Consider the following 230,686-nt stretch of genomic DNA (forward strand, 5'->3'; position numbering starts at 1 on the left):
GTTTTTGGTGCAAGAAAATACAAAATTGATACAAAAGAAGCATTAGCAGATGAATTTACAAAACTCGACTTCATTGAAGCGACTTCTGACAATGATTTTAGTGAAATATTTTTTGTACTACTTTCTAGAATGAACACATTTGATGAATATATTTTTAATTATATACCTGATACTGAACTATCTGGTGAGGAAGAGGAGTCTAAAGTTCCGACTAAGTTTAAAAAAGGTAAGGATTTGTTCGGAAGCCAAACAGCAAGAGTCGGCTTTATGACTGCTTTTTCTATAGAGATTTTCGGACTGCCCGGAGATGAAAAAAGTATAGAGGAACAACATGAAAAATGTAATAAAGTATTAACGCAAATGGATCAATTCTTAGATAAAATTAAAGAATACAATAACGACCAACTTGGAGAATTTCTCGATTATTTGACCCTTAATGAAAAAATAACTAAGGTTGTTTCAAAGGTTGGAGATTATGAAAGGGAATTTTTTACTAATGCATTTAGAACATTGATTAAAGAGGAATTTAGATTCAGTAAGCTTTCTCCTTGTTGGAGGTCGTAATAAACATGCCTAATCGTTTTAGAAGAAGAGATGAAATGAACGATTTTATTTTTTCTCGGCTTTTGAATTTTGTTAGTGACATCGGAAGACAAATTCCTTCAGGGAAAAGATGGGTTTCTTTTTCAGAACAAGATAAGGATGATTGTAAAAATATTAATATAGAAGAAATTTTACCTATTTCTCCTGGAGTGATTTCTTCCTTTTTTAAGCTGAATGGAAAAAAGTATTTCATAATTACAGGATATGAAAATATTAATGTAAATTTTGATGAAGGCCTATTTCTTAATGAATATGAACTTTCTGCAGGGGTTTTTTTGAAATTAGTTTGTGAATTGGGAATTCCTATTAGAAGGCAAAGTTCTAAATCCGAAATTTATGATGAAATTTTATTTCAACATGAGGAACAGACATATACAGGACACGACTACAATGATTTAATCCTATACTTTCATAATATTCTTTTATTTGAAATTAATCCAAACAGTGCTTTTATTAATCATAGATTGGGAAATCTTGTTGGCTACATTCTTACTAATAATAAAAATCTACTGCCTTTAAATTTTTCTGAAGAGATTTTAATTCAGTACACTGATCTTTTTGTACAGAATTTCAAAACTATCAACTATAATCTGTTAACTAAAAGCTTGATTTCGGTTCAATGGAAAGATGTATTTATTGAAATTTATAGGTGTATTGAAGCCGTCTTTCACTCGTTCTCTTTTAATTCGCTTCATAGAAGTTTAATGAGTTCCCTTTCAATTGATGATTTTGCGCTTTTGTTGGAGCAGAAATTAAAAGTGAAACCTACAGAAGAAGAATCGTTAATCACAATTTTCGATGGAATTGGCAGTAATACAATTGATTTAATCAAGTCTGTAAAACCTCCTAGTTTTAAGGACGCTAAGGAAGCGACATGGTTTTATAAAATAAGAAATAATATAGTACATAGTCGACCAATAAACGAAGAGGTTAATTTTGAAGAAGAAGTTTGGTGGACTCTAATATTAGCTAGTCTTCAAGTAGTAGAGCAAAGCCATAAAGTCTGTGTATAAATTATTTACTATGCTAATAACATCTGATAACAGTCTTGGAGTTTGTAATTGTTATGGCAGTACTAAAGAAGCTGCAAGAGAAATGGTATTATATAAGTTCCGAAAACTTCAAGAGGAACAAACTGTTAATAAGTAGAGCCTTGGCACGTCACCAGGGCTTTTATATTTGAATTTCACTAACCTTCACATCGTTGTCATCGATATATTCCACAACTTTTAGCAAACGTTCGATAGCGTAATTCTTATCTGATAAATCGTCAGCAATCAACTCTCCAGCAATGTCGAGGAGCTGCGTTTTAATGCGAGAAATTGTTAATTTTGCCCCCACCAACTCGTTCATTTTGTTGCCTCCTTTAGAAAATCAACTTCTGGAAAATATTAAAAAATACTGTTTTATGGGCTATATAGCCATTATTCTCAAGTTTTCTTATTTTTTCTGCATATTATTAGTTTGACAAAATCATTGTTATTTGCCTTAACTACAATATATAGTGGTGTCGGAAATATTTTCGGTACTATATATTGATTTATGGTGTTTCTCTATGTTAACCTAGTGGATATTAAGACAACTAGATAAAGCATAACTTACTAGAATCTAATTCATGATAGAGATTTTAATCGAAGGAGTTGTAAGCTTGAATTTTAATGAAGTTCTAGTAGCGATTAGCATTGTTTTAGATGTTTTTTACAAGTTATTTATGATTTATAGCAATTATAAAAACAGGAAGAATAAGAAATCCCTAAAGAAAAAGCCCACAAATAAAATGGGGCTAAAGAATAGAAAGTAGACAATTCCCTTATGCTGCAAGAAATTAAACCGTTAAGCGACCCCCAGGCTTAGCGGTTTACTTATATGTACAGTTAGGGCTTAATTTATCTGATATCACTTTATCAATCCGCTATAGAACCTTTTCTAACTGTTGGTAAATCTGTCGTCCACTAAATCTCATCACTTTCCAGCCATTTTTCCGTAAATAAGCATCCTTCCGTTTGTCTCTCACATTAGCTACCGGTGATTAATTATACGCTTTACAAACGCATCCAATAGCTATACAAAATTCACCTAAAGCTAAATCAAAGAGATCAATAAGGAAAAAAAAGAAAATACAATGTACTTAAAATATTTAATCCACTCATGTTACAACAACATTTTCGATAAAGAGTCCCGATCAATCAACTTAACACCATTTACTTTTGCAAGTTTAACGGCTGATGGAGTAAAGTATTGATTCGTAACTACCATCGCTCCGTTTGCATCGTAATAATTCATCGCAGCAACAACTTGTTGAACTGCACTAACTCCGATATTGCTATTGTATCTTTTCGCTTGAACAACGTATTTCTTGCGACCTTTTCGCAAAATTAAATCCGCACCATAATCGCCAGATCCTTGCGTTACTCTCGTTAGATACCCTTGCCGCTCAAAAACGGGTTTTAAGAATTTCTCGAATTCAAAACCATCCATTTTATCTATATCCCTTATGTCAACGGGAAGTCCGCTCTTATATCTAATTGATTTTATTAATACAGAAAGCATTTCGAATACAAAACTTCGGAATGGTTTATACGTTAAAGCAACAAAAAAAGGCATCAATAGCATTATTAGACCCGTAGAAACATTGCTAGGATTTTCGTATATAAAATTAAAAGAAGATGAATACCAAAAAATAACGACATAACTAACGATCAATTTGGTCTTCCAATTCTTTTTGAGTCTCCGAACTAACTTATACATCTGTCCGCTCCTAAGTATGTTTTATTATATTTTGAACATATATTTTCCTGAATATACCAATGTCGAACACCCTAAATAATTTCTATTTTCCTTGAGATTTTGTTTTTTCGTACAATTATGTGGACATTGCGTAAACGTACTTTATTTTTGTAAGATGGAAAAAAACGGAGGGTGAATTAATGGCGTACTATATGGTTATGAAGGAAGAAAAATTGGTAGATAAACGTACTTCTGTAACCGCAAGATTAGTTTGGAAAAGTATAAGAAATAATTGTAATGCGAATGACTGGATTAATTCTAGCTTAATTATTGAGAATTTTAGAGATCACTTCAGTAGACAGCAAATCATTAAAGCATTAAATCAATTAGAAAAAAGAGGTCTAATAAGAAAAGAACAAAAGGGTGTAAGAGTTATTAATGAAAATTATCTTATCGATCTTATCAAACGAATCCCACAAAAGAATCACGTTCGATTAGCAAATATTATAGTAAATTATTTTATTGAAAGTCCTGCTTCAGATGATTCGTTCCCAAATGAATTAGCAACCGCATTTTTGATTGAAGAACAATTTAAAGGGTCAACACCAGGGGAGATTTTTGAACAACAATTAATGTTAATGATTGATAATTATAGAATGGAAACAAACCAGGGTAGAAATTTATAATAGTTAGCCATAACAAAGCAGATTGTTTTAGGCGTAGCCATATAGGTTACGTTTATTTTTTTTGATAAAAGTTTTCATTAAGCGTTACACAAAGCCGTTAGGGGTCGGACTACTAAGATGAGACAAGTTAAATACGCTTTACTCACTTGATTTATTGTTGATACGGACAAAGAAGAAAAAATCTTTTTTAATGCGATACTATTAGACATTTTGGTCGGATTATTAATATGTCAAAGAAATGAACTTGAAAGGAGGTGGATTGAATGGTCACATCAACAACGATAAAAGTCGTAAGAGCATATCTAGGCATTTCACAGGGAGAATTGGCAGAAAGGATGCATGTTAGTGTCAGTTTGGTATCGGCAGTCGAAAAAGAAACGAAGCGAATTACCCGGGAGTTTGCTAAAAGATTCAAACGAGCAGTAGGGATTAGCGATGCCATACTAATTGATATTCAATATGTGCAAAGTAAATTAGCAGAATAATAGAGGTCGCTTATATTTTTTGAACATTAAGTGTAAATAATTCACGGATTTATAGGAGGGAAATTATGTGGAGAAATTTGGAATTATTGAGAAACGTGTGGAATCGATAAAAGAGACTCTGAATATCGCAAAAATAGATGATGCTGAGATTGATAAGGCATTGGAAGAATGGGTTGAGAATAAATTACACAAAAAACTTCAGGAAAAAGGATGGCTAAAGAATGAATAACGATTTCAAACACAATGATGATGGTACTACAACGGTATATATTGAAAGTCTTGACCGAATTCTAGAGATGCATATCAACACAGAGGATTTTTACATGCTAAAAAGCCGAGGTTACAATATTTGCGTTAAGTGGGATTCAGAAAGCCGTACCTGGTATGCACGCAGTAAAGATAAACGTGTACATCGCCTAATAAAAGGGGAACCTGTGGGAATGCACGTCCATCATATAGAGGGTAACGGATTAAATAACACTCGAGAAAATCTAGAAGTGGTCACGCCCAGTGAACATGCACGTAAGAAACATCCTAAAGGACCGATTAAAGGAGACCCGAGTAAAGGTATTAAAGTCCATATTCTAACCAAGGCAGGTCGTAGTAGAAAAAAGCCATCAACACTTAATTGGTTCCGTTTGGAGGTAAATGGATTACATTATGGAACATTTGACAGTGAAACGAATATAAGTCTACACAACAAGGTTGCGGACATGGTAGTAAATGAAAATGCAACGAATGAACAGATTTATTCATGGGTACTACGTCTCGGACATGACAAAGAGCATGTTGCAGCTGTAATCAAGGATGTACGCAGATTTTTTTGTACACCTGATCCCTCTAAAAAAATGTTAATCAAAGTAGGAGATTAGGAGAATGAGCAAAAAAGTTAATATTATCGATAGCATGATGGGGACGGGTAAAACAAGCTACGCAATTCAACTAATGAGGGAAGCGGATATAAGCCAAAGGTTTATATTCGTTACACCGTACCTTGATGAGGTCCAAAGGATAAAGCAAGAAGTTACAAACAGGGATTTCAAAGAACCCGATTCTAAGCACGGATCCGGCACCAAGTTACAGTCGCTCAAACGTCTTATCGCCGATGGTGAAGACATTGCAACGACACACGCCCTGTTTGCAATGGCTGATGACGAATTGATTGAATTACTAAGCTGGTCAAATTATACATTGATAATGGATGAAGTAATGGAGGTTATATCACAGATACTGCTAAAAAAAGGGGATATTCAAATGATGTTAAAAGGAGGTGCAATCGAAATAAATGATGGCGGTAAAGTTACTTGGAAAGAACACCCGAAGTTTGACACAACGTTCAGCACCGTTCGTGATTTCGCTTTAGCCGGAAATTTGTATCTAGTAAACAACGTAGCATTCGTTTGGAATTTCCCGGCCAAAATTTTTAATCTGTTTGATATGGTTTATATACTGACCTATATGTTCGATGGGCAGTTACAAAAGTACTATTACGACTTACACAATGTTCAGTACGATTATTATTCAGTGGTAAAGTATGGTGATAGATACGAGCTGCAACAATTATCAGTTACTCAAGAAGATCGATCCAACTTTAAGAACCTCATTCACATTTATGAAGGGGAAATGAATGATATCGGTCAAAATAAATACGCTTTGTCCAAAAGTTGGTACGAAAATTCCCATAACAAAGAAAAAGTAAAATGCTTAAAAAACAATCTGTACAATTTTTTTAGAAATATCCATAAGGCTCCTGCTGGTAAGATATTGTGGACAACATTCAAGGATTGTAAGAAAAAAATTGAAGGTAACGGATTTAGAAAATCAGAGCCGGAAACCATCTCAAAAGTCGTCGTCGGACTAGCATGTTTTATTTCGTTCAATATGCGTGCCACCAATAAATATAAACATAAAGACATTTTAGCGTTTTGTTTAAACCGTTTCATTAATCCAATCGAAGAACACTTTTTTGAGCAGCGCAATGTTAAGGTTGATGAAGATTTACTTGCATTATCCGATTTACTCCAGTGGGTATTCCGCTCCGCAATCAGAGATGGTAAACCCGTACACATCTATATTCCAAGTCGAAGGATGCGTGATTTGCTGAAAAAATGGCTAAATAATGAAATTTAATGTTCCTTGACACAATCGCCTGGGCGTATGATGCGCTCGGGTGATTTTTGTTATATGCGAATTATCTCGAAATAGGTATAAATGAAATAACTTCATAGAAATTGCAGAAATAATAAATGGGAAAGCCTTGGAGGAAAATAAAATGATCTGCGATTTAACACACCACAAATGGCGTAAAAAACTGTTGGAATCACGTAAAAAAGGCGTAATCTATCGAATAAACAACAATAAGGAAGAAGATAAGTGTATCTTAATGATGTATGGTGATGGAATTTGGCAATTAGGCCTGGGCGATAGTTATAACGTAGAAGAATTTGTAAATGTCGATTCCGCAACTGAATACATTATCACAAAGGGGGTCGATGATTACGATATACACTTTGATATGATTCGGCTGTAACGGCTAGCGACAATTAACGAACTTGCATCTAGCACGTAGGCCGTGCTAAAAACGTTTTAAAACCCAGTCGTATCAAGGGTTCCAGGCTCTAAGTCTTAAGAGAAGGATATATAAATAGAACGTAATAACCTTCGCCTAACTGCTTGGTGATGTAACCAAAGCTTATCAGCTTTAGTCACATCTAAAAATATTTGGACGTTGTAAGTTTTGTGAAGACTGCCTAAGCAGGATTCAACTGAGCGTTAGCGAAGTTATTACGTTTATTCGGCAATACATAGTTGGACAAAGGTTAACCGACTAGTACGCACAAATCATTTGGTTAACCGGGTTAATTGTAGTTAACAATAAGTTACGGAAGCAAAATGCATTTTTGCGGATGAATGATCGGATTAGATCGTTGATGCCAAGGAACGTAGTCTAAGCCGGTGCCAGTATCTAGTATATATCCGGAAAGTTTACATCTATATATTGTGTGTCATTATAGGTAAGGTTTGAGTGGTTACTGAGCGTTAAAAACCGCATCACATAGCCTTCGGACTGTACAGGGGTGTTATGTGAACGTTTGGTAGTTTATAGCGGATGCGGTGACCAAACGGACGCTACAGACCTAAGGGTACGGTGAGACCTATGGGTACGAAATGTCCGAAGGGTTCCGGTAGAATAACGTTGTTTGGTGATTTGATCCGTGTAATTAATGATAAAATCGCCTGATTACGTGTCTGGAAATGTCATTTTTCGGAAAACTCCAGGGGGGTATTTAGGGTCCTTTAGTGCAGTAAAACGTAAGTTCGGGGGTTTTTGTTATACAATATTTGCTTTACTACACTAAAGAGTATGACATGGATAGAGATTTACCTAGGAAGATTTATTTAAATAACAAGACATCTATGGATCACACAAATCAAAGCTATTTATTTTACTATTATGTTAATACTCGGATGACTTTTTATTATTTTTAGAGCATCATGATAGGGTTCTGGTTCGATAATGTTAAAGTGAATGTTGCCTTTATTAAATTCCTCTATGTTTTTATATGAGGCAAGTAAAGGTATTTTTCCACCATTTTGTTTTATCATCGTATTTAGATATTCAATACCTTTTAATATTACAGGAGCAATATCATAGATGAAATCCTGGTAAAGATGTTTGATAAACATCATAGAGATTTCAATATGAGGTTCTAATGAAATTAACTCAGGCATTCTTTGGATATCTTCTGTAGCATGTTTCCAAGATTTAAACTGTAGTAGTGATTCTCTTGAAGCAAAAATACCTTTTGGTCCATTAACGCTTTGCTTAATTACTGATAATGGAAAGCCGTAATGTAGAGCAAAATTTCGCATTAATGCTATAAAACGATATGAAACATGGTTATCATAAAAGTCGTGTGTTGTTTCCTGGAATTCTTTCATTCTTGCTTTTCCAAAATGCTTTTTATTGTATCTTTCTCCATAATCTATGAACATTGATAGAGAGGATAGAAAATTAATTAGTAGACGATTAGCATCTAAATAAATTGATTCTTTATCTGTTGCTAATTTTTCACTTATTTTAGAGAAGTACTCTAACAATTCTTCTCCGTTTCTATATAGGAGATTGTAGACATTATCCATAGCATTTATCTTATTTACTTCCCCCAGCATAGTTGTATGATTATTGTATTCTTCTTTTGTTATATGTTTTTGTATAATAAAATTATGTCCTTGCTCTGCTGTAAAATCCCTATAACCAATTCCATAAATCATATTTTTTCTCTCCTTTACTCGGTTGTATGTAACTTCTTTTTAAACCGTATTAACGTACTCTTCGATATTTTAGTCATTTCTTCAACCTCTTTGTAAGAGTGCGTTTTTAACAGCTGTAGGGCATGACTAATTTGCTTTTTAGTGAATTTATTTGGTCGACCCTCTCGGAAATCTTCACGCTGCTTTGCAATCGCTTTGCCTTCCTGAGTCCGCTCCACTATCATATCACGTTCAAACTCCGCGAAACCGCTCATGATCGTTAAAATAAGTCTGCCTGTTGGCGTGTCTTCCACTAGGCCCATATTTAGAACATGTACTTTAACGCCCTTTTCGAATAACTCTTTTACTGTGTTGATTGCATCGATTGTAGAACGTGCAAAGCGGTCTAATTTCGTTACTACTAACGTATCTCCGTCTTTAAGCTTCGAAAGTACTTCTTTAAATTTTGGTCGGTCTGCCTTTGTTCCAGTGAACTTTTCCGAATAGATACATTCGCATCCTTCATTCTTTAGCGCTTGGAATTGGGCTTCTAAATCTTGTTGAACAGTACTCACTCTCGCATAGCCATATTTCATCGAATTTCCCTCCTGATTTATGAATCTAAGTTATGACACCACTTAATATCCTGATAATACTGCTTCCAGAAACTGGTGTCAATACTTAAAAGTTATGAATCCATTTTGAAATGAGGTAAAAGGAAACGATAAAAAATCTCATAAGAATTTAATTAATATATTCAACTATTATCTACTTAAATCTGATTACTTTCACTTTTCTATGTTGTATAATTTATGTAGATTTGGTAAAAGATGATGATTTTTGTTACTTGCTACTAAATTTTAAATAATGGGGGATCAAATGTGAGTAAAAATTCAACGCCTGAAAAAGTAGAGATAGTAAAAGTTGACCCAAATGATGTACAACTAGTTGAGAAAAATGAATCTAGTAACAACTCTTCTAGTGGCCTTAGAGCAGTTGGTAAGGAAATTGGAACTACAATCATAAAAGAATTCGCAAAGGCAGCAGTACCAGCCACAATTGAAATGGTAAAAGGAAAGATTGATGATGATCGTGAAGAAAAAAAGAAAATATTCGAAGATAGAAGAGCAATATTACAAAGGGACTTCAATGTCCTAATTCAAAATATTGAAAAAGAAGAAGCTAAAGAGAATTACAATCAAGAAAGAATAAATAATTGGTATGAACGAGTAGATAAGATAAAACAAGAACTCAGTGAAATGCAAGAAAAAACTGATGGTTTTGCCAAAGGGTTATTAAATTCTATCAAAGAATTTTTATCTAAATCGGGAAGAACGAAATAAGCTTAATTACAGTTTCAGAAGCCATGAGAACAGCTGATATTAAATGTACGACATTATACCATTATGAAATTCTACCAGTGAGCCAATCGATTGGTTCTCTTTTTTTTGTTTGCTTACGATGCCACCCCTTTGCAAGAGCGACCCCACCCTTGTAGAAGCACTACGCCTGGTGTAACGCACACATGGACGCCAAATGTCGAATCCCAACGAGTCGAACGCCCCCCTCCGTCTTTATAGGATTAGCGGGTTGAAATAGAAAAATTGGTTCTAATAAAATTTTTTAATTGGGGAATTTTGGGGATTTTTTAAGGGATTCATAATAGGGGTAAAGAGTATTTATGGCTTTTGAGGTTTTCTTTTGGGGAATTTGTGTTTTAAAGTTTTTTTTGAAGGACTATTATCTTGTCTACGTATCGGAAACTTGTGTTATCAGTACACATTGTGTGTACCTTCTTACAGAGAACGCTTTGTAAAGCGTCCTGGTGTCCTTGAGTGTATTTCGAATTTCGTAATAAAACCGCTTAATCTGGGTTGCTAATTTTCTCGTATTCCTCTTTATACATCCACTTATAACCGTATGCTGACACTTGTTTGCCTCTACACACCGCACTTATGTCTGAGCCTTTTTGCCTTCCATGAAACTGTGCTGCTTCCTTAGTCGAGTTGAATGATCTTATTATCTTTCCTGTGTCCTTATCCAACATTACAACGGCAGTATGTTTCCACTTTTGATTAGCCAATCGCCTAGCTTTAAGTTCTTCTTTCGATAACTCAGGTGGCTCATATTCTGGGTCATACCAAGTTTTATTTCGTATAATATACTTTACCCCTGATAAATGTATCATGGGGTACATTTTGTGAATTTCTCCAGCAGATTTATTCTTATACAAATCCCGTATGTTGTGTATATCATCCCACGTTAATTTGACTGTTGATGAGTTCTCGCCGGTGAATCTGCCTTTATTTGATTCAGATATTATCGCACGAACACGTTCATCATGTGTTTTTCCAAAGAAGTGATTATTCACCCCTCTAACGCCTAAAGACTGTTTTAACCGAGAACTCATCAATCTTTTACGACCTCTTAAAGCGCAATCGGCGTACTTGGAAACATTATAGCCAATATCTCTTTTCCAAGGTGTAAGCATATCAAGGTACGCTTGCTCTAATGGGACTAACTCCTCTTGTTCATCCGTTTCGTGAATAATTTCGAAATGAAATGCTTCCTCACCATACTTATTCCATGAATTTTGTAAGTACCTACTATGATGATTATTCCTATTATAGTCGTTAATGTGGTCTTTCCATCTGAGTAGTATATCCTTGCTTGAACCGATATAGAATTTCCTGTTTATTTTGTTCGTTATTTTGTACACACCCACAATGAATTTTTTGGACACTAAATAACACCTCCAAACTTAATTATACCCAATGCCCACTTTTTTTCGTAGAAGAACAAGCTAATGACTAGCATAAACAAGAAATTGCCGAGTATTTGGAGTACAAATACATTATTTTAGATTATAGGGAGGGTGATCCTGAAATAGCTTTAGTAAAGCTTTGTCGAATTTAATGAAACAGTTGTCCTTTTTTTCTTGTTATGTTATTGTAAGTGATTTACAATTAATATGGGCCTCGTTTTTGTTAAATTTAAAAACGCATGTTCTGTTTTTCTTTTGTTATTATATTAATTCTTTTGTAAAATAGTATATAAATATCATTAAACTTAGGTGAAGAATATGAAATTAAATTTTATTGATTTATTTGCTGGGGCGGGTGGCCTATCTGAAGGATTTATGAAACAAGGATTTAAGCCTCTTGCACATGTTGAAATGGATAAATATGCAGCACAAACCTTACTAACTAGGACTATTTACTGGGAATTACAGAAGTCCAATCAAGAAAGGGTATATTTGGATTTTTTAGAGGGTAAAAAGACTAGGGAGGAACTGTATTCATTTTTACCTCAAGAACTATCAAATGTAGTAATAAATCGGGAAATATCGGAACAGACAATCGATAATATTTTTGAAGTTATTGATAATAACATGAGACTTTTAAACGAAAAAAAAGTTGACATAATTATTGGTGGGCCACCCTGTCAAGCGTATTCACTTGTTGGGAGGGCTAGAGACCCTTTTGGTAAAGAAAATGACCCTCGTAATTATCTGTATAAACAATATATAAAATTTTTAGAAAGATATGAACCGGATTTATTTGTTTTTGAAAATGTCCCTGGAATAAAAAGTGCTGGGAATGGTGCTTTCTTTCAAGCTATGAAGGCTGATATGCGTAACTCGGGTTATACACTTGAAACAAAAGTAGTTGATGCTTCCATTCACGGAGTACTACAGCAGAGAAAACGAGTAATACTAATAGGTTGGAAAAAGGATTCCAATATGAGTTTTCCTGATATTGAAACAGTGGTTGGAAACTATCTTGTTTCCGATCTGCTAAATGACCTCCCAAAGGTCCAACCTGGTGAATCGTTAAATAGGTGTGAATATGTTGCTGAAGCTTCTGATTATTTAAAAGATACGGGGATTCGGAAGGGAAATTTTGTAACGCAGCACATAACTCGTCCTCATAATAGCCGAGATAGGGAAATTTATCGTTTAGTAATCGAAGCATGGGAAAAAGATGGTACACGATTAAAGTATACAGATATTCCCGAAAGTTTACGTACCCATAATAATCTTAAGTCATTTCTAGATCGGTTTAAGGTAGTTGGAGGGAACGTGCCATATTGTCATACTATGGTTGCACATATATCAAAAGATGGACATTATTATATTCATCCAGATAAAAAACAATTACGATCATTATCGGTGCGCGAGGCTGCACGAATTCAATCATTTCCGGATGATTTTTATTTTGAGGGACCACGGACTGCAATCTTTACTCAAATAGGAAATGCTGTCCCTCCATTACTTTCCGAAAAAATTGCTGCAGGTATAAAAGCTATGTTTCAATCAAAAATAGGTACGAGGTGACAAATATGGCAAAGCCAGTCTTATTATTGCCTTCGGCAAATAGAATGATAGGTTCTATGAGAGATATTGGATACGACTTATCTACTTCTATTGCTGATTTGGTCGATAACAGTATAGAAGCAGGTGCAACAGAAGTTTTTGTAAACCTCATTTATAAAGAGAATAAATCATGTATTAGGATACTTGATAATGGTATAGGTATGTCTACAGAACAAATCGATGAAGCACTTCGTTATGGAAGTAGACGCAATTATTCTAGCAATGATTTAGGAAAGTTTGGTTTAGGACTTAAGACTGCTTCATTAAGTCATTGTCGAAAGCTATCAGTTGCAAGCCGTCAAAAGGGTAGTAAAGAAATTTCAATATTAATGTGGGATATGGACCATATTGAAAAAGAAGATAGATGGGAGGCTTTAAGACCTGAATTACATGAAGCAACTCATGAGCTGTATGAAAAATTACAAGATATTACGGGTACTTCAATACTTTTGGAAAATCTTGATAGGGATTCTACAGGGAGTTCAGATAAAAAAAGCTTTATTGCAAGTTGTAGACATGTGGAGGAGCATCTTGGAATGGTATTTCACCGTTTCCTTAATCAAGAAGCTAAAAGAAAATTGCCTTTAACAATCTATATTAATGGAAACAAAATAAAAGCTTGGGACCCATTCGTTAGAAATGAACCTGACACAAGAATACTTCCATCTCAAGAATTTTTTTACGAACACCAAGAGAGAAAATTAAGTATTAATGTCCAACCTTATATCTTGCCTCCGGAACAACTTTTTAGTTCCAAATCCGCACATGTTGAAGCTGGAGGACCTAAAAAATGGAATAGACAACAAGGGTTCTATATATATCGAAATGATAGACTAATACAAAGTGGTGGTTGGAATCGGGTACGTGCGGCAGACGAACATACGAAGCTAGCACGTATCTCAATTGATTTTAATTCAAATGCTGATGAGTCTTTTAAAGTAAATATTGCAAAGATGACAGTACAATTACCAACAAAGGTAAGACCAGAATTAACTAAATTCGCTTCTCAAATAGCTTCTGCTGCTGATAAAATCTATCGAGAAAAGCCTAATAAGAAGCAAAATAGCATGTCAAGGACCGGAAATATTTTTAATGGACAAAATTCGGAACCAAATTCCCAAATTACGCAAAAAACAAGTTCAGCAACAAATCAAACTTCTCAGATTAACCCAACATCAAGAGTAGAAACAAATCAAACTTCTCAGAATAACCCAACATCAAGAGTAGAAACAAATCAAGCTTCACAAAATAATCCACCTTCTAGAGTAGAAACAAATTACTCCCCAACCCCTGATTTATATCAAGGCAAGGGGGCAATTACGGAAATAGGATCTGGTGCAAATTTGGTCGATACAGTAATAACAGTTCTAAAAAAAGAACTTTCTGATAAACCAGAAGTCCTGGGACGAATTTTATCTTCACTGGCAAAATTAAGACTAGAATTTAGAAATAGCTAGGTGGTGTAAAAGTGCAAAATATCGAGAATTTTTGTAGGATTGCAAGAACCTTGATGGATGCTTTGGGACTATCCATTGAAGAAGCAATATGTAACCCAGCTATTCCTCAGGAATATAGGGATATAGTTCTTGAAGCACTAGAAAGGGAGAAATTTATAATACGTGACCCTAGTTTAATAGAAGATGAGAATAGGGAACACGATATTTGGCTTCCCAATGTTGATCGTAATAATTGGTATTATTGGCCTAGACTAAGGAAGTACTTAATAGACCACAAAGGGTGGCCGATTGAAACTGTAAGGTCAATTGATGATGCTACAGATAGAATACTAGGAGCCATGGAAGATCCATCTAAATCTTCTTTTGATACTAGAGGATTGGTTGTTGGATATGTACAAAGTGGTAAAACAGCAAATTATACCGGTTTAATTGCGAAAGCAGCTGATACGGGATACAGATTAATTATAGTTTTAACAGGAATGCACAATACTTTAAGATATCAAACGCAAGTTCGTCTAGATAAGGAACTAGTTGGTAAACTAAATGGAGAATCGGTTGGTGTTGGGATACCTATATCCGAAAAAGAATGGTATACATTGACAAAAGCAGACCCTAAGCAAGGAGATTTTGAGCCGGGGAATACAGGAACTGCTGTCCTTAGTTATTCTAAACCGGTACTAATTGTTACCAAAAAAAATGGACCTGTATTAAGGAAACTCATTGATTGGTTGAGCCAAACACAAGAACATACTAGGAAAAATATACCTTGTTTAATTATTGATGATGAAGCGGATCAGGCATCGGTAAATACTGGAGGGAATAGGCCTCCAGAAGATGATTGGGATATTGTAGATGTGGATAATCAGGATCCACCCAGCACAATTAATGGTTTAATAAGGCAATTACGTGACTTATTCATTAAGAAAGCTTATGTGGCATATACAGCAACTCCCTTTGCAAATGTGCTAATTGATTATGAGGCGCGTGATGTTCAGGCCGGTGAAGATCTATATCCGAAATCATTTATTTTAGCATTACCTAGACCAAATGGATATTTTGGCGCAAGAGAAATTTTTGGGACAATTGATGAAGAATATTCGGGTATAGATGTAATTCGAAGAGTCCCAATCACTGATATACCATTTCTAGTTCCAGAGCGAAGGTCTGAAGTTGAGACTTTTGAACCACGAATTCCTGAAAGTTTAAAAAGGGCTTTAAAGGATTTTATCTTGGCTGGTGCTGCCAGATATGCAAGAGGACAAGACAATGAGCCGATGGCAATGCTGGTACATACAAGTTACAGAACACTCATACAAGTGAAGATGGCAAGATTGCTTAAAAATAATTTTGGATCACTCCGTGATGAATGGCGATATTTTAGGGATGATTTAAAAACAGATTTACAAAAAATCTGGGAGACAGAATTTAGACCTGTAACCCGATCTGTAAACGTTGAGTTCGACATGCCTTTTAATAAAATTGAGGACCACATTGGTACATTCTTGGAGCAGGTAACATTTAAAGAATTACATGGTGATTCAAGTGATGAAATTGACTATGAAAGAGATCCAAATCAAAAGATAATTGTCATTGGAGGAAATCGTCTTTCACGTGGATTAACACTTGAGGGGTTATTAGTTAGTTATTATGTTAGACCAACTCCGTATTATGATACCTTAATGCAAATGGGAAGATGGTTCGGCTACAGAAATGGTTACGCTGATGTTACACGTATATATACCACTAAAGTTCTTTCAGATTGGTTCAGGGATTTGGCTACAGTTGAAGAAGAACTCCATGGGGAAATTGCTAAATATGTTTATGAAGGAGTGACTCCAACAGAAGTGGGCGTACGTATTCGCCAACACCCTGCTATGTTAGTTACTAGTCCATTAAAGATGCAAAGGACACACATTGTTAACATTTCATTAGCTAACCAAACACTTCAATCAATTACCTTTCCGCTTAGTGATTACGATTGGTTGCGAAGAAATATTGAAGTAACGATAGGGTTTCTTTCTGTATTAGGACCACCAACTAAAACACATGGTGAAAGTAAGCCTATATGGTCAAATGTTGATTCAAAAGACATTTTAGAATACCTTTCAGAGTATAGAACCGACCCTGATGCAACCAAGGTAAGGGCAGACAAGCTAGTTGATTATATAACTAGACAAAATGAGAATGGTGAATTAACTAATTGGGTTGTAGCTGTGATTGGAAGAGGAAGGTTTGATGATGAATTAGGAAAACTAGATTTCGGAATATCTGGTTTTGGTGAAATTAATTTAATTAATCGTTCTAAGATAATAAATACCAATTCTTTAAAAGCAATTGCATCAGCTGATGACCAAAAATTAGGGTTGAATGAAGAACAAATCAGTTATGCAGAAGAGTTGAAGGAACAAGAAAATATGAAAATTGCTGAAGCTCTTCGTTATGCTAGGGACCCAAGACAGGGACTATTGTTAATATATCCAATTAGTAAATATTCTACAGTACGATCTGATGATGGGGATGATAGAGATCCAACAAGGGAACGATTGTTTAGTGATCCAGATTCGGCTGAACATGTAATAGGAATTGCAGTAGTTTTTCCTCACTCAGATAACGCTGCAACAGTTGAATATCGTTTATCGTACAGGTTTGACGGAGGAGAATAAATGACTAGAGAAATCACAGAAGATAGTTGGCGTGATTTAGAGGATTCACTCCCAGCTTATGGTTTATATAATGCTAAAAAATTAGAAGGTAGTGAAAAAATTTTCCTAGCCGTAAACCATAATGGTTTTCGAAATGTTTTATTACAAATAAATAGTATTGATTCAGCAATCTTTGATAACCATAGTCGGGGACTTATTGTACAAGGTAAAGACTTAGTTATTAAGAGAATTGAAAGTACTTTCATTGTAATTACATGTTCTGATAAAGAGGGACATAAAACGTTTAATCTAGTTGCTACCGATATTCTGAATAAAGTGATATCAGGTCTGAAACCAGCAGATGCCGTTACTCAAACACTTGAGAAGTGGAGAAAATTTTGGGGAAGTAGTTTTAGAAAAATATTAACCGAGGATCAGATAAAAGGGTTATTTGGCGAATTGTGGTTCCTTTTTGTTTGGCTATTACCTAAAAATCATAAGTTTGTTGAAAACTGGGTTGGTCCCTCTGGTAGCAGAAATGACTTCGAGTGGAAGAACCTTGCGACTGAAGTTAAGACTACTTCTTCAGTAAGAGGTCATATACACAGAATAAATGGGATAGAACAATTGGATCCTCCTCAAGATGGTAAACTTTATTGTTTTAGTCTCAGAGTAAGGAAGGAGAAAACCGCCCAAAACACACTTCCAGTCCTAATCAAAAGAATACAGAATTTATTAGCAAGCAATCAACATTTGCTTGATTTATTTGATGAGAAAATAGCTATTTCGGGTTATTCTCCCGCTCATGAGGATGAATATTCCGAATATCAATACAGGGTTATTGATGAAAGGCTCTATATAGTAGATGATGAATTTCCAAGGCTGTCTGTTTCATCATTTCAGGACGGTGTTCCATATGGTGTTGAACGCATAGATTATGATGTGAACTTAGAAGTATGTCGAGAATGCTTGATTGCAAGAAATCCATATGAGTTCAATAGTGTACTGGACATTACAAGTGGTCTCTCGTAAATTACCAAAACTCTGTTCATGCGAAGGAAACAGGTAAACGTATCTGAATGCTGTAAAGCACAAACCCTAGAAGGCATCGTCTTAAAACGTAAGAATTCTCGTATGAAGTCGGCGAACGTTCCCATTCGTGGCTGAAGTTGATTAACTATCAGTATTCAGATGCTTTTCTTGCCGGTTATCGTAAGTAGCCAAAGGACTTCGGATTGTTGTTAACATTCGAAAACGGACGTAATGCTGGAGTAATGGAACTGAGGGTTCTACCAGTAGATTGGAAGCGTATTTATAAGATTCCAGTAATTAGGGAAGAGAATAGTTTAGCATTTATTGAACCGTAAAGCTGGTGGAAAATATCGTAATTTAACGAAGGCGGGCGTATTATGTCTCCCTGGTTTAGTGGAGTGGGTTTGGAGCCTAGGAAGTAATACTTAAAAGAAGTTCCAAAACGATAATAATTTTAATGTTGACAATATCTGATTTCTTCAATATTATGTGAGTAACGTAAAGGTTCGTCTTTGGACTAAATAACACGCAGTGATAATGGTGGTAATCGCCATAAACATTGATATAACAACGATAACGCTTGAATGTACCAACGAGTGGTGCAACGGATAGCACGTAAGATTCCGGTTCTTAAAATGGGGGTTCGATTCCCTCCGAGCGCGTCATGAAGGCCTCCTGTTTTTTGCAAACAGGGGGTTTTTATTTTTTTTAAAAATAATCTTTTTCCACAAAATGTCTAATTAGCCAAAACCCCTTAAAAAGTAGCCAAAACTGGTCAAAAAATAGCCAAAACCCCTCGAAAAGCAGCCAAAACCCTTAAAAAAATAGCCAAAACCCTTAAACCGAACTCCTAAATCCATTCAATATTTATTTTCCATACCCGAAACCCCTTCTTTCATGTAAAATAGGAACATAAGGGGGGGAGTGGAATGAACTTAAAGGCAGGGTTATGGCAGCAGCAGACATTAAAATTAGCAATGACGCAGGAGTTATCGCAGGCAATTGCCTTATTGCAGTACTCGGCCCAAGAACTCGCTGATTTTTTAGAAAATAAAGCATTGGAAAATCCCCTTATGCAGATTGAAAATGGAAATGTTCAGCCGATGAATCCCCTAATGGACCGCAATCGCCGGAGGCATCAAAAGTCGGAAAAGGACTGGATTGAGCAGCTTGCTGATAAGCCATTTTCACTTGAAGATCATTTAATCTCGCAACTAAATCTAGCTAATTTATCTGCGGAGCAATTAAGAGTCATCCGCTATCTTATTCATAATCTTGATGAAAACGGTTACTTTTTGGGCGACCTTGGAGAAATTGCAGCAACTTTACGGGTATCTGATGAATTAGTTGAAGATGGTCTTGCTGTGATTCAAACGCTTGAACCAGCGGGAATCGGGGCAAGAGACCTTCAAGAGTGCCTGTTAATGCAAATCTATTATCAAAATCCAACAAACGAACTTGCGCAAACGATTATTTCAAATTATTTCGTTCCGTTTGCCGAAAAGAAATGGAAGCAAATTGCCAAGGAACTGAAGGTATCACTAAAAGAAATTCAAGATGTTTTTGATGAAGTCCAACTTCTTGACCCAAAGCCGGGTGCCATGTTACGGAAAGAAATCACGACATACATTATTCCTGATGCAATTGTGGAACAATCTACTGAAGGACTGACGGTACGAATGTTTGATGATGCCCTGCCAAGGATAAGTCTTAACGAGTCCTATTATAAAAAATTCAAGGACCAAGATCAGCAGGTCAGCCGTTTTATCCAGGATAATCTTCAGGATTATCAATGGATTGTCAAAAGTATTGAACAACGAAAAGAAACCCTTACAAGGGTGGTTGCCAAAATCGTCGAAAAACAGACGGCGTTTTTTCAAAAAGGCGCACGCTATTTAGTGCCGATGACGATGAAGGAAATCGCAGCCGAGCTTGATGTTCATGAATCAACTGTCAGCCGCGCAGTCCGGGAAAAATATGTGCAAACACCGACAGGGACCTTCACCTTAAAATCATTTTTCACGAGTACCATCCAAACAGTCGCGGCGGATGAAAATACCTCATCGACAGAGGTGAAGAATGCAATTAACCAATTTATAGACCAGGAGAATAAAGAAAAGCCGCTTTCCGATCAAGAGATTGTCGAACACTTGAAGGAGACAAACGGAATCGTGGTCTCAAGAAGGACCATCGCCAAGTACCGCGATCAGCTGGGAATCCCCTCCTCTTCAAAACGGAAAAGATTTAATTGAAAGGAATAGACACTAACGATGACACCAACTACCATCACTTTATATACCCGAAATCACTGCCCTTTATGCGATAAAGCAAAAGCCTCTCTCCTCGAGCTAAAAGAGAATTGGGAATTTATCCTCGAGGAAATCGATATTGAAACAAATGATGACTTAACCGAGCGCTACGGGCTGATGATTCCGGTGGTTCATATAGACGGGGAAGAAGTCGGATTTGGCTTTGTAGACCAATTTGACATTAGTAACCGTTTACAAGAAAAAAAGCTAATCAAATGAGTTGAAATAGGTTTTCACTCCTGTTAGAATAAAAATCATAGCAGGGGTGATTTTTTTTAGTGTAGGTGGGACACAATATGTCTATGCTGGACATTTTTCGACCAACTACATAGAATAAAGGAGCATGCTCTCATGCAATCATTTATCGATATCCAAAAAAGATTATTACCCGACCTACTTATCGTCCTGCAAAAAAGATATTCCATCCTCCGATACATAGGATTTATGCAGCCGGTAGGAAGAAGAAGTTTAGCGGTCAGCCTTGGGCTTACCGAAAGAATCCTTCGTGGTGAAGTAGACTTCCTGAAAGAGCAACAACTTATTTACACAAATAATGTGGGAATGAGTTTAACCGCTGAAGGGAGAAATTTACTTGAGGATTTAGAGGAGTTAATGCGTGAGTTAAAGGGTATAGATGTAATGGAGTTAGAATTAAAACACAAGCTTGGCATTAAAAAAGTCATCATTGTTCCTGGCGATAGCGACGAGTCACCATTGGTTAAAGGCGAGCTTGGCAAAGCAAGTGCCACCTGCATGAAAAAGCTTTTAACAGGGGAAAATATTATCGCTGTCACTGGCGGTTCAACGATGGCTGCTATCGCAGAAAGATTAACACCTGAGCTTTCTAAGAAGGAATTGTTATTTGTTCCGGCCCGGGGCGGAGTTGGTGAGGATGTCGCTAATCAAGCGAACACGATATGCTCGAATATGGCGAAAAACACCAATTCTAAACATCGTGTTTTCTATGTTCCCGATCAAGTAAGTTCAGAAATTTATCAATCACTCATTAAAGAACCTGAGATTCATGAGGTCTTAAAGCTAATCAAATCCGCAAGCATGGTCATCCATGGGATAGGGGATGCTATCACAATGGCTGAGCGGCGAAAAACAAACCCCGAGATTCAGCAAAAGCTTGAAAGCGGTAAGGCTGTCGGCGAAGCGTTTGGTTATTATTTTAACGAGAATGGCGAGATCGTTCATAAGGTATCAACAATTGGACTTCAGCGCGAAGACCTCGCGACGATCCCAAATGTCATTGCGGTGGCAGGAGGATCCTCGAAGGCAAAGGCAATCAAGGCATACTTAAAGCAAGCACCGGCAGCGACGATTTTAATTACCGATGAAGGTGCGGCAAAAAGGTTGTTAAAAGGGTAAAACCTTTTTAAAAATATATATTTCTACCCAATTATAAGGAGGAATTTTATCATGACAGTAAAAGTTGGTATTAACGGATTTGGACGTATTGGTCGTAACGTATTTCGTGCGGCTTTAAACAATAGCAATGTGGAAATCGTAGCGATTAACGACTTAACAGATGCAAACATGCTTGCCCACCTTTTAAAATATGATACCGTTCACGGAACGCTTGCAGAAGACGTAACCGTTGATGGTGAATACCTAGTAGTTGGCGGACACAAAGTGAAGGTTCTCGCTGAACGCGACCCTGCACAACTTGGCTGGGGTGATCTTGGCGTTGAAGTAGTGGTTGAATCAACTGGCCGTTTCACAAAACGTGAAGATGCTGCGAAACACCTTGAAGCAGGTGCGAAAAAGGTTATTATCTCTGCACCAGCAAACAACGAAGATATCACAATCGTTATGGGTGTTAACGAAGATAAATACGATGCAAACAACCACCATGTAATATCAAATGCTTCTTGTACAACAAACTGCTTAGCACCATTTGCAAAAGTATTAAATGATACATTCGGAATTAAACGCGGGATGATGACAACCATTCATTCTTATACAAATGACCAGCAAATCCTTGACTTACCGCACAAGGACTATCGTCGTGCTCGTGCTGCAGCTGAAAACATGATCCCAACTTCAACTGGTGCAGCAAAAGCAGTTGCTCTTGTATTACCTGAACTTAAAGGTAAATTAAATGGGATGGCAATGCGCGTTCCAACTCCAAACGTTTCAATCGTTGACTTAGTAGCTGAGCTTGAAAAGGATGTTACTGCTGAAGAAATTAATGCAGCATTGAAAGCAGCAGCTGAAGGTCCATTAAAAGGAATTTTAGCATACAGCGAACTTCCATTAGTTTCTAGCGACTACAATGGAAGCACTGTTTCTTCTACAATCGATGCATTATCAACAATGGTTCTTGAAGGCAACATGGTGAAAGTACTTTCTTGGTACGATAACGAAGTTGGTTACTCTAACCGCGTTGTTGACCTAGTTGATTACATCGCAGCAAAAGGACTATAAAAAGCTTAGGTTTTCCAAAGGGGAGCGGGGAGTTGATGCCCCCTTCCCTTTTTTACGTAAATAAATGCCACTACTTTAAGGAGGTCCTTTACATGAATAAGAAAACACTTAAAGATGTCGATGTGAAAGGGAAACGCGTATTTTGCCGGGTAGATTTCAACGTCCCAATGCAGGATGGAAAAATAACCGACGAAACGCGGATTCGCGCAGCGCTTCCAACGATTCAGTATTTAATGGAACAAGGTGCAAAGGTAATTCTCGCAAGCCATTTTGGCCGTCCAAAGGGAAAAGTAGTCGAAGAAATGCGCTTAACACCGGTTGGCGTAAGATTAGCTGAACTTCTCGGTAAAGATGTGAAAAAAGCAGATGAGGCATACGGTGATTCTGTGAAAGCATTGATTGAGACGATGCAAGAAGGCGAAGTGCTTCTATTAGAAAACGTCCGCTTCTATCCTGGTGAGGAAAAGAATGATCCTGAGTTAGCGAAGGCTTTTGCTGAACTTGCTGATGTATATGTGAACGACGCATTTGGCGCTGCCCACCGCGCCCATGCTTCAACAGAAGGAATTGCTCATAACCTGCCAGCAGTTTCCGGTTTCTTAATGGAAAAAGAACTGGATGTCCTTGGGAAAGCTCTTTCCAATCCGGAACGTCCGTTTACAGCGATTATCGGCGGTGCCAAGGTAAAGGACAAAATTGGTGTTATCGAAAATCTTTTAGAGCTAGTGGACAACTTAATTATTGGCGGCGGACTAGCTTATACATTCGTGAAAGCACAAGGACACGAAATCGGCAAATCCCTGCTTGAAGCAGACAAGATTGATTTAGCGAAATCCTTTATGGAAAAAGCAAAAGAGAAGGGCGTAAATTTATACATGCCGGTAGACGCGGTTGTTGCGGACGATTTCTCAGCTGACGCTAATACTAAAGTGGTTCGTATTGAAGAAATTCCGGCTGATTGGGAAGCACTCGATATCGGTCCAAAAACAGCCGAAATTTACCGCGATGTCATTCAAAAATCCAAATTGGTTATCTGGAATGGACCAATGGGTGTATTTGAAATTGACAAATTTGCCGGCGGTACAAAAGCCGTTGCCGAAGCGCTTGCTGGAGCAGAGGGTACATATTCAGTTATTGGCGGCGGTGACTCAGCAGCAGCGGTCGAAAAATTTGGCTTAGCAGAGAAAATGAGTCATATTTCCACAGGCGGCGGCGCTTCCCTAGAGTTTATGGAAGGCAAAGCATTGCCGGGTGTAGTCGCTTTGAACGATAAATAAGAAAAGCGCAAGCGCCCTGTTCAGCGGCGTATGGCCTGGAGCGCTCCAACTGAGATAAAGGAAACACGAAGAGCCGGAGGCGATTCGATGTTGACTTATCGTAGGGCGGAGAGCGAAGGACACTAGCCGCTAGGGCGCTGGAGCTAGACAATAAGGAATAGAAAGGATGTGCCACCATGCGTAAACCTATTATTGCAGGGAACTGGAAGATGAACAAAACACTTTCTGAAGCAAAAAGCTTTACGGAAGAAGTCAAAGGACTTGTCCCAGCCGAAGACAAAATCGAATCTGTGATTTGTGCCCCAGCCTTATTTTTACAAAGCCTTGTTGAAGCAGCGAAAGGGACAGACGTGAAAATTGGTGCGCAAACAATGCACTTTGAGGAAAACGGAGCGTTTACAGGCGAAATCAGTCCGAAAGCACTCGCTGACCTTGGCGTACAATATGTCATCATCGGTCACTCTGAGCGCAGGGAAATGTTCAATGAAACTGATGAATCAGTAAACAAAAAGACGCTTGCCGCGTTTAAATACAATTTAAGCCCTATCGTTTGCTGCGGCGAAACACTGGAACAGCGTGAAAATGGCGAAACGAATCAATTCGTCGGCGGACAAGTTGAAAAGGCGTTAACGGGATTAACCGATGAACAAGTAAAACAAACGGTGATTGCCTATGAACCAATCTGGGCGATTGGCACAGGAAAATCGTCAACATCTAAGGATGCGAATGATGTTTGTGCCCATATCCGCCAAGTAGTAGCGAAACAATTTTCTCAAGATGTTGCTGATGCCGTACGAATTCAGTACGGCGGCAGTGTGAAACCGGAAAATATTAAAGAATATATGGCTGAGTCCGATATTGATGGGGCATTAGTGGGCGGAGCAAGCCTTGAGCCGCAATCATTTTTACAACTACTGGGGGCAGGCAGCTATGAGTAAATCTCCAGTTGCGCTCATCATTCTTGACGGCTTCGGCTGCAGGGGCGAGACAAAAGGCAACGCGGTGGCGCAGTCGAAGAAACCAAACTTTGACCGTCTTTGGAACACCTTCCCACATTCCCATTTAACCGCTTCAGGTGAGGCAGTCGGCCTGCCGGAAGGTCAAATGGGTAACTCGGAGGTTGGGCACTTGAATATCGGGGCCGGCCGGATTGTCTACCAAAGCTTAACGCGCGTGAACATTGCCATTCGCGAAGGCGAATTTGAAAAAAATGAAACCTTCACCGGTGCAATGGAACATGTAAAGAAAAATGGCACGGCGCTTCATTTATTCGGACTGCTGTCAGACGGCGGCGTTCATAGTCATATTCAACATATGTTTGCTTTGTTAAAGCTTGCTAAAGAAGAAGGCGTGGAAAAGGTATACGTTCACGCATTCCTTGATGGACGTGATGTCGGTCCAAAAACAGCAGCTAAATATATTCAGCAAACACTGGATAAAATGAACGAGTACGGTATCGGCGAATTCGCCACCATCTCTGGCCGCTATTACTCGATGGACCGCGACAAGCGCTGGGAACGCGTCGAGAAATCATACCGTTCGATGGTTTACGGCGAAGGTCCAGCCTACAGCAATCCGTTAGAGGTTGTCGAAGACTCTTATTCACATGGAATCTTTGATGAATTCGTCATCCCATCTGTGATTACAAAAGAAGATGGCCAGCCGGTCGCAACGATCCAAGATAACGATGCTGTTATTTTCTACAATTTCCGTCCGGACCGGGCAATCCAGATTTCTAATACGTTCACAAACGAAGACTTCCGTGCCTTTGACCGTGGACCAAAGCATCCAAAGGATTTATTTTTCGTATGCTTAACCCACTTCAGTGAATCAGTAAACGGGTATGTTGCCTTTAAACCGTCTAATTTGGATAACACCTTAGGTGAAGTGCTGTCGCAAAATGGACTAAAGCAATTAAGAATCGCCGAAACAGAGAAATATCCGCATGTCACCTTCTTTATGAGCGGCGGCCGTGAGGAAAAATTCCCTGGCGAAGAGCGGATTTTAATCAACTCGCCAAAGGTAGCGACCTACGACCTGCAGCCTGAAATGAGCGCCTATGAAGTAACCGATGCTTTAATGAAGGAAATTCAAAATGATAAAGTTGACGCCATCATTTTAAATTTTGCCAACCCGGATATGGTCGGCCATTCAGGCATGCTTGAGCCAACAATCAAGGCGATCGAAACAGTTGACGAATGCCTAGGAAAAATTATTGATTTAATCCTTGAAAAAGGCGGATCAGCCATCATCACCGCCGATCACGGAAATGCCGACGAAGTGATAACATTAGAAGGCGAGCCAATGACCGCACACACGACGAACCCTGTACCAGTGATTGTCACGAAGCAAGGGATTGAATTGCGTGACGGCGGTATCCTTGGTGATTTAGCGCCAACAATGTTAGACTTATTAAAGCTGGATCAGCCGGCTGAAATGACCGGAAAATCATTGATAAAATAAAAGCTGAAAAATTATTGAAAAACTTAATTCTAAGGAGAGATTTACATGCCATTTATTGCAGATGTATATGCACGTGAAGTATTAGATTCCCGCGGTAACCCTACTGTTGAAGTTGAAGTTTTTACAGAATCAGGCGCTTTCGGCCGCGCATTAGTTCCAAGCGGTGCTTCAACTGGTGAGTATGAAGCAGTCGAACTTCGCGACGGTGACAAATCTCGTTACCTTGGCAAAGGTGTTCTTAAAGCAGTTGACAACGTAAACGATATTATCGCGCCACATCTTGTAGGCGAAGAATTCAGTGTCTTAGATCAAGTGGCGATCGATCACGCGTTAATCGAGCTTGATGGCACAGACAACAAAGGCAAATTAGGTGCCAACGCTATTCTTGGTGTCTCAATGGCCGTTGCACATGCAGCTGCAAACTACTTAGATATTCCGTTATACCAATACCTTGGCGGCTTCAATTCTAAGCAGCTTCCTGTACCAATGATGAACATTGTTAACGGCGGCGAGCATGCCGACAACAACGTCGACATTCAAGAATTCATGATCATGCCTGTCGGCGCACCAAGCTTTAAAGAAGCGCTTCGCATGGGTGCAGAAATTTTCCATACATTAAAAGCAGTTCTTAAAGGCAAAGGTCTTAACACAGCAGTTGGTGATGAAGGCGGCTTTGCGCCAAACTTAGGCTCAAACGAAGAAGCACTTCAAACAATCGTTGAAGCCATCGAAAAAGCCGGCTTTAAACCAGGTGAAGAAGTTATGCTTGCGATGGACGCTGCATCTTCTGAGTTCTACAACAAAGAAGACGGTAAATACCATCTTTCTGGCGAAGGTGTTGTAAAAACGTCTGCAGAAATGGTTGATTGGTACGAAGAATTAGCTAACAAATACCCTATCATTTCCATCGAAGACGGCTTAGACGAAAACGACTGGGAAGGCCACAAGCTATTAACTGAACGCCTTGGCAAAAAAGTTCAATTAGTGGGTGACGATTTATTTGTTACAAACACGAAGAAACTAGCTGAAGGTATCGAAAAAGGAATTGGCAACTCCATCCTTATTAAAGTAAACCAAATCGGTACTTTGACTGAAACGTTCGATGCAATTGAAATGGCAAAACGCGCTGGCTACACAGCCGTTATCTCTCACCGTTCCGGCGAAACAGAAGATAACACAATCGCTGACATCGCCGTTGCAACAAACGCTGGTCAAATCAAAACTGGTGCACCATCGCGTACCGACCGCGTAGCGAAATACAACCAATTGCTTCGCATTGAAGACAATTTAGGTGAAACATCACAATACAACGGTCTTAAATCTTTTTATAACTTAAGTAAATAACATTTTTTTCCAAAAAGGCACTCGCATATTGAGTGCCTTTTTTTGAATTATGTGGTACTTTTTGTATATAAAGAGGAGGCGGAAAATATGAAAAGGTTATTAGATTGTACTGCAGCTGATTTTGAAAAAATGAACGGCAGAGATTTGCGGCAATCGATTGTTGCATCAGAAGGAAGAACGATGGTCGCAGAGGTGATTGGTGCGGTAACACCTTATTATCCAGCAGTTACCAATGCTGAAATGGCTGCCGCATTTGGAGCTGATCTGATTTTACTAAACTTCTTCGATGTGTTTAATCCAAGTATGGAAGGTTTGGAAGTTGAGGTGCCTGACACCCTAGTAAGAACGTTAAAAAAACTTGTTGGGCGGCCAGTTGGGTTAAATTTAGAGCCGGTTGATTTGGATGCTGAGCGGGTAGAAGCATTAGTGGAACTCCCTGAAGGCCGTCTGGCAACGGAAAAATCACTGCAAAAAGCGAAGGAATTAGGCTTTGATTTTGTCTGCCTAACGGGAAATCCCAAAACGGGTGTTTCCAATGCGGAAATAACTAAGGCAATTGGAATGGCCCGTAAGATTTTTGGTCCGGAAGGCCTTATTATCGCAGGAAAAATGCACAGCGCCGGTGTCGCCGGTGAGGCAGGCGGCAGCCTGATGTCAACGGAGACGCTGCATTCATTTATCGAGGCAGGAGCCGATATTATCCTGATCCCATCACCGGGTACAGTACCGGGCTTCACGGTTGAAAAAACAGCAACATTAGTAGATGCTGTTCATGAAAAGGGCGCTCTAGCCATTCTGACAACAGGAACGAGCCAGGAAGGTGCTGATGAAGCAACGATTAAACAAATTGCTTTGAATAGTAAGATGGCCGGAGCCGATTTATTTCATATTGGCGATGCCGGAGCGGCCGGAATGGCGATTCCAGAGAACATTACCGCCTATTCCATTGTCGTAAGAGGCAAACGACATACATATGTGAGAATGGCTGCGTCGATTTTAAGATAAAAGATGAAGGCCACCTCCACCAATCTCAAATATCTCTATTGTTAAAAGTCAAATAATATGGTAAATTTAATTTACTGTGAAATGTACGTCTACAGGAGGTGGCCTTCATGCATACATTTGTTGTTATCTTATTAGTAATCGTAAGTATTGGACTTATTGGGGTTGTCTTACTTCAATCAGGTAAAAGCGCTGGATTATCCGGTGCCATTTCTGGTGGTGCTGAATCCCTATTCGGTAAGCAAAAAGCACGAGGAATTGACTTGATCCTGCATCGTATTACGATTGTATTATCAGTATTGTTCTTCCTTCTTGCCCTTGCCGTTACTTACTTCAAAATCTAATAATAGACAGTTAAAACCCGGCCAAAGCGCCGGGTTTTTTAGTTGTCTCAAACGGGAATAATACTTATTGGCGGAATACTGAGATAGGTTGGCGAGATTAATCTTCAAGTTGGCGAGATCTCAGTCGAAAATGGCGAGATTATACAAAGTTGGCGAGATCCAGATCCAGTTCGGCGAGATAAAACTAGAAGTTGGCGAAATTCTGGCCCAGTTTGGCGAGATAATTGCAAAGTTTGGCGAGATCTCAGTCGAAAATGGCGAGATTATACAAAGTTGGCGAGATCCAGGTTCAGTTTGGCGAGATAAAACTGGAAGTTGACAAAATTCTGGCCCAGTTTGGCGAAATAAATTCAAAATTTGGCGAGATTTCAGCCGAAAATGGCGAGATTAAACAAATTAGCCGGAATCCTAATTCAAATTGACGCTCACTGGCCAGCCTGCAAGCCTTTTTCCTAGCATGTTCATCGCTGCATTGCTTAAACTATAGTAAGCAATTATAAAAGGAGTTTTTTTAATGAAAGTTACCCTACCTAAGCCGTTTACCTTCAAAGGCGGAAAGAGAGCCATTCTCTTGCTTCACGGCTTCACCGGCAATTCTGCTGATGTCCGGATGCTCGGCCGCTTCCTTGAAAAAAAAGGCTACACCTGCCATGCGCCGCACTACAAGGGACATGGTGTACCACCTGAAGAACTTGTCCATACTGGACCTGAAGACTGGTGGCAGGATGTCATAAATGGCTATGAATTTTTAAAAAATAACGGCCATGAAGAAATTGCTGTTGCCGGGCTCTCTCTTGGCGGCGTATTTTCCTTGAAATTGGGTTACACTGTACCTATAAAAGCGATTGTACCAATGTGTGCGCCGATGCATATAAAAAGTGAAGAAGTGATGTATGAAGGAATTCTCGAATATGCCCGTGAATTTAAAAAGCGAGAAGGAAAAACAGACGAGCAAATCGAAATGGAAATGAATGAGTTTAAACAGACACCAATGAATACATTGAAAGCACTGCAGCAATTAATCGCCGATGTCCGCGAAAATGTCGAGATGATCTATGCGCCGACCTTCGTGGTTCAAGCCCGACACGACAAAATGATTAATATCGAAAGTGCCAATATTATTTACAACGAAATCGAGTCAGTCACAAAGGAAATCAAATGGTATGAAGAATCCGGCCACGTCATCACACTAGATAAGGAACGGGACCAGCTCCACGAGGATGTTTATACCTTTTTAGAAAAATTAGACTGGCACGAATAATAAAGCACCCAAAGGAGGGATTCGCTTGGAAGATAACATACAACAGCATATTGACAAGCTTTTGCAATATATGACGGACGAGGCCTATAAGCCATTAACCGTCCAAGAGCTGGAAGAGGCATTTGGCATTCAGGATTCTAGTGATTTTAAGGAGTTTGTTAAAGCGCTTGTCCAAATGGAAGAAAAGGGATTGGTCGTAAGAACTCGCAGTAACCGTTATGGCCTGCCGCAAAAAATGAATTTAATTAGAGGAAAGCTAATCGGTCATGCAAAAGGTTTCGCGTTTGTCGCGCCGGATGAACCGGGGATGGATGATATTTTTATTCCGCCAAATGAAACAAACACGGCGATGCATGGTGATATCGTGTTAGCCCGCGTTTCATCAGAAACCTCTGGTCAGCGCCGGGAAGGAAGCATTATCCGCATTATTGAACGAGGGGTTCAGCAGATCGTTGGAACCTATGTGGAAAGCAAAAGCTTTGGCTTTGTGATTCCCGATGATAAAAAATTCGCCAATGATATTTTTATTCCGAAAGCTGCTTCTAAAGGGGCTGTCGAAGGTCATAAAGTTGTCGTTAAGCTCATCACCTATCCAGAAGGGCGCAAAAGTGCCGAAGGTGAAGTGATCACCGTTCTTGGCCACAAAAACGACCCGGGCGTGGATATCCTCTCAGTCATACATAAGCACGGCTTACCAATGGCTTTTCCGGATGAAGTCCTCAAGCAGGCTAATGACACACCGGAAACAATTGACGAAAGCGAATTGGTTAATCGCCGTGATCTTCGGAATGAAACGATTGTTACGATTGACGGCGCGGACGCCAAGGATCTTGATGATGCAGTAACGGTTACAAAGCTTGAGAACGGCAACTTCAAGCTTGGCGTTCATATCGCCGATGTCAGCTATTATGTAAAAGAAGGTACGCCAATCGACCTTGAGGCAGAGGAACGGGCAACAAGTGTTTATTTAGTCGACCGAGTGATTCCGATGATTCCACACCGGCTGTCGAACGGGATATGTTCGCTTAATCCAAAGGTCGACCGGCTGACGCTGTCATGTAATATGGAAATCACATCGGAAGGCGCAGTTGTCTCCCATGAAATTTTTCAAAGTGTCATTAAAACAACAGAACGAATGACCTACAGTGATGTAAATAAAATTCTTGTCGATCAGGATGAGGAAACCCGGGCGCGATACGAACCGCTTGTGCCGATGTTTGAAATGATGGAAGAACTGGCAGCCATTCTCCGCCATAAACGGATGAAACGTGGAGCGATTGACTTCGATTTCAAGGAATCAAAAGTCCTTGTCGATGAGGATGGAAAGCCGACCGATGTTATCCTGCGTGAGCGTTCTGTTGCTGAGAAGCTAATCGAAGAATTTATGCTTGCAGCTAACGAAACAGTCGCTGAGCATTTCCACTGGATGGATGTTCCGTTTATTTACCGGATTCATGAGGATCCAAAAGAAGATAAGCTCCGCCGCTTTTTCGAGTTTATTACCAACTTTGGTTACATTGTCAAAGGCACCGCCAATGACGTGCATCCTCGGGCCCTTCAGGAGATCATTGAAGAGGTTCAAGGCAAGCCGGAAGAAATGGTTGTCTCTAAGGTCATGTTGCGATCGATGCAGCAGGCAAAATATGATCCGGAAAGCCTTGGCCATTTCGGGTTATCGACCGAGTTCTATACCCATTTTACCTCGCCGATACGCCGTTATCCCGATACGATTGTCCACCGGTTAATTCGGACCTATCTAATCGAAGGAAAGCTAGATGAAACGACAAGGGAAAAATGGAATGCCCGTCTGCCCGAAATTGCAGACCATTCTTCCAAAATGGAGCGTCGGTCCGTTGATGCGGAACGGGAAACAGATGATTTGAAGAAAGCGGAGTACATGGAGGACAAGGTTGGTGAGGAGTATGATGGGATTATCAGCTCAGTAACCAATTTTGGCATGTTTGTCGAGCTGCCAAATACAATTGAAGGCCTTGTTCATGTCAGTTATATGACCGATGATTACTATCGCTATGATGAGCGCCATCTCGCCATGATTGGCGAGCGGACCGGTAATGTGTTCCGAATTGGTGATGAAATTACGATTCGGGTCGTTAAAGTCAATAAAGAAGAGCGCGCGATTGATTTTGAAATTGTCGGTATGAAGGGAACCCCTCGCAGAGAACGTTCCGCAACGCCGAAGGTTTTCAAAACGGGCAGTGATACACACAAGCCTCGCCGCAATAAACAGGGAGATCGTAATCAAAACGGTAAACAAGGTAGAAATAAAGGCGGCAGCCAAAATGCAGAAAAAGAAGGCGGTCAAGGAAAAAAACCGAAGAAGAAACGCAAATTTTACGAAAATGTTCCTAAGTCAAAAAGTATAAAGCGGAAAAATAAATAATTATTAAGAGAGAGCCTTTTTTACGAGGCTCTCTTTCAATTGTAGTAGCTCATTTTTTTTGCTAAAATAAGCCTATAGATGAGGTGAAAAAAATGCCAAAAGGTGTAGGAAAAGTAGTTGCGCAAAACAAAAAAGCCTATCATGACTATTTTATCGAAGAAACGTACGAAGCAGGTATCGTTCTCCAGGGGACAGAAATTAAGTCCATTCGCTCCGGAAAAGTGAATCTCAAGGATGCCTATGCGCGGATTCAAAATGGCGAAGCGATTCTTTTCGGGATGCACGTCAGCCCATATGAGCAGGGAAACATTTTTAATCACGATCCATTGAGGACGCGGAAGCTTTTGCTCCATAAACGGGAGATCAATAAGCTGCTAGGGGAAACGAAAGAAGCGGGTTATGCGCTTGTGCCAGTAAAACTTTATTTAAAAAATGGTTTCTGTAAGGTTTTAGTTGGTCTCGCAAAGGGTAAGAAAAACTATGATAAGCGTGAAGCCTTAAAGCAAAAAGAAGCGAAGCGTGAAATCGAACGAGCCTTCCGCGACCGTCAGAAGATGTAACTTACAAAACCTTACAATTGATATTTGCTGTAAGTGTGTTATAATAAGTTTGTCGCTAAGATGAGCGACGGAAACTTTTGCTCACACAATTGTTGAGCTTCCTAACGTCTAGTTTCATTTTTATAATGGGGACGCTACGGATTCGACAGGGGTAGTTTGAGCTTAGGTTGCGAGTCGAGGGGATCGGCCTCGTTAAAACGTCAAAGCCATAACTGGCAAAACTAACAACAACCTCGCTTTCGCAGCTTAATACTGCATAGCGGTTCCTCCCTCCATTGCCCATGTGGTAGGGTAAGGGACTCACTCTAAGTGGGCTACGCCGGATTCCACCGCCTGAGGATGAAGGAAGAGAACAACCAGGCTAGCTGACCGGACGCCGGTCGATAGGCAGAAGGCTCAGTGAAACACCAATATATCGACTACACTCGTAGATGCTTAAGTGGCGATATCTTTGGACGCGGGTTCGATTAGTAATTAGTCGCCTTATGTGGTAACACATAAGTGAAAATTCGGCTTTATCGGTGAAACCTAAGTCACTTTAAAAAGTGATAAGGCAATGCCGAGCGGTATGTGGAGCAATCCAACAGCCGTGTATCGACTTATAGGCTGCCATATTGAAATGGTAGTACTAGGATGCGAAATCCTGCCTCAAAGGCAAATATACATTTCGCATAATACGCCGAGGGGCCTGTTAAATCAGGTCTAAGATATAGTCAGTGCCATGTCGAAAGCATGGAAACGCACGTCCCGCCGTCTCCACCAAATACATATTTGGTGGTTTTTTATTTGTTTTTTAATCCAAAAAAAGCTACCCTTTAATCAAATTAGGGTAGCTTTTTCATTAAAAAAGAATTGCAAATTAATGTGTCGTATTCATATTATTATTCGGTATCTGCGGCATCCCCTGTGCCGGTGCATAGGCATTAAGAAGCTGCTGCATATCCTGCTGGGCAAGCTGCGGCACCTGATAGTAATGGTGTTTATTTTGATAAATCGAGAGCTCGTAAGCCATCTCAATGCAATTTGGCACTGAATCGGCAAGCACGCGCCGTACTACCGGGTTGGTGACCTCACATGCTGCCATTGTTTTCATGGATGCTCCTGATTTGACAGAGCCAAGCATCATGCCGGAAACGCAAGCACATCGGTGAGTTCTGCTGGAGATTGCACCGGTTTTTTTGGCTGGGATGGTGTTAACCCATAGATAAAGTCATTCCCCTGGTTCATTTTATAGCTTTGTGTCGGTTTTGAAGGGTTCTGGCCCGACTTGAAACATTCCACTGTGATGTTGTATTCCTCTTGCATAAATTGATATTGGCGATCCAGAATATCCAGTAATTCTGGGTCTTTTACGTGCTGGCGAAGCAGCATGTACGAATCCATCGTGCCAATGGCTCCTGAAAGAACTTCATGGACATCAAATACTTCATGACCGCCGTGGTTCATTTGCGGCGGCACAGTCCCTGTATGCATATTTTGGTGCGTTTGTCCCTGTTGATTTTGCATCATCAATTATCTCCTCCTAACGGAATTGAACAACCATAGTTATTATGTTTCAGAAAACGGGAGTTATTCAACGACTTGCCTAATGATTTGTTTGTTTAAAATGTAATACCATGTCAATAATGACTAATTAGGGGGTCTCCGCATAAAAAAGGATTAAAACTTGATTTAATGCCCGGAATCATTTAGAATTAACCTTACAAAAAACGGAAGGGTGACCTTGGAACGATGATCTTATAATCCTATTTCTCATGAAAAAAATATAATCTTTTTTCTGGATAGGATTAGTCTGTACTTTTATACAAGTCGATAAGATCATAGTGTCCCCTCACGCCGGGATATTTTGCCGCTTTGAAATTGTATTGTGCCGCCTCCTGCCAGAAATTTACGTAGGAGGTTTTTATATGGAAAATAACATAACCCAACCCGCACCACCTGGTGGTTTATTTCGCAACAGAGTCTTTCTTGCGATTATTATGTCGGGATTGTTTTTACAGATAGGTATTTGGGTTCGGAACTTTGCCGTTCTCCTGTTTGTAATGGAACAGACCAAAGGCGATGCGTTTGCCGTCTCGATGATTTCAGTGGCTGAATTTGCGCCAATCTTTATATTTTCTTTTATCGGCGGGACCTTTGCTGACCGCTGGGCACCGAAAAAAACAATGGTCTGGTGTGATATTTTGAGTGCAGTATCCATTTTTGTCGTGCTCATCACACTCATTTTCGGAACGTGGAAAGTCGTGTTTTTCGCGACGTTAATCTCAGCGATTCTCTCACAATTCTCCCAGCCATCAGGGATGAAATTGTTTAAAATGCATTTGTCGGCAGACCAAGTGCAACAAGCGATGTCTGTCTATCAAACTGTCTTTGCTTTATTTATGGTACTTGGCCCGATTATTGGAACATTCATTTTTCAATCGTTTGGAATTGATATCTCAATTGCTGTTACCGGCACGGCTTTCTTGCTTTCAGCCGCCGCACTTGCTTTCCTGCCGAAGGACCGTCCATTAGAAGAAGTGGGTGAATCCACATTACTGCAGGAAATGAAAAGTGGAGTTAAATATGTTTTAGGGAAAAAAGAATTAAGTCTTTTAGGACTATGCTTTATGGCTGCCGGGCTCGGAATTGGCTTCATTAATCCGTTATCGATTTTCCTTGTCACTGAACAGTTAAACCTTCCAAAGGAAAACCTTCAGTGGCTGTTTATGGTTAATGGTGTCGGGATGATTATTGGCGGGGCCGCAGCGATGATTTTTGCGAAAAATGTCCCGCCGCAGCGTCTGCTTGTTTTTGGAATGCTCGTTAATGGCATCGGCATCGCTGTTATGGGCTGGTCGACAAACCTCTCGATAACACTGATTGCCGAGTTTTGTAACGGTCTAATGATGCCATGTATTCAAATTGGGATAAACACTCTGATTTTACAAAAAACAGAAGAGGCTTTTATCGGCCGTGTCAACGGTATCTTAAGCCCGCTTTTCGCCGGATCAATGGTCATAACAATGAGTGTCGCTGGTATTCTAAAGGAGCATTTTTCATTGGTAGCCACGTTTGAAACATCCGCCGTCTTGTTTCTCATCGGTTTGCTCTTCATTTTGCCAATTTATAATCAGAAACAGCAAGCTAAACCGGAAATCCTCGGTTCTAAATAATAAAGCAGAGAATCATACCTCTCTGCTTTTTCCTTTATTGAAGGACAATTGCTCCTGCTCCTCATCCGCCATTTTTCTTTTGGAAATACAACTAAGGGCTTAGTTTAAGAATTAGTCATCTAGTCCATTTTTTATTGAGCTCAAATCGAGTATAGTATTATTTTAAGAAAAAATTAAGAAATGGTTAAGGACTATTTAAAGCTAATTAAACGATAATAGTACAGTGCACCTAGGAAAAAGTAATGAATCAGGAGTGAAACATAAATATGTCTATTTCGCAATTAAATGTTGATGTCTTTCGAGCAATTAATGATATAGGGAAAGAACATGCCTCCCTAAATCCAATCGCCATTTTCATGGCCGATTACATGATCTTTGTTTTAGCATTAGGTATGCTAGTTTATTGGTTTACACAAACCAACAAAAATAGAATGATGGTAATCCAAGGTGGAGTTGCTTTTGTGCTCGCTGAAGTCCTGGGGAAAATTGCTGGAACCATGTATTACCATAACCAGCCATTTGCTGAGCTGCCACATGTAAACCAGCTTATTGCCCATGCGGTCGACAATGCGTTTCCGAGTGACCATTCGATTTTGTTTTTCTCTGTCTGTTTTTCGTTTTTTCTCGTTCGGAAAAAAGAAGGGTGGCTATGGCTTGTTTTCGCTTGCATCGTAGGGGTCTCCCGGATTTGGGTCGGCGTTCACTATCCTGGCGATGTGTTAACCGGCGCTCTTATTGGAATCGTTGCCGCACTAGTTGCTTATTGGATAGTTCCAAAGCTTGGGTTTGTGAAAACTGTCCTTACGAAATATGAAAAAGTAGAGCAATCGTTATTGCCGGTAAAAGCGAAGGCTGACGACAAATCGAAAAATTTCTAAAAAAGAAAAACCTCTTTGAACCTTGATTCAAAGAGGTTTTGTTGTTTTTCTCCAGAATGAAATGTAGTTAAGGACTGACCAAGTCATGTAACAAGGAAAGCATAGTAAGAAAGATTAACCCGCAAAAAATGGAAAAGGCCGACCGTAACCACGTCCTGTCTACCCAAGAAAACAGAAATGAAGCACACAAGCTAAACCAAACTATCACCGTCAAAATGATAAAACCATCTAAAAGATAATAAGGAAGCCATTTCCAATAAACAAGTCCTCCCAGACAACAACTTAGAAATAATGGTGCAAACACATCCCAGCCATGTTTGATCACCGGTTCACTTGAAGCTTCAAGCGATTTTGCCGTAAGCAGCGGATAAAGAAAATAGGGGAGCACAAAACCGAAACTGGTGCCTGACACCAATCTCCTTGCATTGTTACTTTCAAAAAGGTGTATATAGGAGCCAAGACCGTCAACCATTAACGGCGCCATTAATAATAGAAGAATGAAGCATATTTTTATCGAAGGAATCGTTATTATCGCTTTCCTTTTGAACAAATGCAAATAGGCAAGTGTTGAAAAAATACCTATATAAATGCCTGTATCACGTGCACAGACGGAAAGTGTTTCCCCCGATGCCTGGAGTGACCGGTCCTCAATTTGATGGCAGATTGCTCTTCCGAAGAAATGCAAAATATCGTGTAACAACTGAATCACTCCTATTAGAAAGAACCCAACGAATTGGGTTCTTTTCCGTGTTCATTGAACATTTAATAGCCACTCATAAACGCCGGCATGAGTGACAATGTGGAAGCGGCGAACCAACAGACACAGCTTAGAACAATGGAGACAATTCCAACAATTAAACAGGTTTTTCCAATTGCCTTCTTCTCAAGATCCTGATCATTCATCCAAATTATCCCTAAAATAAGGCCAACAACAGGAACGAAAAATGATAAAATGTAAAGCAGAGCTTTTTGCCCACCTGACACAAAACCACCTCCATAAAAAAATAAAACAAACCTGTTCGAAAAACCTTCTTCAATGATATTTATGCCGGTATTGTACCAAACTTGCCTATCTATTTTTTGTAAATTCTTAATAAAAACCCCCCATTATTCCCAAATTTCGGTTATTATGGTTATAAGAGATCTTTAGGAAAAACGTGTGAATAAAATGGACAGTTTAGGGAAAATAAGACAGTATCAGCTATATTTCTACTATTCTTACTATTTTTTTAATAATATTGTAATATTTTTAATAGATTAGTAACATTTTAGGCGGACTTTCGTCTATAATGAAGGAAGAAAATAAAACCATCAAAGAGGGATAGAACCATGGGGAAACTAAAGAGCGGTTGGACAAGAGGGACAGTCATTATCATTGTTGCGATTGGATTCTTGTTTGCAGGGATATTTGTGAGCAACTATTTTCAGGCAAAAGCTGCAAGCGGACCTAGTAATCACCAAAAAGATAACTCTATTAATCGGGCAATAGCAAAGGGTCCATCACCAGAAACAATCATAATGGATACAACGGACGCAATACTAGAAAAAGAACGGATTCAAACACTCCAAGAGCAAGCGAAAATATGGAGAAACAAGCAAGAACATGTGCCAGAAATTACTACTAACGATAATACAGCCGCACAGCCTTCCAATAACGAAAAAGAAACTCCACCAGCAAAGGAATCCGATGCAGCAGAGCAAGGCCAGAATAGAACGGAGCAGCAAGGGAACAATAAGACGGTTTATTTAACATTTGATGATGGTCCGGCGCCATTTTCCGGTGATATCATCGCGCTTCTAGAAAAATACCAATTTAAAGCAACCTTCTTTATGCTTGATGGGAATATTCGCAGTTATCCAGATGCAGTAAGATTGATGGTTTCAAAGGGAGAAACGGTCGGTCTTCACAGCGTAACACATGATGTGAGAAAGTTTTACGCTTCTGCCGATTCAGTTATCGCTGAATTAACGCAGAATCGCAACACATTGAAAGAAATATCCGGTATCGATTCGTATATCATGAGAACGCCATATGGCAGTGTTCCGAAAATGACGGCTGAATATCGAAAAGCGGTTAATGATAATGGATATATCATGTGGGATTGGAATATTGACAGCAGGGATTGGGATTATAAGGATTCACGGTATGTCAGCAGTGTAATTAACCAATTAACGAAAATGACCAACCACAATGAACCAATCGTGATTCTTTTACACGAAAGAAAAGAAACACTTGCCCATTTGCCGGCGCTTCTCGACTATTTAAGTAAAAATGGCTATGAAGGTAAAGCAATCGACAGCTCGATGGCGCCTTATCAATTTAAGGTAAGATAACCTTTTAAAAAGGACAAAATAACAACTGATTTGCTATAATAAAGATAGGTAACACTTGGTTCATAGTAAAAAAAATGGGGTTCGATAATTGCCTATGATAAATAAAATTTTGCAGAGCAGCGGTTTCAAAAGAATTTCAATTTTTGTTGTCATTGCAGTCATTATTTATGCGATGAGAAGCATGATTAATTTGATTTTGCTAACATTTATTTTTGCATTTTTAATGGATCGGCTCGTCCAATTCCTTGGAAGGAAAATTCCCCTAAACCGTAAGTTGATTGTTATCATTTCGTATGCCTGTATTGTTGGTTTGCTCTCCTATGGCTTGATTATGTATTTGCCAATGATTGCCGGTGAGATTACGGCATTAATCAAGCAGCTAACAGCCTTTTACACATCGAAGCATGATAACCTTGTTTTAAATTATATCGTGAAACGAATTGAAGAAGTCAAAATTTCCAGCTATTTAGAACAGGGTGTTACGTTCTTATTAAAGTATTTTACCGATATTAGTAAAATTACCTTACAAGTTCTCTTAGCACTTTTGTTAAGTTTATTCTTCTTACTGGAAAAGCCACGGTTAGTTGAATTTACAAAGAAATTTAGAACGAGCAAAATTGCCTCGATTTACGTTGAAGTTGAGTTTTTTGCCAGTAAATTCGTAAGAACGTTTGGAAAAGTAATTGAAGCGCAATTAATCATTGCTCTGGTAAACTGTATTCTAACAACCATTTCCTTATGGCTGCTTCATTTCCCGCAGCTGGGCGGCTTATCGATTATGGTTTTCCTGTTGGGGCTTATCCCTGTTGCCGGCGTGATTATATCGTTAATTCCGCTCGTTATTATTGCTTATAGTATCGGCGGCTTGATGAAGGTTCTATATGTAGGTATTGCGATTGCAATTATCCATGGAGTCGAGGCCTATATATTAAACCCAAATTTAATGAGTTCCAAGACAAATCTGCCTGTCTTCTATACGTTCATTGTGTTAATTTTCTCCGAGCATTTCTTTGGTGTCTGGGGACTGATTGTCGGGATTCCGGTATTCGTCTTCCTATTGGATGTCTTAGAAGTAACAGAAACTAAAGAAGTCTAACGAAAAGGTCCTCGATTATTCTTGGGCTTTTTTATTTTTGCTCATTTCTGTTATGCTAAAGTTATTACCTAGCCAGGAGGGATTAGCATGAGCGAATGCAAGCTGAATCATTCACTTGAAGATGTAATAAGTAAATACGAATCACAAGCGGCATTTTTACCGGAAGAAATGAAGCCATTATTTGCACAGTTTTTTGCAAAAGAACATACACAGGAAATCCTGAATGAAGTGTTCCATTTGTTGAAAAAATATGATTTGGCCACCGAGGATGAAAAAAGTGAACGAACAAACCGCTTAAACATGGTTCTGGAAAACTTATAGATAAAACCAGCGCTCCGCCCCTTTTCATTTAAAAACTGACCCCCACGATATTGGGGGTCTTCTAAATTTTCACAATTACATATCTTCTTTTTTAATGAAATATCGTTTTTTAGAAAATAGTAAGGGTAGGTCATTTTAGGAACAGAAAAGAGGATTCGATGGGAGAAATATTTCAGCTTTTAAAACGTGGCAATAAATCAGCGATGCTGGCAGCGATTATTAATACGGTCATTTCCATTATTAAAGGTACGGCTTATATGTTTACTGGCAATGTTGCGATGTTTGCGGAAACGATGCACAGCCTTGGTGATGCTGCCAACCAGTTTTTTGTGTTTGTTGGCTCAGCCTTAAGTAAAAAGGCGCCGACTGAAAAATTCCCTAATGGGTTTGGACGCTTAGTAAACCTCGTCCTTTTAGGTGCCGTGTTAATTGTCGGCATTATGGCGTTTGAAACGATTCGTGAAGGCTGGCATCATGTTATTCATCCAACGAAGTCAGACGGTTTTATCATCAATATTATTGTTTTAGGGGTTTCCACTCTCCTTGAAACCTTTGTTCTTTTTAAAGCAATGCGGGAAATCCTGCATGATCTTGAAATAGAAGCAAGTGGCACGGAAGTGTTTGTAAAAACATTTGCCAATTTAAGAAGAGCAAAACCAGCAACGAAGCTTGTGTTTATGGAAGACCTTGTTGCGACATTGGGTGGTCTGCTGGCAATAATTGCTGTGGTCCTATCTCATTTCACGAAATTCCATCAGCTGGAAGGAATCGCCTCGATGCTGATTGGGGCAATGATGTTTTTCGTCGTTGGCAAAGTCTTTTTAGATAATGCTGCCGGGGTTATTGGCCAGGCTGATGAAGAAATGGAAGACAAAATTGGAGCACTGGTCATGGCGGATCCTGATGTTTTGGATATCCAAGGGATTACCGTGATTAAAGAGGGCGAAGACCTTCACGTTGAATTGGAAATTGAGGTCGATCCGAAATTAACGGTGGCGGCAGCAGACGATATTAAGGACCGGTTAGAAGAAAAAATTATGGCCGAAAAAGGCGTTGTCGATGTAACGATTGAGTTTGATGAAGAAGATGGAGTGATGACCTGGCAGAATCGCAATGAACCAGATGCGAACTAACTATATCCGGTTTTGTGAATAAACCAGCTTGCCGCTTGGGAATCTATTCGTAAAGCACTTGTATAGGAGGAATCCAAAGTGGCTGAACACAGCATAAGATTATCTAGTTCAGAAATTGGCGGATTGTGGACTGTCTATCTTCAAGAGAATATGGCTGTATGTTTATTAACTTATTTCCTTCATCACAATCAAGATGAACAAATCAAGAAAATTTTGCAGCAAGCTCTTGAGATATCTGAGGAGCATGTTCAGCGAATCACGCGCATTTTTACTGATGAAGGTATCCCAGTCCCCGATGGATTTTCCGAAAAGGACGTTAATTTGTCAGCACCTCGATTATTTTATGATATGTATGGCTTGAGTTTTGTTTATTCAATGAACCGCCTGAGCATGATTAACATGAGTTTTATTACGGTGAATACAGCTCGGAAAGATGTAATGGAATTTTTTGTCTCAATGGTCCAGCAAACGTCGATGTTATATCAGCAAGCTACAACCTTAATGCTAGAAAAGGGAATCTATGATCGTCCGCCGATGATTCCATATCCGGACCAAGTGGAATATATTGAGAGTAAATCCTATGTGAACGGATTGGGGAAAAAAAGACCAGTCAATGCGGCAGAAATTACCGAACTTTTTTTTAATATAGAGCGAAATTATTTTTCTATTTTACTTTGTATGGGCTTGCTGCAAGTAGTCAAGGATAAAGAAATTCACAATTATATTAAAGAAGGTAAGGAAATTTCAGAAAAGCAAATTAAAACCTTTAATGACATTCTGATGAGGGAGGAATTATTAGGAAATATAAGCGTTAGCATGGAAGTAACTGATTCGACTGTTTCACCATTTTCAGACCGGCTTGTTGTAACGCTTTTCAACTCTTTGAATGCGATTGATGTCACGATGATTGGACATGCCTTGTCACTCTCCATGCGAACGGATCTAGCTGCTTATTATGAAAAGTACATTTTAGAAATTTTACTTTATTCCGCAAAGGGATTTAAGCTTATGGTTGATCGCGGCTGGATGCAAAAACCGCCCCATGCACCGGATCGAAGAAAACTGCAAAAAATTTAGGTTCGCGGACATTCGCGAACCTTTTGGCGCTTGCGCTTTTCTTATTCCCAAGGCTTAGCGGTTGTGAAATAACTCGCCAGCTCTCTGCTGCTTTTCCTGTGGAGTTTCCGTTTTTCGGCCCGTTCGTGTCCAGTTTCGTAAAGCTTTTTTTCTTCTTCTGTTTCAGGAATAATCTTCGGGACTGCTGTCGGTTTCCCGTTGTCATCAAGGGCAACAAAGGTCAAAAAGGCGGTAGCGGCAATTTTTCGATCACCAGTAATCAAGTTTTCAGCAATAATTTTCACAAAAACTTCAATAGATGAAGTGCCTGTCCAGGTAACGAATGATTCGAAACAAACAGAGTCCTGTGGTGTAATTGGGCTAAGAAAGTCAACTGAATCAGTCGAGGCGGTGACACACTCTCTTCGTGAATGCCTTGTTGCCGAAATCGAGGCAAGCATGTCGACATCACTCATCAGCTTCCCGCCAAACAGTGTATTATGGTTATTGACATCATTAGGGAAAATCCTGCTGCTTCTCACTACTCTTGATTCATTACATGTTTTAGCTTCCATCTATGTCCCTCCGGATTCTCTTTTTGAAAATAACTAAACAGTCACAGTGCATAATCTCCATTGTCTCTAACAACAATCCTATTTTTACCAAAAAGAGCTTTTGTAATCAAAAAATTTTCCATATTGCGATTAAAATGGAGTAGCCCACTGTTTCTTCATCCATAATAAACCCATGAATGAAGAAATGGAATAGAGGAAGATGTGATTAGACCGTGAAATGGAAAATGATTGTATGGTTTACCTCTCTTATTATTAGTACAGCAGGATGCCGAAATAATCCAATATTACTACCTCAGAATCATCAAGTTTCCGCACATTTCGAAACGAAACAGAATGAAACCAACTTGCAGCGAAAGATAAGAACCTATCTAATGGCAAACCACTTAAACGGGAGTGTCGCTATTGTAAAGGATCAGCAAATCATTTTCCATGAGGGGGCTGGGTTTGCAGATTTTCAGCAGCGACTCGCAAACCAGCCAGCGACGGCCCATCCGATTGCATCGATTACAAAGTTAATTGTTGCCGCTAGTATTATGCAGCTCGAGGATAAACAGAAATTATCGATTCAAGATGCGGTGGCAGCTTATATTCCTGACTTTCCAAATGGAAAGAAAATAAAAATCATTCATTTATTAAACCACACGTCCGGAATCGATACTCCTCGCTGGCAGCCTGGTAATCCGAAGCCGGAAGAAATAGTGAAGAAAATAGCTTCAAAACCGATTCGATTTCCAGCAGGGACCGAGTGGGATTACAATGATATCAATTATTTGGTCCTCGGGCTTATTGTCGAAAAAGTATCGGGGCTGCCGCTCCATGAATATATCCGAAAGAATATCTTTACCAAGGCTTCGATGCGCCATTCGGGTTTTATTACCGAAGAGCAAGCGGCTGCCCATTATTCAACTGGCTATCTTAAATTTGGGACTCATTTGATCCCGGACAAGCCCCTGAAGACCGATGTCCTTTTTGGCTGTGGAGATATTTATTCCACTGTTCTTGATATATGCCTTTTCGATCAGGCGTTAATGAATGGAAAGCTTGTTTCCAAACGCAGTTTGAAAAAAATGCTGACTCCGGGTACAAAATCAAAGTATGGTTTAGGCCTCTATGTTACAACTGACAAAGTGTATAGCCGCGGTGTCGTTGGCGGCTGGGAATCGCTGCATGTTTATTTTAAAAATAATACCGCGATGGCGATCTTACTGAATGTTCGTGACAAAGAGATTGATATCCATCAGGTATCAAATGATCTTTATAAAATGATAAGTGAGGCTCCCAGTAAATTTTAGTGAATGACCTGCGTTTATGTTACAGTACATATATCAATGAATTTAACTAGGGGGCTCAAGTAATGAGTTTGCAAGCACAGATTATGAAGGAGTTACATGTCAGCTCGAACATTAATCCGAACGAGGAAATCCGTAAACGGGTTGACTTTTTGAAACAATATTTGTTGAAAACGAAGGCTAACGGATATGTGTTAGGAATCAGCGGCGGTCAGGATTCCACACTTGCCGGACGGCTGGCGCAGCTTGCCGTCGAGGAGCTGCGGAGTGAAGGGACAGAAGCTGTATTTATTGCGGTCCGCCTTCCCTATGGTGTCCAGCAGGATGAGGAGGATGCCAAACGTGCATTGGCATTTATCCGGGCTGACCGTGATCTGATTTTTAATGTTAAGGCGGCTGTTGATGAAGTGCAAAAAGAATATGACACCGAGGCCGGCCACCTTAGCGATTATCAAAAAGGCAATGTTAAGGCAAGAATGAGAATGATTGCCCAATATGCCGTCGGCGGCATGGAAGGGCTCCTGGTCATCGGCACAGACCATGCGGCAGAAGCAATCAGCGGATTTTATACAAAGTATGGCGACGGCGGGGCGGATATCCTTCCATTAACAGGCCTGACCAAACGGCAAGGAAAAGCCTTGCTCATCGAGCTTGGCGCCGAGGAACGCCTCTATTTAAAGGTACCAACAGCAGACTTGCTCGATCAAAAACCCGGTCAGGCCGATGAAACCGAACTAGGCATCAGCTATGATGAACTGGACGATTACCTTGAAGGAAAGACGGTGTCACAAGCGGCTGCCGAGAAAATTGAAAAGCGCTATATTGTCACCGAACATAAACGTCGGCTTCCTGCGAGCATGTTTGATGACTGGTGGAAATAATCTTGAAACGAGAGATTGCCATACAAGGCAGTCTCTTTTTATGGTCATCCACCAGGAAATTATAGATTCATTTACATTGATAATTCAGTTCTCTAAAGGCGAACGAAAGTAAACCAAAACGAAATGCTATCAGCTTAACCTATCAGGATTTCCTGATAGGTTTTTATTTTTCCAATAGGGGTAAAATAATATTGAATCTTGAGGTTATTTTCTTTGACAGAAATTTAGGGATGTAATAAGATGATTAAATCCGAGAAAAACAATCAGAATTGAGGAGTTTGAAAAATGAAAAAATTATCCGTCCTTTTTGCACTATTATTAAGCTTTATGTTCATTTTGTCAGCATGTGGCACAAGCGGTAACAAATCCACTAACGATAACAAGAAAACAGGAACCAATCAGTCTGCAGATTTATTGGAAAAAGTAAAAGCAAATGGAAAGATCTTAATTGGAACAGAAGGTACATATGCTCCATTTACTTTCCATGATTCATCTGGAAAACTGACTGGCTTCGATGTCGAGGTTGCTGAGGAAGTGGCTAAGCGTTTAGGAGTGAAAGTTGATTTCAAGGAAACGCAATGGGATTCCTTATTTGCCGGCCTTGATGCGAAGCGATTCGATATGATTGCCAACCAGGTGGGAATTCGTCCAGACCGTCAAGAAAAATATGATTTCTCTGATCCCTATATCTCTTCAGCGGGTGTCCTTATCGCTCATAAGGATAATGATAAAGTGAAAGCATTTGAAGACATTAAAGGGTTAAAGGCAGCTCAATCACTAACTAGTAACTATGCAGATCTGGCAAAGAAATATGGCGCTACTCTTGTCGGTGTAGAAGGCTTTACCCAAGCTGTCGATTTAATCGCTTCGAAGCGTGTCGATGTACACATCAACGATAAGATTGCCTTTTTAGATTTTAAAAAGCAAAAGCCTGACGCACCGGTAAAAGTTGTTGCAACGGAAGCTGATGCTTCACACAGTGGCTTTATGTTTAGAAAAAATAATCAAACTCTTGTCGATGCAGTAAACAAAGCTTTAAAAGACATGATTGATGATGGCACTTATAAAAAAATCTCTGAGAAATGGTTTGGTGAAGATGTACTTAAATAGTATTTTTGCTGACCCGGAAAGAACAGCAAGATTAGTTGATATTGCCAAAACCTCCCTCCGGCCGCTGCTGGAGGGTGCTGTTATGAACACGATTCCCTTAACGATTATTTCATTTATTATTGGCTTGATTTTAGCTGTTCTAACAGCGCTCGCCCGGATTTCACATGTGAAGTTCTTTCAAATCATTGCGAGAATCTATGTTTCAGCTATCCGGGGAACGCCCTTATTGGTACAGTTATTTATCATTTTTTATGGTCTTCCGAATATCGGGGTAACCATCGATCCATTTATTTCGGCCGTCATCGGTTTTTCCTTAAGTGTAGGAGCTTACGCCTCGGAAATAATTAGGGCTGCAATTCTTTCAATCCCAAAAGGACAGTGGGAAGCGGGCTATTCGATTGGAATGTCATATACCCAGGCGTTAAAAAGAATCATCCTGCCGCAGGCAGCGCGAGTATCCCTGCCGCCATTATCAAATTCGTTTATTAGTCTTGTAAAAGATACTTCACTCGCGTCCGTAGTCCTTGTAACCGAGATGTTCCGCCGCGCCCAGGAAATTACGGCGGCAAACTATGAATTCTTATTAGTCTATTCCGAGGCCGCACTTATTTATTGGGTGATTTGCTTCTTCCTTTCGGTGCTGCAAGGGTTTATGGAAAGAAGATTGGATCGGTATGTGTGATTTGAAGGTAGAAGACAGGTGTTAGAGGTGGGACCAGAGGGACTCGGCGAATGGCTGATTTTTTCTGTTCCAGCCATTTTAACCTTTTACAGGGGAGTTTTACGATGATTTCAATTAAAGGTTTATATAAGCAGTTTGGTCAATTAGAGGTTTTGAAAGGAATTAACCTAGAGGTCAAAAAAGGCCAGGTCATTGTGGTGATTGGACCGTCCGGATCCGGGAAGACGACAATGCTGCGCTGTTTGAATGTGCTGGAAACGCCGACAAAAGGGGCGATTTCCATTGAAGGACAAAGCCTTGATTTTTCTAAGTCGGTTCCGAAGAAGTCTGTCGCGTCCTTTCGCCGTTTAACAGGAATGGTTTTTCAAAACTATAATCTTTTCCCTCATAAAACAGCCCTTGAGAATGTGATGGAGGGTCCTGTGATTGTGAAAGGTGAGGATAAAACGGCAGTAAGAAAAAAGGCACAGGCACTGCTTGAAAAAGTAGGTCTTGGCGACAAGATCGATTACTATCCTGCCCAGCTTTCAGGAGGTCAGCAGCAGCGTGTCGGCATTGCCCGCGCATTGGCTATGGAACCGGAGGTTATGTTGTTTGACGAGCCAACTTCCGCCCTCGACCCCGAGCTGGTAGGCGAAGTATTGAAAGTAATGAAAGATCTCGCCTTGGAAGGAATGACAATGATTGTCGTCACCCATGAAATGCGCTTTGCCCGCGAAGCAGCGGATGAAGTTATCTTCATGGACGGCGGTGTCGTCGTCGAACGAAACAAGCCTGAAGAGATCTTCACCAATCCAAAAGAGGAACGAACAAGGAAGTTTTTGAATATGATTCAGTAAGGTGTTATAGCCAGGTGCTATGGCACTTTTTTTTGACTTCGCCTTGCGCGAAATGTGTCGAAAGTTGTTAGGTTCTTTGGCTTGTAGAAAATGATAAAATATAGGTGAATAATGAAACTTTTTTCTTATTCATCCGTATTACCAAATATACATAACACAAAGGAAGGGGAAGAGGCTATATGCTTAATTTTTTCTGAAATCTTTCCTTTGGATGTATTATCCTAATCAAAAGAAGGAGTGATGTTGATGGAGCCTTTTAGCATTCCTTTAGAAACTATTTATTTGTATGGATTAATTATTTCAGGTATTTTAACGGTTTTATATGTTCTGTTTGCCGATGTGTTTCATTTTAATGGAACTGGGGACGGGGGGCTGCACATCCTTAATCCTGTGCTGATCTTTGCCTTCGTGACCATCCTGTCTGCAAGCGGCTACTTGTTTGAACGGCTATCATCACTACATTATTTACTCATTTTAGGAATCTCAGCAGTTGCCGCATTTATTGTGGTAACCTTATTAAATGTCTTTGTGCTTGTACCATTGTCTTCTGCGGAGGAATCGCTTGTCTATAAAGAATCGGACCTGCAAGGCCGAATCGGGACAGTCATTACCTCAATCCCAGCGGATGGCTACGGTGAAGTGATGATTGAGAGTACAAGTGGCAGAATTGCCAAACCAGCTGTAAGCTTTGATGGTGACCAAATTCCTAATGGAACAAACGTGCTTGTTGTCCAAGTGAAAGAAGGCGTGCTCCAGGTTACGGTCCACCATCAATTAGAAAGTTATATATAGATAAGGGGGAAGAGAAAAATGGATTTTAACATTATTTGGGTCATCGTCGGGATTGTCGTACTTATTTTCCTAGCTTTAATTGGTGTTTTTATCACGAAGTACAGAACAGCAGGACCGGATGAGGCATTGATTGTCACCGGTAGTTTTCTCGGAAACGGGAGTGTCCACGTGGACGAAGCCGGAAATAAAATCAAAATTATTCGCGGCGGCGGCAGCTTTATTTTACCAGTATTCCAACAAGCCAAACCGCTTAGCTTACTTTCAAGTAAGCTTGAAGTAACCACACCTGAAGTTTATACCGAACAAGGTGTACCGGTGATGGCCGATGGTGTCGCAATTATTAAAATCGGCGGTTCGATTAGCGAAATTGCCACAGCAGCTGAACAATTTCTCGGTAAGCCAAAGGAAGACCGTGAGAATGAAGCAAGAGAAGTCCTTGAGGGTCATTTACGGTCGATTCTTGGCTCCATGACAGTCGAAGAAATTTACAAAAATCGCGATAAATTTTCCCAAGAGGTCCAACGGGTTGCCTCGCAGGATCTTGCTAAAATGGGCTTAGTGATTGTATCATTTACGATAAAAGATGTCCGTGACAAAAATGGCTACCTTGATTCACTTGGTAAACCGCGGATTGCTCAAGTAAAACGAGATGCCGATATTGCGACCGCTGAGGCAGAAAAAGAAACACGGATTAAAAAAGCTGAAGCTTCTAAGGAAGCGAAACGTAATGAATTAGAACGGTCAACTGAAATCGCTGAAGCGGAGAAAGTGAATCAGTTGAAAGTCGCTGAATTCCGCCGTGAACAGGATATTGCTAAAGCGAAAGCTGACCAAGCCTATGATCTTGAAACTGCAAGATCAAAACAGGATGTCATGGAACAAGAAATGCAAATCAAGATTATCGAAAGACAAAAACAAATTGAGTTAGAAGAAAAAGAAATTCTTCGTCGTGAACGTCAATACGATTCTGAAGTGAAGAAAAAGGCCGATGCCGACCGTTACTCGGTTGAGCAATCTGCGGCAGCGAACAAGGCAAGGGAAATGGCAGAAGCGGAAGCCAATAAATACCGAATCGAAGCAATGGCCAAAGCGGAAGCCGAACGGATTCGCCTCGATGGCCTCGCAAAAGCAGAGGCACAAAAGGCACAGGGTTCAACAGAGGCCGAGATTATCCGCCTAAAAGGTTTGGCAGAAGCGGAAGCGAAAGAAAAGATCGCCGAAGCGTTCGAGCAATTCGGTCAAGCTGCGATTCTCGACATGGTCGTCAAAATGCTTCCTGAATATGCGAAGCAAGTGGCAGCTCCATTATCCAATATTGATAAAATCACTGTTGTCGATACTGGCGGCGGCTCGGGTGAAAATGGCGGCGCCAATAAAATCACCAGCTATGCAACCAATCTCATGGCAAGCCTCCAAGAGTCTTTAAAGGCATCAAGCGGTATTGATGTTAAAGAACTCATCGAGAATTACTCCGGAAAAGGCAATGTGAAACGGAGCATTGAGGAATTGACTGACGAGATTATGAAGAAAGACGAATAAGCACACAAAAAATCCTTATCGAGATTCGGTAAGGATTTTTTTGTTGTAAAAAAATAAGCGCCCCAACGATCGGGACGCCCTTACTATTTTAAAAAAAAGAGAGGTTAAATTTGGGATGAGTAAGATGGTCGAAAGCCATGTACTGCATCGATGAGCTGATAACCAAAAGCATGGGGGTCCTTACGTTATCGACTCTTTCCTAACTACAATGACATCATAGCGAGAAAGATTGAAGATGTTATGAAGAAGTTGTGGTGAATTTGTGAAGTTACAAACATCACAGACCCAAGGTGATATAGTAAAGATATGGGGAGTGATAATAATGAAAATATTATTAGTTGACGATGAACGTAGAATTATAGAAGTTCTCGAAGCTTACCTTGAAAGAGAAGGCTATGAAATTCATAGCGCTGATAATGGAATTGATGCCCTGAAAAAGGCGAAAACAATAAACCCAGACCTGATTATTTTAGACTTAATGCTGCCCGATATTTCCGGCGAAGAGGTTTGCAGGCTGGTGCGGAAAGAATCGGATGTTCCTATCCTGATGCTGACCGCTAAATCGGCCGAGGATGACCGCATCAACGGTATCGTCATGGGAGCCGACGACTATTTAACCAAACCATTCAGTCCAAGGGAAGTTGTCGTTCGCGTTCAAGCGATTTTAAGACGGGTGAAAAAGACGGAAAAGGTCGAACGGCTTGAATTTAACGGCAGGAAACTAGCAATTGATTTAATAAAAAAAGAAGTAACCATCCTTGGTGACTCCATTACCTTGACACCGATTGAATATAAACTGTTAACCAATATGGCGGTCAATCCCGGCCGCGTCTACAGCCGGATGGACTTGTTAGAAAAAATTCAGGATGAAGGTATGTATTATGAAGGCTACGAACGCAGTGTTGATACCCATATAAAAAACCTTCGGAAAAAAATTGAAACAGACTCAAGGCAGCCGAATTTTATCGTGACCGTTTTTGGAATGGGCTATAAATTTGGAGGGGTACTAGATGCTGCAAACGCTCCGGTCTAAAATCCTTTTTTATTTAGTGCTCATCTCGATGATCGGGATTTTGATTGTCAGCTTTTTTATCCAATATGGGTTTGAAGAAAGCTTTAATAGCTATTTAGACCGCAATCGGGAAAAAAAGATTGATAGAATTATTACGGAAATTGAGAAGGATTATCGAAAAAACGGCCATTTTACAAGTGACCCGGTGTTTGGGTTTCTCCATGAGCATGCGATGACCGATCAGCTCTATTTCCAATTGTATGATCGTTTCGGGCAAATCCAAATGGACTCCTCCAACATTCGCGGCATGTTAAATAGCCTCGGGTTAACAGAACCGGCACCGGTTGGGGAGGAGTGGCACTCCAAAACCTATACACTAAAAGTCGATAATGCGATAATCGGAAGGCTCGTCGCCATCTATCCGAAAGGCCTAATTGACGATGAATATACCTTTATTCAAACAATCCAACTATACATTTATGCAGCCGTTTGCTTGACGATTGTGCTCGCCATTATCTTTAGTATGCTTTTTTCAAAAAAATTAACTTCAGGTTTGAAAAAGCTATCATTTGCAGCGGGTGAGCTCCGGCAGCATAACCTTGATATTCGGATTCCATTGTCGGGATTACCAACAGAGGTAAAACAAATTGCTGTTTCTTTCAATAATCTTGCCGAGTCACTCGCAAAGGAAGAAATGCTCCGCAAGCAATTTACCGGCGACCTCGCCCATGAACTACGGACACCGCTGGCGACGTTAAGAAGTCAAATCGAAGCCTATCAGGACGGAATATGGGAGCCGACACCCATTCGTCTGCAGACAAGTCATGAAGAGCTGATGCGCTTAGTCAGGCTCGTTAATGAATTAGAAAAACTGCTTGCAGCAGAGAACCCGCAAATTCGACTCGAAAAAATAGAGTTGGAAGCAGGAAGTGTGCTGGCGGCATTATGGGAGATATTTATGCCGTTGTTTAAGGAGAAGGGCGTTGGACTTCAGATTGAAGAACCGCCACAGGAGGAAATGTTTGAGGCGGACAAAGACCGCTTAATGCAAATCCTCTCAAACATCTTAAATAATGCGCTGAAATATACACCGTCAGGAAAAAATGTCACGATCTCCGTGGTGACGGAAAAGGAAGGCTATGTCGGCTTCAAGATTCAAGATGAAGGATCGGGAATGAATGAGGACGACATCCCCCATATTTTCGAACGCTTCTACCGCGGCGACAAATCGCGCGACCGCAAAACAGGCGGCGTCGGCATCGGACTCTCCATCGTAAAAGCGTTGATGGATGCCCACAGAGGGGTCGTCAAGGTGAAAAGCAGATTGAATAAGGGGACTAGCATTACGTTGTGGTTTCCACAGGAGGACTAAAGCTTACCCTATGTTGAAAAAAGATATAACGGGGATTTTAAACTAAGGTCGCCAATTAATTGCTTGGCGACCATTTTGTTTATTAGATGAAAAGGGGGGCGTTGGGCATAAATTAACTTTTATGGTAAGCGGAGCGCTTTTTTTTCTTTTTTGTGACCGAGGAGCTGCTTTTTTTTCCTTTAACGATAACAAATAATTTTTTTTGTGACCGAGGAGCCGCTTTTGTTCCTTTAACGGTAACAAATAATTTTTTTTGTGATCGAGGAGCCGCTTTTTTAACCTTGAACGGTAACAAATAAATTTTTGAGTACCCGAAGCGTTTATCTCTGGTACTCTGCGTCCAACACAGTGCCCGCGCACCCTAATTCTTTCACGAAACGGGCACTCTGAGTGGTTCACAGTGCCCCCGCACCCTAATTTTTTCACGAAACGGGCACTCTGAGTGGTTCACAGTGCCCGTGCACCCTAATTCTTTCACGAAACGGGCACTCTGAGTGGTTCACAGTGCCCCCGCACCCTAAATTTTTCACGAAACGGGCACTCTGAGTGGTTCACAGTGCCCGCGCACCCTAAATTTTTCACGAAACGGGCACTCTGAGTGGTTCACAGTGCCCGCACACCCTAAATTTTTCACGAAACGGGCACTCTGAGTGGTTCACAGTGCCCACCCGCCACGATTTTTTCGCAGATTGGGGCACTCTGAGCTATTCAATGTGTCTGCGCGCCCTAATTTCCCCCAAAATCCTGGCGTTCAAACCTATTTTCTGGTAAATATTTACAGCATTATCTAAAAAGGAGCCCCTTTTTCTCACTCACTTAGTAAATCTTTAATATTGTACACTTTCCCATTTTCAATATTGCCGCTAAGAACCAAATCCACTAAAGCGTCAGCAACCACATCTGCAGCAAGCAGCATATTTTTTTCCTTATATTCGATAAATTTTTCTAAATCCCTAAAGGCTGTCTTGGAAGAGGATCTAATCGTTTCCTGCATATTCGTATCCATGATACCGGGACTGAAGGCGATTATCGTATTGTTGGTTTTCAATTCCACTTGCTCTAAGGCAGCCGTTTGAGTGAACATATTTATGCCTGCCTTTGAGCTGCAATACACACTCCAGCCTTCAATCGGGCGGACGGCTGCACCTGAGGTTACATTAATAACCTGAATCTTTGTATTCGTTGATTGTGCTTTATTAAAAAATAAATTGCTGATAAGAATTGGCGCTATTAAATTTACCTGGATGTTGCTAATTATTGGTGTTTGATCTAAATTTCCAACCGTTTCGATCGGCTCAACCACACCGGCATTATTAAATAAAAGAATTTCATGTGGTTCCTTTTGAAAAAGACTATGAGCAATTTCCATAAAAACTTCCTGTACTTCATTTTCTAACGAGAGGTTGCAGGAATAATGCTTATAATAAAGGTCCTTTTCTAAAGCCAGCTTTTTGATTTCTTTATTTTCAGTTCGGGATACAGATACAATTGCGATTTGTTCGTGGATAAGCCGTTGGGCAATCGCCTCACCTAACCCTTTAGATGCCCCGGTAATAACTGCATATTTCATTGAAAAATTCCCCCTTAGAACCTAGCTACATTTATTTTAAGCTTCAAGAAATTTTTAATCAAATAAAAAAGGGCAGCTCCCGAAGGAACTGCTTCAACGTGCAAGGGGATAGAATCTCTTCCACTCGTTTAGGAAGGAGGAAGTGGAAGAATTAGGATGTTCAAGGACCCGAGGGGTGGGTCCGGATTGCTTTACTTCTCCACTTACAATAATCGCCAGCCGGTTTGTGAGGTAATTAATCTCCATTAAATCATGGCTGACAAACACAGCCGTTGTTTGCGCTGTTTCGATAATGCCCTTGAAATCTTCCATTAACTTAATCTTCGTCGGAAAGTCTAAAGCTGAAAATGGTTCATCGAGAAAAAGAATTTCCGGCTCGACAATCATCGCCCGCGCTAAGTTAACCCGTTGTGCCTCGCCGCCGGATAAATAAAGGGCGTTTTTCTTCGCCAAATGACTGATGCCAAACAGCTCCAGCCAATGGGCCACTTTATCCTTAATGACTCCTTTGGGTAGTTTTCTTAAAGTCAACCCAATAGCGATATTATGAAAAACAGTTCCATCAAGAAGCAATGATTGCTGCAGGGCAATCGAGAACTTTCTTCTTAGCTCAAGCGGCACATTTCCCTTTGGGATACCCTTACCCCGGTAGAGGATTTCGCCACTCGATTGCTTCTCAAGAAAAGCTAACACCTTAAGCAGCGTGCTTTTTCCGGCACCATTAGGTCCCATAATCCCAAGAAATTCACCAGCACAAATCTGAAATTCAGGAATATCAAGAATCGTTTTATTCTGGGCTTTAAAGGTAATATTGTTCAGCTCAACCAACGGGTTCATGATATTCGCTTCCTTTGCTGTAAAAATGTTAACGCGGCCGTAATCAACAGGGCAACGGATAATAAAATAAACGACAGGGCTAAGGCAATATCAAAATTACCTTTGGAAACTTCCATCACAATCGTCGTCGTTAAGATTCTTGTATCACCACGAATATTCCCGCCGACCATCATCGCGGCACCAACCTCGGCGATGACGCGGCCAAAGCCGGCCATGATGGCCGCCAAAATCGCGATTTTCAGTTGCTTGATTAGGATGATTAATGTCTGCATTCTTGTTGCTCCAAGTGCTTTAATTTGCAGGAGCATCTTCTCGCTGATTTGCTGGAATGCCGTACATGTAAGGCTTGTAACAATCGGTAAACTCACTAAAATCTGCGCCATGACAATCGCTGTCGGTGAATAGAGGAGGGTTAGATCTCCTAATGGGCCGGAGCGCCATAACAGCATCGTAATCCACAACCCGGCAACAACAGGAGGCAGCCCCATCCCGATATTAATAAATAATAATAGAAACCTGCGGCCTTTGAATCTAGTTAAACCAAGGAAGATTCCAAACGGCAAACCAATGAGCGTACTAATCAGAATGGAAATAAGACAGACCTTTAGTGTCAGCCAGGTAATCGCAAAAACTTCCCTGTCCCCGGAAAGGATCATTTCTATCGCCTTTTTTATTCCATCTATTAGTAATTCCATAAACGTAATGCCTCCAGGATTTCCTTTAGAAGTAGGATAAGAAGGAGGTCCCTGGGGCCCCCCGTTCCGAGTTAAAAACTATTCAGTGTATTTAAAGAATAAAGATTGGCCGTATTCCTTCTTACCAAATTCTTCAATCACGTCTTGCGTTTTGCTGTCTATCATAAAGTTTACAAATTTTTCAGCGTCTTTACTATTCACTTTATCATGTTTTTCAGGATTTACTTGCATAACGTGATAGATATTCATTAAATCATTTCCGCCTTCAACCACAATCTTCAACGTATCCAAATTCTTTTCTTGTGCAAGCCATGTAGCGCGGTCTGTTAACACGTAACCTTTTTTCTCAGCAGCGACTTGTAATGTTTGACCCATGCCTTGTCCTGTTGATACATACCAATCACCAGCTGGTTTAATGTTTTCAGCCGTCCAGATTCCAAGTTCCTTTTTATGTGTACCGGAGTCATCGCCGCGGGAAACAAAGGTAGCTTTGCTATCTGCCAATTTTTTGAACGCTGCTTTAATATCATCACCGCTGACACCAGCAGGATTATCCTTCGGTCCAACCAATATGAAGTCGTTATACATAACACGCTTGTAGTTCATTGCATCACCTGCATCGACAACGGCCTTTTCAGCTGCTGGGGCATGAACAAGCAGGACATCTGCTTCACCCTTAGTCCCCATTTCTAACGCTTGCCCTGTTCCGACTGCAATCGTTTTAACTTTAACATTGTTATCTTTTTCAAACATTGGGACTAATACATCCAATAAACCGCTGTCCTGTGTACTTGTTGTCGTGGCGAGAATCATTTCCGTTGGTGCTGGTTTCGGTGTTGTTTTTTTCTCTTTTGCGGCTGTTGTATCTTTTGTGTCCGTGTTTCCGCAAGCAGATAAAACTAGAAGCATTAAAGCAAATAGGACGGCAAAATAGCGTTTTCTTAACATGTTGTTTCCTCCGTTTTACTAGTTTGATAAGTGATTTTTCCTAATTCTTGAATCGAATAGCCTTCTAAATCGGTTAAGCTATTTCTAAAGTTGTCCGACTGCAAGTAATCGATCAACTCGGTCAAGCATTGCTGGTTTTCAGCGGTAAAGCGGAATACAAGATCAAAATTTTCGATCGCCACTGGAATGAAATCAAGTCCTAAGTGGCTGGCGGCAGACTGAATTCCAAAGGTAACATCAGCCATGCCCCGGCTTATGTAGGATGCCGCAGACAAATGGTTCCATTCTTCGGTACCGTAGCCGTTAATTTGCCGAGGATCAATTCCATAGCTTGAAAGCTTGGAGTCTAGTAAAAACCTTGTCCCTGCCCCTTTTTGGCGGTTAATAAAATGAATATCTTTTCTAGTAAGGTCATGAAAGTCTTGAATCTTTTTCGGATTACCGTCCGCAACAATAAAGCCTTGTTCTCTTGCGGCCAATCTCAGCTTCAAAATTGATTCGTAAACAAACAGCTGATGGATAAAAGGCAGATTGTATTCCTGTGATGATGGATCTAGTAGATGAATGGCGGCAATATCGCACTGCCCTCGGTAAAGCATCATTAAACCTTCCAGACTGCCAATGTATGAAGGCTGAATCTGTATGTTTAGCGCGCTTGTGGCTTGTTTAGTGAAATGTTCGACAAGAAAATCATGGCTGCCGGAAAGTCGAATCAGTTGGCTTTTGAGAATTGGAGCGGGTTCAACCAACGTTTTCTTAACAGGTGCTTTTGCTTTTTCCTTATATCTTTCAAGTTCTGCATGCTCAATCCGCATTTTATTGCCTATTTTGAAGGCCTGCAGTTCACCTCTTTTTATCAGCTCATAAACCGTATGTTTTGAGATTTGAAAGATCTGGGCCACTTCATCGGGTGTATAAGCCTTTTCTTCCATATTAAAATGAACCTCCTTTTTTCCTAATTTTAAAAAAATCATATCATAACGGATGTGACTTTTGTTAAGTTTTGTTGTGTTTCGTTTAGTTTTGTTTAAGATTGTCATGAACTGTTCAAAATATCTTAAGAATGCAACCACAATAACGGGATATTTTTTTTCAAAAATTAAAGCCCAGAAAGCAAGAAATTCACAATTTCTTCATAAAATTCACGGATTGTTCAATGGTGAGCAAGTGAGTTTGTTGTAGTATAGTAATAGAAGAAAAAAATTTGTGGTAAAAGGGAAGGGATGTACATGTCAAAGCTTATTTATATTACGGCCAATCCAAAACCAGATAGTAAACTTTCAAAAGGAATGCAGATTGGTGAAGTATTTTTAGAAGAGTTCAAAAATGTCCAGCCCGATGTTGAAATTGAGCATATGCACTTATATGATATGGATATTCCGGAAATCGATATGGACCTATTATATGGGCGTGCGAAATTATCCTTTATGGGCTACACAAAAGAACAGCTTTCCGAAGCAGAGCGGACGAAGCTGGAAAAAATGCATGCGCTCGCTGATAGGTTTATTGCTGCGGATTATTATGTGTTTGTAACACCGATTTGGAATCTCGGTGCCCCGGCTATCTTAAAATCGTTTATGGATTGCTTATTTATTGCTGAAAAAACGTTTACGAACACTGCCGATGGCCCTAAAGGACTGCTAACCGGCAGGAAGGCGCTTCACATTCAAACGCGCGGCGGCATTTATTCCAGCGGCCCAATGGTTGAATTTGAAATGGGCGACCGCTATTTAATGAAAGCGTTGAAATTCCTTGGCTTCGACCTAATGGAAACGGTTGTTGCCGAGGGAATGGACCATTTTCCAAAAAAGGCACCAGAAATTATGGCCAAAGCAAAAGAACAAGCAGCAGAAGCCGCAAGAGTTATGGCAAAACAGACGGTTACACTATAAAAATGAGCGACTCGATGACTCGAGTCGCTTTTTAGTACCCAAATTGTTACTAACATTTCAATTACTCGCGAATTTAGCGGCGTTACTCGCGAATCCATTTTTCCCCCCGAATCTCTTCATGCTAGAATTTTCCGGTAAATTGGAAGACCAAGACGAGTAAACCTAACGCCCAAACATAGTACGCAAATGGCTTCAAAGAATGTTTTCTCAAATAGCCAATCATCCACTTAACCGCGATATACCCGAAGATGGCAGAAGAGACGATTCCAACGAGCAAGGCGGATAAAGAAATTTCTTCCCCAGCGCCGCCCAGTAAATCTTTCGTTTGCAAAACAATCGCCCCGGCAATTGCCGGTGTTGACAATAGGAAGGAAAAGTAGGCAGCCGTTTCACGGTCTAATTTACGCCAAAGTGCCGCAACAATCGTCATTCCGGAACGAGAAATGGCTGGCATAATTGCAACGGCCTGAAAGGTGCCGATGATAAACGCATCCTTGTAGCTGATATTGTCCATTTTTTTATGGCCGTTTTTCGCGGAATCAGCGAGCCACAAGAATAACCCAGTCAGCAAAAACTCCCAGCCAATCGTAGCCCCTGTCTTTGAAATTTCATCAATATAATCCTTAAAAGCGAGCCCGAAGATTACGGCGGGAATCGTCCCGACAACCAACAAAAACGTTAATTTACTAAACGGATTTTTGATCATTTTTATAAACTCAGCCTTATAAAAAACAAAGACAGCCAGTAATGTCCCAATATGCAGCATCGTATCGAGCAAAAGCCCCGCTTCCTGTAAACCAAATAAATTCCTGCCTAAATAAAGATGCCCCGTACTGCTAATCGGCAAAAATTCCGTTAACCCTTGGATAATTCCGAGAATAAGTGCTTCCAGTTTTGTTAACATAAAAAACCCCTCATTCTAAAATAATGATAAGCCTGTACATTTCATAGATATGCAAAAAGAATCGATTTAATGAGGCATAGATTTACCGATGAAATTAATAAAACAAAATTAGTGCAAATGAAACGCCTTCTCCCATAAAATAGAAATATAACCTGTCGAGAGGAGAAACGCATTTTGGCAAATTCTCATCTGCATTTTAATACGTCAATCGGTGTTAAAAAACCGGAAAATATTCGAAACAAGCAGCAGGCATGCCCTTTTTGCGCACGAGACCAGTTGACCGATCTCATCGCTGTCGATGGCCCGATTATTCTTTTGAAAAATAAATATCCTGTTTTGGAAAATGCTTTTCAAACCGTGTTAATTGAAACGGATGATTGCCATGCTGAATTATCGACCTACACAAAAGCGCATTTACATAGGTTGATCAAGTTCGGTATCAAGCATTGGCTGGAAATGGAGGAAACCGGCAGATATCGCTCGGTTATTTTTTTCAAAAATCATGGGCCATTGTCTGGAGGTACGCTTGCCCATCCACATATGCAGATTGTTGGCTTGCATGATATTGACTATAAAGAAAAGGTAACTCATGAAATGTTTGAAGGAATTGTGATTGCTGCAGTAGATGGGGGTCCCAGGTTTACGCTGTCGACAAAGCCGCGGGTTGGATTTTATGAGTTTAATATTGAGATGGAGGATTCCAGCTATCAGGAAAGCTTTTCGGAGTACTTGCAAATAGCTGTTCACTATATTTTGAATCATTTTCCATTCAAGGCAACGAGCTATAATGTCTTTTTCCATCATATTGATGATAAAATTTATGCGAAGGTTGTCTCCCGTTTTGTTACAACCCCGCTTTATATCGGATATGGAATTCCCCAAGTGCCAAATAATCTGGAGTGGATGGCTGAAGAGGTGAGGAGAATTTATTTTAATATGTAGGACATTGGTATGTAAATAAAACCATTCGCTGTTTAGAAGTTGTGATTTGCTGTTTTTAAAAATATAATGAAGGAATGTACAAGTTTTACTATCAAATTTATTTCCATGCATGGGATGGGAGTCGAAACTCATGCATGCTTTTAAGGTGGAGACTTAAAATTGACTTCAAATAAAAACACAACTTCTAAACTGGATTACAGTCTTGTTCTTATATTATTACTTTTGTTTTTGGCGAGCTGTGCCGCGATTTATAGTGCCCAATCAAGCGGGCAATACGATCGAAACTTTTTAATTTTTCAAATTGGCTGGTATGTTGTCGGTTGCATCATCATTGGGGTTGTAATGACCTTTGATTCTGACCAGCTGCGGAAGCTAACCTGGTATTTATATGGGTTTGGACTTTTGCTCCTTATTCTGTTAATCCTTGCACCGGAGTCGATTGCCCCAAGACTCAATGGCTCTAAAAACTGGTTTAAGCTTCCTGGAATTGGTACGATACAGCCCTCAGAGTTTGTCAAGGTATTCATCATCCTTGGCCTTGCATGGGTTATTGACAAGCATCATCTAAAAAACACGCTAAAGACGATTCAATCTGATTTATGGCTGTTAATCAAGATGGGTATCGTAACAATGGTACCGTTAGTGTTGATAATCAAGGAGGACTTGGGAACAGGGCTTGTCTTTCTGGCTATTTTAGTAGGGATGGTTTTTATCTCGGGAATCACCTGGAAGTTGCTGGTACCGATATTCTCAGTAGGTATTGTAGTTGTTGGAACGATTTTTTACTTTGTGTTATGGAATCCGGCTGTTCTAGAAAAATATCTTGGCGTGCAGGAATACCAATTTGGCCGGATTTATTCATGGCTTGATCCTTATAATTACCAAAGCTCGACAGGCTATCAGCTGACAAAATCGATGCTTGCAATCGGTTCAGGACAGACGAGCGGCAAAGGCCTAGGCAACCGTGAAGTCTATTTGCCAGAAAGCCAAACGGATTTTATTTTTAGTGTTGTGGGCGAGGAGTACGGCTTCATTGGAGCCAGTGTGTTAATCAGTTTGTTTTTCTTGCTGATTTACCATATTACCAAGGTCGGAATGGAAACAAAGAATAATTTCTACACCTATATATGTGTCGGAGTCATCAGCATGATAACCTTCCACGTTTTCCAAAATATCGGCATGACGATTGGCGTGCTGCCAATCACCGGTATTCCGCTTCCATTTATCAGTTACGGGGGGAGCGCGTTAATGGGGAATATGATGGGCCTAGGTTTGATCTTTTCAATCCGCTACCATTATAAAAAATACATGTTTTCGACAACAGCATAATTTCGAAGAAAGAGCGGCAGGGGTTCGCTCTTTTTTTGTGCCTTTGGAGAATATGTATGAGTTTGGCGGCGTTATCATCAAGTTTGGCGGAATCGCCGTAGGGCAGGATCCAGGCATGAAAAGAGTAGAGACTCCCGGCCGGGAATAAACAAAAAACAAGGACCGTCCAACGAGACGGTCCTCAACTTCAATCTTATTTTTTCAAAAAGATCTTTTCAATATCATCTAGCATTAAGTTGGCTGCCAGCACGCCTCCAGCTGTGTTCCAAATCGTATCGTTCACCTTGTGGACTTCACCTTTTTTCGCTACCTCAAGGTTCTTAAATAGAGGGTCGGCAATCCATTCCTTTTCCAATTTCGAGCCTTTGCCATCCCCCGTTTCGTAGGTAAAGTAGAAGAGGATATCTCCATCCATTGCCGGAATACGTTCTTTTGTGACATTTCTTTCGGCAAAATCGTCGACATTTTGACTTTCTGGGCGGGCGAAGCCAAGGTCATTTAGTATGACGCCTGAGAACGTATCTTTATGATAAATACGAACCTCTCCAGCCATGAAGCGGACCATTGAAACCTTCATGTTCTTTTTGTCGCCAAGCTTTTCTTTAATGTCCGCAATGCGGGAATCGTAATTTTGCAGGACTTCATTTCCTTTATCGATTTTATTTAATGCTTTAGCATACAATTTGAAGTTTTCCTTCCAGTCGCCGCGAAGCGTTTCCGCAAACACGGTCGGGGCAATCGCACTTAATTGCTCGTAAATTTTTTCCTGACGCATTTTATTGCCAATAATCAAGTCCGGCTTCAGTGCAGCGATTGCTTCCACATTTACTTCACTTTCAACGCCCACTACTTTTACGTCTTTCATTTTATCAGCAATATGGTCATACCATGGATCTCCGGTAAACGATTTAACGGCACCAACAGGGGTCACACCCAACGATAACAACGCTTCCGTTCCTTCGTTTGTTAAAATAACAACCCTTTTCGGTGTTCCTTTAATTGGAGTGGAGCCCATTGCATGGTCAACCGTGTATGTCTTATCTTCCGTTGACTTAGGTTCAGTGTTCTTTTCCGTTGTCTTCTCCTCAGCTCCGCCGCATGCAGCCAATAATAAAATCGCCATAACCGAGAAAAGGGATAGGATTGTTTTAATAGCCTTCATAAAAGTATGTATCCTCCTTATAGTTGTAAATGATAATCATTTTCAATAACACCCTTATCATAAAATGAAAGAAAGGAAGATGTCAACGGTTTAATTGAAAATGATTTTCATAGTCATTGACAATCATTATCAATTAGCGATAGACTAAACCTATTACAATAACTACAAACGAAGCTAGAAAGGTTTTAATATGATGCTGTTAAAAACTACGCAATTAAAATGGGCTGGACTCGTGACCGCCGTATTACTGATGCTTCTGTTAATGTGTGGCAGTGTCATTTATGGCTATACCGAAACAAGCTGGCGAACCGCAATCGATACTTTTACAAATTATAATGGTTCAAATGAACATATCATTATTAAAACCGTGAGACTTCCGCGTGCATTAATTGCTTCTGCTGTTGGGGCAAGCCTGGCAATTGCCGGTGCGCTCATGCAAACCTTAACAAAAAACCCGCTGGCATCGCCGGGGATTTTTGGAATTAATGCCGGAGCAGGTTTTGCCGTGGTTGTAGCAGTTACCTTATTTTCAGTGAATGATTTGCAAGCCTTCAATGGCCTGGCCTTCATCGGTGCAGCAGTTGCCGCAATCAGCGTTTATGCCATCGGCTCCTTTGGAAGAGAAGGGTTAACACCGATGAAACTGACATTAGCTGGTGCAGCGATTGCAGCAATGTTTTCTTCCTTTACACAGGGATTATTGGTTATAGATGAAGCGTCTCTGGAGCAGGTTTTGTTTTGGCTCGCCGGGTCTGTCCAGGGGCGAAAATTGGAGACACTGCAAAACGTTTTACCTTACATAGGTATAGGCTGGATCGGTGCCGTTCTTATCGCTGGAAAAATGAATATCCTGTCCATGGGGGAAGATGTCGCCAAAGGACTTGGTTTAAACACTGGTTTGCTAAAAATGACCGTCGGCGTACTTGTTATTCTATTGGCAGGCGGTGCTGTTGCAGTCGCTGGTCCGATTGGCTTTGTTGGCATCGTCGTTCCTCATATTACAAGAGCAATCATTGGGATTGACCATCGCTGGGTTATTCCGTTATCCGCTATTCTTGGGGCGATTCTACTGCTTGCAGCCGATATCGGTGCTAGATATATTTTGATGCCCTCCGAGGTACCGGTCGGGGTCATGACAGCGATCATTGGCACTCCATTCTTTATTTTCATTGCGAGAAGGGGGTTCAATGGCCGATGAATAACTATAAAAATTTCCGTCCTTTTAAGGGGAAAATCTCCTTTTTAATTGATCGAAAAGCTGCCTTTATCTTTACATTCCTTTTATTAATCACTTTTCTTGTTTTTGTCATTAGCACAGGTACAGGAGAGATGAAAATTAACCCGCTTACCGTGGTAAAAGTGTTGTTCGGGGGCGGTCCGGAAATGGAAGGACTGATCATCAAATCGTTCCGGCTGCCAAGAATTATTGTCGCGTTACTGGTTGGTATTTCATTAGCCGTTGCCGGCGGGATATTACAAGGGATGATTCGCAATCCGCTTGCCTCACCGGATGTCCTTGGGATTACAGGGGGAGCTGCAGTTGCAGTGGTCGCTTTTCTAGCTATCTTTAGCGATAAAAATAATGCCTTAACGATTAGTATCTCCTGGTTGCCGCTAGCCGCCTTTTTGGGCGCAGGGGTAGTGGCTTTCTTAGTTTACGTCCTTGCCTGGAAAAATGGTGTTTCCCCGATTCGACTCGTGTTAATCGGAATCGGTATATCAACTTTAATGCAGGCCTTAACGACGTTAATGATGATTATGGGGCCGATTTATCAGGCAAGTCAGGCGAATATTTGGATTACCGGGACGGTTTATGGTTCCAATTGGAAAAACGTCGTAACGCTCGTTCCATGGACCGTTATTTTTCTCATTATTGCCATGGTGGCAGCGAGGACAATTAATATTCAAGAGCTTGGCGATGAGATTGCCACCGGTTTAGGCGGCAAAGTGCAAAAACAACGATTTCTACTATTAATGATCAGCACCGCCTTGATTGGAAGCTCGGTCGCTTTTGCCGGGGGAATTGGTTTTGTCGGCTTAATGGCCCCGCATATGGCAAGAAGGTTAGTGGGCTCCTCGTTTGGTGCACTGCTGCCGACATCGGCCCTAATTGGCGGAATTCTTGTCATGATTGCGGATTTAATCGGCCGGACGCTGTTTTCACCATTAGAAGTACCTGCTGGAGTTTTTACGGCTGGAATTGGTGCGCCGTACTTTATTTACTTACTTTTTAAAACAAGAAACGCTTAAAAAGGAGCTGCTAAAAGATGATAAATGCGATTGAAACCAAAAAATTATCCCTTTCCTATGGAGAGACGCTCATAATAAATGAGTTGGATTTGATAATCCCTAAGGGTGAGATTACCGTTTTTATTGGCGGAAATGGCTGTGGAAAATCAACGCTTCTTCGTTCAATCGCCCGTCTTCTGAAGCCAAAGTCAGGGGGCGTGCTTCTTGAAGGGAAAGCAATCGCCAAGCTTTCGACAAAGGAAATTGCGAAAAAAATGGCAATTTTGCCCCAATCACCAACCGCGCCCGAAGGATTAACTGTCCTTCAGCTCGTCAAGCAAGGACGCTATCCGCATCAATCGTGGTTAAAGCAATGGTCTGAGGAAGATGAGAAAAAGGTCAATGATGCACTGAATGCCACCAGGCTGGAAGAGTTAAAGGATAGAACCGTTGATTCCCTTTCTGGCGGGCAAAGACAGCGTGCTTGGATTGCCATGACCCTGGCCCAGGATACGGATATAATCCTATTAGATGAACCAACAACTTACCTGGATATGACCCATCAAATCGAAATTCTTGACCTGCTGTTTGAATTAAATGAAATGAAAAAGCGGACAGTTGTCATGGTGCTCCACGATCTTAATCTTGCCTGCCGCTATGCCCATAATGTAGTGGCGATAAAGGACCAGCAAGTGTATACCCAAGGGCTGCCTGAGGAAGTCATCAATTGCAGTCTTGTCAAAAATGTGTTTGGCATGGACTGTGAGGTCACAATGGATCCATTATTTGGGACACCGCTATGCATTCCCTATGGAAAAGGAAGATGTATTTTAAACAAGGCGGTCGCGTCCAATGGCTGACATATTTCTTCAATTGAAAAAATACAGGTTTAATGAAAGCTTGGATCAGTCATTTAGTGCTGCGGATTTGCTGGAAGAGTCTTACCTTAAGGACTTTATGGAAAACTTGGCCAAGACAATCGGTGCTCCTTCGGAAAAAATAGCTGCATCCATTTTTATGAAAAGATATGCTTTTTTAGCGGTCATCTCCCTTTATGCGATGACTGTCTGGAATAAAAAAATGAATGTATCAGTAGATAATGTAAAAATGGAACCAGTCGAACCAGAAAAGGATTGGCTTCCTTCCATTTCACTAACGGATTTAACTCTTTTGGATTGGGATGGGAAGGATCGTTCTGACTGGCGGAAAAGTGTTATCAAGGCCCTTTTTGCCAACAATATTTATCCGATAATCACAATGCTGGAAAAAACAATCGGAATTTCAAGGCTGATTTTGTGGGAAAATATTGCTGTCTACTTATTCTGGCTATATGAAACCGAATTAAAAGATATCGAGAATGATAACGTTGCGAATGACTTCGATTATTTAATTTTTGAAGCAGAGGGACAATTATTTGGTCGATACAACGAGAATCCATTACAAAGATACTTTAGTGAAAAGACGTATATGGAGGAATGGAATCAGCAGATAAGAATAAGAAAAACTTGTTGCTTTACTTATCAGCTTCCAGCAGGCAAGCGCTGCAAAACCTGTCCATGTACCCATTTAGCCAAGGATGGAAGGTGCCAAGATGGAGAAAATGTTTGCGGATCAGTTCGAAGCTTTGCTTGAGAAATATAGTGAACTTTTGGTTGGGGAAGCTTCCGACGAGACGAATGAGAAGGTGAAGGCCTGGGCATTGTACTCTCACATCGCTAAGTCAATGCCGGCTTTAATTAACCATTGGAGTGCACTATACCCTGAAGCAAGGGAAGAAATGAAGCACATGATTCATGAAATTAAACAGCTGAATGAGCAGCATCGGAAATCAGCGCAGAAATAAAAAACCGGAGGATTCAAAATTCCCTCTGGTTTTTTTAAAAAGATAAAATGTATAAACATTTTGACTTTGAGAATTGTCCAGCGCAAGCGTCCCTAGCGGCTAATGTCCTTCGCTCTCCGCCCTACGATAAGTCAACATCGGGCAGCGAAGCTCACCGTGTTTCCTTTATCTCGGTTGGAGCGCTCCAGGCCATACGCCGCTGACCAGGGCGCTTCCGCTTTTCTTATTGCACTGTCCCGCCACTCGGAAACTGATTTGTATACCCTTGGAACTGCTGGTACGATTGCTGCAGCTTTTGTTGATCGGCTTGCTCAATTGCATACCAGCCTTTTCTAAACATCAAATCAAACAGATCACGCTGGCATTGCTGTGTTTCCGTGAAAATCTGCATAATGTCCTGGTACAATCCTTGATGGCTAGCTTCATGCATTGCCATGCTATAGGAGGTGGTCATATATTTTTCTGTTGTCAGTAAATCATTAATGAAATCTCGCTCATTCATTTGCGGTGTCTTCGGGACTTGTGTTTCTGGGTTTTGAATCTTTTGTTGATTTTGGTTCATAAAATAACTACCTCCCTAATTATTGCATATTATTCAAAGGCTGTTGTTGATTGGCGTGCTGTCCCAAGTGTTGAAGCAGCTGCTGGTAATGACGCTGGTGCATCTGGCCGCACTTTTCTGCCTCTGACTTCAGCTCAGGATCCTGGCACTGAGCCGCAAAAAAGTGCGCTTTCTTGGCTGAGAGTAAATTCCACGACATCATATCGGTTAAATAAAGCGAATCCTTTGTTGAAACGACTCCTGGCGGCTGCTGCATCGTCATTTGCTGATTTTGCATGTTCATGTTTGGCATATTCATATTTTGCTGCTGCATAATATCCCTCCTGATTAAGTGAACTATTTACGACTTTATGTTTTCTCAAATAGGAATTTTTATACAACCATAAAAAACAGGCTGAAGCACTCAGCCTGTTTCAACTATCGCTTGTATTGGTTATTCTGGCTGTTTTGTTTGTCTTTCCCAGCGGCTTCGTATCCCGGGCCGCCATTGCCCTTCACACTAGCGGCACTTACACCTGCTTTGGAAGGATCCTTTTTCACTCGCGCCATAGTTATCACCTCAGGAAATAGCTTGCCCAACAAAGACATTTATTTTACGAAAAATAAAAGTTCGAAAAAATTTCAATTTTCCGCATTTATCTGTTGCAGGAATTTTCAAAATCTTTTATAGTAAATAGTAGCAGAACTCATTCATTTGTGAATTTTTTTTGACAAAAAAATGAATGAGCATTCATTCAAAGCGTTGAAGGGGGAGACAATGTTGAACCAATTGATTAAAAAAGCAGCTGTACTAGGGTCCGGAGTAATGGGCGCAGGAATAGCCGCCCATCTAGCAAATATCGGCATTCATACATTATTATTGGATATCGTGCCGCGCGAATTAACGAAAGAAGAGGAAGCAAAGGGACTTACATTAGCAGATAAACAGGTGCGCAATCGTATCAGTGCTGCAAACATTGAAAAATTATTAATGCAAAAGCCGGCACCGCTGGCCGTTAAGAAGAACATTGCGCTTATTGAACCAGGAAACCTTGAAGACGATTTAGTCAAGCTGAAAGATGTTGATTGGGTGATCGAAGTGGTCGTTGAAAACCTCAACGTCAAAAAACAAGTTTTTGAAAAAGTCGACCAATATCGTAAGCCTGGCAGCATTATCAGCTCCAACACCTCTGGAATCTCAGTGGAAGCGATGGTCGAAGAACGGACTGACGATTTTAAAAAGCATTTTCTTGGAACCCACTTCTTTAACCCGCCGCGCTATCTGAAATTACTGGAAGTGATTCCGACTCAATATACGGCTCCAGAAGTCCTTTCGTTTATGAAAACCTTTGGTGAGGATGTGTTAGGAAAAGGCGTTGTTGAGGCAAAGGATACACCAAATTTTATTGCCAACCGAATTGGCACCTATGGCCTCCTTGTTACCGTTCAAGAAATGCTAAAGGGCGGTTACAGCGTTGGCGAGGTAGATTCAATCACTGGTCCGTTAATTGGCCGGGCGAAAAGTGCCACCTTCCGCACCCTTGATGTTGTCGGTTTGGATACCTTCTATCACGTTGCCAATAATGTTTATGAAAAAGTCGAAGGCAAAGAAAAAGAAGTTTTCACAGTACCGGAATTTATGAAGAAAATGCTTGATAATGGATGGCTTGGAAGCAAATCCGGACAAGGCTTCTTTTTGAAAAAAGGCAAAGAGATTCTTGAACTCGATCCATTCACATTAGAATACGGCCCACGCAAAAAGCTGTCTACGCCTTCTGTTGAGCTAAGCAAACAGGAAAAAGGCGCAGCGAACAAATTGAAAGCGCTTGTATACTCTGGTGACCGTGCCGGACTATTTTTATGGAATACTTTATCGGCTTCACTCGTATACTCTGCACAGCTTCTAGGTGAAATTGCTGAGACAATCGTCGACATTGACCGTGCAATGAAATGGGGCTTCGGCTGGGATATGGGTCCATTCGAAGCATGGGATGCCATTGGTGTTGAAAAATCCGTCAAAAAACTGGCAGAAGCCGGTGTGAAAGTTCCAGGATGGGTAACGGAAATGCTGGAAAAAGGAAATTCATCTTTCTATTTAGAAGAAAATGGCGAGCTGTTCTTCTATCATAACGGTCAATATCGACTGGTAGAATCCAATCCAAAGGCAATCGACCTTAAAAAAATCAAGAAACAAAAAGGTGTTATTAAAAAGAACAGCGGTGCGAGCTTAATTGATCTTGGCGACGGTGTTGCGCTGTTAGAATTCCATTCACCAAACAATGCAATTGGTCTCGATATCGTCCAAATGATAAATTTTGCTGTGGATGAAGTCGAGAAAAACTATAAAGGTCTTGTCATTGGCAACCAAGGAAAGAACTTCTGCGTCGGTGCGAACCTGGCGATGATGTTAATGGAAGTGCAGGATGACAATATTTATGAATTGGATATGATTGTCCGCCATCTTCATAGTGCCTTGTTGAAGGTAAAATACAGCTCGAAGCCGGTTGTCGCTGCCCCATTTGGGATGACACTTGGCGGCGGAGCAGAGGTTTGTCTGCCAACAGCACACATCCAAGCGTCAGCCGAAACGTATATGGGCCTTGTCGAAGTCGGTGTTGGCCTGCTCCCTGGCGGCGGCGGAAACAAAGAACTTTATATGAAGCACTTAGAAAACCTGCCAAACGGCGTTCCATTTTACTTGCAAAATGTGGCCAATAAAGTGTTTGAAACGATTGCGATGGCGAAAGTTTCCACATCTGCCGAAGAAGCGCGGGAAAGTAATTTCTTAGATTCTTCAGATGGCATCAGCGTTAATAGCGACCATTTGATCCATGATGCGAAGCATGCCGTCCTTTCGCTCCATGAACAAGGCTATAAGCCAAAAGTGCGCAGAAAGGTTCCGGTAGTCGGGGAAACTGGCTATGCGACCTTGCTGCTTGGTGCAGAAGCGATGCGCTTATCCGGCTATATTTCTGAGCATGATTTAAAAATTGCGAAAAAAATTGCTTATGTAATCGCCGGCGGTAAAGTGCCGTTTGGAACGGAGGTCGACGAGCAATATTTATTAGATTTAGAAAGAGAGGCTTTTCTAAGCCTGATTGCGGAGCCGAAATCACAGCAGCGCATGCAGCATATGCTTGTGAAGGGAAAACCATTAAGAAATTAATTTTTATATTTGGGGTTTGACCCCACTGTCAAAAAATGAAGAGCACGGGGACAGACCCCTCTGACAAAATTTCGTGATATAAAAAGTTAGAGCGAGAGGTCAGACCCCCAGACAAAAATAGATTCGTATTTTTCGAATATGAAAGAAAGTGAGGGAACTTGCATGAGAGAAGCGGTAATCGTTGCCGGAGCTCGGACCCCGGTTGGTAAGGCAAAAAAAGGTACGCTTGCCCATGTTCGTCCTGATGATTTGGGAGCATTGGTAGTAAAGGAAACATTAAGGCGTGCCGGAAATTATGAAGGAAATATTGATGATTTAATCATTGGCTGTGCAATGCCGGAAGCAGAGCAAGGCAATAACATGGCCCGCAATATTGGAGCATTAGCAGGGCTTCCATATACGGTTCCTGCCATTACCATTAATCGTTTCTGTTCTTCAGGATTACAGGCAATCGCCTATGCGGCACAGGGAATCATGCTTGGACACACTGACACAGCCATCGCAGGCGGCGCAGAATCGATGAGCCTGATCCCGATGATGGGGCATGTCGTCCGTCCAAATATCAAACTAGCAGAAACAGCTCCGCAATATTATATGGGTATGGGCCATACCGCTGAACAAGTAGCGCTGAAATATGGAATTTCCCGCGAAGATCAAGACGCTTTTGCGGTAAGAAGCCATCAGCGGGCAGCGAAAGCGATTGCGGAAGGCAAATTTGTTGATGAAATCGTACCAATAGATGTAACGATTCGTACGGTTGGCGATGACAATAAACTCGTTGAAAAAACCATTCAATTTTCGCAGGACGAAGGTGTTCGTCCAGATACAAATTTACAAACACTTGCAAAACTTCGACCTGCATTTTCGGTAATCGGTTCAGTAACTGCAGGAAATGCCTCGCAAACAAGTGACGGAGCTGCCGCACTGATGGTAATGGACCGTGAAAAAGCAGAATCGCTCGGTCTTAAGCCATTAGCAAAATTCAGATCGTTTGCGGTTGGCGGCGTTCCGCCGGAAATTATGGGCGTCGGTCCTGTTGTAGCGATTCCAAAAGCCGTCAAGTTGGCAGGTCTTGAGCTGTCAGACATTAACCTTTTCGAATTGAATGAAGCCTTTGCCTCGCAATCATTACAAGTTATTCGTGAGCTTGGACTAAACGATGAAATCGTCAACGTAAATGGCGGCGCGATTGCCCTCGGTCACCCGCTTGGCTGTACGGGAGCAAAGTTAACGCTGTCACTTATCCATGAATTAAAACGTAGAAACGAACAATTTGGTGTTGTAACGATGTGTATTGGCGGCGGCATGGGTGCAGCCGGGGTATTTGAGTTACTTTAAAAAGATTAGGAGGAAATTTCCATGACAAACGAAACAAAAAAATTCATTAAAGGCGGCAGCTTTTTAATTGAAGATATTTCGTATCAGGATATGTTAACACCGGAAGATTTTACGGAAGAGCATTTAATGATTGCCAAGACAGCTGAAGACTTCGTTGAAAAAGAAGTTCTTCCACAGCTAGAATATTTAGAAAAACATGAATTCGATCGGACTGTCAAGCTGCTTAAGAAAGCAGGTGAACTCGGTCTTTTAGCGGCAGATGTACCAGAAGAATATGAAGGCCTCGCCTTAGACAAAATTACTTCTTCCCTGCTTACGGAAAAAATGTCCAGGGCCGGCGGTTTCTCACTTTCCCACGGAGCTCACGTTGGAATTGGCTCCCTGCCAATCGTGTTATTCGGGAATGATGCGCAAAAGAAAAAGTATTTGCCTGCTCTTGCTTCAGGTGAACAGCTTGCCGCCTACGCATTAACCGAGCCAGGCTCAGGTTCCGATGCCCTAGGCGCAAGAACAACAGCAAAATTAAACGCCGAAGGTACGCACTACATCCTAAACGGTGAAAAGCAGTGGATCACCAATGCCGGCTTTGCCGATATCTTTGTTGTTTATGCAAAAATAGATGGCGAGCACTTCACCGCCTTTATCGTGGAAAGAGGGTTCCCGGGCGTTTCCACTGGAGCTGAAGAGAAGAAAATGGGAATTAAGAGCTCATCTACACGTACGCTTATTTTAGAAGATGTTCCTGTCCCTGTTGAAAATGTATTAGGTGAATTCGGCCGCGGCCATGTGATTGCTTTCAACATTTTAAACATTGGTCGTTATAAATTAGCGGTCGGCGCCGTCGGCGGGTCAAAAAGTGCATTTGAAATGACCGTAAAATATGCAAATGGCCGCCAACAATTTAAGACACCGATTTCACAGTTCAATTTAACAAAGGAAAAATTCGGCACGATTGGCTCAAAGATTTATGCCGCAGAAAGTTCGGTGTACCGTACGGTTGGACTATATGAAGATAACCAAGGCCAGCTTTCAACAGAAGATGCAAAAGATATTAAAAAGGTGGCGGATTCGATTGCTGAATATGCAATCGAGTGCTCGGTTAATAAATTCTTTGCCAGTGAAGTGTTAGATTATGTCGTCGACGAAGGCGTGCAAATTCATGGCGGATATGGATTCATGCAGGAGTATCCAATTGAAAGAGCCTACCGTGATTCCCGCATCAATCGTATTTTTGAAGGAACAAACGAAATCAACCGTCTATTGGTGCCAGGTACCTTCTTGAAAAAGGCATTCAAAGGCGAGCTGCCATTATTCCAAAAAGCAATGGCGCTTCAAGAGGAACTTATGATGTTAATGCCGGAAGAGCCAGGCGATGAGCCGCTTGCCCAGGAAAAACATCTTGTAAAAAATGCGAAAAAGATCGGCTTATTAGCTGCTGGATTGGCCGCGCAAAAATTTGGCAAAGCGCTTGAAAAAGAGCAAGAAATTCTTGCTAATATCGCGGATATTGCTTCAAATGTATACGCCATGGAATCTGTTGTGTTACGTACCGAAAAGGCGATTGCTAAAGACGGCTTAGAAAAAAGCAATCAAAAGCTTCTGTATACGCAAATCTTCTGTCAGGAAGCATTCAATAAAATTGAAGCAGATGCTAAAGAAACATTAATAGCAATTGAACAGGGAGATACACTTCGGATGATGTTGTCGTCACTTCGCAAATTTACCCGTCACACACCGAGCAACGTGATCGCGAAAAAACGTGAAGCGGCCGATGTGATAATTGAAGCTGAACGTTATATCGTATAATGAATTTGGGCCCCTTCATTTGGAGGGGCTTATTTTCAGCATATAGGTTTCCAATCAGGAATTAGTGCTCGTTTTCTTTATAAAATAATTTTTGTCTAAATGCAGGATTTTTACGAAATTAGTCGAATTTCATTTGTGAAGCGGCATTATTTTTTGCGTTAGAATAAAGTTATGGTAATATTCAAGTGACGTATAAAAAGTAATGGCAGGTTAGGCAGGAGGGCGGTGAAACGAATGTCTCTAACATTTTACTGGTATCCGAAATGCGGTACATGTCGAAATGCGAAGAAATGGCTGGATGCGCACCATCTGTCCTATGAAGAAGTACATATTGTTGAAAATCCTCCGTCGCGTACGGAATTGCAAGGATTACTTCAAAAAAGCGGTCTCGAATTAAAGAAATTTTTTAATACAAGCGGATTAAAATATCGCGAATTAGGGCTAAAAGATAAAATGAAGTCTGCTTCTGAGGATGAATTGCTTAATATCCTTGCATCTGACGGGATGTTAATCAAAAGGCCGATTTTAACCGACGGAGAACACGTCACAGTGGGCTTTAAAGAGGAAGAGTACGAAAAAATGTGGCTGTGAGCATTTACTTACGGAAATCGATTTATTTCGATGATAGATTTAAGAAAAAACAATGGAGGGATTTTTGCTAATGAGTACACCAAAAGAATTACGTTATTCTGAAGAACATGAATGGGTTAAGGTTGAAGGGGAAAGAGTGCGCGTCGGAATCACGGACTTTGCACAGCATGAATTAGGCGATATCGTATTTGTTGAGCTTCCTGATGTCGGCGATGAGATTTCGGCTGACGAACCATTTGGCAGTGTTGAATCTGTTAAGACCGTTTCCGAGCTTTACGCACCAGTAAGCGGCAAAGTCGTTGAAGTAAATGAAGATTTAAGCGACAGCCCAGAATTTGTTAATGAATCACCATATGAAAAAGCATGGATGGTTGTCATTGAACTTTCTGACTCAAGCGAGCTTGACAAGCTGATGACTGCTGAACAATATGAAGCAATGACTAAGGAAGACTAATCATAATTAGAAGAAGCACTTTTCGAAGGTGCTTTTTCTCTTATATTACCACCTTTTCTTCCGCTTTAAATGGGAAGAATATAATAAAATCGGACAAATTCCTATTTTTAAGATGACAATAGTGCTATAGTTAACATACTAAGAAGAAGAACACACGTAATTAATATTTTAGAATATGTTAACATAAACAACTTCTATTACAGGTGATGGATATGAATGATTCGTATGTTGACAAAGTTCTTATTGTTGAAGGAAAGTCAGATAAAAATAAGGTAAAGCGGATTGTAAAGGAACCAGTAGAAATCATTTGTACAAATGGAACCATCAGTTTTACGAAATTAGATGAATGGATCGAATTTCTTGAAGACAAGGATGTCTATATCCTTGTTGATGCGGATAAAGCTGGCGAAAAGCTTCGCAAGCAATTTAAACGGGAATTCCCCAAAGCTGAACATTTATATATCGACCGGATGTATCGCGAGGTTGCAACTGCTCCGGTGCACCACTTGGCGACTGTTTTAATGGGCGCGAATATTGATGTTCATACAGAGTTTTTAGAAATGGGTTAATGAGCATATGAACGAATGGAATCGAAATGATTTAGCTGCTTTTCTTGATGATCAAGGAAGCGGCCTGCTATATTTTTATACTCCTCTATGCGGCACCTGTCAGGTGGCTTCAAGGATGCTAGTCGTGCTTGAAGAACTTGTGAAGGTTCATATGGGAAAAATGAACTTGAATTTTTATCCCGATATTGCTGCGAATTTTGGCATCGAAAGTGTCCCATGCCTGCTAATTGTGCAAGAAGGCAAGGTCAAAGAAGCTATTTACGCTTTTCATTCCGTGCCATATTTACTTGAAAAAACAAAACAATATCTCACTTAAGCAGATGCAGATTGCATCTGTTTTTTGCGTGGTGAAATTTTGCCTCCTGAGTGCCCATGGAGCTCAAAAAAAGAGCAGCTCGGGGACTATAAGGGCTAAGAGTGCCTGTGGGAATGAAAAAAACATCGCCCGGGCACTGTGGAGAGCCGAGAGTGCCCGTCGAGCTCAAAAAAAAGGCTGCTAGGGCACTGTGGAGAGCCGAGAGTGCCCGTCGAGTCCAAAAAAATGTCTGCTCGGGCACTGTGAAGGGCCAAGAGTGCCCATCGAGCTCATTAAAATTGCCACTCGGGCACTGTGAAGGGCCAAGAGTGCCCATCGAGCTCATAAAAAAGGCTGCCCGGGCACTGTGGAGAGCCAAGAGTGCCCGTCGAGCTCAAAAAAAAGGCTGCTCGGGCACTGTGAAGGGCCAAGAGTGCCCATCGAGCTCATAAAAAAGGCTGCTCGGGCACTGTGGAGAGCCGAGAGTGCCCATCGAGCTCAAAAAAAAGGCTGCTCGGGCACTGTGGAGAGCCGAGAGTGCCCGTCGAGCTCAAAAAAAAGGCTGCTCGGGCACTGTGGAGAGCCGAGAGTGCCCGTGGGAATGAAAAAAAGCATCGCCCGGGCACTGTGAAGAGTCAAGAGTGCCCGTCGAGCTCATTAAAATTGCCACTCGGGCACTGTGAAGGGCCGAGAGCCCCCATCCTGTCCCGAAATATAGAGTAGATTTATTTCAATTAAATAAAAAGATATTCCTTCTTTCCAACAGTAGAATAATTCTGCACCAAAACCCTCCTAATCGTCTTCATCGAATCCACTACCTGGAACCAGTCATGAACCAAAACCGTGGTAATCTTTATATCCGGAAAAAGCAGCTTTAATTCCTCCACACCCCGCAAAATAGCGTGATCAAGCAGTTCCTCGTGTTCACAAATCGCGCATACAAGTTTCCTATCAACAACACTCGTCTTAAGTGAGTGGCAAACAGCGCAAAGGGGTCCCTTCTTAAGTTGTGCATAGGTATATGGCGGAAGCTTGTCATACGGAAGAACAATTTGATGCATAGAGACTAAGTGATCAGCCAGCTTTTTGTGAGACCCATTTAACCGTGATGGTCGCATATTCAACTTTTTCATAAAACGATTGAGCTGGTTAGGATAAATTATTGGTTTATTTAGAGGGGCCTGAAAACAATGGAATTCGGGGTTAACAAAAACAACATATGCCTCGATCGGAATTCGATACCCATAATGCTGTAGCATCTGACGGAGTAAGGACTCACCTCGTTCAAGCTGCTGCAGTGGATTCTTAATTTCCTTTTCTTTTTTGGAAAGTGTATAGAACCTGTTATTTTCAAAATAATAGTCACCTTCATAATTTTTAACCTCAAAATAAAATAAAGGTTCTTGTGTAAGCATTAATGAATCAATTTGAAATTTACTGCCGTTTGATTCAAGCAACAAGTCATTTAACATATAGTTTTGACATTGAAGTTTTTCTGTCAATGAGTCAAACATAATCTCACCCTCATAACCCTTTTCGAGATAATGAAAGCGCTGTTTGTACTTTTCATCCAAAGACATTCGGGCGATTAGGATTCCTAGAATAATTGCTTCAACTGGTTTAGAACGAGATTTATAACTCATATTCCACTTCCTTTCTAATTTCATTTTATAAAATATCCACACATAATCAGCAATCATATTTGAATACTTTTCAACACTTTACCTAAAAGTTGTATTAAAGCATTCTCATTAAAAAAAGAAACGGCAGCCCCCGTCCCAAAATTTAATAAGATACGACATATTTCTCGGGAAATTTCAAAAAAACTGCCAAATTGCACAGGAAATTGTCGAGTGATAATGAAAGGATTCCGCCATTTCTTGCTGAATAAGTAATGTAATAGTGACAAGACCGGAGTGGTGGAAATGATGAATGTGGTAGAAGCATTTCTAGCAAAAATCAAAGACCAGGGGCATGTCCTGCCCTTATTTCTTCATGCTGATTTACAAATTAACCTAAGATGTGTGGGACAGACGATTCAATTAATAATCAAAAATGGCAGCATCATGATCTTGCAAAACTCAGAAGCACAACAGTCAAAATATGAGATTAGCGGATCCCAAAACGCAATGAACCAGCTGCTTAAGGGAACACAAAGGCTGCGGGTTCTTGAACAGCAAGGGCAGCTAAAGGTTTCAGCACCACTGAGAACTACGCTCTTACTAGAATCGATCTTCTTTTTAACAAAAGCAAAGGACCCCGTAAACCTGCAAAAAATAATTTAAACAAACCTATTGACTCGGAATTAATCTTCCTGTAAAGTGTTATTTAAATATTCTATTAATAAAAACAATTTAATAAGCATTCTTATCAAGAGTGGCGGAGGGACTGGCCCTACGATGCCCGGCAACCGGTTATTAACACGGTGCTAAATCCAGCAGAGCAATTTAGCTCTGGAAGATAAGAAGAGAGGCCCCCTCTTCTTATGAAGCAGGGGGTTTTTGTTTATTCATTGTAAAAAAGGAGCGAGAGTAATGAGTGAAAATCAAAAAAAGTATCGTTTTGAAACATTGAGTGTTCATGGAGGATTGTCTCCGGATCCGGTGACTGGTGCTCGTGCTGTTCCGATTTATCAAAACAATGCGTATCAATTCAAAAGCACGGAACATGCTGCCAACTTATTTGCCTTAAAGGAGCCTGGTTACATCTATACCCGGATCCATAATCCGACAACTACCGTTTTTGAAGATAGAGTGGCATTATTAGAAGGCGGCGTTGGTGCACTAGCCGTTGCCAGCGGCATGGCGGCAATCACACTTGCGATTTTAAATATTGCCGAAGCAGGCGATGAAATTGTCTCTGCCTCGAATCTCTATGGCGGAACCTATAATTTATTTGCCGTTACCCTTCCTAAATACGGAATTAACGTGAAATTTGTCAACCCGGATAATCCTGAAAATTTCCGCACGGCGATTACTGAAAAGACAAAAGCGGTTTTCGCTGAAACGATTGGGAATCCGAGCTTACGCGTACTCGATATTGAAAAGGTAGCGGATATTGCTCATGAGGCGGGGGTACCATTAATTATTGACAATACCTTTGCGACACCATATCTTTGCCGGCCAATTGAGTATGGTGCAGACATTGTCGTTCACTCGGCAACAAAATGGCTGTTGGGAAATGGCACGTCAACTGGCGGTGTGATTGTCGATGGCGGGAAGTTTGACTGGAATTCGCCGAAATTCCCTGGTTTCACCACACCAGATGCGAGCTATCATGATCTCGTTTACGCTGAAGCCTTAGGTGCGGTCGCCTATATTATCAAAGCACGCGTCCAGCTATTACGTGACCTGGGACCGGCACTAAGCCCGCAAAATGCTTTCCAGTTCACACTTGGTCTTGAGACACTTCATGTACGGATGAAAGAGCATGTTGCCAATACGAAGGAAGTGGTGGATTACTTAGTTAATCACCCTGCAGTGGAATGGGTTTCATACCCAGGACATCCATCACATCCAGATCATGAATTAGCGCAAAAGTATTTGCCAAAAGGTGCCGGTTCCATGGTTGTCTTTGGGATTAAAGGTGGCAAAGAGGCAGGGGCTAAATTGATTGATGCGATTACGCTCTGGGCCCATGTTGCCAATGTTGGCGATGCGAAAAGCTTAATCATTCACCCGGCAAGCACCACTCATCAGCAATTAGATGCGGAAGGGCTTAAGTCTGCGGGGGTATCAGAGGATTTAATTCGGCTATCCATTGGGATTGAAAATGTCGAGGATTTAATCGAAGATCTCGAATCAGCGATTGAAACAGCAACCGGCTTAGCTTCCCTAAAAACAAATGCCTAAATTCAACTGATATCATTTTCCAAATAAATTCTCGTTGTATAGGAAACCATAGATTCATTTAGGAGTGGATAACTTTGACCAGGTTCTCTGAATCCAGCTCCAGCGCCCTAGCGGCTAATGTCCTTCGCGCTCCGCCCTACGATAAGTCAACATCGGGCAGCGAAGCTCTCCGTGTTTCCTTTATCTCAGTTGGAGCGCTCCAGGCCATACGCCGCTGAGCAGGGCGCTTCCGCTTTTTGTTCTTGACACTGCTTTTTATCCATGATACGATAGCACTCGTAATATCATAACTTAAATAATTTTACGTGTTAATTGAATATAGAATGCTGTAAGCTCTTATCAAGAGAGGTGGAGGGATGTGCCCGATGAAGCCCGGCAACCGTCAATATTTATTATTGAAATGGTGCCAATTCACACAAAGCGATTGCTTTGGGAGATGGGAGAAAGGATTGTTTTAATGATGCCTTTCTGCCTGTGCAGAGAGGCTTTTTATTTTTAAAAAAGGCTGTGTTAAAAGTGAATGTTGATTTCCGTTCCAGGCGCTTCGCTTTCCGCGGGGCGGGCGGTGAGCCTCCTCGGCGCTAAAGCGCCTGCGGGGTCTCACCTGTCCCGCTGCTCCCGCAGGAGTCTCGCGCCTTCCACTCCAATCAACATTGTGCTCAAAATCAACAATATTCTTTAACACAGCCTAAAAAAAGAATCTTTTCTTGATAACAGTCTAACTCTATAAACAAGAATCTGTAAATTGGATAAGAAGCAGGTGATTCAAGTGATATCGATAAAAAACGTCAGTAAAATTTTTCCTTCAAAACAGGGACATTTAAAGGCAGTTGATGATGTAAACCTGGAAATACAAGACGGCGAAATTTTCGGAGTGATTGGATATAGCGGTGCCGGGAAAAGTACGTTAATCCGGATGTTAAATGGACTCGAGCTGCCAACAGATGGAACCGTTACGGTAGCCGGCCGGGTGATTTCGAAGATAAAGGGTGCCGAGCTCCGAAAAGCACGTCAGGAAATCAGCATGATTTTCCAGCATTTTAACTTGCTGTGGTCAAGGACCGTAAGTGAAAATATTGCTTTTCCATTAGAAATTGCTGGGGTAAATAGCTCCCAAAGAAACAAACGAGTGCAGGAACTTATTACACTAGTTGGTCTCGAAGGCAGGGAAAACGCCTATCCTTCCCAGCTAAGCGGCGGTCAAAAGCAGCGCGTCGGAATTGCAAGGGCACTTGCCAACAATCCAAAGGTATTGCTTTGTGATGAAGCAACCTCCGCGCTCGATCCGCAAACGACCGATTCGATTTTGGATTTGTTAGTCGATATTAATAAGCGGCTCGGGTTAACCATTGTCTTGATTACGCATGAAATGCATGTCATCCGAAAGATTTGCCACCGGGTAGCGGTCATGGAAAGCGGGAGCGTCGTTGAGCTTGGTCCGGTGCTAGATGTGTTTAAACACCCGGAGCAGCCGATTACGAAACGATTTGTCCAGCAGGTAACCGAACCGGAAGAAACGAAGGAAACAACCCAACATCTACTCGAACTTTATCCGCATGGTCGTGTGGTTCAGCTCTCGTTCGTTGGGGAGACAACAGAACAGCCATTAATCACAAATGTAATTAGGAATTTTGATGTGGTTGTCAATATTCTTCAAGGGAAAATTTCACACACGCAAAACGGATCATACGGTACATTATTTATTCACTTGGATGGGCAAGTAAGCGAAATAGAGAAGGCCATCGATTATATTCACTCACAGCAAGTTGGCGTGGAGGTGATCAGTAATGGCTGATTTTATGGAAATGGTAAAGTGGGACAAATTATTTGAAGCAACACGTGAAACGATCTATATGACTTCCATTTCCGTGTTTGCGACATTTGTTTTAGGATTGTTACTTGGTCTGCTGCTGTTTTTAACAGATAAAGGGAATATTTGGGCCAATCGGACCGTTAATGTCGTTGTTGCCGGCTTTGTCAATATTTTCAGATCGATTCCCTTTATTATCTTAGTAGTTTTATTAATTCCCTTTACAAAATTATTGCTTGGGACGATACTTGGGGCAAATGCGGCGCTTCCAGCCCTCATTATTGGTGCAGCCCCTTTTTATGCGCGAATGGTAGAAATTGCGCTTAGGGAAATCGATAAAGGTGTGATTGAGGCATCGCAATCGATGGGGGCAACCCATGGCCATATTATTTTTAAAGTATTAATACCGGAATCTTTACCGGCATTAATTTCTGGGATCACCGTTACAGCCATTTCACTCGTCGGCTTTACGGCAATGGCTGGAATTATTGGAGCTGGCGGACTTGGGAACTTTGCCTACCTCTACGGTTTTCAGGGCAATAAACCGATTGTCACGTTAGTAGCCACGATTGCGATATTAATTTTAGTTTTTATTGTCCAATTTATTGGCGATTATTTTACAAAGAAAACAGATAAACGATAACAGGAGGAGTTCAATCATGAAAAAGGTATTTAGTTTTATTGGAATTGCGTTACTAGCATTTGCCCTTACAGCTTGCGGTGGTGCCAAAAAAGATACGGCAGGAAAAGATGGTAACAAGAAATTAGTCGTTGGTGCATCTGCTGTACCACATGCGGAAGTGTTAGAAGCGGCAAAACCATTATTAAAGGAAAAAGGCATTGATCTAGAAATCAAAGTTTTTCAAGATTATATCCTGCCAAACGTAGCGTTAAAAGATAAAGACCTCGATGCCAACTATTTCCAAACACCAGGGTATTTAGACCTGCAAATGAAAGATAATAAGGATTTTGATTTTGTAAGTGTTGGCGAAATTCATAAGGAACCAATCGGAATTTATTCTAAAAAATATAAGAGCTTAAAAGACCTTCCAAAAGGTGCAAAAATAATCATGAGTAATTCATTCAGTGACCATGGACGTATTTTACCTATTTTTGAAAAAGCAGGAATAATTAAGCTTAAAGAAGGCGTAGGCGCCAATGCAAGAGTTGAGGATATTATTGAAAATCCAAAGAATCTTGATTTCTCAACGCTAGTGGAAGCGAAATTATTAGCTACTTCTTTCGAAAGCGGTGAAGGTGATGCGGTCGTTATTAATACGAATTACGCATTAGAAGGCGGAGTTGACATCGGAAAGTATGGAATTGCCTTTGAAGGCGATGACGTTGTTCCGGCAAACCTTGTGGTTGTTCGTTCAGAGGACAAAGACAAAGAAACCATCAAAACACTTGTAGAAGTACTCAAATCAAAAGAAATCCAAGACTTCATCAAAGAAAAATACAAAGGGGCCGTTGTAACGGTTTCTAAATAAAACACATTTTAATAGGAAGAAAAGTAGAAAGTCAGTGACAGCTTCACTGGCTTTTTCTGTATTTTTGCCCCAATAAATAGAACATGTATTACCATTGGCAAAATAATATAAAATAAGGTATCATTTATACCGAATGTGATTTACATAAAGAGTTTCTGTCTGAATTTTCACAAAATTATTCTTTCCATTCTCATTTAGGATCAGCTTATTGAAAATAGCGCTTTGTTTTTACTGTTTAGGAGTTGCTAATACATTTCATTTGTTATAAGATTGGAATGAGAATAAAATGAGAATAGAGTCACAGACCATTGTAGTTACAAGATACAAATCATTCTTTTCGGAGGTATAAATATGGCTGGATCAACTTTAACAATTAAGGACCTTCATGTAGAAATTGAGGGTAAAGAGATTTTAAAAGGTGTAAACCTTGAAATAAAGGGTGGAGAAATCCATGCAATCATGGGTCCAAACGGTACTGGTAAATCCACTTTATCTTCTGCTATCATGGGTCACCCAAAATATGAAGTGACAAGCGGAAACATCACATTAGATGGACAAAATGTTCTTGAAATGGAAGTAGATGAGCGCGCACGTGCCGGTCTATTTTTAGCAATGCAATATCCAAGTGAAATTAACGGCGTTACAAATGCAGACTTCCTACGTTCTGCAATCAATAGCCGTCTTGGTGAAGGAAACGAAATTTCATTGATGAAATTCATCCGTAAAATGGATAAGCAAATGGAATTCCTTGAAATGGATCTTGATATGGCGCAGCGTTATTTAAATGAAGGCTTCTCCGGCGGTGAGAAAAAACGCAATGAAATTTTGCAATTGACGATGTTAGAACCGAAAATTGCCATCTTAGATGAAATTGACTCCGGACTAGATATCGATGCCCTAAAGGTTGTTTCCAAGGGAATCAATGAAATGCGCGGTGAAGATTTCGGCTGCTTAATTATTACACACTATCAACGTCTGTTAAACTATATCACTCCTGACCATGTGCATGTAATGATGCAAGGCCGCATTGTGAAATCCGGCGGACCAGAGCTAGCACAACGCTTAGAAGCAGAAGGATATGACTGGATCAAACAAGAACTTGGCATTGAAGATGAAACAGTTGGGCAAGAAGCGTAAGAGAGCGTTAGGAGGATTACAATGACAACAGAAATAAAATTACCATTTGATAATGGCAAAGTAAGCTCGTTTTCAAAAGAAATGAGCGAACCTGCTTGGTTTGAAGAATTCCGTCTTAAGGCATTAACAGATTTCGAACAGCTGCCAATGCCAAGACCTGATAAAACGAAAATCGATAAATGGAATTTCACGCAATTCAATCAGCATTCCGTCAAAAGTGATGTCTATTCTTCCCTTGCTGAATTGCCGGAAGAAGTAAAAGCATTAGTTAATATGGATGCAGAACATAAGAATTTATATATCCAACGAAATCAAACACCTGCCTTTTTATCTTTATCAGAAGAGCTGAAAAACAAGGGTGTCATTTTTACCGATATTTTCACTGCGGCTAGAGAACATAGTGATCTGTTGAAAAAGTATTACATGACGCAGGCCATCAATGCTGATGAACATCGCCTTACTGCGCTTCACGCAGCACTTGTAAATGGCGGGGTTTTCTTATATGTTCCGAAGAATGTAGAAGTTGCCGAGCCAATTCACGCCGTATTTGTCCACGACGATGCTGAGGCCAATCTGTTTAACCATGTGATAGTTGTTGCTGAGGACAATAGTGCCGTAACATATGTTGAAAACTACATTTCAACAATGGAAACATCCAATACTGTTGCCAATATTTTGGCAGAAGTAATTGCTAACGCCAATGCGAAGGTGACATATGGAGCAGTGGATTACCTTGCAAAAGGAATCACTACGTATGTGAACCGCCGCGGCGTTGCCGGCAGAGATGCACGAATTGAATGGGCCTTAGGGTTAATGAATGAAGGCAACACGATTTCAGAAAACACCACTAATTTAATTGGCGATGGCTCTTATGGAGATACTAAAACAGTTGTTGTCGGACGCGGCGAGCAAACACAAAACTTCACAACCAAGGTTGTTCACTTCGGGAAAAACAGCGAAGGCTATATCTTAAAGCACGGTGTGATGAAAGACAGCGCCACATCTATTTTTAACGGAATCGGTAAAATTGAGCATGGTGCTTCTAAATCAAATGCTGAACAAGAATCCCGTGTTCTCATGCTGAGTGAAAAAGCACGCGGCGATGCCAATCCAATTCTTTTGATTGATGAAGATGATGTAACGGCAGGTCATGCTGCTTCCGTAGGACGAGTTGATAACTTACAGCTTTACTATTTAATGAGCCGCGGAATCCCGAAAACGGAAGCAGAACGCTTGATTATTCATGGCTTCCTAGCGCCAGTCGTTAACCAACTTCCGATTGAAGGAGTAAAGAAACAGTTAACTGACGTGATTGAAAGGAAAGTACGCTAATGAATATCCAGGATATTCGTAAACAGTTTCCAATATTAGATCAAGAGGTTAACGGTAAACCATTAGTATACTTGGATAGCTCTGCTACATCACAAAAGCCGCTCCAAGTAATTGAGGCAATTGAAAAATATTATCGCGAAATCAATTCCAATGTCCACCGCGGTGTGCATACACTAGGAACAAGAGCGACAGATGCGTACGAGGGTGCACGGGAAAAGGTTCGTAAGTTTATCAATGCTAAATCAATTCAGGAAGTTATTTTTACAAGAGGAACGACAACATCCCTTAATACAGTGGCAGCAAGTTATGCGGCTGCGAATGTAAAAGAAGGCGACGAAATCGTTATTACTTATATGGAGCACCATAGTAATATTATTCCCTGGCAGCAAGTGGCCAGACGGACTGGTGCGCAGCTAAAGTACATTCCGCTTCAAGCGGATGGCACGATTTCACTAGATGATGCGCGTGCGACCATCACTGCTAACACAAAGGTCGTGTCTGTTATGCAGGTATCAAACGTCCTTGGCGTGATTAATCCTGTGAAGGAAATTGCTGAAATTGCTCATCAAAATGGTGCAATTATGGTTGTTGATGCGGCCCAAAGTGCGCCCCATATGAAAATTGATGTTCAAGATTTAGACTGTGATTTCCTTGCTTTTTCAGGACACAAAATGTGCGGTCCTACCGGCATTGGTGTCCTTTATGGAAAAAAACAGCTGCTTGAAAAAATGGAGCCGATTGAATTCGGCGGCGAGATGATTGATTTTGTCGAATTGTACGAGTCAACCTGGAAAGAACTGCCGTGGAAATTCGAAGGCGGCACACCGATTATTGCCGGTGCAATCGGTCTTGGCGCAGCAATCGACTTTTTAACTGAAATAGGCTTAGACAATATTGCTGAGCATGAACATCGCCTTGCCGCTTACGCATTAGAAAAAATGGCGGCAGTGGAAGGCATGACGATTTACGGCCCGCTGGATGCGGCCAAACGTGCAGGTCTTGTTACCTTCAATTTAACAGATGTTCATCCGCACGATGTGGCAACTGTTTTGGATGCGGAAGGAATTGCAGTCCGTGCCGGACATCATTGCGCCCAGCCGCTGATGAGATGGCTTAAAGCTACAGCCACTGCTCGTGCCAGCTTTTACCTATACAACTCAGAAGATGATATTGATAAACTAGTTGAAGGACTTGTCAAAACGAAGGAGTATTTCAGCGATGTCTTCTAATTTAGATGCACTTTACCGAAGAGTAATTATGGACCATTACAAAAAACCGCGTAATCGCGGAGTTTTAGAAGATGGCAGCCATACGATTAATATGAATAACCCAACTTGCGGCGACCGGATTCAATTGAGTCTGAAAGTGGAAGATGGAATCGTGGTTGACGCCAAGCAAGAAGGCGAAGGCTGTTCGATTTCGATGTCCTCTGCATCGATGATGACACAAGCCATTAAGGGGAAGAAAGTAGAAGATGCTTTGGTGTTATCAAAGGTCTTTTCAGATATGATGCAAGGAAAAGAGATTGATGAAGATCTCGATTTAGGCGATATCGAAGCACTTCAGGGTGTTTCAAAATTTCCAGCGCGCATCAAATGTGCCACATTAGCGTGGAAGGCGATGGAAAAGGGATTGAAGGAAGAGGAGCAAGAATAGGATGAAATAGGGCATTTTTAGCCCCTTTCGTTTAAGAAATGGAGGAAAAGGACGATGGCGAAGAAAATGCCGGAAATCGGTGATTATAAATATGGTTTTGCCGATAAAGACGTTTCCATATTCCGATCTAAGCGTGGGTTGACAGCTGATATTGTTAAAGAAATTTCCAAGTTAAAGAACGAACCACAATGGATGTTAGACTTCCGTCTTAAATCACTCGAAATTTTTTATAGCAAACCAATGCCGCAATGGGGCGGCGATATGTCTTCTTTAAACTTTGATGAAATTACCTATTATGTAAAACCATCAGAGAAATCTGAGAAGTCATGGGATGAAGTACCTGAGGAAATCAAAGCAACATTTGATAAGCTTGGGATTCCAGAAGCTGAGCAAAAGTACCTTGCCGGTGTATCTGCACAGTATGAATCAGAAGTTGTATACCACAACATGAAGGAAGACCTTGAAGCATTAGGAATCGTTTTTAAAGATACGGATTCTGCTTTAAGAGAAAATGAAGATATTTTCCGCGAACACTTTGGAAAAACAATTCCGCCAACAGACAACAAGTTTGCCGCGTTGAATTCTGCTGTTTGGTCGGGCGGCTCGTTCATTTATGTACCGCCAGGCATTAAAGTAGATACGCCATTACAAGCGTATTTCCGGATTAACTCCGAAAATATGGGTCAATTTGAGCGGACATTAATCGTTGTCGATGAAGGCGCGCACGTGCATTATGTTGAGGGCTGTACAGCACCGGTTTATACAACGAATTCTCTGCACAGTGCTGTTGTTGAGATTGTGATTAAAAAAGATGCTTACTGCCGTTATACAACGATTCAAAACTGGGCAAACAACGTGTTTAACCTTGTTACGAAGCGTGCGGTATGTGAAGCAAATGCAACAATGGAATGGATCGATGGCAACATCGGTTCGAAGCTGACGATGAAGTATCCAGCGGTTATTTTAAAAGGCGAAGGTGCTCGCGGAATGACACTATCAATCGCGATTGCCGGTAAAGGCCAGCACCAGGATGCCGGCGCCAAAATGATTCATTTAGCGCCAAACACTTCGTCAACAATTGTTTCTAAGTCGATTTCAAAGCATGGCGGAAAGGTAACCTATCGCGGAATGGTTCAATTCGGACGTAAAGCTGACGGTGCCCGTGCTAATATCGAGTGCGATACGTTGATCATGGATAACCAATCAACATCCGATACGATTCCTTACAACGAAATCTTAAATGACAATATCTCACTTGAGCACGAAGCAAAGGTGTCAAAAGTATCTGAAGAACAGCTCTTCTACTTGATGAGCCGCGGGATTTCGCAGCAAGAAGCGACCGAAATGATCGTCATGGGCTTCATCGAGCCGTTTACGAAAGAACTGCCAATGGAATATGCCGTTGAGATGAACCGTCTCATTAAATTCGAAATGGAAGGTTCTATCGGTTAATATTTTTGGAAAATTTACCCCGCTTGCCGCGTTGGCAGGCGGGTTTTTTAGTGGAAATGGAGTTTACTGTCGCAAAACGTGTGCCAACTGTCGCGAAGCAAGCGTCAACTGTCGCGAAGCGTGCGTCAACTGTCGCCAAGCGTGCGTCAACTGTCGAGAAACGTGTGCCAACTGTCGCGAAGCGTGCGTCAACTGTCGCCAAGCGTGCGTCAACTGTCGCAAAGCGTCGTCAACTGTCGCAAAACGTGTGCCAACTGTCGCCAAGCGTGTGCCTCTGTCGCAAAGCATCCGATGGTTATGCTATTATTAATAAATGGAGGTGAGTTTCTTGATTTATATCGGTGTGACAGGCTGGGGTGACCATGACAGCTTATACCCAGGACAAATTTCCTCAAGAGATAAATTAAAGGAATATGCGGGGCATTTTCCGATTGTTGAAGTGGATACAGCTTTTTATGCGATTCAACCTACACGTAATGCCGAAAAGTGGGTCAATGAAACACCTGCAAGCTTCCAATTTGTCGTTAAAGCCTACCAAGGGATGACAGGGCACATAAGGGGCGAGATCCCTTTTGAATCCAAACAAGCAATGTTCAACGCCTTTAAAGAGTCACTGGTTCCATACATAGAAGCCAATAAATTAGCCATGACCCTTTTTCAATTCCCGCCATGGTTTGCCTGTAAACGGGAAAATGTTGAGTACTTAAGATGGTGCAAGCGTGAGATGGGTGATATTCCTTGTGCACTTGAATTCAGGCACCAATCGTGGTTCGCACCTCAATACCGTCAAAAAACGCTTGAATTCATGCAAACAGAAAAATGGATTCATAGCATTTGCGATGAACCCCAATCCGGTGAGGGTTCGATTCCAACGATCCTGAAGACTACTGATCCTGATAAGGTCTTGGTAAGGTTTCATGGACGTAATGTTCATGGCTGGCAAAAGCGGAATGCCGAGAACTGGCGCGAGGTTCGTTATCTCTATCGCTATAATCAGCAAGAGCTAAAAGAATGGGCAGATTCCATCCAAACATTAGCCAAAGAATCCACAAATGTGTATCTCCTCTTTAACAACAATTCAGGTGGGGATGCTGCAGACAATGCGAAGGAAATGATGAATCTTTTACATATAGAATATGACGATCTTGCCCCAAGGCAGCTAGGGTTATTTTGACAATTCCTTCAACCTCAAGGCAAATTAAAACATACACTAGAAGGTGAAAACAAAATGGAATGGATTGTATTAGTTTTAGTAGGCCTAGTCGCAAGCTCGCTAGGTTCGTTGATTGGCATGGGGGGAGGAATCATAGTTGTTCCTGCCTTGCTGTACTTAGCCACATTATCAACATTCAGTCATCTAACACCGCAGGTAGTAGTAGGGACCTCACTGTTTACGATGATATTTACAGGTCTATCCTCAACATTATCCTATATGAAGCATAAGACCGTTGATTATAAAAGCGGCTTTATCTTTCTTATTGGAAGCGGCCCCGGAAGTATTCTTGGTGCCTGGGTAACAGATAAATTAGATTTGCATTCATTTAATATTTATTTCGGTCTTTTTATTCTTTTTGTCTCGATTGTATTGGTCGTAAAGGATAAATTAAAACCGATTCCCTATCGAAAGGACAAGGGGGTTGTTCGCAGCTTTACCGATAATGGCGGCAAAACCTTCGAATACGGTTTTAGTCCAGCTATCGCCATTCTTATTTCCTTTGTTGTTGGATTTTTATCAGGAATCTTTGGGATTGGCGGCGGTTCGCTAATGGTACCAACGATGATTTTGTTATTCTTTTTTCCACCACATGTGGCAACTGCAACCTCCATGTTCATGATATTACCAACTTCCATTCTAAGTTCGATCACCCATATTTCCCTAGGAAATGTGAACTGGCTTTATGCACTAGCCCTTATACCTGGAGCATGGATTGGCGCAAAAGTAGGAGTGTTTCTAAATACAAAGCTAAAGAGCAAAACGATTGTCTTAATTATCAGAACCATCCTTGTGATTGTTGGGATTCGTTTAATATATCAAGGTATAGTAGGGTAAGGGAGAAAAATGGAAACGATTCATATCTATCATACAAATGATGTTCACAGTCACCTAGAAAATTGGCCGCGAATTGCGCAGTTCCTGCATAAAGAAAAAAAGCGGCACCTCCAAACAGAGGAGGAAGTCTTTCTGTTTGATATTGGTGATTTTATTGACCGCTGGCACCCGTATACTGAGGCAACCAAAGGAAAAGGAAACATTCCCCTATTAAATGAGTGTCAATATACGGCCGTCACGATTGGCAACAATGAGGGGGTAAATCTTCCCTTTGAAGATTTGAATCACCTCTATGACGAAGCACAATTTGATGTTCTAGCAGCAAACTTTTATCAAAAAAATGAAAAATACCCTGATTGGGTGAAACCCTATAAGATTTATCATACGAAAAAGGGAACAAGGGTTGGAGTGATTGGTCTCACCGTCCAATTTGCTCACCTTTATGAATTGCTTGGCTGGGAATTGACGGAGCCAATTTCCGAGTTAAAAAAATGGCTGCATGTATTGAAGGAAGAGGCCGACTTCATTATCTTGCTGTCCCATCTTGGCATCCATGATGATGAACGAATCGCAGCAGAATTCCCGGAAATAGACGTCATCTTAGGCGCCCATACCCATCATGTTCTTGAACAGGGAAAGCAGGTAGGCAGCACGCTCCTTGGGGCGGCAGGGAAGTATGGTTATTTTGTCGGCCAAGTTACTGTCACCATAGATGACAAAAAATCAATTATCAACAAAAATGCGCTTCTTTATGCCACAAACGAGCTTCCCTCCGTTCAAAATGAACAGGAACAAGTTGATGCCTTTTTAGAGAAAGGGAAGCAGCTGCTAGATCAGAAAGTCTCAACGCTGACCAAACCAATGCCAAATAATCTTTTTCAGGAAACAGAGCTCTCCCTTTTTCTGTGCAAGGCATTACGGGAATGGTGCAATGCTGATTGTGCAATGATAAATGCTGGTTTGCTTTTAGGCCCGTTAGCAGGCGATGTGACCGAATATGACCTGCTGACAATTTGCCCCCATCCAATCAATCCTTGTACTATCGAACTGACAGGCAGAGAGTTACAGGAGGTTTTACTTGAGACGATGGATGAAAGCTTACACCATAAGCATATAAAAGGTCTAGGGTTTAGAGGAACGCTCTTGGGGATATTCGTCTATGATCGCCTTAGCCTTAAAGGAAACACGGTATATGTGAATGGCAAAGAATTAAATTATGAACAAACCTACACATTAGCCCTGCCGGATATGTTTACTTTTGGTCATTTTTTCAAAGAAGTGCTTCCAAGCAAACAGAAAAGATATTTTCTGCCGGAATTTTTGCGCGATTTATTAAAATGGAAGTTACAGTTGGACACCTAGCCCATCACGGATTTTCCTCTACTGTCATAATGTGATAGTGAGGAAAGGAGTGTGGGAACCTTTGATTGATCTTTCACCAATTGAAATTAATGGCCATACGTTTTTGGTTGTTTCTGTGTTACTTCCTAAAACCACCTTGCTCGCGGTGACAAGCGACAAGGGATATATTATGTGCGGTGCCCTGGACGTGGGATTATTAAATGAAAAATTAAAGGACCGCAAAATTATTGCAGGCCGAGCTGTCGGTGTAAGAACGATTGATCAGCTGCTAAATGCCCCGTTAGAGTCAGTGACCTTGGAGGCAGAGGAACTAGGGATTCACGAAGGAATGCTTGGCAAAGAAGCCTTATTGAAGATGGTGTAAAAGCTTGCATTGATGGCAGGCTTTTTTTATCCCCTTTTTAGGCTAGTTCCCCTTTTCTAAGCATACATATAGCAAGAAGGGGTGATTTCTTTGGCAAAGTTTCGCCGTCGGCTCAGGAAGCGGGGACCGCTGCCTTTCCGCTATGTTATGCTGTTATCTTTTGTCTTTTTCCTTTTCTCAACCGCTACTGGTTTGTGGCTCGTCAATAAAGGTATCGAGCCAGCGCTCATGGGATACGCTGAATCACAAACCCGAAAAATAGCTTCAATGGTTATAAATAAAGCAATCAGTAAAAAGGCAGTTGACTTTGGTGATGTGAAAAATGTAATAGAACTAACTCCAGGACCTAATGGAAGTGCACCAAGTGCAAATTTAAAAACAGAGGTCGTCAATCAGAAGTTATCTGAAATTACGAGTCAGATACAGAAGAACTTAACAGCAGTTGAAAAAGGGGATCTTTCCTCGTTAGAGTATGTAACAGATGTGGAAATTGAAACAAACGCTACCAAAAGCTCAGATGGGATTGTTTGGTATGTCCCAATTGGTCGAGCAACCAATATTGCCTTGTTCGGTACTTTAGGTCCTAAGATTCCAGTGAAATTTAATGCAATTGGCGATGTGCGTCCAGATGTAAAAATAGATCCTAAACCAATCGGGATTAATAATACATGGATTGATGTTTCTATTCATTTAGAAGTGTCTATTCAAATCATTACGCCTTTTGCTACAAAAATAACCAAACTGGATCAAAGCATTTTTGTTGGTGGAACCTTAGTACAGGGAGTTGTTCCACAATATTATAATGGAGGAAACGGTTCTCCACCTTCTATTCTACTTCCAAAAGATAAGTCAGGAAATTAACAAGGACTATCCATCAAGGACAGTCCTATTTCTTCTTACCAGTATTCGCCCGTTCAAGCCGCTTCCATTTTGCTAAATGCGGGTAAGGGTCAAACGACCATTCGGTAATCCCATTGTCTTTATACATTCCGTAATGTAAATGGGGCGGGAATTTTCCGGAGGTTCCCGGCGGACCATAGCCAGAACTTCCGACACCGCCAATGACCATCCCCGGTTCTACAATTTGCCCGACCTTCAAATCCTTCGCAAACCCGCTGAGATGGGCGAAATAATGATAGGTGTTATTAATATCACGGATGCCGATTCTCCAGCCGCCGAACTTGTTCCAGCCCTTCATTTCGATAATCCCATAGTTTGTAGCACGTACAGGAACCCCGTAATCGGCAAAAATATCGGTCCCTTCATGGATCCTTCTTCCGCCCCAGCCCCGGGCATCCCCCCAAGTACTGCGGTAGCTGTGATTGCTTCGAATCGGAACAGGAAACACTTGCTTATCTAAATCAAGCCGTCCGAAATGACGGTAAACTTTTGCCTTTCCCATAATGATTCCGACGGTTTTAGCGCGGTGATAGTAATTCCATAACCCAATTTTAAGATTTTCAGGATCGACCCCGTATGAAAGAAGATAATGAGCAATTGCATATAGTACATCCTCATCACTCTTTAAGCTCGCTTTACCATCCCCATCCCCGTCAACACCCAATCCATTAAAAAATTGAAGAACTGCCGGGTTTACTGCAGAAGGGTTAGGATTGGTCAGGCCGGCCCATTGTTCAGGTCGGAAATAAATAGCAATGGTGCTTTCCGGTTTGGGCAAGTCGCGGCGGACAAGGCGGATGCTTCTTTCGTATTGATCAATGGCAGCTAAATAATACCAAGGAATCTGTGTAACGGTTTCGACCTTCTTGTAAAGCATCATTCTCTCCTGGTAGGGATCAAGTTCTTTAGCATGAGCATCCCTGACAGCCACTGTAGAGGTAAAGAATAAAAGGATAGTTCCAATTATCAGAAAAGCCCGCACAGGAATCCTCCTTCCGATTAATGTACATGATTAGTTTATGACTTCTTCGCTATTTCATTAAGGTTAATAATTGGTAATCGCAACTCAAAAGGTAGTCTGCTTGTCGTTCTATATGCAGTATGTTAAAGTGATTCAGAAGAACTCATTTATTTATACATATTAGGGGTGTAACAATGAGCAAGAATGAAGAAATTTTACGGAAGCCTGAATGGTTAAAAATAAAACTAAATACAAATGCTTCTTATACCGGTTTGAAAAAAATGATGCGGGAAAAGAATCTTCATACCGTTTGTGAGGAAGCACGCTGTCCGAATATTCATGAATGCTGGGCGGAAAGAAGAACAGCAACCTTTATGATTCTTGGGGATACATGTACTCGAGCCTGCCGCTTTTGTGCGGTAAAAACAGGGCTGCCAACAGAATTAGACTTACAAGAGCCGGAAAGAGTCGCTGACTCCGTTCAATTAATGAACCTAAAGCATGTGGTGATAACCGCCGTAGCGCGTGATGATTTAAAGGACGGCGGGGCAGCTGTTTTTGCGGAAACGGTTCGGGCGATACGCCGCAAAAATCCATTTACAAGTATTGAAGTTCTTCCCTCCGATATGGGCGGGAAAGAAGAAAATTTACAGCTGTTGATGGATGCTAAACCCGATATCTTAAATCATAATATCGAGACGGTAAGAAGCTTGACGCCAAGAGTAAGGGCGCGTGCTACATACGATCGGTCTCTTGAGTTTCTCCGCCGGGCGAAAGAAATGCAGCCAAGCATCCCAACAAAATCTAGTTTAATGATTGGGCTTGGAGAAACAAAAGAGGAAATTATCGAAGTGATGGACGATCTACGCGCGAATCATGTCAATATTATGACGATTGGTCAATACCTGCAGCCGACAAAGAGTCATCTTAAGGTTGTAAAGTATTATAGTCCTGATGAATTTAAGGAATTACAGCAAATTGCCATGAGTAAAGGCTTTAGTCATTGTGAGGCAGGACCATTGGTTCGTTCCTCTTATCATGCTGATGAACAAGTAAATGCCGCTGCCAAACATAAGCAATTATTAGGTGAACAAGACGCAAAGGAAGCATAAGAAATGCGAAAGAGCCGTTTAGCAGGGTGCTTCCTTATTTATAAAAGAGTTCAGTCGGATAAGGGACTGAACTCTTTTAATGAGGTATATTAACGATTTGGTCTAATTTTATTATAATCATCCGGTGTCTGGCCATTTTCGTCTTCACTTGGGCTCATTCGTTGTCCTTGTGGTGATTTTTTCATTTGTGCCACAAGGCCGGTGACCAAATTACGTGAATTTCGGCTTGTTGAATCTAGATTGGCGAGATTTTCCACATCACGCATTAACACCTTATTGTCTGAGACATATACATGGTAAAACCGTGGCACCACCGACATCGCTGTCTTCTTTACCTGGTCAGCAGTCAGATTGCGGTCTTTTGAATCGGTATTATATGCAATTAAAACCTCTTGATCCGTAACAAGTGTTGCGACATCATTGACATTTGGAATATCGGTACTGTACTTGCTGATAATATTGGCAACCTGTTCACGATCGAGCGCTGCATAGTGGTCGTTCGTTTTATTATCATTCATCAGCGGACTCTTTTGGTGACGGACAAAGCCATAATTGTTGCTGACATTCCGGACTCCACGGCTTGCGCCTTCATTGTAGAGTTCATGCCTTTTATTATTAACGTTAATGGTATTGCCGCTTTCCTCATACACATCACGATTGGACATATCCTTTGAGCATCCAGTTAAAGCTGTCATCGTACATAATCCCATGATGATGACTAATTTTTTCAACTTAAACACCTCCTTTTATTAGAATAGCCAAAGTAAGGATTTTTTTTCTTAGTAAAAGATGGGGAATCGGTTATAATGGGTATTAAGAATTCGCTGGCAAAATGAGGTGGAAAAAGCATGATTATTATTAACAACACAATGTATGAATTAGTGCAGGAATATCGAAATGGGTTTAATGAGGAAGCACTAAAGGCTAGGTTTAGTGATATTTTATCGAGATATGATTATATCGTCGGGGATTGGGGTTATGGTCAGCTCCGGTTAAAGGGCTTTTTTGATGACCAAAACCAAAAGGCCACATTTGATTCGAAAATTAGCACCCTAAATGAGTATTTTTATGAATACTGTAATTTCGGTTGTGCTAACTTTGTTTTGAAAAAAGTAAAGAAATAAAACGAAGGGAATCGGACCCTTCGTTTTTTTATTCCCATTTAATTATCGTATGGTACCTGTTCATCCCTTATCAGGGTCATCATGTGTTGGATGTGCCCCATCCATCTGGCGCGGTAAATCTTGGTGCAATGATTTAAATTCGTAATTGTAAGCACTATAGCGGCGCTGCCCTTCCTTCCAGGGAGTGCTTTTATTTTGTACAGTATCGTTAACTCTAAAGGTTGAACCATAAGGGCCTTCGGGAAACTCTTGCGCCGTTAAGAAATTTTGCTGCTTCTCAACATTAGATAATTCAGTATATTTACTCGAATCCTTATCCTCCATGTTTTTCACACTCCTTATACTGTTAGTATGTCGTTAAGAGTTGAAAAACATAAGCGGATCATTAAACGATTTCCGTTAAGAAAGAGCGCAGTTCCGCTGCATCTGCTTCATTTAGCTGAAAAGCAAACTCTAAATATCCCTCTTCTTCCAGGTCATCCGGACCGATAATCGCAAACCGGCTTCCTTGCATATCAAGAACAAGCTGCTTTCCATAGTGGCGATTACTTTGAACAATTGCTAAATCAAAGCGCTGGTTTTCACCAACAAAGCTGATAAATCTTGTTTTTGTATCTTCTGTATCATCGTATAAGAAAAAGCGTTCATTCATCAAAAAGATCTCCTTTGTTAAATTGACATCTTCTCTATAGTAACAAATAAAACCGTACGATGGGACTTTTAACAATTTTTCTTACGGAAAAACACGAAAGATGTCAAATTATGTTACAATATATCTAAGCATTTAAGTTGACTTCTGAGAGGGATGAAAACAATGGTCCGTCGTTCCATCGAAAAAATCAAAACCATCATCAAATGGGGAAAAATTATCTTACCTCTTTCGTCAATACGCTTTTATCCTCCCCAATTTATTTTGCGAAACCCTGTTATCCAAGGAGTAACGGCTGCCATTAACGATGGACATGAAGTAGCTGTTATTGTCTTTAATTTAAAGAATATGAATGAATTGTCAGAACAGCTAAGCCAATCTCAGTACGCACTTTTAATCAAACAGATAAAAAAATATTTCCGCATTGCTGTCGAGACAGAAATCGCTATGCAGGATGTCATTACCTTGCATGATTTTTACGGGGACGGTTTGACACTTTACATAAAGGTTGATGAGTCACGGCTTTGCTTATCAGAAATCGATACGATTATGAAAAAAATAATCAATCATGTTGAGCGGAATTTGCAAAAATATAATCCCACAATCCAGACCATATTTGTAACGGGATATATGTTCGTTGAAAAAAAGTATTATTCGATTCAGGATTCCGTTGTAAGAGCCCATCGGCAGGCGCTTGCTATGGCAGAAAAACGCATCAAATCAGAATTTAATGAAATGGTGTTCGCTATCAAAAGAATTATTTCAAAGAAGAATATCAAATTATTAGCCCAGCCGATTATCAATGTGGCCACAAAAGAAGTGTATGCCTTAGAAATGCTTACCCGCGGTCCAGCAGGAACTGTTTTAGAAAGTCCATTATCACTTTTTTCAGTTGCAAGGCAGACAGGTGTCCTCTATGAACTTGAAATGATTGTAATTGAAAGGGTTTTCAGCCAGATAAAGGCAACAAAATGCCGGCAGGACATCTTTGTCAATTGTACACCGCTGACGCTTGGAAATATTCGCTTTACCCGCGATTTAAAAACAATCATGCAGCAATATAAAGGGATTTCACCCAAGCAAATTACCTTTGAAGTGACCGAAAATGATTCGATTGAGGGCTTAAAGAATTTCATTTATAATCTTAAAATGTTAAGATTAATGGGGTTCCGGATTGCCATGGATGATACGGGTGCCGGTTATTCTAGTTTAAGTATTATTAGTGAAATCATGCCTGATATCATAAAAATTGACCGGTCTGTGATTCAGAATATTGATAAGAATTCAATCAAAGAATCCATGTTAAAAGGATTAATGTTAATCGCCAGGGAGGCTGGGTCCTTAGTAGTTGCCGAAGGGATAGAAAATGAGGACGAGGCGTCAGTATTAACACGAAATAATGTGGATCTAGCACAAGGTTATTTCTATGCACGGCCATCCGCGCTAATAAATAGTATTGCAACTTAGAATGGAGGAAGCGGTACAATGTATTTTGTTGACAGAGAAAAGATTGAAGCAGCTCTAATTTATTTAGAAAGGCAAATCACTCTCTTCAGAAGCCAGGCAGATTGGTCAACACCAATCGAACAAGCAGCGTTAGAACGCTTGAGCCAAATGATGATTGAGTCTGTTTTAGATGTTGGAAATGCGATGATAGACGGTTTTATCATGCGCGATCCTGGGAGCTATGAGGACATTATTGACATCTTGATTGATGAAAAGGTTGTTTCAGCGAAAACAGGGGAAAGTTTAAAGTTTATCATCCAATATCGGAAAAAACTTGTTCACGATTACATACATATCGACCATGGCGAGCTGCAGGAGCATTTTTCAAGATATCTTCATGAGTTAGTGACTTTTCCTGATAACGTACGCAATTACCTTGCTAATGAATTAGGACCCGTTTCTGCGTTTAAAAACTAATTTTCTACTGTTTTTTAAGTGATAGGCTGTGTTAAAGCACATTGTTGATTTTGAGCACAATGTTGATTGGAGTGGAAGGCGCGAGACTCCTGCGGGAGCAGTGGGACAGGTGAGACCCCGCAGGCGCTTTAGCGCCGAGGAGGCTCACCGCCCGCCCCGCGGAAAGCGAAGCGCCTGGAACGGAAATCAACATTCACTTTTAACAGATGCAAGTGATAAGGAGTGATTTTTTTTTGAAAAAATATAAGGGTTATTTGATTGATTTAGATGGTACGATGTATAAAGGAACAGATCGGATTGAGGCTGCTTCTGATTTTGTTAAACAGCTTCGCGATAAGGGGATTCCTTACTTATTTGTTACAAATAATTCGTCGCGGACCCCGGCACAGGTTGCTGAAAAGTTAGTCCGCTTTGATATTCCAGCAGAAGAAAAGCTTGTGTTTACGACAAGCCAGGCAACCGCTAATTATATTTATGAACGTAAAAATGACGCATCTGTCTATTGTATTGGTGAAGAGGGGATACGAACGGCTCTAGCGGAAAAAGGATTGCAATTTGCCGGTGAGCATGCCGACTACGTTGTTACAGGGATTGACCGCTCGATCAGCTACGAAAAATTAGCCGTTGCCTGCTTGGCGGTCCGCAACGGGGCGACCTTTATTTCCACAAATGGTGACATTGCCATCCCGACGGAAAGAGGACTGCTGCCGGGAAATGGATCACTAACATCGGTTATTACCGTATCTACACAGACCAACCCGATTTTTATCGGCAAGCCGGAGTCCATTATTATGGAACAGGCCTTAAAGGTTTTAGGTACAGCAAAAGAAGAGACACTGATGGTTGGCGATTATTATGATACCGACATATTAGCGGGGATGAATGCGGGAATGGACACATTACTCGTTCATACAGGTGTAACAACAAAAGAATTGCTTGCCGGCTATGACCGCATGCCGACCTATTCAATTGATACATTAGACCAGTGGGAAATATAAGAAAAGGATGGGTGCAAAGTTACCCATCCTTTTTGCTGCTTACTTTTTCTCCTCCTCAGCTCTTGCTGCCCTGTGTGCCAGTCTGCTGGAGGCCGCTGCGGCGATGGCGCCGACAATATCATCTAAAAAGGTATGGCACTCGCCAGTGGATTTATCATTTAAATGTGCTAGAATCCCAGGCTTTAGTTTATCGATGTAACCGTAATTGGTAAAGCCGATCGAGCCGTAAACATTTACAATCGAAAAGGCCAGTATTTCATCCACCCCATAAAGACTTTCATCGCTGCCGATTATTGATTGGAGCGGTTCTTCTAACATCCCTTTTTCAGCAAGCATATCAAGCTGGATTCCGGTGATGATCGCGTTTTGTACCTCCCGCTTGGAAAGGACCCGTTCCACGTTCGCCAAACAGTCCTCCATCTTTAAGTTTTCGTGATACTTTTCCTGCAAAAAGAAAACTAAATCGGCTATATCCTGAACTTCAACGCCTCTTTCTTTCAGCCATCTGCGTGCAGTTTCTTCGGTTAGATCCACTTTTTTGTCTTCTGCCATTTATTCGATCACCTTTTCCTTTTATTTACACTATATATATACGCTATTTCAATCTCATATGCAATTTCTTCATGGTTAATCTTTTTCTAAAAAAGACGCCAAGAAACAAGTTTTTAAAAGCCCATACATATACTTGAGATAGAAAAGGAATGAAGAAGAGGTGGGACCCGGATGCTTCAGAAAATGCTTGAAAATCAATACGGAATCACGGTAGAGGAATATGTAAAATTAGATCGTTTTGATGCACTAAGGGGAAATGGCTGGCTCTATTTGATTGCTAATCCGTCGGGAAGGGAAGAAGAGGAAATCGCGGAGCTAGGGAAATTGGCCGAGCATTTAAGAAATTATGGGGATCAAAATGTCCCAATCTTATTGCCAACCAAGGAGGGTAATTTAATTGCGGAGTGGGAAAAAAATAAATATTGCGTGTTAGCGAATCGACAGACCGAAGAACAGCGAAAAATAAAATTAGGGCGGAAGCTCGCCAAATTCCATGAGCGCGGCAGGAGGGTGCCTTTTCAGATAGAAAGGTCAAGCAGGATTGGCCAATGGAAGGCCTTGTGGGAAAAACGGCTGGAGCAAATGGAAAAGGTTTGGAGCGGTCTCCTTTTTCAAACACCTGAAGATGAGTTTGAACGGATGTTTATCGATTCCTTTCCGTATTATCTGGGATTAACAGAAAATGCGATTCAATATCTAGTTGATACAGAGCTGGATGAAGAACCGTTAGAAACGGATGGCGGTACCGTTTGTCATGAGCGTTTTACGAAAAAAATATGGGGACCGTATAGTCATTATCTGATTAAAAACCCGTTTGATTGGGTATTTGATCACCGCAGCCGTGATTTAGCGGAATGGACGAGGGAGAGGTATTTTCGCAATATCCAGACCTACGATGTTGAATTAAAGCAATTCTTTGCGGAGTATCAAAGTATTGCCCCCTTGTCCCCCTTTTCATGGCGTTTATTATACTCACGATTAATCTTTCCGCTGCATTACTTCGATTGTATAGAAAGTTATTATATTACGCGTTCGGAACAGGAAAAGAAGGTATTAGAAGAGCGCTTAAGTAAAATCTTACGACAATCAAGCGACTATGAAGGGTTTTTGACGGGATTCTTTCAAATGTCCGGGGCACCGGTAAAACGGCTCCATATCCCGCAGCTAGAATGGCTTTTTCGATAAAATGAAACGATTCAAGCTTATTCGCAGGAGTCAATAATAAACTTATGGTAAAATTAATAAGACAAAGATGAAGAAGAAGGAAGTGTATGCAGCATGAAGCCTTACGTTTATATTACACGGAAGCTTCCAGATGAAGTAATAAAACCACTACTGCAAAACTTTAATGTTAATATGTGGGATCATGACGATATTCCAGTCCCGAGAGACCTCTTACTTTCTGAAGCGAAAAAAGCAGATGCTCTGTTGACAATGTTGTCTGATTCCATTGATGAAGCAAGTTTAACCGCGGGGAAAAATTTAAAGGTTGTTGCAAACCTTGCTGTTGGTTTTGATAATATCGATGTAAAAGCCGCGAGCAGGGAAGGGATTGCAGTTTGTAATACACCTGATGTATTAACCGATACTACCGCCGATTTAACGTTCGGCTTATTGATGGCGACGGCCCGAAGGATTGTTGAAGCGGCGGAATTCGTGAAAGAAGACAAGTGGAAGAGCTGGAGCCCGCTATTATTGGCAGGCCATGATATACACCATAAAACCATTGGCATTGTGGGCATGGGGAAAATCGGCGAAACGGTGGCGAAGCGGGCCACAGGTTTTGAGATGGACATCCTCTACCATAACCGGACGAGAAAACCAGCGGCCGAGCAAGAGCTTGGGGCAGTTTACATGTCATTTGAAGAGCTTGTGGAAAAGTCGGACTTTGTTGTCTGTCTGACGCCGCTTACGCCGGAAACGAAAAACATGTTTACTCGTGATGTATTTCAAAAAATGAAACAATCGGCTATATTCATCAATGCTTCAAGAGGTCCAGTTGTTGATGAACAGGCCTTATATGAGGCATTAGTAGCAGGCGAAATTGCCGGGGCAGGGCTTGATGTTTTTGACAAAGAACCAATTGATGCCAGTCATCCATTATTAAAGCTTTCTAATGTCGTCGCCCTGCCGCATATCGGCAGCGCTAGTGTCGAAACGAGAACCGTAATGATGGGGCTTTGTATCGATAATATCGCGGCGGTCTTAGAAGGAAGAGAGCCGAAGACACTTGTGAATAAAGATTGGATGCCCTTAGTTAGAGCTTGAAAATAATAAAAGCGATTGCCGCCATGGCAATCGCTTTTCGAATTCATTAGAAAACTTGTTCAACTTCAACGACACCAGGAACTTCTTCTAGAAGAGCTCTCTCGATACCTGCTTTTAATGTAATCGTTGAACTTGGGCAGGTTCCGCACGCACCCAATAAGCGGAGCTTAACAATGCCATCCTCTACATCTACTAATTCGCAATCCCCGCCATCGCGAAGAAGAAATGGACGCAATTTATCTAATACTTCTTGAACTTGCTCAAACATTTCTTGTTCTACCATGTTAATCGACTCCTTTCCTATCTATATTATAATGTCAACGGCCGTAAAAATCCATTCTCAGAAATTAGGAAGCCGTCCAATTTAATCATTTTCTTAGTTTTTACGTTTGAAATAAGATAAAATAAAAGAAAAACGTTAGGAATGGTCTTATGAATGTTCATGAAGTGGAAATTGTTCTTTACGGGGCAGAAACGCTCTGCCCGAGCTGCGTGAATTTACCTTCATCCAAAGAAACATATGAATGGCTGGAGGCGGCAATTGCTAGAAAGTTTCCGAGCCAGCCCTTTAAAATGACCTATGTTGATATTCATCAGCCGACCGGCGAGAGTGATAAGGCAGATTTTGCAAAAAAGGTAATTGAAGAGGACATGTTTTATCCTGTTGTCGTCATTAAAGAAAAAGTCGTCGGCGAAGGCAACCCGCGTCTTAAAACCATCTTTGCGGAACTTGAGAAATATGGATATAAAGCAATATAAAACAAAAAGCATTCCATTATTAGTTGGAATGCTTTTTGCTTTTCTAAAATTAACCTTTATGAAATTTGTACATCCATAAGATACCGGATTTTAGTAAGCGGGCGACCCGTCCTGTAATCGGACGCTCTGCCATCATCCCAAATCCATGCTTTTTCCCAAGGGAACCTAGGATTCCCTTTAATTTGATTTGCGGGAAGGAAGCAGGAGGCGCTTCGCCTTTCCAGCGCCTCTTGAGGACTTCCACAATTTGCTCAGCCTGTCCCTCAGCCAATTGCGCACTTGGCGCATGTGGAAGGCTTGCGCAGTCCCCAAGAATAAAAATATGTTCGTCATTAGGCAAATGATGGAGAGGGGAGATAACCATCCGTCCTGAGCGATCCTTTTCCCCTTCCATATCGCGGACAATTTTACTGGCTTGAATCCCTGCTGTCCAAACAATCACATCACAATCTATCGGTTGATCGTGATTATATAGTTTATTTACTTCCACTTTGGTGATATTAGAATTGTTAATAATCTCGACATTATTTCTTACAAACCAATTTTCAACATATTTACTCAAACGTTCCGGGAAGGAAGAGAGGATATGGTTTCCTCGATCGAACAATTTGATATTTAGGTCTTCACGGCTTTCACTTAATTCACTCGCTAACTCGACACCGCTTAAACCAGCACCGACAATACCCACAACTGATCCAGGTCCAAGATTGTTTAAGACTGAATAGGTGAGCCGGGATTTTTCAATACTTTGGATACTGTAAGTGAATTGTTCGGCACCAGGAACATCATGATAATTGTCCTCACAGCCAAGACCAATGATCAGGTCATCAAAGGCAACCGGCTTAGCATCTTTTAGGATAACCTTTCTTTCCTTTGTATCGATGCCGGTTACCTCTCCATATATCACATCTAATCGAGAATGTTCCGGAAAAGCAACGCGTATTTCTTTGTCAGAGATTGTCCCGGCGGCTAAGGCATAGTATTCGGTTTTTAAGCAATGATATGGAACGCGGTCAATAAGTGTAATGGTTACGTCCTCTGGTAAGTGGTTGGGAAGAAGTTCGTTCAATATCTTCATCCCGCCGTATCCTCCACCAAGAATGACAAGATTTTTCATTTTTAAATTCCCCTTTGTTTATCCGGTTTTCAATAAGTCTAAATATTAGTAGTATAATACCCCATTTGTTTACCACATAAGAGTATATCTAAAGTGTGTCTAAATAACAACATTTTCCCATTAATCTTGACAAAGCCGACCTAAACATGGTATTTGACGAAGCTGGATAATTGGGGTAGGATATTTAGTTGTGGAGAGGTGAAAGCAATGTTTAAGCCCATCATTGAATTTTGTATCAGCAACCTGGCAAATGGTGCACAAAGGGCACTTGAAAAGTTACAAAAAGATCCTAACTTGGATATTATTGAATATGGATGTCTCGGATATTGCGGAAAATGTGCCGTCACACTCTACGCTCTTGTGAATGGTGAAGTAGTTATCGGGAAAACACCAGATGAACTCGTAGACAACATTTATGAATATCTTGAAGAGAATCCGATGTTTTAATAATAGCTGAAGCCCCAGGGGGCTGAAGCTAGATAAGTAAGAAAAGGGAGCATCGCCGCTCCCTTTTTATATAGAGTTATCATATGCTAATAATAAGAATCTAATCAGTTGAGTCGAGGATATCAAGTGTATATACTATATTTATAGGCCTTGAAAGGGGGAGTCATGATGAGTAAAGATGTTGTTATTTTAACGGAAGCCGCGTCACTCCAAATAAAAGATATGATGAAGCATAATGAGGAAGAGGGGGCTCTTTTACGTGTCAGTGTAAAAGGCGGCGGATGCAGCGGATTATCCTATGGAATGGGCTTTGATCATGAGGTAAACGAAGATGACCTTCATTTTGAACAGTTTGGGATTCAAGTTCTTGTCGATAAAGAGAGTGCTTCGATTCTCCAAGGCACGAAAATAGATTTTAAAGAATCGATGATGGGCGGAGGCTTCACCATCGAAAATCCTAATGCTATTGCATCCTGCGGCTGCGGTTCTTCGTTCCGAACAGCCACTGCAACCGGTACACCAGAGGAATGCTAATCAGAAAAGCGCAAGCGCCCTGGTCAGCGGCGTATGGCCTGGAGCGCTCCAACTGAGATAAAGGAAACACGGAGAGCGGAGCGATCCGATGTTGACTTATCGTAGGGCGGAGAGCGAAGGACACTAGCCGCTAGGGCGCTGGAGCTGGACAGTTCTCAAAGTCGAAATTTATACTTTAAATAAAGGCACCCAAATTGGGCGCCTTTATTTTTATTTGTCAAACATAGAGGAACTGTGCAACGGTTGAACTTTTGCTTTTGGATCGATAAAGGATTTCGCATTATTGACAGCTGTTGGCGCTTCACCAAAGCCGCAGGCAATTAATTTCACTTTACCATCATACGTGCAAATATCACCTGCTGCATAAATTCCTGGAGTATTCGTTTCCATCTTAGAATTGACAACAATCGAGTTCTTTTCGATTTCTAGACCCCATTCCTTGATTGGTCCAAGCGACGAAACAAAGCCGTAGTTACAAATAACAGCGTCGACATCAATCGTTTCTTGGCTTTCTCCGTTAACACTTCCAAGCACGACTTGTTTAATGCTGCCATTTCCATCACCAATCAATTCAGCAGGAACAAATGGAGTTTTTACATCCACTTTTGAATTATACAGGTTCTCAACACTATGTTCATGTGCACGGAATTTATCTCTGCGGTGAACAATCGTTACCTTTTCGGCAATTGGCTCAAGCATTAAGGCCCAGTCAACGGCAGAATCCCCGCCGCCAAAAACAACCACTTTTTGGCCGGCAAACTGATTTAAATCTTCAATAAAGTAGTAAAGATTTTTCTTCTCATATTGAAGGGCGCTTTCAAGCTCTAAGCGGCGCGGTTGGAAAGCTCCATTCCCAGCTGTAATAATAATCGTTTTTGAATAATGGACTTCTGAATTTGTCGTTAATTTAAACGTTCCATCCTCTTGTTTTTCTAACTTTTCAACAGACTGCTCAAGAGCAACAGCTGGTTCAAACTTAGCCATTTGTTCTTTTAAATTATTTATCAATTCTTGTGCGCGGATTTTTGGAAAGCCGGCAACATCATAAATGTATTTTTCCGGATAAAGCGCTGACAATTGACCGCCTAGCTGTGGCAAGCTTTCAATGATTTTCACTGATGCTTGTCTCATTCCCCCGTAAAAGGCAGTAAATAGACCGGTAGGGCCGCCACCGATGATGGTAATGTCATAAACTTTTTGATTCTCTTGCACTCCGTATCCCCCCAATAGTAGTAACAAACTCCACTCACTATAATATCACAAAATAAAAAAATCCTCACATCTTAATAGGCAAATATTCATATTGGAAAAATATTTAACATAATCCCCCGGAACGTTACAAAATGTCAATGTTGGCAATATTCTTAAGTTAAATAATTTATATATATCACTTGAAAATAGCGGCAAAGTAGCATATGATGTAATGTGGATATATTGTTAACATTCTGTGACAAAAAAAGAACATTTTCTTGAACGATATACATATAAAGCAACGACATCTCAGTCGTTCTCTGTATGTTTTACTATTTAGTAATTTTCTCTGAATCCATTCGTGAATTATCTCACATACAATTTTTTGAAGTGCAAAATAAAAATGGTCGTAGCAGTGGATGATAAGAAAAAGAGAATTTACTAAAAATATTAAAAAAGGTGGAAGTGATCACTTTGAGAAAGCCAAAAATTGTTATTATCGGTGCTGGTTACGGCGGGCTTATGACCACAGTGCGATTGCAAAAGTTAATCGGAGTAAATGAAGCAGATATTGTGTTAATTAATAAAAATGACTACCATTACGAAACTACTTGGTTACATGAGGCTTCAGCTGGTACACTCCATCACGACAAGGTTCGCTATGATATTCGTGATGTGATTGATCGCAGTAAGGTTGATTTTGTTCAAGATACCGTGGTCGAGATTAATAAAGAAGCAAAAAAAGTCATTCTAGAAAAAGGCGAAGTCGAGTATGACTACCTTGTGATTGCCCTTGGCGGTGAACCGGAAACATTCGGTATCAAAGGGTTAAAGGAATATGCATTTGGAATCACCAACGTGAATTCTTCCCGTCAATTGCGTGAGCATATTGAATATCAATTTGCAACCTATAATATGGAAGAAGAGAAGAACGATAATCGTTTGGTCCTTGTTGTCGGCGGCGCCGGCTTTACAGGTATTGAATTCCTTGGCGAATTAACAAATAGAATCCCTGAATTATGTCATGAGTATGATGTCGATTATCATAAAGTGAAAATTATCTGTGTTGAAGCAGCACCAACTGTCCTTCCTGGTTTCGATCCGGAATTAGTGAATTATGCGGTTTCCCAGCTTGAGCGTAAAGGCGTGGAATTCTTAATCGGAACAGCGATTAAAGAGGCTACTCCAGACAGTATCATTGTTGGAAAAGGTGAGGAAGAACCACGTGAAATTAAAGCCGGCACAGTTGTTTGGGCAGCAGGGGTACGTGGTAACTCGATTATTGAAAAATCAGGATTTGAAGCAATGAGAGGCCGTGTTAAAGTACAGCCAGACCTCCGCGTTCCGGGATTTGATGATGTTTTCATTATTGGTGACAGTTCGCTTGTTATTAATGAAGAAATCAATCGCCCATATCCTCCGACCGCTCAAATTGCGATGCAGCAAGGCGAGGTTGTTGCCCGCAATATCGCTGCGTTAATTCGTAATAAAACAGAGTTAGAGACGTTTACGTTTGATAATAAAGGAACGGTTTGCTCCTTAGGTGAAGACGATGCTATCGGTGTTGTTTTTGGTAAAAAAATTACTGGAACAAAAGCTGCATTCATGAAAAAGGTAGTCGATAATCGCTCACTATTCATGATTGGCGGCGCAGGTTTGGTATTGAAAAAAGGGAAATTTAAGATTTTTTAAGCTAGACTAAACAAAAAGGACAGGAGATTCCTAGTCCTTTTTGTTTATCTTAAAATGTTTTTTAAATTTTTCGAAAATTAAAGTAACACTTCGATATTGCAAGAAAACTTAACATGTATCCGCTTTCCTCCGAGAATTTGCGGATATTTAGCTCTTTTCTTTTTTCAAAATCCTTGGTATATTATCAGAATATTAAGTTAATAAAACGAGGGGATGATGGAAATGAAAGGGAAGGGTCTGGATACAAAAAGTTGTGTTTATTGTTCGGGAACGGGCTATTTTCAATTGGTGCTTGGAGGATCGGAAACTTGTACCTGCTGCGGGGGGACAGGAAAGAAAAAGGAATAATAAAACAGCTATTACGGCTTCTTCGAATCGAATTCGAGGGGCTATTTTTTTGCAGTCAATATTGACTACCCTTTCGACATTAAGTACACTATTTGTTGATGGATAAAGGGGGAATCTCAATGCAAATGAGCATTGTTGTCTTAATTATATCGATTGTCTTATTTTTTGTACTGTTTTTTGGAATTGGCTTTATCTTGAATATGCTGCTAAGAATGTCATGGGTTATGGCGATAGTTTATCCTATTGTTGCAATATTAATCGTAGATAAAGTAAGTTTTAGTGAATATTTTACAAATAGTAAAGTATCCTTTATAGAACTCGGGCAGCGGTTCAGCTCTTTAGGGACAGCCGATGTTCTCATTTTAGCAAGCGGATTTGCTGGGGCGATCGCCGCAGGCTTAACGATCAAGCTGTTACGAAAAAACGGCTATCAAATGTTTTAAGACTTTTTACCTTATGGGTAAGGAGTCTTTTTTTTACCCTGGGAAAAATTTCTTTCCTCCTTTTTTGAATAATTCCCTGCAGCTTGGGAATGAATATTTTGGGAGGAGTGAAAATTTCAATGAATCATTTTAAAAATTGGACAAAGCGGTTTGCGATGGCCTGCCTTTTCATGATGGCATTATTCGCAACCTTCCAATCCATTTCTGGTGTCAATGCACAATTGCTCATTAGCCAAATAACAGTTCTTGTCTCGTCGACCAAAACGGTTTCCGGAACACAACCCTCATTGGAGGATTCGATTGATTGGTCTAAGTATCCTAAACATACGGTTACAGCTACGGGCTATACGGCGGGAATTGAATCTACTGGAAAAACCAAAGATCATCCGGAATACGGGATCACCTACTCGGGTGTAAAAGTGAAGCGTGATTTATTTTCGACAGTAGCTGCAGATTTAACTGTTTTTCCGATAGGTACGATCCTCTTTATCCCAGGATACGGCTATGGAGTGGTTGCCGATAAAGGGGGAGCAATTAAGGGTGACAGACTGGACCTTTATTATGAAACCGTTGCAGATGTATATAATAAATGGGGTAAAAAACAGCTTGCTGTTTATGTTGTCGAAAAAGGTAACGGAAAACTATCAGAAGAAACTCTTAAAGCGTTAAATGAAGATAAAGCGATGCAGGTATTTCGTCAACAGTATATTAGCTCGGAAAAAAGATAAAAAACAGGTCGCGGGCCTGTTTTTTATTTGCCGATAGGAGCAATGAGGTCCAGTTTCCCTTAAAATAGAATGGAATCAGTGTGAGGGGAGGGGATGATCATGGATGAACAGTACCCAATCGAATACTATGAGTTTTTTGTCAGCTTTAATGAAGGGGACTACTATACTTGCCACGATTTATTGGAAGAAATGTGGATGACCGATAAAGATAATTTATTTTTAAAGGGACTTCTGCAAATGAGTGTGGCAATTTACCATTATGAGTATGGAAATGTCAAAGGCGCGAGATTGATGATGCAAACTGCCCATGACTATCTGCAGGCTTACCGCCCGAAGTTTTGGGGATTAGATTTAGAAAAGATCTATCCTTTCATTGAACATTGCCTAAGCCATTTTCCAAAACATATTGATCGTGTTGCATTTGAAAATGTGGGAGACTTGCCAACGCTCCCTCATTTGCTGTTGTACTTGGAAAATGATTAGATAGTCGAAATAAATGGAACTTTTCGATATAATAAAACTTGAATACCACGGAGGTGAAGGGAAATGTTTGTTGTTAAAAAAGAATTTGAATTAGCAAATGTTCATGAGGGATTGATTATCGGTCTATTAGATAAACCGGAGAAATTTGCCGGAAACTTGACAAAACTGGATGCCGAGTTTAACGGGCAGCTTACAGAGCTGGTGAAATCAGGGGATATTTCGGCAAAATTAAAAAGTATTAGCAAGGTACATAGCTTTGGCAATATCGGTTCAAAACGCGTTTGGTTTGTCGGTCTCGGAAAAGAAAAGGAATTAACCTTTGAGAAGCTGAAAGAAGCGTTTGGCAAGCTGTTTAAGAACGTTACAGCAAGTAAGCTTGAGGAAACAGCCATTTATTTAGACTCCTTTATAACGGAAGAACTCGATGGTTTGGATGCCGCCCATGCCCTAAGTGAGGCGTTTGCGCTTGCGACCTATCAATTTGAAGGCTATAAGCAGAAATCGAATGAACCGGAGAAAAGGCTTGAGCAGCTCAACGTTTATAGTGAATTGTTTGCCGAAGAGGATGTACAAGTGTCTCTTTCGGTTGGATATGCCTTTGGAAAGGCAGCGAATTCAGCTAGAACGCTTGTTAACACCCCAGGAAATTTGCTGACAGCAACAGATATGGCCAACTATGCAATGGAGCTGGGTGCTAAATATGATTTTGAGGTTGAAATTTTGGAGAAAGCTGAAATTGAAAAGCTTGGAATGGGTGCGTTCCTTGCGGTAAACCAAGGTTCCGTCGAGCCCCCTAAGATGATTGTCCTGAAATATCAGGGGAAAGATGAATGGAAGGATGTCATCGGCTTAGTCGGAAAAGGAATCACCTTTGATACGGGCGGTTATTCGATTAAGACAAAAGCAGGAATCGTAGGGATGAAAACGGACATGGGCGGGGCTGCAGCCGTTCTTGGAGCGATGGAAATTATCGGCGAGACTCGGCCAGAGCAAAATGTCGTTGCCGTAATTCCGTCTACGGACAATATGATCAGCGGGGGAGCATTTAAGCCGGATGATGTTATCACATCGATGAGCGGTAAAACGATTGAAGTTTTAAATACCGATGCCGAAGGGCGGCTTGTGTTAGCGGATGCGGTTACCTATGCAAAGCATCACGGGGCGGAATATTTAGTCGATGTGGCAACCTTAACAGGCGGCGTCATTACCGCGCTCGGTCTGCATACAACCGGTGCGATGACCAATCATGAATCATTGTATGAACAGGTTTTGGAGGCTTCGATGGAAGCAGGCGAGCAAATGTGGCTACTTCCATTATTTGAAAGTGAAAAGGAACGGGTTAGAAACAGCAAGGTTGCCGATTTAAATAACTCTCCTGGAAGCGAAGGCCATGCGATTGTCGCTGGCGCGTTCATTGGTGAATTTGCCGAGGGTACTCCGTGGGTTCATTTAGATATCGCCGGGACAGCTGTCACTTCAAAGGCCTATGATCTAGGTCCGGCGGGTGCAACAGGAGTCATGACCCGTACACTTGCCTTATTTGTAGAACGGTTTGAACCAATTGAAAAATAAATCAAGGCCCTCGGACGATTCCGGGGGTTTTTCATGATTCTTTCTATATGAATGCCCACTCAAACCACCTCGCTCTCGCATATGAAATAGTGTAGGCAAGTTTCTTAGTTAAAGGAGGTAGGCTGCATGTATTATTATCGAAGCCCTTACCCGATGCAGGACCAGAGATTGTGGGCTTGGCCGCTGGCAGTAGGTGGACTTGGCTTTTTAGGCGGATTAATTGGCGGCGGGTTAGCAGGCGGATTTGTAGCGAGCCGTCCATTTTATGGAGGCTATGGCTATCCCGGAATGGGGTATCCTGGTATGGGCTATCCGGGAATGGGATATCCAGGATATTATTAATAACAAGGTTAAAAACAGCTCTTGTGGCTGTTTTTTTCTAATTAAGGGGAGTTAAAGGGAAAATCCAGTAAAAAGGAGAATAGATTATAAGTGAAAACAAACTACATAGTGGAGGGATGGAAATGATCGAAAACACATTAATTGAGGCTCTAGGTATTGAAATAACCCATGTAGAAGAGGGAAAAGTGGTTGCGACGATGCCGGTGGATGGAAGAACGCGCCAGCCATTCGGTTTACTGCATGGCGGGGCATCTGTTGCCCTTGCTGAGACGGTTGCAAGCGTTGGCGCCTATGAATTGGTTAATAAAGAAACCGAAGCAGTTGCCGGGCTTGAGATCAACGCTAATCATGTCCGCCCAAAAACAGACGGGATTGTTACCGCAGTTGGTACTGTACTTCATCAAGGAAAATCGACAATGGTATGGGATATCAAAATTACCGATGAGACGGACCGCCTCATCTGTGTTTCACGCTGTACGATGGCCGTTATTCAATTGAGAAAATAACTGTTAGCTCATAACGGGGTGGGGGAAAGATCCACCTCTTTTTTTTACTATTATTGAAAAATTTAAAAAATTCCTTTTAAATTCATGTTATAATTTAAGAAATAAAAAAATAGCTAAATAGCACAATTTTTTGTACAGGTTTCTTTATATAATGGTATAAAGAGGGAAAAAGTGAAGGTGGTGAAATGATGAAGGCAAGAAAGCAATATTTATTTATTGATTTTGAGTTTACGATGCCTGAACGAAATATTCGAATGAAGAATTTCTTCGCGGAAATAATCGAGGTCGGAATTGTTGCGGTTGTCGACGATCAGGTTACCGAGCAATTTTCATCCTTTGTTACTCCACGTAAATTTCCGAAACTATCAGAACGCTGTAAATCATTCTTACATATTTCACAGCAGCAGGTTGACAAAGGGCTGTCGATTTATGAATTAATTAAAAAGTTGGAGGAATTCAATAAAGATCATTATGAGACGTCCATTGTTACTTGGGGAAATATGGATATGAAGGTACTAAGGCATAATTGCTTAGAAGCGGGTATTGCTTTTCCATTTAGCAACGCTAAAGAAATAGATTTATCAATGGAGTATAAACGGTTCTTTGGTGACCAAAATCAAACAGGCTTATGGAAGGCTGTGCAGGAATATGGAAAAGAGGGGACAGGCAGACACCACCGGGCACTCGATGATGCCTTAACTACCCATAATATATTCAAACTCGTTGAAAAGGATAAACGCTATTTAGAAAAACCAGAACCAACAACGATTGGTGATCGTATTGATTTTTCCAAGCTATTAAATGAGTTCGCATAAAAGGCCAAATCACTATACTTGATTTGGCCTTTTATGTTAATTAAATTTATAATCTTTCTCCAGTGTTTCGATTGCTTTTATGCTCAATTCGGCCCATTGTGACGCTGTCTCTGCTAGTTCAGCTTTCATTTTCTCCAAAGCCAGCTTTAAGGATTCCTGATAATCAGGGATTTCATCCTCAAAGTGTTTGACCATTTGTTTCGGAATATTGGCCTGTTCCCGAAAGCTGAGGGCACGTCTTTCGTGAAAAATAAGCACGTCCGCATCTTTAGGGCTGTGTAAATCGCCCTGCATTGGATGTTTTACGACCGCTAGGACTCTCACTAAATAATGCTGCGGGCGTTCCTCCGTTATTTCTCCGATATATTTTCCTGTCTTATAGATTGCTGTGACCCTGTCACCAACCGCAAATTCCGCCATTCAAACCACTCCTGCCAATTTTTTTTCTTCTATCTTCCATTTTATAATGAAATAGTCTAAATTAAAAACAAAGTGCAAAAAAATAAAACTTCGGTTAAAGTTTAAAGATGGAGGGATTATATATGAGAAAGAAATGGCAAATACTATTTGCATTATTGACAATTGTTCTTGTCTTGGCAGCATGTGGGACAAGCTCGAAGAAAGAAGAGGCAAAACCGAAAACTGCCGCGCCAAAAACAGAACAGAAGGAAGGGGACAATAAAGTGACCAATGAAGTCTATCCTCAGCTTTCCACAGAGGTAGCAGAAAATGAGAAACTCGTTGAAATGGAAACATCAATGGGTAACATTAAAATCAAATTATTCCCTGAATATGCACCAAAGGCTGTTGAGAACTTTGTGAAGCACAGTGAAGATGGCTACTATGATGGACTTATCTTTCACCGAGTCATTAAAGATTTCATGATTCAAGGCGGGGACCCGAATGGCAACGGCACTGGCGGTGAAAGCATTTGGGGAAAACCATTTGAAGACGAATTTTCGAGAAACCTTTATAATCTGCACGGCGCCTTGTCAATGGCCAATTCTGGTTCAAATACGAACGGAAGCCAGTTTTTCATCGTACAAAGCACGAGCCTTGATCCTTCGATGAAGTCACAAATGGAGCAGGCGGGATTTCCTAAGGAAATTATTGAAGCCTATGATAAGAATGGCGGAACTCCATGGCTTGACCACAAGCATACTGTTTTTGGCCAAGTAATTGAGGGAATGGATATCGTTGATAAGATTGCTGACACACCAGTAGGTGCCCAAGATAAACCGGAAAAAGATGTCATCATTAAAAAAATTAAAGTGTTAAAATAAGGGATGATCTCGGATTGATTCATTGGTAGGAAACGCTTTTTGTTGCTATAATTACTTGAGCAGTTCTCTTAAAGAAAGGGAGAAGAAAAATGTTGCTACCAACCGTACTTTCCTTGTTTCTATACTTTCCGGAAGATAAATCAGAATACATTCCAGCTCTCATTAGCTTTAGTATCTTTATGATTGCAGCCGTTTTTACAATGCGCTTCATCGTAAAATATTCAAAACGTGAGGCAGAAAAAGCTAAGGAATTTGAAGAACAATTAAAAAATCAAGAACATCCGCAAAAGAACAGTTAAGCGGCTGTTCTTTTTTTTTCCTCAATCTCAATGAGGATAGGTAAAGTGGCGTTGGTCCATACTAAGGGCAAATTGTCTTTAGTGGGGGATTACAGATGAAGAAAAGCTGGATGATTATTCCGCTGCTTCTGCTAACTGGTTGCATGGAAAAGAATGTGAAAAAGATTGATGTAGAAATGTTTAATGCCGTTGGTGATTCACTCGGGACGGTAGAACTGGCCGAACAGTCCAGCGGTATTAAGATGACGGTAAATTTGAAGGGGCTGCCGCCAGGCGAGCATGCGATACATATTCATGAAAAGGGAAAATGCCTGGCACCAGATTTCAAGTCTGCCGGCAACCATTTTAATCCTGAGAAAAAGGAGCATGGACTCTTGCATCCTAAAGGTGCCCATGCTGGTGACTTGCCAAATTTAATTGTTGACGATGACGGCTCCGTTAAGGCGGATTTAATGGCACCCAATGTCACCTTGAAAGACGGAAAAAAATCCGTTTTAACAAAAGAGGGTACTTCAATTGTCGTAGACGAATCAAAGGATGACGGCATGACCCAGCCTGCTGGGGATTCAGGCAAGCGAATTGCCTGTGGTGAAATTTCCAAGGATAAAAATAAAGCAGGCAAACAACGGAAAGCTCAGGATGAAAATAAATAGGAATGAATAGGCTGTCTCCAATGAGATAGTCTACTTTTTTATGAGATTAGAAAAAATGTCTAGAATGATATCGGTTGCTGCCTATTTTTGTGAAAAATGAAAATATCTCTAAATACATGGGTAAAAATCTAAGCTTATCCCGCTAGGTGGACATACACTATCTTGAGACTTTTAGGAGGCGATATCATGACAGAAAGACAATTTCCAGGCGGATTCCAAGGACAATTTGGCCAACAAATGGGCTATCCCCAAATGACTGGCGGCTATCCACAAATGGGTGGGTTCCCACAAACTGGTTATCCACACACAGGTTATCCTCATATGGGCGGTTACCCACAGTATGGGCAATATCAACATGGCGGCTATCCATATGGAATGGGCGGTTATCCACATACAGGTTTTCCTCAAGGAATGGGCGGTTTTCCACAAAGCGGTCAAGGGCAAATGACAATGCCATACGGTCAGAGAAAAGAAAAGAAATAAATTGTATTTGTCAAACGAGCCTGGTTCTTCAATTGGAGAAGCAGGTTTTAATTTTTTCCAACAGTTTTCTTGATTTATCTTACATTTTTCTTGAAAATAGACCTTAAGACTAATGGAGACAAATAGGAGTGCACAACCAATGGAAAACAAACTATATTATCAGGATGCATACTTAACAAAATTCACAGCAAAGGTGGAAAAACAAGAAAAGGATCCGTCAGGAAAATGGTATGTCGTGTTAAATCAAACCGCTTTTTATCCGACAGGAGGCGGACAGCCCCACGATAAAGGTACACTCGAAAATACAAAGGTTGTAAATGTCGAAGAAATCGAAGGGGAAATTCGCCATTATCTTGAAGGGCCATTACCAGACACCAATAAAGAAATAAACGGTATGCTAAATTGGCAAAGGCGTTTTGATCATATGCAGCAGCATGCCGGTCAGCATATCCTTTCGGCGGCGTTTGAACAAGTACTCGATTATAAGACAGTCAGTTTTCACTTAGGAGAAGAAATCGTAACGATTGATTTAGCGACTGAAGCATTATCTGAACAGGAAGTAAAGCAGGTAGAGGAACTCGCGAATCAAATCATTTTGGAAAACCGTCCGATTGAAACAAAATGGGTGACAGAAGAGGAGTTATCCGACTATTCATTACGAAAAGAAACAAAGGTGAAAGACAATATCAGGCTAGTAATAATTCCTGACTTCGATCATAACGGGTGCGGCGGGACACACCCGAAGGCGACGGGCGAGGTTAGGGCCATTAAAATATTGGATTGGGAAAGGCAAAGGAAAAACATCCGTGTCCATTTTGTCTGCGGCGAACGGGTCTTGACTCAGTTTGGCCAAAAACAAACAGTGCTGCTTGAGTTAATTAAGCAGTTAAATGCCCCGGAATCTGGATTGATTCATGCTGTCAGCCGGATGGTTGAACAGGGTAAGGAAATGGAGAAGGAACTGGATCATGACCAACAACAATTGCTTACATTTGAAGCTAGAGATTTACTAGCTAAACAAGAGAACAAGCTTGTGAGTGAAGTGTTTCAAAATCGGACAATTCAAGCACTTCAAAAGCTAGCTCGAGCCATCGTCGCCGAAAATGAACAAACATTGGTGTTCTTTGTTTCTGAAAATGAGAATCGTCTCCAGCTCGTTTGCGCGCGGGGACAAGCCCGCACGGAAAATATGAAATCAGTGCTTGAAGCGGCCCTCCCACTAATAAATGGTAAGGGCGGCGGGAATGACGCTTTTGCTCAAGGCGGCGGTGAGGCATTAATGACAGGTCGGGAAATGATTAAGCAATTGCTGGAACTAGAAATGAAGATAACGCCGGACAAATAACAGTCATTTTCACCGAACTGTAACTATTTTTAACAAGGAAAAGGTTCAACAAAGTGGAGTTTAATAAATTTTCATATATAATATAGCTAATTGAATTTTTTAAACACCTTGAAGGGATGAGTTAGTGTGGAAAAACAACAAGTAGGAGTCGTTGGTGTCGGAGTAATGGGAAGAAGTTTGGCGTTAAATTTTGAAAGCAAAGGCTTCCCGGTCTCGGTATACGACCTATCATCAGAGAAGGTAAATGAAGTTTTAGAAAATAATAAAGGGAAGAAGTTAGTTGGAACGACAAATATTGTAGATTTTGTCCAATCGTTAGAAAGTCCGCGAAAAATTTTATTAATGGTGAATGCCGGCGTCATTACCGATAAAGCGATTGAATCTTTGCTGCCTCATTTGGATAAGGGCGATATCCTTATTGATGGCGGAAACAGCTTCTATCAAGACACGATCCGAAGAAATAAGGAACTTGCTGAAAAGGGAATTCTATTTATCGGCGCCGGAGTTTCGGGTGGAGAAGAAGGTGCGCTGACAGGCCCGGCCATCATGCCAAGCGGACAAAAGGAAGCGTACGACGCAGTCGGTCCGCTGCTAACGGCTATCTCTGCCAAGGTAAATGGAGATCCATGCTGTACATATATTGGTCCAAATGGGGCCGGTCACTATGTGAAAATGGTGCATAATGGCATTGAATATAGTGATATGCAGTTAATTTGTGAGTCCTATCATTTAATGAAAGATCTGCTTGGTTTGTCTGTTGGAGAACTTCATGAAGTGTTTAAGGAATGGAATCAAGGGGAGCTTGACAGCTATTTAATTGAAATAACGGCCGATATTTTTACAAAAATAGATCCGGAAACAGGGAAGCCGTTGGTGGATGTCATTCTTGATACTGCCGGGCAAAAAGGGACTGGGAAATGGACAAGTCAAAGTTCACTTGATTTAGGTGTTCCGCTTTCGATCATTACAGAATCCGTTTTCTCCCGCTTTTTATCAGCAATGAAGGATGAGCGCGTCCGTGCAAGTAAGGTATTAAGGGGCCCGGCTGCGAATGAATTTGCCGGCAATAAGCAGGAGTTTATTGAGCTGATTCGGAAAACCTTGTACTTAAGTAAGATTATTTCTTATGCACAAGGCTTTGCCCAATTGAAAAAGGCTTCGGAAGAATATGATTGGAACCTAAATCCGGGAGAAATTTCAATGATTTTCCGCGGCGGCTGTATTATTCGGGCAGCCTTCCTGCAAAATATTAAGGAAGCCTATGACCGTAATCCAGACTTAGACAATTTATTAATGGATTCCTATTTTCAAGCGATTGTTGCGGATTATCAGGATGCCGCAAGAGAAGTAGTAACCATTGCGATTAAAGCAGGCATACCTGTGCCTGGCCTCTCGAGCGCACTTGCTTATTATGACAGCTACCGCTCAGAGGTTCTCCCTGCCAACTTACTCCAAGCCCAAAGAGACTATTTCGGGGCCCATACGTACCAAAGGGTGGACCGCGAAGGAGCTTTCCATACGGAATGGCTGGAAAAATAATCGAAAAAAGACGAGCTGGACAATAGCTCGTCTTTTTGCCTTATTTAAAAGCCTTTTTCAATCGTTCCTTATCTTTATGATAGAATATTTACATTCAATGTAACAATAATAGGAGCTAAAAAATATGCGAAAAGAAATTCAAACAAATTTCCAATATGTCGATGTATTAAATGAATGGGACCCCTTTCAACTGAAAAATGGCAGCTATGAAACGGAAATTGCTGATGTGATTCAAGCACTTCATGAACTGAATGATTGTGCAATGCTGGCCAAGAGAATCCAAACCATTTATGAATTTTCATTTGAAAAACTGATTCCTATCGAAAATTGTGTGAAAATTGCGGCTGAACTATTAGCTATCAAAATAAATGAAACTTGTTCTTTTTAATGCAAAAAAAGTGGACATACCCATTCGGGATGTCCACTTCAAAAAGGGGGGAATACTAGAAAGCATTATGTCATAAGCATTTCCAAATTTTTATCGTTCTATTCAAGAAAAAATAAAAAAAGCGGTACATTTTACCGCTTTTAAGCCATAGTGCCTTTTTTTATACGTGGTCCGTAGAAGTGGAGGGTGTATGAACCTGATTGAACTTCAATAACTCAGATGCAGGGATATCTAGAACAGTAGACAATTTCAGGATTGTCTGAGTGCTTGGAATTTGTTCCCCAGATTCATATTTCTCGATGGTATGTGTTCCCACTCTAACCTTTTGAGCCAGCTCCTGCTGGGTCATTTTTAGCATTTCACGGGAAGTTTTAATCGTGTGGCCGATTGAATTCATACTGGTCACCTCTCTTAGAAAGGATAATTACTCACTATTAGTATATCATTGGATAGTTGGCTTTTTTTATTCCATTTGTGAATAATTTGTTAAGAAGCTCTGACAATTTTTGGTATCCAAAAGAAGAGAACTTGTTTTGGATATGATAAGCTTTTTTGCTTTAAGCTATAGATTGTGATATAATCTTTTAATGCGTATATAAGGGATTAATAATTCATTTACTTAGGAGTGTTTACATGACAGAAAAGATCGAAACAGGAAGTATATTAGCCGGTAAAGTTACAGGAATTCAACCATATGGTGCATTTGTTGCCTTAGATGAAAATACACAGGGTCTTGTCCATATTTCAGAAATCACGCACGGTTATGTGAAGGATATTAATGAACATCTTAAAGTGGGCGATGAAGTAAAGGTTAAAGTATTATCAGTTGATGAAGGTGCAGGAAAAATTGGTCTTTCAATCCGGGCCACAGAAGAATCTCCTGTTCAACAAATAACAAAAGCAAAGAAGTCGCGCAAGCGCCAAGCAGCAGCGATTATTCCTGAGGCGGAAGGCCAGCAAGGATTTAATACATTAAAAGATAAGCTTCAAGAGTGGATTGACCAGTCACAGCGTGAAGATTTAATTAAGAAATAATTTTTATAAAAGCCTCGGCCATGTAATTTGGTCCAGGCTTTTTTTTATTTATAAATAATAAAAGGGTTCATTCTTTTTTCAGGCTCGGCTACAATAGAATTGTACATATAATTAAAAGGTGTGAAAGGGAGGTAAATCTAGTATGAGGGCAAAAGTAAACTCAAATGAATTGATTGAACAAACAGAGAAATATGGCGCAAATAATTATCATCCGCTGCCAATTATAATCTCCCATGCAGAGGGTGTCTGGGTGGAAGACCCAGAAGGAAACAAATACATGGACATGCTTAGTGCCTACTCTGCCGTAAACCAAGGCCACCGACATCCAAAAATCATACAAGCCTTAAAGGATCAGGCAGATAAGGTAACGTTAACCTCACGTGCTTTCCACAATGACCAGCTCGGTCCATGGTATGAAAAGATTTGTCAATTAACGAAAAAAGAAATGGTCCTGCCAATGAACACAGGTGCGGAAGCGGTTGAGACGGCTGTTAAAGCTGCCCGGCGCTGGAGCTATGATGTAAAGGGTGTCGCCGAAGACCAAGCAGAGATTATAGCTTGTGTTGGAAATTTTCACGGCAGAACAATGACGGCGGTTTCGCTATCCTCTGATGATGAATATAAACGCGGCTTTGGACCGATGCTTCCTGGGATTAAGCTGATCCCTTATGGTGATTTAGAGGCATTAAAAGCAGCGATTACGCCAAACACGGCTGCGTTTTTAATTGAACCGATTCAGGGAGAGGCAGGAATTGTGATTCCACCGGAAGGCTTTATCAAAGCAGCCTTGGATGTTTGTCAGGAAAATAATGTCCTCTTTATTGCTGATGAAATTCAAGCAGGCTTGGCACGGACGGGTAAAATGTTTGCCTGCGAGTGGGAAGGGATTGAGCCTGACATGTATATCCTCGGTAAAGCACTCGGCGGCGGCGTATTCCCCATCTCTTGTGTCGTGGCCAATAAGGATATATTAGGCGTCTTTAATCCGGGATCACATGGTTCGACCTTCGGCGGAAACCCGATGGCTTGTGCTGTTTCGATTGCGTCTCTTGATGTGCTGGTGGATGAGAAACTCGCTGAAAAATCCTTAGAGCTTGGAGAGTATTTTATTAGTAAATTAAAAGAGATTAACAATCCACGGATTAAGGATGTTCGCGGACGGGGATTGTTTATTGGTGTGGAACTGACAGAACCAGCGCGTAAATATTGTGAACAATTAAAAGACAATGGACTACTGTGTAAGGAAACACATGATACGGTCATTCGCTTTGCGCCGCCGCTTGTCATTAGTAAAGAAGAGTTGGATTGGGCGATTGAGCGGATTCACAAAGTATTAGGATGAAAAATAACTAGGGGTGCCAAAATGGGGACTACTGATGGAGATGGCAAGAAACAGGAGATGTTAGACCTTCTTACATCAACACAGATTGTTATTCATGATGCATTAAAAAAACTCGGCTACAACGAGGAGATGTATCATTTATTAGCAGAACCTATCCGGACAGTCAGTGTCAGGATTCCTGTCCGGATGGATGACGGCTCTACAAAAATCTTCAGCGGATTCAGGGCCCAGCATAATGATGCAGTTGGACCGACAATGGGCGGTGTCCGCTTTCATCCGCGGATAACTATTGATGAGGTAAAGGCGTTGTCGATGTGGATGAGCCTAAAATGCGGCATCGCCGATTTACCCTTCGGGGGAGGAAAGGGCGGAATTATCTGTAACCCGCGCACCATGTCATTTGGTGAGCTTGAACGTTTAAGCCGCGGTTATGTCCGGTCTATCAGTCAAATTGTCGGCCAAGTTAAGGATATACCGGCACCGGATATGTATACAAACTCGCAGATTATGGCCTGGATGCTGGATGAATACAGCTCTCTCCGACAATACGACTCCCCCGGCTTTATCACAGGGAAACCGCTCGTGCTTGGCGGCTCTGAGGGGCGTGAAAAAGCAGGTGCTAAGGGTGTAACCATATGTATCGAAGAAGCAGCAAAAAAGCGCGGCATTTCGTTAAAAGGTGCTCGCATCATTATCCAAGGGTTTGGAAATGCCGGCGGCTACATCGCTAAGTTTCTCCATGATTCAGGAGGGATTATCGTCGGGATATCCGATGTTTATGGGGCGATTTATCATCCAGATGGGTTGAATATCAATTATTTGCTCGACCGCCGTGACAGCTTTGGTACTGTGACCACACTGTTTGAGGGTGCGATTACGAACCAAGAATTGCTCGAGCACGACTGTGATATTTTAGTGCCTGCTGCTGTTTCAAACCAAATTACCGCCAAAAATGCATCCAGCATCAGAGCTGGTATTGTAGTAGAAGCAGCGAATGGCCCGACGACGCTGGAAGCAACCAAGATTCTTACCGAACGCGGGATTTTGGTGGTACCAGATGTGCTGGCCGGTGCGGGCGGCGTCACCGTTTCTTATTTTGAGTGGGTTCAAAATAACCTGGGATATTATTGGACGGAAGAGGAAATAGCCGTGAAATTACGGGAAAGGCTCGTCAAATCATTCAATGATGTTTATGACCTAGCCGAAACCCGTAATATCAGTATGCGGTTAGCTGCATATATGGTTGGTGTTAGAAAAATGGCAGAGGCCTCCCGTTTTCGAGGCTGGCTTTAATTGAAATCCTTGCATCATTGATGCGGGGAATTTTTTTCGGAATAAATAGGAAATCATGATTTTTGCAAAACAACTTTGAATACATAATAATTAATAGTGAAAAGGATGGTGTTTATTTTGCAAAATTTCACTTTTTGGAATCCCACTAAATTGATTTTTGGAAAAGGCCAGCTCGAGCAATTGAAAAAAGAAGTTCCTCTTTATGGGAAAAAGGTGTTGCTTGTTTATGGCGGCGGCAGTATTAAACGGAGCGGTCTTTATGATCAGGTTATCGCACTTTTGGAGGAAATAGGAGCCGAAGTGTTTGAACTAGCCGGGGTCGAGCCCAATCCGCGCATTTCGACAGCCCGTAAAGGGGTAGAAATCTGTAAACAAGAAGGAATTGAATTCCTCCTAGCCGTTGGTGGCGGCAGTGTCATCGATTGTACTAAATTAATTGCAGCAGGTGCCAAATATGACGGCGATTCATGGGATTTAGTCGTCAAAAAAGCGTTCGCTCATGAGGCGCTGCCGTTTGGTACCGTGTTGACACTTGCGGCAACTGGTTCAGAAATGAATGCCGGCTCGGTCATTACGAATTGGGAAACAAATGAAAAATACGGCTGGGGTAGTCCTGTGACATTCCCGAAATTCTCTATTTTAGATCCAGTTAATACGTTCACCGTTCCAAGAAACCAAACGATTTATGGAATCGTCGATATGATGTCGCATGTGCTCGAACACTATTTTCACCTTGAAGAGAATACTGATTATCAGGACCGTATGTGTGAATCATTGCTCACCACTGTGATGGAAACGGCGCCTAAATTACTGGCAGATCTTGAAAACTATCAACATCGTGCCACGATTCTTTACAGCGGCACGATGGCGTTAAACGGGATTTTAAATATGGGTTATCGCGGCGATTGGGCGACCCATAACTTAGAGCATGCGGTATCCGCAGTCTATGACATTCCGCATGGCGGCGGGCTTGCGATTCTTTTTCCACACTGGATGGAACATAACTTAAGCGTCAAACCGGAGCGCTTTCAGCAGCTTGCGGTTAGAGTGTTTGGCGTTGACCCTAAAGGGAAAAGTGCGGAAGAGGCGGGGCGTGAAGGGATTAGCAAATTACGAGAATTCTGGAACAGCATTGAGGCCCCAGCACGGTTAGCGGATTATGATATTGATGACCAGAAGCTTGCGTTGATGGCGGATCGCGCAATGGCAAATGGCGAATTTGGTAATTTTGCGAAATTAAATCGTGAGGATGTTTTAGCGATTTACCGTGCTTCATTATAAGTGAGGACGGGCTCGGACGTTTTGTCCGAGTCTTTTTATGTGTTTTGGTTTCCAATAAATGTTTAAATAGCCAAAACCCCTTGAAAAATAGCCAAAACCCCTTGAAAAATAGCCAAAACCCCTCAAAAAGTAGCCAAAACTTTATTTTATAAGGAAATCGAGGCCATTGTGAAAAATTTGTCTAAAATGGGTTCGCTTACATAAGTGGACCTTTCTTGATATTCCGCCCGTCTTTCGATAAAGTGGTAGTGAAAATAAATTTATGGAGGATCATACATGACACACGTTCGTTTTGATTACTCGAAAGCCCTCACTTTCTTTGGGGAACATGAACTTACATATTTACGAGACGCTGTTAAGGTTGCCCATCATTCTTTGCATGAGCAAACAGGTGCAGGCAGCGACTTTTTAGGCTGGATTGACCTGCCAACGAACTATGACAAGGTAGAATTCTCACGTATTCAAAAGTCGGCTGAAAAAATCAAAGCTGATTCCGATGTTCTCCTTGTGATTGGGATTGGCGGTTCCTATCTAGGGGCAAGAGCGGCGATTGAAATGCTGCAGCATAGCTTCTATAACGCCCTTCCGAAAGAAAAACGGAAAACGCCGCAAATCATTTTTGTCGGCAACAATATTAGCTCATCATATATGAGTGATGTAATCGACCTTCTTGATGGCAAGGATTTCTCCATCAACGTCATCTCAAAATCAGGGACGACAACAGAACCAGCGATTGCCTTCCGAATTTTCCGCAAGCTGCTAGAGGAAAAATACGGCGTAGAGGAAGCGCGTAAACGAATTTATGCGACAACTGACAAAGCAAGAGGTGCTTTAAAAACATTATCCAACGAAGAAGGCTATGAAACCTTTGTGATTGCCGATGATATCGGCGGACGTTACTCCGTTTTAACAGCAGTTGGATTACTGCCAATTGCTGTTAGCGGTGCAGACATTGAAAAAATGATGGCGGGTGCTGCCAAGGCTCAAGAAGACTTCGGTCATTCAGAACTTGAAGATAACCTCGCCTACCAATATGCGGCTGTAAGAAATGCGCTATATAATAAAGGCAAAACCATCGAAATGCTGATTAACTATGAGCCTGGTCTGCAGTATTTTTCAGAATGGTGGAAGCAGTTGTTTGGAGAAAGTGAAGGCAAAGACCAGAAAGGTATTTTCCCAGCTTCAGCAAACTTTTCGACAGACCTTCATTCGCTGGGCCAATATGTTCAAGAAGGACGGCGCGATTTGTTTGAAACGATTATCAAGGTTGAAAAGCCTCGCCGTGAGCTGACGATTGAAGCAGTTGAATCAGACTTGGATGGTCTTAATTATCTAGCCGGAAAATCGCTTGACTTTGTAAACAATAAAGCATTTGAAGGAACCATGCTTGCCCATACTGATGGCGGCGTGCCAAACCTCATTGTTACGATTCCAGCGATGGATGAATATACATTTGGCTACCTTGCCTACTTCTTCGAAAAAGCCTGTGCGATGAGCGGCTACCTGCTTGGTGTCAACCCATTCGATCAGCCAGGCGTTGAGGCCTATAAGGTCAATATGTTTGCATTATTAGGAAAACCTGGGTTTGAAGAAAAGAAAGCAGAATTGGAAAAACGCTTGAAATAACTAAAAAGAGTGCTGATTTGGAAACAATCAGCACTCTTTTATTTAAATAATAATAATTGATCGTTTTCTTCAATTTTAAACGAGTGGATAGGATTAAGAATGGTTTCCTCGCCTCTATTGATGCCAATTAGGAGGAAGCCCCGATTTAACAATTCCTGGCATACTTCCCCAAAACTTTTTCCAATGTCCTGCTCCTTCACCAGAAAGGACGACAATCTTCTTTCCTGTAACTGATGGACAACGTTTGATAACAGCCCGTCACCGTTGGAATGCAAACTGTTGACCATAAAGACACTGGTCAATTTATTCGATTGAATCACTTCATCCGCCCCGGCCCTTAATGCATTGACCACCTGCTCCGCCGTTAAAATTTCAACAATGCATTTAACTTGAGTGCATAAGCCTTTAATCGTCAGCAATGTTATTATACTATTCATGTCCGCCTGGAGTTCATCATTTCCCCGGTCAGCGGTAATCAGCACCTTCTCGGCATGCTGTATATCACTTTTGAGAATCGTTTCATCCACATGCCCTTTTCCCTGGATAAAATGAACAAATCTTGATTTAACCGGGTTTGCTTCAAGCGTTTCGTCAATCAAGACAATCATTTGTGGAATACTAACGCTTGTCAGCTTATGAATTAACTCTCTCGATCGCTCGTTCCAGCCGATGATGATGATATGACCCGTTCCTTTAAAGGGAATTCTGCCTTCGGAAAAGGCATCTTGTTTTGTAACAGCCGCCGCTGCTAAGGTCCCAAAATAGGAGGAGACAAAGCCGACTCCAAGTAGGATTAATACGAGCGCCGTTAGTCTCCCTAAGAAAGAGTGGGGGACATAATCGCCATAGCCCACTGTTGAAGCTGTAATAATCGCCCACCAAATGCCATCGAAAATCGACGGAAAGGTCTCAGGCTCTAAAAAATGAATGGAAATGCCAAATGTTAGAAATACTAGAAGGGCAATGGCTAGAATGCGGACTAGGAGCGGCAATCTTAAAAAGCTAATATAAACTCTGTTTGGCACGACCGACACCTCTTTCTACTACCACCTATTATGGACGAAAAAGCTCCATTTGATAATTAGGAATTGGTATTTTTACTAGTTCTATATTCACAAAAAGTTCTAAAGTTTTTCTATTAACTACTTGCTTTCCAGTGTGAAAACTTATAAATTATGGTTAATAACATGTTTATATTTATAACTAGGAAAGAGGGTTGGAGACATGGGGATTGGTATGAACGCACTTCTATCAACGATTGAAAAAACAAGGCTGGAAATGATTCATTTAGCCCATCTTTACGGTTATTCTAATCCAAATGTTGTCCAATGCAGCCAAAAACTCGATTCCCTGTTAAATGTTTATGATAAAAAATATGAAAAACATTAATCATAAAAAAACCTTCCAACTATTTGGAAGGTTTTTTGATTATAATATAAGAATTTATAAATTTTGACTTCGAGAATTGTCCAGCTCCAGCGCCCTAGCGGCTAGTGTCCTTCGCTCTCCGCCCTACGATAAGTCAAGCACGAATGCGCTAACGCTCTTCGTGTTTCCTTTATCTCAGTTGGAGCGCTCCAGGCCATACGCCGCTGACCAGGGCGCTTGCGCTTTTCTTACTCCGTGTCATCGACCCGATAGCTCAACATTATATAGGCGTATTTAGATTTTTGATTTAGCTGCTCCTCGGTGAGTTTGGGCAGGCTTGAATCCTCAATGGTTTCCACCTGATTCGCTTGATCATCGTGAATCGAGCGCATCATTCGCTCGTGTGATGTTTCCCATTCTCTTCCAGTCAAGGTCGGCAGACTAATCATTAAATTCACTTGCTTATCAAAGTCGGGCTTTCCTTTTTTTAATTCTGATTGAAGAAGCTTCAGGCCAGGCTGGAGCAGATTCATGATTTCCTCCATTACGGTGTCATGATGTTCCTTTAACAATGTTTCATCAAGCTCAAAACGATGGCCTGCAGCATGTGTCCGCTTATAGTATTTTTCAATTAAATTTCCTTGCTGGCGGGTTTCAACCAGCTCTAGCAGGCCTGCTTCCTCGAGCTTTTTAACATGGTAGTATAACCGCGACGGCTTCTCATTCAATTCCTCCGCAATTTGGCCCACGGTAACAGCTTCTTTGGCAATGTCCAAGATTCCTCTTTTTCTAACATCTAACATCATTTTGGCAATTTCAATATCATCAATTTTTTTCACAAAAACTTACCCCCAAACCATATGGCGTTTTAAGCCACCCTGCAAATTGGATAAAATAATACATTTTTGCGGCGCTCTGCCATTCTCCACTAAGATTAATTAACGGTTGCTGCCTCTGAGGTTTCAGCAACAGATTCGGTTTGCTGATTATCAGACAGGCTTTTATAGCCTTTCAGGAAGGGCATGAATCCAGCAACGATAACAAGCAGTGCCCCCGATATCGCTGTTCCATACAATACGCCGATTTCTTTCGATAGCCATCCGCCAAACAAAATACCAATGATCGACGAGGTACTAGCTGTGATCCCCAGTAATGAGGAGCCCCGGCCTCTAAAAGCGGTCGGAGTTATTTTTAAAAAGATACTGCTTAACGGAACATTTAAAAAGGCATTCATTACTCCTGTCATTATACTCCAAATATAGACAGGAAGGATGCCATAAAGTAATTGAAGTGTATCAAGCGGAATGATTACTACCATCAATACCCCAATTGCGGCTGTACCCAGTAAAAAAATGGTACTCGGATTCAATTTCTTAAGGGCATAGGGAGCGGCAAAACCAGCGCCGAAAATAACACCAACCGCCGATGCCGCTTCAATAAAACCAAAATGAAAGGCGGAAACATGAAACTCATTGGTGAGTACGGCGATAAGATTGGTATTCAATATTCCGCAGACAAGGGTAATTGGCATCAGCAGAATGAGCAGGAATCGTAAGGCCGGCATCCCGACGACCTCTTTCACACCCGAGCCAATCGAGCTGAAGTATGATTCAGAAGAAGGAGCGGCTGCCAATTTATTTTTACCAAGATTTCGTAACGAGAGAATGAACAAAGCTGAAACGGCAAAGGTAACAGAATCAATCGCAAAAATAAAATTGTAATTGTTTGTCATCATTAACAGCGCGCCAGCAGAAGGACCGATGATATCCATTGCCGCCCTTGTCGATTGTGACAGAGAAATCGCCTGCTGGATATTTTCTTCCCCAACAAGGTCAGGAATCGATGAAGAACGGGCCGGATCGAACAGGGCAGAACCAAGACCTTGGAAAGCAATTAAGATAATCAGCGCTGCGGCTGAGTGGTGAAAGGGAATCATTAAGCAGACAATCAACATCCGGTAGAAATCGGCTCCGACCATGAGCCATTTTCGGTTGTATTTATCCGCTAACGGACCTAGGAAGATACCAAAGAAAGCCGTTAGGAGAAGCTGAGCGAAAATGACCAGACCAATGGCTAGCGGGTCCTTCGTTAAAGTCGCGACTAAGTAGACAATCGCAATTCTCGTGAATCCATCCCCTAATTGTGAAATGATTTGCCCGAGCCAGAACCGCAGGTAGTTCCGGTTTTTTAGAATCCTAAACATATTTATCATCCTCTCGATAAAATTAACTTTACCGTTAAAATTTATTTTAATGATTAAATTTATTTTAACAGGAGATTTCATAAAAGTAAATAATGGAAATCCCTCTTTTTTTTAAAATACCAGATACCAGATCGTGTTAAAGGAATAATTTCCATCCAAGTAGCAGACTTTATTACGGACATACACTTTTGAATAGGGGTGTAGAGAATTGATTGGAGAGATTAAAAAAGAGCGGCGATACATTCTCTTCGCTTTCATTGTTCTAGCGGTCTATCTTTCTCCGCTTTTTATTCTGCAAGAAAATGCCCATATCCGGGTTCATGATAATTTGGATTCAAACTTGGCGTGGTATAAGGTGCTGGCGCGAAGCGGGGAAATGTTTGGCGGCGTCAACGGGGTGATCCCGCAAATCATTAATGGACAGCTATCGAGGAACGCCTTTGGGACGGAATACAGCGTGATTGTCTGGTTATATGCGCTATTTCCGACGATGTTTGCCTATGCATTAAGTCAGACATTAACAAGAGTTGCCGCCTTTTTCGGCATGTATTTATTGTTAAAAAAACATCTGCTTCCAGGTGAGCGGTGGCTGCCCTTGCAAATAGGGAGTGCGCTTGCGTTTGCCTTAACACCATTTTGGCCTTCGGGAATGCTGAGTACATTAGGGATACCTCTCGCCCTTTGGGCATTTCTTAACATTCGGAATGACGGGGGAACCTGGAAGGATTATCTGGTATTAACCTTGCTGCCTCTATATGCAAGTATTGTTTTAGGCTTTTTCTTCTTTTTAAGTGCGATGGGGATTTTTTGGATGACGGATTATCTCCGGGGAAAGGGCTGGAATCTTCGCTTTTTGTTTTCGATTGCTTATATGTCATTTATTTTTATGATTGTGGAATATCGCTTAGTTTTTTCCTTTCTTTATAAGGGAGAGCCCAATAGCCGCGATGAGTATTTTCACGCGCAGCTCCCTTTTTGGCGTGCTGTTCGGCTTTTTTTCAAAAATTATCTGTTAGGTCACACCCATGTAATGACTGTTCATAGCTTAATTATCTTGCCTGCCACCTTCATCGCCATCTATTTGGTTTATTCGAAAAGGCTATGGAAGCAGGAAACGTGGTTTGTGTTTTTATTTGGCTTAAATCTTGTCTTGTCGCTTTGGTATGCCTTTTGGTTTTATGAGGGCTGGCTACCGTTAACGAAAAAGTTTCATTTCATGGATACCTTTAATTTTGCCCGCTATCACTTCTTACGGCCGCTAGTAATCTATGCAAGCTTCGCTCTGGCGTTAAAAATTATTGCACTTCAAGGTATAAGCTGGGCGAAAATGGCAAAATGGGTTATGGTCATGCAGATTCTTTTTTTAGGGTTGTTTAATGACGAAATTATTTATCGGAAAAAACCAACTGTCAAAGAGTTTTTCGCTGAGGAAATGTTCCATGAAATAAAGGAGCATATTGGCCTGAAGCAGGAAGAATATCGAATTGCCAGTATCGGCATTCACCCGGCGATCTCCCAGTATAACGGCTTTTACACACTGGATACCTATAATAATTTTTATCCATTAAGCTATAAACATCAATTTAGGAAAATAATTGAAAAGGAATTAGCAGAAAATAAAACCATTCGCAACTATTTCGATCAATGGGGCGGCCGCTGTTATATTTTCACGGCGCAGCTTGGAAAGAGGTATATGATCAAAAAGGATTCCAAACGCCATTTAAAAAATTTGCAATTGAATACAGATGTTTTTAAAGAAATGGGAGGACGCTATATTTTTTCAGCGATCCCAATCGATAATGCCGCGGAAATTAGCATCAAGCTCGATAAGATATTCGAATCAAAAACGTCTGCCTGGAAAATTTACTTATATAAGACTTTGTAGACATCGGGGGTTTTTAACAAATGATGGAACCAGTCCTAACCATTGTTGTGCCATGCTATAACGAGGAAGAGGTATTACCGGAGACGATAAGCCAGCTTACGCAGCTGCTGAAGGAACTGATTAATGATACGCTGGTGTCAAAACATAGCAAGATTCTGTTTGTTGACGATGGGAGTAAAGACCGCACATGGGAATTAATTTATAAAGAGGGGTTACGTAATGACTATGTCCGCGGATTAAAATTAGCGGGTAATGTCGGTCACCAGAACGCCTTACTAGCCGGACTGTTTGCAGCCAAGGAGCTTTCCGATTGTGTTGTTTCCATCGATGCTGATTTGCAGGATGATATTCGGGTTATCCGCGAATTTATATTGAAGTTCCGTGATGGCAGTGAAATTGTTTACGGTGTCCGGAAAGGCCGGGCGACGGATACGTTCTTTAAACGGAGTACTGCACAGGCCTTTTACAAAATGATGAAAAGTCTTGGTGTTAATCTTGTCTATAATCATGCTGATTTCAGGCTAATAAGCAAAAGGGCTGTCCAAGAGCTGGCAAGGTTTAATGAGGTTAACCTGTTCTTAAGAGGGATTGTTCCACTGCTTGGCTTTCAATCAGATGTGGTTTATTATGACCGCTTAGAAAGACAAGCTGGTCAAACGAAATATCCCTTTAAAAAAATGCTCGCCTTTGCCTTTGATGGAATTACGTCCTTTTCTGTTTCCCCCATACGCTTTGTCTTAGTCATTGGACTTTTTTCTTTTATTATGAGCCTTGTCTTTGGCGGCTACTTTTTAACGCTAAAATTTTTAGGAAACACCGAGACAGGCTGGACGTCGCTGATTACATCTATTTGGCTTATCGGCGGTCTCCAATTAATTGCGATTGGCTTGATTGGAGAATACGTCGGAAAAATTTATAAAGAGACAAAGCAGCGTCCAAAATACATTGTTGATATTGATTCCTTTAATTTGGCCGTGCCAAGGCGCCATCTGCTTCAGCAAACAGGGGATAATGAGATCTTGGACACAGGAATTTTGTCATCGAAAAGATAAATATGTGGAAAGAGTTTCTTTTTTAAAAAGGGAAGCTCTTTTTTATTGTCGTAAACTCCCTATTACCGAATAAATATGAGGAGACAGGCTATTCTTTGGGGGGATTTGATTGAACGTTTTTTTAAGCTATATATTGTTAGGATTGTCACTGGCCGCACCGATTGGACCGATTAATGCGGCACAGATTGATCGGGGAATCAGACATGGATTTATGCACTCATGGTTAATTGGGGTAGGTGCTGTTGTAGCGGATGGCGTCTATATGCTTGTTGTATACATTGGGGTTGTCCAGTTTCTGGAAACTTCATTCATGCAAACCTTTCTCTGGTTTTTTGGCTGTTTTGTTTTGATGTACACTGGGATTGAAACATTTATGAATGCAGGAAAAATCCATTTAGAGTATGCAAGAAGCAAGGAACCGCTGATAAAATCGTTTTTTTCCGGCTTCTTGATGTCCATCTCCAATCCATTAACGATTTTATTTTGGTTAGGAATTTACGGCTCCGTGCTCGCGAAGACTGCTGCAACCTATGAAAGCAGCCAATTAATCCTCTATAGCAGTGCTATTTTTATTGGGCTTTTGTTATGGGATATTGCCATGGCCAGTGTGGCCAGCAGTTTTCGAAACTATTTAACCTCCCAATTACTCGTTGTCATTTCCTTCTTGTCCAGTCTTTCGTTGATTGGCTTTGGGATTTATTTCGGGTTCCAGGCCTTTAATAACTTATTTGGGAAATAAGAAAGCCAGCATGAAATGCTGGCTTCTTAGAAATTCTCCATTCACACAAAGTTCGTTGTCATTCGCGTCCAGTGGCTCCTGGAGACTTATCGGTATTTTCCTGATTATTGTATTCGGGGTCATTTAGTCCCGGCTTTTGATTATTTCTGCCGCCTAAATATTTGGTCTGATGTGCTTGCTGTGCTTTAGTAAATTTTTCAAAGTCTAGATTTACCACGTAATCTCCCCTTTTCTTATTTCTTCTCTTAAGATACGCGCCCTAGCAAATCTTATTCAGTCTGTTGAGAAAATTATCAGATAGGTTTTTGGTGGAATTAGTTTTTTGGTACATAATCAAAGGCAAAACAAATGAAAATAGAAAGGTACACTTAAATAATGAAAAATAAAGGACGATATAGATTTTGGGGTTAAATGAACATTTTGATGAAAGGGGAGTAACACATGCTATCGACACAGCAGCTTGCTGAGTTACGGTTACAATTATTGCAGGAAAAGAATGAAGTAGAAGAATATCTCAAACAAAATGATCACTTTGGATTAGAGCGAGGGCATGCGCATGAATCGGTGGGAGAGTTATCGAGCTATGATAACCACCCTGCAGATGAGGGGACCGAACTATATGAGCGTGAAAAAGATATTGCTTTAAATGAGCATTATCAAGCACAGCTGACCAATATCAAGCGGGCCTTAGAGGCGATGGAAGAAGGCAGGTACGGTATATGTGAGGTATGTGGAAAGGAGATTCCGGCAGAACGATTAGAAGCACTGCCAAATACCACCTTTTGTCTTGAGCATAGCCAGGATCAGACCACTTCACACCAGCGCCCGGTTGAGGAAGAAGTGCTGGCACCGCCATTTGGCAAATTTGATATGGACGATAGAAAAGAAAATGTTAGCTTTGATTCCGAAGATTCCTGGCAAACTGTTGCTGCATGGGGTACATCTGATACACCATCAGATTTAGCTTTTCCACAGGATGATTACAATGATATTTATTCTGAAGCGGATGAAAATATTGGCTACGTCGAGGACTATGAAAACTTTGTGGGCAATGACATGTATGGCAATGATATCAAGGTTTATCCCAATCCCCAGCATGAACATTATGAGGATGCCCTTGATGAAGAAGGAATTATGACTACTTTCGGCGATTTACCGGCCTATGAGCACGACCCGTATGTTGACCACGACGATAAATGAATTTGGAAAAAAGAAAACAGCTTTCGAATTGAGAGCTGTTTTCGCTAATTTCCTACCCTTCAGAAGAATCATTGTCAGAACTAATATCGCCTTCCATGTAAGAATCACTAACTTGTTCATGTGTGGTCGCTAGTCCAGAGGAAAGAGGATCACTCTTTTGATAATCGCTTGCTTGGTAGGTACGTCCGGCGATTTCAGCAGTTGCTGTCGAATTCTTTTTTTCCAAAATAAACACTCCTTTTTATTGTTGGTACATCGGTATTTTCTTCTTTTTTTAAAAATTTTACTCAAAAAACTAACATAAGTTTCAACTCCCAACCCTTGCATGGAAATGTATTTTATTTGAGTAGTAGACCAACATAATAAAGGCGGTGTGAGCAGAGCTCGGCTTCACCTATTCAAAGTACGAAATGTATATTTTCACTTCAACTGATTATACCGAATCGTTTATGCGGCGCTCCGCCCCTTTTCCACAAAAAATGAAAGAGGTTAAATAAATGAAACAGAAAGATAACTTTCCATCCCGCGAAGAATTAGATCAAGCCTTTCACTTTCTGCACGACCAAATTAATAAGATTTCCGTTGTCGAAGAAGTGGAAATGATTAAACAGGACATGGATGGACTTGAAGAATCATGACTCATTGGTTAAGGTTGCCTGAGGCTAACTAATCTTCAACCGGGCAAGACTTTTTCTCTAGACCCATTTAGGTCAGGTTTGTTATGATTTCTAGGTGGATTCAGGAGGGGTGGATAATGGTGGAAATGAGAGAAACGATAGCCAAAAAAGTAGCCTGGATAAGCGTAATTAGCAATATTATTCTTACTTTAGGGAAAATAATCATTGGCAGGTATGGAAATAGTGACGCTGTGTTTGCAGACGGAATCCATTCGGCAGCAGATGTGTTTGCCTCCGTTATCGTTTTGTTGGTGATAAAAATTTCTGATAAGCCAGCAGATAAAGAACATCCATATGGGCATGGAAAGGCAGAGGTCATCGTTTCCGAAATTATTGGCATCCTGCTGCTGCTGGTGTCCATTTATGTCGCATACGAAGGGATCAGCGGTTTCTTTCAAAAAGTGGAATCACCAAGCTTTTTGGCCATGTGGGTCGCGCTCTTTTCATTTATTACTAAAATTGTGTTATATCGGAGTTCATTACGAGTTGCTAAACAGAATCATAGCAAGGCAATCGAAGCGATTGCCTTTGATCATAAGGCAGATATCGTGGCCTCGATTGCAGCTGCAATTGGCGTACTCATTTCGATTGTGGGCGAGCGTCTCGATATCCATTTTCTGCTTTACGGGGATAAGGCTGCGAGTATTTTTGTCGCCTATTTAATTTTTAAAATCGCGAAGGAAATGTTAACAGAGGCATTTGATATCCTGCTCGAGCGTAATATAGACGGAGTGATTATTCAGGAATACATGGCCATCATTTCAGAATTTCCCGAGGTAAAGCGGATTGACCGAATTCGGGCACGCGAACTTGGCCATTATGTATTAGTGGATTTACGAATAGCCATCGACCACTTCAAAACAATCAAGCAGGGGCATGATTTGGCCAAATCAATTAAAAGGAAGTTGATGGAAAATAATGATAACATTAGAGAGGTATTAATTCATTTAAATCCCTATTTTCCTGAGGATAAACAAAATTCCTAAAAAACTTCCTTTGAACTTTCAAGCATTACGGTTTATGATAGGGAAGGATAATTAAGAAAAGCGCAAGCGCCCTGGTCAGCGGCGTATGGCCTGGAGCGCTCCAACTGAGATAAAGGAAACACGAAGAGCCGGAGGCGATTCGATGTTGACTTATCGTAGGGCGGAGAGCGAAGGACACTAGCCGCTAGGGCGCTGGAGCTGGACAATTCTCAAAGTCCAATGATATAAAATCTGATAGTATTAAAAGTTAAAAGGAGTTGATATTTTTGAGTTATTCCTTAGACCCGGACCCCAAGAGGCGAGGGGAAGTCAATGTCTTTGAATGGATTGAATTGAATATCTTGAATATCAACTCTGGAAAAGGTTGTTGGCTTCCTCAAACAAAGTGAGTGAGGAGGTTTTCGTATGCTGGAAATTTACAAAAGTACGGAAGAAAAGGTTTTAGAAAAAGTTGATGTGATTACAAAAGGCTGCTGGGTCAATATCTACGCTCCGACAGCAGAAGAAATTGCAAGGGTTTCAAATGATGCCCAGGTTGATATCGATATTATTAAAGATGCCCTCGATGATGAGGAACGTCCGAGAATTGAACGGGATGACGGCCGGGTCTATATCATCGTCGACTTCCCATATATCATCCATGATGAAACAGGTTTTGCTGGTTATGAGACGATTCCAATTGGCATCATCCTAACTGATGAATGTATCATTACCGTTTCCTTAAAAGATTCACCGATATTAGAAGAATTCAGGAAAAACAGAGTGAAGGAGTTCTTTACCTTTAAAAAGACACGCTTTGCCCTGCAGATTCTTTTTGTCATTTCTTCTTATTATCTTCGTTACTTAAAACAAATTAACAAGAAAACAAATGAAATCGAACGGGTTGTTCACCAATCGTTAAAAAATAAAGAACTATTTGCGTTTCTAGCTTTAGAAAAGAGTTTGGTTTACTTCACCACCTCCTTAAAATCAAATAAGGTCGTCCTCGATAAAATTTTGCGCTTTAGTTATTTAAAAATGTATGAAGAAGACAAGGACTTATTAGAAGACGTGATTATTGAAAAAACACAGGCAATTGAAATGGCAGAAACGTACCGCTCCATCTTAACGGGGATGATGAATGCCTTCGCATCGATCATTTCAAATAATCTAAACATTGTGATGAAATTTTTAACTTCGATTACCATCATTTTGTCATTCCCAACGATGGTGTTCAGTCTTTACGGAATGAACGTGGATTTACCGTTTCAAAATAATCCACATGCCTTTATTATTACGTTATTAATTTGTAGTCTGTTATCGACGGTAACCGCCTTTATTTTTTGGAAAAAGAAATATTTCTAGACTGCCAGCCAAAAAACCCGCCTTTTTTATAAAGAGGCGGGTTTCATATTATTGCAGCGGCAGTGCTTTATATAATTTTTTTAAAAGAAAATCCATCGTATTTTAATAAACTTAAAAATTTTCCCAAGTTTTTTATGCTATTAAATGTATTAGTATCTACTATTGTCGTCTAGAAAAGTATTAAAATATGGAAAAATATTCTGAATAAATTGTAAATATTGTATCTAATATAGTAAAATGGTAAGAAACGAGAGGGGCTGGGTGGCATTATGGAATTCGGTGCCCTGATTAAATTCTATCGAACGCAAAGAGGAATGACACAGACGGAGCTGGCAAAAGGAATATGCTCTGTCCCGCATTTAAGTAAGATTGAAAACAACTCAAAAGAAGCCAATGAGGCCACGGTTTCCCTTTTACTCAAGAGACTGGAAATTAGCCTGGAAGAGATGGAAGAAAAGGAAGGAACCATTCAACTGTTGTTAAAACAGCTTAGTGAACAGATCAATTATTACTTAAAAGACAAAGTAGACGAAGTTTATCAAGAGCTGCAGGAAATGGAGCATATCATTCCATTTTCAAAATTTATTTATACGTACGAATTAACCAAATATAGGTATCTATTATTTAAGGGATTACGAGCGGAAGCAGAATTGCAAAGAGACTTATTATTCAAACAAAAGAAAAATTTTTCCCAACATGAAGAGTATTTATTTTTATACGCAAATGCTGTACTTTTAATAGTGAAGGGACAATACAAAGCCGCCGACGAAATACTTGATGCATTGTACAATGACCCAAGTAATGAAACGGCCAAGGCAGAATTTTTTTATTTTCGTGCCTTTGTAAAAAGTGCCCTTGAGCAATCAGGACATGCGATTCATTTTGGCAAGCTGGCATTGCAGATGTACATGAATGAGCACAACTTTTTTCGCATTCTTCATTCTCTTATCCTCTTAGGAATTAACTACACCTACGCCAATATTTATGAAGAAGCAGAAGAATGCTTCGGGCATTTGATCCGCAACGCAGATATCCTGAAACAAGAGAAGCTATTGCCGCAGATTTATCATAATATGGGTTATTTGAAAAATAAAAAGAAAAATCCAAAAGAAGCCTTACACTATTATGAAAAAAGCTTGGCATTAAATCTTCAAAAGGATACGCATTATCTTGTAACTCTGTATTCAATTGCAGAAATCAAATATGCTCTCCAGGATAAAGCTAAAGCGAAAGAGTATTTTCAAATTGTCGTTTCTTTAGCTAAGGATCTTAATAATAAGAAATATCGCCTATTAGCTGAATTTTATTTACTGCATATGGTTGCGGCTGAAAAGGCATTTAAATACCTTGAAACAAAAGTTATACCATATCTGGAAGCGACCAATGAGCACCATAACGATCTTAACCGTTTTTACAAAATGATTTCTGATTTCTATTCGCAGCAGGAAAGGTATCTGGAATCAGTTAATTATTTAAATAAAATACATGAGGAGGAAACGCAATGAAAAAAGCGGTAATTCTATTATTTTCACTTTCCTTACTAGTCTTTTTATCTTCGTCAAATGGTGCTGATAGTTCAAAAGCATCAGGTGATGTTGCACAAACTTCCACAACAGCAGACCATCCAATTCTTCCGCCAATTTGACCTGGTCCCCCTGATTTATCAGGGGGATTTTTTTTGCTTTAAAGAATGAAATCCACGTGAAAAAGGGTATCCTACCAATATGTGTTTTAAAATTTCGTAATAGGACTGAGGAGGATACCATGAAATCATTCGTTGTTGGTTTTCATCAAGAAGATAATGTTGATAGCATGCAGATTCAAAAACTAAATCAAGAGGAATTTGAAAAGGCAACAGAAGGCGGTACAAGGCATTTATTTGAACTTGACACAAACATTGGCTTTTTTGTTTTTTTCGATGCGGCAGACATTGATGGGGATCTCTCATATATGGTACTGCAATATGAAGAGGAAAGTGAAGAACCGGTTGCCTGCTACTCGTTCCAGCTGAAGGACTTTTACGAATTCATGGCACTTTTCTTAAATGATCTGGAATTTAATGAAGAAACGGACGAAGAGGAAGAGGAATACGGCCCAGTTCATCACCTGGCGCATCTATTGTTCCATATTGTTGAAGAGGGGAAGGATCTTGAGGTCTAGGAAGTAGGAAAAACAGATAATTTTCCGTAGAAATGGGAAAGGACACCGAATATGGGCGTCCTTTTTTCGTTTTTCAAGCTAATTTCATGTTCTGGTTTGGTAAATACATTTTCTATCAGCGAATATTTGGTGTCTATCAGCGAATATGCAAGTTCAATCAGCGAATTTCGATGTCCAATCAGCGAATATTGCCATTCTATCGGCGAATTTAATTTTCACCCATATTAAAGAAGTTCACCACGGGAGGTTCTTAGGTGCATAGTACCGGTATCTGTTCTTCCCGAAGCATTGAAGGTTACAAGATTGCAGTAATCTTTTTGCTGTATCATGTGATTTCAAATGCGCAAATTCCCGAAACTGCTGATTGGTTATTGTCGAACCAAACAGCAGAAAGTAATCCTTCAATGCATCCAAATGCGCATCTTTTGAAAAAGTATCGCATGAAGGGCAGTACCAATTTTGATTTTTCCGAATAAGGAAATGATTAGAGTTTGTAGGACAGTGAACACCCGTTAAAAGGTCCGGTCTCTGAATACCGTATTTTTTCAAAATGTAACTTGTCGGCACGGTATTCATTTTCACTAGGAGGCGGCAAAGCTTACGGAGGTCTTTGGCAGTAAGAAGCGGATTCGAATATTGTTTTTCCAAAAGCTCCATCTTGTTTAAGAAGACATCTGCCTTACATACTCGCGGTTTCACTTTGTAGGCTTTGTTCCCAGTTACAACATAGGAAGCATACCCATTACTGATAACCACTAAATATTCAACAGGAACTGGAGGGAAATGATGTTTTGCAAGAAGTTTCTTTATGTATTTCTGATGTCTTTCTCCCTGTGCAATAGGATAGGGGAATCCTTTTTCTTTCCCATTATGAATTTGAATAAGCTGTTCATTTTCAGTATCAAAAATTAACTTACCAGCAAAATGTTTTACATCGATCGCTAGGGCGAATTCTGAAGTTAGAAGAAGGGTATCAATTTGGCAGTTATAGTCTCCATCTTGAAGGTTTAAATCATGGAGTATCATGTATTTCTCGTTCGGCAGCTCCCGGTAATAGTAATCAAGCGATTTCTCTCCCTGGTATCCGGCTTGCCGCCTGCCAAGCTCCTCCCATATTAACTGGTATTTTTGGTGACTCAACGGGAGACGCCGTACTAAGGCTTCCAAAATAAGCATAACAAACGGTTTTGTTCTTTCCTTTATAATCAAAATCATCACTCCTTTCATTTTACGAATAAATTCTAATGAGAAGCCCGTATTTCCTGCCGAATTTTATCGAAATTTGTTACGAAATTTCTAACATATTCTTCAATGGGCGAATTTTAGCACTCAATGGGCGAATATCTAGTTTCAATGGGCGGATTTTAGCCTCCAATGGGCGGATTCCGCTGTTCTATGGGCGAATCGATAAACCACCGCGATTTTAGCCATACTAAAAAACAAGCACCTCATTCAAGGTGCTTGTTTCATCAGTTCTTTGCTGGCTGCTTATTCACTTCTACCCGGGATTTCCCCATGAAAAAGATGGTCACTCCTGCAAGCGCAATCGGTATCAACGCTAGTAAGAATGTATGAGTAATCGAATCGGACATCGCATGAACAAATTTAGATAAAATAAAGTCAGGAATCTCGGCACGCTTATCGGCTTGAAAAATTTCACGCGGATCACCCATTTTAAAATTACCTGCACCCTGCATACCTGCAAATGCTGCTTTCAATTTATCCTGAAATATATTACCCTGAATCGTACCAAATATCGTAACGCCAAGTGTCATCCCAAACGAACGCAGGAATGAGTTGGTAGAGTTTGCGGTGCCGCGATATTGCGGCTCCAAATTATGAATCGATGCAGTCGGCAATAATGAAAAGGAAAAACCTACTCCGAATCCGACTAGAATCATATAAATCGTCAATAGATAGCGGGCAGTATCAACCGTCATACTGCCAAGGAAAAACATCCCGACAACGTAAGATATAATAGAAATAACCATCAGATTTCGGTACGACGTCTTGGTTAAGAAAATCCCGCCAACAGAACTTCCCGCGACAGAGCCCAGCATCATGGGCGTCAAAATTAAGCCGGCATTTTTGGCGGTGCCGCCATATACTCCTTGAACGAAAATCGGAATAAACACGGTTAAAATAATAAATGTACCACCATAAAGAAAAGCTAGAATTTGCGAGGTCGCAAACAGCCTTCTCTTAAAAAGCCAAAGCGGTAGAATAGGTTCTTCCGCCTTTAACTCAGCAATGAAAAAGGCAACGAAAAAGACAAGAAAGCTTGAAAATAAGCTGACAATTTGAATCGATTTCCAAGCATATTCTTTACCGCCAAGCTCAAGGGCAAACATTAAGCTAACAACAGAAATAACAAGTGTAATGGCCCCAATCCAGTCAATTTTTTGCTTGGAGTGGCTAAGAGATTCATGATAAAAACGACTGATTAAAATAAGTGAAATAATTCCAAGTGGAACATTTACATAGAAAATCCAATGCCAGCTAATATAATCCGTAATGTAGGCTCCAAGTAACGGTCCTAAAACGCTTGATGCACCGAATACGGCTCCCAGCAGGCCGGTCATCTTTCCGCGCTTTTCCGGCGGGAAAATATCAAACACAATCGTGAAGGCGATTGGCATAAGTGCACCGCCGCCAATCCCCTGAATCGCCCGATAAATACTTAACTGAATAATACTTTGGGCAATCCCACATAAAGCGGAGCCAACAAGGAAAACGATTAATCCAAAGATAAAAAAGCGTTTTCGGCCGTACATATCTGAGAGTTTCCCGAAAATCGGCATCCCCGCCATAACGGCTACCATATAGGCTGAAGTTACCCAGATAAATTTGTCAAAGCCGCCAAGATCGGAAACGATGGTTCCCATCGCCGTCGCGACAATCGTATTATCCATGGCCGACATTAAAATCGCCAAGAGGATACCGGCAACAACGGGCTTAAGATTACTGTCTTTTTTGATCATAAATTGTCTCCTTAGTTGATCATGTAATGTTAGTACTGGAAAAAAATAAGTCCACTTTTCTTGGCTTACATTTTCAAAAAATGGTAGTAAAGATAATGCAATTTTAAAAGGAAGGAGTAACCTTGTCAACGAATAAAAAAAGAGACCCTTTTTGAGTCTCCTTCATTGTTATTCAAGTATTATTTTTTCAAAATATCGTGGTCAACATATCGTTCGCCGTTTAGCTCGCTAATTAGGTTAATGGCAACCTTTGCACCATCTCCGGCTGTAATTATCGTGTGCATGCTAACACCGGCGATGGTTCCGGCAGCCCAGATGCCATCAATATTTGTTTTTCCAGCTGCATCGACATCAAGAATTGTTTTAATTCTTGGTTCAGTTCCGGGCTTGGTTGTTAAGCCGACTTTTTCAGCTAGGTCAGCCATCATCCCAGTTGCGATAATGACATGACTGGCTTCAAATTCTGATTGATCAGTTTCTACTTTAAATCCATTGTCAGTTTTACTTACGTTTGTAACCGTAGCTGTTACTATTTCCGCACCGAATTTGCGTGCTTGTTGTTTACCCGTTTCTACCAGGTCTTGGCCGGTGATTTCTGCGACACCATAATGATTTTCAATCCAAGCTCTCTTGGTAACGCTCTTGTCATTATCAATGACCAATGTTTTCTTCCCAGCTTTTGCTGTAAATAAAGCAGCACTTGCACCAGTAGGACCAGCTCCAATGATTGCTACATCATACATCTCCAAAACCTCCGAATTTATTAGATTTTAACAATATTATCCTATCTCAACGGAAGTAGAATGTAAAATAAACTGCTTATTTTGAGATATTTGGAAAGCGAAATTGCTATGAAATAAAAAAGAACCATCATTTCCGTCTGCGGATTGATGGTTCTTGTGTTTAAACTGGTATAGATGATCCTTTTTTGTCTTCGTTGTTCGTTCGCGCATGTCTGTAAAAACAAACGGACTCCTTTTTACTACCGGATTCATTTGTCCTTCACGGGTCAGTTTTTCACGTAATTTTTTTGCTCTGGATTTCGCCATTATTAACACTCCTCCTAATTTGTTCAAACCATTATATAACATTTGAAGGAGTATTGTAAAAATATTTTATATTTCTTGCACTCTAGATGATTGTTGAGTTTCTTGTTTTGCTGATGCATTTTTCTTTTTCGTATGAAGGAAGTAAAAGAGAACCACACCAAATAGGACATAGAAGGAGCAATAGAAATATAAAGAGCTATAGTCCATTTTTGCAGCAATCAAGCCGACTAAAAACGACCCCAAAGCAATCCCGATGTCATAGATGGATAAAAAGGTCGCTGTCGCAAGCCCTCGTTTTCGAGGTGCAGCATCTTGAATCGCAATCGTTTGGAAGGTCGGAAACAGCGTTCCCCAGCCCAATCCAATCAATCCCGCAGACAGAAGAAATGTCACCACACCGCCGCTTTGGCTTAATACAAACATCCCAAATGCAAAAAGAATCAGACAAGGATAGGTAATCACATTAGGACCATATTGATCGAGCCATTTGCCGGTAAATGGTCTAGAAAGTAACAGAATGATCGCATAGACGACAAAGAACAGACTTGAAACACTTGCCAGGTGAATTTCGTTTGCATAGATCGATACAAATGAAAGAAGGGCAGAATAGACGATAGCTAGGAAGCTGCCAACAATGGCAATCGGAACGGCAGAAGCTTCGAAAAGGTTACGGAACGAGAAGGATGAAAGGACTTCTACATGATTAGGCTCTACCGTTTTTGTAAGTTTCACACTTAGGCCGGTAATCAAGGAAGCAATCGCGACAATGACACTTAGAATAAATAGAATTTTCGCGCCCCATTGTTGAATAGCCAACAAACCGACAAATGGACCCATGACCATCGCCATATTGGTCGACATGACAAAGTAGCCCATTCCTTCGCCTCTCCGTGCGGCGGGAATGAGATCGGCAACGATAGTACCTACCGCAGTTGTCGCCATACCAAACCCAATACCGTGCAATAGACGAACCACGAGAAAGCCGGTAATAGTTTTTGGGAAAAAGTAAAAAAGTGAAGCGGCTGCGAAAATAATAAGCGCCGTTAACAGGACCTTTTTATTCCCAGCCCGTTCCATCCATTGTCCAGCAAGCGGACGTGAGACGATAGCAGATAGTAAAAATACCGTAGTCATTAGTCCTGCTTGTGACGCACTGCTATGTAATTCATCCAGCGCATAGGATGGAAGTGTGACAAGCAGGATATAAAAAGTCAAAAATAGAAAAAAGTTACTTAAAGAAACACTGATAAAATCTTTTGTCCAAAGTTTTGGTTTATTCATATGATGCACTCCTTTTTATAGAAGCTGATGTAACCAGCTTTTCTGCAATTTGGAAAGTTCTTCCTGCGATGCTGATGGAAAATGTTTTAGTAATCCATGGTTGACTTCATTCACAGCATTTTCCCATTCAGGATAAAGCTTTAAAGCTTCTTCAGTTAATTGAACATGTTTCTCGCGTTTATCTATGCCTGGAACTTGTTTTACATATCCTTGTTTGACAAGCCGCTGGATGGTACGGGTCATTGGCGGTGCTTCGACAAATAGGTAATCACAAAGTTCCTTTTGGGTAAGTGAGCCCCTTTTGTTCAGAACAAAGATAACGGCCCACTGGGCATTAAATAATCCAAATGGTTTCAAAGCTTCATTAAGTTTATTAGTAAGCTGTCGTGAAAGCTGATGAAGCGTATGGAATAATTCGTGGCTATTCATTAGGGATTGATTTCACTCCAAAAATATAAATTAGTTACCTAGGTAACTATATTCCTTTTTATATTAATTGTCAAGAAATGTTCACGATTTGGAGTGTAGTTGAATGGTTTTTGCTGGCAGAATCAGTTTGGACGGAATCCCATTTAAATTTGCCGGAAACCATGCTCAAGTTGACGGAAATCCCTGAAATAAAAAAAATCCCGCGGAAGGGACAGCCTAACTCCGCGGAATCACTTAAAAATCTTATCTCAACACATTAAAATACCTTGCCTCAGGATGGGCAAACACCATTGCGGAAACCGACGCTTCCGGTTCCATCATACAACCGTCAGTTAACTGCACACCGATATCTTCTGGCCGAAGCAATTTGAACAATTTCTTTTGATCTTCTAAATCCGGACAAGCCGGATAGCCAAACGAAAATCGCTGACCTTGATAATGAGCGGCAAAACGATCCTGCATCGTAAAATCAAGCGGATCCGGGAATCCCCAGCGGTCGCGCATCTGTCGGTGAATTAACTCCGCGAAGCCTTCTGCAGTCTCCAAAGCCAGAGATTGAAGTGCATGGCATTCAAGGAAACGTCCGTCTGCCTTCAATTGGTCGGCTTTTTCGCGAATTCCTTTCCCGGCTGTCACGTTAAAAAAGCCAACATAATCCATAACGCCGCTGTCAACCGATTTTACAAAATCAGCTAAACAAAGATGCGGTGCTGACCCCTGGCGCGGGAACTCAAATGTTTCAATAATATTGACCAGATTTTCCGGGTCATAAATAATTACCTTGTTCCCATCCGATTGTGCTGGGAAAAATCGATAAACAGCCGCCGGAGTAATCCAGTTGTTCGAACTGGCATCTTCAAGTAATTGATCAACCACATTTTTTACCTTTAAAGCCTTTTCGTCCTTCTCAGCAATCAATTTTGCAATTTTTCCCTTCACGCCAAGATGGTGCCCAAGCAGCATTTGCATATTGATATACGGTTCAATATGGGACAGCGAATAAGATTTTAGAATATGTCTTTTCGTATCCATTGGCGTAAAGACCGGTACTTCGGTTGAGACGGAAGGCTTTACTTTCACAGCCACAGACACAGCTGACCGGCTTGGCAATTCAAGAGGAACGGTTATTGCGGCCAGCTTTTCTTGTTTTTCATCAAGCAGCTTTTGATGTTCCTCGGGTGATTGCAGCTGGTTGGCAAGCGACAGTCCAGTCATCGCATCCTTCGCATAAAGAACAAGCCCTTCGTATTCTTTGGCAATTTTCGTATCCGTAAATTTCCGGGAAAGGGCAGCGCCGCCGACTAAAATCGGCAATGAGATTCCTGCTTCCTTCATATCCTGAGCGGTTAACACCATTTGCTGCGCCGATTTCACCAGCAGACCAGATAGCCCAACAAAATCCGGTTTTTCCTCACGAATTGCTTGAACCAGCTCGGTAGGAGTAACCTTAATTCCTAGATCATGAACATCGTAGCCATTATTGCTAAGAATAATGTCAACTAAGTTTTTCCCGATATCATGAACATCCCCTTTGACGGTTGCTAAAATGACTTTTCCCTTAGAAGCGGAGACATCGCCTTTCTCCATATGCGGCTCTAAATGCGATACTGCCGCTTTCATTACCTCTGCACTTTGCAGCACCTCGGCAACAATTAACTGGTTATCATTAAAAAGTCGGCCAACTTCCTTCATTCCATTCATTAACGGGCCATTAATAATATCCAGCGGGGCAGGATAGGTTTCAAGGGCCAGATCTAAATCTGGAAGCAGGCCTTCTTTCGTACCTTCGACCACATAATAGGCAAGCCGCTCTTCCAAGCTCATATTTGGTATGGTTACCTTCGATTCCTTCTTTTTGCCGCGATAAAATTCAGTAAAGGTCGCAAGCGTTTCATCTGTTGTATCAAAAAGAAGCGATTCCGCCAATTGAACTTCTTCCTTGGAAATCGAAGCAAAGCGCTCCAGTTTTTCCGTATTAACAATCGCATAATCAAGACCGGCAAGGGTGCAGTGGTATAGATACACGGAGTTGAGAATTTCTCTGCCAACAGGCGGAAGCCCAAAGGATACATTACTTACACCGAGAATCGTCTGTACGCCCGGAAGCTGCTCTTTGATTAATCTAATACCTTCAACCGTTGCTTTAGCAGAGCCGATATATTGGGCATCACCCGTGCCAACCGGAAAAACAAGCGGGTCAAAAATTAAATCCTGTGGTTTAAGGCCGTATTTATTCACTAACAGGTCATGAGAACGTTTAGCTATTGCCAGTTTCCTCTCGGACGTAACGCCCATTCCTTCTTCATCGATGGTCCCAACGACGACAGCAGCACCATAGCGATGAATCAAAGGTACAATTGCTTCAAACCGCTCTTTCCCGTCCTCAAGGTTTATTGAATTAATAATGGCCTTTCCTTGCGAATATTTAAGAGCCCGTTCAATGACCTTTTCATCTGTTGAATCAATCACCAAAGGAACTTTAATTTTCTTAACTACTTCTTTAATGAAGTTTTCCATATCAACGATTTCCTCACGGTCAGGATCCGCGAGGCAAAGGTCAATCACATGTGCCCCGCCTTTTACCTGTGCCCGGGCAATTTCCGCTGCTTCTTCAAATTTACCTTCCGTGATTAACCGTTTAAATTTGCGTGAACCAATCACATTCGTCCGTTCCCCAACCAAAATTGGTCTTAGTGTTGGGTCATCATAAACGAATGGTTCAATGCCGGAAACCATATGAACATTGGATTGCAGCACTTCCCTCGGCTGATAATTCTTCATCGCCTCAGCAATCGCCCGAATATGGTCAGGTGTTGTCCCACAGCAGCCGCCAACAATATTCAGCCAGCCATGAGCGGCAAAGTCAGACAGCTTTTTCGCCAGTGTTTCAGGTGTTTCATGATAGTGGCCCTCTTCATCTGGCAATCCGGCATTCGGATAACAGCTGACTGCAACAGAGGCAAGACCGGAAAGTGACCGGACATGATCCTGCATAAATTCAGGACCAGTTGCGCAGTTCAATCCAACCGCAACCGGATTCATATGCTCAACCGAAATATAAAATGATTCGATCGTTTGTCCCGCAAGCGTCGTCCCCATTGGCTCGATGGTTCCCGAAATAAACAGCGGCAATGTTTTGCCTGTTTTTCCAAAAGCCCTTTGAATCCCGACAAAGCCCGCTTTCACATTTAGCATGTCTTGGCTCGTTTCCAGCAGGAGCAAATCGACCCCGCCGTCAATTAAGCCGATTGCCTGTTCCTCGTAAGAAGCAGCAAGGGCATCAAAGGTTGTACCACCGGTAACACTTAATGTTTTCGTCGTCGGACCCATCGAGCCCGCCACATACCGGGGCCACTCATCGGTAGATGCCTTTACTGCTTCCCTGACAGCAATCATTGCGGCAATTTTATTAAGCTCATATGCTTTAAATCCCAGCTCATAGTCATCAAGCACAATGCTTGTTGCTCCGAACGTATTCGTTTCAATAATATCAGCACCAGCCTCCAAGTATTCGCGGTGAATTCTGGCAATAACAGAAGGAGCGGTTAAATTTAAGTGTTCATTACAGCCTTCATACTGTTCTCCGCCAAAATCCGAAGCACTAAGATTGGCTTGTTGAATCATCGTTCCCATTGCCCCGTCCATGACGAGGATTCTTTTCTTTAGCTGCTCATTAAATGGTGTTTTCGGCATAGATGTTCCCCCTCAATTCTGCTGCACGCTGCCGGGCATAGACAGCCAGCTCGGCAGTCAGTTCATAGCGTAAAAATGGTGTAATTAAATAAATCCCGTTAAATAAATCTAGTGCCGCATCAATTAATGATTTGGTAATATCAATTCCTACCCGGACTGCTTGAAGCGGGTGATCATTTAACAGAGCCATCCGCTCCCGAATCGAATCGGCAATTTTAATTCCAGGCACTTCATTATGAAGGAACTCAGCATTCTTACTATTTAAAAGCGGCATTAAACCAATATAGACAGGTACCTCAAGATGCTTTGTATGTTCATAGACTTCAATTAACTTTTCTTCAGAAAAAATAGGCTGAGAGATAAAGTAATCAGCCCCGAAATGAACCTTTTTCTCTAGGCGCTTGACTGCTTTGTCTAATGAGCGGACATTCGGGTTAAAGGCAGCGGCAATGCTAAAATCAGTCTTTTGCCCGAGATCTTTTCCGGAAAAAGACAACCCTTCATTCAGCTGCTTAATCATTTGAATCAGCTCAAACGAGGAAACATCGTAAACAGATGATGCACCTGGAAAATCGCCAACCCGGGCAGGATCACCGGTAATCGCGAGAACATCATTCAGCCCAAGTGTGTGCAGCCCCATTAAATGCGATTGGAGGCCAATGATATTACGGTCTCGGCAGGCGATATGAATCAGCGGCCGCATCCCTAATTCCTGTTTTACCAAGTAGCCCAGTGATTCGTTTGAAATCCTTACTGTCGCAAGCGAATTATCCGCAAGTGTTATGGAATCAATTCCTGCCTCTTTTAAAGCTTTAGCCCCTTCGAAAAACTTTGAAGTATCCAGCTTCCGGGGTGGATCTAATTCGACGATCACCGATGGCCGCTCCTTGACAATTTCCTGAAGAGGGGAGAACTCCCTTTTTACAGCAGAAGGTTCTACGACAATCTTCTTTGGTTTTAATTTTACTACCTTTTCAGTAACCGGAACATCATTCTTTAATTCTGAAGCAAACGCCCTGATGTGCTCAGGCGTTGTGCCGCAGCAGCCTCCGAGAAGACGGACGCCTTGAGTTCTAAAGCTTTGCGCAGATTGGCGGAAATAATCCGCATCCCCCTCATAATGAAACTTCCCGTCCGTGTAAGCTGGCAGACTGGCATTAGGATAGGCGGAAAGAAAGGCATGCTTCGGGAGTTCAATCTGCTCAAGTGCCAGCAGCATATGGTGCGGTCCAAGCCGGCAATTGAGTCCAATGACATCGGCACCAAGGCCTTCAAGTCTCGTTAATGCCTCGTTAACAGGCATTTGATTTTGCAAAATTCCAGGCTCTTGAAGCGAGACCTGGGCAATGATGGGCAGCTCCGTTTCCTTCCGGGCAATCGTAAGAATCGTTTCAAGCTCTTCAAGGTCGTAATAGGTTTCCAATAACAACCCATCGACCCCTTCGAGCAAAAGACAATATAATTGTTCACGGAAGCTCCGCTTTAATTCCTCGAGGGAAACAGAATCAGGCTTAACGCCGCGATTCCCGCCAATCGTTCCAAGCACATAGGCATTATTTTGGGCAGCCTTTTTGGCGTTACGAACCGCGGCACTGTTCATTTCCTTCACCGAATCCTCGAGACCATAGCGCTGAAGCTTCAAATAATTGGCCGCATACGTATTGGTTTGGATAACGTCTGCACCGGCATCAATATAGGCCTTATGAATATTTTGGATTTGTCTTGGCTGAGAAAGATTCAATTCCTCGAAGCAGCAGTCCGTACCGTAGGAATATAGAAGCGTCCCCATTGCTCCATCCGCGATTAAGATTTGCTTATTTAATTTTTCTAAAAAGCTCATTGTAATTCTCCTCGTAACACCAATTGTTTTTCACTAACAAGTTCAAGTGCCTTGGAAAAATCCTTAATTAGATCGTCATGATTTTCAAGTCCAACCGATAGACGAATCAGACTGTTTTTTATGCCGCGCTTTTCTCTTTCTGCTTGCGGCATTGCCGCATGTGACATCTTAGCTGGATACGATAAAATCGATTCAACCGCACCGAGACTGACGGCAAAAACAGGTATTTTTACGTTAGCAAGAAAGATTCGAAGTGCATCTTCGTCAGCCAATTCAAAGGATAGGACAGCTCCCGGACCACCCGCTTGATCCTTCTGAATCTGATATTGTGGATGACTGACAAGGCCAGGATAATATACTTTTTCAACGAGCGGATGAGCATCTAAAAATTCTGCTAGCTTAAGAGCTGATTTTTGCGATTGTTCCAAACGAACGTGAAGTGTCTTTATCCCTCTTAAAACAAGCCAGGCATCTTGAACTCCGAGGATGGCCCCGAACCCATTTTGCAAAAAGCCTAATCGTTTAGCCAAATCTTCGTCCTTCACGACGGCAAGTCCTGCTACCACGTCACTATGCCCTGATAGAAATTTGGTCGCACTATGGAGGACAACATCAACTCCTAACGCCAACGGTTTTTGCAGGGCAGGGGTAAGGAACGTATTATCGAGATAAGTGATCGCATCGATTTCCTTCGCTAACTCACAAATGGCTCCAATGTCCGTGACTTTCATTAATGGGTTAGAGGGTGTCTCCATATAAAAAGCTTTTGTATTTGGTTGAATCGCCTGCTTTACTGCGTCTAAATCTGTCATATCGACAAATGTATGGTCAATTCCTAACCGAGGAAGAACTTGTGAAACCATCCGGAACGTTCCGCCATAAACATCTTCGGTAATAACAATATGGTCTCCTGCTGAAAGCAGAAGGAATGCCGTCGAAATCGCGGCCATACCTGAAGAAAAGGCAAATCCTTTTAACCCGCCCTCGAGTTCCGCAATTACATCCTCCAGTGCTTCCCTTGTCGGATTTAAACTGCGGCCATAATCGTACTTGCCAAACTGATCGAAATCAGATTGGTGGAAGGTAGAGGCATGTTGGATTGGTACACTTACAGCCCCTGTAGTTGGATCGACCTTGTGCTGATTATGAAGGAGTTTTGTTTGAAAGCTATATTCAACACGTGCCATTAGGCAATCACCCCTTCTTTCATTTTAGCAAAAGCAAGATCCAGATCTTGGATTAAATCACCGGCATCCTCGATTCCAACGGAAAAACGTAATAAACAATTGTCGACTCCTTGCTGAAGGCGAATTTCTTCAGGAATATCGGCATGGGTTTGCGTTGCCGGATAGGTAATCAAACTCTCCGTGCCGCCAAGGCTTTCAGCAAAAGTTATCAGAGCGATATTTTGAAGAAATGGATTTACCCAAGCTTCTTCTTTCAATCGGAATGACACCATTCCTCCCTTACCAGGATAAAGAACATCTGCAACACTTTCATGGTTGGAAAGGTATTCGACAACCGCCTTTGCATTTTTCTCATGGCGTTCCATCCGAAGCGCTAATGTTTTCATCCCGCGCATTAACACCCAAGCATCAAACGGACTTAACACACCGCCGGCCCCGTTATGATGAAGGGCTAAACCTTCACAAATCTCTTTTCCTTTGGCAACGATAAGGCCCGCCAGCACATCATTATGGCCGCCTAAATATTTTGTTGCGCTATGGATGACAATATCGGCTCCAAGCAGGATGGGCTGCTGCAATAACGGAGTATAAAAGGTGTTGTCTACGATCAGCAAAGCACCGCGCCTCTTAGCAATTTCTGAGATCGCGGCAATATCTGCCTGCTGCATCAGGGGATTTGTGGGGGTCTCTAGAAAGATGGCCTTTGTGGAAGGGGTAATTCTCCGTTCGACCTCTTCCGGACAACAGGTATTCACATATTGCGTCTTTAAGCCCCACTTCTTAAAACCTTGTTCTAACAAACGATAGGTGCCGCCATATAAATCTTCGCTCACTAACCATTCATCACCAGATTGGAACAAAGAAAGCACCGTGAAAATGGCAGCCATACCTGAACTGCAGGCAAATCCTTGTTCACCGTTTTCTAAATCAGCAATTGCCTTTTCAAGAATTTGTCTTGTAGGGTTTCCAGTCCGAATATAATCAAAGCCAGTCGATTGCCCAATTCCCGCGTGGCGATAGGCTGTTGAAAAATATATCGGCGGATTCACCGTTCCAGTCACAGTTTCACTGCGATTTCCAATTTGGGCAAGTTTCGTTTCAATTTTGTACATGGATGCACTCTCCTTTAATGATGGGAATGGTTAATCGCGAGCGACTCCGCTTTTCCAATAGAAAAAGCCTTCTATAAGAAGAAGGCTTTTGTAAATACTACAAAAAAGTCATTCTTCTTATCTCGCAAATTAGCAAACTAATTTGCAGGACTTAGCACCTTTTCAATGGACAAGCCATTGATGGTTGCTGAGGCGTCGCAGGGCCATTCCCTCAACCTCTCTTGATAAGAAATCATTTATTTAGATTATTTATAAAATTTACTACATTGAAAGCGGTGTGTCAATCTGTTTTAATCAAACTTATTGTTTTTTTCCCAGTTTTTAAATTTAATAAAATTTATATATTCGATAAAATCTTCTTTATTCATTCCTTCGATAATAGCCTTTTCGATTATTCCCTGCCACTCTTTGTCCAGAAGTTCCTTCCCGTTTGCATTCCACTGTGATTCTAATTGATTGATTCCAGTCAATAAATATTCAATTGAAACATGTAATGGTTTGGCAATCTTCATTAGAAAATGAATAGATGGATTTTTATTAAGACTCCGCTCGATGTTGCTTAAATAAGATTTAGAGACATTGGCAAGGTCAGCAAGTTCTGTAAGGGTATATCCCTTTTGCTCTCGTACTTCTTTAATTCGTGTTCCAATCATAGGCTTCTCCTTTTAAACAAATTTTAATGTGTATGTATAAATGATTGCATAAGGATCAGTTGCAGAATACTCGAATAAATTTAATGAAACTATGTCACATTACTGATATTATAAACCACAAATCGTTCTTTTTAAAGAATTAATTTATTGGGTTAAGATAAATTTTAATAAACAGATATATTTTGCTAGTGCGTAAATATTATATAGAGGAAACATACATCCAATTACTTCGCTAAAATTCAAGGATGACACAGATTTTTTAAAAACTTAATCCATTAATAATTATTGAAATGTAATAATAATAATGAATTGACTTGTTCTATATAAAGAATTAATATAAGGGTATACAGATTATCGGCTTAGTTATTCATGCAAAATTATTCCTGGTAAAGGCAATCTTTTTTTGCTTGCTTGTTCTTTATGAAGGACAATGCGTTCTTTAAAATATAATTTTGGTGACGCCTTCTTACCGCTATCAATGAAGGCACTCGGTCATACTGTGGGTTTATAACCTTAGACGCTAGTCGTCAAGAGTGTGATGTGAGGAGGGGTTAGATGCCCCAAACCAATTGATTAATGGTTTTGATGATAATGGCTAAGAAAGCCGCTATAATCAAAGCTTTTAATCTTTTTATCATTAATAGAAATTAAAGGAGCGAGAAAATGACCTATCGGCAAAGGATGTCTATGTTCTTTTTGGTAGATTCTTGTATTGTCACATCAGCCATTTTTATCAGCAGGTTCTTGGTCGATGCTTCTTATGTCTTTCATGTTCCAATGATGGTCCTCACGCTATCCATCTTGACTAGCCATCACTTTTTTTCGTTAGTTTTTAAGCTGTATAAAAAGGCGTGGGAGTATGCTAGTGTCGGAGAATTAGTAATTATCGTTAAAATTGTGACATCTTCCATACTTTTGACAGGATTATTGACGCAGCTGCTCCTCCATGAGATCCCCTTTAGGCTTCTGGGGGTAACGTGGTCAGTTAATATCTTGTTAATTGGCGGTTCTCGGTTTTGCTGGAGGGTGTACCGCGATTCCTTTATGAAAAGAAATCAGAATAAAAAAAGAACACTCATTGTTGGGGCTGGTTCAGCTGGAGCAATGGTGGCCAGGCAGCTGTTAAAAAGTCAAGAGGCCCATCTTCTTCCTGTAGGATTTATTGATGATGATATGAATAAACAAAAATTAGATATTTTAGGAATCCCGGTCCTCGGCGGGGTAAGTACGATAGAAGAGAAAGTTCAAGATTTGCAAATCGAGAACATTATTATTGCCATCCCTTCTTTAAGTAGAAAAGAGTTAAATATTATTTTTCAAGAATGTGCAAAGACTTCTGCAAAAACGCAAATACTCCCGATGCTTGAGGATTTAGTAACAGGACGGATATCTGTTAGTCAGTTTCGTGATGTCCAAGTGGAGGATCTTTTAGGCAGGGAACCCATCCATTTGGATATTGCCGCGATATCAAAATACATTACGGGAAAAAAGGTGTTGGTAACCGGTGCGGGAGGATCGATTGGTTCGGAAATTTGCCGACAGGTTGCTATTTTTTCACCTGAACAATTGATTCTATTAGGACATGGTGAGAATAGTATTTATTCGATTGAAATGGAACTAAAGGAATGCTTCGGAGAATCAACGATTGAATTTATAACGGAAATTGCCGACTTACAAGATGCCGCTAAAATGGCAGCAGTGATGAGAATCTATCGACCGGATGTTGTCTATCATGCGGCTGCACATAAGCACGTCCCACTGATGGAACACAACCCTGAAGAGGCAGTGAAGAATAATGTGATTGGGACCATCAATGCAGCAAATGCAGCCAGCTTGAATGGAGTTAAAACATTCGTGATGATTTCGACTGATAAAGCTGTTAATCCAACGAGCGTAATGGGAGCCACGAAAAGGCTGGCAGAAATGATCATTCAATCAGAGGATAGAAGAAGCAATACCAAATTTGTCGCCGTTCGTTTTGGCAATGTCCTAGGAAGCAGCGGAAGTGTGATTCCCTTATTTAAAAGGCAAATAGAAAAGGGGGGTCCTGTTACTGTTACCCATCCTGATATGGTCCGTTACTTCATGACGATTCCAGAAGCGTCTGGACTTGTCATCCAGGCTGGTGCCCTTGCCAAAGGCGGGGAAATCTTTGTGTTAGATATGGGAGAACCGGTGAAAATTGTTGACCTTGCCAAGAATTTAATCAAATTATCCGGAAATTCTGTTGATGAAATCGGGATCGATTTTACCGGGATAAGACCTGGGGAGAAGCTATTCGAAGAACTATTAAAAGAAGATGAGGTACATGATGAACAAATCTACCCCAAAATTTATATTGGCAAAACTTCGGAGCTTTATATCCAAGAAATCGAAGAATTTTTGATAACATATCCAAACCTGGAAAAAGAGGAAATCAGAGAAAGCCTTTTGTTTCTAGCCAACCAAAAAGAAGAGAAACAAAAATTGTCAGTCTTAATGTAAGGGGAGGCAGTTAGATGAAGCGAATGCTGGATATCCTTATTTCATTATTATTATTAGCTATTTTTACCCCAATCATTTTATTCATTGGCATTTTGGTCAAATATAAACTTGGATCCCCGATCATTTTCAAGCAGCTTCGACCGGGATTGAATGGGCAGCCTTTTTACCTGCTTAAGTTCCGTAGTATGAATGAACGGAAGGATAGCAATGGACGGCTTCTGCCTGATTTTCAACGAATGACTCCTTTTGGAGCCTTTTTAAGGAAGTATAGTCTTGATGAACTCCCACAACTACTTAATGTATTAAAAGGTGATGTAAGCTTGGTGGGACCTAGACCATTATTAATGGAGTATCTTCCATTATATACAGAAGAACAGGCAAAAAGGCATCTCGTTAGACCGGGAATTACTGGGTGGGCCCAGGTTAATGGGCGAAACTCGATTACATGGGAAGAAAAATTTGAACTGGATGTTTGGTATGTAAATCATCAAACACTGTCACTTGATTTGAAAATTTTAGTGTTAACGATAATAAAGGTTGTTTGGCCAAAAGACGTTAACCAAGCTGAAGATGAACCAATGGCTTCATTTACGGGTACAGAAGAAAAAGAAAAAGAGCGGCAAGAATATATATTGTAATGTTGGTGAACCACTCATATTCTGATAATTTACTAGATTAATGATATGAATTGGAGGTGTATGATTTGTTACAAACAGAAAAGAAAAGTCGAATTTTCCTGTCTCCGCCGCATATGAGCGGAACTGAAATGAAATACATTAATGAGGCGTTCGAATCGAATTGGATAGCCCCCTTAGGACCAAATGTGGATGCCTTTGAAAAGGAAATAGCTAGTTACATAGGAGCCAATGGAGCTGTAGCTGTCAGTTCAGGAACTGCAGCGCTTCATTTGGCTCTTTCTTTATTAGAGGTACAAAAAGGGGATACTGTATTTTGCTCAAGCCTTACTTTTGTAGCGACCGCTAATCCCATCCTCTATCAAGGTGCAGAGCCTGTCTTTATTGATTCGGAACCAGACACATGGAATATGTCACCTTCAGCACTGGAAGAAGCTTTTAAGGAAGCGGTGATAGCCAAAAAATTGCCAAAAGCTGTGATCATCGTGAATCTGTATGGACAGTCTGCCAAGATGGAAGAACTTGCAGCCATTTGTCATAAACACAAGATTCCTATCGTAGAGGATGCTGCAGAATCACTTGGGTCCACGTATAAAGAAAAACCGAGCGGAACTTTTGGTGAATTTGGTGTCTATTCGTTTAATGGTAATAAAATTATTACCACTTCTGGTGGAGGGATGCTCATTTCTGATAATACCGAAGCGCTAAGTAAAGCACGATTTTTAGCAACGCAAGCGAAGGACCCTGCAACACATTATCAGCACAGCCAGCTTGGGTTTAACTATCGAATGAGCAATATCTTAGCTGGAATAGGAAGAAGCCAGCTACAGGTATTGAAAGAAAGAATCAAGGTAAGAAGGGCTATCTTTAGTACCTATCAACAAGAATTAGCTGGTTATCCTGAAATTTCCTTTATGCCAGAGTTGGAAAACACGTTTTCTAATCGGTGGCTGACGGCGTTAACAATAAATGAGGAAAAAACCGACGTGTCGATAACCGAATTACTTGCGTTACTAGAGTCCGAGAATATTGAAGCAAGACCTGTATGGAAGCCGCTGCACATGCAGCCGCTTTTTGAAAAGTATCACTACTATCCGCATTCGACGAACATGAACATCTCCGAAGAACTTTTTCGAACGGGGATCTGCTTACCTTCAGGTTCAAATATGACACACCAGGATCAAATGAGAGTAATCGACTGTATTAAGAAATTTTTGAATGAAAAGTAATAATAAAACATTTTTTTAGCGAAAAAGCGAAATTGCTATGGTGACAAAAATGAATAAAGAGGTCCGGAGGGCATTATGGAGGAATCAATAAGTTTACTAGATATATTTACAATCCTTAAAAAACGCTGGATGCTAATTTTTTCTATAACAGTATTAGCAGGGTTAATAAGTGCTTCAATCTCATATTATGTGATGACACCTGTTTATCAGGCATCTACGCAAATCCTTGTCAATCAAAAAAATCCGGAGCATCAGTTTGACTATTCCTTATTGCAAAGTAACGTAGATTTGATTAATACGTATAGCGTGATAATCAAAAGTCCAGTCATTCTCAGTAAAGTCGTTAACAAACTTGATTTTCCAAAAACGGTGGAGGAACTAAATCAGAGCATTACGATTAACAGCCAAGAAAATTCACAAATATTTTCTTTAGTGGTTAGGGATTCCAATGCTAGAAACGCAGTAGAAATTGTTAACACGATATCGGAAGTTTTTCAGACGGAAATCCAAAATATTATGAGTGTCAATAATGTGAGCATTCTTGCGCAAGCAGAATTAAAAGAGCATCCTGTTCCCGTAAAACCAGATCCACTATTAAATATTGCTGTCGCGACAGTAGTTGGTTTGATTATTGGAATTGTAATGACCTTCCTAATCGAATTTCTAGACAATACGTTAAAGGATGATCACGATGTTGAAACATACCTTGGACTGCCGGTGCTAGGATCTATCAAGAAAATGTCTCCTTCAGAGAAAAAAGCAAGGAAATATTCCAAAAGGAAAAGGATGGGAAGTGAAACGATTGTCTCGCAAATTGAAAAATAAAGAAAAACGATCTGTGAATTTAATTGCACAATACAACCCTAAATCACCGATAACCGAGCAGTACCGGCTTATTAGGAACAATCTGCATTTTTCATCAGTAGATAAAGAAATCAAAACAATAGTAGTAACCTCTCCTGAACCTGCTGATGGGAAAACGACAACAGCTGCCAATCTTGCTATTGTACTGGCTCAGCAAGGAAAACAAGTATTACTCGTCGATGCAGATTTAAGGAAACCCTCTGTTCATTATACCTTTAACGTCAGTAATATAGACGGGCTGACCAGCATTCTCACAAGGGTAATTGATATAGAAACGGCAATCACGAAGACATATGTTCCTAATTTAGACCTTTTAACTAGTGGACCCGTCCCCCCAAATCCTTCAGAACTATTAGGTTCAAAAACTATGGAACAAATAATAAAAGAACTTAAGGAAGCGTATGAATATATCGTGTTTGATACACCGCCATTACTTGTGGTCACTGACGCCCAGATTATGGCAAGTAAAAGTGATGGTGTTGTAATGGTGGTTGCAAGTGGAAAAACCAAAAAGGACCGGGGTATTAAAGCGAAAGAGTTATTAGAAAAAGCCAACTCTCAATTGCTCGGTGTCGTGGTTAATGGTGTGGATTCCAAAAAGGATAGTTATTATGGCCAATACGGTTAAAAGGCTGTTTTATAACTTTTTAAAGGGAGATTCTTTGAATGATTGATATACATTGTCATATACTTCCACGCCTTGATGACGGTCCTGCGCAGCTTATTGATTGTTTAAATATGGCAAATGCTGCAGTAACAGCAGGAATTTCCCATCTATTTGCAACACCGCATCATCTAAACGGGCAATATGAAAATTCAAAGAGTGTTATTTTGGAGAGGACACTTGAGTTAAATAGGCATTTACAACAGGAGAATATCCCCCTTACCATCCATCCGGGTCAGGAAGTAAGAATTCACCGGGAATTATTCCATTCACTTGAAATGGATGAAATCCTGACTCTTGATAATGAAGGTAAATACTTATTATTAGAACTTCCATTTGGGGAAGTTCCGACGTATACCCAGGAAATGGTTTATGAACTGTTAGTGAGAGGGATTACACCAATTATTGTCCACCCGGAAAGAAATAGAGGATTTATTGAAGATAGCAACCTATTATTTGAATTGGTTCAAGAAGGAGCCTTGACCCAGCTTACATCTGGAAGTATTATCGGCCATTTTGGGAAAAAAGTTAAATCCTTATCCGGAAAACTCATTGAACATCATTTAGCGCATTTTATCGCAACCGATGCCCATAATTGCAGTTCAAGAGGTTTCACACTTCATGAAGCGTATGAAGCAATCACAAAAACATTCGGAATCAATTATACGTTCTATTTTCAAGAAAATACGGAACTGCTTATCCTTGGTCAGCATCTTCACATTGAGAAGCCGACTCCAATTCGTAAAAAGATATTGGGAATTTTTTAACTAATTCTGTTCAAGTACTTTTTCATCTATAAATATGCCGATTGCGAGAAGGTAAGCTATGTTAAAAAAACTATTAAAAAATGACTTTTTTAAAAATGTCTTTACTTTATTTACGGGTACAGCAATTGCTCAGGTTTTACCTGTTGCCATTACTCCGATACTGACGAGGATATATGGACCAAAGGAATTTGGTGTCTTTGCGGTCTATACGGCAATCGTATCGATTCTATCTGTTCTTTCAACAGGAAGATATGAATTAGCAATCATTATCCCTGAGAAAGACAGCGAAGCGATTAATGTAGCAGCTTTAGCCGCGGTTATTAATGTATGTATCTCTATTTTTATTTTCCTCATTTTTTTAATTGGCGGGGAAAATATCGCTAATCTATTTGGGGTCAATGAACTGGGTATTTGGCTGTATTTTATCCCTGTTTCTTTAATAATATTAGGATTTTACGCCATCATCTATTATTGGTTTAACAGAAGGAAAATGTATAAAGTGATGTCCGTAAATAAAGTCATTCAACAGTCGGGGATCGGAACTGCGAATATTAGCTTTGGATTTGCCACCAATGGCATAGGACTTATTTTAGGGACAATCATTGGGCAAGCATTTGCCTTGTGGTTAATTATCAAAAGGCTGTTGAACAAAGAGAAAATGATATTGAAGGAAATTTCAAAGAAAGAGATATTGCTGCAAGCAAAGCGATTTGCTAACTTTCCGAAATACTTTACTTTTGCACATACGCTAAACGTCTCATCAAGAAATCTGGCAAATATCCTGTTCTCAAGTTTTTTTAACGCGCTAACGGTCGGATATTTCACCTTAACGCAGCGAGTATTAAGTTTGCCGGTTTCTCTAATTGGAACGGCCATTACCGATGTTTTTAGACAAAATGCAGCAGAAGAAATACAAAACAATGGGAATTGCAAAAAGCTGTATATAAAATCCTTTAAATTGCTATTTTTACTGGCAATCGTTCCCTTCCCGCTGCTGTATATTTTCAGTCCGTGGCTTTTTTCTTTTGTGTTTGGCGCTGAATGGGCTGTTGCCGGCGAATATGCCCGGTTAATGATGCCAATGCTGTTTTTTCAATTTATTACTAGTCCATTAAGTACATTATCTATCATATTAGAAAAGAATAAATATGAGATTATTTGGCAGGCTGCACTGTTTATTTCTACTACCAGCAGTCTTGTTATTGGGTATAAGATGTTCAATTCGATCAAGGCTAGTATCATTCTTTTTACAATCGCCTACAGCCTTATGTATATCATAGATGGATTTATGACATACCGTTTTGCCGTTAATGGAAAACCGAATCCTGAAAAACTTGAGGGGTAGAAGGTGTTGAATTTTTAGTGGATAACAAAGAGAAATATAGGGCGCTTTGCAAGGCTGAACCATCAATCCCGATTTTTTCAAAAGATTGGTGGCTTGATGCTGCGGCGGGAGAAGAGAATTGGGATGTTGTTTTGGTTGAAAAAGGCGGCAAGATCGTGGCGAGTATGCCTTATGTGTTGAAGAAAAGATCGTTTATTCGTTATATTTCTATGCCATTATTAACGCAAACAGCCGGAGTGTGGATGAACTATCCTGAAGGGCAAAAATACGTAAACAAACTAGCTTTTGAAAGGGAGGTATGCAAAGAAGTTATTAAGAAATTACCATCTGTTGCGGCTTTCAATCAAAATTTTCATTATTCGTTTACTAACTGGCTGCCGTTCTATTGGCAGGGATTTAACCAAACTACTCGTTATACGTATGTCTTAGAAAATATTAAAGATCAGCAGCTGCTGTTCTCGAGATTGAAGGAAAATATCAGAAGGGAAATAAGAAAGGCAGAGAAAAAGGTCACAATCTATACCAGTGACTCAGTTGAAGATTTTTTTATTATAAATAAAAAAACCTTTGACCGGCAAAAACGACAGATGCCCTACGATTTAGAATTCGTAAAGAAAATTGATGCTGCTTGTGCAAAAGAGAATTGCCGGAAAATATTTTTTGCTTGCGATGAAAATAACCATGTTCATGGTGCAATCTATCTAATTTGGGATTTGCAAAGTGCTTTTTATCTAATGGGGGGAGGAGATCCGATCCTTAGAACTAGCGGAGCTACTTCGTTGCTAATGTGGGAAGCCATTAAGTTTGCTTCTACCGTCACGGACAAGTTTGACTTTGAAGGAAGTATGGTTCAACCTATTGAGCATTTCTTTAGTTCCTTTGGCGGTGAACAAAAACCTTATTTCAATATCTCAAAAACAAATTCGTGTATTTTAAAAATTCGTAATGGCTTGAAAGAGGTTTTGAAATGATTACTATTTATCTTCCGAGAAATTTTTTGCCTGAGCGGACTTATATCATTGATATTTTAATTGGCGAATATTTAGGAATTGCTTATGAAATTTGTGACTATGAAGGGGTTGATTACAAAATTGTCTTAGAAAATAAATCTATCCTAATCATTCGGGATTCCTTTTTTAGTTGTCAAGCGGGGGAGGATTATTTAAAGCCAGAAAACATTCCCGCTGAAATTGGCTGGGGAATAAACCCTTTTAGTATAGAAGAGGATATTCCAATTATTTATGGAAATGATGAAATAGCCGTAATGTCCCAGGATATAACTTGTGGAATCGATCTTTTCGGTTCTGCTTTTTTTATGCTCACACGTTGGGAAGAGTATGTAAATAAAGAAAGAGATATGCATAATCGGTTTCCAGCAAAAGCGAGTGCGGCATACAAAAATGCCTTTTTAGAGCGTCCTATTGTGAACGAGTACGTTGAAATGCTGTGGAATATGCTTGCCCATCTTGGAATTGAACAGGCGAGAAAAGAACGTGAATTTGAACTCATTCTTACCCATGATGTCGATCACATCTCCTATTGGAAAGGACCCTTACGTCATGTTCAAGTTTTAGGAGCGGATATCCTAAAAAGAAAGAATGTCGCTTTATTTCTGCGGCATATAGTAGATTTGACACGTGTGAAATTAGGGAAACAGAACGACCCGTATGATACCTTCGACTACATTATGAATCTATCTGAGAGTGCCGGGATTAAATCACGCTTTTATTTCATGAGCGGCGGCAGCACCCAATTTGATAATAATTACCAAGTCGATGAGTCAGCCGCTTTAAACATTATAAAGAAGGTTAAAGAAAGAGGTCACATCATTGGTTTTCATCCAAGCTTTAATGCCTACAATAATCCATTACAGTGGAAGAAAGAAAAAGAGCGGTTAGAAGAAGCACTTGGATTTAGTGTAAAAGAAGGCCGACAGCATTATCTTAGGTTTGAAGTGCCGGTAACATGGAATATTTGGGACAGTAATCGAATGGAAATGGATTGTACGTTAGGTTATCCGGAACGGGAAGGTTTCCGTTGTGGAACATGCTATGAGTATACCGTTTTTGATTTTATCGAGAGAAAGAAACTGACTATTAAGGAGTTTCCACTGATTGTAATGGATGGAACACTTTTTGGATTCCAGGATTTATCCCCAAAACAAATGGAAACGGCAACGATGAAGCTATTGGAAATTACCAAAAAGTATAAAGGTAAGTTTGTTTACCTTTGGCATAACTCCAGCTTTAATATAGAGCATTGGAAAAAACACGATTCAGTGTATACACATATTTTAACGGAATTAAAGAATGGCTAATGCAAAATGGAACTAAATGTACGTTTAGCGGATAAAAAATTCAGTTATATTGAGGTTTGGGGACCACATTGATGCTAAATCTAAATCTAAATGTATTGAGACGCCTAATAAATGGCTTATTGAGTTTTGAAATGTGTTTCACCTTATTTTTATTTGCAGGAAGTTATAAGGCGAACCCAAAACTTGCCTGGTTTCCGATTGATTTTACTTTATTCTTTTTTGGATTGAGCATTATAAGCGGATTATATATTTTTATCTGGAAGGAAAAACTAAAAGTAAATGTTATGGATCTCAAGTTTATTCTTCTATTTAGCGTTTTTGCGGGATATGTACTGCTTACACTATTGTGGACTCCAGGTACTCTTTATGCCCACGAAAAGGTTTTTTTTGTATGCACTATTTTATCCTGGACAATCGCAGCAACTACAATAATTATTTCAAGTACGTTGGAGAGATTGAAAAGATTCCTATTTATATGTGTTTTATTTGGAACATGGATGTCAGTGGAAGGACTTTTTGTCAACGTTAATAAGGGTGGATTTAAAGATGTTTTAGGCGGAAATTATATTGAATTTAGCCGGGTTTTGGGGTTGGCGGCCATTGTTTTAACGTATATTTTGCTATTTATAAAGAAGAAAAAAGTGCTAAAACTTTTTTTAGCCTTTCTGTTATTATTCATGCTCTTTAATATTCTGAATGCAGGCGCGAGAGGGCCGCTTTTGGCATTAATTATTTCGTTATTCCCAATCCTTTTTTATGGATTTTTTATCAAGAATAGGACATTTAAACTTCATGTTAGTGTTATTTATGTAGCTGCTGCCAGTTTCATTGGGATGTTGTATATTGTTTTTCTTTATTTTACCAATAATTTGCCCACTGCCCTCTTAAGGATAATGGTTATCTTTCAAGAGCAAGGGATGGGGGCTTCTGCAGCAACTCGTTTAGAGTATTATAACCAAAGTTTACTATATTGGAAGGCAAACTTTTTATTTGGAAACGGAATAGGATCGTGGCCGCTATTACATGATGGCATGGACATTAAGAATTATCCACATAATATCATTTTAGAACTTGGCTCTGAACTGGGGTTAATTGGGATTATCTTATTTTTATTTTTGCACATGTATATTATTAAAGACTTACATGATGCAAACAAAAGCTTTTCCTTTTTCTCCTTAATGCTGACTTCAATCCTAATCTTTTATTTTATTAATTCACTTATCAGTGGTGATATCAATGAAAATAGATATTATTTTGCCTTTCTTGGTGTATCGACTTTTGTTATGAAGAATTTTAAACAAAAGGTCAGTGTTGAAAATCAAAATAATCTGAGGGAGTTCCAATGAAAATTTGCCATTTAACATCTGTACACGACCATAATGATACAAGGATTTTTATCAAGGAATGCCGTTCATTAGTTCAAGCGGGTTTCGAGGTGCATTATGTTGTTCCGGATACAGGTGATTTTGAGGTTGACGGTGTCCAAATGCATGGGGTCATGAGAGGAAATGACAGCCGTTTTAAGAGAATGACCATGACGGCTAATCAAGTTTACAAGAAGGGCCTAGCGATTGATGCAGATGTCTATCATTTTCATGACCCTGAACTTATTCCAATTGGCTTGAAATTAAAAAGGCGTGGGAAGAAAGTAATTTATGATATCCATGAGGACGTGCCAAGAGCGATATTGTCGAAGCATTGGATTTCTGCAGTGATTCGAAAGCCAGTTGCATCTGCTTTTGAAGTCTTTGAAAATGCTTGTTCAAAGAAATTTGATTTTCTATCAACGGCAACCCCTTTTATCACAAAACGATTTAAGAAGGTTAATCATAATACAGTTAATATTAATAACTATCCATTAATAAATGAATTGTTGGACTCGCAAGCTGAAGTGCCTGTCAAAAAGGTCAATTCAGTCTGCTATATCGGCGTAATAGCGGAAATGAGAGGAGTAAATCAGCTGCTTCATGCGGCAAATTTGGTTAACGGTGCAATAGATTTTGCCGGTCCAATTAGTTCGGAAAATAAGGAGAAAATGAATAAACAAGAAAATGTCCATTATCGAGGAATATTAAACAGAAACGAATTGAAAAATCTCCTTTCTAAGTCAGCAGCAGGGATAGTAACGTTTTTACCCGAGCCTAATCATATTAACGCCCAGCCTAATAAAATGTTTGAATACATGTCAGCCGGCATTCCCGTCATCTGCTCAGACTTTCCACTCTGGCGGGAAATTATTGAGAAAAACGAATGTGGTATTTGTGTAAATCCAGAAGACCCCATAGCGATTGCTGCTGCTATTAATTATCTGCTTGAGAACCCGGAAACGGCGGAAAGAATGGGGAATAATGGCCGAAAAGCAGTGGAAACAGAATATAATTGGGAAGCCGAAAGCGGCAAGTTGATTGCGATCTATAAAAGCTTTGCTAATGAATGTAAAGGATAAGGGATGATTGTTTTGAAATATAAAAGAATTCTAGTGCTGGCGCCGCATACGGATGATGCAGAATTAGGCTGCGGCGGGACGATTGCTAAATTATTGGAAGAAGGATCAGAGGTTTTTATTGCCGTCTTTTCCACAGCAGAGGAATCAGTACCAAAAGGAGCGCCTAACGATTTATTAGAGAAAGAATTCTATCATGCAATGGAAATAATGAATATTCCAAAGAAATGTCTATTTGTTTATAACTATCAAGTTAGAAAATTATCCTATTATAGACAGGATATTTTAGAAGATTTGATTAAGCTCAAAAATTTAATTAACCCGGACCTTGTTTTTCTTCCGTCCGGAAAAGACGTTCATCAAGATCATCAAGTCATCTATTCAGAAGGAATTAGGGCATTTAAGAACTTGTCGATCTTGGGGTACGAGCTTCCATGGAATCATATTACCTTTTCTACTCAGGCGTTTATGGAGTTAAATTATCATCATATTGTTAGGAAATGGGAGGCACTGCAATCCTATACCTCTCAGATTGAATTACAAAGGCCATATTTCACTAAGGAGTTTATTGAGGGACTTGCAAGAGTAAGAGGGACACAGATTAATAAAGACTGGGCAGAGGCGTTCGAAGTATTGCGGATAAATTTATAATTTTGAAGGAGAGAATAGCGTGATTGTTTCAATTCATCAGCCGAACCTTTTCCCGTGGTTAGGCTATTTTGATAAAATGGCCAAATCAGATACGTTTATCTTCCTTGATAATGTCCAATTTACTAAAGGTGGATTTCAAAATCGAGTAAAGGTTAAATGCCCAAATGGTCCTCAATGGTTAACGGTGCCCGTGAAAACAAAAGGCAGAGCTTTTCAACTGACAAATGATGTGGAAATGAATCATCAAACTGACTGGAAGAAAAAACATCTTAGTACCATTGAATCTTTGTATAGCGGTGCAATAAACTTTGATAGCTTATTTAATCGAATAAAGGAATTATACAAACTAGAAAATACGTTACTGGTCGATTTTACCACCAAAGGCATTCAGTTGATTCAGCGTATGCTGGAAATAAAATCAGCTACCTTTAAGGCCTCCTTATTAAATAAAGAAGGAAACAGTTCCCGTTTGTTAGTGAATCTCGTAAAAGAAGTTGGCGGAACAGTCTATTTATCAGGACCAAGCGGTAAAAAGTATTTAGATGAAAACATCTTTAAAGCTGAAAATATAAAGATTGAATATCATGAATTTCAAGAAGTCATCTATCCCCAAAAATATAATGATTTCATGCCCGGCTTAACTTCACTTGATTATTTATTTAATAGGCTATGTTAAAGAACATTGTCGATTTTGAGCACAATGTTGATTGGAGTGGAAGGCGCGAGACTCCTGCGGGAGCAGCGGGACAGGTGAGACCCCGCAGGCGCTTTAGCGCCGAGGAGGCTCACCGCCCGCCCCGCGAACCGCTCGCGCCTGGAACGGAAATCAACATTCACTTTTAATACAGCCATTTAATAAGGAGGTCAGCACCGTTGAATATTTGGATATTTAATCATTATGCGATCACTCCAAAATCAAGTGGAGGTACCCGCCATTTTGATTTGGCGAAAGAACTAGTGAATAAAAATTACCATGTCAAAATATTCGCCTCATCATTTGAACATCATGGAACTGCCGATACAAATATTATCAATCCTAAAGAAAAAGTAAGAATAGAATCAATTGATGAGATTGAATTTGTATGGATCAAAACATGTCAATATAAAAAGAATGATTTTAAAAGGGTATGGAATATATTGGGTTATACATTTCGAGCCTTTCTAACAGCGATAAAAACGAAGGAGAAACCAGATGTAATAATCGGCTCATTAATGCATCCGCCTGCAGCATTACTAGGCTATATAATTTCAAAAATTAAAGGAAGTAAGTTCTATTTTGAAGAAAGGGATTTGTGGCCGCAAACATTAATCGATTTAGGGAAAGTTTCAAAACGAAATCCAATCGTCAAATTATTAAGTTGGTTAGAAATCTTTTTGTACAAAAAGTCAGATAGAATCATTATTCTCTTTAAGAATGCTGTAACTTATATCGAAGGCAAGGGTATAAGCAAAGAGAAGGTCCTAGTCCTGCCAAATGGCGTTGATATTAAGCGGTTTGATCATGCAAAGGAACTCCCAAATGATTTGAATGAATTCATAAATAGTAAGTTAAAAGATCACTTTAAAGCCATTTATATTGGGTCCCATGGAATGTCAGATAATCTTGAGCCACTGCTGTTAACGGCTAAGAAGTTAAAAGAAAATAATAGTAAAGTATGTTTATTATTCTTTGGAAAAGGACCGGAAAAAGAGAGATTAATAAAGTTCAAAGAGGAGGAAAAACTGGAGAACGTGATCTTTTTTCCTTCAGTTGCAAAAGAGTATATTCCGAAATTATTAGAAAGCTGTGATGTCGGCCTGCTATCGATGCACAATGCAGAACTTTATAAATGGGGAATGAGCTTTAATAAAATGTATGACTATACGGCAGCAGAGCTTCCAATTGTTGTGAATAGTACGATGAAGGTTGGCGATCTGGATGACTTTGGAAGTGTCGTGTGGGCGAAAAACCCAGTTGAAATGGCTGAATCCTTAGATTCCCTTAGTTTAAATAAATCTCTCTGTGAAAAGTTGGGGGCGAATGGGAAAAGTTATTTAGAAAAAAATTTTAACTGGGAAATGCTATCCCAAAAATTAGTAACTGTGTTAGAACAAGATTTGCGATAAGCGGTCTTTATATTTACTCCCCTTCTTTTTTGAGGTGGGGATTATTTTACGTTTACTTAATAAAATTGAGACTAAGCTTTGGGAGGTCCACATGAATGTAATAATCGTAGGCTGCCACAAAGGTTTAACAAGATGTGTGATTAAAAGTCTATTAACCAGTAATATTAAATTTTCATTTATTGGGACTAAAGAATTAATTCAATCAGTCTCCTTATCGAAGTTATGTAAATCTGTTTATGAAATTGAAGAACAGGATTTAAAGATTGATTGTCAAAATTTAAATGAGATTATCAAAACACTGCTAAGTGAAAATGACGATAATTATGTCATTCCTACTGGTATACGTTCAACTTTATATTTAAGTAAAAATACGACGGAGATTCAAGGATATAAAAATCATTATCCTATTTCCGATTATCATAAGATTGCAATGCTAAATAATAAATGGGAATTTTATTTATTTTTATTAAAAAACAATATTTCAACACCAAAAACAGTTTTATATGACCCTTTAGAAATGGAAAATACAAAGCGAAATCTTACTTTTCCAATAATGACTAAAGCACTAGATAGTGAAAATTCACAAAATATAATAAGGTCTGACAACATGAGTGAATTATATAATGTTACAAAAAAAACCACTATCCCACTGTTAATACAAGACTATATTCCAGGTTACGATATAAACCTGTATATCTTCTGTTTAAACGGCATTATAAAAGCATGGACAGTAAGTAGACGAACAGATAAGGGGATAATATTCGAGAATAACAAAGAGGTATTACAAATTGGCGAAAAAATTGTTAAAGCACTTAATTTTTCCGGATTAATAAATTTTGACTTACGATTTAATGATCTAGATTCGACATTTATGGTACTTGAATGCAATCCAAGGGTTTGGGGAAGTATGCTGCATTCTTTTTATGTTGGAGTTAACTTTATGGAAATGGCAATTAACCATCAAAGCAATGAAATTCCTTTTAATGAGGTCAAGTCTGGGACTGTCTCACTTAAAAGGAATTCTTTGATGAAGAAGGTAAGTAAACTATCTTTTAGCAGGCAGGATTTTCAATCAATCTTTATTCAAACTAAGCTTTTTATTCGTGATCCCTTTTATGAGTTAAGTTTCTTTATTACTAATAAATGAGATAGGTGATTCACTTGAAGTCAAAGTTTACTCAATCAGTTATTAGCGGTATCGGCAGCGCCATTCCTTCTGACACTGTTGATTTAACCTCACTATCTTACCTTTACGGAATCGACGAGGTAAAAAGGATAATCGCAAGTACAGGTATTGAACAGGTTCGGGTTGCAAGGGCGGATCAATGTACTTCGGATTTATGTTTTGCTGCAGCTGAAAGATTACTGGATAAGCTTGAAATCTCCCGGGAAACAATCGATGGAATTGTATTTGTTTCCCAAACACCGGATTATAAAATGCCTGCAACCAGTGTTTTACTGCAGCATAGGCTCGGGCTGCCGACGACTGCTGCTGCCTTTGATATTAATTATGGCTGTTCAGGTTTTGTGTATGGTCTTTACCAAGCGGCAATGATGATGGAAGCAGGTGGTTATGTAAGAGTGCTAGTTTGTTCAGGGGATACTTCGACAAGATTGGTTCACCCGAAAGACAGGTCTGTTCGGATGGTATTTGGTGATGGGGGCAGCGCTGTGCTTGTTGAAAAAGGTGAATCTCTCTCCCATTTTAGTTTAAGAACAGATGGTTCGGGAGCGGAAAACTTAATCATTCCTGCAGGAGGATCTAGAAAGCCGCTCAGTGTCGAGACATCCATTCCTATTGAATTGGAGGATGGGAATATCCGTAATGAAGAAACCTTACGAATGAATGGAATGGAAATCATGTCCTTTGCTCTGAGGGAAATTCCTCCGATGATTGATGAGCTTCTCCATGAAACTGGGTGGAGAAAGGAGGAGGTTGGGACGTTTGCCTTTCACCAGGCCAACAAATTTATGCTTGAGTATTTACGTAAAAAAATGAAGCTTCCGCTTAATTCTGTCCCGATTGCCGTAGCAACTGTCGGCAATACTGGCCCAGCATCAATTCCTTTGATGTTATCCCTCAAACACCGAGTATTAACTGAAGGTAATCAGCTGCAAAAGGTGATTTGCTGCGGGTTTGGTGTGGGATTATCATGGGCATCCTGTTCACTTAATCTTTCTTCAACTCTTATATTAGATCCAATTGAAATTTAAGCCTTTTAAGGAAAGAGGATATTTTATGCGTGAAAAAATCTCCAATATTGTGCTAACTTCGATTGAAGAATTTAATATCACTTACGAACAGAAAATCCCGATTGAATTAGGTGAAGCTGCTCCATTGTTTGGAAAAGAAGGAGTACTGGATTCATTAGGATTAGTTTCGTTAATTGTCATGGTAGAACAGGCGCTTGAAGATGAGCTGGCGATATCCTTTATTTTGGCAGATGAGAAGGCTATGTCTCAAAAAACAAGTCCGTTTTTGAAGGCGGGTCTACTAGTTGATTATATTTCTAGATTAATTGAAGAGGAGATGCCAGTGTGGACAGACCGATAACCTTGATAACTGGCACTCGAAAGGGCATCGGGAAATATTTAGCCCAATATTATAGCCGTCAGGGACATTTTGTGATTGGCTGCAGTAGAAACAAACCGGATTGGAGTTTCGATGGGTATGAGCACTTTCAGGTAGATGTCTCAGATGAAGACGGCGTAAAGTCGCTATTTTCATCTATTAGGAAAAAGCATGGAAGACTAGATCATTTGATTAATAATGCTGGCATAGCCTCGATGAATCACTTTATACTGACGCCGCTCTCGACTGTAAACAAGATACTGAATACCAATGTGATTGGTACTTTTCTCTTTTGTAGAGAAGCCGCGAAGCTGATGCAGAAACGCGGGTTTGGAAGGATTGTTAATTTCACCACGGTAGCAGCTCCTCTGAAGCTTGAGGGGGAATCAGTTTATGCAGCATCAAAGACTGCCGTTATCTCATTTACCGAAGTCATTGCCAAAGAACTAGCTGCTTACGGAATTACAGTGAATTCGATAGGCCCTACCCCAATTGAAACAGACTTAATTCGTGCGGTTCCAAAGGAAAAGTTAGCCGCAATTATCGATAGGCAGTCAATAAAAAGGTATGGAACAGCAGAGGATGTCGCCAATGTAATTGATTTTTTTCTACAGGAGAAAAGTTCGTTTATTACAGGGCAAACTCTTTTTCTAGGAGGGGTTTAAATGTTTATCGATTTTATGCTGGAACAATTTAAGCAGAATTTCAATAAAGAAGCGCTTATTTGGCATAATGAAGCCTATTTATACGGTCGAATGCTAGATCTTTTTGAAAACTGGAAATTGGAATTGGCGAAAGAGAATCTCCCTGCCGGTAGTGTTGTTGCATTTGAAGCAGATTTTTCGCCCTCCTCGGTTGCCTTGTTGTTAGCATTGATTGAATCAGAATGTATAATCGCCTTGTTAAGTAAAGCGGTAAAGGAAAAGAAAGCAGAATTTTGTGAGGTTGCAGAAGCAGAATATCTAATTTCCTTAAATCCTGATGACCAAATCTCCATTATTAAACAGAATAAGAAAGCTACGCATAAAATCTATTCCAAGCTCCGCCATATCGGACACCCTGGCGTTATTCTCTTTTCTTCAGGATCCACGGGTAAGAGTAAGGCGGCCGTACACGATTTCGTGCCATTATTAGAAAAATTTAAAAGACCAAGGCATGCCAAACGGACGATTGCCTTTTTACTTTTCGATCATATCGGCGGCCTGAACACAATGTTTTATACATTGGCAAATGGGGGCTGTCTTGTAACAGTTCAAGAGCGGTCACCGGCGTCTGTCTGCTCAGCAATCGAAAATTATCAAGTACAGACTCTCCCAACATCACCAACATTTATTAATCTTATGATATTAAGCGAAGCCTATAAGGAATGTAATTTGGAAAGTCTTGAGTTAGTCACCTATGGAACGGAAGTAATGCCAGAAACTACACTAAGGAAATTCCATTGTTTATTTCCTCATATTCGTCTATTACAGACTTACGGTTTATCCGAGGTAGGGATACTAAGATCAAAATCAAAATCATCTGATTCGCTTTGGGTGAAGGTTGGCGGGGAGGAATTTCAAACGCGGGTTAGAAATGGAATGCTGGAAATAAAGGCACAATCGGCCATGCTGGGCTATCTCAATGCACCATCACCCTATACAGAAGATGGCTGGTTCATGACCCAGGATGAAGTTGAGGTCGACGGGGATTATATTAAAATTCTTGGCCGGACTTCGGAGGTTATCAATGTCGGCGGGGAAAAGGTATTCCCTGCTGAAGTGGAGAGTATCATTCAATTAATGGAGGGTGTAGCAGAGGTTGCTGTTAGCAGTGAATTTAACCCTATTACCGGGCAAATGGTTAAAGCATTTGTAAAGCTGTCAACACCTGAAACCATAAAGGAATTCCGCATCCGATTACTTCAATTTTGTAAAGATAAATTACCTGGATACAAAATTCCTCAAAAGCTTGTCTTGGTTGATCATTGGATGCACAATGACAGATTTAAAAAAATGAGAAGAAGTTAAGCCGGAAATTAGAAATTTGAGCGGATATTAGTCTATATATCTACGGAGTGGATTCGGAATGATAAAAATTTTAAATAAAATAGGGGCCTCAAAATATACAAAGCTCATTCCAATTGAGTGGAAGTTAAAGCTTAAGTTTTTATTATCCAAAAAAAATAGATATCCTCAAATTTCAAAAAATGAGTTAAAAATAATTGTGACCATAGCAGCAAATTACGGGAACCTAGGTGATATTTCGATTACTTATGCACAAAAGAAGTTTTTAATGGAGCATTTTCCTAATTATAAAATGATAACGTTATATGCTAATGATTTTGGGATGCTTTCTGGTCTAAAGAAATCAATAAATCCAAAAGATATTATTACCACAATTGGCGGCGGAAATATGGGCGACGTATACGAGGGGCTGGAGGTTCGCAGACGCCAGATTATTAAGCTTTTCCCAAATAATAAAATCATCTCCTTCCCGCAAACAATGGATTTTAAAGGAGAAAAATCTTTAAACAAAAGTAGAAAGGTATACGCTAAGCATAAAGATTTGCACCTCTTTGCAAGAGAGCCGGAGTCATATGAAATGATGAAAGAATGCTTTAGTGATAATCATGTCTATTTAGTCCCTGACATTGTCCTTTCCCTTAATTTAATCGAACCCAAATTAATTAGGGATGGAATCATCCTATGTTTAAGGAACGATCAGGAGCAAAAAATATCAAATATGCAAAAAGAAAGTCTTCTATTAGCCATAAAGGACCGTTATCCAAATATTCATTATTATGACACCCATATTGGAAAATTCCCAAAAGGCAGTGAGGAACAAGCATTAGAAAATATTTGGACTGCCTTTAAAAAGTCAAAGGTTGTTGTCACGGATCGGTTACATGGGATGATTTTTTGCGCGATTACGAAAACACCTTGTGTCGTATTACCGAATACAAATCATAAAATCGCCAGTACCTATAAGAAATGGCTGGCCAATCTAAATTATATTGCGTTTGTAAAGATCTTTGATGAACAGAAAATATTGGGTAAGATTAATTCGCTCTTTAATAATAAAACGAATGTTGAGGAAATAAACCTAGATTTAATCGAAAAGTTTGGACCGTTATTGGAGGCTTTAAAAAATTGGCCACTTTGAAAGAGGTGAATGAAATTGAATTCTTCTCCGCGAACGGCATATATTATACAAATTCACAAAAACCCCGACCAAGTAAATAAATTTATTAAGCAGTTAATTTCAGAAGAACAAGCCGATGTCTTTGTTCACATTGATAAAAGAAATTATCAGAATTTAAAGGAAGGAATCGTGAAGAGTCCATTTGTGAAAGTTTTGCAACAATGCGGCATTTGTGAATGGGGAGATATAAGCCAGGTCGAATCAACGATCCGGTTGTTGAGAGAAGTAGTAGCTTCCAAGGGTGAATATGATTTTGTCTGCTTAAGAAGCGGGCAGGATTTACTGGTGAAAGATGGTTTCAAAGATTTCCTGATTAATAACAAAGGAAAAATATTTATGACTTTAGGTAGTGTTGGCCGATTTAATTCAGGTTTAATGGAGATTTCCTGGCCTAAATTTATGCGAAAACGCTATGCTAGTTTTCACCCTGCCAGGTTTTTTCGAAGTATTGTCCTAGCCTTATACCGCAAGGGGATAAATATCTTCCCTAACCCATACAAATTGCCCAATGGATACTCTTTATATAAAGGTTCACAGTGGTTCACAATGCCATATGATGCAGCGCAATACATCGTCCAATTTTTAGATGAAAATGAATGGTTTTATAAATACTTTGAACACTCATTGGTGCCTGATCAATGGTTTTTTCATACGTTGATTATGAATTCCCAATATAAAACAGCTGTGATGGATAACAACCTATTGTTTTTAAAATGGGGTGAAACATTAAGTTCGCAAAATTCACCGCAGGATTTAACAAGCGAAGATATTCAATTAATTGTGAAATCGAATGAATATTTTGCCAGAAAATTTGATGAAAACATTGATAGCACAGTAATTAATTATTTTGCTGAAAAGGTGAAATTCGAGTGTCCAAAATTAGCTAATAAGGATGAGAAACTTTATGTTCGACTATAAAACAATAAGTGAACTAGAAAAGAAGTGGGGTTCTTCCTTTTACATTTTTAATGTCAATAAATTAAGAGAAAACTACCAAAAAATAGAGACAGCATTTAAAAGTAGATATGAAAACTTTATTCTAGGTTATTCATACAAAACCAATTATCTTCCCTATTTATGCAAGGAACTGTCAAAACTGGGTGCATACGCTGAAGTTGTCTCTAGATTAGAGTATGATTTGGCGCTTAAATTAGGCGAAGATCCGAAAAGAATCATCTTTAATGGTCCATTAAAAAGCAGGGACGATATTCATTTAGCTTTAAAGAATGAAAGTATCATGAATATTGATTCTATTTATGAACTTGAGTTTGTAAAAGATTATGCGTTAAATCATCCAAACCAACAAATTAAAGTGGGGATCCGGTTAAATTTTGATATTTCCTATAATGGTCAAAGTGCCCTTCAAGAAGGTTATGAAGTTAGCAGGTTTGGTATTTGTATCGAAAACGGAAATCTGCAAGATGCACTAAATGAATTGGCCATTTTAGAAAACGTCCAAATAGCTGGGCTGCATGGGCATTTTTCAACAAGGAATCGAGAGGTAGATTCATATCGGAGAATAACACAAGAACTTTGCGACATTGCCAAAGAAAATAGGTTAGTTAATTTAGACTACATAGATGTCGGTGGAGGTTTTTATGGAGAATTACCGCCATCCTTTCACAAAAATGCACCATCCTTTGATGATTATGCTGAAGTGATTTGCCAAATAATGAATCATGAGTTTAGCAGCTTTGAGAAAAAACCAAGGTTAATAGTAGAGCCTGGAATGGCAATGGTCGCCAATACCTTTATTTTTATTGCAAAAGTCATTGAAACGAAAACAATTAGAGAGCAGACCTTTGTTTTAGTGGATGGCAGTGTTCATAATATCAAACCAACTATGCACAAACATAATCTGCCGATGAAGATCATCAGAAAAAGTGAGATAGCAGAAGCACAACAAGTTTACAGCGTTGTCGGTTATACCTGTATGGAAAAGGATTACTTAGCACACAAACTCCTCACAGAACTGCCTCAGAAAAGTGACTATATTATTTTTGAAAATGTGGGAGCTTATACAATCGTTTTTAATCCGCCATTTATTAAAGAGCGCCCTTGTATTTTAGCCGCTGATGATGGTGAAGTATTTATCGTCCGGAAAAAGGAATCGATTAAGCAATTTTTTGATGAAGACATCTATATGTTTTAAGTAATGATAGAAGGGGGTTCATATATGAATATATTACTATGTAGTGTTGGACGCCGTGTAAAGTTAGTTGAATACTTTAAAAAAGAACTTCAAAAAATAAACGGGAAAGTTGTCGTAATTGACTGCGACCCCAATGCGGCAGCATTACATCACGCTGATTTCTATGAGGTCGTGCCGCCCATTGACAATCCAGAATATATTCACCATATTAAATACCTTTGTAATAAATATAAAATAAGAGGTGTATTATCGCTTATCGACCCTGAATTACCTTTATTAGCAAGCTATAAGCAGGAGTTTGAAAAGGAAGGAATTCATTTGATGATATCTGATAAGGATATAGTCGATATTTGTTACGACAAGGATAAAACCTATAAATTCTTACAGGCCAATCATATACCAACGATACCAACCTATGTCGGAATTGATAGAGTACGAGAGGATCTAAAGAAATGCAAAATAAACTTTCCGTTAATAGTGAAGCCGAAAAACGGAAGCGCAAGTGTGGGGATTCATCGAGTTACTTCAATAGAAGAGCTAAGAGTATTTCAAGATAATCAACTGGATTATATTGTACAGCCATTAATAACCGGAGATGAAATGGGTGTCGATTGTTATATTGACCTTCATACCAAAAAAGCTGTGAATATATTTATTAAACAGAAGTTAAAGATGCGTGCCGGTGAAACAGATAAATCTATTTCGGTGAAAGATCCTGTATTAAAACAGATGATAGAAAAACTCATTGGTACACTTAAACCGATTGGACCTATCGATATTGACTGTTTTAAAACCGATGAAGGTTATATTATATCTGAAATAAACCCTAGATTTGGCGGAGGATATTTGCATGCACATGAATCGGGGCAAAACTTTATAAAAAATATTATTAATAATATAAACGGTAGCCCTAATAGCCAACATGAAAATGATTATACAGAAGGAACCATAATGGTTAAGTATGACCATTTTATGATTCTTTAGTTCATGATGCAGCGAGAGAAAACAAAAGATTTTTCAGATAAAAAAAGCATTGACTTGTTCTTTATAAGGAACTAAACTTATAATATATTTCACGGGGATTATGGCTCGAATTAAAGTATAATGCTGTTTTTGGACGACGAATACCTTGTTTTTCTAAGAGAGAAAAAATTTTTTACCGCTGTGTTCTATTTAAAGAACATTTTTATAATGAGGAGTGGTCAAAAATGGCGGAAATGGAGACCTTTTTAACTGAATTGGCAGATTTACTGGAAATAGAGACGACTGATTTAAACAGCGATTATCTATTAGAAGAAAATGAAAATTGGGATTCCGTAGCTTTTATTTCAGTCATTGTTATGGTGGATGAAAATTTTCAGCTATCAATTTCAAATGAAGCGATTCGAAAGTGTATGAACGTTGGAGAGCTGCTAAAACTTATCAATGACAAACGTGAATTAGTGGGGAGTTAGGTATCACAATGAAGCCCATTTGAAAAGAAAAGGAAGAATAATCGATGAATAAATTAATTATTGTAGGTGCCGGGGGACTAGCAAGGATGATCCATAGCTGGCTAACTGATTTCACAGATCAAAGTTGGGAACCTATTGGGTTTATTAGTGATAATTTAAACCTTCTTGATGGTTATAAATATGATCTTCCTATTATCAGTTCAATTCAGGATTATCGCCCTGAAACCGACCACATCTTAGTGATGGCAATTGCGGACCCCAAGACAAAGCTTGCAATAGCTAATGTGCTAGAGGAACGCGGTGCTCGGTTTATTACCCTCATTCATTCAACAGCGATAATTGGTAAAAATGTTGAAATTGGTAAAGGAAGTGTGGTCTGTCCGCGGGCCGTATTAACGTGTGATATTCAATTGGGTTCCTTTGTGTTGCTAAACTTAGGTGTAACGATAGGACATGATGTATGTATTGGTAATGGTTGTACGATTAATTCACATTCAGATGTGACTGGATGCGCTCAGCTAGGGACGGGGGTATTTCTTGGCAGTCATGCAGTCATTACCCCAAGCGTAAAAGTGAGGGACTTTGCAAAAATTGGGGCCGGCAGTGTTGTTATTAAACAGGTTAGTCAGGATACAACAGTCTTTGGTATACCGGCCAAACGAATCTAACCCGAATGGCGGCAGCACAATAATGACACTCACTAGGAAGTTGGAAGTGGGTGTCATTATTACGTTAATCCCAGTAACGAAAGGAAGGAGAATATGAAATTAGTAACAATCATCGGTGCTCGTCCGCAATTTATCAAAGCTGCACCATTTTCTGAGGTATTTAGAAAAGAAAATAAAGAGGTATTAGTACACACTGGTCAACACTATGATGCAAATATGTCTACTGTTTTTTTTGCGGAGCTTGGTATACCAAAACCTGATTATAACATAGGGGTTGGCTCAGGGAGTCACGGTGTTCAAACAGGACGGATGCTGGAAAAAATTGAAGAAATCATTTTGAAAGAAATGCCCGATGGCTTGCTAGTCTATGGTGATACGAATTCTACTTTGGCAGGAGCTTTGTCCGCAAGTAAATTACATATCCCTGTCATTCATGTGGAAGCTGGGTTACGCAGCTATAACAAGCTCATGCCAGAAGAACAAAACAGAGTATTAACAGACCATATTTCCGATTTATTACTTTGTCCAACACAAACAGCTGTAGACAACTTAGAAAAGGAAGGAATAACAGCCGGCGTTATCAATACGGGCGATATTATGTTGGATGCAGTTCAAAGAAATACACAAATTTCAAAAAATCGATATGCTGATGGTGCTTGGCTGGATGAAATAAGCGATGAAAGCGGCACGATCCTTAGTTTCAAAGAAAAGGAATATTACCTTGCTACCATTCACCGTGCCGAAAATACTGATGATGATACGAAGTTACGTAAGATTTTTTCCGCTTTTAAAAGAATGGAGAAGCCGGTACTTATACCACTTCATCCAAGAACACGTAAACGGCTTGCTGAGCTGGAGATTAGCTTAACCAATGTAACAATCATCAAACCGGCAGGCTATCTGCTGATGCTTTACTTAATAGCAAATGCCTACATGGTCGTGACCGATTCTGGCGGACTTCAAAAGGAAGCCTATTTCCTAAAGACGCCGTGTACAACACTAAGAGATCAAACAGAATGGATTGAAACCCTAGAAAATGGGTGGAATAGGTTAAGTCCCATTGCTGGTAACATAATTTTAGAAACAGTCTCAAGACCATTACACTGTCTCCAGCACCCACAGCCTCTGTTATTCGGTGATGGCAACGCGGCAAAACATATTTGTCAGGCTATATTAAAAGGGGGGAAATAAAAACATGAGCACTGTGACATTAACTAGTAATTTAAAAGATAAATTATTAAATAAGACGGCAACACTTGGAGTTGTAGGTTTGGGATATGTTGGTTTGCCCCTTGCGGTTGAAAAAGCAAAGGCCGGGTTTATAACGATTGGGTTTGATGTCCAAAAATCTAAAGTAGATATGGTTAACAGAGGAAAAAATTATATTGGTGATGTTGTCAATGAAGATCTTCTAGAAATTGTGAAGTCAGGGCGTCTTTCCGCTACTACAGATTTTGCACAGGCAGCTAATGCAGACTGTGTATGTATTTGTGTCCCAACACCACTTGATAAACACCAACAGCCAGATATCAGTTATGTTAAAACCTCTGCTGAAAGCATCGTTCCTTATATGCATAAAGATATGTTAATCGTTTTAGAATCAACGACCTATCCTGGAACAACGGAAGAACTCGTTAAGCCAATTCTTGAAACATCTGGACTAAAATGCGGTGAGGACTTCTATCTTGCCTTTTCACCGGAACGTGTGGACCCGGGGAATTTAATCTATAAGACCAAAAACACACCCAAAGTCGTCGGAGGGATCACTCCAAGATGTACGGATGTGGCTGCTACTCTCTACGAAAGCATCTTAGAAGCACCCATTCACCGTGTTTCATCTCCAGCTATAGCTGAGATGGAGAAAATCCTCGAAAACACCTATAGAAATGTAAATATAGGGCTTGTAAATGAACTTGCCATTCTCTGTAATAAGATGGGCATTAACTTCTGGGAAGTTGTTGATGCTGCAAAGTCTAAACCATATGGCTTCCAAGCCTTTTATCCAGGGCCGGGGCTTGGGGGGCACTGTATTCCGCTTGATCCATATTATCTCTCCTGGAAAGCACGTGAATATGGATTTCACACCTCAATGATTGAATCCTCCATGATGGTTAATGACCGGATGCCGGAATACTGTGTTGAGCGGGCAAGTAAAATCCTAAATAGGCATAAAAAGGCAATGAATGGGTCAAGAATCCTGGTCCTGGGTGTCGCCTATAAACAAGATATTGATGATTATCGTGAGAGCCCTGCTCTTAGAGTAATTGAACAGTTAGAAAAAGAAGGAGCAGAAGTAGTTTACTATGATCCTTACGTGCAAGAGTATCGGGAGCATGGAAAGCTTAGAAAGGGCGAATCTGTATTAACAGCGGACCTGATTGAAACTGCTGATCTCGTTATCGTAACAACTGCCCATTCTGATGTTAACTATTCCTTTGTCCAGCAGCATGCGAAGTCTATATTTGATACGAAAAATGCTATGAAACTTGTAAATAATCGAGAAAACATTGAATTATTATAGGGGGTGAGCCTCATGGGTTTAAGATATGCAATAATTGGCTGTGGAAGAATTTCGCCCAATCATATTGCCGCAGCAATCGAAAATGGACTTGAAATTGTTGCTTTATGTGACATTGAACCTGAAAATATGAACGATAAAATTTTGAAAAATAACCTTCCACAATCAATTTCGCAATATACAGATTATAAGATGTTACTTGAAAAGGAGAAACCGCAGTTAGTTGCCATTTGTACTGAAAGTGGCAAACATGGCCAAATTGCTTTAGATTGTATCGAAGCAGGCAGCCATCTTATTATTGAAAAGCCTATCGCTCTTTCCCTCGAAGAAGCCGATGAAATCATTAACAATGCAAGAGAAAAAAAGCTAAAAGTAAGCGCCTGCCATCAAAACCGTTTTAATAAATCAATTCAAAAAATAAGAGAAGCAGCCGAAGAGGAACGCTTTGGAAGGCTGCTTCATGGGACTGCTCATATTCGTTGGAACAGGGGAGAAGATTATTATAAACAAGCCCCTTGGCGTGGAACATGGGAACAAGACGGTGGAGCATTGATGAACCAGTGCCTCCATAATATAGATCTTCTTCGTTGGATGATGGGGGACGAAATAATAGAAGTAGTTGGTATGACAGATAACTTGAATCATAACTTTATCGAGGCGGAAGACTTGGGGATGGCGCTCATAAAGTTTTCAAATGGAAGCTATGGGATTGTTGAAGGGACAACCAATATTTATCCAAACAACCTGGAAGAAACATTGTATTTGTTCGGGGAAAAAGGGACAGTTAAAGCTGGCGGGAAGTCTGTAAATCTTATTGAAGAATGGCAGTTTGCTGACAATTTAGACGACCCAGATGATGTCAAGGAGAAGTTTCAGGAAAACCCGCCAAATGTCTATGGTTTTGGTCATAATCCACTTTATGCTGATGTCATTGATGCCATTCAAAATGATCGGCAGCCATATGTGACAGCTGAAGATGGAAGAAGAGCACTTGAGCTCGTCCTCGCCATTTACAAATCAGCAGCGGAAGGCAAAAGCGTTAAACTGCCATTGAGTAAATGCAGTTCGATCGATTTCAAAGGCAGGTTTGAAAGATGAGTTATTTTGTTCATGAAAGCAGTTATATCGATGAAAATGTATCGGTGGGTTCGGGTACTAAAGTATGGCATTTCAGCCATATTCAAACTGGTGCAGAAATCGGTGAGAACTGCTCGTTAGGTCAAAATGTCAATATCTCAACTAACGTAAAAATTGGCAATGGGGTAAAAATCCAGAATAATGTCTCGGTTTATGAAGGTGTTGAATTAGAAGACTATGTATTCTGTGGTCCTTCCATGGTTTTTACCAATGATTTAACGCCAAGAAGTAAACATCCGAAAGGTACTGAAGGCTATATAAGAACCCTAGTTAAATACGGAGCATCGATTGGAGCAAACGCTACGATAGTATGCGGTAATACTGTCGGCCGCTTTGCCATGATTGCTTCAGGTGCGGTGGTCACAAAGGACGTACCAGACCACGCATTAATGGCAGGAGTACCTGCTCAACAAATTGGCTGGGTATGCGAGTGCGGCAGTGTTCTAAAAAATGAGTTGAACTGTAGTGAATGTGGCAGAGAATATACTCTTAGTGATGGAGTGCTTCACATGGAGTCTGAATAGATGAAATTTAGTTGTAATGGAGATTGATAGTTGATGGAATTCAGAGATTTAAAGACTCAGTATCAGAAATATAAGCAGGAAATTGATTCAGCCATACAGGAAGTATTAACTACAACAAATTTTATCGGCGGGACAGAAGTACAAGAGTTAGAAGAACAATTAGCCGAGTATGTGGGGGTAAACCATTGTATTACTTGCGCTAATGGAACGGATGCTTTGAATTTAGTGATGATGGCATGGGATGTCAAAGCTGGTGACGCCGTATTTGTGCCAGACTTTACTTTCTTTTCAACTGGAGAAATGGTTTCATTTAGAGGGGCAACTCCTGTTTTTGTTGATGTAGATCGAGAAACATTTAATATTGATACGGCTAAGCTAGAAAGAGCAATTATCAAAACAGTTGAAGAGGAAAAACTAACTCCAAAAGCTATTATTCCTGTAGATTTATTTGGCCTGCCTGCAGATTATCATGAGATAGAAAGAATCGCTAAGAAGTTTAATTTATTAGTGTTAGAAGATGGTGCCCAGGGATTTGGCGGCCATATTAATGGTCAAAGAGCCTGTAGTTTTGGAGATGCAGCAACAACATCTTTCTTCCCAGCTAAGCCACTTGGATGCTATGGCGACGGAGGGGCTATTTTTACTAATGATGATGAATTAGCAGCATTACTGAAATCTATAAAAATTCATGGTAAAGGCAAGAATAAATACGACAATGTTAGAATTGGAGTTAACTCAAGATTAGACACCGTCCAAGCAGCAATATTAAAAGTGAAACTAAAGGCATTTATTGATCATGAATTGGAAGCTGTAAACCGAATACAGCAACTATATAATGAAAAACTAGCGGGAATTGTAGAAATTCCCTTTATACCCGATGGCTATTATTCAAGTTTTGCCCAGTATACAATTAAACTTAAAAACAAGGAACAGCGGGATGGCTTACAAGCAAAACTTAAAGAACATGGAATTCCCAGCATGATTTATTATCTAAAACCGATGCATAAACAAGATGCCTTTTCAGATTTGGAAGCTAATCATCTAGACTTTGAGATAACTAACGAGCTTTGCGATACAGTGCTTTCATTGCCGATGCATCCATATTTGAGTGACGATGATGTAAAAAGAATATGTGAAGTGGTTAAAGGATCTTGAGTTGGCAAGTGGTTTTATTTCAATTATTTCCTTTTAATCATTAACCGCGTTAATTCGTTATAAGGTATTAGTATACAGTCTTTTCAACAGGTCTGTTGATTTCCGCTCCAGGCGGCTTCGCTTTCCGCGGGCGTGCCGGGGAGCCTCCTCGGCGCGTTCCGCGCCTGCGGGGTCTCCCCTGCCCCGTACTCCCGCAGGAGTCTTCGCCGCCTTCCGCTCCAACCAACAGTGTAGTATTAATAAAGACTAGGGACTCAACCAATAAATTATAAAAATAAGTGATGAAATCACTTTTTAAAATGATGTTATAAGTTTACAAAAGAAGAAGTGGAAGTAGAGACTCGCAAATATTTTGAGGGATTAAATAAAGCTATACAACACACTTAGCAAGGTTAGAAAAGGTGTGTTGCAATACTTTAGGTTGATTTGCTTCCCTGTTGATTGGAGCGGAGGGCACTCGACTCCTGCGGGATATAGAGGTCACTGGAGACCCCGCAGGCGCCAAAGGCGGCGAGGAGGCTCCAGGACCTCCCCGCGGAAAGCGAGTGCCAGGAGCGGAAATCAACAGGCCCAATTGCAGGGGGCAAAAATTTGGCATTTAAATTCTTACAAAAAAATTATTAGTAAAGGAAAACCTGCAAATTATTTTTGTTATCAATGGTGGAGAGTAAAATCTCACTAATTTCTGTTTTATATTTGGCCTTAATCGTGTTAATCAACCACTCTTCATCCTTGTTCATTTGCTTCAACGCCTGAAAATCAATCTTTCCTTCTTTAATGATCGTCTTCGGCAAGTCAAAAGGTTCTGTATGTAATTGATAGGTCGACGGTGTAATCGCCTCATATTGGGGATCCAAAAATATTGAAATCTTCCCATCCGACTCCCACAATGCCAATGCTACTTTTTTTACATCTGCTACTTTTTCTTTTCGTAACTCCGCTAATAATAAATCAATCGAGATTCTTGCCTTTTTCAGTCCTTTATAGCTAATTGCCCCCTCCTTAATAAGTGGAATAGGCGATGAGTCAATGGTATTTCTAAGCCAGGACCATTTTAAATTTAAAAATATCCCAATCAAATACAGAATAATGATGACAATCGTAGAGATGACAGAGCCCTTTAATCCGATTCTGTGGTCTGAAAGTGGATGGGCAATGATGTTTCCGATCATTAAAGCCATAATAAAATCAAGTAATCTTAATTGAGAAATCGCACGAGAACCCATAACTTTGACCGCAAAGAGCAAAAAGATAAACGTGACTACAGATCTTAAAATCCACTCAACTGCGGAAAGTGCTTCTTGGCCATGGAAAAAATGCAATGAGGACACATCCTTTAATGATTAACGTCCTATTTAGTATTCTCATGGGCTCTGATATTTTACGCTCAAAAATAAAAAAGCCGATTAGAAATTCTAATCAGCTCAAAACTTGTAAAAACTTCACACAAACCGGATATGGCACCGCAATATCAGACTGAATAAGGGTTAATTTTCCCGTACCCTCATCCCGCGAAAATAACACTAGATTCCCCGATTCCTGATTGGAAGCTACAATGAATTTCTCGGATGGATCCAGTGCAAAATCCCGCGGCCAATCCCCTTCGGTAGAAGTATGCTCGATAAAGCTTATCTCACCCGAATCTTGATTGACAGTAAACACAGCAATACTATTATGCCCGCGATTTCCCGCATAAACAAAGCGTCCATCGGAAGAAATATGAATCGCACTGCCTTGGTTATTTTCGGTAAAGTAAGCCGGCAATGTGGAAATATATTGTATCTCAGAGAAATGGCCATTTTCTGAGTGATAGTTTAAAACTATTACTTCAGAACTAAACTCTGTCATGAGATAAGCAAATTTTCCGTTAGGGTGGAACGTGAGATGGCGCGGACCACTGCCAGCTTTTAATGGCAGCAGCTTTACCTTTTCAAGCGAACCGTCATCATGAACTGCATAGGTAATAAGGGCATCGATGCCTAAGTCAACAACGGCCAGATATTTTTCATCCGGGGTAAGACCCGCATAATGGGTATGAGGTTTTTCCTGCCTGGAATCCGGCCCTCGTCCTTCATGTTTGATCACTGAAGCAGCAGGTTGTACGCTGCCATTTTCTTGGCTAATCATGTGGGAGACGACTTCACCTTTATGGTAATTTGCACTGAATACATAGCGGTTTTTGCTGTCGACACTGACATGACATGGAGAAGAGCCAGCGAGTACTTGGCTGTTAATTGCTGTTAATCCACTGCCATCATTTATGGCAAAAGCAGCTATTCCCCCAGCTTCGCCTTCTTTAGCTACAGAATAAAGGAATTGATTGTCCTTGCTGATGGTTAAGTAGGTGGGGTTTTCCAATTCGCCAGCTACTTGAAGGTTCTCAATTTTTTTATCGTCTGTATTTAAAGTAAAGGAATAGATCCCTTTACTTTCTCCTTTTGTATAGGTTCCAATATAGCCTCTATATTTTGTCATGATCTTTGCACCTCGAATAACAATATTAGAATACATCTTTATAATAACCTTATTATTGTAAATAAACTAATCTGGACAGGCCTTATATTTGCATTATTAAGTAAGATAGGTAATATTAAAACTAGCTGGGACAACAACTTACATATATTTTTCGTTATTAAATTTAAAGGAGTTTGATTATGGCAAATAACAAAAAAAACACTAAAAATCAGCAGCCGTCCTCAGCAAAATTTGTTTTCTGGATGGTTGGGATTGTTGCTGTATTTATACTTGGATTTATCTTTTTAGGCAATCATACAAAACCTGATGAGAAGGCAAAAACGAAGGAAACGATCGATTATAGTAATCAGCCTTTCCTTGGTGATGAGTCCGCACCAGTCTCGATTATTGAGTTTGGCGATTATAAATGCCCAAACTGTAAACAATTTTCCGAAGGTATCGTGCCAATTATTCAACAAGAGCTGGTTGATAACGGGAAGGCAAAGTTTTATTTTATGAATAATTCTTTTATCAATGTTGATTCCATTCGTTCTGCAAAATTTGCGGAATCAGTCTTTCAAGAACTAGGAAACGAAACGTTTTGGAAATTCCATGATAAACTTTTTGCTAAGCAGCCAAAGGATCCAAATGCAGAAAAAATGGATGTTTTTACAGAAAAATTCTTGGCTGATACGTTGAAGGAACTCGTAAGTGACAATGAGGCTAAAAAGGTTGTAGAAAATTTCCAGGCCAAAAAGTCGGATAAAGCATGGGAAAAGGATATGAAATACGCTGAAAAACTAGGGGTTACTGGTACACCGACGATTTTCGTTAATGGCAAGATGTTCACTGGTGGATCAATCGATGACTTAATTAACATGGTAGAAAAGGCGGCAAAGGGGAAAAAGAATGAATAAACCCTTGCTGCTCTCCTGGATAGCTGCCATCTTAGCAACACTTGGCAGCTTATATTTCAGTGAAGTTCAACATTTTATTCCCTGTACACTTTGCTGGTACCAGCGGATTTTCATGTATCCGTTAGTTATAATTCTCGGGACAGCGGTTTATCGGAATGATAAAGGAATTTATAAATATGTACTGCCATTGTCAATCGTGGGCATGCTGATTTCCGGCTATCACACTTTATTACAAAAAGTTCCCTACATCCAGCAGTTTGAGATGTGTACCACAGGTGTGCCATGCTCAAAGGATTACATCAACTGGCTGGGCTTTATCACGATTCCTTTGTTAGCATTTATTGCTTTTACGATGATTACCGTATGTCTAGTTGTCGTAGCTAGAAGCAAAGCAAGATAAAATAGTGTTTTAAAAAGACACAAGAAAACCCTCAAGTTAGGGAATATTGCCTAATCTGAGGGTTTTAAATATTAAGTAACTGTTACTTTCTCCTGGGAAAAGAAATTCTCAATGGAGAAAGAGGTAGAACCTAACGCACAAGAGAGAACCCCTAATTGTGAAAAAGATAAATCTAATGATTCGTAAAAATAAGGATAGAGTCTTTGTTGTAAAACACGGTGAATGGAGTTTGCAATCCAACTTTCAAGTCGAGAAAAGCGATTTCCAATAATAACTTGATCAGGATTAAAAGTATTCATAATATTGGTTAGTCCAATTCCAATATATTCACCTATGTTGTGAAACAAATTTATGACTTCAATATTTCCTTTTTCTGCTTCATGAATAAGGAATTCAAATGATATGTCTTTACCTTCAAGAGAAGTTAATAACTTAGCTTGTTTGAGGAGGGCGTTTTCAGACCCATACATTTCCCAACAGCCGCGATTTCCACAGCTGCATTTTTTTCCGTAAGCATCAATAATAGTATGGCCAATTTCCCCAGCAAGGCCCCCTTTACCGTGATAAAGCTTATTATCAATAATAATTCCTCCACCAATCCCCATACCAATACTCACATAGATAAAATTAGGAGCATTTTGACCTGAACCATAAATCTTTTCACCATGAGCACCGGCCTTTGCTTCGTTTTCGATGATAACGGGAAGTTGAAATTCCTTTTCAATATATCCTTTTAAATCAACATTTTTCCAATTTAGGTATGGAGCGAAAATAATGGTTCCCTCTTTATTTGTCATTCCTGGTACCCCTATTCCAATGCCAACTACACCATAGGGGCTTTCCGGGACTAATTCTAATATATTGGTTATTATGGTCTTCAATATACCAAAAACATTCTTTTTTGATGTATCGGTAACTTCTACTACTTCCCTTTCTATGATCACGCCTTTTAAATCAGTAAGAATAGCCAAAATATAATTAACTCCCAAATCAATCCCAATCGAATAGCCGGCAGTTTGATTAAAATAAAGCATCACTGGTTTTCGCCCGCCACTTGATTTGCCGATTCCAATTTCTTTGACTAAATCCTTGTCCATTAATTCACTAACAAGTGTGGAAACAGTTGCTTTATTTAATCCAGTTAATTTTGATATTTCGGCCCGTGAGATTGGGCTAACTGTTTGGAGAGTATGTAAAACAATTGATTTATTAATTTTTTTGACTAAAAGTTGATCTCCGGTCTTCAAAGATTACACCCCTAAGTTTGTTTATCTGTTAAACATTATAATATAAATATTTACCTAGTAACTATATTATATTAAATATCTTTGAATAACTAAAATAGTGTATTAATCATATTGACTACGCTTACATACCGTACTATACTTTGTTTAATGATTAACCTAACTAGAACGTTAGAAGGAATTTTGGTATCACTAGCAAGTGAATTTGTTGAACGTTTAAATTGATAAAACTAATAGGAGGATACCCACATGAGTTATTTCGAAAGTGTAAAGAAAATCCAATTCGAAGGAGCTGGATCAAAAAATCCTTTATCCTTTAAGTACTATAATCCACAGGAAAAAATTAACGGAAAAACAATGGAAGAGTGGCTTCGTTTTTCTGTAGCATACTGGCATACCTTTACAGCAAATGGAACTGATCCATTTGGTGTTGGGACAGCAATCCGTCCTTGGGATCATTTAACGGGAATGGATTTAGCAAAAGCACGTGTAGAAGCTGCCTTCGAACTTTTTGAAAAATTAGATGTTCCATTTTTCTGTTTTCATGATGTCGACATTGCTCCAGAAGGACGCACATTAAAAGAAAGTAATGCAAACCAAGATGTGATTGTTGCGATGATTAAAGAATACATGAAAACAAGCAAAACAAAGCTTCTTTGGAATACGGCAAATATGTTTACCAATCCAAGATATGTTCACGGGGCAGCAACATCATGCAATGCGGATGTATTTGCTTATTCTGCAGCTAAAGTAAAAAAAGGCTTGGAGGTAGCAAAAGAACTTGGTGCTGAAAACTATGTATTCTGGGGTGGCCGTGAAGGCTATGAAACGCTTCTCAATACGGATATGGCGCTAGAGCAAGACAATTTGGCACGCTTCTTCCATATGGCGATAGACTATGCGAAAGAAATTGGTTTGAATGTACCTTTCTTAATCGAGCCTAAACCAAAAGAGCCAACAAAACATCAATATGATTTTGATGTGGCAACAGGATTAGCATTCTTACAAAAATATGATCTTACTGATTACTTTAAATTTAATATTGAAGCAAACCACGCCACTCTTGCAGGCCATACCTTTGAACATGAACTAAGAACTGCACGTATTAATGGGATGCTTGGATCTGTTGACGCTAACCAAGGTGATACGCTGCTTGGCTGGGATACAGATGAATTCCCTACAGACTTATACTCTAATACATTAGCAATGTATGAAATTTTGAAAAATGGCGGCTTAGGTAAAGGCGGACTTAACTTCGATGCGAAGGTTAGAAGAGGGTCGTTTGAGGCGGAAGACCTCTTCCATGCACATATTGCGGGAATGGATAGCTTTGCTATCGGCCTAAAAGTTGCCAATAAGCTGATTGAAGATAAAGTTCTAGACGGCTTTATTGAAGACCGCTATAGCAGCTATACAAAAGGAATTGGTTTAGATATCGTTGAAGGAAGGACAAACTTCCATCAATTAGAAGCTTATGCCTTGCAATTAACAGAAATTAAAAATCAATCTGGCAGAACGGAACGCTTAAAAGCATTGGTTAATCAATATTTACTTGAAACACTTTCTAATGTAACGGTTTAAAAAAGATATTCAAATAGATGGATAAAAAAGAGAATCGTAAAAAATGTGCTGGAAGTTTCTTTTACTCCAGCACATTTTTATAAGAAAGGATTGTTAAAGATGAAATATGTAATCGGAATTGACCTTGGAACGAGTGCTGTGAAAATCTTACTTGTCAATCAATATGGTGATGTCTGCCACGAAGTATCAAAATCGTATCCTTTAATACTAGAAAAATCCGGTTGTAGTGAGCAAAACCCAGAAGAGTGGGTTGAAAAGACATCCGAAGGATTAACGGAACTTATACAGCAATTCAACGGTAACGTTAACGATATCGAGGGAATTAGTTTTTCAGGACAGATGCATGGTCTAGTTTTATTAGGCAAAGATCATACGGTTTTACGAAATGCGATTTTGTGGAATGACACAAGAACAACGGAACAATGTCAGCAAATTTATCATGTCGTCGGCAAAAAACGTTTGTTAGAGGTTACTAAGAATCCTGCATTAGAAGGCTTTACCCTGCCAAAGATTCTTTGGGTAAAAGAAAATGAGCCTGAAACGTATAAACTAGCGAGCGTATTTATGCTTCCAAAGGATTATTTACGTTTTCGGATGACTGGCAATATCCATAGCGAATTTTCAGATGCTGCCGGAACATTACTATTAAACGTAAGTGAACGTAAATGGAGCACTGAAATCTTAAATCTATTCGGTATTTCTCCTGACTTCTGTCCGCCATTAGTGGAATCCCATGCCTGTGTTGGGACAATATCTGCTGAACTTGCCAAGTCTACTGGATTGTCTGAATCAACAAAGGTCTTTGCTGGCGGTGCAGATAATGCATGCGGCGCGATTGGTTCAGGTATTTTAATGGAAGGTAAAACATTATGCAGCGTTGGTACTTCTGGGGTTGTCCTTTCATATGAGGAACGAAATGACCTTGATTTTGAAGGGAAAGTTCACTACTTTAATCATGGTGAAGAAAATGCTTACTATACAATGGGGGTTACACTTGCTGCCGGATATAGCCTAAGTTGGTTTAAGGATATATTTGGAAATCGGGAAACGTTTGCTCAGTTTTTAGAAGGGGTTGATACCATACCAGCAGGCGCTAATGGCTTGCTATTCACTCCATACATTGTCGGTGAGAGAACACCCCATGCAAATTCGAATATCCGCGGCAGCTTTATTGGAATAGATGCTTCCCATGAAAGAAGAAATTTTGCTCGTTCTGTTCTTGAAGGAATTACATTTTCATTAAACGAATCTCTTGAAATCTTTAGAAAAAATGGTAAAACTTTCGATTCTATCGTCTCTATTGGCGGCGGTGCCAAAAGTGAAACATGGCTTCAAATGCAGGCTGATATTTTTAATGCAAAAATCGAGAAATTAGCAAGTGAACAGGGACCTGGAATGGGTGCAGCAATGTTAGCGGCCTATGGGTGCGGCTGGTTCACTTCCTTAAAAGAATGTGCGCAAGAATTTATCCAATCGTCTAAAACCTATTACCCTATACAAGAAAATGTAGAGACCTATAAAAAGCTCTTTTCAATTTATCAACAAGTCTATACTCAAACAAAGGTGCTAAATGACCAATTAATAGAATTTAGAAAGTAAGTTACAGAACGGGGATTCCGCCCAACTTGGTTTTAATATGCGTCCTTTTAAACAGTGAATCTGAAATTGTCGGGAAGCAGTGTGATTTTTTCATGAATATTAAAATTAAACAAAGAATAGAACTAGGAAATCTATTCTTTGGAGGCAGACATGAAAGCATCAGATGTTGTAGTAAGTTGTTTAGAAAACGAAGGTGTCGAATATGTTTTTGGAATAATAGGTAAGGAAGTCATAGATTTAGCTGATTCGTTGTCCAAATCTGAAAAAATTAAATATATTCCCGTTCGCCATGAGCAAGGAGCCGCATTCATGGCCGATGTTTACGGCCGAATCTCGGGGAAACCAGGTGTCTGCCTGGCAACTCTTGGACCAGGGGCAACAAACCTTTTGACAGGCATCGCAAGTGCAAATTTGGACCATTCACCAGTAGTGGCGATAACGGGGCAAACCGGCTTGGAAAAGCAGCATAAAAATACCCACCAGTATATAGATATCCAAAGGGTTTATGAACCTGTTACGAAATGGTCAGTACAAGTTAAAGCTGCAGAGAGGATTCCCGAAATCATCAGAAAGTCTTTTCGAATAGCGATTGAAGAAAAACCTGGGGCCGTTGTAATTGAACTGCCGGAAAATATTGCAATGGAAAATGTGACCACGAGGCCATTAGCTGTTACAAGCCTGCCCAAAAGTGTGCCAGCGGCCGTATCACTCAAGCAGGCAGCCCAACTGATTAACGCTAGTAATCGCCCCTTTATCATTGTAGGAAATGAAATCATCCGCCAGGATGCCGTGAAAGAGGTCCAAATGTTTATTGATCAGCTAGGCTCCCCAGTGGCACAAAGCTTTATGGCTAAAGGAATTTTACCAAAAGGTCATCCGCAAAATTTTTATACCTTTGGTTTTACTGAAAAGGATTATGCCCTTCACGGTTTTGAGGAAGCTGATTTACTTGTGGTGATTGGCTTTGACATGATCGAAAAGCTTCCATCGGAATGGAACAAGAAAAAGGTCCCAATCATTCATATATCCGCTTCAGCAGCAGATGTGGATGAATACTATCCCGTAAAGGCAGAATTAATAGGGAATTTGAAATTGCAGCTTCCATTATTCCTGACAAATGAGATCAACACTAAGCGATGGCTGCCATCTGGTGACTTGAAAGCGCGGATTGAAGAATCTTATTCGATCATTGAAAAAGCAGGCGGCAATTCTTCATTAACCATTGAATCTATTTTGCATGCAGTTGAAAGGTTCCAAACTAAAGAAACCATCGTCATATCTGACGTTGGCTCACATAAAGTCTCAATCGTGAGGACTTACCAACCCGTTCAAGCGAACCAGCTGATTATCTCCAATGGATTAGCTTCGATGGGCATCGCTATCCCGGGGGCAATTGGCGCCAAATTAGCTGCCCCTGAAAAAACCATTATCTGTATTACCGGAGATGGCGGAGCCTTGATGAACTTTTCTGAACTTGAGACAGCGAAACGGCTGGGGTTGTCCTTTGTCATCGTTCTATTGAATAATTCGATGTTGAAGCTTGAAGTGGATACGATGGAGAAGAAGTTTGCCGATAGCTTTGGCGTTACGTTTTCTAATCCGGATTTCATTCAATTGGCTGAGGGGTACGGAGTAAGAGGGAAGAAAGTAACGAACATCTTAGGATTTGAGGAAATGTTAACGGGAGCAGTCAATGCGAAAAATGAAATTGTACTGATAGATGTCAGCATGTAAAAAGCATAGTTTTCTCTAATCAACACAAAAAGAGCGGTTATCCACAAAAGACAGCCGCTCTTTTGTGTCCCAAAACCATGGTGATGATTTATAGTTAATCATTCATTAGTACATAAAAGCAGTACCTACAATGATTAATAAAATAAACAACACCACGATTAAAGCAAAGTTGTTGTGACGGTGCTCAGTCATATTTATCACCTCCTCGTCAAATAATTACATTTTATGCTTGTCACCTTGGAAAGGAATGGACAAACGTTTGGGTAAAAGAAAATATGTTTTGAGATTTTTTTATAATCAAAAAAGGCTGATGCAAAGTAAGCATTCTACTTTGCATCAGCCCTACTTAATTATTAACTTAAATGCTCTTTTAAAAAGGTAATTACTTCATCAAATGCTTTTTGGACAATTGGGTTCTGCCAATCTTCGTCGAACACATGCTTGCCGTTTGGAATCGTAATTAAGCTGCATTCTACTCCGGCTTTGGTTAATGCCTCGGACATTAGCACCGACTGTTCATAAGGGACATCTTCATCCATTGTCCCGTGCAGAAGAAGTGTGGGTGGAAAATCAGTACTTGCATAGTTTATCGGACAAAATTGGGAAAGCTGTTCCTTATTACGGGTGCCGCTTATTTCTTCAATCCATACGCCATTTTGTCTGGCGTACATATAGATGGCATACCGTTTTTGAATCGGGCCGACTGTAATAATTTCGTTTGAAACGAGCATTTTTGCAAGTTCCTTGGGAACGGTTGTCATGTTTTGATAGTGGGGGCTTGGTTTCATTGCCCAATCGCCGGTGATATCACCATACCCATAAAACGAGACAATTGCCTTGGGCTTTTTCTTGAAAGTTCCTGATAATAGGGCAAGGTAGCCGCCTGCTGAGCCTCCAATTACTGCTATTTTTTCTGCGTCATACTCAAATTCCTTGACACCTTCGTTTTCAATCCAAGAAAGGGCGGCAGCAATATCAGCTTTGATTTCTGGCAGCTTCGTCTCAGGAGCAAGCCGATAATCGATGGAGAATACATTAAATCCAGATTGAAGGTAAAGTTCAATCTGTTCGGCTTTCATATCTTCTCTTGATCCCCAAAACAGGCCGCCGCCATGGATATAAACTATGACTGGATTATGCTTTTGGGAAACAGGATAAAAATCTCCCTTAATTTCATAATTATTTTCTTTTTTGTAAATCATTGTTGTTTTCATCTTGATGCTTCACACACTTTCATTAAAGTAAATTCATCTATTGATTATAGTATAATAAAAAAAATGTAAAGTTTCTTAGTGTTATTTGCTAAAAAGATTAATTCAATTTATCCATTTTGGACAATGACTGAAATGATTCTCTGCTCGGCTTTTCTTTTAATAAGGTTAAATCCCACCTGTTTTTGTGAAAATTGGGCGCATTAGTAATGCCATCCTCAAATGCAATGAGTTTTGCGGCTCATGAACTAAATACCCTAATATATCTTCACATTTTGCGATTCGATATTTAACCGTATTCCGGTGGATAAATAATTTTTTGGATGTAATCGTGATCTCACAATTATTATCCAAAAAGACAATTAATGTATTGATTAAATCTTCCTCATCCTTTGTTTTTGGATACGCGAGCGACCGTAATGTGTTTTCATAAAAGTTCTTTAAGTTTTCCTTTGGAATTAAATGAATGAGTTCGATTAATTGTTTTGTTTCGTAAAGGTTGATAAATTTCTTTTGGTATAATTCCTCGCCTTGTTTCCAAGCTTCCACAGCTTCAGAATAGGTGATCGGAATATAGGTCACATCGTTGACAAAGTTACCAACACCAAAGGAAAGCGAGACCTTTAATGTGTTATAAGCTTCCTCTTGAAATTCCTCAAGTTTTTTCTTAATTGAAGCGGTAAGATTATCATTTGCCGTTTGGATAATACTGACAAAATACTTGTTCTTTATAAAAAGAATACTTTCCTTATTAATCTTTATCATTGATTTATTAAACAAATCATATAAAAAATCGTATGACCGATTCCTTGTCGTGAGATCACTTTGCAGAAATGGATCCTGTTTATCCTCGTCAATCTTAAATACAATACAAAGGTATTTTGCATTTTCAATTAACCCATGTTGTTTGCCGCGATAAATAATCTCTTCCTTTAAGGAGATGTTCCCTTCAACGAGAGAGCCAAAAAAGTTATTTTCTAATAAACGGCTGCTTTCCCGGATTGCTTCGTTCTTTAATAGGGTGAAGGAAATAACGGTTGATGCCTGCTCAATCGCTAATTGCGATGACGGATAGGGCAATTTTTCTGCGTTAAAGATGATAAGCAGGCTTGGATATGGATGCATCGTCTTTACCTGAACTACATTAAGTGATATCGAGGAATGAGTAGAATCTGGATGATCAATCATAATCATACCTGTTTCACTATATTTCTCAATATTTTCTTTGAAAAGAGATTCCACATGTTCTTTCACATTTTTCATGTTTTCCTTATGGAAATGCTGGGAAAACGAGACAATATCACCTAGAGGGCTAAGTAACAGGACAGGGTTTTTTAAAAAAAAGCCGAGATTTTCAATTAGTGATTGAAGATTATAGCCTTTAATCATCATTTCGGTAAATTTCTTATGGATATGGATAGCATAAAATAGTTCCTCGATTTTGTTATTCCATAAAAAACTTAACAATTGATGGGCAACAGTTCCTAAAGTAAGAGAGGGGGGAATGACGATAATCGGAAATTCTAATGAATTGGCTAGATCAACCACCTCTTTAGGGATTACATCAATGAATCTTTTTAGTTTTATGGCGATGCCGGCACAGGGGTGCTTACTCATTTGGGAAATGAACTTCCCGAGTGCAAGTGGATCATCTTTAAATGCAAAACCTGTTGTCAATAACAGAGAGTTCTCAGCTAAAAAATTTATCACGTCCGGTGTTTCGGAAACCTCGATTGATTCGACCACTCGTTTTAGTCCCGCATGCCCGGCAATGACTTCTGCGTCTTGAAAGACATCGACAATAAATAAATCCTCAACTATTTTCATTTGGTACCTCCACCTAGCTAATCCTTTACTTTTTTTATTATTATCTATATTAGACAAAAATACCATATATAATTATGAATAATGACTAATGATTTTGTTTGTCTTTTCAAGTATATTTAGTTCTAATGGGTTTTTTATCTGTTACGGAATTTTTTTAACTTGTTGTTGATTAGTTAAAAATTAGGAAGACCTGAATCCAAATAGATCTTAATTGTTGGGATAAGATAAAAGAGAAATGGAGGGAATTAGTGATGAATCAAAAGTCATCATCTACGATGTTTTTTGCCGGCTTACAATGGCTGTTTTTTATGTTTGCAAATACGGTTGTCATCCCGTTAACCATTGGGGATGCATTCGATTTATCCTCCATGGAAGTCGCGAGTGCACTTCAAAGGTCATTTATTTTTACAGGCGTGGCTTGTGTTCTTCAGGCAGTAATTGGACATAGATATCCACTGATGGAAGGGCAATCTGGATTATGGTGGGGAGCGCTCTTAAGCATTAGTGCATCCGCTTCTTCAGCAGGGTTAACTGCCAGTGAAATGGGTGGTGGTCTAGCAGTTGGTATCATCCTATCCGGGGTTCTTGTTACGATACTTGGTGCTCTTGGAATGGGAAATGTGTTAAAACGTTTGTTTACACCTGTTGTCATGAGTACAGTGTTATTTTTGTTAGGGGCACAGTTGGTTGGAATTTTTACAAAAGGGATGCTGGGGTTGGCAACTGGGGATCAAATTCACTTGCCGACAGCGGCTTTGTCGATTTTCTTAGTCATCCTTGTGGTTTGGATTAATGTAAAGGGACCTGGAGTCATTCGAAATTTTTCAATTCTGATTGGTATTGTAACAGGTTGGATTATTTATGTGATTTTCTTCCCTGCCCAGTCAGTTGAAGTCGTTACATCAACGAAGATTTTCAATGTTTTTCCTTGGGGGAAACCAACCTTTAATCTCAGTCTTATTATATTTGCTGTCATCACTGGATTAGTGAATACAACCAATACCATATCCGCTATTAAAGGGTTTGAACCTATGGTTAATGCCTCGACTACAAATAATCAGTACCGCAAATCATTTGTGTTAACAGGTTTAAATTCAGTTGTTTCAGGAGCGTTCGGAATGGTTCCTTATGCACCATATGTGTCGTCACTAGGGTTTTTACAATCAACACTCATATTTCAAACTCTGCCAATGATCATTGGTGCGGTTATGTTTATGGTGCTTGGTTTAGTTCCGGCGCTTAGTCATCTCTTTTCAACATTACCAGTAAGTGTAGGAAACGCCGTCTTATTTGTTGCTTATTTACAGCTATTTAGCGGGGCTATTTCGAATTTAAAAGGAATTACCTTTACCTCAAAGAGTATTTATCGGATTGCTGCTCCAGTTTTATTGGGGATTGCTATTATGAATATTCCTGCTGATATGTTTGGATCCATCCCAATGGTTGTCAGACCACTTGTAAGCAGCGGTTTATTAATTGGAATTATCCTAGCCATACTGCTTGAAAATACCATTAATTGGTCAAAGTTGGACCAGTTCAAAAAAATTATGGTAAAAGAGGAAAAGGTTAGTTAAATAAAAAAACAATAAATACAAAAATGCCACAGTTTTCGCGACTGTGGCATTTTTTTGTTCATTGTATCTAAAAGAAATGGAAAAGGATTGTTTACAATTGCCAATGACAAGTTTTTTGCAAACGGTTAAAATCAATTTATCAAATCAAGTTAAAAAAAGATTAAAAAGTGTGACGTTGATATAAAATAAAAATAATGATTTTTACAAAAAGTTTAAAGAAACACTTTCCACCTTCGTTTAACTTGATCATAACTACAAAATACCACATCTAGAATGGGAGAAATTCTTGGACAAGGCTCAAAAACAAGAATATTCCGTACACAAAGAATAGGGGGAAAGTTTATATGTCTACACATTCTGAAACTTTTGCTTCAAATGAGATAGATATGCAACATGAAGCAGGCTTAGATGACTCACTAAAACCGAAAACCAAAGAAGGCAGAACGGTTAATCCATTATCCTATATGTTTATGTGGATTGGAGACGGCGTTAATTTAGGGAATATGACTCTAGGGGCTAGCGTCATTGTAGCGGGAGTTGCAACACTTAACTTGTGGCAGACCATTGCGGCCGCTATCATTGCGATCGCTATCATTTCAACCATCTTTGCCTTGAATGATAGGCTTGGCTACAGAGAAGGGATCCCATATGTTGTTCAGCTAAGAATGTCCTTTGGGATAAAAGGAACCGTAATATCGTCACTTTTACGTGGTATACCAGCCATCGTTTGGTATGGTATTCAAAGCTGGATTGGTGGTACCGCTTTAAATGAAATTATGAAGATTGTTACAAATGGTTCATTTGATAGTATTGTTATTTGTTTTATCGCCCTACAGTTAGTGCAAATTGTCTTATCAACGTTTGGTTTCCATGCTGTTAAATGGGTAGAAACACTTGCATCTGTTGTGATTATGCTAGCACTTATTTATGTAGTTGGAATTCTTTTAACATCCCATAGTGCTGATATCACTAAAAATTGGGTGCAGGCAAAAGGTTCATGGGGCTTGCCATTCTTTGGAATGATCATGGTCTTTTTAGGGAACTATGCTGGTATCTTTGTCAGTGCTGCAGATTATTCCAGAGAGCTTAAAGCTGGTTTAAGTGATACAAAGCGCGGGGCATTATATTTTGCGCCTATTACTGTAGCGTACGGTTTTGTCATTATTATCGGAACAATGCTTGCTTCAGCAACGGGTATCACGAACCCTGCAAAAGCAATTCCCGTTGTAATCGATAACCCTTATATTTCATTAGGTGTGTCTGCATTTATTGTTATGGGGGTTATTGCAACAAATATGGTTGCCAACATTATTCCACCGGCTTACGTTATTACATTGCTGACAAAATTAAAATATAAAATGTCAGTAATCATCACAGGAGTGCTTGCATTGGGTGCATTCCCTTGGCTGCTTGTTCAGGAATCATCAGCAAAAGGCCTTAATGTGTTCATCCTTGTCTATTCTGCATTCTTAGGACCGGTTGTAGCGATTTTATTAGTCGATTATTATGTATTAAGAAAACAAAAAGTAAATGTTGCAGAATTATATAAGGAAAATGGAACATTTTCTGGATATAATCCAAGCGGGTTGCTTGCCATGTTAATTGGTGCTGCCGCAGCCTTTATCGAAGTAGACCTAGCATGGATTATTGGACTAGTCGTTGCAGGAGTTTCCTATATCCTTCTGTCTAAGTATGCCTTTAAAGATTCGAAATTTAAAAAAGGTACGATATTTGAAAAATAATCATAAAAAAAGCCGTATTTCAGTGGAGAAATGCGGCCTTTTTTTATTGGGTTATACAAAGTAACTAAATGTTTAGAAGTGAATTGTTCAAAAGCAACAATGACAAATTTAATGAGGACGTTTACAATTACAAACGTAATCAAGTTAAAAAATAATTAAAAAGTGTTACATAATATAAAAAAGGTATAACACATTTCGCGCTATTAAAAATTATATTAGGCAATACTTCCCGCTTTTAATTTGATTTATTTAGGTAGAAAGTAAAAATATATCTGTTTTTGGATAGGGAAACCTTGGAACAAATACAGACTCTAGCGGAATAAAAGTTCAATAATTTGTAATGATTTAAATTTTATCTTTCTTTCTGGGAGGAATTAATATGAGTTACGATTTAATTATCAAAGGTGGAAACGTAGTATTCCATGATGGTGTTCGGAAAGTTGATATTGGGGTTAATGATGAAAAAATTACCTGTATTGCTGAGCAAATTACTGAAGATGCGAAAGAAATTATTGATGCAAACGGGCAATATGTAATGCCGGGAATGGTTGATACACATGTTCACATCAGTGAACCTGGACGTACAGAATGGGAAGGCTTTGAAACAGGCTCGAAAGCAATGGCAGCTGGCGGTACAACGAGCTATGTAGAAATGCCGCTTAATGCGCTTCCTGCAACGATCAATAAAGAAGCATTAGATCTTAAACTTGAAGCAGCTGTTAATCAAAACTATGTAGACTATGCGTTCTATGGCGGTCTTGTACCGGAAAATCTAGATAAGCTGCAAGAGTTGGCTGATGCAGGTGTTCTTGCTTTCAAATGCTTCTTATCTGATATCACAAGCGATATTCCAGGAGATTTCACTAATGTGGATGATTACACATTGTATAAAGGTATGCAAAAATTAGCTGAATTGGATCAGATACTATGTATCCATGCCGAAAACGCATCGGTTACCTCTGGGCTTTCAAAAGAATTTGCGAGAGAAGGCAAAAATTCAGGGGTAGAATATGCAGAATCACGCCCGATCGTTACAGAAGTCGAAGCTGTCAGTCGTGCGATTCTTTTTGCTAAAGACACTGGCTGTAAGCTGCATCTTGTCCATATTAGTACCTCTGAGGCAATTCAGACCATCTTGAAAGCACGTGCCGAAGGTGTCGATGTAACAGTTGAATCATGCCCGCACTATTTTGCGATGACTGCCGAACAAGTTGATGAGATTGGACCAAGAGCAAAATGTCAGCCGCCTATTAGAAAAGCAGTAGATCAAGCAAAATTATGGGACGAGCTTCTGAGCGGCAATATCGATTGGCTAACTTCCGACCATTCGCCTTGTACCGAGGATCTAAAGCAAGGAAATCTTTGGGAAGCATGGGGCGGAATTAGCGGTATTCAAAATAATGTCGATTTAATGTTTGATTTGGCTGTAAAACAACGTGGCTTAGCTGTTGAAAAGTTTGTTGATTTAATTGCTTCCAATCCTGCTAAACGTTTTAACCTGCCTAATAAAGGCGAAATTGCCGTTTCAAAAGATGCGGATATTATTTTGGTAGATCCTAACCAATCATATGTGGTCAAACGTGAAGACCTTTACTATAAAAATAAACACAGCGCTTATGAAGGCAGAAAAATTGACTGCCGGGTAACGAAAACAATCGTACGTGGTAATGTTGTATTCGACTTGGAAAAAGGTATTGTTGGGAATCCGATTGGAAAACTAATGTCTGCACAAAAATAATGGGTAAACCTGTATTAGTGCAACGGATGGTGTTGTAGTACAAACGTATTGATAATAAAAATACCATATTTTCTGAATAATTACAATGGAATAGTAAAAAACATTTTGTATTTTTTTGTAAAAGGGAGATTATCTGCCATGACTAATTACGATTTAATTATTAGAAACGGTAATATTGTAACTGCTGATTCAGTTGTCAAAGGGGATATTGCAGTTCAGGCGGGGAAAATAGCAGAAGTGTCAGTCAACAAGGCGATTGAGGCAAAGGCTGAAAAAGAAATTAATGCGGAAGGTCTTCATGTATTCCCAGGCTTAATTGATTCACATGTTCACTTTAATGAGCCGGGAAGAACAGAATGGGAAGGACTAGAAACAGGCAGCAGAAGTCTAGCGGCAGGTGGAGTAACAACATTCTTTGATATGCCGTTAAACAGTACACCGCCAACCATTAATAAAGAAAATCTTGAATTAAAACGTACACTTTCTGAGCAAAAATCGATTGTTAATCCACGCTTCTGGGGCGGACTTGTACCAGAAAACATCGAAAATTTAAAAGAACTTCATGAGAATGGAGTCATCGGCTTTAAAGCGTTCATGTCTCCAAGCGGTATTGCCGATTTTGATAATGTTGACGATGAAACTATCTATAAAGGCATGACGGAAATTGCTTCTCTTGGCTCTCTTTTAGCTGTTCACGCCGAAAGTACGGTTATTTGCGATCAGCTTGCACAAAAGAAACAAAGGGAAGGCAAAACATCGGCACGTGATTTTGTTGAGTCAAGACCAATCATCTCTGAGATTGAGGCAGTACGAAGAATCATTTCTTATGCGGAAGCAACGGGATGTAAATTACACATTGTCCATGCAAGCAGCCGGAAGGTTGTCGAAGTAATTGAAGAGGCAAAACATCGGGGTGTTGATATTACAGTCGAAACTTGCCCGCACTACCTCTCATTAACCGTTAAGGATTTAGAAGAAAAAGGCGGAATTGCGAAATGCGCCCCTCCGTTGCGCGATGAAGATGAACTTGAAGATTTATGGGTTGCTGTAGCGAACGGCGAAATTGATGTGATTGGTTCTGACCATTCACCGGCACCTGCTTCTATGAAAGAAATTGAAGGAAACTTCTTCGAAGGCTGGGGCGGTATTTCTGGTGCACAATCTACCTTGAATATTTTGTTGACGGAAGGGTATTTTAAACGGAATCTTCCGTTAGAAAAAATTGCCGCATTAACAGCAACAAATCCTGCGAAATTATTTGGTCTTTCAAATAAAGGAACAATTGCTGTTGAATACGATGCAGATTTGACTCTTGTCAACTTGAATGAAAGCTTTGAACTTAAGAATGAAGATTTATTCTATCGTCATCAACATTCACCATATGTTGGTATGACCTTTAAAGGAAATGTCAAAACAACGATTGTCAATGGGGAAGTTGTTTTTGAAAACGGGCGTATCACAAAAGAGTTAATTATTTCTTAATGATTACTATGATAAAAGGGCTTAGAGTTTTTCTCTTAGCCCTTTTCAGCAATTTATTGATGTAGAAAGGTTGCAGCAGCTTATGGAATTCAGAGTAAATGATTTGCTCCAAATTGCGTCTCTTAAAGATGCTGTAGTACTAAGCGGGCACAACTATTTAAACAAAGTAATTAAAGGTGCCACGATTATGGAAGCCCCCGACATTACTGACTGGTTGAAGGGCGGGGAATTAATTTTAACAAGTCTCTATCCTATCCGTTCTTTTGATAAAGAGGAGCAGCAGCAGTTTATTTCTCGTCTGGCGGAAAAAGGGGTAAGTGCACTGGTCATTAAAAATCACCGCTTTGTGACAGAAATTCCTGAAGTAATTGTAAGTGCCGGGGAAAAATCCGAGCTGCCCATTATCCAGCTTCCAAAAGAAATTCCTTATGTCGATGTTATGTATCCAGTTATGGGCGAAATCATGAATAATCAAGTAAAGAAACTCCAGTATTACAAGGAAATTCATGACCGTTTTACTGCATTATCGTTAGCGGATGAGGGACCTGATAAAATAATTGCTACGTTAGAGTTATTAATTGGAAATCCAGTAGCCCTATTTGACCGGAATTTCCATTGTATTTCATCTACGCTTCCCTCCCTGGCAATGTTTGAGATTGTTGAAAAAATCCCTTATTACAATCAAACAGAAGAAATAAAATTCCCGCATTATCGACAAGTTGTCAAATATCCTGAGCTGTCTGGCCAAAAGGGATATCAAATCGTCGTTCCAATCGAAACGATTAACCACATTAAAACATATCTGTTAATCGGAGAAACGAATAAACCTCTAGAAGAACTTGACTTTATCGCTGTTGAAAATGCAGCGACAGCTTTATCGCTGGAATTAGTGAAACAATTTGCCGTAGCAGAAGTAGACAAGAAATTTAAAAATGATTTAATCGGTGAAATAATTGAGGGGAAATACCAATCGAAGACAACGCTTTACCAAAATGCGAATTTAGTGGGTTGGAATTTAGAAGGATCCTTTGCAGTTGTATTGTTCAAGATCATCAAAAATAATGAAACACCTTCATCAAGGCTTAAAAATAAACGGGGATTAACCAACCAGCATGAGCCAATTGTATATGAAATTATTCACCGATATTTGCCAAATGGGATTATTGGAAATAAAAGCAGCCAGGTTATTGTGTTATGGAAAATAGAGGAAAGTAAGGAAAGTGAACGGAAGTGGATGCCGAGGATTAAAGAAACAGCAAAAAGCATCCAAGATTTACTGAAAAATCAAATAGGAGATTTCGTGGTACAGGTAGGGATTGGAAGCCTAGCTGAAAATATAGATGAAATTCCAATAAGTTATCAAAAATCCCAGGATGCTTTGGAACTGGGGGAGATTTTGAAAGGGAAAGAAGCCATTACGGCATTTTCTGAACTAGGGATATTTAGACTCCTTTGCCAATTTGATGATCCGACCCTTTTAAAACCATTTATTCCGTCTTCACTTCAAAAACTACTTCATTACTCGCAAGCAAATAAGAATGATTTGCTGGAAACATTAAAGACCTTTTTAGAATGTAATCAAAATGCTACGAAAGCGTCCCAAGTTTTATTTATACACCATAAAACGGCTGTTTATCGGTTAGATAGGATAAAAGAGATTACCGGGATGGATTTTGAAGACCCAGAGGAAATGTTATCCGTTCGAGTTGGTTTGAAGATAGTAGATCTTCTTGAACGAGAAAATAAAACACTTTGAATTGATTTTTTTCTTACTATTATACATTTACTATGATTTAGGATGGGGGAATTTACATGACTAGAAAAGCTTATACTGCAAAAAATGCTGTTGCTTCCGGACCATATTCACACGCGGTTGACGGTGGGGAATTTATTTTTTTATCGGGTCAAACAGCAATGAACACAGTCGGAGCTGAAAAGATGTCGGGCGATATTGGTGCACAGACAAAGCAGTGTTTTGCTAATTTATTCGATGTGTTAGAAGCGGGAAACCTTACACCAGATGATGTAGTAAAAGTAAATGTGTATTTGACGGATATGAAGAATTTTACAGCAATGAATGAGGTTTACAAAACATTCTTTGCAAATCCGTATCCTGCTAGAACATGTGTCGCTGTTTTAGCGCTGCCGCTTGGTGCAGAAGTAGAAATTGAATTAATTGCAAAGAGACCTAGCTAAATGTAGGCTTTCCTTTTTGTTATCTTTTCTAATTATCCACTTTGGACAAAAAGTCAGATCATCTTTATCCATTAGTCATAATGATATTTTGGCTGAAAATGCTTACACTAAAAGAGGAAAGAAATTTATATCTCTGTAAAATGTTTTTTGGGGGTAGATGCAATGGATGATTTACAAAAAGAAGTAGTTGAAAGACTTGAGTGGCTGGGGGGATATGGAAAAGATCCAGCTGGCGGAGTTTCACGTCTTCTATATTCAAAAGAGTGGACCCAAGCACAGCAAGCTTTAAAAGGCTGGATTGAAGAAGAAGGCCTTGAAGCCGGCTTTGATGAAATTGGCAATTTATTTGGGACGTTAAAAGGAAAAAATACGAATGAGACAGTTCTTACTGGTTCACACGTAGATACGGTTAAAAATGGCGGCTTATATGATGGCGCATATGGTGTAGTTGCTGGAATATTGGCATTAAAATATTTAAAACAAAAATATGGACAGCCACTACGTAACATTGAGGTAGTTTCCATGGCAGAAGAAGAGGGCAGCCGTTTCCCTTATGCTTTTTGGGGCTCTAAAAACATCGTAGGTATCGCTCGGCGCGAAGATGTTGAAACCATTACGGACTTTGAGGGAATTCCATTTGTTGAAGCAATGAAAGAATCAGGCTTTAATTTCAAGGATGATTCAAAAGCACCGCGCAATGATTTAAAAGCATTTGTTGAGCTTCATGTTGAACAAGGCAGCGTCTTAGAAACGGAAAAAATACCAGTAGCTGTTGTCAATAATATTGTTGGCCAAAGACGTTTTACTGTTGAAGTAAACGGTGAAGCAAACCATGCCGGTACAACTCCAATGGGATATCGGAAAGACGCACTCTATGCAGCAAGCCAAATGGTTTTTGAAATGATCACAATGGCCAGAGAAGTAGGAGACCCGCTTGTTACTACAGTTGGTAAGATTGAAGCACAGCCGAATATCGTGAATGTGGTGCCAGGAAAAGTGATTTTCACAATTGATGTCCGCCACACAGAAAAAGAGGCACTCGTATCATTTACAGACCAGTTAACTGCAAGAATAAACGATATTTCAAAAGAACATGGTGTTGAAACAACCATCGATATGTGGATGGATGCTGACCCAGTTCCAATGGATGCAACAGTAGTAGAATTGATTGAGAATCAATGTAAAGAAAACGGTTTGAATTACAAGGTAATGCACAGTGGTGCAGGGCATGACTCGCAAATTTTTGCCCCATTCGTACCTACGGCCATGCTATTTGTGCCTAGTCACAAAGGAATCAGCCATAATCCGGCTGAATATACAGAGCCTTCCGATTTAGCAGAAGGCGTTAAGGGTCTTATAGGTGCCCTATATGAATTAGGTTATAAATAAACTTTAAATATAGAGGAGAATTGAATCATGGGTTATCCAAAAGATTTACTATCAAGCAGATCAATTATTAAACACGGCTTATACGCGTTAATCGCACCTGGAGGTTTGGTAAATAATGTTGTCCCAGGATTTGAGAATTGCTCAATGTCTATTCTAGGATCACCAAAGCTTGGTGCAAGCTTTGTTGACTACATCATTACGATGCACGAAGGCGGAAAGAATAGCGAAGGTTTCTGCGGTCAAGAAGATGTAGAATCATTTGTCTATGTACTAGAGGGAAAAGTGAAAGCAACAGCAGGCGAAGAGGAGCATGTTCTTGAAGGCAGCGGCTATTTATATTGCCCGCCTGGAGTAAAAATGTATTTAGAAAACCTTGAAGCTGGTGACTCACGTGTATTCCTTTATAAGCAAAAATATAAACCGCTTGAAGGACGCAAGCCGTGGGTTGTTTCCGGACACGCAAATCAAATAGAATTCAGAGATTATGATGACATGCACAATGTTCATATTAAAGACCTTTTACCAGCAGAGCTTGACTTTGATATGAATTTCCATATTTTATCGTTTGACCCGGCAGCAAGTCATCCATTCATCGAAACTCATGTTCAAGAACACGGAGCATACTTATTGTCTGGTGAAGGTATGTACAATCTTGATAATGAATGGATTCCAGTTAAAAAAGGTGATTACATCTTTATGGGACCTTATGTTCATCAAGCGGCATACGCAGTTGGCAGAGAGCCATTAGCATACGTTTACTCTAAAGATTGCAACAGAGACGCTTCATTATAATTTACAACAAGTTTTTACTAAAAAGTAGGTGCCTAAATGAGAGTTACAAAAGAGAAATTAAAAGATCTAATCAAAACGAAGCTTCAAAAGGCAGGTCTTAAAGAGGAACATGCTGAAATTGCAGCAGATGTCCTTGTATTTGCTGATGAACGAGGTATTCATTCACACGGGGCAATGCGTGTGGAGTACTATGCAGAGAGAATTGCAAAGGGCGGAATAAATACAAATCCTGACTTTAAGTTTGAAAAAACAGGGCCTTGTTCGGCCGTTTTTCATGGTGATGGCGGGAATGGACATGCCGCTGCGAAACTGGCAATGGCAGAAGCCATCAATATGGCAAAAGAAAATGGTGTAGCAATCGTTGGGGTGAGAGATATCTCCCATAGCGGTGCAATCTCCTACTTTACCCATCAAGCAGCAGAAGCAGATTTAATTGGATTCTCTGTTTGCCAATCCGATCCGATGGTGGTCCCATTTGGCGGGGCAGAGCCTTATTATGGAACCAACCCAATTGCCTTTGCAGCACCAAGTAATGATGGAAGAAAAATCACGTTGGATATGGCGACTACGGTTCAAGCATGGGGGAAAATCCTTCATGCAAGATCAAAAAATGAGTCTATTCCCGATACATGGGCAGTGGATGAAAAGGGAGAACCAACTACAGATCCCCTTAAAGTAAGCGCGTTATTGCCAATATCCGGACCTAAGGGTTATGGCCTAGGAATGATGGTTGATGTATTATCTGGAATTCTTCTAGGACTTCCTTTTGGAAACAAGGTTTCTTCAATGTATGAGAATTTATCCGAATATCGTAAATTGGGTCAACTTCATATTGTGATTAACCCCGCATTCTTTACGGGTTTAATGAATTTCAAGCAAAATATTTCTAATACTATGGAAGATCTAAATCAGATTAAACCTGCAACAGGCTTTTCAAAAGTCCTGTATCCTGGGCAAAATAATGATGTAGTTATAGCAGAATACAAGGAAAAAGGGATTGAAATCGTTGATGATATTTATGAATATTTAATCTCTGATACCATCCATAACAATCAATATGATCACAAAAACCCATTTGCTGAATAGTTACATTTATAAAACCTACAATAACTAAAGAGGTGTTTAGGGATGAGGGTAACAAAAGAGCAATTAAAGGATTTAATTGTCACAAAGCTTCATAAAGCAGGTTTAACAGAGGATCATGCTGGTATTGTAGCGGATGTACTTGTTCATGCTGATGCACGAGGATATCACTCACATGGGGCTATGCGGGTAGAGTATTACGCTGAAAGAATTGCAAAGGGTGGTACAACTCATAATCCTAATTTTGAGTTTACGAAAACAGGCCCATGCACAGCGATTTTCGACGGTGATAATGGAGCAGGTCAAGTTGTGGCCAAATTAGGGATGGACGAAGCGATTAAAATGGCTAAGGAAAATGGAGTTGCTATTGTAGGTATGAGACGCTTGGGACATAGTGGTGCCCTATCATACTTTGTACAACAAGCTGCTGATAAAGACTTGGTTGCGATTTCCCTTTGTCAATCTGACCCAATGGCAGTACCATTTGGTGGAGCTGAGCCTTATTATGGTACGAACCCTATTGCATTTGCGGCTCCTGGAAAGAATGGAGAACATATTATTATCGATATGGCAACAACCGTTCAGGCATGGGGGAAAATTCTTGATGCCAGATCCAAAAACAAACCAATTGCTGAAGGCTGGGCTGTAGACAGCAATGGCGAAAATACAACAGATCCATTTAAAGTCAATGCGTTGTTACCAATCGCTGGTCCAAAAGGATACGGGCTAATGATGATGGTTGACGTATTATCCGGAATCCTGTTAGGCCTTCCATTCGGAAATAAGGTAAGTTCGATGTATCATGATTTAACTGAAGGTAGAAATCTTGGTCAGCTGCATATTGTCATTGATCCAGAACGTTTTGCAGGAATTAATGCTTTTAAAGAAAGTGTTGCTCAAGCAATGAAAGATCTGAATGATATTAAGCCAGCTACAGGATTTGATAAAGTTTACTATCCTGGACAAAGAAGTGCAGAAAGAGAAAATAAATCTGAAAAAGACGGTATTGAAATCGTCGATCATATTTACGAATATTTAACGTCAGATGTTGTTCACAACAACGCTTATGATAATAAAAGCCCTTTTGCAAAATAATCGTAAATAATTTCTTTTAAAAGGGCGGCTTCCAATTATAGCCGCTCTTTTAAATTGGTTAAAGAGTGAAAATTCATAAGAGTATAACTAAAATTGTTTTAACGAATTTTTAATGTATAGGCACTGTTTTTTATTACATTGCAAGGGAAAAAAACATACCATTACAGAGGAACAAATGATTTAAATTACCGCTTGTAATGGAAGCGAAAAATAAATTAAAGAGGTGCATTCATTAATGCTTTATACGATTATCAAAGAGAATTCCTACCAGGATTCAGTAAACCTGATGCTTCTCACCAATAAAATTTCTACTATGGACGGGATTAACAAAGTCCAAATTATGATGGGTACTCCTGCCAATAAAGATATCTTCAAAACATCCGGCCTTTATACTGAAGAGCTTGGAAAAGCTGCTGCCAATGATATGTGTATTGTTGTTGATACAGATTCAGAAGAAAAAATTCAAGAAGTTCTTGACGAGGTTGATCAATATTTAAACAATCAAGCAATTGCAGGAAGCAAGGAAGAATTCGAAACAGTACGTACATGGGATAAGGCACTTAAAGCTTTACCAAATGCAAATATTGCGCTTATTTCTACTCCAGGTCAATATGCGGCTGAAGAAGCTGAGAAAGCACTTGACAATGACATGCATGTCTTAATCTTTAGTGATAACGTGTCAATTGAAGATGAGCGCCGTATTAAAGAAAAGGCGCATGAAAAAGGCCTTCTTGTTATGGGTCCTGACTGTGGTACTGAAATTGTCTCCGGTGTACCGCTTGCATTTGCAAACGTTGTAAAGCAAGGGAATATTGGTATTGTTGGGGCTTCCGGAACTGGTATTCAGGAAGTAACAGTTCAAATCGACCGTCTTGGCGGCGGTGTTACTCACGCAATTGGTACAGGTGGCCGCGACCTTTCTGATAAAATTGGCGCGATTACTATGCTAGATGCAATCAGAGGTTTAGCAAACCATAGCCAAACAGAAGTAATCACACTTATTTCTAAGCCGCCTGCTAAAGAAGTACGTGATGAGGTTGTTCAATTACTTCAAAGCGTTTCAAAACCAGTTGTTGCGATTTTCCTTGGCGAAGAGCCTCATGCACATGAAGGAAATATTTATTATGCAAATACACTTGAAGAAACGGCTGCAATCTCAGTAGATTTAGCAAAAGGAAATGCTGTTAAAGCGAACTATTATCAAGCAACTCTTGATGTGCCGGCAGTAAACTTAAAGCCTGAACAAAAAACAATTAAGGGACTTTATTCCGGCGGAACGCTTGGATATGAAGCAGCAACACTTATTAGCAGAGGTCTTGGACTTGGAAAAAGCGAACATCATGAGGATGGATATCTATTAAACGCAAATGGCTTTGAAGTAGCTGACCTAGGTGATGATATTTACACACAAGGTAAACCACACCCAATGATTGACCCTAATACAAGAATTGAATTCTTCCAAAAAGCAGCGCAGGATGAGCAAACAGCGATTATCCTATTCGATGTTGTTCTTGGTTACGGTTCACATGAAGATATGGCAGGCGCGTTACTTCCTGGTATTGAAAAAATTCAAAAAGCGGCACAGGAAAACGGCAGAAATATTTACTTTATTGCGACTGTATGTGGAACAGATCAAGATCCACAAAACATTCAAGAACAAAAATCAAAACTTGAAAAAGCTGGGGTTATTTTAAGAGACAGTAATAACCAAGCAATTCGCACCGCTTTAGCGATGCTTGATATCAAAGTTGAAGAAGCAGATAAAGAAGTTGTTCCTGCAAAAGCTGAGGCTGCAAAAGCTGAAATCAGCGTTTCTTCAGCAATTGAAAAATTCCTGAACGAAAAGCCAAGCGTGATCAACGTAGGTTTAAAGAAATTCACAGAATCTATTACAGCTAACGGCGGGAGAGCTGTTCAATTCGACTGGCGTCCAGTAGCCGGTGGTAATGAAAGAATGCGCAAAGTCTTAAGCGTACTTCGCTAAACCAAAGGCTAAACGAATTTGCACTAACATTGAATTTTCAGGAGGAAAGCATAATGTACGGACAATTTAAAACACTTGATGAAGCAAACCGAGCGGTTATCGATAAAGTTGTATCAGGCGCACCATTTTTAACGGATGTTGTTCCAGCTAAATCTGTTATTAAAGAATTAAATGGCAAAGTATTACTACATGCAGGACCACCTATTAAATGGGAAAACATGACAAGTCCGATGCAAGGATCATGTGTAGGAGCTACCCTTTTTGAGGGATGGGCATCGAACGCTGATGAAGCATTTGCAATGCTTAAAAATGGCGAAATTGAATTCATTCCATGTCACCATGTTGATGCGGTCGGCCCAATGGGTGGAATTACATCCGGGAACATGCCTGTGCTTGTTGTAGAAAATCGTGACAGCAGCAACCGCGCGTATTGCACAATGAATGAAGGAATTGGAGCAGTTCTACGTTTCGGAGCTTATTCTGAGGAAGTAATAAACCGACTAGGATGGTTCAGAGATATTCTTGGACCAACACTATCTAAGGCAATTAAAGTTAAAGGTGACGGATTAAACGTTAACGTTATGATGGCAAAAGCAATTACAATGGGTGATGAGTTCCACCAACGTAACATTGCTGGTTCTCTTATTTTCTTAAAAGAAATCGTTCCATATATTTTACAAACGGATGTTGCTGATAAAGACAAACAAGATGTTATTCAATTCTTAGCAGATACAGATCAATATTTCTTAAATATTGCAATGGCTTCAACGAAAGCAGTAATGGATTCAGCAAGACAAATCCAGCATGGTACTGTTGTAACAGCAATGTGCCGTAACGGTTATGAGTTCGGAATCCGTATTGCAGGTATGGGTGATCAATGGTTTACAGCACCTGTTAATACACCACAAGGTCTATTCTTTACTGGATATGATCAAAACATGGCTTGCCCTGACATGGGTGACAGTGCAATCACTGAAACATTCGGTGTCGGTGGTTTTGCAATGATCGCTGCTCCTGGTGTTACACGCTTCGTAGGTGCTGGCGGTATGGACGATGCAGTTAAAACAAGCAATGATATGATGGAAATTTGTATTGACCATAACTCAAACTTCTCCATTCCAACTTGGGATTTCAAAGGTTCTTGTCTTGGAATTGATGCAAGAAAAGTTGTTGAAACTGGAATCGAGCCTGTTATCAACACTGGTATTGCTCATAAAGAAGCAGGTGTAGGACAAATCGGTGCAGGTACTGTTCGTGCTCCATTAGCTTGCTTTGAAAAAGCAATCGATGCTTACGCAGTTAAACTTGGCTTAATTGAACCAGCAGCAGAATAAATGAAGAAGAGTACTCTTTTTGGAGAGGAATATAGTGATCTAATTCCTCTCCTTCTTTCTAAAAAGGGCAATGGTCAGGTTCATAGTATTTTTAAAAATGGCTTCAATATTAAAATGGAGGATTCTCTCGTTTTTATTGGCAATAAAAAAAACGGGCTGCTTCCATTTGGGATTCATCTTCTAGAAGAAGATACTTTAAGGGCCGTTTCAGTCGTAAATAATGGAGAAACCGTTTTCTGGAATCCGAGAACGAATTCTTTGGAATTTTCAAGCCTTTCAATCAGCCTGGAAAAGGGTCACCGTTTTAAAAATGAGTTAACCTCTTTAAAAAACAACCAGGTCTTCGATATCAGTTTTGAAAAACTTTGCTCGCAGTTAACCACTGTGGAAGAATTATCAGGGTTGGATGTTGATATCAATCAATTTTTACAAAGGTTTAATGATATCGGCGAAAAGAAGTGGTTCGCACCTGAATCCTATTTGGTTATGCTGATTGAAGTGGTAATGTCGAGTGACCATTATCTAATTGAGAAAACTCTTAGGTTTTTCCTTGGCAGGGGAAAAGGTCTGACCCCATCAGGTGACGACTTGATTGTCGGGTTACTAGCTTTTGATGCCACTTCCCATTTTATTTCTGCACTATTTTACCAACAGCTTTCAGAGCTGCTGGAGAGTGAACCAATCACAACGGATGTGAGCAGGGAATACTTACGGTATGCGATTCGGCATGAATTTGGCTCAACCGTTACCGAGTTGGTGAACGCACTTGCCAGTGGTGATGATTCTACTTTCAATAAGGCCTTTCAGAACTTGCTTGAAGTCGGCCACAGTTCGGGATTGGATACACTATTCGGTATTCTTATCGGGATGCTGGCCTTTAAAAACCCAAATGAACAATAAAATTATATTACAACATTGGAGAGATGTTACATGAGTAAAATTGTCCTAGCTATCGGCGGCAATGCAATTATTAAAGAAGGACAAAAGGGTTCGATTGAAGAACAACAGAAAAATATTAATGAAAGCTGTGAACCTGTCCTCGGGTTAATCGAACAGGGCCACACAGTTGTTATCACTCACGGAAATGGACCACAAGTTGGCAATACGTTAATTAAAACTAAAATGGCTGAATCAGTCGTTCCAGCTTATCCTTTAGATGTGTGTGATGCGGAAACTCAAGGCAACTTGGGGTATTTAATTCAGCAGGCATTTAGAAATAAAATGGTTGAGCGTAATATCAGTAAGACAGTTGCAACCGTTGTTACACAAGCAATTGTTTCTAAAGATGATCCCGCTTTTGAAACTCCTACTAAACCAATTGGACCATTTTATTCTAAGGAAGAAATGGAAGAAATACTTAAAACTGAAAAGCTAACTTTTATCGAAGACAGCGGTAGAGGATACAGACGTGTAGTGGCTTCTCCGAAGCCAATCAAAATTGTTGAAAAAGAGGCAATTGAAGCGCTGCTTGAGAAGGACATTACCGTTATTACTGCTGGCGGCGGCGGAATTCCTGTTATCGAGAATAACGGTATGCTTAAAGGGACGGAAGCTGTCATCGATAAAGACTTTGCAAGTGCACTGCTTGCTGCTGAAATCAATGCAGATTATTTATTTATCTTAACGGGTGTGGAACAAGTTGCCATTCATTTTGGCAAACCACAGCAACAAAATTTATTAGAAATGACAGCTGATGATGCACTACGCTATATGGATGAAGGTCATTTTCCAAAGGGAAGTATGGGGCCGAAAATTGAGGCAGCCGTTTTATTCCTGCAAAAAGGCGGAAAGAACGTTATCATTACATCGATTGATAAACTTCAGGATGCTCTTCAAGGAAAAACTGGAACACGTATCGTAATGAAAAGTGAAGCAGCAGTAACAAATAACTAAACTACTATTTAGCCCCTGTATGTAAAAAACATATAGGGGTTTTTAATAATCATGGTCGTCGGAGAGAATTTTTAGGATAGGAGGCAACTAATAAATGAAGGAGTCAGAAGTACAATTTGCAATGATGAATAAAGGAAAATTCAATTTTGAGGAAGATAAGGACCAGCATGCCCGGCTGCATGCTGTATTAAAAAGTATGTCTGAAGGAATTATCCTAGTTGATAACAATAAAAATATTGTTTACCAAAATGAATTTGTTACTAGTCATCTTTTTAGCGGAATTGGGTCAGATAGCCTTAAAACAGAAGTAGATTTAATTGCTTTCATCCAAAAGGTAAGTGTTTCGAAAAATAATAAAGTGGATGAGTTATTACAATCAGAGGATATAACATTAAAACTGACGCTTGAGTTTGAGAATCAGCTAAAATATATTATGTTGAACAAATTTAGTGTGTATTCTGAAACAGGCTTTATTGGTAATGGCTATTTACTTCGTGACATTACGAAAGAGGAAGAGATTGACCAGCTAAAGAGCAATTTAATTACGATCGCCAGCCATGAATTTAAGACACCGATTACGAGCATCCGCGGCAGCGTGGAAACGCTAATGAGGCGGGATGCGGACTGGGATGAAGACTTCAAAGTGGAGCTTTTACAGGGAATCCATGAAGATATTTTGCATCTGCAGGATTTAATTTCTGTCTGGTTCGATATCAAGAAAATCGAAATGGGAACCATGTCTTTAAATAAGGGTTATTTTCCAATTTCACAGTTGATTTCCAATACGTTAGATCAACTGCCCCGTGAAATTGGTAATAAGGTCCGGTATGATCAAAGTAATAGTTCACAGATTCCATTGCTTTATGGAGATAAAAAGCGTCTTCAACAAGTGCTGCTAAATTTAATTATGAACGGACTTGTGCACAATGACTTACCTGAGAAACAGGTTTTATTAACTGTGGAGGCAGGGCCCCATGATGTATTTATTCATGTTAAGGATAACGGAATTGGGATTTCAAAGGAACTTTGCAAAAAAATCTTTGATCGTTTCTATAGGGTCGACAATTCGCCGCAGCGGAAAACGGGAGGAACGGGCCTCGGTCTATCGATTTGCCTTGGATTAATGAAAGAGCATAAGGGTGATATACTAGTAGAAAGTGAACCCGGAAAGGGAAGTATTTTTACGATGAAGCTCCCGATTAACGAGGAAGATCTAGGAGGTATTTATGAATCATAAAATTGCAATCGTAGATGACGAACCAAAAATTGTCCGATTCATAAAGGCCAATTTACTCTCTCTTGGATATAAAGTAGAAACGTTTTCAGATGGTGAACAGTTTCTTGATCATTTTGACCTGCATGAACTTGATTTAGTCCTGCTTGATGTTATGATGCCGAACATGGATGGGTTCACCGTTCTTGAAAGACTGCGGAAATTTTCAAACGTTCCGGTCATTATCTTAACAGCACGCAGTAATTCTAACGATTTAGTGGAAGGCTTTGAACTTGGGGCCGATGATTATTTAACAAAGCCCTTCTCGCTTGAAGAGCTATTTGCCAGAGTGAAGGCCGTATTACGCAGAACATCGCATCTCGAACAGACCGTTCACGAGGACAAAAAGATTACCATAGGCAAAATTAATATAAATCTTGCACAAAAACGCGTGTTTGTGGATGAGAAAGAAATGCGCTTTACCAATACGGAATATTTGATTCTAGAGCAGCTTACCATTCATGCCGACAAAATTGTCAGTCATGAACAAATTCTCGTGTCGGTTTGGGGAGCTGAGTACCGAGATGAAGTGGAGTACCTGCGTGTAGCGATTGCGAGAATTCGGAAAAAGCTGAAGGATGCTGGCTGCAAGGATATTTCTAAAATTATTCGTACCTATCCTGGTATTGGGTACTCCCTTATAACAACGGAAAAGTAAAAAAGACGGCAAGTGCCGTCTTTTATGGAAAAGGGCAGCTTGGCACCAAAACACCGCATTTATTAAGTTAGTTAGGAATTTGAAAAATAGGAGAAGTTTCCATGTTAGATCTAATAAGCCAGCTGATTTGGCGGATGTGCATGATTGTTACGATAGCATTCTTAATTACCCGGCTATATCTCTTTAGGCAAATGATTTACCAGCACTTAAGCTGGAAAGGTAAAATTGTGATGATTTTTGTATTTGGTTTATTTGGAATAATAGGGAATTATACAGGGATAGAAATCCATCCCGATGTTTCAAAAATACCATCTGGAGATGTGGCGCATAATCTGGAATCCTTTAAGGCAATTGCGGATACTCGTAATATCGGAGTAATTATTGGCGGGCTTTTTGGCGGCCCAGCAGTCGGATTGGGTGCTGGAATTATCGCAGGCGGACATCGATATCTTTTAGGCGGATTTATTAATACGGCCACTTTTATTCTGACGGTATTAGGTGGATTAACAGCGGGTTGGATCAATCGGAAAATTACCATTAAAGAACGAATGCAGCCGACGCTTATTTTATTGATAAGTGTATTAATCTTATTCCTGCAAATTATTTTAATCCCTGTCTTTACGAAATCCCATAACGTGGCTTTATTATTAATTCAATTCACTGGCTTACCGATTATCATTGTAAATGGAATTGGAATTTGGATCTGTGCATTAATCTTCTATAATGTGGTTCGCGAAGAAGAAAAAGTAAAGGCAATTCAAACCCAAAAGGCATTATTTATCGCAAATAAAACATTGCCATTTTTTCGTAGAGGGTTCAATGTGTTCTCATGCGAAAAGGTAGCACAAATACTATGTACATATACAAAGGCTGATTCTGTAGCCATTACGGATTTAACTGATGTTTTAACCCATGTTGGTGAAGGGAAAGAATATGGACACTTACTGCGGAACGCTGATCAAGACGCAGTAAAAGAGGTACTCCAAAAAGGGGAAATACATACCTTAAAGTCGATTAGCTTGAAAAATAGTAATTGTCCATTGAAAGCGGTCATTATTGTCCCATTAGTAGTGGGCGAAAAACCTGTAGGTACATTAAAATTATATTATAAAAAGCCATTTAAAATGAATGAAGCGGAGTTAGAATTAGCGGAAGGATTACTCATGTTGTTTTCAACCCAGTTAGAAATAGGGGATGCTGAACGGCATAAAGAATTGCTGCAAAATGCAAAAATTAAAGCATTACAAGCCCAAATTCACCCTCATTTTCTTTTTAATTCAATTAATGTGATTTCCGCTCTTTGCAAAAGAGACCCATTGTTTGCGAGATCGCTGCTCCTTCACTTAAGTACTTTTCTTCGCAATAATACGAGTGCGGCAAGTCAGACTTTAATCCCAATTGAGAAGGAGATGGAGACTCTAAATGCTTATTTTATTTTAGTACAAGCACGTTTTCCAGAGCGTTTTACCATTAAAACTACGGTACATCCAAGAGTTAAGAAGGCACTAATCCCTCCTTTCACCATTCAACCTCTTGTTGAAAACGCAATTGTTCATGGATTTTCACAACGACGTAAACAGGAAACTATTGAAATTATGATAGACATTAAAGAAGAAAGCTTCCTTAGACTATTAATTAAAGATAATGGTCGAGGAATTCCTAGCAAAATGCTGAAGTTTATTGGCAGCGAAACCATTCCTTCAAATAAAGGGGCGGGGATAGCGATACAAAATATTAGGGAGAGGCTATCATTAGTGTTTGGTTCAGAAGCTTTTTTTTCTATAGACAGCCAGGTTAACAGTGGAACAAACATTACAATCATTGTTCCCCTCCAATATGAAAGGAAGGAAGAGTCTAGTGATAAGAGCTTTCTTGGTTGAGGATGAGTTGTTTGCCAGAGAAGACCTTAAGGACATACTTTTACAAAGTAATAAAATTGAGGTCGTTGGAGAAGCAGATGAAATAGATCAAGCCATTTTGAAGATTCATCAATTGGAGCCCGAAGTAATTTTTTTAGACATTCATTTGGCAAATGGAAATGGGATTGAATTAGCTCATCAACTCCGTTCATTAAAGAATCCGCCATTCATTGTTTTTGCAACTGCGTTCGAAGAATATGCAATCAAAGCTTTCGAGCTTGATGCCGTCGATTATATTTTAAAACCGTTTGACGAAAAAAGAATTGAACAAACAATTGAAAGAATAGTGGAGTGGCATCAATTAAAAAAAGAAGACGGCCAATCAAAGCCAGTTAAAGAAGTGAAACCGAGCCTTAAAATAAATAGGCTAGCTGTCGTTAAAGATGAGCGGATTATCTTGGTAGATTTCGAAAACATTCTATATTTCGGAACAGAAAATCGCCAAGTATTTGTAAAAACTGTAAATGATAAATACGTCATAGATACAAATCTATATGAAATAGAACAAAAGTTAGAAAATCATTCTTTTCTGAGAGTACATCGTGGCTATATTATCAACCTTAAATATGTGAGTGAAATAGAACAATGGTTTAATGGCACTTATAATATAATTTTTTGTGATCAATCGAAAGTTCCAGTTAGCCGCTCCTATGCCAAAACCGTTCGCCAATACTTAGGTTTTTAACCAATCCTTAAAAAAAACTGGCGGTTTCGCCAGTTTTTTATTTTATCTTTATATTTAAATGGAAAGGTTAACGTTTTTTTAACCCCCTTTTAACGTTTTTTTAACTTTACTCACTGCAATTCGTATGTATTTGAAGACGTTTTATATCTAATTATGTTCATTTCGTGACGAATATAACAAAATGTCCAACCATTTATATATCATGAAATCAGGGAATAGTTAAAAAACCTTTTCGAATAGATGAGAGGTTAGAATTTATAGTTATTCCTGAGAAAATGAAATCGCTTTATTTTTAGACTCAAATCTACGAAGTTATTTAAGGGGGTAATTTGGTGAGTGACTTATCTCAAGTACAGCCAAAGAAAAAATGGAAAGTTCGCTATTCAATTTTATTAGTCCTATGGTTATGTTGGTTATTTTCATTTCTAGATCGGATGGTTATTACGATTGCCCTGCCATTTATCGGAGACGACCTTAACTTAAATAAGACAGCTCAAGGATTATTATTAAGTATGTTCTTTGCTGGCTACGCATTGTTCCAGATTCCCGGCGGGATGTTATCAGATAAATTTGGTTTCCGTCGGATAGTAAGTGTTGCAATTGTTTGGTGGTCTATTTTTACATCATTAACAGGATTAATTTTCTCTTATCCTTTGTTCTTATTGGTTCGTTTTGTCTTCGGTTTAGGTGAAGCCTGTTTACCGGGGGGATCATACAAAGCAATTGCTACCTACTTCCCGAGTAAGCAGCGCGGTACAGCCACAGGGATTCAATCTACCGTAAATACGCTGGGACCGGCAATAGCAGCGGTTGTGGCAGCAGCAATCATCGGGTTGTATGGATGGCGTGTTGTCTTTATCGTAATGGGGATTCCAGGAATAGCAGCCGGTATTTATATCTGGTTCAAGTTTAAAGATAATCCAAAAGATCATCCTAAAATAACCAAAGAGGAACTTGCAGAGCTAGACGAAGATGATGTGGTGGAGAAGGCTTCTGGGAAAAAGAAATCTGATGTATCTTTCAAAGAACTATTAAAAAAGCCAATTTTATGGCAAATGGCACTTATTTGGTTCTTCTTTGATATTACGTTTTGGGGCTTTACCTCATGGCTTCCATCTTACCTGATTAACGAAAAAGGTCTCTCTTTAATGAAGACAGGTGTCTATAGTGCATTACCGTATTTAGTAGGAACAGTTGCAATCGTTCTAGGAGGGTATATATCCGATAGAATGAAAGGAAATCGAAAATGGGTATTTATCCCGAACGCATTAGCTGGAGGTTTAGCATTATTTTTAATGTTCCAGGCTTCGTCCTTAACTATGGTAATCATTTACCAATGTCTTGCAGCATTCTTTATGTTCCTAGCCCAAGGGGGATTCTGGGCGCTGGTCGTTGACAGTCTGCCTGCAAAAATTATGGCATCCGGTTCAGCAACAGTTAACTGTTTAGGATCGATTGCAGGTTTCATTTCTCCATTCTTAATGGGTTACATGATTGATTCAACCGGCTCATTCAATTCATCATTCATTATGATGATTGTGGCTCTAGTAATAGCAGCCGGTATCGCGCTTACTATTTCTGGGAAGTCAAAAGAGGAACCAGTAAATTTAGCCCCTAAACTTGGCGCTTAATAAATAGAAAGTGGAAATAATAGGAAAGGCCTGCCCCTGCTGCATTAACGAATGATGCAGAGAGGGACAGGTCTTTATTTATTTTAAGGATATAGTGGAAAAGTCCAACAAAAATTTGTATTACAGCCATGAAACGCGATGTAATAATTGTACCTTTACTATCCACGTGTGTAACTTTTAGGAAAAAAACAGCCAATGGTTATTACTACCAATTGATAGAGAAATGCCTTCATGATGGGCGCTAGTTTAGTTGATTTATACTTCCCATTTATTGGGCGATGAATAAGAGTGTTACAACTGATAGCCTTAGTAGTAGGGAAACGAGATAACAAATTGGAGGTAATAAAATGAATAAACTTAAAAAACTAGTAATCACAACGGGATTAATCCTATCAATGTCAGCATTTACGTTAAACGGAATGACTGAAGCAGCAACGACTACTCATAAGGTGCAATCAGGTGATTCGTATTATAAAATTGCTGCCAAATTCGGCGTTCCAGTTAATAGTTTAATGAAAGCAAACAATGCAGCTAGCAGTGCACTTAATGTTGGTCAAAATCTAGTAATCCCAAATTCTACTGTTACTGCAGCAGAAAAAGACTTAATGGCACGTCTTGTCCATGCAGAGGCTAAGGGCGAACCATATGCAGGGAAAGTAGCGGTTGCTACCGTCATTCTTAACCGTGTAGCAAGCAAAGATTTTCCGAATACGATAAACGGTGTTATTTATGAAAAGTCTAACGGCTATTATGCTTTTACACCAGTTCAAAATGGCGCGATTAACCAGCCGGCTGATGCCTCGTCAAAACAAGCGGTAAATGAAGCATTGGCTTTTAAAGGCCAAGGCAACGGCTCATTATTCTTCTTTAATCCAAAAACAGCTGTAAGTAAGTGGATTTTCTCTCGTGAAGTAACGGTAACAATCGGAAACCACCGTTTCGCGAAATAATACTATTAACATGCCAAGGAAATTAAAATTTATACAAAAAAGCAGTGAAATCCTAAACTACGGATTTTACTGCTTTTTTTAATTTTTAAAAATTTAAAAAATTCTAAATGAAGTGGTAGAATAAGGTAGATAGGATTTTAGGGGGAGGGAATGGATAAATTGGTCAGCACCCTTAAAATAGGTTTTAGAACAAGTACTAGAATAAACGGGTCATTATTTAAGTATGTATTTATAAAGGGGGGAAAGAGAATAACATGGACACTGTAAAAAAGAACTGCCAAATCTATCCGATGTATCTAAACGGTGAGTGGATTGGAAATGATTATGAAGTATTTACTGAAGTCATCAATCCGGCGACAAAGAAAGTTGTCGGTGCTGTGCCGACAGGTGGTGCTTATGAGGCGGAGCAGGCAGTTGACGCCGCTCATAAAGCCTTCAAAATCTGGTCGAAAAAAACAGCAGACGAGCGCTATCAACTTCTTATGAAGTGGTACCACTTAATAGAAGAAAGCAAGCATGAAATTGCTCGGATTATGACGATTGAGCAAGGGAAACCATTAAAGGAAGCACTAGGAGAGGTCCAGTATGCGAATGGGTTTATTTCCTGGTATGCAGAAGAAGGCAAACGAATTTACGGGGAAACGATTCCGGCTTCTCACCCGAATAAACGAATTTTGGTACGGAAGGAACCAGTCGGGGTTATTGCGGCAATAACTCCTTGGAATTTTCCAGCGGCAATGATTACGAGAAAGGTAGCTCCTGCGCTTGCTGCCGGGTGTACCGCCGTTGTGAAACCGGCAAACCAAACACCGCTTACGGCCTTGAAAATGGTTGAACTTGCCCATGAGGCTGGAATTCCCGCCGGTGTGTTAAACGTGATTACTGGAAGATCATCAGAAATTGGCGAGGTGTGGCTGAAGGATCCAAGGGTGACGAAGATTACCTTTACAGGTTCAACAGAGGTTGGAAAAACATTGATGCGCGGTGCAGCCGAAAATGTAAAAAAGGTATCACTTGAGCTGGGAGGGAATGCCCCGTTTATCGTGATGGATGATGCCAATTTAGCGAGTGCCGCTGTTGGGCTCGTTCAATCAAAATTCCGCAACGCAGGTCAAACCTGTATTTGTACAAATCGGGTTTACGTCCAAGAAGGGGTAGCTGAGCCATTTATTAAACTGTTCCAAGCAGAATTAGAAAAGCTTAAGGTAGGTAATGGGCTGGAAGAGGATACGGATATCGGTCCATTAATTGATAAGGCTGCCTATAAAAAGGTAGACGGTCTTGTTAAAGATGCCGTGAAAAAGGGTGGAAAAGTCACTTACAGCGGCCTTAAACCTGCTGCTGAAAACGGCTATTTCTATGCCCCAACGATTTTAACTGATATTCACGATGAAATGGAATGCATGAAGGATGAAATCTTTGGTCCGCTCGCTCCAATAACAACCTTTAAAACAGAAGAGGAGGTTATTGAACGGGCAAACAATTCTTGTTACGGACTTGCTGCCTACGTGTATACGGAAAATTTAAGCCGTTCTTTTAGAATCACAGAGCAGCTGGAGTATGGAATCATTGGCTTGAATGATGCCCTGCCATCAGTCGTTCAAGCACCATTCGGCGGCTATAAAGAGAGCGGCCTCGGCCGTGAAGGCGGACATTACGGAATCGAAGAGTTTTTAGAAGTGAAATATATCTCGATTGGATTGAATCTTTGAAAACTTGTCCTTCCGATGGGCCGTAAACCAAACAAATTGTGAACTTGGATTACGAGAACTAAAAAACAAGCCGTACCGCCGGAAATTCCCAGCGGACGGCTTGTTTGAATGTTGGTTAAAATAGTTAAAATTGTATCAATTGAGGTATGGTCCTCAGGCTGTGTCTCAATATGCTTCCATTAGGTTGTTCCGCTGTGTTACGATAACGTATAAAAGCAGACTAGGAAAGAGGGGATGGACGATGATTAAGACAATTTTGTTTGACGTGGATGGGGTACTTTTAAGCGAAGAGCATTATTTTGATGCTTCTGCCTTAACAGTTTGGGAGCTGCTGAACAGCCGTAATTACTTAGCATTGGCACGTGAAAAGTTTAAAACGGACTATAATGAAGCTGAAATTAAGGCAATAAGGGAACAGGTATTTAAGGGGGATAAAGCTCTCAAATTATTAAAATCCCGCGGCTTAAACGCAAACTGGGACATGATCTACCTATCATTCAGTCACCAACTAATCCACCTCCTATCGCAAATTAAGGATTCTGAATTTGAAAAAATTAACAAATGGTGTCAGGCACCAATCAATCGTGAAACATTATTAGAGATTGGCACGGTGTTGAGTAATTATCCGGTAAAGATGGATTTTAGTTTGTTTGTGGCGGATTTTGAGCGCTCGCAAGCGATGAAGCAGGAATTGCTCGGGTATTTGAATGAACTGGCACGAGAAAAGCTTGGGGTGGAAACATTGAACTTCTTAAAAGGGGAGCTATGGTCCATTTGTGAGCATGTTTCACAGGAATGGTATGTTGGCGATGAAAATGTCCTTGCTTCCACTGGGCGTCCTTCCGTGCAAATAGGTAAAAAAGGTTTCCTAGCAAACGAAACAACCCTAGCACCAAGGGAGAAGATTGATGACCTTTTTCAATTTCTAACCAGCGCTGGATTCACGATTGGAATCGGAACAGGCCGGCCCGCTCTAGAAGCAATCCAACCATTTCATCATTTAGATTGGTTGAAGCATTTTGATGATAATCGGATTGTAACCGCTGATGAGGTTTTGGCCGCGGAAAAGGGGCTTCCTGAATGGAAATCCTTATCGAAGCCGCATCCGTATACCTACATAATGGGTCTTAAAGGTAAGAAGGCATCTGTACAGGAATGCTTGGATACGGTGCTGCCGATTGAAAATGGTGAAGAGGTCCTAGTAGTCGGCGACTCTTTGGCCGACCTGCTAGCGGCGAGGCAAATGGGCTGTCAGTTTGCAGCCGTATTAACAGGCCTGTCTGGAAAAGATGCGCGAAGTGAATTTGAACAGCATGGTGCAGATTATATTCTTGATTCCGTGCTTGATTTGAAAGGGATTTTATAAAAAAGGAAAATTTGATTTTTTTAGACCCCTGTAAGTGGTTATTTACGGAAAAATTCAATCAATTCGATAATAATCGGAGTCTATCGAGGAATTTAGGCGTCATATCAGCAGGAATTCGAAGTTAATCAATGAATCTTCAAGTTCAACGGGCGAATTTTCCCGTTCAATGAGCGAATTTACGGGGGCAATGAGCGAATTTCCCTGTTCAACGAGCGAATCCAGGCGTTCAACGAGTGAATCATAATATCGGGGAATATCATCGAACTTTCTGAGCGTATCCAAGCATTCAATCGGCGAATTTTCAGGTTCAATCGGCGTATCCAAGCATTCAATCGGCGAATTTTCAGGTTCAATCGGCGAATTCTGGACTTCTGTCAATAAAATAGATATTTATCCGGCTTGATTTGGCGTATTTTTTTAACTTCCGCGCTTCGCTTGGAGGCCTCTGCGCAAAGGAATAATTTAAAAACCAATTATTCCTTTACGCAGAGGTTATATGGCCTTTACAGGCGACTTGTCGTTGCGCCATTTCATACGCCTTTTCATACCCGATTGGACTGGCGTATCCTAACGTTGAGTGTATACGTTTTCTGTTATAAAAGTTGATATAAAAATCTATGGCTGCGATTGCTTCTGCTTTGGTCTTAAATACATGTTTATAAATATATTCCTTTTTCAGTGAGGCAAAAAATGACTCTACACAAGCATTGTCATACGGGGTTCCTTTTCGGCTCATACTGATGGTAGCCTTGGTCTCTAAGAGTTCATCAATATACCTGGTTGAACAATACTGGGAACCTCGGTCAGAATGGTGGATCCAACCCTCTGATGGGTTCCGTTCAGCTATCGCCCTTCTTAAGGCACGAAGTGGCAAGGATTGATCCATATGGTCATCAACCGCGTAGCTAATAACCCTTCGTGAAAACAGGTCGAGGACAGGGTTGAGATAAAGGAATCCCTCTCCTGTATGGATATAAGTAATGTCCGTGGCCCACGCCTTGTTTGGCGCTTCCGGCCTAAAGTTCCGATCCAACTCGTTCCGATAGACTTTCTTGACGTGATCGGAATCCGTAGTATGAATATATTTTTTCGGAGGCATGGCAAATAAACCTAGCTCTCTCATACGATTGGCTACTTTCTTTTCAGATACCTTTAAGTCCTCCCTTATAAGCAAATGATGAATTCTTGGACTGCCGTAAGTGCCAAGGTTGTCATTGAAATGGAATAAGATTCTATCGTCAAGAAGTTGATTAAACCTATCCCTTTCAGTTTTATCGTCTTCCTGACGCTTTCGCCACCTATAATAACCAGCCGTTGAGACATTAAGTACCTTGCACATCTTCACGATTGAGTGCTCCTCTTTGTGAGCATATATGAATTCAAACCTTAGTTCTTTCCTTGCGTGAAGATGTGCATGGCCTTTTTTAGAATAGCCACCTCCTCCTCAAGCTCAAGTTTCTTACGTCGCTCTGTTTCATACAGCTCTTTGTATTCCGAAGCGGTCATGAGCTGGTTCTGCCTTAAGTGCTCGTCTTCCTGTTGTTTCTTGCGATAACTGGCCACCCACTTTTGTAGGGTATCGTAAGGGATATTGAGCTCTTGGCAAATATCAACTATCTTTCGGCCATCTAGAACTACTAGCTTGGTAACATATTCTTTAAATTCTTTTGGATAGGTGTTTTTTTTCGCCATGTTAGACACGTCCTTTTTCGTCTTGATATGATTTAAACATGACGCCAAAGCCGGTGTCTACTTTTTATACTAACCTCCAATTCAAGCATTCTATCGGCGAATCATAAAAACCGCGCTGCCTCCTGGAAAAAGAAGAGGGATTGCCCACATCGCAATCCCTCTTTCCACTGACTAAACACTCTCCACAATTTCCAACTCCGGCTCCACACGTCCCGGTTCAAACGTATCCACATTGGTTAACTCCAATAATTGTGCTTCCTCTAGCCCCTCAATTAACGTTAGTTCACCTATGACATTCGAGCCCATGGTTTTATCGAGTGTTAATACCATGATGGCCTCACCGCCAACCTCAGTTCGCCCTACCTGCATCGTACCAATATTTATTCCATAATCGCCTAACAGCGATCCGACCTTGCCAATCATCCCCGGCACATCGCGGTGCTTAATATATAACAGGTATTTTTCCGGCTTCACATCAATTCGGTACTGGTTGATTTTTAAAATTCGCGCGCCGTAACCATTTAAGACAGTTGCGCCAATCCGCGCTGTTTCCAGACCATTAGAAACACAAAGCTCCATATAATTTGCAAAGCCTTTATTAGTAGCATTTTTCGCAACATTATAGGAAACGCCCTGCTCTTTCAAGAGATGAAGCACATTAATCAAATTGACAGAATCACTTAAATGATAGGATAATACGCCTTTCAACAGCGTGCGTGTTAGCAATTCCGTATCCTCATCAATTAAATCACCATAATAATTGATTTCAATTTTTGCAGGGGCCTGCTTGTTTAATAACTGAATTACGAGCTGCCCCATTTGATCGCCAAGCAGTAAATAGGGCTGGAGTTTTGCCTGAGTTTCCCCGGACATTTGCGGCATATTGACCGCATTCTGAATCGACTGTGTTTCAAAAATCTCGATAATTTCCGCACTTACCTCTTGGGCCACTTTCTCCTGCGCCTCAACCGTTGAAGCCCCGAGGTGCGGCGTCACAATGATATTTGGATTTTGCAGTAATTCTACATCTGCAACCGGTTCCTTCTCAAAAACATCGAGTGCCGCACCTGCTACATGCCCAGCTTGAATCGCTCTAACCAACGCTTTCTCGTCAATCACACCGCCGCGGGCACAATTGACAAAGCGGACACCTTTTTTTGTTTTTCGCAAATAATCATCATTCACAAGCCCTCTAGTGTCATTGGTCAGCGGCGTATGAATCGTAATAAAATCGGATTCCGCGGCAATTAAATCAAGGCTTGCTTTGGTGAATCCCAATTTTTTCGCCCGCTCCTCCGTTAAGTATGGGTCAAACCCTAATATGTTCATGCCGAAGCTCTTAGCCCGTTTGGCAACCTCCGTCCCAATCTTCCCCATCCCAATAACACCGAGTGTTTTTTTATACAGCTCCACACCCTTAAAGGAGTTGCGGTCCCATTCGCCAGCCGCTGTTTTTTGA

General features: G+C 40.2%; 228 protein-coding genes, 1 other RNA gene, 2 pseudogenes and 3 riboswitches (2 of these 234 only partly in view). Of the genes and pseudogenes, 173 read left to right on the forward strand and 58 right to left on the reverse strand.

Going from position 1 to position 230,686, the window contains the following annotated elements:
* Both ACIQCO_RS04055 and ACIQCO_RS04060 read left to right on the forward strand, forming a co-directional pair.
* Positions 1-564, forward strand: partial view of a ParB N-terminal domain-containing protein gene (locus tag ACIQCO_RS04055; protein ID WP_400426216.1) — the 3' end only. 642 nt of this gene lie to the left of the window's left edge; only the last 564 of its 1,206 coding nucleotides appear in the window; the start codon falls outside the window, past its left edge; its stop codon occupies positions 562-564.
* Between the two features lie 5 nt (positions 565-569).
* Positions 570-1,616, forward strand: coding sequence for a hypothetical protein (locus tag ACIQCO_RS04060; RefSeq protein WP_400426218.1), 1,047 nt, complete (start codon positions 570-572; stop codon positions 1,614-1,616).
* A gap of 160 nt (positions 1,617-1,776) precedes the next feature.
* Here ACIQCO_RS04060 and ACIQCO_RS04065 read toward each other — a convergent pair whose 3' ends face one another.
* The 3 genes from ACIQCO_RS04065 to ACIQCO_RS04075 all read right to left on the reverse strand — a co-directional run bounded on the left by ACIQCO_RS04065 (position 1,777) and on the right by ACIQCO_RS04075 (position 3,081).
* Positions 1,777-1,956 carry a hypothetical protein gene (locus ACIQCO_RS04065; RefSeq protein WP_400426220.1) on the reverse strand — a complete coding sequence of 60 codons (180 nt, stop codon included), beginning with the start codon at positions 1,954-1,956 and terminating at the stop codon, positions 1,777-1,779.
* Positions 1,957-2,515: 559 nt separating this feature from the next.
* Entirely contained in the window at positions 2,516-2,617 is a 102-nt protein-coding gene (locus tag ACIQCO_RS04070) for a DUF559 domain-containing protein (protein WP_400426222.1), read from the reverse strand.
* Between the two features lie 137 nt (positions 2,618-2,754).
* The gene (locus ACIQCO_RS04075) at positions 2,755-3,081 is read right to left on the reverse strand and encodes a restriction endonuclease (protein WP_400426224.1); all 327 of its coding nucleotides are present in this window, start codon (positions 3,079-3,081) and stop codon (positions 2,755-2,757) included.
* A gap of 467 nt (positions 3,082-3,548) precedes the next feature.
* Here ACIQCO_RS04075 and ACIQCO_RS04080 point away from each other — a divergent pair, with 467 nt between their 5' ends.
* The 6 genes from ACIQCO_RS04080 (at position 3,549) to ACIQCO_RS04105 (ending at position 7,031) form a co-directional block, all read left to right on the forward strand.
* Positions 3,549-4,016 (forward strand): hypothetical protein, encoded by a 468-nt coding sequence (locus ACIQCO_RS04080; RefSeq protein WP_400426227.1) that lies wholly within the window; start codon positions 3,549-3,551, stop codon positions 4,014-4,016.
* A gap of 263 nt (positions 4,017-4,279) precedes the next feature.
* Positions 4,280-4,501, forward strand: coding sequence for a helix-turn-helix transcriptional regulator (locus ACIQCO_RS04085; RefSeq protein WP_400426229.1), 222 nt, complete (start codon positions 4,280-4,282; stop codon positions 4,499-4,501).
* A gap of 67 nt (positions 4,502-4,568) precedes the next feature.
* Entirely contained in the window at positions 4,569-4,730 is a 162-nt protein-coding gene (locus tag ACIQCO_RS04090) for a hypothetical protein (RefSeq protein WP_400426231.1), read from the forward strand.
* 94 nt (positions 4,731-4,824) lie between these two features.
* Positions 4,825-5,373 carry an HNH endonuclease gene (locus ACIQCO_RS04095; RefSeq protein WP_400426233.1) on the forward strand — a complete coding sequence of 183 codons (549 nt, stop codon included), beginning with the start codon at positions 4,825-4,827 and terminating at the stop codon, positions 5,371-5,373.
* 4 nt (positions 5,374-5,377) lie between these two features.
* The gene (locus ACIQCO_RS04100) at positions 5,378-6,631 is read left to right on the forward strand and encodes a DEAD/DEAH box helicase family protein (protein ID WP_400426235.1); all 1,254 of its coding nucleotides are present in this window, start codon (positions 5,378-5,380) and stop codon (positions 6,629-6,631) included.
* Positions 6,632-6,773: 142 nt separating this feature from the next.
* The gene (locus ACIQCO_RS04105) at positions 6,774-7,031 is read left to right on the forward strand and encodes a hypothetical protein (RefSeq protein ID WP_400426237.1); all 258 of its coding nucleotides are present in this window, start codon (positions 6,774-6,776) and stop codon (positions 7,029-7,031) included.
* 911 nt (positions 7,032-7,942) lie between these two features.
* Here the strand turns inward: ACIQCO_RS04105 and ACIQCO_RS04110 are convergent.
* Both ACIQCO_RS04110 and ACIQCO_RS04115 read right to left on the reverse strand, forming a co-directional pair.
* Positions 7,943-8,776, reverse strand: a complete 834-nt coding sequence (locus ACIQCO_RS04110; RefSeq protein WP_400426239.1) for a hypothetical protein — start codon at positions 8,774-8,776, stop codon at positions 7,943-7,945.
* A 14-nt stretch (positions 8,777-8,790) separates the two neighbouring features.
* The gene (locus tag ACIQCO_RS04115) at positions 8,791-9,351 is read right to left on the reverse strand and encodes a recombinase family protein (RefSeq protein ID WP_400426241.1); all 561 of its coding nucleotides are present in this window, start codon (positions 9,349-9,351) and stop codon (positions 8,791-8,793) included.
* A gap of 285 nt (positions 9,352-9,636) precedes the next feature.
* Between ACIQCO_RS04115 and ACIQCO_RS04120 the strand changes: the two genes are divergently transcribed.
* A complete protein-coding gene (locus ACIQCO_RS04120; RefSeq protein ID WP_400426243.1) occupies positions 9,637-10,098 on the forward strand; it encodes a hypothetical protein in 462 nt (153 codons plus the stop codon).
* A gap of 521 nt (positions 10,099-10,619) precedes the next feature.
* On the opposite strand, the gene ACIQCO_RS04125 is transcribed toward ACIQCO_RS04120, so the two are convergent.
* Positions 10,620-11,498: a GIY-YIG nuclease family protein gene (locus ACIQCO_RS04125; protein WP_400426245.1), complete on the reverse strand. Its 879-nt coding sequence runs from the start codon at positions 11,496-11,498 to the stop codon at positions 10,620-10,622.
* Positions 11,499-11,837: 339 nt separating this feature from the next.
* On the opposite strand from ACIQCO_RS04125, the gene ACIQCO_RS04130 reads away from it, so the two are divergent.
* From ACIQCO_RS04130 to ACIQCO_RS04145, 4 genes are read left to right on the forward strand one after another with little or no spacing between them, the layout of a single operon-like run.
* Positions 11,838-13,091: a DNA cytosine methyltransferase gene (locus ACIQCO_RS04130; protein WP_400426247.1), complete on the forward strand. Its 1,254-nt coding sequence runs from the start codon at positions 11,838-11,840 to the stop codon at positions 13,089-13,091.
* Between the two features lie 5 nt (positions 13,092-13,096).
* The gene (locus ACIQCO_RS04135; protein ID WP_400426249.1) at positions 13,097-14,587 is read left to right on the forward strand and encodes an ATP-binding protein; all 1,491 of its coding nucleotides are present in this window, start codon (positions 13,097-13,099) and stop codon (positions 14,585-14,587) included.
* Between the two features lie 11 nt (positions 14,588-14,598).
* Entirely contained in the window at positions 14,599-17,250 is a 2,652-nt protein-coding gene (locus ACIQCO_RS04140) for a Z1 domain-containing protein (protein WP_400426251.1), read from the forward strand.
* Positions 17,251-18,261, forward strand: coding sequence for a PD-(D/E)XK motif protein (locus ACIQCO_RS04145; RefSeq protein ID WP_400426253.1), 1,011 nt, complete (start codon positions 17,251-17,253; stop codon positions 18,259-18,261).
* Between the two features lie 411 nt (positions 18,262-18,672).
* Here the strand turns inward: ACIQCO_RS04145 and ACIQCO_RS04150 are convergent, their stop codons facing one another.
* Positions 18,673-18,876 (reverse strand): hypothetical protein, encoded by a 204-nt coding sequence (locus tag ACIQCO_RS04150; RefSeq protein ID WP_400426255.1) that lies wholly within the window; start codon positions 18,874-18,876, stop codon positions 18,673-18,675.
* A gap of 314 nt (positions 18,877-19,190) precedes the next feature.
* Between ACIQCO_RS04150 and rpoN the strand changes: the two genes are divergently transcribed.
* From rpoN to ssrA, 15 genes are all read left to right on the forward strand, one after another.
* The gene (gene rpoN / locus ACIQCO_RS04155; RefSeq protein WP_400426257.1) at positions 19,191-20,513 is read left to right on the forward strand and encodes an RNA polymerase factor sigma-54; all 1,323 of its coding nucleotides are present in this window, start codon (positions 19,191-19,193) and stop codon (positions 20,511-20,513) included.
* Positions 20,514-20,531: 18 nt separating this feature from the next.
* Entirely contained in the window at positions 20,532-20,789 is a 258-nt protein-coding gene (locus ACIQCO_RS04160; RefSeq protein ID WP_400426259.1) for a glutaredoxin family protein, read from the forward strand.
* 132 nt (positions 20,790-20,921) lie between these two features.
* Positions 20,922-21,944 carry a sugar-binding transcriptional regulator gene (locus tag ACIQCO_RS04165; RefSeq protein WP_400426261.1) on the forward strand — a complete coding sequence of 341 codons (1,023 nt, stop codon included), beginning with the start codon at positions 20,922-20,924 and terminating at the stop codon, positions 21,942-21,944.
* A 51-nt stretch (positions 21,945-21,995) separates the two neighbouring features.
* Entirely contained in the window at positions 21,996-23,003 is a 1,008-nt protein-coding gene (gene gap / locus ACIQCO_RS04170) for a type I glyceraldehyde-3-phosphate dehydrogenase (protein WP_400426263.1), read from the forward strand.
* Positions 23,004-23,095: 92 nt separating this feature from the next.
* Complete coding sequence (locus tag ACIQCO_RS04175) at positions 23,096-24,280, forward strand: phosphoglycerate kinase (RefSeq protein ID WP_400426265.1); 1,185 nt, start codon at positions 23,096-23,098, stop codon at positions 24,278-24,280.
* A gap of 176 nt (positions 24,281-24,456) precedes the next feature.
* Positions 24,457-25,218, forward strand: a complete 762-nt coding sequence (gene tpiA, locus ACIQCO_RS04180) for a triose-phosphate isomerase (RefSeq protein ID WP_400426269.1) — start codon at positions 24,457-24,459, stop codon at positions 25,216-25,218.
* Positions 25,211-26,743: a 2,3-bisphosphoglycerate-independent phosphoglycerate mutase gene (gene gpmI / locus ACIQCO_RS04185; protein ID WP_400426274.1), complete on the forward strand. Its 1,533-nt coding sequence runs from the start codon at positions 25,211-25,213 to the stop codon at positions 26,741-26,743. Before tpiA ends, gpmI begins: the two co-directional genes overlap by 8 nt.
* Before the next feature lie 45 nt (positions 26,744-26,788).
* On the forward strand, positions 26,789-28,087 hold the full coding sequence (gene eno / locus ACIQCO_RS04190) for a phosphopyruvate hydratase (RefSeq protein ID WP_400426279.1): 1,299 nt from the start codon (positions 26,789-26,791) through the stop codon (positions 28,085-28,087).
* An 87-nt stretch (positions 28,088-28,174) separates the two neighbouring features.
* A complete protein-coding gene (locus ACIQCO_RS04195) occupies positions 28,175-29,092 on the forward strand; it encodes a DUF7916 family protein (protein WP_400426284.1) in 918 nt (305 codons plus the stop codon).
* A 107-nt stretch (positions 29,093-29,199) separates the two neighbouring features.
* Positions 29,200-29,433 (forward strand): preprotein translocase subunit SecG, encoded by a 234-nt coding sequence (secG, locus tag ACIQCO_RS04200; RefSeq protein WP_066091589.1) that lies wholly within the window; start codon positions 29,200-29,202, stop codon positions 29,431-29,433.
* 254 nt (positions 29,434-29,687) lie between these two features.
* A complete protein-coding gene (locus ACIQCO_RS04205) occupies positions 29,688-29,855 on the forward strand; it encodes a hypothetical protein (protein ID WP_400426289.1) in 168 nt (55 codons plus the stop codon).
* Between the two features lie 92 nt (positions 29,856-29,947).
* Entirely contained in the window at positions 29,948-30,694 is a 747-nt protein-coding gene (locus tag ACIQCO_RS04210) for an alpha/beta hydrolase (protein ID WP_400426292.1), read from the forward strand.
* A gap of 25 nt (positions 30,695-30,719) precedes the next feature.
* Positions 30,720-33,095 (forward strand): ribonuclease R, encoded by a 2,376-nt coding sequence (rnr, locus tag ACIQCO_RS04215; protein ID WP_400426295.1) that lies wholly within the window; start codon positions 30,720-30,722, stop codon positions 33,093-33,095.
* A gap of 92 nt (positions 33,096-33,187) precedes the next feature.
* Positions 33,188-33,655, forward strand: coding sequence for an SsrA-binding protein SmpB (smpB, locus tag ACIQCO_RS04220; RefSeq protein WP_400426297.1), 468 nt, complete (start codon positions 33,188-33,190; stop codon positions 33,653-33,655).
* Positions 33,656-33,790: 135 nt separating this feature from the next.
* Positions 33,791-34,125, forward strand: a transfer-messenger RNA (tmRNA) gene (gene ssrA, locus ACIQCO_RS04225).
* Between the two features lie 389 nt (positions 34,126-34,514).
* Here the strand turns inward: ssrA and ACIQCO_RS04230 are convergent.
* Positions 34,515-35,161, reverse strand: a pseudogene (locus ACIQCO_RS04230) (spore coat protein).
* Between the two features lie 401 nt (positions 35,162-35,562).
* Here ACIQCO_RS04230 and ACIQCO_RS04235 point away from each other — a divergent pair.
* Both ACIQCO_RS04235 and ACIQCO_RS04240 read left to right on the forward strand, forming a co-directional pair.
* Positions 35,563-36,810 (forward strand): MFS transporter, encoded by a 1,248-nt coding sequence (locus ACIQCO_RS04235; protein ID WP_400426299.1) that lies wholly within the window; start codon positions 35,563-35,565, stop codon positions 36,808-36,810.
* A 266-nt stretch (positions 36,811-37,076) separates the two neighbouring features.
* Complete coding sequence (locus ACIQCO_RS04240; protein ID WP_400426302.1) at positions 37,077-37,688, forward strand: undecaprenyl-diphosphatase; 612 nt, start codon at positions 37,077-37,079, stop codon at positions 37,686-37,688.
* Between the two features lie 67 nt (positions 37,689-37,755).
* Here ACIQCO_RS04240 and ACIQCO_RS04245 read toward each other — a convergent pair whose 3' ends face one another.
* Positions 37,756-38,388 carry a DUF2085 domain-containing protein gene (locus ACIQCO_RS04245; protein ID WP_400426304.1) on the reverse strand — a complete coding sequence of 211 codons (633 nt, stop codon included), beginning with the start codon at positions 38,386-38,388 and terminating at the stop codon, positions 37,756-37,758.
* 62 nt (positions 38,389-38,450) lie between these two features.
* Positions 38,451-38,672, reverse strand: coding sequence for a hypothetical protein (locus ACIQCO_RS04250; RefSeq protein WP_400426306.1), 222 nt, complete (start codon positions 38,670-38,672; stop codon positions 38,451-38,453).
* A 345-nt stretch (positions 38,673-39,017) separates the two neighbouring features.
* On the opposite strand from ACIQCO_RS04250, the gene ACIQCO_RS04255 reads away from it, so the two are divergent.
* The 5 genes from ACIQCO_RS04255 to ACIQCO_RS04275 all read left to right on the forward strand — a co-directional run bounded on the left by ACIQCO_RS04255 (position 39,018) and on the right by ACIQCO_RS04275 (position 43,649).
* Positions 39,018-40,022 carry a polysaccharide deacetylase family protein gene (locus ACIQCO_RS04255; RefSeq protein ID WP_400426308.1) on the forward strand — a complete coding sequence of 335 codons (1,005 nt, stop codon included), beginning with the start codon at positions 39,018-39,020 and terminating at the stop codon, positions 40,020-40,022.
* A 94-nt stretch (positions 40,023-40,116) separates the two neighbouring features.
* Positions 40,117-41,118, forward strand: a complete 1,002-nt coding sequence (locus ACIQCO_RS04260; protein WP_400426312.1) for an AI-2E family transporter — start codon at positions 40,117-40,119, stop codon at positions 41,116-41,118.
* Between the two features lie 87 nt (positions 41,119-41,205).
* Positions 41,206-41,439, forward strand: a complete 234-nt coding sequence (locus tag ACIQCO_RS04265) for a group-specific protein (RefSeq protein WP_066091558.1) — start codon at positions 41,206-41,208, stop codon at positions 41,437-41,439.
* A gap of 158 nt (positions 41,440-41,597) precedes the next feature.
* Complete coding sequence (locus tag ACIQCO_RS04270) at positions 41,598-42,572, forward strand: cation diffusion facilitator family transporter (RefSeq protein WP_400426315.1); 975 nt, start codon at positions 41,598-41,600, stop codon at positions 42,570-42,572.
* Positions 42,573-42,650: 78 nt separating this feature from the next.
* Complete coding sequence (locus ACIQCO_RS04275; RefSeq protein WP_400426317.1) at positions 42,651-43,649, forward strand: DUF3231 family protein; 999 nt, start codon at positions 42,651-42,653, stop codon at positions 43,647-43,649.
* Positions 43,650-43,690: 41 nt separating this feature from the next.
* Here the strand turns inward: ACIQCO_RS04275 and ACIQCO_RS04280 are convergent, their stop codons facing one another.
* Complete coding sequence (locus tag ACIQCO_RS04280) at positions 43,691-44,203, reverse strand: acyl-CoA thioesterase (RefSeq protein ID WP_400426319.1); 513 nt, start codon at positions 44,201-44,203, stop codon at positions 43,691-43,693.
* A gap of 212 nt (positions 44,204-44,415) precedes the next feature.
* Here ACIQCO_RS04280 and ACIQCO_RS04285 point away from each other — a divergent pair, with 212 nt between their 5' ends.
* The 9 genes from ACIQCO_RS04285 (at position 44,416) to ACIQCO_RS04325 (ending at position 53,719) form a co-directional block, all read left to right on the forward strand.
* On the forward strand, positions 44,416-45,495 hold the full coding sequence (locus tag ACIQCO_RS04285; protein ID WP_400426321.1) for a serine hydrolase domain-containing protein: 1,080 nt from the start codon (positions 44,416-44,418) through the stop codon (positions 45,493-45,495).
* Positions 45,496-45,557: 62 nt separating this feature from the next.
* Complete coding sequence (gene nadE / locus ACIQCO_RS04290) at positions 45,558-46,373, forward strand: ammonia-dependent NAD(+) synthetase (RefSeq protein ID WP_400426323.1); 816 nt, start codon at positions 45,558-45,560, stop codon at positions 46,371-46,373.
* Between the two features lie 285 nt (positions 46,374-46,658).
* On the forward strand, positions 46,659-47,483 hold the full coding sequence (locus ACIQCO_RS04295) for an amino acid ABC transporter substrate-binding protein (protein WP_400426325.1): 825 nt from the start codon (positions 46,659-46,661) through the stop codon (positions 47,481-47,483).
* Positions 47,470-48,165, forward strand: a complete 696-nt coding sequence (locus ACIQCO_RS04300) for an amino acid ABC transporter permease (RefSeq protein WP_400426573.1) — start codon at positions 47,470-47,472, stop codon at positions 48,163-48,165. The genes ACIQCO_RS04295 and ACIQCO_RS04300 overlap by 14 nt, the downstream gene beginning before the upstream one ends.
* Before the next feature lie 104 nt (positions 48,166-48,269).
* A complete protein-coding gene (locus tag ACIQCO_RS04305; protein ID WP_400426327.1) occupies positions 48,270-49,004 on the forward strand; it encodes an amino acid ABC transporter ATP-binding protein in 735 nt (244 codons plus the stop codon).
* A 246-nt stretch (positions 49,005-49,250) separates the two neighbouring features.
* A complete protein-coding gene (locus tag ACIQCO_RS04310) occupies positions 49,251-49,796 on the forward strand; it encodes an NfeD family protein (protein WP_400426329.1) in 546 nt (181 codons plus the stop codon).
* A gap of 18 nt (positions 49,797-49,814) precedes the next feature.
* The gene (locus ACIQCO_RS04315; protein ID WP_400426331.1) at positions 49,815-51,335 is read left to right on the forward strand and encodes a flotillin lipid rafts scaffold protein FloT; all 1,521 of its coding nucleotides are present in this window, start codon (positions 49,815-49,817) and stop codon (positions 51,333-51,335) included.
* A gap of 322 nt (positions 51,336-51,657) precedes the next feature.
* Entirely contained in the window at positions 51,658-52,368 is a 711-nt protein-coding gene (locus ACIQCO_RS04320; protein WP_400426333.1) for a response regulator transcription factor, read from the forward strand.
* On the forward strand, positions 52,346-53,719 hold the full coding sequence (locus tag ACIQCO_RS04325) for a sensor histidine kinase (RefSeq protein WP_400426335.1): 1,374 nt from the start codon (positions 52,346-52,348) through the stop codon (positions 53,717-53,719). Before ACIQCO_RS04320 ends, ACIQCO_RS04325 begins: the two co-directional genes overlap by 23 nt.
* Before the next feature lie 808 nt (positions 53,720-54,527).
* Here the strand turns inward: ACIQCO_RS04325 and ACIQCO_RS04330 are convergent.
* The 5 genes from ACIQCO_RS04330 to ACIQCO_RS04350 form a co-directional block, all read right to left on the reverse strand.
* The gene (locus ACIQCO_RS04330) at positions 54,528-55,289 is read right to left on the reverse strand and encodes a (S)-benzoin forming benzil reductase (protein WP_400426337.1); all 762 of its coding nucleotides are present in this window, start codon (positions 55,287-55,289) and stop codon (positions 54,528-54,530) included.
* A gap of 93 nt (positions 55,290-55,382) precedes the next feature.
* Positions 55,383-56,126 (reverse strand): ABC transporter ATP-binding protein, encoded by a 744-nt coding sequence (locus ACIQCO_RS04335; RefSeq protein ID WP_400426339.1) that lies wholly within the window; start codon positions 56,124-56,126, stop codon positions 55,383-55,385.
* The gene (locus ACIQCO_RS04340) at positions 56,123-56,821 is read right to left on the reverse strand and encodes an ABC transporter permease (protein WP_400426341.1); all 699 of its coding nucleotides are present in this window, start codon (positions 56,819-56,821) and stop codon (positions 56,123-56,125) included. The genes ACIQCO_RS04335 and ACIQCO_RS04340 overlap by 4 nt, the downstream gene beginning before the upstream one ends.
* Before the next feature lie 78 nt (positions 56,822-56,899).
* Complete coding sequence (locus ACIQCO_RS04345) at positions 56,900-57,769, reverse strand: ABC transporter substrate-binding protein (RefSeq protein WP_400426343.1); 870 nt, start codon at positions 57,767-57,769, stop codon at positions 56,900-56,902.
* The gene (locus tag ACIQCO_RS04350; RefSeq protein ID WP_400426345.1) at positions 57,763-58,701 is read right to left on the reverse strand and encodes a substrate-binding domain-containing protein; all 939 of its coding nucleotides are present in this window, start codon (positions 58,699-58,701) and stop codon (positions 57,763-57,765) included. Before ACIQCO_RS04350 ends, ACIQCO_RS04345 begins: the two co-directional genes overlap by 7 nt.
* A 297-nt stretch (positions 58,702-58,998) precedes the next feature.
* On the opposite strand from ACIQCO_RS04350, the gene ACIQCO_RS04355 reads away from it, so the two are divergent.
* Complete coding sequence (locus tag ACIQCO_RS04355; RefSeq protein ID WP_400426347.1) at positions 58,999-59,661, forward strand: FMN-dependent NADH-azoreductase; 663 nt, start codon at positions 58,999-59,001, stop codon at positions 59,659-59,661.
* A 121-nt stretch (positions 59,662-59,782) separates the two neighbouring features.
* Here the strand turns inward: ACIQCO_RS04355 and ACIQCO_RS04360 are convergent, their stop codons facing one another.
* Positions 59,783-60,565 carry an undecaprenyl-diphosphate phosphatase gene (locus ACIQCO_RS04360; RefSeq protein WP_400426349.1) on the reverse strand — a complete coding sequence of 261 codons (783 nt, stop codon included), beginning with the start codon at positions 60,563-60,565 and terminating at the stop codon, positions 59,783-59,785.
* Between the two features lie 174 nt (positions 60,566-60,739).
* Here ACIQCO_RS04360 and ACIQCO_RS04365 point away from each other — a divergent pair, with 174 nt between their 5' ends.
* Together ACIQCO_RS04365 and ACIQCO_RS04370 are read left to right on the forward strand one after the other, a co-directional pair.
* Entirely contained in the window at positions 60,740-61,507 is a 768-nt protein-coding gene (locus ACIQCO_RS04365) for a DUF4931 domain-containing protein (RefSeq protein ID WP_400426351.1), read from the forward strand.
* 159 nt (positions 61,508-61,666) lie between these two features.
* Positions 61,667-62,836 (forward strand): FtsW/RodA/SpoVE family cell cycle protein, encoded by a 1,170-nt coding sequence (locus tag ACIQCO_RS04370; RefSeq protein WP_400426353.1) that lies wholly within the window; start codon positions 61,667-61,669, stop codon positions 62,834-62,836.
* Positions 62,837-63,029: 193 nt separating this feature from the next.
* Here the strand turns inward: ACIQCO_RS04370 and ACIQCO_RS04375 are convergent, their stop codons facing one another.
* The gene (locus ACIQCO_RS04375; RefSeq protein ID WP_400426355.1) at positions 63,030-63,998 is read right to left on the reverse strand and encodes an ABC transporter substrate-binding protein; all 969 of its coding nucleotides are present in this window, start codon (positions 63,996-63,998) and stop codon (positions 63,030-63,032) included.
* 193 nt (positions 63,999-64,191) lie between these two features.
* On the opposite strand from ACIQCO_RS04375, the gene ACIQCO_RS04380 reads away from it, so the two are divergent.
* From ACIQCO_RS04380 to ACIQCO_RS04400, 5 genes are read left to right on the forward strand one after another with little or no spacing between them, the layout of a single operon-like run.
* On the forward strand, positions 64,192-65,196 hold the full coding sequence (locus ACIQCO_RS04380; protein ID WP_400426575.1) for a FecCD family ABC transporter permease: 1,005 nt from the start codon (positions 64,192-64,194) through the stop codon (positions 65,194-65,196).
* The gene (locus ACIQCO_RS04385) at positions 65,193-66,248 is read left to right on the forward strand and encodes a FecCD family ABC transporter permease (RefSeq protein WP_400426357.1); all 1,056 of its coding nucleotides are present in this window, start codon (positions 65,193-65,195) and stop codon (positions 66,246-66,248) included. Before ACIQCO_RS04380 ends, ACIQCO_RS04385 begins: the two co-directional genes overlap by 4 nt.
* A gap of 17 nt (positions 66,249-66,265) precedes the next feature.
* Positions 66,266-67,087, forward strand: coding sequence for an ABC transporter ATP-binding protein (locus ACIQCO_RS04390; protein WP_400426359.1), 822 nt, complete (start codon positions 66,266-66,268; stop codon positions 67,085-67,087).
* A complete protein-coding gene (gene fhuF, locus ACIQCO_RS04395) occupies positions 67,080-67,859 on the forward strand; it encodes a siderophore-iron reductase FhuF (protein ID WP_400426361.1) in 780 nt (259 codons plus the stop codon). Before ACIQCO_RS04390 ends, fhuF begins: the two co-directional genes overlap by 8 nt.
* A complete protein-coding gene (locus ACIQCO_RS04400) occupies positions 67,819-68,070 on the forward strand; it encodes a DUF2573 family protein (protein ID WP_400426363.1) in 252 nt (83 codons plus the stop codon). Before fhuF ends, ACIQCO_RS04400 begins: the two co-directional genes overlap by 41 nt.
* A gap of 223 nt (positions 68,071-68,293) precedes the next feature.
* Here the strand turns inward: ACIQCO_RS04400 and ACIQCO_RS04405 are convergent, their stop codons facing one another.
* The 3 genes from ACIQCO_RS04405 to ACIQCO_RS04415 form a co-directional block, all read right to left on the reverse strand.
* On the reverse strand, positions 68,294-68,632 hold the full coding sequence (locus ACIQCO_RS04405) for a spore coat protein (protein WP_400426365.1): 339 nt from the start codon (positions 68,630-68,632) through the stop codon (positions 68,294-68,296).
* A 19-nt stretch (positions 68,633-68,651) separates the two neighbouring features.
* Positions 68,652-68,945, reverse strand: coding sequence for a hypothetical protein (locus ACIQCO_RS04410; protein ID WP_400426367.1), 294 nt, complete (start codon positions 68,943-68,945; stop codon positions 68,652-68,654).
* Between the two features lie 104 nt (positions 68,946-69,049).
* Complete coding sequence (locus tag ACIQCO_RS04415; RefSeq protein WP_024031016.1) at positions 69,050-69,181, reverse strand: YuzL family protein; 132 nt, start codon at positions 69,179-69,181, stop codon at positions 69,050-69,052.
* A 211-nt stretch (positions 69,182-69,392) separates the two neighbouring features.
* Here ACIQCO_RS04415 and ACIQCO_RS04420 point away from each other — a divergent pair, with 211 nt between their 5' ends.
* The 7 genes from ACIQCO_RS04420 to ACIQCO_RS04450 all read left to right on the forward strand — a co-directional run bounded on the left by ACIQCO_RS04420 (position 69,393) and on the right by ACIQCO_RS04450 (position 76,851).
* The gene (locus ACIQCO_RS04420; RefSeq protein WP_400426370.1) at positions 69,393-71,777 is read left to right on the forward strand and encodes a 3-hydroxyacyl-CoA dehydrogenase/enoyl-CoA hydratase family protein; all 2,385 of its coding nucleotides are present in this window, start codon (positions 69,393-69,395) and stop codon (positions 71,775-71,777) included.
* A 162-nt stretch (positions 71,778-71,939) separates the two neighbouring features.
* Complete coding sequence (locus ACIQCO_RS04425; RefSeq protein ID WP_400426372.1) at positions 71,940-73,115, forward strand: acetyl-CoA C-acetyltransferase; 1,176 nt, start codon at positions 71,940-71,942, stop codon at positions 73,113-73,115.
* 21 nt (positions 73,116-73,136) lie between these two features.
* The gene (locus ACIQCO_RS04430; RefSeq protein ID WP_400426373.1) at positions 73,137-74,921 is read left to right on the forward strand and encodes an acyl-CoA dehydrogenase family protein; all 1,785 of its coding nucleotides are present in this window, start codon (positions 73,137-73,139) and stop codon (positions 74,919-74,921) included.
* 234 nt (positions 74,922-75,155) lie between these two features.
* Positions 75,156-75,512 carry an arsenate reductase family protein gene (locus ACIQCO_RS04435; protein ID WP_400426374.1) on the forward strand — a complete coding sequence of 119 codons (357 nt, stop codon included), beginning with the start codon at positions 75,156-75,158 and terminating at the stop codon, positions 75,510-75,512.
* Positions 75,513-75,582: 70 nt separating this feature from the next.
* Positions 75,583-75,966, forward strand: a complete 384-nt coding sequence (gene gcvH / locus ACIQCO_RS04440) for a glycine cleavage system protein GcvH (protein ID WP_066091489.1) — start codon at positions 75,583-75,585, stop codon at positions 75,964-75,966.
* Positions 75,967-76,178: 212 nt separating this feature from the next.
* Positions 76,179-76,535: a toprim domain-containing protein gene (locus ACIQCO_RS04445; RefSeq protein ID WP_400426375.1), complete on the forward strand. Its 357-nt coding sequence runs from the start codon at positions 76,179-76,181 to the stop codon at positions 76,533-76,535.
* Between the two features lie 7 nt (positions 76,536-76,542).
* The gene (locus tag ACIQCO_RS04450; protein WP_400426376.1) at positions 76,543-76,851 is read left to right on the forward strand and encodes a thioredoxin family protein; all 309 of its coding nucleotides are present in this window, start codon (positions 76,543-76,545) and stop codon (positions 76,849-76,851) included.
* 713 nt (positions 76,852-77,564) lie between these two features.
* Here the strand turns inward: ACIQCO_RS04450 and ACIQCO_RS04455 are convergent.
* Positions 77,565-78,473, reverse strand: a complete 909-nt coding sequence (locus ACIQCO_RS04455; protein WP_400426377.1) for a nuclease-related domain-containing protein — start codon at positions 78,471-78,473, stop codon at positions 77,565-77,567.
* A gap of 282 nt (positions 78,474-78,755) precedes the next feature.
* Between ACIQCO_RS04455 and ACIQCO_RS04460 the strand changes: the two genes are divergently transcribed.
* The 15 genes from ACIQCO_RS04460 (at position 78,756) to yunB (ending at position 94,195) form a co-directional block, all read left to right on the forward strand.
* Complete coding sequence (locus tag ACIQCO_RS04460; protein WP_400426378.1) at positions 78,756-79,115, forward strand: SCP2 sterol-binding domain-containing protein; 360 nt, start codon at positions 78,756-78,758, stop codon at positions 79,113-79,115.
* Between the two features lie 79 nt (positions 79,116-79,194).
* Positions 79,195-79,297: riboswitch (SAM riboswitch) on the forward strand.
* Between the two features lie 67 nt (positions 79,298-79,364).
* A complete protein-coding gene (locus ACIQCO_RS04465) occupies positions 79,365-80,681 on the forward strand; it encodes an O-acetylhomoserine aminocarboxypropyltransferase/cysteine synthase family protein (RefSeq protein WP_400426379.1) in 1,317 nt (438 codons plus the stop codon).
* A 333-nt stretch (positions 80,682-81,014) separates the two neighbouring features.
* Positions 81,015-81,124, forward strand: a riboswitch (SAM riboswitch).
* A gap of 326 nt (positions 81,125-81,450) precedes the next feature.
* Positions 81,451-82,476, forward strand: a complete 1,026-nt coding sequence (locus ACIQCO_RS04470; RefSeq protein ID WP_400426576.1) for a methionine ABC transporter ATP-binding protein — start codon at positions 81,451-81,453, stop codon at positions 82,474-82,476.
* Complete coding sequence (locus ACIQCO_RS04475) at positions 82,469-83,134, forward strand: methionine ABC transporter permease (RefSeq protein ID WP_400426380.1); 666 nt, start codon at positions 82,469-82,471, stop codon at positions 83,132-83,134. The genes ACIQCO_RS04470 and ACIQCO_RS04475 overlap by 8 nt, the downstream gene beginning before the upstream one ends.
* 16 nt (positions 83,135-83,150) lie before the next feature.
* A complete protein-coding gene (locus ACIQCO_RS04480; RefSeq protein ID WP_400426381.1) occupies positions 83,151-83,981 on the forward strand; it encodes a MetQ/NlpA family ABC transporter substrate-binding protein in 831 nt (276 codons plus the stop codon).
* A 351-nt stretch (positions 83,982-84,332) separates the two neighbouring features.
* Positions 84,333-85,118, forward strand: a complete 786-nt coding sequence (gene sufC, locus ACIQCO_RS04485; RefSeq protein WP_387313886.1) for a Fe-S cluster assembly ATPase SufC — start codon at positions 84,333-84,335, stop codon at positions 85,116-85,118.
* A gap of 21 nt (positions 85,119-85,139) precedes the next feature.
* Positions 85,140-86,450 carry a Fe-S cluster assembly protein SufD gene (sufD, locus tag ACIQCO_RS04490; RefSeq protein ID WP_400426382.1) on the forward strand — a complete coding sequence of 437 codons (1,311 nt, stop codon included), beginning with the start codon at positions 85,140-85,142 and terminating at the stop codon, positions 86,448-86,450.
* Complete coding sequence (locus ACIQCO_RS04495) at positions 86,450-87,679, forward strand: cysteine desulfurase (RefSeq protein WP_400426383.1); 1,230 nt, start codon at positions 86,450-86,452, stop codon at positions 87,677-87,679. The genes sufD and ACIQCO_RS04495 overlap by 1 nt, the downstream gene beginning before the upstream one ends.
* Positions 87,669-88,106 (forward strand): Fe-S cluster assembly sulfur transfer protein SufU, encoded by a 438-nt coding sequence (gene sufU / locus ACIQCO_RS04500; RefSeq protein ID WP_400426384.1) that lies wholly within the window; start codon positions 87,669-87,671, stop codon positions 88,104-88,106. Before ACIQCO_RS04495 ends, sufU begins: the two co-directional genes overlap by 11 nt.
* 54 nt (positions 88,107-88,160) lie before the next feature.
* A complete protein-coding gene (sufB, locus tag ACIQCO_RS04505) occupies positions 88,161-89,558 on the forward strand; it encodes a Fe-S cluster assembly protein SufB (RefSeq protein ID WP_400426385.1) in 1,398 nt (465 codons plus the stop codon).
* Positions 89,559-89,886: 328 nt separating this feature from the next.
* Positions 89,887-90,732, forward strand: a complete 846-nt coding sequence (locus ACIQCO_RS04510; protein WP_400426386.1) for a DUF72 domain-containing protein — start codon at positions 89,887-89,889, stop codon at positions 90,730-90,732.
* Positions 90,733-90,786: 54 nt separating this feature from the next.
* Positions 90,787-91,608, forward strand: coding sequence for a sulfite exporter TauE/SafE family protein (locus ACIQCO_RS04515; protein WP_400426387.1), 822 nt, complete (start codon positions 90,787-90,789; stop codon positions 91,606-91,608).
* Positions 91,609-91,617: 9 nt separating this feature from the next.
* On the forward strand, positions 91,618-92,970 hold the full coding sequence (locus ACIQCO_RS04520) for a bifunctional metallophosphatase/5'-nucleotidase (RefSeq protein ID WP_400426388.1): 1,353 nt from the start codon (positions 91,618-91,620) through the stop codon (positions 92,968-92,970).
* Positions 92,971-93,031: 61 nt separating this feature from the next.
* The gene (locus tag ACIQCO_RS04525) at positions 93,032-93,334 is read left to right on the forward strand and encodes a YunC family protein (RefSeq protein WP_400426389.1); all 303 of its coding nucleotides are present in this window, start codon (positions 93,032-93,034) and stop codon (positions 93,332-93,334) included.
* Positions 93,335-93,415: 81 nt separating this feature from the next.
* A complete protein-coding gene (gene yunB / locus ACIQCO_RS04530) occupies positions 93,416-94,195 on the forward strand; it encodes a sporulation protein YunB (RefSeq protein WP_400426390.1) in 780 nt (259 codons plus the stop codon).
* Between the two features lie 25 nt (positions 94,196-94,220).
* On the opposite strand, the gene ACIQCO_RS04535 is transcribed toward yunB, so the two are convergent.
* The gene (locus tag ACIQCO_RS04535) at positions 94,221-95,216 is read right to left on the reverse strand and encodes a M23 family metallopeptidase (protein ID WP_400426391.1); all 996 of its coding nucleotides are present in this window, start codon (positions 95,214-95,216) and stop codon (positions 94,221-94,223) included.
* A 173-nt stretch (positions 95,217-95,389) separates the two neighbouring features.
* Here ACIQCO_RS04535 and lipA point away from each other — a divergent pair, with 173 nt between their 5' ends.
* Entirely contained in the window at positions 95,390-96,307 is a 918-nt protein-coding gene (lipA, locus tag ACIQCO_RS04540) for a lipoyl synthase (RefSeq protein WP_400426392.1), read from the forward strand.
* Between the two features lie 89 nt (positions 96,308-96,396).
* Here lipA and ACIQCO_RS04545 read toward each other — a convergent pair whose 3' ends face one another.
* Positions 96,397-97,047: a YhcN/YlaJ family sporulation lipoprotein gene (locus ACIQCO_RS04545; RefSeq protein WP_400426393.1), complete on the reverse strand. Its 651-nt coding sequence runs from the start codon at positions 97,045-97,047 to the stop codon at positions 96,397-96,399.
* 108 nt (positions 97,048-97,155) lie between these two features.
* Here ACIQCO_RS04545 and ACIQCO_RS04550 point away from each other — a divergent pair, with 108 nt between their 5' ends.
* Positions 97,156-97,431, forward strand: coding sequence for a YutD family protein (locus ACIQCO_RS04550; protein ID WP_024026591.1), 276 nt, complete (start codon positions 97,156-97,158; stop codon positions 97,429-97,431).
* Positions 97,432-97,491: 60 nt separating this feature from the next.
* On the opposite strand, the gene ACIQCO_RS04555 is transcribed toward ACIQCO_RS04550, so the two are convergent.
* Both ACIQCO_RS04555 and ACIQCO_RS04560 read right to left on the reverse strand, forming a co-directional pair.
* Complete coding sequence (locus tag ACIQCO_RS04555) at positions 97,492-97,755, reverse strand: cytosolic protein (RefSeq protein WP_400426394.1); 264 nt, start codon at positions 97,753-97,755, stop codon at positions 97,492-97,494.
* Positions 97,756-97,816: 61 nt separating this feature from the next.
* Positions 97,817-98,083, reverse strand: coding sequence for a DUF3055 domain-containing protein (locus tag ACIQCO_RS04560; RefSeq protein ID WP_400426395.1), 267 nt, complete (start codon positions 98,081-98,083; stop codon positions 97,817-97,819).
* A gap of 153 nt (positions 98,084-98,236) precedes the next feature.
* Between ACIQCO_RS04560 and ACIQCO_RS04565 the strand changes: the two genes are divergently transcribed.
* The 3 genes from ACIQCO_RS04565 to ACIQCO_RS04575 all read left to right on the forward strand — a co-directional run bounded on the left by ACIQCO_RS04565 (position 98,237) and on the right by ACIQCO_RS04575 (position 101,001).
* Positions 98,237-99,547 carry an EAL domain-containing protein gene (locus ACIQCO_RS04565; protein WP_400426396.1) on the forward strand — a complete coding sequence of 437 codons (1,311 nt, stop codon included), beginning with the start codon at positions 98,237-98,239 and terminating at the stop codon, positions 99,545-99,547.
* Between the two features lie 18 nt (positions 99,548-99,565).
* Positions 99,566-100,003 (forward strand): DUF86 domain-containing protein, encoded by a 438-nt coding sequence (locus ACIQCO_RS04570; protein ID WP_400426397.1) that lies wholly within the window; start codon positions 99,566-99,568, stop codon positions 100,001-100,003.
* 233 nt (positions 100,004-100,236) lie between these two features.
* The gene (locus ACIQCO_RS04575) at positions 100,237-101,001 is read left to right on the forward strand and encodes a TIGR01457 family HAD-type hydrolase (protein ID WP_400426398.1); all 765 of its coding nucleotides are present in this window, start codon (positions 100,237-100,239) and stop codon (positions 100,999-101,001) included.
* Positions 101,002-101,040: 39 nt separating this feature from the next.
* Here ACIQCO_RS04575 and ACIQCO_RS04580 read toward each other — a convergent pair whose 3' ends face one another.
* A complete protein-coding gene (locus ACIQCO_RS04580; protein ID WP_024028415.1) occupies positions 101,041-101,553 on the reverse strand; it encodes a phosphatidylglycerophosphatase A family protein in 513 nt (170 codons plus the stop codon).
* Positions 101,554-101,724: 171 nt separating this feature from the next.
* Here ACIQCO_RS04580 and yutH point away from each other — a divergent pair, with 171 nt between their 5' ends.
* Together yutH and ACIQCO_RS04590 are read left to right on the forward strand one after the other, a co-directional pair.
* A complete protein-coding gene (yutH, locus tag ACIQCO_RS04585) occupies positions 101,725-102,738 on the forward strand; it encodes a spore coat putative kinase YutH (protein WP_400426399.1) in 1,014 nt (337 codons plus the stop codon).
* Between the two features lie 93 nt (positions 102,739-102,831).
* Positions 102,832-103,821 carry a 2-hydroxyacid dehydrogenase gene (locus tag ACIQCO_RS04590; RefSeq protein WP_400426400.1) on the forward strand — a complete coding sequence of 330 codons (990 nt, stop codon included), beginning with the start codon at positions 102,832-102,834 and terminating at the stop codon, positions 103,819-103,821.
* 46 nt (positions 103,822-103,867) lie between these two features.
* Here the strand turns inward: ACIQCO_RS04590 and ACIQCO_RS04595 are convergent, their stop codons facing one another.
* Entirely contained in the window at positions 103,868-104,104 is a 237-nt protein-coding gene (locus tag ACIQCO_RS04595; RefSeq protein ID WP_024028418.1) for a NifU family protein, read from the reverse strand.
* Positions 104,105-104,253: 149 nt separating this feature from the next.
* Here ACIQCO_RS04595 and ACIQCO_RS04600 point away from each other — a divergent pair, with 149 nt between their 5' ends.
* Positions 104,254-104,580, forward strand: coding sequence for a YuzD family protein (locus ACIQCO_RS04600; protein WP_400426401.1), 327 nt, complete (start codon positions 104,254-104,256; stop codon positions 104,578-104,580).
* 49 nt (positions 104,581-104,629) lie between these two features.
* Here the strand turns inward: ACIQCO_RS04600 and ACIQCO_RS04605 are convergent, their stop codons facing one another.
* Positions 104,630-105,697 carry an NAD(P)/FAD-dependent oxidoreductase gene (locus ACIQCO_RS04605; RefSeq protein ID WP_400426402.1) on the reverse strand — a complete coding sequence of 356 codons (1,068 nt, stop codon included), beginning with the start codon at positions 105,695-105,697 and terminating at the stop codon, positions 104,630-104,632.
* A gap of 207 nt (positions 105,698-105,904) precedes the next feature.
* Here ACIQCO_RS04605 and ACIQCO_RS04610 point away from each other — a divergent pair, with 207 nt between their 5' ends.
* Both ACIQCO_RS04610 and ACIQCO_RS04615 read left to right on the forward strand, forming a co-directional pair.
* Positions 105,905-106,144 carry a YuzB family protein gene (locus ACIQCO_RS04610; protein ID WP_400426403.1) on the forward strand — a complete coding sequence of 80 codons (240 nt, stop codon included), beginning with the start codon at positions 105,905-105,907 and terminating at the stop codon, positions 106,142-106,144.
* Between the two features lie 168 nt (positions 106,145-106,312).
* Positions 106,313-106,678: a HesB/IscA family protein gene (locus tag ACIQCO_RS04615; RefSeq protein WP_400426404.1), complete on the forward strand. Its 366-nt coding sequence runs from the start codon at positions 106,313-106,315 to the stop codon at positions 106,676-106,678.
* A 210-nt stretch (positions 106,679-106,888) separates the two neighbouring features.
* Here ACIQCO_RS04615 and ACIQCO_RS04620 read toward each other — a convergent pair whose 3' ends face one another.
* Complete coding sequence (locus ACIQCO_RS04620) at positions 106,889-107,890, reverse strand: NAD(P)/FAD-dependent oxidoreductase (protein ID WP_400426405.1); 1,002 nt, start codon at positions 107,888-107,890, stop codon at positions 106,889-106,891.
* Between the two features lie 453 nt (positions 107,891-108,343).
* Between ACIQCO_RS04620 and ACIQCO_RS04625 the strand changes: the two genes are divergently transcribed.
* The 9 genes from ACIQCO_RS04625 (at position 108,344) to kapD (ending at position 114,798) form a co-directional block, all read left to right on the forward strand.
* Positions 108,344-109,561, forward strand: a complete 1,218-nt coding sequence (locus ACIQCO_RS04625) for an NAD(P)/FAD-dependent oxidoreductase (protein ID WP_400426406.1) — start codon at positions 108,344-108,346, stop codon at positions 109,559-109,561.
* Positions 109,562-109,783: 222 nt separating this feature from the next.
* Entirely contained in the window at positions 109,784-109,909 is a 126-nt protein-coding gene (locus ACIQCO_RS04630) for a YuiA family protein (protein WP_400426407.1), read from the forward strand.
* Positions 109,910-110,028: 119 nt separating this feature from the next.
* Positions 110,029-110,352: a YuiB family protein gene (locus ACIQCO_RS04635; RefSeq protein WP_400426408.1), complete on the forward strand. Its 324-nt coding sequence runs from the start codon at positions 110,029-110,031 to the stop codon at positions 110,350-110,352.
* A 119-nt stretch (positions 110,353-110,471) separates the two neighbouring features.
* The gene (locus ACIQCO_RS04640) at positions 110,472-111,080 is read left to right on the forward strand and encodes a 3D domain-containing protein (protein ID WP_400426409.1); all 609 of its coding nucleotides are present in this window, start codon (positions 110,472-110,474) and stop codon (positions 111,078-111,080) included.
* 99 nt (positions 111,081-111,179) lie between these two features.
* A complete protein-coding gene (locus tag ACIQCO_RS04645) occupies positions 111,180-111,563 on the forward strand; it encodes a DUF309 domain-containing protein (protein ID WP_400426410.1) in 384 nt (127 codons plus the stop codon).
* Between the two features lie 63 nt (positions 111,564-111,626).
* Positions 111,627-113,135: a leucyl aminopeptidase gene (locus tag ACIQCO_RS04650; protein WP_400426411.1), complete on the forward strand. Its 1,509-nt coding sequence runs from the start codon at positions 111,627-111,629 to the stop codon at positions 113,133-113,135.
* A 126-nt stretch (positions 113,136-113,261) separates the two neighbouring features.
* Positions 113,262-113,477, forward strand: a complete 216-nt coding sequence (locus ACIQCO_RS04655; RefSeq protein WP_066091412.1) for a hypothetical protein — start codon at positions 113,262-113,264, stop codon at positions 113,475-113,477.
* 122 nt (positions 113,478-113,599) lie between these two features.
* The gene (locus ACIQCO_RS04660) at positions 113,600-113,983 is read left to right on the forward strand and encodes a hotdog fold thioesterase (RefSeq protein WP_400426412.1); all 384 of its coding nucleotides are present in this window, start codon (positions 113,600-113,602) and stop codon (positions 113,981-113,983) included.
* A 188-nt stretch (positions 113,984-114,171) separates the two neighbouring features.
* Positions 114,172-114,798: a 3'-5' exonuclease KapD gene (gene kapD, locus ACIQCO_RS04665; protein ID WP_400426413.1), complete on the forward strand. Its 627-nt coding sequence runs from the start codon at positions 114,172-114,174 to the stop codon at positions 114,796-114,798.
* A 36-nt stretch (positions 114,799-114,834) separates the two neighbouring features.
* Here the strand turns inward: kapD and kapB are convergent, their stop codons facing one another.
* A complete protein-coding gene (gene kapB, locus ACIQCO_RS04670) occupies positions 114,835-115,218 on the reverse strand; it encodes a kinase-associated lipoprotein KapB (protein WP_400426414.1) in 384 nt (127 codons plus the stop codon).
* 122 nt (positions 115,219-115,340) lie between these two features.
* On the opposite strand from kapB, the gene ACIQCO_RS04675 reads away from it, so the two are divergent.
* The 7 genes from ACIQCO_RS04675 to ACIQCO_RS04705 all read left to right on the forward strand — a co-directional run bounded on the left by ACIQCO_RS04675 (position 115,341) and on the right by ACIQCO_RS04705 (position 120,788).
* A complete protein-coding gene (locus ACIQCO_RS04675; RefSeq protein ID WP_400426415.1) occupies positions 115,341-116,081 on the forward strand; it encodes a peptidylprolyl isomerase in 741 nt (246 codons plus the stop codon).
* An 89-nt stretch (positions 116,082-116,170) separates the two neighbouring features.
* On the forward strand, positions 116,171-116,380 hold the full coding sequence (locus tag ACIQCO_RS04680) for a hypothetical protein (protein WP_400426416.1): 210 nt from the start codon (positions 116,171-116,173) through the stop codon (positions 116,378-116,380).
* 95 nt (positions 116,381-116,475) lie between these two features.
* Positions 116,476-117,033 (forward strand): superoxide dismutase family protein, encoded by a 558-nt coding sequence (locus ACIQCO_RS04685; RefSeq protein WP_400426417.1) that lies wholly within the window; start codon positions 116,476-116,478, stop codon positions 117,031-117,033.
* 186 nt (positions 117,034-117,219) lie between these two features.
* Entirely contained in the window at positions 117,220-117,516 is a 297-nt protein-coding gene (locus ACIQCO_RS04690; protein WP_400426418.1) for a spore coat protein, read from the forward strand.
* Between the two features lie 139 nt (positions 117,517-117,655).
* Positions 117,656-118,861, forward strand: coding sequence for an alanyl-tRNA editing protein (locus ACIQCO_RS04695; RefSeq protein WP_400426419.1), 1,206 nt, complete (start codon positions 117,656-117,658; stop codon positions 118,859-118,861).
* Between the two features lie 126 nt (positions 118,862-118,987).
* Positions 118,988-120,400 (forward strand): NADP-dependent phosphogluconate dehydrogenase, encoded by a 1,413-nt coding sequence (gene gndA, locus ACIQCO_RS04700; RefSeq protein WP_400426420.1) that lies wholly within the window; start codon positions 118,988-118,990, stop codon positions 120,398-120,400.
* 124 nt (positions 120,401-120,524) lie between these two features.
* Positions 120,525-120,788: a DUF1871 family protein gene (locus ACIQCO_RS04705; protein ID WP_400426421.1), complete on the forward strand. Its 264-nt coding sequence runs from the start codon at positions 120,525-120,527 to the stop codon at positions 120,786-120,788.
* 190 nt (positions 120,789-120,978) lie between these two features.
* Here ACIQCO_RS04705 and ACIQCO_RS04710 read toward each other — a convergent pair.
* A pseudogene (locus ACIQCO_RS04710) lies at positions 120,979-121,185 on the reverse strand (helix-turn-helix domain-containing protein); the annotation flags it as partial.
* 236 nt (positions 121,186-121,421) lie between these two features.
* Between ACIQCO_RS04710 and yugI the strand changes: the two are divergent.
* The 5 genes from yugI to ACIQCO_RS04735 all read left to right on the forward strand — a co-directional run bounded on the left by yugI (position 121,422) and on the right by ACIQCO_RS04735 (position 127,365).
* Complete coding sequence (yugI, locus tag ACIQCO_RS04715) at positions 121,422-121,823, forward strand: S1 domain-containing post-transcriptional regulator GSP13 (RefSeq protein WP_400426422.1); 402 nt, start codon at positions 121,422-121,424, stop codon at positions 121,821-121,823.
* A gap of 142 nt (positions 121,824-121,965) precedes the next feature.
* On the forward strand, positions 121,966-123,165 hold the full coding sequence (locus tag ACIQCO_RS04720; RefSeq protein ID WP_400426423.1) for an ornithine--oxo-acid transaminase: 1,200 nt from the start codon (positions 121,966-121,968) through the stop codon (positions 123,163-123,165).
* A 21-nt stretch (positions 123,166-123,186) separates the two neighbouring features.
* Positions 123,187-124,458: a Glu/Leu/Phe/Val family dehydrogenase gene (locus ACIQCO_RS04725; RefSeq protein ID WP_400426424.1), complete on the forward strand. Its 1,272-nt coding sequence runs from the start codon at positions 123,187-123,189 to the stop codon at positions 124,456-124,458.
* 117 nt (positions 124,459-124,575) lie between these two features.
* Positions 124,576-125,739: an iron-containing alcohol dehydrogenase gene (locus ACIQCO_RS04730; protein WP_400426425.1), complete on the forward strand. Its 1,164-nt coding sequence runs from the start codon at positions 124,576-124,578 to the stop codon at positions 125,737-125,739.
* Positions 125,740-126,015: 276 nt separating this feature from the next.
* The gene (locus ACIQCO_RS04735) at positions 126,016-127,365 is read left to right on the forward strand and encodes a glucose-6-phosphate isomerase (protein WP_400426426.1); all 1,350 of its coding nucleotides are present in this window, start codon (positions 126,016-126,018) and stop codon (positions 127,363-127,365) included.
* Positions 127,366-127,403: 38 nt separating this feature from the next.
* On the opposite strand, the gene ACIQCO_RS04740 is transcribed toward ACIQCO_RS04735, so the two are convergent.
* The gene (locus ACIQCO_RS04740) at positions 127,404-128,390 is read right to left on the reverse strand and encodes a potassium channel family protein (protein WP_400426427.1); all 987 of its coding nucleotides are present in this window, start codon (positions 128,388-128,390) and stop codon (positions 127,404-127,406) included.
* Positions 128,391-128,589: 199 nt separating this feature from the next.
* On the opposite strand from ACIQCO_RS04740, the gene ACIQCO_RS04745 reads away from it, so the two are divergent.
* A complete protein-coding gene (locus ACIQCO_RS04745) occupies positions 128,590-128,754 on the forward strand; it encodes a Spo0E family sporulation regulatory protein-aspartic acid phosphatase (protein WP_400426428.1) in 165 nt (54 codons plus the stop codon).
* Between the two features lie 227 nt (positions 128,755-128,981).
* Here the strand turns inward: ACIQCO_RS04745 and ACIQCO_RS04750 are convergent, their stop codons facing one another.
* Together ACIQCO_RS04750 and ACIQCO_RS04755 are read right to left on the reverse strand one after the other, a co-directional pair.
* Positions 128,982-129,572: a helix-turn-helix domain-containing protein gene (locus tag ACIQCO_RS04750; RefSeq protein ID WP_400426429.1), complete on the reverse strand. Its 591-nt coding sequence runs from the start codon at positions 129,570-129,572 to the stop codon at positions 128,982-128,984.
* A 95-nt stretch (positions 129,573-129,667) separates the two neighbouring features.
* A complete protein-coding gene (locus ACIQCO_RS04755) occupies positions 129,668-130,936 on the reverse strand; it encodes an MFS transporter (protein WP_400426430.1) in 1,269 nt (422 codons plus the stop codon).
* 211 nt (positions 130,937-131,147) lie between these two features.
* Between ACIQCO_RS04755 and ACIQCO_RS04760 the strand changes: the two genes are divergently transcribed.
* From ACIQCO_RS04760 to ACIQCO_RS04770, 3 genes are all read left to right on the forward strand, one after another.
* Positions 131,148-132,821 carry a DUF6044 family protein gene (locus tag ACIQCO_RS04760; RefSeq protein ID WP_400426577.1) on the forward strand — a complete coding sequence of 558 codons (1,674 nt, stop codon included), beginning with the start codon at positions 131,148-131,150 and terminating at the stop codon, positions 132,819-132,821.
* A gap of 20 nt (positions 132,822-132,841) precedes the next feature.
* A complete protein-coding gene (locus ACIQCO_RS04765) occupies positions 132,842-133,873 on the forward strand; it encodes a glycosyltransferase (protein WP_400426431.1) in 1,032 nt (343 codons plus the stop codon).
* Between the two features lie 109 nt (positions 133,874-133,982).
* Positions 133,983-134,612 carry a LysE family transporter gene (locus ACIQCO_RS04770; protein WP_400426432.1) on the forward strand — a complete coding sequence of 210 codons (630 nt, stop codon included), beginning with the start codon at positions 133,983-133,985 and terminating at the stop codon, positions 134,610-134,612.
* Positions 134,613-134,670: 58 nt separating this feature from the next.
* Here ACIQCO_RS04770 and ACIQCO_RS04775 read toward each other — a convergent pair whose 3' ends face one another.
* Positions 134,671-134,829, reverse strand: a complete 159-nt coding sequence (locus ACIQCO_RS04775) for a hypothetical protein (RefSeq protein WP_400426433.1) — start codon at positions 134,827-134,829, stop codon at positions 134,671-134,673.
* Between the two features lie 224 nt (positions 134,830-135,053).
* On the opposite strand from ACIQCO_RS04775, the gene ACIQCO_RS04780 reads away from it, so the two are divergent.
* On the forward strand, positions 135,054-135,812 hold the full coding sequence (locus ACIQCO_RS04780) for a TraR/DksA C4-type zinc finger protein (RefSeq protein ID WP_400426434.1): 759 nt from the start codon (positions 135,054-135,056) through the stop codon (positions 135,810-135,812).
* Between the two features lie 52 nt (positions 135,813-135,864).
* On the opposite strand, the gene ACIQCO_RS04785 is transcribed toward ACIQCO_RS04780, so the two are convergent.
* Complete coding sequence (locus ACIQCO_RS04785) at positions 135,865-136,038, reverse strand: YozQ family protein (RefSeq protein ID WP_400426435.1); 174 nt, start codon at positions 136,036-136,038, stop codon at positions 135,865-135,867.
* 271 nt (positions 136,039-136,309) lie between these two features.
* Between ACIQCO_RS04785 and ACIQCO_RS04790 the strand changes: the two genes are divergently transcribed.
* The 6 genes from ACIQCO_RS04790 (at position 136,310) to ACIQCO_RS04815 (ending at position 140,979) form a co-directional block, all read left to right on the forward strand.
* Positions 136,310-136,450: a hypothetical protein gene (locus ACIQCO_RS04790; protein WP_400426436.1), complete on the forward strand. Its 141-nt coding sequence runs from the start codon at positions 136,310-136,312 to the stop codon at positions 136,448-136,450.
* A 116-nt stretch (positions 136,451-136,566) separates the two neighbouring features.
* Positions 136,567-137,475 (forward strand): cation diffusion facilitator family transporter, encoded by a 909-nt coding sequence (locus ACIQCO_RS04795; protein ID WP_400426437.1) that lies wholly within the window; start codon positions 136,567-136,569, stop codon positions 137,473-137,475.
* A 405-nt stretch (positions 137,476-137,880) separates the two neighbouring features.
* Positions 137,881-138,819, forward strand: a complete 939-nt coding sequence (locus tag ACIQCO_RS04800; protein ID WP_400426438.1) for a magnesium transporter CorA family protein — start codon at positions 137,881-137,883, stop codon at positions 138,817-138,819.
* Positions 138,820-139,088: 269 nt separating this feature from the next.
* The gene (locus tag ACIQCO_RS04805) at positions 139,089-140,324 is read left to right on the forward strand and encodes a helix-turn-helix domain-containing protein (RefSeq protein WP_400426439.1); all 1,236 of its coding nucleotides are present in this window, start codon (positions 139,089-139,091) and stop codon (positions 140,322-140,324) included.
* Complete coding sequence (locus tag ACIQCO_RS04810) at positions 140,321-140,464, forward strand: hypothetical protein (protein ID WP_400426440.1); 144 nt, start codon at positions 140,321-140,323, stop codon at positions 140,462-140,464. Before ACIQCO_RS04805 ends, ACIQCO_RS04810 begins: the two co-directional genes overlap by 4 nt.
* Before the next feature lie 119 nt (positions 140,465-140,583).
* Positions 140,584-140,979, forward strand: a complete 396-nt coding sequence (locus tag ACIQCO_RS04815; protein WP_400426441.1) for a cytosolic protein — start codon at positions 140,584-140,586, stop codon at positions 140,977-140,979.
* Between the two features lie 234 nt (positions 140,980-141,213).
* Here the strand turns inward: ACIQCO_RS04815 and ACIQCO_RS04820 are convergent, their stop codons facing one another.
* From ACIQCO_RS04820 to ACIQCO_RS04870, 11 genes are all read right to left on the reverse strand, one after another.
* The gene (locus ACIQCO_RS04820; RefSeq protein WP_400426442.1) at positions 141,214-142,188 is read right to left on the reverse strand and encodes a nuclease-related domain-containing protein; all 975 of its coding nucleotides are present in this window, start codon (positions 142,186-142,188) and stop codon (positions 141,214-141,216) included.
* 260 nt (positions 142,189-142,448) lie between these two features.
* The gene (locus ACIQCO_RS04825; RefSeq protein WP_400426443.1) at positions 142,449-143,960 is read right to left on the reverse strand and encodes an MDR family MFS transporter; all 1,512 of its coding nucleotides are present in this window, start codon (positions 143,958-143,960) and stop codon (positions 142,449-142,451) included.
* Positions 143,961-144,139: 179 nt separating this feature from the next.
* Complete coding sequence (locus ACIQCO_RS04830; protein ID WP_400426444.1) at positions 144,140-144,703, reverse strand: NAD(P)/FAD-dependent oxidoreductase; 564 nt, start codon at positions 144,701-144,703, stop codon at positions 144,140-144,142.
* A 36-nt stretch (positions 144,704-144,739) separates the two neighbouring features.
* Positions 144,740-145,009, reverse strand: coding sequence for a hypothetical protein (locus ACIQCO_RS04835; RefSeq protein WP_400426445.1), 270 nt, complete (start codon positions 145,007-145,009; stop codon positions 144,740-144,742).
* 66 nt (positions 145,010-145,075) lie between these two features.
* Positions 145,076-146,290, reverse strand: a complete 1,215-nt coding sequence (locus ACIQCO_RS04840) for an MFS transporter (protein WP_400426446.1) — start codon at positions 146,288-146,290, stop codon at positions 145,076-145,078.
* Between the two features lie 15 nt (positions 146,291-146,305).
* Entirely contained in the window at positions 146,306-146,719 is a 414-nt protein-coding gene (locus tag ACIQCO_RS04845; protein ID WP_400426447.1) for a MarR family winged helix-turn-helix transcriptional regulator, read from the reverse strand.
* A 243-nt stretch (positions 146,720-146,962) separates the two neighbouring features.
* Entirely contained in the window at positions 146,963-150,412 is a 3,450-nt protein-coding gene (gene metH, locus ACIQCO_RS04850) for a methionine synthase (RefSeq protein WP_400426448.1), read from the reverse strand.
* A complete protein-coding gene (locus ACIQCO_RS04855) occupies positions 150,393-152,252 on the reverse strand; it encodes a bifunctional homocysteine S-methyltransferase/methylenetetrahydrofolate reductase (RefSeq protein ID WP_400426449.1) in 1,860 nt (619 codons plus the stop codon). The genes metH and ACIQCO_RS04855 overlap by 20 nt, the downstream gene beginning before the upstream one ends.
* Positions 152,249-153,439: a cystathionine beta-lyase gene (gene metC / locus ACIQCO_RS04860; RefSeq protein ID WP_400426450.1), complete on the reverse strand. Its 1,191-nt coding sequence runs from the start codon at positions 153,437-153,439 to the stop codon at positions 152,249-152,251. Before metC ends, ACIQCO_RS04855 begins: the two co-directional genes overlap by 4 nt.
* The gene (locus ACIQCO_RS04865) at positions 153,439-154,551 is read right to left on the reverse strand and encodes a methionine biosynthesis PLP-dependent protein (protein ID WP_400426451.1); all 1,113 of its coding nucleotides are present in this window, start codon (positions 154,549-154,551) and stop codon (positions 153,439-153,441) included. The genes metC and ACIQCO_RS04865 overlap by 1 nt, the downstream gene beginning before the upstream one ends.
* Before the next feature lie 114 nt (positions 154,552-154,665).
* A riboswitch (SAM riboswitch) is annotated at positions 154,666-154,782 on the reverse strand.
* 59 nt (positions 154,783-154,841) lie between these two features.
* Positions 154,842-155,204: a helix-turn-helix domain-containing protein gene (locus ACIQCO_RS04870; protein WP_400426452.1), complete on the reverse strand. Its 363-nt coding sequence runs from the start codon at positions 155,202-155,204 to the stop codon at positions 154,842-154,844.
* Positions 155,205-155,867: 663 nt separating this feature from the next.
* Between ACIQCO_RS04870 and ACIQCO_RS04875 the strand changes: the two genes are divergently transcribed.
* From ACIQCO_RS04875 to ACIQCO_RS05020, 30 genes are all read left to right on the forward strand, one after another.
* A complete protein-coding gene (locus tag ACIQCO_RS04875; protein WP_400426453.1) occupies positions 155,868-157,688 on the forward strand; it encodes a polysaccharide biosynthesis protein in 1,821 nt (606 codons plus the stop codon).
* A 14-nt stretch (positions 157,689-157,702) separates the two neighbouring features.
* Entirely contained in the window at positions 157,703-158,326 is a 624-nt protein-coding gene (locus ACIQCO_RS04880) for a sugar transferase (RefSeq protein WP_400426454.1), read from the forward strand.
* A 113-nt stretch (positions 158,327-158,439) separates the two neighbouring features.
* Positions 158,440-159,552, forward strand: a complete 1,113-nt coding sequence (locus ACIQCO_RS04885) for a DegT/DnrJ/EryC1/StrS family aminotransferase (RefSeq protein ID WP_400426578.1) — start codon at positions 158,440-158,442, stop codon at positions 159,550-159,552.
* A 75-nt stretch (positions 159,553-159,627) separates the two neighbouring features.
* Positions 159,628-160,377, forward strand: a complete 750-nt coding sequence (locus tag ACIQCO_RS04890; protein WP_400426455.1) for a YveK family protein — start codon at positions 159,628-159,630, stop codon at positions 160,375-160,377.
* Complete coding sequence (locus ACIQCO_RS04895) at positions 160,346-161,044, forward strand: CpsD/CapB family tyrosine-protein kinase (protein WP_400426456.1); 699 nt, start codon at positions 160,346-160,348, stop codon at positions 161,042-161,044. The genes ACIQCO_RS04890 and ACIQCO_RS04895 overlap by 32 nt, the downstream gene beginning before the upstream one ends.
* Positions 161,045-161,082: 38 nt before the next feature.
* Positions 161,083-161,847 carry a tyrosine-protein phosphatase gene (locus tag ACIQCO_RS04900; protein WP_400426457.1) on the forward strand — a complete coding sequence of 255 codons (765 nt, stop codon included), beginning with the start codon at positions 161,083-161,085 and terminating at the stop codon, positions 161,845-161,847.
* A gap of 58 nt (positions 161,848-161,905) precedes the next feature.
* Entirely contained in the window at positions 161,906-163,192 is a 1,287-nt protein-coding gene (locus ACIQCO_RS04905) for an oligosaccharide flippase family protein (RefSeq protein WP_400426458.1), read from the forward strand.
* A gap of 17 nt (positions 163,193-163,209) precedes the next feature.
* Positions 163,210-164,163 carry a GNAT family N-acetyltransferase gene (locus tag ACIQCO_RS04910; RefSeq protein ID WP_400426459.1) on the forward strand — a complete coding sequence of 318 codons (954 nt, stop codon included), beginning with the start codon at positions 163,210-163,212 and terminating at the stop codon, positions 164,161-164,163.
* Positions 164,160-165,509 carry a polysaccharide deacetylase family protein gene (locus ACIQCO_RS04915; RefSeq protein WP_400426460.1) on the forward strand — a complete coding sequence of 450 codons (1,350 nt, stop codon included), beginning with the start codon at positions 164,160-164,162 and terminating at the stop codon, positions 165,507-165,509. Before ACIQCO_RS04910 ends, ACIQCO_RS04915 begins: the two co-directional genes overlap by 4 nt.
* A 497-nt stretch (positions 165,510-166,006) precedes the next feature.
* Positions 166,007-166,855 (forward strand): O-antigen ligase family protein, encoded by an 849-nt coding sequence (locus tag ACIQCO_RS04920; RefSeq protein ID WP_400426461.1) that lies wholly within the window; start codon positions 166,007-166,009, stop codon positions 166,853-166,855.
* The gene (locus tag ACIQCO_RS04925) at positions 166,852-167,955 is read left to right on the forward strand and encodes a glycosyltransferase family 4 protein (RefSeq protein ID WP_400426462.1); all 1,104 of its coding nucleotides are present in this window, start codon (positions 166,852-166,854) and stop codon (positions 167,953-167,955) included. The genes ACIQCO_RS04920 and ACIQCO_RS04925 overlap by 4 nt, the downstream gene beginning before the upstream one ends.
* A 12-nt stretch (positions 167,956-167,967) precedes the next feature.
* The gene (locus tag ACIQCO_RS04930; protein ID WP_400426463.1) at positions 167,968-168,603 is read left to right on the forward strand and encodes a PIG-L deacetylase family protein; all 636 of its coding nucleotides are present in this window, start codon (positions 167,968-167,970) and stop codon (positions 168,601-168,603) included.
* Between the two features lie 19 nt (positions 168,604-168,622).
* On the forward strand, positions 168,623-169,279 hold the full coding sequence (locus ACIQCO_RS04935) for a WbqC family protein (RefSeq protein ID WP_400426464.1): 657 nt from the start codon (positions 168,623-168,625) through the stop codon (positions 169,277-169,279).
* 197 nt (positions 169,280-169,476) lie between these two features.
* Positions 169,477-170,709: a glycosyltransferase family 4 protein gene (locus ACIQCO_RS04940; RefSeq protein ID WP_400426465.1), complete on the forward strand. Its 1,233-nt coding sequence runs from the start codon at positions 169,477-169,479 to the stop codon at positions 170,707-170,709.
* 91 nt (positions 170,710-170,800) lie between these two features.
* Positions 170,801-171,856, forward strand: coding sequence for an ATP-grasp domain-containing protein (locus ACIQCO_RS04945; RefSeq protein WP_400426466.1), 1,056 nt, complete (start codon positions 170,801-170,803; stop codon positions 171,854-171,856).
* Between the two features lie 14 nt (positions 171,857-171,870).
* The gene (locus ACIQCO_RS04950) at positions 171,871-172,923 is read left to right on the forward strand and encodes a 3-oxoacyl-ACP synthase III family protein (protein ID WP_400426467.1); all 1,053 of its coding nucleotides are present in this window, start codon (positions 171,871-171,873) and stop codon (positions 172,921-172,923) included.
* A 25-nt stretch (positions 172,924-172,948) separates the two neighbouring features.
* On the forward strand, positions 172,949-173,263 hold the full coding sequence (locus ACIQCO_RS04955; protein WP_400426468.1) for an acyl carrier protein: 315 nt from the start codon (positions 172,949-172,951) through the stop codon (positions 173,261-173,263).
* Positions 173,248-173,946: an SDR family NAD(P)-dependent oxidoreductase gene (locus tag ACIQCO_RS04960; protein ID WP_400426469.1), complete on the forward strand. Its 699-nt coding sequence runs from the start codon at positions 173,248-173,250 to the stop codon at positions 173,944-173,946. Before ACIQCO_RS04955 ends, ACIQCO_RS04960 begins: the two co-directional genes overlap by 16 nt.
* A complete protein-coding gene (locus tag ACIQCO_RS04965) occupies positions 173,947-175,290 on the forward strand; it encodes an ANL family adenylate-forming protein (protein ID WP_400426470.1) in 1,344 nt (447 codons plus the stop codon).
* 58 nt (positions 175,291-175,348) lie between these two features.
* Entirely contained in the window at positions 175,349-176,425 is a 1,077-nt protein-coding gene (locus tag ACIQCO_RS04970) for a polysaccharide pyruvyl transferase family protein (RefSeq protein WP_400426471.1), read from the forward strand.
* A gap of 15 nt (positions 176,426-176,440) precedes the next feature.
* Entirely contained in the window at positions 176,441-177,382 is a 942-nt protein-coding gene (locus ACIQCO_RS04975) for a beta-1,6-N-acetylglucosaminyltransferase (RefSeq protein ID WP_400426472.1), read from the forward strand.
* Positions 177,369-178,616 carry a type III PLP-dependent enzyme domain-containing protein gene (locus ACIQCO_RS04980; RefSeq protein WP_400426473.1) on the forward strand — a complete coding sequence of 416 codons (1,248 nt, stop codon included), beginning with the start codon at positions 177,369-177,371 and terminating at the stop codon, positions 178,614-178,616. Before ACIQCO_RS04975 ends, ACIQCO_RS04980 begins: the two co-directional genes overlap by 14 nt.
* Before the next feature lie 24 nt (positions 178,617-178,640).
* Positions 178,641-179,600 carry an ATP-grasp domain-containing protein gene (locus ACIQCO_RS04985; protein WP_400426474.1) on the forward strand — a complete coding sequence of 320 codons (960 nt, stop codon included), beginning with the start codon at positions 178,641-178,643 and terminating at the stop codon, positions 179,598-179,600.
* Positions 179,601-179,824: 224 nt separating this feature from the next.
* Complete coding sequence (locus tag ACIQCO_RS04990) at positions 179,825-180,070, forward strand: acyl carrier protein (RefSeq protein WP_400426475.1); 246 nt, start codon at positions 179,825-179,827, stop codon at positions 180,068-180,070.
* A gap of 44 nt (positions 180,071-180,114) precedes the next feature.
* Complete coding sequence (locus tag ACIQCO_RS04995; protein WP_400426476.1) at positions 180,115-180,738, forward strand: acetyltransferase; 624 nt, start codon at positions 180,115-180,117, stop codon at positions 180,736-180,738.
* 93 nt (positions 180,739-180,831) lie between these two features.
* The gene (gene wecB, locus ACIQCO_RS05000; protein ID WP_400426477.1) at positions 180,832-181,929 is read left to right on the forward strand and encodes a non-hydrolyzing UDP-N-acetylglucosamine 2-epimerase; all 1,098 of its coding nucleotides are present in this window, start codon (positions 180,832-180,834) and stop codon (positions 181,927-181,929) included.
* A gap of 4 nt (positions 181,930-181,933) precedes the next feature.
* Complete coding sequence (locus ACIQCO_RS05005) at positions 181,934-183,259, forward strand: nucleotide sugar dehydrogenase (protein WP_400426478.1); 1,326 nt, start codon at positions 181,934-181,936, stop codon at positions 183,257-183,259.
* A 12-nt stretch (positions 183,260-183,271) separates the two neighbouring features.
* A complete protein-coding gene (locus ACIQCO_RS05010) occupies positions 183,272-184,354 on the forward strand; it encodes a Gfo/Idh/MocA family protein (protein ID WP_400426479.1) in 1,083 nt (360 codons plus the stop codon).
* Positions 184,351-184,917: an N-acetyltransferase gene (locus tag ACIQCO_RS05015; protein WP_400426480.1), complete on the forward strand. Its 567-nt coding sequence runs from the start codon at positions 184,351-184,353 to the stop codon at positions 184,915-184,917. Before ACIQCO_RS05010 ends, ACIQCO_RS05015 begins: the two co-directional genes overlap by 4 nt.
* A 33-nt stretch (positions 184,918-184,950) precedes the next feature.
* The gene (locus tag ACIQCO_RS05020) at positions 184,951-186,072 is read left to right on the forward strand and encodes a DegT/DnrJ/EryC1/StrS family aminotransferase (RefSeq protein ID WP_400426481.1); all 1,122 of its coding nucleotides are present in this window, start codon (positions 184,951-184,953) and stop codon (positions 186,070-186,072) included.
* Positions 186,073-186,692: 620 nt separating this feature from the next.
* Here ACIQCO_RS05020 and ACIQCO_RS05025 read toward each other — a convergent pair.
* Both ACIQCO_RS05025 and ACIQCO_RS05030 read right to left on the reverse strand, forming a co-directional pair.
* Positions 186,693-187,394, reverse strand: coding sequence for a DUF421 domain-containing protein (locus ACIQCO_RS05025; protein WP_483873725.1), 702 nt, complete (start codon positions 187,392-187,394; stop codon positions 186,693-186,695).
* A 97-nt stretch (positions 187,395-187,491) separates the two neighbouring features.
* A complete protein-coding gene (locus ACIQCO_RS05030) occupies positions 187,492-188,547 on the reverse strand; it encodes a lactonase family protein (RefSeq protein WP_400426483.1) in 1,056 nt (351 codons plus the stop codon).
* A gap of 179 nt (positions 188,548-188,726) precedes the next feature.
* Between ACIQCO_RS05030 and ACIQCO_RS05035 the strand changes: the two genes are divergently transcribed.
* A complete protein-coding gene (locus ACIQCO_RS05035) occupies positions 188,727-189,443 on the forward strand; it encodes a DsbA family protein (protein WP_400426484.1) in 717 nt (238 codons plus the stop codon).
* On the forward strand, positions 189,436-189,843 hold the full coding sequence (locus ACIQCO_RS05040) for a disulfide oxidoreductase (protein WP_400426485.1): 408 nt from the start codon (positions 189,436-189,438) through the stop codon (positions 189,841-189,843). Before ACIQCO_RS05035 ends, ACIQCO_RS05040 begins: the two co-directional genes overlap by 8 nt.
* Before the next feature lie 71 nt (positions 189,844-189,914).
* Here ACIQCO_RS05040 and ACIQCO_RS05045 read toward each other — a convergent pair whose 3' ends face one another.
* On the reverse strand, positions 189,915-191,090 hold the full coding sequence (locus tag ACIQCO_RS05045; RefSeq protein WP_400426486.1) for an ROK family protein: 1,176 nt from the start codon (positions 191,088-191,090) through the stop codon (positions 189,915-189,917).
* Positions 191,091-191,336: 246 nt separating this feature from the next.
* Here ACIQCO_RS05045 and xylA point away from each other — a divergent pair, with 246 nt between their 5' ends.
* The 3 genes from xylA to ACIQCO_RS05060 all read left to right on the forward strand — a co-directional run bounded on the left by xylA (position 191,337) and on the right by ACIQCO_RS05060 (position 196,001).
* The gene (gene xylA / locus ACIQCO_RS05050; protein ID WP_400426487.1) at positions 191,337-192,668 is read left to right on the forward strand and encodes a xylose isomerase; all 1,332 of its coding nucleotides are present in this window, start codon (positions 191,337-191,339) and stop codon (positions 192,666-192,668) included.
* Positions 192,669-192,767: 99 nt separating this feature from the next.
* Positions 192,768-194,267 carry a xylulokinase gene (gene xylB, locus ACIQCO_RS05055; protein ID WP_400426488.1) on the forward strand — a complete coding sequence of 500 codons (1,500 nt, stop codon included), beginning with the start codon at positions 192,768-192,770 and terminating at the stop codon, positions 194,265-194,267.
* Positions 194,268-194,417: 150 nt separating this feature from the next.
* Complete coding sequence (locus ACIQCO_RS05060) at positions 194,418-196,001, forward strand: acetolactate synthase large subunit (protein WP_400426489.1); 1,584 nt, start codon at positions 194,418-194,420, stop codon at positions 195,999-196,001.
* A gap of 105 nt (positions 196,002-196,106) precedes the next feature.
* Here the strand turns inward: ACIQCO_RS05060 and ACIQCO_RS05065 are convergent, their stop codons facing one another.
* From ACIQCO_RS05065 to ACIQCO_RS05075, 3 genes are all read right to left on the reverse strand, one after another.
* A complete protein-coding gene (locus ACIQCO_RS05065) occupies positions 196,107-196,193 on the reverse strand; it encodes a YjcZ family sporulation protein (RefSeq protein ID WP_400426579.1) in 87 nt (28 codons plus the stop codon).
* Positions 196,194-196,354: 161 nt separating this feature from the next.
* On the reverse strand, positions 196,355-197,215 hold the full coding sequence (locus tag ACIQCO_RS05070) for an alpha/beta hydrolase (RefSeq protein ID WP_400426490.1): 861 nt from the start codon (positions 197,213-197,215) through the stop codon (positions 196,355-196,357).
* Between the two features lie 165 nt (positions 197,216-197,380).
* Positions 197,381-199,039 carry a PucR family transcriptional regulator gene (locus ACIQCO_RS05075; RefSeq protein WP_400426491.1) on the reverse strand — a complete coding sequence of 553 codons (1,659 nt, stop codon included), beginning with the start codon at positions 199,037-199,039 and terminating at the stop codon, positions 197,381-197,383.
* A 251-nt stretch (positions 199,040-199,290) separates the two neighbouring features.
* On the opposite strand from ACIQCO_RS05075, the gene ACIQCO_RS05080 reads away from it, so the two are divergent.
* The 22 genes from ACIQCO_RS05080 to ACIQCO_RS05185 all read left to right on the forward strand — a co-directional run bounded on the left by ACIQCO_RS05080 (position 199,291) and on the right by ACIQCO_RS05185 (position 227,535).
* The gene (locus ACIQCO_RS05080; RefSeq protein ID WP_400426492.1) at positions 199,291-200,613 is read left to right on the forward strand and encodes a uracil/xanthine transporter; all 1,323 of its coding nucleotides are present in this window, start codon (positions 199,291-199,293) and stop codon (positions 200,611-200,613) included.
* A 344-nt stretch (positions 200,614-200,957) separates the two neighbouring features.
* Positions 200,958-202,355: an NCS1 family transporter gene (locus ACIQCO_RS05085; protein ID WP_400426493.1), complete on the forward strand. Its 1,398-nt coding sequence runs from the start codon at positions 200,958-200,960 to the stop codon at positions 202,353-202,355.
* Between the two features lie 379 nt (positions 202,356-202,734).
* A complete protein-coding gene (gene allB, locus ACIQCO_RS05090) occupies positions 202,735-204,093 on the forward strand; it encodes an allantoinase AllB (RefSeq protein ID WP_400426494.1) in 1,359 nt (452 codons plus the stop codon).
* Positions 204,094-204,231: 138 nt separating this feature from the next.
* Entirely contained in the window at positions 204,232-205,575 is a 1,344-nt protein-coding gene (locus ACIQCO_RS05095; RefSeq protein ID WP_400426495.1) for an allantoinase, read from the forward strand.
* 82 nt (positions 205,576-205,657) lie between these two features.
* A complete protein-coding gene (locus tag ACIQCO_RS05100) occupies positions 205,658-207,331 on the forward strand; it encodes a PucR family transcriptional regulator (RefSeq protein ID WP_400426496.1) in 1,674 nt (557 codons plus the stop codon).
* A gap of 56 nt (positions 207,332-207,387) precedes the next feature.
* A complete protein-coding gene (locus ACIQCO_RS05105) occupies positions 207,388-207,771 on the forward strand; it encodes a RidA family protein (protein WP_400426497.1) in 384 nt (127 codons plus the stop codon).
* 162 nt (positions 207,772-207,933) lie between these two features.
* On the forward strand, positions 207,934-209,160 hold the full coding sequence (gene allC, locus ACIQCO_RS05110) for an allantoate deiminase (protein WP_400426498.1): 1,227 nt from the start codon (positions 207,934-207,936) through the stop codon (positions 209,158-209,160).
* Positions 209,161-209,187: 27 nt separating this feature from the next.
* Entirely contained in the window at positions 209,188-209,952 is a 765-nt protein-coding gene (allE, locus tag ACIQCO_RS05115; protein WP_400426499.1) for a (S)-ureidoglycine aminohydrolase, read from the forward strand.
* A 36-nt stretch (positions 209,953-209,988) separates the two neighbouring features.
* On the forward strand, positions 209,989-211,038 hold the full coding sequence (gene allD, locus ACIQCO_RS05120) for an ureidoglycolate dehydrogenase (protein WP_400426500.1): 1,050 nt from the start codon (positions 209,989-209,991) through the stop codon (positions 211,036-211,038).
* A 42-nt stretch (positions 211,039-211,080) separates the two neighbouring features.
* Complete coding sequence (gene allD / locus ACIQCO_RS05125) at positions 211,081-212,130, forward strand: ureidoglycolate dehydrogenase (RefSeq protein WP_400426501.1); 1,050 nt, start codon at positions 211,081-211,083, stop codon at positions 212,128-212,130.
* Between the two features lie 235 nt (positions 212,131-212,365).
* Complete coding sequence (gene fdrA / locus ACIQCO_RS05130; RefSeq protein ID WP_400426502.1) at positions 212,366-214,114, forward strand: acyl-CoA synthetase FdrA; 1,749 nt, start codon at positions 212,366-212,368, stop codon at positions 214,112-214,114.
* Positions 214,115-214,167: 53 nt separating this feature from the next.
* Positions 214,168-215,448 carry a YlbE family protein gene (locus tag ACIQCO_RS05135; RefSeq protein WP_400426503.1) on the forward strand — a complete coding sequence of 427 codons (1,281 nt, stop codon included), beginning with the start codon at positions 214,168-214,170 and terminating at the stop codon, positions 215,446-215,448.
* A complete protein-coding gene (locus ACIQCO_RS05140; RefSeq protein ID WP_400426504.1) occupies positions 215,449-216,348 on the forward strand; it encodes an oxamate carbamoyltransferase subunit AllH family protein in 900 nt (299 codons plus the stop codon).
* A 30-nt stretch (positions 216,349-216,378) separates the two neighbouring features.
* Positions 216,379-217,341, forward strand: a complete 963-nt coding sequence (gene arcC / locus ACIQCO_RS05145) for a carbamate kinase (protein WP_400426505.1) — start codon at positions 216,379-216,381, stop codon at positions 217,339-217,341.
* Positions 217,342-217,435: 94 nt separating this feature from the next.
* A complete protein-coding gene (locus ACIQCO_RS05150) occupies positions 217,436-218,578 on the forward strand; it encodes a sensor histidine kinase (protein WP_400426506.1) in 1,143 nt (380 codons plus the stop codon).
* Positions 218,568-219,272 (forward strand): response regulator transcription factor, encoded by a 705-nt coding sequence (locus tag ACIQCO_RS05155; protein ID WP_400426507.1) that lies wholly within the window; start codon positions 218,568-218,570, stop codon positions 219,270-219,272. The genes ACIQCO_RS05150 and ACIQCO_RS05155 overlap by 11 nt, the downstream gene beginning before the upstream one ends.
* 101 nt (positions 219,273-219,373) lie before the next feature.
* Positions 219,374-221,152 (forward strand): LytS/YhcK type 5TM receptor domain-containing protein, encoded by a 1,779-nt coding sequence (locus tag ACIQCO_RS05160; RefSeq protein WP_400426508.1) that lies wholly within the window; start codon positions 219,374-219,376, stop codon positions 221,150-221,152.
* Positions 221,145-221,876 (forward strand): LytR/AlgR family response regulator transcription factor, encoded by a 732-nt coding sequence (locus ACIQCO_RS05165; RefSeq protein ID WP_400426509.1) that lies wholly within the window; start codon positions 221,145-221,147, stop codon positions 221,874-221,876. The genes ACIQCO_RS05160 and ACIQCO_RS05165 overlap by 8 nt, the downstream gene beginning before the upstream one ends.
* A gap of 332 nt (positions 221,877-222,208) precedes the next feature.
* Complete coding sequence (locus ACIQCO_RS05170; protein WP_400426510.1) at positions 222,209-223,507, forward strand: MFS transporter; 1,299 nt, start codon at positions 222,209-222,211, stop codon at positions 223,505-223,507.
* A gap of 347 nt (positions 223,508-223,854) precedes the next feature.
* Positions 223,855-224,457, forward strand: coding sequence for a cell wall hydrolase (locus ACIQCO_RS05175; RefSeq protein ID WP_400426511.1), 603 nt, complete (start codon positions 223,855-223,857; stop codon positions 224,455-224,457).
* Between the two features lie 290 nt (positions 224,458-224,747).
* Positions 224,748-226,169, forward strand: coding sequence for an NAD-dependent succinate-semialdehyde dehydrogenase (locus tag ACIQCO_RS05180; protein WP_400426581.1), 1,422 nt, complete (start codon positions 224,748-224,750; stop codon positions 226,167-226,169).
* Positions 226,170-226,410: 241 nt separating this feature from the next.
* Positions 226,411-227,535 carry an HAD family hydrolase gene (locus tag ACIQCO_RS05185; RefSeq protein WP_400426512.1) on the forward strand — a complete coding sequence of 375 codons (1,125 nt, stop codon included), beginning with the start codon at positions 226,411-226,413 and terminating at the stop codon, positions 227,533-227,535.
* 99 nt (positions 227,536-227,634) lie between these two features.
* Here ACIQCO_RS05185 and ACIQCO_RS05190 read toward each other — a convergent pair whose 3' ends face one another.
* The 4 genes from ACIQCO_RS05190 to serA all read right to left on the reverse strand — a co-directional run.
* Complete coding sequence (locus ACIQCO_RS05190; protein ID WP_400426513.1) at positions 227,635-227,913, reverse strand: hypothetical protein; 279 nt, start codon at positions 227,911-227,913, stop codon at positions 227,635-227,637.
* A gap of 103 nt (positions 227,914-228,016) precedes the next feature.
* A complete protein-coding gene (locus tag ACIQCO_RS05195) occupies positions 228,017-228,910 on the reverse strand; it encodes an IS3 family transposase (RefSeq protein WP_400426583.1) in 894 nt (297 codons plus the stop codon).
* A gap of 11 nt (positions 228,911-228,921) precedes the next feature.
* On the reverse strand, positions 228,922-229,227 hold the full coding sequence (locus ACIQCO_RS05200; protein ID WP_400426515.1) for a transposase: 306 nt from the start codon (positions 229,225-229,227) through the stop codon (positions 228,922-228,924).
* 171 nt (positions 229,228-229,398) lie between these two features.
* Positions 229,399-230,686: the 3' portion of a phosphoglycerate dehydrogenase gene (gene serA / locus ACIQCO_RS05205; RefSeq protein ID WP_400426517.1), read on the reverse strand. 362 nt of this gene lie beyond the right edge of the window; the window shows 1,288 of its 1,650 coding nt (coding positions 363-1,650); the start codon falls outside the window, past its right edge; its stop codon occupies positions 229,399-229,401.

The sequence above is a fragment of the Neobacillus sp. NPDC093127 genome (assembly GCF_044754175.1).
Lineage (GTDB): Bacteria > Bacillota > Bacilli > Bacillales > Cytobacillaceae > Neobacillus.

What these genes read in the sequence shown, in the direction of transcription:
- ACIQCO_RS04565 (WP_400426396.1), top strand. Translation starts at nt 98,237, where the DNA reads ATGAAAACAATGGTCCGTCGTTCCATCGAAAAAATCAAAACCATCATC.
- ACIQCO_RS04300 (WP_400426573.1), top strand. Translation starts at nt 47,470, where the DNA reads ATGTACTTAAATAGTATTTTTGCTGACCCGGAAAGAACAGCAAGATTA.
- ACIQCO_RS04105 (WP_400426237.1), top strand. Translation starts at nt 6,774, where the DNA reads ATGATCTGCGATTTAACACACCACAAATGGCGTAAAAAACTGTTGGAA.
- ACIQCO_RS04495 (WP_400426383.1), top strand. Translation starts at nt 86,450, where the DNA reads ATGAATATCCAGGATATTCGTAAACAGTTTCCAATATTAGATCAAGAG.
- ACIQCO_RS04075 (WP_400426224.1), bottom strand. Translation starts at nt 3,081, where the DNA reads ATGGATGGTTTTGAATTCGAGAAATTCTTAAAACCCGTTTTTGAGCGG.
- ACIQCO_RS04900 (WP_400426457.1), top strand. Translation starts at nt 161,083, where the DNA reads ATGATTGATATACATTGTCATATACTTCCACGCCTTGATGACGGTCCT.
- ACIQCO_RS05160 (WP_400426508.1), top strand. Translation starts at nt 219,374, where the DNA reads ATGTTAGATCTAATAAGCCAGCTGATTTGGCGGATGTGCATGATTGTT.
- ACIQCO_RS05140 (WP_400426504.1), top strand. Translation starts at nt 215,449, where the DNA reads ATGAAGAAGAGTACTCTTTTTGGAGAGGAATATAGTGATCTAATTCCT.
- ACIQCO_RS04885 (WP_400426578.1), top strand. Translation starts at nt 158,440, where the DNA reads ATGAGCGGAACTGAAATGAAATACATTAATGAGGCGTTCGAATCGAAT.
- ACIQCO_RS05010 (WP_400426479.1), top strand. Translation starts at nt 183,272, where the DNA reads ATGGGTTTAAGATATGCAATAATTGGCTGTGGAAGAATTTCGCCCAAT.
- ACIQCO_RS04085 (WP_400426229.1), top strand. Translation starts at nt 4,280, where the DNA reads ATGGTCACATCAACAACGATAAAAGTCGTAAGAGCATATCTAGGCATT.
- ACIQCO_RS04175 (WP_400426265.1), top strand. Translation starts at nt 23,096, where the DNA reads ATGAATAAGAAAACACTTAAAGATGTCGATGTGAAAGGGAAACGCGTA.
- ACIQCO_RS04705 (WP_400426421.1), top strand. Translation starts at nt 120,525, where the DNA reads ATGCGAAAAGAAATTCAAACAAATTTCCAATATGTCGATGTATTAAAT.
- yutH (WP_400426399.1), top strand. Translation starts at nt 101,725, where the DNA reads ATGCTTCAGAAAATGCTTGAAAATCAATACGGAATCACGGTAGAGGAA.
- ACIQCO_RS04875 (WP_400426453.1), top strand. Translation starts at nt 155,868, where the DNA reads ATGACCTATCGGCAAAGGATGTCTATGTTCTTTTTGGTAGATTCTTGT.
- fhuF (WP_400426361.1), top strand. Translation starts at nt 67,080, where the DNA reads ATGGCTGACATATTTCTTCAATTGAAAAAATACAGGTTTAATGAAAGC.
- ACIQCO_RS04465 (WP_400426379.1), top strand. Translation starts at nt 79,365, where the DNA reads ATGAGTGAAAATCAAAAAAAGTATCGTTTTGAAACATTGAGTGTTCAT.
- ACIQCO_RS04460 (WP_400426378.1), top strand. Translation starts at nt 78,756, where the DNA reads ATGATGAATGTGGTAGAAGCATTTCTAGCAAAAATCAAAGACCAGGGG.
- ACIQCO_RS04165 (WP_400426261.1), top strand. Translation starts at nt 20,922, where the DNA reads ATGCAATCATTTATCGATATCCAAAAAAGATTATTACCCGACCTACTT.
- ACIQCO_RS04445 (WP_400426375.1), top strand. Translation starts at nt 76,179, where the DNA reads ATGAATGATTCGTATGTTGACAAAGTTCTTATTGTTGAAGGAAAGTCA.
- ACIQCO_RS04310 (WP_400426329.1), top strand. Translation starts at nt 49,251, where the DNA reads ATGGAGCCTTTTAGCATTCCTTTAGAAACTATTTATTTGTATGGATTA.
- metC (WP_400426450.1), bottom strand. Translation starts at nt 153,439, where the DNA reads ATGGCACGTGTTGAATATAGCTTTCAAACAAAACTCCTTCATAATCAG.
- ACIQCO_RS04095 (WP_400426233.1), top strand. Translation starts at nt 4,825, where the DNA reads ATGCTAAAAAGCCGAGGTTACAATATTTGCGTTAAGTGGGATTCAGAA.
- ACIQCO_RS04655 (WP_066091412.1), top strand. Translation starts at nt 113,262, where the DNA reads ATGTATTATTATCGAAGCCCTTACCCGATGCAGGACCAGAGATTGTGG.
- ACIQCO_RS04660 (WP_400426412.1), top strand. Translation starts at nt 113,600, where the DNA reads ATGATCGAAAACACATTAATTGAGGCTCTAGGTATTGAAATAACCCAT.
- ACIQCO_RS04745 (WP_400426428.1), top strand. Translation starts at nt 128,590, where the DNA reads ATGGGGATTGGTATGAACGCACTTCTATCAACGATTGAAAAAACAAGG.
- ACIQCO_RS05085 (WP_400426493.1), top strand. Translation starts at nt 200,958, where the DNA reads ATGTCTACACATTCTGAAACTTTTGCTTCAAATGAGATAGATATGCAA.
- ACIQCO_RS05185 (WP_400426512.1), top strand. Translation starts at nt 226,411, where the DNA reads ATGATTAAGACAATTTTGTTTGACGTGGATGGGGTACTTTTAAGCGAA.
- ACIQCO_RS04455 (WP_400426377.1), bottom strand. Translation starts at nt 78,473, where the DNA reads ATGAGTTATAAATCTCGTTCTAAACCAGTTGAAGCAATTATTCTAGGA.
- ACIQCO_RS04270 (WP_400426315.1), top strand. Translation starts at nt 41,598, where the DNA reads ATGGGAGAAATATTTCAGCTTTTAAAACGTGGCAATAAATCAGCGATG.
- ACIQCO_RS05105 (WP_400426497.1), top strand. Translation starts at nt 207,388, where the DNA reads ATGACTAGAAAAGCTTATACTGCAAAAAATGCTGTTGCTTCCGGACCA.
- ACIQCO_RS04360 (WP_400426349.1), bottom strand. Translation starts at nt 60,565, where the DNA reads ATGTTAACAAAACTGGAAGCACTTATTCTCGGAATTATCCAAGGGTTA.
- ACIQCO_RS04720 (WP_400426423.1), top strand. Translation starts at nt 121,966, where the DNA reads ATGAGGGCAAAAGTAAACTCAAATGAATTGATTGAACAAACAGAGAAA.
- lipA (WP_400426392.1), top strand. Translation starts at nt 95,390, where the DNA reads ATGAGCAAGAATGAAGAAATTTTACGGAAGCCTGAATGGTTAAAAATA.
- gcvH (WP_066091489.1), top strand. Translation starts at nt 75,583, where the DNA reads ATGAGTACACCAAAAGAATTACGTTATTCTGAAGAACATGAATGGGTT.
- ACIQCO_RS04210 (WP_400426292.1), top strand. Translation starts at nt 29,948, where the DNA reads ATGAAAGTTACCCTACCTAAGCCGTTTACCTTCAAAGGCGGAAAGAGA.
- secG (WP_066091589.1), top strand. Translation starts at nt 29,200, where the DNA reads ATGCATACATTTGTTGTTATCTTATTAGTAATCGTAAGTATTGGACTT.
- ACIQCO_RS05180 (WP_400426581.1), top strand. Translation starts at nt 224,748, where the DNA reads ATGTATCTAAACGGTGAGTGGATTGGAAATGATTATGAAGTATTTACT.
- smpB (WP_400426297.1), top strand. Translation starts at nt 33,188, where the DNA reads ATGCCAAAAGGTGTAGGAAAAGTAGTTGCGCAAAACAAAAAAGCCTAT.
- ACIQCO_RS04870 (WP_400426452.1), bottom strand. Translation starts at nt 155,204, where the DNA reads ATGATTGGAACACGAATTAAAGAAGTACGAGAGCAAAAGGGATATACC.
- ACIQCO_RS04375 (WP_400426355.1), bottom strand. Translation starts at nt 63,998, where the DNA reads ATGAAGGCTATTAAAACAATCCTATCCCTTTTCTCGGTTATGGCGATT.
- ACIQCO_RS04915 (WP_400426460.1), top strand. Translation starts at nt 164,160, where the DNA reads ATGATTACTATTTATCTTCCGAGAAATTTTTTGCCTGAGCGGACTTAT.
- ACIQCO_RS04815 (WP_400426441.1), top strand. Translation starts at nt 140,584, where the DNA reads ATGAAATCATTCGTTGTTGGTTTTCATCAAGAAGATAATGTTGATAGC.
- ACIQCO_RS04840 (WP_400426446.1), bottom strand. Translation starts at nt 146,290, where the DNA reads ATGAATAAACCAAAACTTTGGACAAAAGATTTTATCAGTGTTTCTTTA.
- ACIQCO_RS05075 (WP_400426491.1), bottom strand. Translation starts at nt 199,039, where the DNA reads ATGAAAATAGTTGAGGATTTATTTATTGTCGATGTCTTTCAAGACGCA.
- nadE (WP_400426323.1), top strand. Translation starts at nt 45,558, where the DNA reads ATGAGTTTGCAAGCACAGATTATGAAGGAGTTACATGTCAGCTCGAAC.
- ACIQCO_RS04955 (WP_400426468.1), top strand. Translation starts at nt 172,949, where the DNA reads ATGCGTGAAAAAATCTCCAATATTGTGCTAACTTCGATTGAAGAATTT.
- ACIQCO_RS04475 (WP_400426380.1), top strand. Translation starts at nt 82,469, where the DNA reads ATGGCTGATTTTATGGAAATGGTAAAGTGGGACAAATTATTTGAAGCA.
- ACIQCO_RS05015 (WP_400426480.1), top strand. Translation starts at nt 184,351, where the DNA reads ATGAGTTATTTTGTTCATGAAAGCAGTTATATCGATGAAAATGTATCG.
- ACIQCO_RS05005 (WP_400426478.1), top strand. Translation starts at nt 181,934, where the DNA reads ATGAGCACTGTGACATTAACTAGTAATTTAAAAGATAAATTATTAAAT.
- tpiA (WP_400426269.1), top strand. Translation starts at nt 24,457, where the DNA reads ATGCGTAAACCTATTATTGCAGGGAACTGGAAGATGAACAAAACACTT.
- ACIQCO_RS04825 (WP_400426443.1), bottom strand. Translation starts at nt 143,960, where the DNA reads ATGATCAAAAAAGACAGTAATCTTAAGCCCGTTGTTGCCGGTATCCTC.
- ACIQCO_RS04800 (WP_400426438.1), top strand. Translation starts at nt 137,881, where the DNA reads ATGCTGGAAATTTACAAAAGTACGGAAGAAAAGGTTTTAGAAAAAGTT.
- ACIQCO_RS04425 (WP_400426372.1), top strand. Translation starts at nt 71,940, where the DNA reads ATGAGAGAAGCGGTAATCGTTGCCGGAGCTCGGACCCCGGTTGGTAAG.
- ACIQCO_RS05030 (WP_400426483.1), bottom strand. Translation starts at nt 188,547, where the DNA reads ATGACAAAATATAGAGGCTATATTGGAACCTATACAAAAGGAGAAAGT.
- ACIQCO_RS04345 (WP_400426343.1), bottom strand. Translation starts at nt 57,769, where the DNA reads ATGTTAAGAAAACGCTATTTTGCCGTCCTATTTGCTTTAATGCTTCTA.
- gap (WP_400426263.1), top strand. Translation starts at nt 21,996, where the DNA reads ATGACAGTAAAAGTTGGTATTAACGGATTTGGACGTATTGGTCGTAAC.
- ACIQCO_RS04790 (WP_400426436.1), top strand. Translation starts at nt 136,310, where the DNA reads ATGAAACAGAAAGATAACTTTCCATCCCGCGAAGAATTAGATCAAGCC.
- ACIQCO_RS04755 (WP_400426430.1), bottom strand. Translation starts at nt 130,936, where the DNA reads ATGTTTAGGATTCTAAAAAACCGGAACTACCTGCGGTTCTGGCTCGGG.
- ACIQCO_RS04080 (WP_400426227.1), top strand. Translation starts at nt 3,549, where the DNA reads ATGAAGGAAGAAAAATTGGTAGATAAACGTACTTCTGTAACCGCAAGA.
- sufB (WP_400426385.1), top strand. Translation starts at nt 88,161, where the DNA reads ATGGCGAAGAAAATGCCGGAAATCGGTGATTATAAATATGGTTTTGCC.
- ACIQCO_RS04880 (WP_400426454.1), top strand. Translation starts at nt 157,703, where the DNA reads ATGAAGCGAATGCTGGATATCCTTATTTCATTATTATTATTAGCTATT.
- ACIQCO_RS04780 (WP_400426434.1), top strand. Translation starts at nt 135,054, where the DNA reads ATGCTATCGACACAGCAGCTTGCTGAGTTACGGTTACAATTATTGCAG.
- ACIQCO_RS05070 (WP_400426490.1), bottom strand. Translation starts at nt 197,215, where the DNA reads ATGAAAACAACAATGATTTACAAAAAAGAAAATAATTATGAAATTAAG.
- ACIQCO_RS04865 (WP_400426451.1), bottom strand. Translation starts at nt 154,551, where the DNA reads ATGTACAAAATTGAAACGAAACTTGCCCAAATTGGAAATCGCAGTGAA.
- ACIQCO_RS04735 (WP_400426426.1), top strand. Translation starts at nt 126,016, where the DNA reads ATGACACACGTTCGTTTTGATTACTCGAAAGCCCTCACTTTCTTTGGG.
- ACIQCO_RS04355 (WP_400426347.1), top strand. Translation starts at nt 58,999, where the DNA reads ATGTCAAAGCTTATTTATATTACGGCCAATCCAAAACCAGATAGTAAA.
- ACIQCO_RS04970 (WP_400426471.1), top strand. Translation starts at nt 175,349, where the DNA reads ATGATAAAAATTTTAAATAAAATAGGGGCCTCAAAATATACAAAGCTC.
- allE (WP_400426499.1), top strand. Translation starts at nt 209,188, where the DNA reads ATGGGTTATCCAAAAGATTTACTATCAAGCAGATCAATTATTAAACAC.
- ACIQCO_RS04805 (WP_400426439.1), top strand. Translation starts at nt 139,089, where the DNA reads ATGGAATTCGGTGCCCTGATTAAATTCTATCGAACGCAAAGAGGAATG.
- sufD (WP_400426382.1), top strand. Translation starts at nt 85,140, where the DNA reads ATGACAACAGAAATAAAATTACCATTTGATAATGGCAAAGTAAGCTCG.
- ACIQCO_RS04065 (WP_400426220.1), bottom strand. Translation starts at nt 1,956, where the DNA reads ATGAACGAGTTGGTGGGGGCAAAATTAACAATTTCTCGCATTAAAACG.
- ACIQCO_RS04110 (WP_400426239.1), bottom strand. Translation starts at nt 8,776, where the DNA reads ATGATTTATGGAATTGGTTATAGGGATTTTACAGCAGAGCAAGGACAT.
- ACIQCO_RS05200 (WP_400426515.1), bottom strand. Translation starts at nt 229,227, where the DNA reads ATGGCGAAAAAAAACACCTATCCAAAAGAATTTAAAGAATATGTTACC.
- ACIQCO_RS04340 (WP_400426341.1), bottom strand. Translation starts at nt 56,821, where the DNA reads ATGGAATTACTAATAGATGGAATAAAAAAGGCGATAGAAATGATCCTT.
- kapB (WP_400426414.1), bottom strand. Translation starts at nt 115,218, where the DNA reads ATGGCGGAATTTGCGGTTGGTGACAGGGTCACAGCAATCTATAAGACA.
- ACIQCO_RS04205 (WP_400426289.1), top strand. Translation starts at nt 29,688, where the DNA reads ATGGCGAGATTATACAAAGTTGGCGAGATCCAGGTTCAGTTTGGCGAG.
- sufU (WP_400426384.1), top strand. Translation starts at nt 87,669, where the DNA reads ATGTCTTCTAATTTAGATGCACTTTACCGAAGAGTAATTATGGACCAT.
- sufC (WP_387313886.1), top strand. Translation starts at nt 84,333, where the DNA reads ATGGCTGGATCAACTTTAACAATTAAGGACCTTCATGTAGAAATTGAG.
- ACIQCO_RS04515 (WP_400426387.1), top strand. Translation starts at nt 90,787, where the DNA reads ATGGAATGGATTGTATTAGTTTTAGTAGGCCTAGTCGCAAGCTCGCTA.
- ACIQCO_RS04980 (WP_400426473.1), top strand. Translation starts at nt 177,369, where the DNA reads ATGTTCGACTATAAAACAATAAGTGAACTAGAAAAGAAGTGGGGTTCT.
- allD (WP_400426500.1), top strand. Translation starts at nt 209,989, where the DNA reads ATGAGAGTTACAAAAGAGAAATTAAAAGATCTAATCAAAACGAAGCTT.
- ACIQCO_RS05080 (WP_400426492.1), top strand. Translation starts at nt 199,291, where the DNA reads ATGAATCAAAAGTCATCATCTACGATGTTTTTTGCCGGCTTACAATGG.
- ACIQCO_RS04405 (WP_400426365.1), bottom strand. Translation starts at nt 68,632, where the DNA reads ATGAACCAAAATCAACAAAAGATTCAAAACCCAGAAACACAAGTCCCG.
- ACIQCO_RS04580 (WP_024028415.1), bottom strand. Translation starts at nt 101,553, where the DNA reads ATGGCAGAAGACAAAAAAGTGGATCTAACCGAAGAAACTGCACGCAGA.
- ACIQCO_RS04255 (WP_400426308.1), top strand. Translation starts at nt 39,018, where the DNA reads ATGGGGAAACTAAAGAGCGGTTGGACAAGAGGGACAGTCATTATCATT.
- ACIQCO_RS04260 (WP_400426312.1), top strand. Translation starts at nt 40,117, where the DNA reads ATGATAAATAAAATTTTGCAGAGCAGCGGTTTCAAAAGAATTTCAATT.
- ACIQCO_RS04115 (WP_400426241.1), bottom strand. Translation starts at nt 9,351, where the DNA reads ATGAAATATGGCTATGCGAGAGTGAGTACTGTTCAACAAGATTTAGAA.
- gpmI (WP_400426274.1), top strand. Translation starts at nt 25,211, where the DNA reads ATGAGTAAATCTCCAGTTGCGCTCATCATTCTTGACGGCTTCGGCTGC.
- xylB (WP_400426488.1), top strand. Translation starts at nt 192,768, where the DNA reads ATGAAATATGTAATCGGAATTGACCTTGGAACGAGTGCTGTGAAAATC.
- ACIQCO_RS04160 (WP_400426259.1), top strand. Translation starts at nt 20,532, where the DNA reads ATGACACCAACTACCATCACTTTATATACCCGAAATCACTGCCCTTTA.
- ACIQCO_RS04765 (WP_400426431.1), top strand. Translation starts at nt 132,842, where the DNA reads ATGATGGAACCAGTCCTAACCATTGTTGTGCCATGCTATAACGAGGAA.
- ACIQCO_RS04990 (WP_400426475.1), top strand. Translation starts at nt 179,825, where the DNA reads ATGGCGGAAATGGAGACCTTTTTAACTGAATTGGCAGATTTACTGGAA.
- ACIQCO_RS04630 (WP_400426407.1), top strand. Translation starts at nt 109,784, where the DNA reads ATGAAAGGGAAGGGTCTGGATACAAAAAGTTGTGTTTATTGTTCGGGA.
- ACIQCO_RS04100 (WP_400426235.1), top strand. Translation starts at nt 5,378, where the DNA reads ATGAGCAAAAAAGTTAATATTATCGATAGCATGATGGGGACGGGTAAA.
- ACIQCO_RS04480 (WP_400426381.1), top strand. Translation starts at nt 83,151, where the DNA reads ATGAAAAAGGTATTTAGTTTTATTGGAATTGCGTTACTAGCATTTGCC.
- ACIQCO_RS04325 (WP_400426335.1), top strand. Translation starts at nt 52,346, where the DNA reads ATGCTGCAAACGCTCCGGTCTAAAATCCTTTTTTATTTAGTGCTCATC.
- ACIQCO_RS04640 (WP_400426409.1), top strand. Translation starts at nt 110,472, where the DNA reads ATGAATCATTTTAAAAATTGGACAAAGCGGTTTGCGATGGCCTGCCTT.
- ACIQCO_RS04305 (WP_400426327.1), top strand. Translation starts at nt 48,270, where the DNA reads ATGATTTCAATTAAAGGTTTATATAAGCAGTTTGGTCAATTAGAGGTT.
- fdrA (WP_400426502.1), top strand. Translation starts at nt 212,366, where the DNA reads ATGCTTTATACGATTATCAAAGAGAATTCCTACCAGGATTCAGTAAAC.
- ACIQCO_RS04235 (WP_400426299.1), top strand. Translation starts at nt 35,563, where the DNA reads ATGGAAAATAACATAACCCAACCCGCACCACCTGGTGGTTTATTTCGC.
- ACIQCO_RS04680 (WP_400426416.1), top strand. Translation starts at nt 116,171, where the DNA reads ATGTTGCTACCAACCGTACTTTCCTTGTTTCTATACTTTCCGGAAGAT.
- allB (WP_400426494.1), top strand. Translation starts at nt 202,735, where the DNA reads ATGAGTTACGATTTAATTATCAAAGGTGGAAACGTAGTATTCCATGAT.
- ACIQCO_RS05040 (WP_400426485.1), top strand. Translation starts at nt 189,436, where the DNA reads ATGAATAAACCCTTGCTGCTCTCCTGGATAGCTGCCATCTTAGCAACA.
- ACIQCO_RS04330 (WP_400426337.1), bottom strand. Translation starts at nt 55,289, where the DNA reads ATGAAATATGCAGTTATTACCGGGGCATCTAAAGGGTTAGGTGAGGCG.
- ACIQCO_RS05095 (WP_400426495.1), top strand. Translation starts at nt 204,232, where the DNA reads ATGACTAATTACGATTTAATTATTAGAAACGGTAATATTGTAACTGCT.
- ACIQCO_RS04400 (WP_400426363.1), top strand. Translation starts at nt 67,819, where the DNA reads ATGGAGAAAATGTTTGCGGATCAGTTCGAAGCTTTGCTTGAGAAATAT.
- ACIQCO_RS05020 (WP_400426481.1), top strand. Translation starts at nt 184,951, where the DNA reads ATGGAATTCAGAGATTTAAAGACTCAGTATCAGAAATATAAGCAGGAA.
- ACIQCO_RS04560 (WP_400426395.1), bottom strand. Translation starts at nt 98,083, where the DNA reads ATGAATGAACGCTTTTTCTTATACGATGATACAGAAGATACAAAAACA.
- xylA (WP_400426487.1), top strand. Translation starts at nt 191,337, where the DNA reads ATGAGTTATTTCGAAAGTGTAAAGAAAATCCAATTCGAAGGAGCTGGA.
- ACIQCO_RS04635 (WP_400426408.1), top strand. Translation starts at nt 110,029, where the DNA reads ATGCAAATGAGCATTGTTGTCTTAATTATATCGATTGTCTTATTTTTT.
- ACIQCO_RS04450 (WP_400426376.1), top strand. Translation starts at nt 76,543, where the DNA reads ATGAACGAATGGAATCGAAATGATTTAGCTGCTTTTCTTGATGATCAA.
- ACIQCO_RS04905 (WP_400426458.1), top strand. Translation starts at nt 161,906, where the DNA reads ATGTTAAAAAAACTATTAAAAAATGACTTTTTTAAAAATGTCTTTACT.
- rpoN (WP_400426257.1), top strand. Translation starts at nt 19,191, where the DNA reads ATGAACTTAAAGGCAGGGTTATGGCAGCAGCAGACATTAAAATTAGCA.
- ACIQCO_RS04410 (WP_400426367.1), bottom strand. Translation starts at nt 68,945, where the DNA reads ATGCAGCAGCAAAATATGAATATGCCAAACATGAACATGCAAAATCAG.
- ACIQCO_RS05035 (WP_400426484.1), top strand. Translation starts at nt 188,727, where the DNA reads ATGGCAAATAACAAAAAAAACACTAAAAATCAGCAGCCGTCCTCAGCA.
- ACIQCO_RS04595 (WP_024028418.1), bottom strand. Translation starts at nt 104,104, where the DNA reads ATGGTAGAACAAGAAATGTTTGAGCAAGTTCAAGAAGTATTAGATAAA.
- ACIQCO_RS04675 (WP_400426415.1), top strand. Translation starts at nt 115,341, where the DNA reads ATGAGAAAGAAATGGCAAATACTATTTGCATTATTGACAATTGTTCTT.
- ACIQCO_RS04430 (WP_400426373.1), top strand. Translation starts at nt 73,137, where the DNA reads ATGACAAACGAAACAAAAAAATTCATTAAAGGCGGCAGCTTTTTAATT.
- ACIQCO_RS04385 (WP_400426357.1), top strand. Translation starts at nt 65,193, where the DNA reads ATGAATAACTATAAAAATTTCCGTCCTTTTAAGGGGAAAATCTCCTTT.
- ACIQCO_RS04590 (WP_400426400.1), top strand. Translation starts at nt 102,832, where the DNA reads ATGAAGCCTTACGTTTATATTACACGGAAGCTTCCAGATGAAGTAATA.
- ACIQCO_RS04195 (WP_400426284.1), top strand. Translation starts at nt 28,175, where the DNA reads ATGAAAAGGTTATTAGATTGTACTGCAGCTGATTTTGAAAAAATGAAC.
- ACIQCO_RS04965 (WP_400426470.1), top strand. Translation starts at nt 173,947, where the DNA reads ATGTTTATCGATTTTATGCTGGAACAATTTAAGCAGAATTTCAATAAA.
- wecB (WP_400426477.1), top strand. Translation starts at nt 180,832, where the DNA reads ATGAAATTAGTAACAATCATCGGTGCTCGTCCGCAATTTATCAAAGCT.
- ACIQCO_RS04315 (WP_400426331.1), top strand. Translation starts at nt 49,815, where the DNA reads ATGGATTTTAACATTATTTGGGTCATCGTCGGGATTGTCGTACTTATT.
- ACIQCO_RS05065 (WP_400426579.1), bottom strand. Translation starts at nt 196,193, where the DNA reads ATGACTGAGCACCGTCACAACAACTTTGCTTTAATCGTGGTGTTGTTT.
- ACIQCO_RS04380 (WP_400426575.1), top strand. Translation starts at nt 64,192, where the DNA reads ATGCTGTTAAAAACTACGCAATTAAAATGGGCTGGACTCGTGACCGCC.
- ACIQCO_RS04280 (WP_400426319.1), bottom strand. Translation starts at nt 44,203, where the DNA reads ATGGAAGCTAAAACATGTAATGAATCAAGAGTAGTGAGAAGCAGCAGG.
- ACIQCO_RS04240 (WP_400426302.1), top strand. Translation starts at nt 37,077, where the DNA reads ATGTCTATTTCGCAATTAAATGTTGATGTCTTTCGAGCAATTAATGAT.
- ACIQCO_RS04690 (WP_400426418.1), top strand. Translation starts at nt 117,220, where the DNA reads ATGACAGAAAGACAATTTCCAGGCGGATTCCAAGGACAATTTGGCCAA.
- ACIQCO_RS04725 (WP_400426424.1), top strand. Translation starts at nt 123,187, where the DNA reads ATGGGGACTACTGATGGAGATGGCAAGAAACAGGAGATGTTAGACCTT.
- ACIQCO_RS04645 (WP_400426410.1), top strand. Translation starts at nt 111,180, where the DNA reads ATGGATGAACAGTACCCAATCGAATACTATGAGTTTTTTGTCAGCTTT.
- ACIQCO_RS04570 (WP_400426397.1), top strand. Translation starts at nt 99,566, where the DNA reads ATGTATTTTGTTGACAGAGAAAAGATTGAAGCAGCTCTAATTTATTTA.
- ACIQCO_RS04520 (WP_400426388.1), top strand. Translation starts at nt 91,618, where the DNA reads ATGGAAACGATTCATATCTATCATACAAATGATGTTCACAGTCACCTA.
- ACIQCO_RS04320 (WP_400426333.1), top strand. Translation starts at nt 51,658, where the DNA reads ATGAAAATATTATTAGTTGACGATGAACGTAGAATTATAGAAGTTCTC.
- arcC (WP_400426505.1), top strand. Translation starts at nt 216,379, where the DNA reads ATGAGTAAAATTGTCCTAGCTATCGGCGGCAATGCAATTATTAAAGAA.
- ACIQCO_RS04350 (WP_400426345.1), bottom strand. Translation starts at nt 58,701, where the DNA reads ATGGAAGAAAAGGCTTATACACCCGATGAAGTGGCCCAGATCTTTCAA.
- ACIQCO_RS04145 (WP_400426253.1), top strand. Translation starts at nt 17,251, where the DNA reads ATGACTAGAGAAATCACAGAAGATAGTTGGCGTGATTTAGAGGATTCA.
- ACIQCO_RS04610 (WP_400426403.1), top strand. Translation starts at nt 105,905, where the DNA reads ATGTTTAAGCCCATCATTGAATTTTGTATCAGCAACCTGGCAAATGGT.
- ACIQCO_RS04650 (WP_400426411.1), top strand. Translation starts at nt 111,627, where the DNA reads ATGTTTGTTGTTAAAAAAGAATTTGAATTAGCAAATGTTCATGAGGGA.
- ACIQCO_RS04060 (WP_400426218.1), top strand. Translation starts at nt 570, where the DNA reads ATGCCTAATCGTTTTAGAAGAAGAGATGAAATGAACGATTTTATTTTT.
- ACIQCO_RS04920 (WP_400426461.1), top strand. Translation starts at nt 166,007, where the DNA reads ATGTCAGTGGAAGGACTTTTTGTCAACGTTAATAAGGGTGGATTTAAA.
- allD (WP_400426501.1), top strand. Translation starts at nt 211,081, where the DNA reads ATGAGGGTAACAAAAGAGCAATTAAAGGATTTAATTGTCACAAAGCTT.
- ACIQCO_RS05155 (WP_400426507.1), top strand. Translation starts at nt 218,568, where the DNA reads ATGAATCATAAAATTGCAATCGTAGATGACGAACCAAAAATTGTCCGA.
- metH (WP_400426448.1), bottom strand. Translation starts at nt 150,412, where the DNA reads ATGCCGAAAACACCATTTAATGAGCAGCTAAAGAAAAGAATCCTCGTC.
- ACIQCO_RS04265 (WP_066091558.1), top strand. Translation starts at nt 41,206, where the DNA reads ATGAGCGAATGCAAGCTGAATCATTCACTTGAAGATGTAATAAGTAAA.
- ACIQCO_RS05175 (WP_400426511.1), top strand. Translation starts at nt 223,855, where the DNA reads ATGAATAAACTTAAAAAACTAGTAATCACAACGGGATTAATCCTATCA.
- ACIQCO_RS04985 (WP_400426474.1), top strand. Translation starts at nt 178,641, where the DNA reads ATGAATATATTACTATGTAGTGTTGGACGCCGTGTAAAGTTAGTTGAA.
- ACIQCO_RS04615 (WP_400426404.1), top strand. Translation starts at nt 106,313, where the DNA reads ATGAGTAAAGATGTTGTTATTTTAACGGAAGCCGCGTCACTCCAAATA.
- ACIQCO_RS04295 (WP_400426325.1), top strand. Translation starts at nt 46,659, where the DNA reads ATGAAAAAATTATCCGTCCTTTTTGCACTATTATTAAGCTTTATGTTC.
- ACIQCO_RS04390 (WP_400426359.1), top strand. Translation starts at nt 66,266, where the DNA reads ATGATAAATGCGATTGAAACCAAAAAATTATCCCTTTCCTATGGAGAG.
- eno (WP_400426279.1), top strand. Translation starts at nt 26,789, where the DNA reads ATGCCATTTATTGCAGATGTATATGCACGTGAAGTATTAGATTCCCGC.
- ACIQCO_RS04795 (WP_400426437.1), top strand. Translation starts at nt 136,567, where the DNA reads ATGGTGGAAATGAGAGAAACGATAGCCAAAAAAGTAGCCTGGATAAGC.
- ACIQCO_RS04435 (WP_400426374.1), top strand. Translation starts at nt 75,156, where the DNA reads ATGTCTCTAACATTTTACTGGTATCCGAAATGCGGTACATGTCGAAAT.
- allC (WP_400426498.1), top strand. Translation starts at nt 207,934, where the DNA reads ATGGATGATTTACAAAAAGAAGTAGTTGAAAGACTTGAGTGGCTGGGG.
- ACIQCO_RS04135 (WP_400426249.1), top strand. Translation starts at nt 13,097, where the DNA reads ATGGCAAAGCCAGTCTTATTATTGCCTTCGGCAAATAGAATGATAGGT.
- ACIQCO_RS04995 (WP_400426476.1), top strand. Translation starts at nt 180,115, where the DNA reads ATGAATAAATTAATTATTGTAGGTGCCGGGGGACTAGCAAGGATGATC.
- ACIQCO_RS04335 (WP_400426339.1), bottom strand. Translation starts at nt 56,126, where the DNA reads ATGAACCCGTTGGTTGAGCTGAACAATATTACCTTTAAAGCCCAGAAT.
- ACIQCO_RS04605 (WP_400426402.1), bottom strand. Translation starts at nt 105,697, where the DNA reads ATGAAAAATCTTGTCATTCTTGGTGGAGGATACGGCGGGATGAAGATA.
- ACIQCO_RS04890 (WP_400426455.1), top strand. Translation starts at nt 159,628, where the DNA reads ATGGAGGAATCAATAAGTTTACTAGATATATTTACAATCCTTAAAAAA.
- ACIQCO_RS04695 (WP_400426419.1), top strand. Translation starts at nt 117,656, where the DNA reads ATGGAAAACAAACTATATTATCAGGATGCATACTTAACAAAATTCACA.
- ACIQCO_RS04830 (WP_400426444.1), bottom strand. Translation starts at nt 144,703, where the DNA reads ATGTATGATGTAGCAATCATTGGAGCTGGTCCTACTGGTGCAAGTGCT.
- ACIQCO_RS04130 (WP_400426247.1), top strand. Translation starts at nt 11,838, where the DNA reads ATGAAATTAAATTTTATTGATTTATTTGCTGGGGCGGGTGGCCTATCT.
- ACIQCO_RS04685 (WP_400426417.1), top strand. Translation starts at nt 116,476, where the DNA reads ATGAAGAAAAGCTGGATGATTATTCCGCTGCTTCTGCTAACTGGTTGC.
- ACIQCO_RS05150 (WP_400426506.1), top strand. Translation starts at nt 217,436, where the DNA reads ATGAAGGAGTCAGAAGTACAATTTGCAATGATGAATAAAGGAAAATTC.
- ACIQCO_RS04835 (WP_400426445.1), bottom strand. Translation starts at nt 145,009, where the DNA reads ATGGCGAAATCCAGAGCAAAAAAATTACGTGAAAAACTGACCCGTGAA.
- ACIQCO_RS04600 (WP_400426401.1), top strand. Translation starts at nt 104,254, where the DNA reads ATGAATGTTCATGAAGTGGAAATTGTTCTTTACGGGGCAGAAACGCTC.
- ACIQCO_RS05100 (WP_400426496.1), top strand. Translation starts at nt 205,658, where the DNA reads ATGGAATTCAGAGTAAATGATTTGCTCCAAATTGCGTCTCTTAAAGAT.
- yugI (WP_400426422.1), top strand. Translation starts at nt 121,422, where the DNA reads ATGACAGAAAAGATCGAAACAGGAAGTATATTAGCCGGTAAAGTTACA.
- ACIQCO_RS04855 (WP_400426449.1), bottom strand. Translation starts at nt 152,252, where the DNA reads ATGAGCTTTTTAGAAAAATTAAATAAGCAAATCTTAATCGCGGATGGA.
- ACIQCO_RS04550 (WP_024026591.1), top strand. Translation starts at nt 97,156, where the DNA reads ATGATTATTATTAACAACACAATGTATGAATTAGTGCAGGAATATCGA.
- ACIQCO_RS04845 (WP_400426447.1), bottom strand. Translation starts at nt 146,719, where the DNA reads ATGAATAGCCACGAATTATTCCATACGCTTCATCAGCTTTCACGACAG.
- ACIQCO_RS05135 (WP_400426503.1), top strand. Translation starts at nt 214,168, where the DNA reads ATGTACGGACAATTTAAAACACTTGATGAAGCAAACCGAGCGGTTATC.
- ACIQCO_RS05060 (WP_400426489.1), top strand. Translation starts at nt 194,418, where the DNA reads ATGAAAGCATCAGATGTTGTAGTAAGTTGTTTAGAAAACGAAGGTGTC.
- ACIQCO_RS04555 (WP_400426394.1), bottom strand. Translation starts at nt 97,755, where the DNA reads ATGGAGGATAAGGATTCGAGTAAATATACTGAATTATCTAATGTTGAG.
- ACIQCO_RS04415 (WP_024031016.1), bottom strand. Translation starts at nt 69,181, where the DNA reads ATGGCGCGAGTGAAAAAGGATCCTTCCAAAGCAGGTGTAAGTGCCGCT.
- ACIQCO_RS04945 (WP_400426466.1), top strand. Translation starts at nt 170,801, where the DNA reads ATGAATGTAATAATCGTAGGCTGCCACAAAGGTTTAACAAGATGTGTG.
- ACIQCO_RS04925 (WP_400426462.1), top strand. Translation starts at nt 166,852, where the DNA reads ATGAAAATTTGCCATTTAACATCTGTACACGACCATAATGATACAAGG.
- kapD (WP_400426413.1), top strand. Translation starts at nt 114,172, where the DNA reads ATGAAGGCAAGAAAGCAATATTTATTTATTGATTTTGAGTTTACGATG.
- ACIQCO_RS04810 (WP_400426440.1), top strand. Translation starts at nt 140,321, where the DNA reads ATGAAAAAAGCGGTAATTCTATTATTTTCACTTTCCTTACTAGTCTTT.